Annotated in this window: 229 protein-coding genes, 4 tRNA genes and 2 pseudogenes (2 of these 235 running past the window's edge); 112 read left to right on the top strand and 123 right to left on the bottom strand. The window is 67.1% G+C overall.

The features are described 5' to 3' along the window. The 10 genes from G6N32_RS29105 to G6N32_RS11570 form a co-directional block, all read right to left on the bottom strand. On the bottom strand, positions 1-481 hold the 5' end (the start) of the coding sequence (locus tag G6N32_RS29105; RefSeq protein ID WP_147292019.1) for a hypothetical protein. Its footprint begins 1010 nt before the window's first position; 481 of the gene's 1491 nt are visible here — the first part of the coding sequence; the start codon lies at positions 479-481; its stop codon lies off the left edge, out of view. Between the two features lie 54 nt (positions 482-535). Further along, positions 536-2017: a hypothetical protein gene (locus G6N32_RS11610; protein WP_147292018.1), complete on the bottom strand. Its 1482-nt coding sequence runs from the start codon at positions 2015-2017 to the stop codon at positions 536-538. A gap of 281 nt (positions 2018-2298) precedes the next feature. Then, positions 2299-3039, bottom strand: a complete 741-nt coding sequence (locus tag G6N32_RS11605; RefSeq protein WP_115319724.1) for an inositol monophosphatase family protein — start codon at positions 3037-3039, stop codon at positions 2299-2301. Next, entirely contained in the window at positions 3039-4121 is a 1083-nt protein-coding gene (locus G6N32_RS11600; RefSeq protein WP_115319723.1) for an ABC transporter ATP-binding protein, read from the bottom strand. The genes G6N32_RS11605 and G6N32_RS11600 overlap by 1 nt, the downstream gene beginning before the upstream one ends. A 23-nt stretch (positions 4122-4144) precedes the next feature. After that, positions 4145-4960: a carbohydrate ABC transporter permease gene (locus G6N32_RS11595; RefSeq protein ID WP_115319722.1), complete on the bottom strand. Its 816-nt coding sequence runs from the start codon at positions 4958-4960 to the stop codon at positions 4145-4147. Then, positions 4957-5811 (bottom strand): carbohydrate ABC transporter permease, encoded by an 855-nt coding sequence (locus G6N32_RS11590; RefSeq protein ID WP_232077611.1) that lies wholly within the window; start codon positions 5809-5811, stop codon positions 4957-4959. The genes G6N32_RS11595 and G6N32_RS11590 overlap by 4 nt, the downstream gene beginning before the upstream one ends. 55 nt (positions 5812-5866) lie before the next feature. Next, complete coding sequence (locus G6N32_RS11585; protein ID WP_115319721.1) at positions 5867-7183, bottom strand: ABC transporter substrate-binding protein; 1317 nt, start codon at positions 7181-7183, stop codon at positions 5867-5869. Between the two features lie 31 nt (positions 7184-7214). After that, positions 7215-7988, bottom strand: coding sequence for an SDR family NAD(P)-dependent oxidoreductase (locus G6N32_RS11580; protein WP_115319720.1), 774 nt, complete (start codon positions 7986-7988; stop codon positions 7215-7217). Next, positions 7985-9469 (bottom strand): FGGY-family carbohydrate kinase, encoded by a 1485-nt coding sequence (locus tag G6N32_RS11575; protein WP_115319719.1) that lies wholly within the window; start codon positions 9467-9469, stop codon positions 7985-7987. Before G6N32_RS11575 ends, G6N32_RS11580 begins: the two co-directional genes overlap by 4 nt. After that, positions 9466-10275: a DeoR/GlpR family DNA-binding transcription regulator gene (locus G6N32_RS11570; protein ID WP_232077609.1), complete on the bottom strand. Its 810-nt coding sequence runs from the start codon at positions 10273-10275 to the stop codon at positions 9466-9468. Before G6N32_RS11570 ends, G6N32_RS11575 begins: the two co-directional genes overlap by 4 nt. Before the next feature lie 170 nt (positions 10276-10445). Here G6N32_RS11570 and G6N32_RS11565 point away from each other — a divergent pair, with 170 nt between their 5' ends. Next, on the top strand, positions 10446-11252 hold the full coding sequence (locus G6N32_RS11565) for a BtpA/SgcQ family protein (protein WP_115319717.1): 807 nt from the start codon (positions 10446-10448) through the stop codon (positions 11250-11252). Here G6N32_RS11565 and G6N32_RS11560 read toward each other — a convergent pair. From G6N32_RS11560 to G6N32_RS11540, 5 genes are read right to left on the bottom strand one after another with little or no spacing between them, the layout of a single operon-like run. Next, positions 11249-12388, bottom strand: a complete 1140-nt coding sequence (locus G6N32_RS11560; protein ID WP_115319716.1) for an acyl-CoA dehydrogenase family protein — start codon at positions 12386-12388, stop codon at positions 11249-11251. The genes G6N32_RS11565 and G6N32_RS11560 overlap by 4 nt on opposite strands. 33 nt (positions 12389-12421) lie before the next feature. Beyond that, the gene (locus tag G6N32_RS11555; RefSeq protein WP_115319715.1) at positions 12422-12958 is read right to left on the bottom strand and encodes a TetR/AcrR family transcriptional regulator; all 537 of its coding nucleotides are present in this window, start codon (positions 12956-12958) and stop codon (positions 12422-12424) included. A gap of 10 nt (positions 12959-12968) precedes the next feature. Then, positions 12969-13460 (bottom strand): transcription antitermination factor NusB, encoded by a 492-nt coding sequence (gene nusB / locus G6N32_RS11550; RefSeq protein ID WP_115319714.1) that lies wholly within the window; start codon positions 13458-13460, stop codon positions 12969-12971. Position 13461: 1 nt separating this feature from the next. Continuing rightward, on the bottom strand, positions 13462-14025 hold the full coding sequence (efp, locus tag G6N32_RS11545; protein WP_083122914.1) for an elongation factor P: 564 nt from the start codon (positions 14023-14025) through the stop codon (positions 13462-13464). A 14-nt stretch (positions 14026-14039) separates the two neighbouring features. After that, positions 14040-15134 carry a M24 family metallopeptidase gene (locus G6N32_RS11540; protein WP_115319713.1) on the bottom strand — a complete coding sequence of 365 codons (1095 nt, stop codon included), beginning with the start codon at positions 15132-15134 and terminating at the stop codon, positions 14040-14042. A gap of 33 nt (positions 15135-15167) precedes the next feature. Here G6N32_RS11540 and G6N32_RS11535 point away from each other — a divergent pair, with 33 nt between their 5' ends. Next, positions 15168-15794: a B-4DMT family transporter gene (locus G6N32_RS11535; RefSeq protein WP_115319712.1), complete on the top strand. Its 627-nt coding sequence runs from the start codon at positions 15168-15170 to the stop codon at positions 15792-15794. Here G6N32_RS11535 and G6N32_RS11530 read toward each other — a convergent pair whose 3' ends face one another. Genes G6N32_RS11530 through aroC form a run of 5 tightly spaced genes read right to left on the bottom strand, consistent with a single transcriptional unit; the run spans position 15795 to position 20094 of the window. Next, entirely contained in the window at positions 15795-16673 is an 879-nt protein-coding gene (locus G6N32_RS11530) for an MBL fold metallo-hydrolase (RefSeq protein WP_115319711.1), read from the bottom strand. Then, positions 16670-17119, bottom strand: coding sequence for a type II 3-dehydroquinate dehydratase (aroQ, locus tag G6N32_RS11525; protein WP_115319710.1), 450 nt, complete (start codon positions 17117-17119; stop codon positions 16670-16672). The genes G6N32_RS11530 and aroQ overlap by 4 nt, the downstream gene beginning before the upstream one ends. After that, positions 17116-18201, bottom strand: a complete 1086-nt coding sequence (gene aroB, locus G6N32_RS11520; RefSeq protein WP_115319709.1) for a 3-dehydroquinate synthase — start codon at positions 18199-18201, stop codon at positions 17116-17118. Before aroB ends, aroQ begins: the two co-directional genes overlap by 4 nt. Beyond that, entirely contained in the window at positions 18198-18863 is a 666-nt protein-coding gene (locus tag G6N32_RS11515) for a shikimate kinase (protein WP_115319708.1), read from the bottom strand. The genes aroB and G6N32_RS11515 overlap by 4 nt, the downstream gene beginning before the upstream one ends. 4 nt (positions 18864-18867) lie before the next feature. Then, positions 18868-20094, bottom strand: coding sequence for a chorismate synthase (gene aroC, locus G6N32_RS11510; RefSeq protein WP_272871150.1), 1227 nt, complete (start codon positions 20092-20094; stop codon positions 18868-18870). A gap of 94 nt (positions 20095-20188) precedes the next feature. Here aroC and G6N32_RS11505 point away from each other — a divergent pair, with 94 nt between their 5' ends. The 7 genes from G6N32_RS11505 to G6N32_RS11475 are packed head-to-tail and all read left to right on the top strand — an operon-like array spanning position 20189 to position 25723. Then, the gene (locus G6N32_RS11505; RefSeq protein WP_115319707.1) at positions 20189-20545 is read left to right on the top strand and encodes a hypothetical protein; all 357 of its coding nucleotides are present in this window, start codon (positions 20189-20191) and stop codon (positions 20543-20545) included. Positions 20546-20561: 16 nt separating this feature from the next. Continuing rightward, on the top strand, positions 20562-21563 hold the full coding sequence (locus G6N32_RS11500; protein WP_115319706.1) for an AAA family ATPase: 1002 nt from the start codon (positions 20562-20564) through the stop codon (positions 21561-21563). 4 nt (positions 21564-21567) lie between these two features. Next, entirely contained in the window at positions 21568-22431 is an 864-nt protein-coding gene (locus G6N32_RS11495; RefSeq protein WP_115319705.1) for a DUF58 domain-containing protein, read from the top strand. Continuing rightward, complete coding sequence (locus G6N32_RS11490) at positions 22421-22894, top strand: hypothetical protein (RefSeq protein ID WP_115319704.1); 474 nt, start codon at positions 22421-22423, stop codon at positions 22892-22894. The genes G6N32_RS11495 and G6N32_RS11490 overlap by 11 nt, the downstream gene beginning before the upstream one ends. Beyond that, positions 22885-23883 carry a hypothetical protein gene (locus tag G6N32_RS11485; protein WP_115319703.1) on the top strand — a complete coding sequence of 333 codons (999 nt, stop codon included), beginning with the start codon at positions 22885-22887 and terminating at the stop codon, positions 23881-23883. The genes G6N32_RS11490 and G6N32_RS11485 overlap by 10 nt, the downstream gene beginning before the upstream one ends. Then, a complete protein-coding gene (locus G6N32_RS11480; protein WP_115319702.1) occupies positions 23880-24929 on the top strand; it encodes a vWA domain-containing protein in 1050 nt (349 codons plus the stop codon). The genes G6N32_RS11485 and G6N32_RS11480 overlap by 4 nt, the downstream gene beginning before the upstream one ends. Further along, on the top strand, positions 24926-25723 hold the full coding sequence (locus G6N32_RS11475) for a hypothetical protein (protein WP_115319701.1): 798 nt from the start codon (positions 24926-24928) through the stop codon (positions 25721-25723). Before G6N32_RS11480 ends, G6N32_RS11475 begins: the two co-directional genes overlap by 4 nt. 9 nt (positions 25724-25732) lie before the next feature. On the opposite strand, the gene G6N32_RS11470 is transcribed toward G6N32_RS11475, so the two are convergent. The 7 genes from G6N32_RS11470 to G6N32_RS11440 all read right to left on the bottom strand — a co-directional run bounded on the left by G6N32_RS11470 (position 25733) and on the right by G6N32_RS11440 (position 32726). After that, positions 25733-26422: a class I SAM-dependent methyltransferase gene (locus G6N32_RS11470; RefSeq protein ID WP_115319700.1), complete on the bottom strand. Its 690-nt coding sequence runs from the start codon at positions 26420-26422 to the stop codon at positions 25733-25735. 109 nt (positions 26423-26531) lie between these two features. Next, positions 26532-26960 carry a prepilin peptidase gene (locus G6N32_RS11465; protein WP_115319699.1) on the bottom strand — a complete coding sequence of 143 codons (429 nt, stop codon included), beginning with the start codon at positions 26958-26960 and terminating at the stop codon, positions 26532-26534. A 9-nt stretch (positions 26961-26969) separates the two neighbouring features. Then, complete coding sequence (locus G6N32_RS11460) at positions 26970-27821, bottom strand: shikimate dehydrogenase (RefSeq protein ID WP_163789232.1); 852 nt, start codon at positions 27819-27821, stop codon at positions 26970-26972. Further along, a complete protein-coding gene (locus G6N32_RS11455; RefSeq protein WP_115319697.1) occupies positions 27796-29025 on the bottom strand; it encodes an endolytic transglycosylase MltG in 1230 nt (409 codons plus the stop codon). Before G6N32_RS11455 ends, G6N32_RS11460 begins: the two co-directional genes overlap by 26 nt. After that, complete coding sequence (gene ruvX / locus G6N32_RS11450; RefSeq protein WP_115319696.1) at positions 29018-29551, bottom strand: Holliday junction resolvase RuvX; 534 nt, start codon at positions 29549-29551, stop codon at positions 29018-29020. The genes G6N32_RS11455 and ruvX overlap by 8 nt, the downstream gene beginning before the upstream one ends. 5 nt (positions 29552-29556) lie before the next feature. Beyond that, a complete protein-coding gene (gene alaS, locus G6N32_RS11445) occupies positions 29557-32253 on the bottom strand; it encodes an alanine--tRNA ligase (RefSeq protein ID WP_115319695.1) in 2697 nt (898 codons plus the stop codon). Between the two features lie 71 nt (positions 32254-32324). Continuing rightward, the gene (locus G6N32_RS11440; protein WP_115319694.1) at positions 32325-32726 is read right to left on the bottom strand and encodes a secondary thiamine-phosphate synthase enzyme YjbQ; all 402 of its coding nucleotides are present in this window, start codon (positions 32724-32726) and stop codon (positions 32325-32327) included. A gap of 116 nt (positions 32727-32842) precedes the next feature. On the opposite strand from G6N32_RS11440, the gene G6N32_RS11435 reads away from it, so the two are divergent. Beyond that, complete coding sequence (locus G6N32_RS11435) at positions 32843-33463, top strand: antibiotic biosynthesis monooxygenase (RefSeq protein WP_115321097.1); 621 nt, start codon at positions 32843-32845, stop codon at positions 33461-33463. Between the two features lie 68 nt (positions 33464-33531). Then, positions 33532-34185, top strand: coding sequence for a hypothetical protein (locus G6N32_RS11430; RefSeq protein ID WP_115319693.1), 654 nt, complete (start codon positions 33532-33534; stop codon positions 34183-34185). Between the two features lie 7 nt (positions 34186-34192). On the opposite strand, the gene G6N32_RS11425 is transcribed toward G6N32_RS11430, so the two are convergent. Beyond that, the gene (locus tag G6N32_RS11425; protein WP_115319692.1) at positions 34193-35521 is read right to left on the bottom strand and encodes a replication-associated recombination protein A; all 1329 of its coding nucleotides are present in this window, start codon (positions 35519-35521) and stop codon (positions 34193-34195) included. A 35-nt stretch (positions 35522-35556) separates the two neighbouring features. Between G6N32_RS11425 and G6N32_RS11420 the strand changes: the two genes are divergently transcribed. Next, complete coding sequence (locus G6N32_RS11420) at positions 35557-36441, top strand: DMT family transporter (RefSeq protein WP_115321096.1); 885 nt, start codon at positions 35557-35559, stop codon at positions 36439-36441. Here G6N32_RS11420 and G6N32_RS11415 read toward each other — a convergent pair. Beyond that, complete coding sequence (locus tag G6N32_RS11415; protein WP_232077607.1) at positions 36418-36999, bottom strand: TetR/AcrR family transcriptional regulator; 582 nt, start codon at positions 36997-36999, stop codon at positions 36418-36420. The two genes, G6N32_RS11420 and G6N32_RS11415, sit on opposite strands and share 24 nt — an antisense overlap. A gap of 97 nt (positions 37000-37096) precedes the next feature. Here G6N32_RS11415 and G6N32_RS11410 point away from each other — a divergent pair, with 97 nt between their 5' ends. Further along, positions 37097-37885, top strand: a complete 789-nt coding sequence (locus tag G6N32_RS11410; protein ID WP_115319691.1) for an SDR family NAD(P)-dependent oxidoreductase — start codon at positions 37097-37099, stop codon at positions 37883-37885. Between the two features lie 79 nt (positions 37886-37964). Next, positions 37965-39326 (top strand): HNH endonuclease signature motif containing protein, encoded by a 1362-nt coding sequence (locus G6N32_RS11405; protein WP_232077606.1) that lies wholly within the window; start codon positions 37965-37967, stop codon positions 39324-39326. Here the strand turns inward: G6N32_RS11405 and G6N32_RS11400 are convergent. Continuing rightward, positions 39323-40048, bottom strand: coding sequence for an IclR family transcriptional regulator (locus tag G6N32_RS11400; RefSeq protein ID WP_115321093.1), 726 nt, complete (start codon positions 40046-40048; stop codon positions 39323-39325). The two genes, G6N32_RS11405 and G6N32_RS11400, sit on opposite strands and share 4 nt — an antisense overlap. Positions 40049-40153: 105 nt before the next feature. Between G6N32_RS11400 and G6N32_RS11395 the strand changes: the two genes are divergently transcribed. Genes G6N32_RS11395 through G6N32_RS11385 form a run of 3 tightly spaced genes read left to right on the top strand, consistent with a single transcriptional unit; the run spans position 40154 to position 42269 of the window. Continuing rightward, positions 40154-41008, top strand: coding sequence for an LLM class F420-dependent oxidoreductase (locus tag G6N32_RS11395; protein WP_115319690.1), 855 nt, complete (start codon positions 40154-40156; stop codon positions 41006-41008). Positions 41009-41019: 11 nt separating this feature from the next. Beyond that, the gene (locus tag G6N32_RS11390) at positions 41020-41496 is read left to right on the top strand and encodes a nuclear transport factor 2 family protein (protein ID WP_115319689.1); all 477 of its coding nucleotides are present in this window, start codon (positions 41020-41022) and stop codon (positions 41494-41496) included. Beyond that, on the top strand, positions 41493-42269 hold the full coding sequence (locus tag G6N32_RS11385; RefSeq protein WP_115319688.1) for an SDR family NAD(P)-dependent oxidoreductase: 777 nt from the start codon (positions 41493-41495) through the stop codon (positions 42267-42269). The genes G6N32_RS11390 and G6N32_RS11385 overlap by 4 nt, the downstream gene beginning before the upstream one ends. Here G6N32_RS11385 and G6N32_RS11380 read toward each other — a convergent pair whose 3' ends face one another. Beyond that, entirely contained in the window at positions 42270-43481 is a 1212-nt protein-coding gene (locus G6N32_RS11380; protein WP_115319687.1) for an acyl-CoA dehydrogenase family protein, read from the bottom strand. Positions 43482-43635: 154 nt separating this feature from the next. Then, positions 43636-44475 carry a DUF3097 domain-containing protein gene (locus G6N32_RS11375; RefSeq protein ID WP_115319686.1) on the bottom strand — a complete coding sequence of 280 codons (840 nt, stop codon included), beginning with the start codon at positions 44473-44475 and terminating at the stop codon, positions 43636-43638. Between the two features lie 88 nt (positions 44476-44563). Here G6N32_RS11375 and G6N32_RS11370 point away from each other — a divergent pair, with 88 nt between their 5' ends. The 5 genes from G6N32_RS11370 (at position 44564) to G6N32_RS11350 (ending at position 48601) form a co-directional block, all read left to right on the top strand. Continuing rightward, positions 44564-45796, top strand: a complete 1233-nt coding sequence (locus tag G6N32_RS11370; protein WP_115319685.1) for a serine hydrolase domain-containing protein — start codon at positions 44564-44566, stop codon at positions 45794-45796. Between the two features lie 129 nt (positions 45797-45925). Further along, a complete protein-coding gene (locus G6N32_RS11365; RefSeq protein ID WP_147292017.1) occupies positions 45926-46510 on the top strand; it encodes a hypothetical protein in 585 nt (194 codons plus the stop codon). Between the two features lie 94 nt (positions 46511-46604). Continuing rightward, positions 46605-47000 carry a flavodoxin domain-containing protein gene (locus tag G6N32_RS11360; RefSeq protein WP_197935824.1) on the top strand — a complete coding sequence of 132 codons (396 nt, stop codon included), beginning with the start codon at positions 46605-46607 and terminating at the stop codon, positions 46998-47000. A 103-nt stretch (positions 47001-47103) separates the two neighbouring features. After that, positions 47104-47571 (top strand): MerR family transcriptional regulator, encoded by a 468-nt coding sequence (locus G6N32_RS11355; protein ID WP_115319683.1) that lies wholly within the window; start codon positions 47104-47106, stop codon positions 47569-47571. Beyond that, on the top strand, positions 47564-48601 hold the full coding sequence (locus G6N32_RS11350) for an SDR family oxidoreductase (RefSeq protein WP_115319682.1): 1038 nt from the start codon (positions 47564-47566) through the stop codon (positions 48599-48601). Before G6N32_RS11355 ends, G6N32_RS11350 begins: the two co-directional genes overlap by 8 nt. Here the strand turns inward: G6N32_RS11350 and G6N32_RS11345 are convergent. From G6N32_RS11345 to G6N32_RS11330, 4 genes are all read right to left on the bottom strand, one after another. Beyond that, complete coding sequence (locus tag G6N32_RS11345) at positions 48573-49649, bottom strand: zinc-binding metallopeptidase family protein (RefSeq protein ID WP_115319681.1); 1077 nt, start codon at positions 49647-49649, stop codon at positions 48573-48575. The two genes, G6N32_RS11350 and G6N32_RS11345, sit on opposite strands and share 29 nt — an antisense overlap. Then, a complete protein-coding gene (locus tag G6N32_RS11340) occupies positions 49642-50565 on the bottom strand; it encodes a transglutaminase family protein (RefSeq protein WP_115319680.1) in 924 nt (307 codons plus the stop codon). Before G6N32_RS11340 ends, G6N32_RS11345 begins: the two co-directional genes overlap by 8 nt. Continuing rightward, complete coding sequence (locus G6N32_RS11335; protein WP_115319679.1) at positions 50562-53213, bottom strand: circularly permuted type 2 ATP-grasp protein; 2652 nt, start codon at positions 53211-53213, stop codon at positions 50562-50564. The genes G6N32_RS11340 and G6N32_RS11335 overlap by 4 nt, the downstream gene beginning before the upstream one ends. Before the next feature lie 73 nt (positions 53214-53286). After that, the gene (locus tag G6N32_RS11330; RefSeq protein ID WP_115319678.1) at positions 53287-56658 is read right to left on the bottom strand and encodes a transglutaminase family protein; all 3372 of its coding nucleotides are present in this window, start codon (positions 56656-56658) and stop codon (positions 53287-53289) included. An 82-nt stretch (positions 56659-56740) separates the two neighbouring features. Between G6N32_RS11330 and G6N32_RS29100 the strand changes: the two genes are divergently transcribed. Then, a complete protein-coding gene (locus G6N32_RS29100) occupies positions 56741-56869 on the top strand; it encodes a hypothetical protein (protein WP_272871149.1) in 129 nt (42 codons plus the stop codon). A gap of 388 nt (positions 56870-57257) precedes the next feature. Here the strand turns inward: G6N32_RS29100 and G6N32_RS11325 are convergent, their stop codons facing one another. After that, positions 57258-58184: a DUF389 domain-containing protein gene (locus G6N32_RS11325; RefSeq protein WP_115319677.1), complete on the bottom strand. Its 927-nt coding sequence runs from the start codon at positions 58182-58184 to the stop codon at positions 57258-57260. A gap of 41 nt (positions 58185-58225) precedes the next feature. Between G6N32_RS11325 and G6N32_RS11320 the strand changes: the two genes are divergently transcribed. Then, positions 58226-58528, top strand: coding sequence for a hypothetical protein (locus G6N32_RS11320; RefSeq protein WP_115319676.1), 303 nt, complete (start codon positions 58226-58228; stop codon positions 58526-58528). A 25-nt stretch (positions 58529-58553) separates the two neighbouring features. On the opposite strand, the gene G6N32_RS11315 is transcribed toward G6N32_RS11320, so the two are convergent. From G6N32_RS11315 to G6N32_RS11300, 4 genes are all read right to left on the bottom strand, one after another. Beyond that, positions 58554-61454, bottom strand: a complete 2901-nt coding sequence (locus G6N32_RS11315; RefSeq protein ID WP_115319675.1) for an MMPL/RND family transporter — start codon at positions 61452-61454, stop codon at positions 58554-58556. Then, positions 61451-61879: an MmpS family transport accessory protein gene (locus G6N32_RS11310; protein WP_163789543.1), complete on the bottom strand. Its 429-nt coding sequence runs from the start codon at positions 61877-61879 to the stop codon at positions 61451-61453. Before G6N32_RS11310 ends, G6N32_RS11315 begins: the two co-directional genes overlap by 4 nt. A gap of 273 nt (positions 61880-62152) precedes the next feature. Further along, positions 62153-63493: a condensation domain-containing protein gene (locus G6N32_RS11305; RefSeq protein WP_115319673.1), complete on the bottom strand. Its 1341-nt coding sequence runs from the start codon at positions 63491-63493 to the stop codon at positions 62153-62155. A 17-nt stretch (positions 63494-63510) separates the two neighbouring features. Beyond that, complete coding sequence (locus G6N32_RS11300; protein WP_115321092.1) at positions 63511-64002, bottom strand: winged helix-turn-helix transcriptional regulator; 492 nt, start codon at positions 64000-64002, stop codon at positions 63511-63513. A gap of 94 nt (positions 64003-64096) precedes the next feature. On the opposite strand from G6N32_RS11300, the gene G6N32_RS11295 reads away from it, so the two are divergent. Together G6N32_RS11295 and G6N32_RS11290 are read left to right on the top strand one after the other, a co-directional pair. Beyond that, positions 64097-65281, top strand: a complete 1185-nt coding sequence (locus tag G6N32_RS11295; protein WP_115319672.1) for a thiolase family protein — start codon at positions 64097-64099, stop codon at positions 65279-65281. Position 65282: 1 nt separating this feature from the next. After that, a complete protein-coding gene (locus tag G6N32_RS11290) occupies positions 65283-65771 on the top strand; it encodes a DUF302 domain-containing protein (protein WP_232077605.1) in 489 nt (162 codons plus the stop codon). A 15-nt stretch (positions 65772-65786) separates the two neighbouring features. On the opposite strand, the gene G6N32_RS11285 is transcribed toward G6N32_RS11290, so the two are convergent. From G6N32_RS11285 to aspS, 3 genes are read right to left on the bottom strand one after another with little or no spacing between them, the layout of a single operon-like run. Further along, positions 65787-66209, bottom strand: a complete 423-nt coding sequence (locus G6N32_RS11285) for a pyridoxamine 5'-phosphate oxidase family protein (protein WP_115319670.1) — start codon at positions 66207-66209, stop codon at positions 65787-65789. Positions 66210-66219: 10 nt separating this feature from the next. Continuing rightward, positions 66220-66651, bottom strand: coding sequence for a nitroreductase family deazaflavin-dependent oxidoreductase (locus tag G6N32_RS11280; protein ID WP_115319669.1), 432 nt, complete (start codon positions 66649-66651; stop codon positions 66220-66222). Continuing rightward, the gene (gene aspS / locus G6N32_RS11275; protein ID WP_115319668.1) at positions 66648-68426 is read right to left on the bottom strand and encodes an aspartate--tRNA ligase; all 1779 of its coding nucleotides are present in this window, start codon (positions 68424-68426) and stop codon (positions 66648-66650) included. Before aspS ends, G6N32_RS11280 begins: the two co-directional genes overlap by 4 nt. Positions 68427-68550: 124 nt before the next feature. On the opposite strand from aspS, the gene G6N32_RS11270 reads away from it, so the two are divergent. After that, positions 68551-69039 carry an SRPBCC family protein gene (locus G6N32_RS11270; protein ID WP_115321091.1) on the top strand — a complete coding sequence of 163 codons (489 nt, stop codon included), beginning with the start codon at positions 68551-68553 and terminating at the stop codon, positions 69037-69039. Here G6N32_RS11270 and G6N32_RS11265 read toward each other — a convergent pair. Further along, positions 69036-70514 (bottom strand): carboxylesterase/lipase family protein, encoded by a 1479-nt coding sequence (locus tag G6N32_RS11265; protein WP_115321089.1) that lies wholly within the window; start codon positions 70512-70514, stop codon positions 69036-69038. The two genes, G6N32_RS11270 and G6N32_RS11265, sit on opposite strands and share 4 nt — an antisense overlap. Positions 70515-70586: 72 nt before the next feature. Between G6N32_RS11265 and ypfJ the strand changes: the two genes are divergently transcribed. Further along, positions 70587-71465 (top strand): KPN_02809 family neutral zinc metallopeptidase, encoded by an 879-nt coding sequence (ypfJ, locus tag G6N32_RS11260; protein ID WP_115321090.1) that lies wholly within the window; start codon positions 70587-70589, stop codon positions 71463-71465. Here the strand turns inward: ypfJ and G6N32_RS11255 are convergent. Both G6N32_RS11255 and G6N32_RS11250 read right to left on the bottom strand, forming a co-directional pair. Further along, complete coding sequence (locus G6N32_RS11255; RefSeq protein WP_115319667.1) at positions 71443-72120, bottom strand: DUF427 domain-containing protein; 678 nt, start codon at positions 72118-72120, stop codon at positions 71443-71445. The two genes, ypfJ and G6N32_RS11255, sit on opposite strands and share 23 nt — an antisense overlap. 7 nt (positions 72121-72127) lie before the next feature. After that, on the bottom strand, positions 72128-73018 hold the full coding sequence (locus G6N32_RS11250; RefSeq protein WP_115319666.1) for an acyl-CoA thioesterase: 891 nt from the start codon (positions 73016-73018) through the stop codon (positions 72128-72130). Positions 73019-73093: 75 nt separating this feature from the next. Between G6N32_RS11250 and G6N32_RS11245 the strand changes: the two genes are divergently transcribed. The 4 genes from G6N32_RS11245 to G6N32_RS11230 all read left to right on the top strand — a co-directional run bounded on the left by G6N32_RS11245 (position 73094) and on the right by G6N32_RS11230 (position 77437). Continuing rightward, the gene (locus tag G6N32_RS11245) at positions 73094-73714 is read left to right on the top strand and encodes a TetR/AcrR family transcriptional regulator (protein ID WP_115319665.1); all 621 of its coding nucleotides are present in this window, start codon (positions 73094-73096) and stop codon (positions 73712-73714) included. A 107-nt stretch (positions 73715-73821) separates the two neighbouring features. Next, positions 73822-75051: an amidohydrolase family protein gene (locus tag G6N32_RS11240; RefSeq protein WP_115319664.1), complete on the top strand. Its 1230-nt coding sequence runs from the start codon at positions 73822-73824 to the stop codon at positions 75049-75051. Beyond that, a complete protein-coding gene (locus G6N32_RS11235) occupies positions 75048-76181 on the top strand; it encodes an acyl-CoA dehydrogenase family protein (RefSeq protein WP_115319663.1) in 1134 nt (377 codons plus the stop codon). Before G6N32_RS11240 ends, G6N32_RS11235 begins: the two co-directional genes overlap by 4 nt. Then, complete coding sequence (locus tag G6N32_RS11230; RefSeq protein ID WP_115319662.1) at positions 76178-77437, top strand: acyl-CoA dehydrogenase family protein; 1260 nt, start codon at positions 76178-76180, stop codon at positions 77435-77437. The genes G6N32_RS11235 and G6N32_RS11230 overlap by 4 nt, the downstream gene beginning before the upstream one ends. A 10-nt stretch (positions 77438-77447) precedes the next feature. Here the strand turns inward: G6N32_RS11230 and G6N32_RS11225 are convergent, their stop codons facing one another. From G6N32_RS11225 to G6N32_RS11210, 4 genes are read right to left on the bottom strand one after another with little or no spacing between them, the layout of a single operon-like run. Continuing rightward, complete coding sequence (locus G6N32_RS11225) at positions 77448-78737, bottom strand: carboxylesterase family protein (RefSeq protein WP_115319661.1); 1290 nt, start codon at positions 78735-78737, stop codon at positions 77448-77450. A gap of 18 nt (positions 78738-78755) precedes the next feature. After that, entirely contained in the window at positions 78756-79772 is a 1017-nt protein-coding gene (locus G6N32_RS11220; RefSeq protein WP_115319660.1) for an Rv2578c family radical SAM protein, read from the bottom strand. 42 nt (positions 79773-79814) lie between these two features. After that, positions 79815-80468, bottom strand: coding sequence for a hypothetical protein (locus tag G6N32_RS11215; protein ID WP_115319659.1), 654 nt, complete (start codon positions 80466-80468; stop codon positions 79815-79817). A 20-nt stretch (positions 80469-80488) separates the two neighbouring features. Beyond that, positions 80489-81376 carry an oxidoreductase gene (locus tag G6N32_RS11210; RefSeq protein WP_232077604.1) on the bottom strand — a complete coding sequence of 296 codons (888 nt, stop codon included), beginning with the start codon at positions 81374-81376 and terminating at the stop codon, positions 80489-80491. Between the two features lie 27 nt (positions 81377-81403). Here G6N32_RS11210 and G6N32_RS11205 point away from each other — a divergent pair, with 27 nt between their 5' ends. After that, complete coding sequence (locus G6N32_RS11205; RefSeq protein WP_163789230.1) at positions 81404-81856, top strand: GNAT family N-acetyltransferase; 453 nt, start codon at positions 81404-81406, stop codon at positions 81854-81856. Between the two features lies 1 nt (position 81857). On the opposite strand, the gene G6N32_RS11200 is transcribed toward G6N32_RS11205, so the two are convergent. Then, positions 81858-82298 carry an Rv2576c family protein gene (locus tag G6N32_RS11200; RefSeq protein WP_410432715.1) on the bottom strand — a complete coding sequence of 147 codons (441 nt, stop codon included), beginning with the start codon at positions 82296-82298 and terminating at the stop codon, positions 81858-81860. A gap of 213 nt (positions 82299-82511) precedes the next feature. On the opposite strand from G6N32_RS11200, the gene urtA reads away from it, so the two are divergent. From urtA to G6N32_RS11165, 7 genes are all read left to right on the top strand, one after another. Continuing rightward, positions 82512-83774, top strand: a complete 1263-nt coding sequence (urtA, locus tag G6N32_RS11195) for an urea ABC transporter substrate-binding protein (RefSeq protein ID WP_115319658.1) — start codon at positions 82512-82514, stop codon at positions 83772-83774. 26 nt (positions 83775-83800) lie between these two features. Next, positions 83801-84685, top strand: coding sequence for an urea ABC transporter permease subunit UrtB (gene urtB / locus G6N32_RS11190; protein WP_115319657.1), 885 nt, complete (start codon positions 83801-83803; stop codon positions 84683-84685). Beyond that, entirely contained in the window at positions 84682-85788 is a 1107-nt protein-coding gene (gene urtC, locus G6N32_RS11185; protein ID WP_115319656.1) for an urea ABC transporter permease subunit UrtC, read from the top strand. Before urtB ends, urtC begins: the two co-directional genes overlap by 4 nt. Beyond that, entirely contained in the window at positions 85785-86585 is an 801-nt protein-coding gene (urtD, locus tag G6N32_RS11180) for an urea ABC transporter ATP-binding protein UrtD (protein ID WP_115319655.1), read from the top strand. The genes urtC and urtD overlap by 4 nt, the downstream gene beginning before the upstream one ends. Beyond that, positions 86585-87277 (top strand): urea ABC transporter ATP-binding subunit UrtE, encoded by a 693-nt coding sequence (urtE, locus tag G6N32_RS11175; RefSeq protein ID WP_115319654.1) that lies wholly within the window; start codon positions 86585-86587, stop codon positions 87275-87277. Before urtD ends, urtE begins: the two co-directional genes overlap by 1 nt. A gap of 64 nt (positions 87278-87341) precedes the next feature. Then, entirely contained in the window at positions 87342-88421 is a 1080-nt protein-coding gene (locus tag G6N32_RS11170; RefSeq protein ID WP_115319653.1) for a catalase family peroxidase, read from the top strand. Next, a complete protein-coding gene (locus G6N32_RS11165; RefSeq protein ID WP_115319652.1) occupies positions 88418-88972 on the top strand; it encodes a cytochrome b in 555 nt (184 codons plus the stop codon). The genes G6N32_RS11170 and G6N32_RS11165 overlap by 4 nt, the downstream gene beginning before the upstream one ends. 42 nt (positions 88973-89014) lie before the next feature. Here G6N32_RS11165 and G6N32_RS11160 read toward each other — a convergent pair whose 3' ends face one another. Further along, positions 89015-89458 (bottom strand): hypothetical protein, encoded by a 444-nt coding sequence (locus G6N32_RS11160; RefSeq protein ID WP_115319651.1) that lies wholly within the window; start codon positions 89456-89458, stop codon positions 89015-89017. A gap of 240 nt (positions 89459-89698) precedes the next feature. Here G6N32_RS11160 and G6N32_RS11155 point away from each other — a divergent pair, with 240 nt between their 5' ends. Then, complete coding sequence (locus G6N32_RS11155) at positions 89699-90001, top strand: DUF732 domain-containing protein (RefSeq protein ID WP_163789227.1); 303 nt, start codon at positions 89699-89701, stop codon at positions 89999-90001. A gap of 33 nt (positions 90002-90034) precedes the next feature. Here G6N32_RS11155 and hisS read toward each other — a convergent pair whose 3' ends face one another. Beyond that, positions 90035-91294, bottom strand: a complete 1260-nt coding sequence (gene hisS / locus G6N32_RS11150) for a histidine--tRNA ligase (RefSeq protein WP_115319649.1) — start codon at positions 91292-91294, stop codon at positions 90035-90037. Continuing rightward, positions 91291-91959 carry an MBL fold metallo-hydrolase gene (locus G6N32_RS11145; protein ID WP_115319648.1) on the bottom strand — a complete coding sequence of 223 codons (669 nt, stop codon included), beginning with the start codon at positions 91957-91959 and terminating at the stop codon, positions 91291-91293. The genes hisS and G6N32_RS11145 overlap by 4 nt, the downstream gene beginning before the upstream one ends. 107 nt (positions 91960-92066) lie before the next feature. Here G6N32_RS11145 and G6N32_RS11140 point away from each other — a divergent pair, with 107 nt between their 5' ends. Further along, positions 92067-92957, top strand: a complete 891-nt coding sequence (locus G6N32_RS11140; protein WP_115319647.1) for a peptidylprolyl isomerase — start codon at positions 92067-92069, stop codon at positions 92955-92957. 71 nt (positions 92958-93028) lie between these two features. Further along, positions 93029-94024 (top strand): peptidylprolyl isomerase, encoded by a 996-nt coding sequence (locus G6N32_RS11135; protein WP_115321085.1) that lies wholly within the window; start codon positions 93029-93031, stop codon positions 94022-94024. 9 nt (positions 94025-94033) lie between these two features. On the opposite strand, the gene G6N32_RS11130 is transcribed toward G6N32_RS11135, so the two are convergent. After that, positions 94034-94273 (bottom strand): hypothetical protein, encoded by a 240-nt coding sequence (locus tag G6N32_RS11130; protein WP_115319646.1) that lies wholly within the window; start codon positions 94271-94273, stop codon positions 94034-94036. A gap of 128 nt (positions 94274-94401) precedes the next feature. On the opposite strand from G6N32_RS11130, the gene G6N32_RS11125 reads away from it, so the two are divergent. Then, positions 94402-94686: a hypothetical protein gene (locus tag G6N32_RS11125; protein WP_163789225.1), complete on the top strand. Its 285-nt coding sequence runs from the start codon at positions 94402-94404 to the stop codon at positions 94684-94686. A gap of 16 nt (positions 94687-94702) precedes the next feature. Here the strand turns inward: G6N32_RS11125 and G6N32_RS11120 are convergent, their stop codons facing one another. From G6N32_RS11120 to yajC, 6 genes are all read right to left on the bottom strand, one after another. Further along, on the bottom strand, positions 94703-97054 hold the full coding sequence (locus tag G6N32_RS11120) for a RelA/SpoT family protein (RefSeq protein ID WP_115319645.1): 2352 nt from the start codon (positions 97052-97054) through the stop codon (positions 94703-94705). Positions 97055-97172: 118 nt separating this feature from the next. Next, positions 97173-97700, bottom strand: a complete 528-nt coding sequence (locus G6N32_RS11115; RefSeq protein ID WP_115319644.1) for an adenine phosphoribosyltransferase — start codon at positions 97698-97700, stop codon at positions 97173-97175. Then, complete coding sequence (locus tag G6N32_RS11110; protein ID WP_115319643.1) at positions 97697-99358, bottom strand: ABC transporter substrate-binding protein; 1662 nt, start codon at positions 99356-99358, stop codon at positions 97697-97699. The genes G6N32_RS11115 and G6N32_RS11110 overlap by 4 nt, the downstream gene beginning before the upstream one ends. Positions 99359-99364: 6 nt before the next feature. Then, complete coding sequence (gene secF / locus G6N32_RS11105) at positions 99365-100633, bottom strand: protein translocase subunit SecF (RefSeq protein ID WP_115319642.1); 1269 nt, start codon at positions 100631-100633, stop codon at positions 99365-99367. 5 nt (positions 100634-100638) lie between these two features. Then, positions 100639-102492, bottom strand: coding sequence for a protein translocase subunit SecD (gene secD, locus G6N32_RS11100; RefSeq protein ID WP_115319641.1), 1854 nt, complete (start codon positions 102490-102492; stop codon positions 100639-100641). A 121-nt stretch (positions 102493-102613) separates the two neighbouring features. Next, the gene (yajC, locus tag G6N32_RS11095) at positions 102614-102949 is read right to left on the bottom strand and encodes a preprotein translocase subunit YajC (RefSeq protein ID WP_115319640.1); all 336 of its coding nucleotides are present in this window, start codon (positions 102947-102949) and stop codon (positions 102614-102616) included. A gap of 131 nt (positions 102950-103080) precedes the next feature. Here yajC and G6N32_RS11090 point away from each other — a divergent pair, with 131 nt between their 5' ends. From G6N32_RS11090 to G6N32_RS11080, 3 genes are all read left to right on the top strand, one after another. Beyond that, the gene (locus G6N32_RS11090) at positions 103081-103776 is read left to right on the top strand and encodes a nitroreductase family protein (protein ID WP_115319639.1); all 696 of its coding nucleotides are present in this window, start codon (positions 103081-103083) and stop codon (positions 103774-103776) included. A gap of 140 nt (positions 103777-103916) precedes the next feature. Continuing rightward, positions 103917-105260 (top strand): 4-aminobutyrate--2-oxoglutarate transaminase, encoded by a 1344-nt coding sequence (gene gabT, locus G6N32_RS11085; RefSeq protein WP_115319638.1) that lies wholly within the window; start codon positions 103917-103919, stop codon positions 105258-105260. Then, positions 105257-106684, top strand: coding sequence for a gamma-aminobutyraldehyde dehydrogenase (locus G6N32_RS11080; RefSeq protein WP_115319637.1), 1428 nt, complete (start codon positions 105257-105259; stop codon positions 106682-106684). The genes gabT and G6N32_RS11080 overlap by 4 nt, the downstream gene beginning before the upstream one ends. Here the strand turns inward: G6N32_RS11080 and G6N32_RS11075 are convergent. Then, positions 106656-106967, bottom strand: coding sequence for a hypothetical protein (locus tag G6N32_RS11075; protein WP_115321083.1), 312 nt, complete (start codon positions 106965-106967; stop codon positions 106656-106658). The genes G6N32_RS11080 and G6N32_RS11075 overlap by 29 nt on opposite strands. A 136-nt stretch (positions 106968-107103) precedes the next feature. After that, positions 107104-107781 carry a hypothetical protein gene (locus tag G6N32_RS11070; RefSeq protein WP_115319636.1) on the bottom strand — a complete coding sequence of 226 codons (678 nt, stop codon included), beginning with the start codon at positions 107779-107781 and terminating at the stop codon, positions 107104-107106. Positions 107782-108007: 226 nt separating this feature from the next. Here G6N32_RS11070 and car point away from each other — a divergent pair, with 226 nt between their 5' ends. Continuing rightward, positions 108008-111502: a carboxylic acid reductase gene (gene car, locus G6N32_RS11065; protein WP_115319635.1), complete on the top strand. Its 3495-nt coding sequence runs from the start codon at positions 108008-108010 to the stop codon at positions 111500-111502. A 179-nt stretch (positions 111503-111681) separates the two neighbouring features. Then, a complete protein-coding gene (locus G6N32_RS11060; protein ID WP_147292015.1) occupies positions 111682-112761 on the top strand; it encodes a GGDEF domain-containing protein in 1080 nt (359 codons plus the stop codon). 32 nt (positions 112762-112793) lie between these two features. Here G6N32_RS11060 and G6N32_RS11055 read toward each other — a convergent pair whose 3' ends face one another. The 4 genes from G6N32_RS11055 to ruvC are packed head-to-tail and all read right to left on the bottom strand — an operon-like array spanning position 112794 to position 115412. Further along, positions 112794-113177: a DUF1304 domain-containing protein gene (locus tag G6N32_RS11055; RefSeq protein WP_115321082.1), complete on the bottom strand. Its 384-nt coding sequence runs from the start codon at positions 113175-113177 to the stop codon at positions 112794-112796. A gap of 11 nt (positions 113178-113188) precedes the next feature. Continuing rightward, positions 113189-114253 carry a Holliday junction branch migration DNA helicase RuvB gene (gene ruvB / locus G6N32_RS11050; protein ID WP_115319633.1) on the bottom strand — a complete coding sequence of 355 codons (1065 nt, stop codon included), beginning with the start codon at positions 114251-114253 and terminating at the stop codon, positions 113189-113191. Continuing rightward, a complete protein-coding gene (gene ruvA, locus G6N32_RS11045; protein WP_115319632.1) occupies positions 114250-114843 on the bottom strand; it encodes a Holliday junction branch migration protein RuvA in 594 nt (197 codons plus the stop codon). The genes ruvB and ruvA overlap by 4 nt, the downstream gene beginning before the upstream one ends. Next, positions 114840-115412, bottom strand: a complete 573-nt coding sequence (gene ruvC / locus G6N32_RS11040) for a crossover junction endodeoxyribonuclease RuvC (protein ID WP_115319631.1) — start codon at positions 115410-115412, stop codon at positions 114840-114842. The genes ruvA and ruvC overlap by 4 nt, the downstream gene beginning before the upstream one ends. 103 nt (positions 115413-115515) lie before the next feature. Between ruvC and G6N32_RS11035 the strand changes: the two genes are divergently transcribed. The 3 genes from G6N32_RS11035 to G6N32_RS11025 all read left to right on the top strand — a co-directional run bounded on the left by G6N32_RS11035 (position 115516) and on the right by G6N32_RS11025 (position 116913). Further along, a complete protein-coding gene (locus G6N32_RS11035) occupies positions 115516-115965 on the top strand; it encodes a cupin domain-containing protein (protein WP_115319630.1) in 450 nt (149 codons plus the stop codon). Then, positions 115962-116567 carry a TetR/AcrR family transcriptional regulator gene (locus G6N32_RS11030; RefSeq protein WP_115319629.1) on the top strand — a complete coding sequence of 202 codons (606 nt, stop codon included), beginning with the start codon at positions 115962-115964 and terminating at the stop codon, positions 116565-116567. The genes G6N32_RS11035 and G6N32_RS11030 overlap by 4 nt, the downstream gene beginning before the upstream one ends. A gap of 88 nt (positions 116568-116655) precedes the next feature. Beyond that, complete coding sequence (locus G6N32_RS11025) at positions 116656-116913, top strand: hypothetical protein (RefSeq protein ID WP_115319628.1); 258 nt, start codon at positions 116656-116658, stop codon at positions 116911-116913. A 23-nt stretch (positions 116914-116936) separates the two neighbouring features. On the opposite strand, the gene G6N32_RS11020 is transcribed toward G6N32_RS11025, so the two are convergent. Further along, complete coding sequence (locus tag G6N32_RS11020; RefSeq protein WP_115321081.1) at positions 116937-117248, bottom strand: hypothetical protein; 312 nt, start codon at positions 117246-117248, stop codon at positions 116937-116939. A 42-nt stretch (positions 117249-117290) separates the two neighbouring features. Between G6N32_RS11020 and G6N32_RS11015 the strand changes: the two genes are divergently transcribed. Continuing rightward, positions 117291-119279 (top strand): molybdopterin-containing oxidoreductase family protein, encoded by a 1989-nt coding sequence (locus G6N32_RS11015; RefSeq protein ID WP_115319627.1) that lies wholly within the window; start codon positions 117291-117293, stop codon positions 119277-119279. 1 nt (position 119280) lies between these two features. On the opposite strand, the gene G6N32_RS11010 is transcribed toward G6N32_RS11015, so the two are convergent. Together G6N32_RS11010 and G6N32_RS11005 are read right to left on the bottom strand one after the other, a co-directional pair. Then, the gene (locus tag G6N32_RS11010) at positions 119281-120036 is read right to left on the bottom strand and encodes a YebC/PmpR family DNA-binding transcriptional regulator (RefSeq protein ID WP_115319626.1); all 756 of its coding nucleotides are present in this window, start codon (positions 120034-120036) and stop codon (positions 119281-119283) included. A 97-nt stretch (positions 120037-120133) separates the two neighbouring features. Continuing rightward, entirely contained in the window at positions 120134-120907 is a 774-nt protein-coding gene (locus G6N32_RS11005) for an IclR family transcriptional regulator (protein ID WP_115319625.1), read from the bottom strand. 164 nt (positions 120908-121071) lie between these two features. Between G6N32_RS11005 and G6N32_RS11000 the strand changes: the two genes are divergently transcribed. The 10 genes from G6N32_RS11000 (at position 121072) to G6N32_RS10955 (ending at position 132984) form a co-directional block, all read left to right on the top strand. Next, positions 121072-122031 carry a hypothetical protein gene (locus tag G6N32_RS11000; protein WP_147292014.1) on the top strand — a complete coding sequence of 320 codons (960 nt, stop codon included), beginning with the start codon at positions 121072-121074 and terminating at the stop codon, positions 122029-122031. A 9-nt stretch (positions 122032-122040) separates the two neighbouring features. Next, a complete protein-coding gene (locus tag G6N32_RS10995) occupies positions 122041-122994 on the top strand; it encodes an acetaldehyde dehydrogenase (acetylating) (protein WP_115319623.1) in 954 nt (317 codons plus the stop codon). Beyond that, entirely contained in the window at positions 122991-123995 is a 1005-nt protein-coding gene (gene dmpG, locus G6N32_RS10990; protein ID WP_115319622.1) for a 4-hydroxy-2-oxovalerate aldolase, read from the top strand. The genes G6N32_RS10995 and dmpG overlap by 4 nt, the downstream gene beginning before the upstream one ends. Before the next feature lie 108 nt (positions 123996-124103). After that, complete coding sequence (locus G6N32_RS10985) at positions 124104-125651, top strand: APC family permease (protein WP_115319621.1); 1548 nt, start codon at positions 124104-124106, stop codon at positions 125649-125651. A gap of 81 nt (positions 125652-125732) precedes the next feature. After that, positions 125733-126380 carry a TetR/AcrR family transcriptional regulator gene (locus G6N32_RS10980; protein ID WP_163789223.1) on the top strand — a complete coding sequence of 216 codons (648 nt, stop codon included), beginning with the start codon at positions 125733-125735 and terminating at the stop codon, positions 126378-126380. Continuing rightward, complete coding sequence (locus G6N32_RS10975) at positions 126377-127813, top strand: aminobutyraldehyde dehydrogenase (RefSeq protein WP_115319619.1); 1437 nt, start codon at positions 126377-126379, stop codon at positions 127811-127813. The genes G6N32_RS10980 and G6N32_RS10975 overlap by 4 nt, the downstream gene beginning before the upstream one ends. 1 nt (position 127814) lies before the next feature. Continuing rightward, a complete protein-coding gene (locus tag G6N32_RS10970) occupies positions 127815-128141 on the top strand; it encodes a RedY/HapK family protein (protein ID WP_115319618.1) in 327 nt (108 codons plus the stop codon). Between the two features lies 1 nt (position 128142). Next, entirely contained in the window at positions 128143-129864 is a 1722-nt protein-coding gene (locus G6N32_RS10965) for a phytoene desaturase family protein (protein ID WP_115319617.1), read from the top strand. A 9-nt stretch (positions 129865-129873) separates the two neighbouring features. Then, on the top strand, positions 129874-131625 hold the full coding sequence (locus G6N32_RS10960; RefSeq protein ID WP_115319616.1) for a dihydroxy-acid dehydratase: 1752 nt from the start codon (positions 129874-129876) through the stop codon (positions 131623-131625). A gap of 120 nt (positions 131626-131745) precedes the next feature. After that, the gene (locus G6N32_RS10955) at positions 131746-132984 is read left to right on the top strand and encodes a cytochrome P450 family protein (protein ID WP_115319615.1); all 1239 of its coding nucleotides are present in this window, start codon (positions 131746-131748) and stop codon (positions 132982-132984) included. 6 nt (positions 132985-132990) lie between these two features. On the opposite strand, the gene G6N32_RS10950 is transcribed toward G6N32_RS10955, so the two are convergent. Beyond that, on the bottom strand, positions 132991-133593 hold the full coding sequence (locus G6N32_RS10950) for a TetR/AcrR family transcriptional regulator (protein WP_172507280.1): 603 nt from the start codon (positions 133591-133593) through the stop codon (positions 132991-132993). A gap of 87 nt (positions 133594-133680) precedes the next feature. Here G6N32_RS10950 and G6N32_RS10945 point away from each other — a divergent pair, with 87 nt between their 5' ends. Together G6N32_RS10945 and G6N32_RS10940 are read left to right on the top strand one after the other, a co-directional pair. Next, positions 133681-135423 (top strand): CocE/NonD family hydrolase, encoded by a 1743-nt coding sequence (locus tag G6N32_RS10945; protein ID WP_115319614.1) that lies wholly within the window; start codon positions 133681-133683, stop codon positions 135421-135423. Positions 135424-135444: 21 nt separating this feature from the next. After that, positions 135445-135834 (top strand): carboxymuconolactone decarboxylase family protein, encoded by a 390-nt coding sequence (locus tag G6N32_RS10940; RefSeq protein WP_115321079.1) that lies wholly within the window; start codon positions 135445-135447, stop codon positions 135832-135834. On the opposite strand, the gene G6N32_RS10935 is transcribed toward G6N32_RS10940, so the two are convergent. The 16 genes from G6N32_RS10935 to G6N32_RS10865 all read right to left on the bottom strand — a co-directional run bounded on the left by G6N32_RS10935 (position 135835) and on the right by G6N32_RS10865 (position 149760). Then, positions 135835-135978, bottom strand: a complete 144-nt coding sequence (locus G6N32_RS10935) for a hypothetical protein (protein ID WP_163789221.1) — start codon at positions 135976-135978, stop codon at positions 135835-135837. Between the two features lie 115 nt (positions 135979-136093). Beyond that, on the bottom strand, positions 136094-137380 hold the full coding sequence (locus G6N32_RS10930) for a hypothetical protein (protein ID WP_163789219.1): 1287 nt from the start codon (positions 137378-137380) through the stop codon (positions 136094-136096). Continuing rightward, positions 137377-137715: a hypothetical protein gene (locus G6N32_RS10925; protein WP_115321077.1), complete on the bottom strand. Its 339-nt coding sequence runs from the start codon at positions 137713-137715 to the stop codon at positions 137377-137379. The genes G6N32_RS10930 and G6N32_RS10925 overlap by 4 nt, the downstream gene beginning before the upstream one ends. A gap of 14 nt (positions 137716-137729) precedes the next feature. Next, positions 137730-137882 (bottom strand): hypothetical protein, encoded by a 153-nt coding sequence (locus G6N32_RS28460; protein WP_170310592.1) that lies wholly within the window; start codon positions 137880-137882, stop codon positions 137730-137732. Next, positions 137879-139723, bottom strand: coding sequence for a hypothetical protein (locus tag G6N32_RS10920; RefSeq protein WP_115319613.1), 1845 nt, complete (start codon positions 139721-139723; stop codon positions 137879-137881). Before G6N32_RS10920 ends, G6N32_RS28460 begins: the two co-directional genes overlap by 4 nt. Positions 139724-139823: 100 nt before the next feature. Continuing rightward, complete coding sequence (gene pdxT / locus G6N32_RS10915; protein WP_115319612.1) at positions 139824-140417, bottom strand: pyridoxal 5'-phosphate synthase glutaminase subunit PdxT; 594 nt, start codon at positions 140415-140417, stop codon at positions 139824-139826. Next, positions 140414-141256, bottom strand: a complete 843-nt coding sequence (gene tesB, locus G6N32_RS10910; RefSeq protein ID WP_115319611.1) for an acyl-CoA thioesterase II — start codon at positions 141254-141256, stop codon at positions 140414-140416. The genes pdxT and tesB overlap by 4 nt, the downstream gene beginning before the upstream one ends. Before the next feature lie 5 nt (positions 141257-141261). Next, positions 141262-142188: a pyridoxal 5'-phosphate synthase lyase subunit PdxS gene (pdxS, locus tag G6N32_RS10905; protein WP_115319610.1), complete on the bottom strand. Its 927-nt coding sequence runs from the start codon at positions 142186-142188 to the stop codon at positions 141262-141264. Between the two features lie 65 nt (positions 142189-142253). Beyond that, on the bottom strand, positions 142254-143291 hold the full coding sequence (locus G6N32_RS10900) for an NUDIX hydrolase (protein WP_115319609.1): 1038 nt from the start codon (positions 143289-143291) through the stop codon (positions 142254-142256). Continuing rightward, positions 143291-144415: a glycosyltransferase family 4 protein gene (locus tag G6N32_RS10895; RefSeq protein WP_115319608.1), complete on the bottom strand. Its 1125-nt coding sequence runs from the start codon at positions 144413-144415 to the stop codon at positions 143291-143293. Before G6N32_RS10895 ends, G6N32_RS10900 begins: the two co-directional genes overlap by 1 nt. Next, complete coding sequence (locus tag G6N32_RS10890) at positions 144415-145269, bottom strand: phosphatidylinositol mannoside acyltransferase (RefSeq protein ID WP_336505381.1); 855 nt, start codon at positions 145267-145269, stop codon at positions 144415-144417. Before G6N32_RS10890 ends, G6N32_RS10895 begins: the two co-directional genes overlap by 1 nt. 92 nt (positions 145270-145361) lie before the next feature. Beyond that, positions 145362-146042 (bottom strand): phosphatidylinositol phosphate synthase, encoded by a 681-nt coding sequence (gene pgsA / locus G6N32_RS10885; RefSeq protein ID WP_115321076.1) that lies wholly within the window; start codon positions 146040-146042, stop codon positions 145362-145364. Further along, on the bottom strand, positions 146039-146602 hold the full coding sequence (locus G6N32_RS10880) for an ATP adenylyltransferase (RefSeq protein ID WP_232077602.1): 564 nt from the start codon (positions 146600-146602) through the stop codon (positions 146039-146041). The genes pgsA and G6N32_RS10880 overlap by 4 nt, the downstream gene beginning before the upstream one ends. After that, positions 146595-148646, bottom strand: a complete 2052-nt coding sequence (gene thrS, locus G6N32_RS10875; RefSeq protein WP_115319606.1) for a threonine--tRNA ligase — start codon at positions 148644-148646, stop codon at positions 146595-146597. Before thrS ends, G6N32_RS10880 begins: the two co-directional genes overlap by 8 nt. A gap of 86 nt (positions 148647-148732) precedes the next feature. Further along, positions 148733-149146, bottom strand: coding sequence for a TIGR02611 family protein (locus tag G6N32_RS10870; RefSeq protein ID WP_115319605.1), 414 nt, complete (start codon positions 149144-149146; stop codon positions 148733-148735). Then, positions 149143-149760: a PaaI family thioesterase gene (locus tag G6N32_RS10865; RefSeq protein WP_115319604.1), complete on the bottom strand. Its 618-nt coding sequence runs from the start codon at positions 149758-149760 to the stop codon at positions 149143-149145. Before G6N32_RS10865 ends, G6N32_RS10870 begins: the two co-directional genes overlap by 4 nt. Before the next feature lie 83 nt (positions 149761-149843). On the opposite strand from G6N32_RS10865, the gene G6N32_RS10860 reads away from it, so the two are divergent. Next, complete coding sequence (locus G6N32_RS10860) at positions 149844-150341, top strand: DUF1990 domain-containing protein (protein ID WP_115319603.1); 498 nt, start codon at positions 149844-149846, stop codon at positions 150339-150341. Here the strand turns inward: G6N32_RS10860 and G6N32_RS10855 are convergent. Then, positions 150313-151389: a hypothetical protein gene (locus G6N32_RS10855; RefSeq protein ID WP_115319602.1), complete on the bottom strand. Its 1077-nt coding sequence runs from the start codon at positions 151387-151389 to the stop codon at positions 150313-150315. The two genes, G6N32_RS10860 and G6N32_RS10855, sit on opposite strands and share 29 nt — an antisense overlap. 18 nt (positions 151390-151407) lie before the next feature. Here G6N32_RS10855 and G6N32_RS10850 point away from each other — a divergent pair, with 18 nt between their 5' ends. Continuing rightward, a complete protein-coding gene (locus tag G6N32_RS10850; RefSeq protein ID WP_410432627.1) occupies positions 151408-151656 on the top strand; it encodes an ANTAR domain-containing protein in 249 nt (82 codons plus the stop codon). Between the two features lie 7 nt (positions 151657-151663). Here G6N32_RS10850 and G6N32_RS10845 read toward each other — a convergent pair whose 3' ends face one another. After that, complete coding sequence (locus G6N32_RS10845; protein WP_115319601.1) at positions 151664-152659, bottom strand: sigma-70 family RNA polymerase sigma factor; 996 nt, start codon at positions 152657-152659, stop codon at positions 151664-151666. 163 nt (positions 152660-152822) lie between these two features. On the opposite strand from G6N32_RS10845, the gene G6N32_RS10840 reads away from it, so the two are divergent. Genes G6N32_RS10840 through G6N32_RS10820 form a run of 5 tightly spaced genes read left to right on the top strand, consistent with a single transcriptional unit; the run spans position 152823 to position 156643 of the window. Beyond that, a complete protein-coding gene (locus tag G6N32_RS10840) occupies positions 152823-153569 on the top strand; it encodes an SDR family NAD(P)-dependent oxidoreductase (protein WP_115319600.1) in 747 nt (248 codons plus the stop codon). A 53-nt stretch (positions 153570-153622) separates the two neighbouring features. Then, complete coding sequence (locus tag G6N32_RS10835; protein WP_232077601.1) at positions 153623-154339, top strand: glycosyltransferase family 2 protein; 717 nt, start codon at positions 153623-153625, stop codon at positions 154337-154339. Continuing rightward, the gene (locus tag G6N32_RS10830; RefSeq protein ID WP_115319599.1) at positions 154336-155265 is read left to right on the top strand and encodes an acyl-CoA dehydrogenase family protein; all 930 of its coding nucleotides are present in this window, start codon (positions 154336-154338) and stop codon (positions 155263-155265) included. The genes G6N32_RS10835 and G6N32_RS10830 overlap by 4 nt, the downstream gene beginning before the upstream one ends. Next, a complete protein-coding gene (locus tag G6N32_RS10825; protein ID WP_115319598.1) occupies positions 155262-156023 on the top strand; it encodes a PIG-L deacetylase family protein in 762 nt (253 codons plus the stop codon). Before G6N32_RS10830 ends, G6N32_RS10825 begins: the two co-directional genes overlap by 4 nt. Beyond that, positions 156020-156643, top strand: coding sequence for an SAM-dependent methyltransferase (locus tag G6N32_RS10820; protein ID WP_115319597.1), 624 nt, complete (start codon positions 156020-156022; stop codon positions 156641-156643). Before G6N32_RS10825 ends, G6N32_RS10820 begins: the two co-directional genes overlap by 4 nt. Before the next feature lie 11 nt (positions 156644-156654). Here G6N32_RS10820 and G6N32_RS10815 read toward each other — a convergent pair whose 3' ends face one another. The 4 genes from G6N32_RS10815 to G6N32_RS10800 form a co-directional block, all read right to left on the bottom strand. Beyond that, on the bottom strand, positions 156655-158142 hold the full coding sequence (locus G6N32_RS10815) for an Hsp70 family protein (protein WP_147292013.1): 1488 nt from the start codon (positions 158140-158142) through the stop codon (positions 156655-156657). 91 nt (positions 158143-158233) lie between these two features. Beyond that, positions 158234-158863, bottom strand: a complete 630-nt coding sequence (locus tag G6N32_RS10810; RefSeq protein WP_115321073.1) for a TetR/AcrR family transcriptional regulator — start codon at positions 158861-158863, stop codon at positions 158234-158236. A gap of 2 nt (positions 158864-158865) precedes the next feature. Further along, positions 158866-159933 (bottom strand): NAD(P)H-dependent amine dehydrogenase family protein, encoded by a 1068-nt coding sequence (locus G6N32_RS10805; RefSeq protein WP_115319593.1) that lies wholly within the window; start codon positions 159931-159933, stop codon positions 158866-158868. Beyond that, positions 159930-160796 carry an SDR family NAD(P)-dependent oxidoreductase gene (locus G6N32_RS10800; protein ID WP_115319592.1) on the bottom strand — a complete coding sequence of 289 codons (867 nt, stop codon included), beginning with the start codon at positions 160794-160796 and terminating at the stop codon, positions 159930-159932. The genes G6N32_RS10805 and G6N32_RS10800 overlap by 4 nt, the downstream gene beginning before the upstream one ends. A gap of 93 nt (positions 160797-160889) precedes the next feature. On the opposite strand from G6N32_RS10800, the gene G6N32_RS10795 reads away from it, so the two are divergent. Both G6N32_RS10795 and G6N32_RS10790 read left to right on the top strand, forming a co-directional pair. Next, positions 160890-162095, top strand: coding sequence for a thiolase family protein (locus G6N32_RS10795; RefSeq protein WP_115321072.1), 1206 nt, complete (start codon positions 160890-160892; stop codon positions 162093-162095). Positions 162096-162097: 2 nt separating this feature from the next. Then, positions 162098-162508, top strand: coding sequence for a Zn-ribbon domain-containing OB-fold protein (locus G6N32_RS10790; protein ID WP_115319591.1), 411 nt, complete (start codon positions 162098-162100; stop codon positions 162506-162508). A gap of 3 nt (positions 162509-162511) precedes the next feature. Here G6N32_RS10790 and G6N32_RS10785 read toward each other — a convergent pair whose 3' ends face one another. The 3 genes from G6N32_RS10785 to G6N32_RS10775 all read right to left on the bottom strand — a co-directional run bounded on the left by G6N32_RS10785 (position 162512) and on the right by G6N32_RS10775 (position 164852). Further along, positions 162512-162982 (bottom strand): ATP-binding protein, encoded by a 471-nt coding sequence (locus G6N32_RS10785; RefSeq protein ID WP_115319590.1) that lies wholly within the window; start codon positions 162980-162982, stop codon positions 162512-162514. A gap of 30 nt (positions 162983-163012) precedes the next feature. After that, a complete protein-coding gene (locus tag G6N32_RS10780; RefSeq protein ID WP_115319589.1) occupies positions 163013-163402 on the bottom strand; it encodes an STAS domain-containing protein in 390 nt (129 codons plus the stop codon). Positions 163403-163559: 157 nt separating this feature from the next. Then, a complete protein-coding gene (locus tag G6N32_RS10775) occupies positions 163560-164852 on the bottom strand; it encodes a PP2C family protein-serine/threonine phosphatase (protein WP_115319588.1) in 1293 nt (430 codons plus the stop codon). Between the two features lie 119 nt (positions 164853-164971). Here G6N32_RS10775 and G6N32_RS10770 point away from each other — a divergent pair, with 119 nt between their 5' ends. The 5 genes from G6N32_RS10770 to G6N32_RS10750 all read left to right on the top strand — a co-directional run bounded on the left by G6N32_RS10770 (position 164972) and on the right by G6N32_RS10750 (position 169420). Continuing rightward, positions 164972-166327, top strand: coding sequence for a cytochrome P450 (locus tag G6N32_RS10770; RefSeq protein WP_115319587.1), 1356 nt, complete (start codon positions 164972-164974; stop codon positions 166325-166327). A 191-nt stretch (positions 166328-166518) separates the two neighbouring features. Next, positions 166519-166890, top strand: coding sequence for a DUF6319 family protein (locus G6N32_RS10765; protein ID WP_410432629.1), 372 nt, complete (start codon positions 166519-166521; stop codon positions 166888-166890). Between the two features lie 93 nt (positions 166891-166983). Further along, a complete protein-coding gene (locus tag G6N32_RS10760; protein ID WP_410432626.1) occupies positions 166984-167268 on the top strand; it encodes a hypothetical protein in 285 nt (94 codons plus the stop codon). 264 nt (positions 167269-167532) lie between these two features. Then, positions 167533-168786: a cytochrome P450 gene (locus G6N32_RS10755; protein WP_115319586.1), complete on the top strand. Its 1254-nt coding sequence runs from the start codon at positions 167533-167535 to the stop codon at positions 168784-168786. Beyond that, entirely contained in the window at positions 168779-169420 is a 642-nt protein-coding gene (locus G6N32_RS10750) for a TetR/AcrR family transcriptional regulator (protein WP_115319585.1), read from the top strand. The genes G6N32_RS10755 and G6N32_RS10750 overlap by 8 nt, the downstream gene beginning before the upstream one ends. An 11-nt stretch (positions 169421-169431) precedes the next feature. On the opposite strand, the gene G6N32_RS10745 is transcribed toward G6N32_RS10750, so the two are convergent. Beyond that, on the bottom strand, positions 169432-171978 hold the full coding sequence (locus tag G6N32_RS10745; RefSeq protein WP_115319584.1) for an excinuclease ABC subunit UvrA: 2547 nt from the start codon (positions 171976-171978) through the stop codon (positions 169432-169434). Positions 171979-172148: 170 nt separating this feature from the next. On the opposite strand from G6N32_RS10745, the gene G6N32_RS10740 reads away from it, so the two are divergent. Beyond that, positions 172149-172961 (top strand): RsiV family protein, encoded by an 813-nt coding sequence (locus tag G6N32_RS10740; RefSeq protein ID WP_115321070.1) that lies wholly within the window; start codon positions 172149-172151, stop codon positions 172959-172961. Positions 172962-173032: 71 nt separating this feature from the next. Next, the gene (locus G6N32_RS10735; protein WP_115319583.1) at positions 173033-173431 is read left to right on the top strand and encodes a nitroreductase family deazaflavin-dependent oxidoreductase; all 399 of its coding nucleotides are present in this window, start codon (positions 173033-173035) and stop codon (positions 173429-173431) included. A 91-nt stretch (positions 173432-173522) separates the two neighbouring features. On the opposite strand, the gene G6N32_RS10730 is transcribed toward G6N32_RS10735, so the two are convergent. Beyond that, positions 173523-173594, bottom strand: a tRNA-Val gene (locus G6N32_RS10730). 175 nt (positions 173595-173769) lie between these two features. Between G6N32_RS10730 and G6N32_RS10725 the strand changes: the two genes are divergently transcribed. The 7 genes from G6N32_RS10725 to G6N32_RS10695 all read left to right on the top strand — a co-directional run bounded on the left by G6N32_RS10725 (position 173770) and on the right by G6N32_RS10695 (position 178130). Then, positions 173770-173842: transfer RNA gene (locus tag G6N32_RS10725), tRNA-Gly, on the top strand. A gap of 30 nt (positions 173843-173872) precedes the next feature. Then, a tRNA-Cys gene (locus G6N32_RS10720) sits at positions 173873-173946 on the top strand. Positions 173947-173959: 13 nt separating this feature from the next. After that, positions 173960-174034, top strand: a tRNA-Val gene (locus G6N32_RS10715). Positions 174035-174536: 502 nt separating this feature from the next. After that, positions 174537-175073: a C40 family peptidase gene (locus tag G6N32_RS10710; RefSeq protein WP_147292012.1), complete on the top strand. Its 537-nt coding sequence runs from the start codon at positions 174537-174539 to the stop codon at positions 175071-175073. Positions 175074-175117: 44 nt separating this feature from the next. Further along, the gene (locus G6N32_RS10705; RefSeq protein ID WP_115319581.1) at positions 175118-176098 is read left to right on the top strand and encodes a trypsin-like serine peptidase; all 981 of its coding nucleotides are present in this window, start codon (positions 175118-175120) and stop codon (positions 176096-176098) included. Between the two features lie 42 nt (positions 176099-176140). Continuing rightward, positions 176141-177163 (top strand): alpha/beta hydrolase family protein, encoded by a 1023-nt coding sequence (locus tag G6N32_RS10700; RefSeq protein WP_147292011.1) that lies wholly within the window; start codon positions 176141-176143, stop codon positions 177161-177163. A 55-nt stretch (positions 177164-177218) separates the two neighbouring features. After that, positions 177219-178130 (top strand): hypothetical protein, encoded by a 912-nt coding sequence (locus G6N32_RS10695; protein ID WP_147292010.1) that lies wholly within the window; start codon positions 177219-177221, stop codon positions 178128-178130. Between the two features lie 67 nt (positions 178131-178197). On the opposite strand, the gene G6N32_RS10690 is transcribed toward G6N32_RS10695, so the two are convergent. Continuing rightward, positions 178198-178707, bottom strand: a complete 510-nt coding sequence (locus G6N32_RS10690) for an Rv2253 family sensor-like surface protein (protein ID WP_115319578.1) — start codon at positions 178705-178707, stop codon at positions 178198-178200. 84 nt (positions 178708-178791) lie between these two features. On the opposite strand from G6N32_RS10690, the pseudogene G6N32_RS10685 reads away from it, so the two are divergent. Further along, positions 178792-178965 (top strand): annotated as a pseudogene (locus G6N32_RS10685) (cytochrome P450); the annotation flags it as partial. 590 nt (positions 178966-179555) lie between these two features. Here G6N32_RS10685 and G6N32_RS10680 read toward each other — a convergent pair. From G6N32_RS10680 to G6N32_RS10665, 4 genes are read right to left on the bottom strand one after another with little or no spacing between them, the layout of a single operon-like run. Continuing rightward, positions 179556-179849 carry an EF-Tu/IF-2/RF-3 family GTPase gene (locus tag G6N32_RS10680; RefSeq protein WP_115319576.1) on the bottom strand — a complete coding sequence of 98 codons (294 nt, stop codon included), beginning with the start codon at positions 179847-179849 and terminating at the stop codon, positions 179556-179558. A gap of 4 nt (positions 179850-179853) precedes the next feature. Then, complete coding sequence (locus tag G6N32_RS10675) at positions 179854-180345, bottom strand: hypothetical protein (RefSeq protein ID WP_115319575.1); 492 nt, start codon at positions 180343-180345, stop codon at positions 179854-179856. 2 nt (positions 180346-180347) lie between these two features. After that, positions 180348-182186 (bottom strand): AMP-dependent synthetase/ligase, encoded by a 1839-nt coding sequence (locus tag G6N32_RS10670; protein ID WP_115319574.1) that lies wholly within the window; start codon positions 182184-182186, stop codon positions 180348-180350. 54 nt (positions 182187-182240) lie between these two features. Beyond that, positions 182241-182699: an SRPBCC family protein gene (locus G6N32_RS10665; RefSeq protein WP_115319573.1), complete on the bottom strand. Its 459-nt coding sequence runs from the start codon at positions 182697-182699 to the stop codon at positions 182241-182243. 81 nt (positions 182700-182780) lie between these two features. On the opposite strand from G6N32_RS10665, the gene G6N32_RS10660 reads away from it, so the two are divergent. Continuing rightward, complete coding sequence (locus G6N32_RS10660) at positions 182781-183515, top strand: Clp protease N-terminal domain-containing protein (protein WP_115319572.1); 735 nt, start codon at positions 182781-182783, stop codon at positions 183513-183515. A 55-nt stretch (positions 183516-183570) separates the two neighbouring features. Here the strand turns inward: G6N32_RS10660 and G6N32_RS10655 are convergent, their stop codons facing one another. Next, on the bottom strand, positions 183571-185181 hold the full coding sequence (locus G6N32_RS10655) for a GAF domain-containing sensor histidine kinase (protein WP_115321069.1): 1611 nt from the start codon (positions 185179-185181) through the stop codon (positions 183571-183573). A 465-nt stretch (positions 185182-185646) separates the two neighbouring features. Between G6N32_RS10655 and G6N32_RS10650 the strand changes: the two genes are divergently transcribed. After that, entirely contained in the window at positions 185647-186291 is a 645-nt protein-coding gene (locus G6N32_RS10650; RefSeq protein ID WP_115319571.1) for an SRPBCC family protein, read from the top strand. Between the two features lie 28 nt (positions 186292-186319). Here G6N32_RS10650 and G6N32_RS10645 read toward each other — a convergent pair whose 3' ends face one another. The 3 genes from G6N32_RS10645 to G6N32_RS10635 form a co-directional block, all read right to left on the bottom strand. Then, positions 186320-186601, bottom strand: a complete 282-nt coding sequence (locus G6N32_RS10645; protein ID WP_115319570.1) for a hypothetical protein — start codon at positions 186599-186601, stop codon at positions 186320-186322. A gap of 110 nt (positions 186602-186711) precedes the next feature. Continuing rightward, entirely contained in the window at positions 186712-187107 is a 396-nt protein-coding gene (locus G6N32_RS10640) for a PNPOx family protein (protein ID WP_115319569.1), read from the bottom strand. Between the two features lie 21 nt (positions 187108-187128). Then, positions 187129-188499: a WS/DGAT/MGAT family O-acyltransferase gene (locus G6N32_RS10635; RefSeq protein WP_115319568.1), complete on the bottom strand. Its 1371-nt coding sequence runs from the start codon at positions 188497-188499 to the stop codon at positions 187129-187131. Positions 188500-188608: 109 nt separating this feature from the next. Between G6N32_RS10635 and G6N32_RS10630 the strand changes: the two genes are divergently transcribed. The 7 genes from G6N32_RS10630 to G6N32_RS10600 all read left to right on the top strand — a co-directional run bounded on the left by G6N32_RS10630 (position 188609) and on the right by G6N32_RS10600 (position 195258). Continuing rightward, on the top strand, positions 188609-189715 hold the full coding sequence (locus G6N32_RS10630) for a 3-oxoacyl-ACP synthase III family protein (RefSeq protein ID WP_115319567.1): 1107 nt from the start codon (positions 188609-188611) through the stop codon (positions 189713-189715). Next, complete coding sequence (locus G6N32_RS10625) at positions 189699-190574, top strand: 3-oxoacyl-[acyl-carrier-protein] synthase III C-terminal domain-containing protein (RefSeq protein ID WP_115319566.1); 876 nt, start codon at positions 189699-189701, stop codon at positions 190572-190574. Before G6N32_RS10630 ends, G6N32_RS10625 begins: the two co-directional genes overlap by 17 nt. A 240-nt stretch (positions 190575-190814) precedes the next feature. Continuing rightward, the gene (locus tag G6N32_RS10620; RefSeq protein WP_163789217.1) at positions 190815-191909 is read left to right on the top strand and encodes a 4Fe-4S dicluster domain-containing protein; all 1095 of its coding nucleotides are present in this window, start codon (positions 190815-190817) and stop codon (positions 191907-191909) included. Next, positions 191896-192756 (top strand): FAD/NAD(P)-binding protein, encoded by an 861-nt coding sequence (locus G6N32_RS10615; RefSeq protein WP_232077599.1) that lies wholly within the window; start codon positions 191896-191898, stop codon positions 192754-192756. Before G6N32_RS10620 ends, G6N32_RS10615 begins: the two co-directional genes overlap by 14 nt. Then, positions 192756-193517 carry an NADH-quinone oxidoreductase subunit B family protein gene (locus G6N32_RS10610; RefSeq protein WP_115319564.1) on the top strand — a complete coding sequence of 254 codons (762 nt, stop codon included), beginning with the start codon at positions 192756-192758 and terminating at the stop codon, positions 193515-193517. Before G6N32_RS10615 ends, G6N32_RS10610 begins: the two co-directional genes overlap by 1 nt. After that, complete coding sequence (locus G6N32_RS10605) at positions 193514-194806, top strand: Ni/Fe hydrogenase subunit alpha (protein ID WP_115319563.1); 1293 nt, start codon at positions 193514-193516, stop codon at positions 194804-194806. Before G6N32_RS10610 ends, G6N32_RS10605 begins: the two co-directional genes overlap by 4 nt. Then, positions 194803-195258 (top strand): hydrogenase maturation protease, encoded by a 456-nt coding sequence (locus tag G6N32_RS10600; RefSeq protein WP_115319562.1) that lies wholly within the window; start codon positions 194803-194805, stop codon positions 195256-195258. The genes G6N32_RS10605 and G6N32_RS10600 overlap by 4 nt, the downstream gene beginning before the upstream one ends. Here the strand turns inward: G6N32_RS10600 and G6N32_RS10595 are convergent. Beyond that, complete coding sequence (locus tag G6N32_RS10595) at positions 195249-196364, bottom strand: Rv2629 family ribosome hibernation factor (protein WP_115319561.1); 1116 nt, start codon at positions 196362-196364, stop codon at positions 195249-195251. The genes G6N32_RS10600 and G6N32_RS10595 overlap by 10 nt on opposite strands. A gap of 114 nt (positions 196365-196478) precedes the next feature. After that, the gene (locus tag G6N32_RS10590; protein WP_115321067.1) at positions 196479-197474 is read right to left on the bottom strand and encodes an Acg family FMN-binding oxidoreductase; all 996 of its coding nucleotides are present in this window, start codon (positions 197472-197474) and stop codon (positions 196479-196481) included. A gap of 294 nt (positions 197475-197768) precedes the next feature. On the opposite strand from G6N32_RS10590, the gene G6N32_RS10585 reads away from it, so the two are divergent. Both G6N32_RS10585 and dosR read left to right on the top strand, forming a co-directional pair. After that, positions 197769-198632 (top strand): universal stress protein, encoded by an 864-nt coding sequence (locus G6N32_RS10585; RefSeq protein WP_115319560.1) that lies wholly within the window; start codon positions 197769-197771, stop codon positions 198630-198632. Between the two features lie 38 nt (positions 198633-198670). Further along, positions 198671-199318, top strand: a complete 648-nt coding sequence (gene dosR / locus G6N32_RS10580; protein ID WP_115319559.1) for a hypoxia response regulator transcription factor DosR/DevR — start codon at positions 198671-198673, stop codon at positions 199316-199318. A 12-nt stretch (positions 199319-199330) separates the two neighbouring features. On the opposite strand, the gene G6N32_RS10575 is transcribed toward dosR, so the two are convergent. The 5 genes from G6N32_RS10575 to G6N32_RS10555 all read right to left on the bottom strand — a co-directional run bounded on the left by G6N32_RS10575 (position 199331) and on the right by G6N32_RS10555 (position 204675). Beyond that, positions 199331-200131: a universal stress protein gene (locus G6N32_RS10575; protein WP_115319558.1), complete on the bottom strand. Its 801-nt coding sequence runs from the start codon at positions 200129-200131 to the stop codon at positions 199331-199333. A 114-nt stretch (positions 200132-200245) separates the two neighbouring features. Next, positions 200246-200596: a hypothetical protein gene (locus tag G6N32_RS10570; protein WP_115321066.1), complete on the bottom strand. Its 351-nt coding sequence runs from the start codon at positions 200594-200596 to the stop codon at positions 200246-200248. Between the two features lie 53 nt (positions 200597-200649). Then, positions 200650-201597, bottom strand: a complete 948-nt coding sequence (locus G6N32_RS10565) for a 1-phosphofructokinase family hexose kinase (RefSeq protein ID WP_115319557.1) — start codon at positions 201595-201597, stop codon at positions 200650-200652. Between the two features lie 8 nt (positions 201598-201605). Beyond that, complete coding sequence (locus tag G6N32_RS10560; protein WP_115319556.1) at positions 201606-203648, bottom strand: erythromycin esterase family protein; 2043 nt, start codon at positions 203646-203648, stop codon at positions 201606-201608. A gap of 37 nt (positions 203649-203685) precedes the next feature. Next, entirely contained in the window at positions 203686-204675 is a 990-nt protein-coding gene (locus G6N32_RS10555) for an Acg family FMN-binding oxidoreductase (RefSeq protein WP_410432625.1), read from the bottom strand. Positions 204676-204856: 181 nt separating this feature from the next. Here G6N32_RS10555 and G6N32_RS10550 point away from each other — a divergent pair, with 181 nt between their 5' ends. The 3 genes and pseudogenes from G6N32_RS10550 to mgtA all read left to right on the top strand — a co-directional run bounded on the left by G6N32_RS10550 (position 204857) and on the right by mgtA (position 209207). Further along, entirely contained in the window at positions 204857-206314 is a 1458-nt protein-coding gene (locus G6N32_RS10550) for a bifunctional aminoglycoside phosphotransferase/ATP-binding protein (RefSeq protein WP_115319554.1), read from the top strand. A gap of 93 nt (positions 206315-206407) precedes the next feature. After that, a pseudogene (locus G6N32_RS10545) lies at positions 206408-206593 on the top strand (hypothetical protein); the annotation flags it as partial. A 13-nt stretch (positions 206594-206606) separates the two neighbouring features. Further along, positions 206607-209207: a magnesium-translocating P-type ATPase gene (gene mgtA, locus G6N32_RS10540; RefSeq protein ID WP_232077597.1), complete on the top strand. Its 2601-nt coding sequence runs from the start codon at positions 206607-206609 to the stop codon at positions 209205-209207. A 22-nt stretch (positions 209208-209229) separates the two neighbouring features. Here the strand turns inward: mgtA and G6N32_RS10535 are convergent, their stop codons facing one another. Further along, positions 209230-209499: an SHOCT domain-containing protein gene (locus tag G6N32_RS10535; protein ID WP_115319552.1), complete on the bottom strand. Its 270-nt coding sequence runs from the start codon at positions 209497-209499 to the stop codon at positions 209230-209232. 137 nt (positions 209500-209636) lie between these two features. Between G6N32_RS10535 and G6N32_RS10530 the strand changes: the two genes are divergently transcribed. Further along, the gene (locus G6N32_RS10530) at positions 209637-210392 is read left to right on the top strand and encodes a response regulator (RefSeq protein ID WP_115321065.1); all 756 of its coding nucleotides are present in this window, start codon (positions 209637-209639) and stop codon (positions 210390-210392) included. A 6-nt stretch (positions 210393-210398) separates the two neighbouring features. On the opposite strand, the gene G6N32_RS10525 is transcribed toward G6N32_RS10530, so the two are convergent. Both G6N32_RS10525 and G6N32_RS10520 read right to left on the bottom strand, forming a co-directional pair. Further along, the gene (locus G6N32_RS10525; protein ID WP_115319551.1) at positions 210399-210638 is read right to left on the bottom strand and encodes a ferredoxin; all 240 of its coding nucleotides are present in this window, start codon (positions 210636-210638) and stop codon (positions 210399-210401) included. Next, a complete protein-coding gene (locus G6N32_RS10520; RefSeq protein ID WP_232077596.1) occupies positions 210635-211621 on the bottom strand; it encodes an FAD:protein FMN transferase in 987 nt (328 codons plus the stop codon). Before G6N32_RS10520 ends, G6N32_RS10525 begins: the two co-directional genes overlap by 4 nt. Positions 211622-211871: 250 nt before the next feature. Here G6N32_RS10520 and G6N32_RS10515 point away from each other — a divergent pair, with 250 nt between their 5' ends. Then, positions 211872-212888, top strand: a complete 1017-nt coding sequence (locus G6N32_RS10515; RefSeq protein WP_115319549.1) for an FkbM family methyltransferase — start codon at positions 211872-211874, stop codon at positions 212886-212888. On the opposite strand, the gene G6N32_RS10510 is transcribed toward G6N32_RS10515, so the two are convergent. Together G6N32_RS10510 and G6N32_RS10505 are read right to left on the bottom strand one after the other, a co-directional pair. After that, positions 212885-214093, bottom strand: coding sequence for a sensor histidine kinase (locus tag G6N32_RS10510; protein ID WP_170310590.1), 1209 nt, complete (start codon positions 214091-214093; stop codon positions 212885-212887). The genes G6N32_RS10515 and G6N32_RS10510 overlap by 4 nt on opposite strands. After that, positions 214090-214761 carry a response regulator transcription factor gene (locus tag G6N32_RS10505; RefSeq protein ID WP_115319548.1) on the bottom strand — a complete coding sequence of 224 codons (672 nt, stop codon included), beginning with the start codon at positions 214759-214761 and terminating at the stop codon, positions 214090-214092. Before G6N32_RS10505 ends, G6N32_RS10510 begins: the two co-directional genes overlap by 4 nt. 190 nt (positions 214762-214951) lie before the next feature. On the opposite strand from G6N32_RS10505, the gene G6N32_RS10500 reads away from it, so the two are divergent. The 4 genes from G6N32_RS10500 to G6N32_RS10485 all read left to right on the top strand — a co-directional run bounded on the left by G6N32_RS10500 (position 214952) and on the right by G6N32_RS10485 (position 219541). Continuing rightward, positions 214952-217324 carry a heavy metal translocating P-type ATPase gene (locus tag G6N32_RS10500; protein ID WP_232077595.1) on the top strand — a complete coding sequence of 791 codons (2373 nt, stop codon included), beginning with the start codon at positions 214952-214954 and terminating at the stop codon, positions 217322-217324. A gap of 70 nt (positions 217325-217394) precedes the next feature. Beyond that, positions 217395-217907 carry an SRPBCC family protein gene (locus G6N32_RS10495; RefSeq protein ID WP_115319547.1) on the top strand — a complete coding sequence of 171 codons (513 nt, stop codon included), beginning with the start codon at positions 217395-217397 and terminating at the stop codon, positions 217905-217907. Continuing rightward, positions 217904-218191 carry a hypothetical protein gene (locus G6N32_RS10490; RefSeq protein ID WP_232077594.1) on the top strand — a complete coding sequence of 96 codons (288 nt, stop codon included), beginning with the start codon at positions 217904-217906 and terminating at the stop codon, positions 218189-218191. The genes G6N32_RS10495 and G6N32_RS10490 overlap by 4 nt, the downstream gene beginning before the upstream one ends. 93 nt (positions 218192-218284) lie before the next feature. Next, positions 218285-219541, top strand: a complete 1257-nt coding sequence (locus tag G6N32_RS10485; RefSeq protein ID WP_115319546.1) for an MgtC/SapB family protein — start codon at positions 218285-218287, stop codon at positions 219539-219541. Between the two features lie 103 nt (positions 219542-219644). Here the strand turns inward: G6N32_RS10485 and G6N32_RS10480 are convergent, their stop codons facing one another. Genes G6N32_RS10480 through G6N32_RS10470 form a run of 3 tightly spaced genes read right to left on the bottom strand, consistent with a single transcriptional unit; the run spans position 219645 to position 222676 of the window. Continuing rightward, positions 219645-220934: an ArsB/NhaD family transporter gene (locus G6N32_RS10480; RefSeq protein ID WP_115319545.1), complete on the bottom strand. Its 1290-nt coding sequence runs from the start codon at positions 220932-220934 to the stop codon at positions 219645-219647. Positions 220935-220957: 23 nt separating this feature from the next. After that, positions 220958-221404, bottom strand: coding sequence for a CBS domain-containing protein (locus tag G6N32_RS10475; RefSeq protein ID WP_115319544.1), 447 nt, complete (start codon positions 221402-221404; stop codon positions 220958-220960). A 39-nt stretch (positions 221405-221443) separates the two neighbouring features. Continuing rightward, positions 221444-222676, bottom strand: coding sequence for a cation:proton antiporter (locus tag G6N32_RS10470; RefSeq protein WP_115319543.1), 1233 nt, complete (start codon positions 222674-222676; stop codon positions 221444-221446). 254 nt (positions 222677-222930) lie between these two features. Here G6N32_RS10470 and G6N32_RS10465 point away from each other — a divergent pair, with 254 nt between their 5' ends. From G6N32_RS10465 to G6N32_RS10455, 3 genes are all read left to right on the top strand, one after another. After that, positions 222931-223095, top strand: coding sequence for a hypothetical protein (locus tag G6N32_RS10465; protein ID WP_163789215.1), 165 nt, complete (start codon positions 222931-222933; stop codon positions 223093-223095). A 2-nt stretch (positions 223096-223097) separates the two neighbouring features. After that, complete coding sequence (locus G6N32_RS10460; protein ID WP_410432628.1) at positions 223098-223649, top strand: GNAT family N-acetyltransferase; 552 nt, start codon at positions 223098-223100, stop codon at positions 223647-223649. Between the two features lie 112 nt (positions 223650-223761). Next, positions 223762-225720: the start of a SpoIIE family protein phosphatase gene (locus tag G6N32_RS10455; protein WP_115319542.1), read on the top strand. The gene runs 2166 nt beyond the window's last position; the window shows 1959 of its 4125 coding nt (coding positions 1-1959); the start codon lies at positions 223762-223764; its stop codon lies beyond the right edge, outside the window.

The raw sequence follows: 225720 nt of genomic DNA, 5'->3' as shown, positions 1-225720 counted from the left end.
CGCCGTTGCCGATGAAATAACGGACCATATCGGCAACTTCGGCGAGCGGGCCGGGTACGGCGGCGGCGAGCGCCACAGTCTTGTGAGCCGAGGTGTCGACACGCACCGGGGCCGCTGTGGGGGTGGCGAAGACCCGGGCGGCGACCAGTGCCGTCGGGGTCGCCACGTCGGAAGCGCTGACGGTCGACACGGTCGCATGCGCGATGACGGCGGGCAGCTGCGAGGATTCCGCAACCCGCGACGGTACGACGACCGACGCCCCCGTGCTGGGAGTAAGGGGGACAGGCGCAACCGGAACAGACGGGTAGGCCATCGGGGCTGTGGCAGTGGAAGCGGTGGGCAGCTCGGCAGCAGGCGCGGCCGACTGCGTGACGGCCGGTATCACCACCGAGCCGGCGACCACCACGCCGGTGATCACGGGCGGGGCGAACGTCCCCATGCACCGGCCGACGGCCCCGCGGACGCCACGAGTTTGCGCCATTAGTATCTCCCCCTGAGTTCAGCTGTGCGGCAGTCGTATTCGATGAACGCGACGCTAGACTTTGATCGTTCTGGGAATCGCACGATTCTCGATGAAGAGTTCTGGAGTGCCGCCCGCAATGGGAACTTCCACCCGGACGTTGCTCAGGTAGATCGTCTGTACCGGCGTCTGCACAACCAGCGTTCCGGTCACGACGTCAACCGGAACCTTGGCCTCGACCCACCCCGTGGTGTGCGGCGGCAGCGGGACCTGCACCGTCTGAGTGGTGGTGAAGGTGTCGGTCCACGTGCTGGTGTATTCGGTGCTGACTTCAGCCTTGATCACGCCCAGTAGGTCGAACCCACCCTTGACGCCGCCCTTGAGGCTGGACGAGTACGCCTTCGAGACCGTAATGGCCACTGGCGAACTCGTGTCCTTGTCGGTGTTGTTGTGCACGACCGAACCGACCACCTGTGCCTGGCCGCTGCCACCGGTTATGACTTTCGAGTCCACCCATCGGCAGCTCACCCCAGATGCACTGCAGAGACCGACGAGCTTCTGTTGACGATCCACCGGCAGGTTGGTCGCGTCGAGCGCAGAGTTGCCGGCAGCGAGCACGAACACCGTCCGGCGGGCGTCCCCTTCGTCACCTTCCACCTTGCACCGGCTGGTATCGCAAATCGCCAGGCCGCCATTGCCGGTCACCGGCCGAGCCTGCCAATAGGTGTATTCCGCACGGACATCAATGATGGCGCCGTCGCTGTCCTTGAACGACAGGATCACATCGGTGTCCCGGAACGCCGTGGTCGTGAACAGTCCGAGGATCGAGGTGCGCTTCTGGGCGAGTTCGAGCGTGATCTTCTCGCCCGGAGCGACGATGGTGCCGACCGGAGGCGTCCTGACGATGGACCGGCCGGCGCCTTCGGGCGTGATGATCTTCACGTCGGTCAAGGTGAGCGACGTCGGCGCCATGTTGTAGATCGTGTAGAGCTGGAATCCCTTGGACGGGGTATCGGACGACCTGGTGTCGATAGTGGCGGCAGCAGTGCGCAGCGCGGCCAGACCCGCGGTCATGGAGCCGGCGGGGTTGGTGAACAAGTTCGTCACCGACTGCGAGAGCGCCGATTGCATGTGCTCCAGATCCCGGCGCACGCCCCCCAGCATCGCTTCGAGATCCGCTGGTGATGGAATCGCGGGTGCGCCACCACCTTTCAATGACGCCAACGGATTGGTCGCCGATCGGACGGTGGCGGCCTTGACCGATGCCGAGGTCTGCAAGGCCGGCCGGGTGGCTGCGCCGGCCCGCACTGAACCAGACTTCGACGTGTCCGACTTCGAGGCATCCGACTTCGATGTGGCCGGCTTCGACTTGGCGGCCGCGCGCTGCGGTCCCGCTGACTTGGACTCGGTACCGTGCGAGCCAGTGTCATTGGATGACGGTGCCGCGGCGGCGATTCCGTGCCCGGTGGCCAGCGCGGCCCCGAGTCCGGTCGCGACGGCCAAGCCACCGATCCGTGCGTAGCGCACTGCCGACTGGCGCGAAGAAGTTGCTCCCACGACCCAAACCCCCCGATAACGATGTGCGATGAGACGACGCCTCCGCGGTGCACAATGACAGCACCAGATGGCGAACCCGCGGAGTTACTGTAAACAGCAGTGGATGGTTTGGCAACCGAAGATGAACTGATCTAAGTAAGTGCACCACCACGCACCTAGCCAAAGACTTAGGCAGAGAGCCTGATTTCAGCCATCACCCTCGCCCCCACGATTTAACGCTCATCAATGCAGCAAATTACGCTGCGAGACGTCGCGAATTGTGCTAACGCAGTGGTCGGACCTCACGGCAGCTCGACGGCCACTGCCGACGCCCCCGGGACCGGCCGGCTGACCCGGAGCCCGGCTTCTTCGGCGATGACGGCCGCGGCGGCCCAATCATGCTCGGCGAGGTCGGTTTCGACGAACCCGTCGATGGCTCCCTCGGCGACGGCGCAGATCGCCAACGCCGCCGAACCGAAGATCCGGGCGTCGGTGTACTCGCGCATGTGCTGCGCGGTCAACGTGAACTGCTCGCGGCGGACATCGGCGGAGTACGAATAACCCATGCCCAGCAGTCGCGCCCCTCGGTCACCGTCAGGGCCGGTGAGCCGGCGTACCCCGGCCGCGTCGGCGAGCCAGGCGCCGCCGCCGCGCTGCGCGAAGTAGGTCTTGCCCAGCGCCGGGGCCACCACCGCCCCGGCGAGCCAGCGGTCTTCGGCGTCCACTGCGCCGACACACGTTGCGTAGTAAGGGATTCCCCTGGTGAAGTTGGTGGTCCCGTCGAGTGGATCGATCGACCATCTCACCGCAGCGCGCCGCCGCACGGCGGGGGGCAGTTCCTCCCCGGTGATCTCGTCGGCGGGCCGCCGCGCGTCGATCACCCCCCGCACCGCATGCTCGGCGGCGACGTCGACGTTGGTGACCAGATTGCCCCGCTCCCCCTTGGTCGTGATCTGGAGATCGCCTCGGGCGCCTGCCGCGAGCACGTCCGCCCCGCTGCGGGCGGCAGCCAGGGCAACGTCGAGCAACTCCGCGGTGTCCATCACGACTCGATGCGAGCGCCGGTGGTCTTGTCGAAGACGTGCAGTCCGCCGTCGCGGACCGACATCGCCACCCGGGCGCCTTCGGCGAGATCACCGAGCTGCGCGATGTCGAGAACGCTCACCAGCGTGCAGCCGGACGCCTCGACGGCGACGATCGCGCGCGGGCCGAGATGCTCGATCAGGGCCACCCGGCCGGTGGAGCCGAGTGGTCGGTCGCTGTCGCCGTCGGCCCGGCTCAGCACGAGATGCTCCGGACGGAAACCGACGGTCACCGGCTCGGAGTGCCGGGCGACGTCTCCGACCGGCAGCGCCAGGCCGTCGGTCGAGCGGAACAGCCCGCCGTCGATCACGCCGGGCACCAGATTCATCTTCGGACTGCCCACGAAGCCGGCGACGAAAGTGCTGGCCGGCTTGGTGTACACCTCCAGCGGGGCGCCCTGCTGGGCGATGCGGCCTTCGTTCATCACGACCATACGGTCGGACAGCGTCATCGCCTCTTCCTGATCGTGGGTCACATACAGCGATGTGATGCCCAGCCTGCGCTGGATGCGCAGCAGCTCGGTGCGGGTTTCGACGCGGAGCTTGGCATCCAGGTTGCTCAACGGCTCGTCGAACAGGAACACCGCAGGTTCCCGGATGATCGCCCGGCCGATCGCGACGCGCTGCTGCTGACCGCCGCTGAGGTCCTTCGGCTTGCGCGACAGTGCGCCGGTGAGGCCGAGTGTCTCGGCGACGACCGCGGCACGATCGCGGGCTTCCTTCTTCGCGATCTTTTTGGCACGCAGCGGAAACGCGATGTTCTGCTCGACGGTCAGGTGCGGATACAGCGCGTAGTTCTGGAACACCATGGCGATGTCGCGGTCCTTGGGTTCCAGCGCGGTGACGTCCCTGTCGCCGATCCTGATGGTCCCTGCGGTGACGGGTTCCAGGCCGGCCAGCATCCGAAGCGACGTCGACTTACCGCATCCCGACGGACCCACCAATACGGTGAACGAGCCGTCGGCCATCTCGAGATCGAGGTCGTGGACGATGCGAGCGTCACCGTAGGCCTTGTTCACACCACTGAAAGTGACTGTAGCCATGCTGTTTTCGTTCTCCTGCCGTGCTAGGTCTTGACCGCGCCGCCGCTGATGCCCTGGACCAGGCGGCGCTGAACAAAGAAGCTCGCGATGACAACCGGGACGACGGCGATCAGGATCGCCGCGCACATCGACCCGATCTGCACTCCGCGGAAGGTGTTGAACCCGGCGATCGCCACCGGCAGGATCTTCGCGTTGCCCGGCGCCAGGATCAGGCCGTAGAACATGTCGTTCCACGACAGCGTGAAGCCGAAGATCGCCGACGCCCCGATGCCCGGCAACACTTGAGGCAACACCACCAGCAGGAACGCCCGGAACCGGCCGAAACCGTCGACTCGGGCCTGCTCTTCGATGGACTTCGGCACCGCCTCGAAGAAGCCGATGAGAAACCACGTCACCACCGGCGCGACGAAGCTCAGGTGCGCGAAGATCACCGGGACCAGGCTGTCCTGCAAGCGCAGCGCATAGGCCATGGTGAGGAACGGGAAGACCAGCACTGCCGGCGGAATCATCTGCGCGGCAAGCAGTCCGAATCGGGTGACGGTGCCACCTGCCCGGTACGTGGTGATCGCGTAGGCGCCCATGCAGCCGACCACGAGGCTGATGGCCACGCTGATGGATGCGACGAAGAAGCTGCGTGCCGCCGCGTCGAGGATGCCCGAGGACAGCACCGACCGCCAGCTGTCCAGATTGGGGCTGAACAAGACGAGGGCCGGATCATTGAGCTGAACAGGAGATTTGAAGCTGGCCAGGACGATCCATGCGATCGGCATGACCACCACGACGACGCCGACCCACAGCACCACGATGCGGGCCAGGGTGTATCCCTTCACGCTGCTCATGCGTCGCGGTTCCTCTCCAGCAGCCGGAAGGTGATCACAACCGCGGTCAGTACCACGGCGAGCACCACGAACGCCATCGAGGCCGCGCTGCCGAGCCGGAAGAACTGCACGCCGGTCTGATACGTGTAGTACTGCAGCGTCTGGGTTTCGGTGCCGGGCCCGCCCTTGGTGGTGGCGTAGACGTATTCGAAGACCTTCATCGCGTCCAGCGCCCGCAGCAGCACCGCGACGGCCAGCACGGGCCGCAGCAGCGGCAGGATGACCCGCCAGAACACGTACCAGGGCGGGGCGCCGTCCACCCGGGCCGCCTCCAGCGGCTGTTTGGGAATCGATTCCAGGCCGGCCAGCAAGAGCAGCACCATGAACGGTGTCCACTGCCAGACGTCGATGAGGGCCAACGTGTACAGCGCGTGCCCCGAACCCAGGAAATCGATGTCCACACCGAACTTCTTCAGCACGAACGGGATAGCGCCGAGCTGGTCGTTGAGCAGGAAGCGGAACGTCAGACCGACGGCGACCGGCGTGATGAACATGGGCGCCAGCAGCATCGCGCGGGTGACGTCCCGGGCCCACTTCTGGCGCTGCAGCGCCATCGCCAGCACCAGGCCGATGACCAGTTCGAGTACCACCGCCACCAGGACGTAGGTGGCGGTGGTCCCGAATGCCTGCCAGAAGTCCGGGTTGGTGAGGGTGTTGAGGTAGTTCGTCAGCCCGACGAACCGGGGCGCGCGCCGATCGGTGAGCTTGTAGTCGGTGGCGCTGAGGTAGAGCGCGTAGAACAGTGGGAATCCGACGACCGCGACGAACAGCGCCAGCAGCGGACTCAACATCCCGTATTTGAATCTGGTCATGCCGGGTCCTCCCTACTCGTCACGGTCGCCGGATCCCACAGTGTCAGAATCGGGGTCAGCCCCGGGTCTTCTCGGCTGCGGCCTGAGCGTCGCGCAGCGCGTCGTCGATGCTCTTGGTGCCTGCCACGGCCTCGTTCAATTCCGTTCCGACGGCCTGGATCATCTCCTCGGCGTTGGTCTGGTTGCTCAGCGGCTTGGCCTTGGACAGGATGTCTTTGACCACCGAGTAATAGTCGGCACCGAATCCGTCGGCGAGCACCTTGGGATCCTGCGTGCTGCTGCTGCGAATGACCGCGCCGCCCTTGACGACCCGCTCGAGGTCGACCGGCTTGGACGTCAACCAGGAGGCGAATGCCCATGCGGCGTCGGCGTTCCCGGAGTTCTGCGGGATCGCCCAGCTCCACGAGCCCAGCACATCGACGCCACCGGGCATGGCCGTCAGCTTGAACGGGCCGACGCCGGACTTGGCCGCCGTCCCGTCCGGGGCGTTCAGTGACGGCAGGTTCCAGTTGTAACTCACCAGTGACGCCGACTGTCCGCTGGACACCGACCGGCCGGCCTCGTCGAAGCCCCAGTTGAGGCTGTTCTTCGGGGCGGCGGTGTTGTACAGGTCGACGTAGGCGGACAGCGCCTTCTTGGCCTCAGGGGTGTCGAGGGTGTACTTGCCCGAGTCGTCGTAGATCGAACCGCCCGCGGCGAACAGGAAGTTGGCCCATTCCTCGAAGACCTTGTAGCCGCGCTGCGGCTGCATGGCGATGCCGGCCCGGTCACCGGAGACCAGCTTCTTGGAGTTGGCCACCAGGTCGTCGAGGGTCTTGGGTTCGCTCAGGCCCGCCTTCTGGTAGTCGGGCACGCTGTAGATGTAGCCGAGCGCGTAGTTGTAGAACGGCACCGCGTACCGCTTACCGTCGACGGTATCGATGTCGGTGAGCGGCTTGAAGAAGTCTGCGTAGTCGTAGTCCGCTGTTGAGTCGATGCGAGAATCCAACGGCTGCAACCAGTTCGCGGCGACGAAGTCCTTCATCCAGACGTTGTCGACGACGACGAGGTCGTAGGTCGCCTTGGGCGCCTGGAAGGATGCGACCAGCTTGTCCCGGATCTGGTCGTAGGTCTGCGGCTCGATGCTCACCTTGATGTTCGGGTACTTCTTGTTGAACTCGGGGATCATCGACTTGACGATGTCAGTGTCGGGCACGTTCTCCATCAGGATGTTGACGGTGCCCGAGATATCGGTCGGGACCTGGCCCGACCCGGTCGCGGACGGGGCTTCCGGCCCGCCACTGCCCGCGCACCCTGAGAGTAGGAGCGCTGACGCGCCGATGGCGCCCAGACATGTTGCGGCGCGCCGCAACCCTGGAGTTGTGAACTTCATTGCTTCCCCTTTTCAGTGGTGAACATCAGGGCTAATCCATGTAGGCGCCGCCGTTGACGGCCAGCGCCTCGCCGGTGATGAACCGGGCGTCATCGGAGAGCAGGAAGGCGACGGTGTAGGCGACGTCCTCCGGCTGCTGTAAACGGCCGAGCGGTGTGTCATCGATCCACATCTGCTTGACCTTCTCGGGCGTGGTTCCGCGAAGCTGTGCCTCCCAGTCCAATTCGCGCGACTGCATCGGGGTGGCCACGAATCCGGGGCACACACAGTTGACGGTGATGCCGTGCTCGGCGAGTTCGTATGCCATCGCCTGGGTCAGGCCGACGACGCCGTGCTTGGAGGCGACGTAGTCGGACAGATACGGCACCCGGCCCTGCTTGCCCGCCATCGACGCCGTGTTGACGATCGTCCCGCGGCGCCCGGTGCGGACCATCGCGCGGGCGGCCGCCTGACCGCAGATGAAGACCCCCTTGAGGTTGATGTCCATCGTCAGGTCGTAGTTGTCCAATGACACGTCGAGGAACGGCACCATGAACGAGATACCGGCATTGCTCATCCACGCGTCCAGCCCGAGCCGGTCTGCGATGTCGTCGGCGACCATCGCGGCCTGCGCCGGGTCGGTGACATCGAGCTGGGTGGCTTCGTGGCCCAGGCCGGCCGGGTCGTCCAGCCCGGCTGCCACCGCGGTGGCGGCGTCGAGATCGATGTCGGTGACCACCACCCGCCAATCACGTTGGGCGGCAACGGTGGCGATCGCCTTGCCGATCCCCGATCCGGCTCCGGTGACGACCACGGTCTTGCTCATTGACGAGTCCTTTCAGCTAGCGTGTGCGAGATGGCGGTGGTGGCGGTGGCCAGGTCGCGCCATTCCTGGTATGCGGCGTCGTAGACCGCGACATTGGCGGGGTCGGGCACCACGGGTTCGCCGAGCCTGACGAACGGCCGGCACTGGTCCCATCCCGCCAGCGCCCCGACACCGACTGCGGCGATCAGCGCGGCCCCCAGCGAGGCGCCGGGATGGTCGACGATGGGATGCACCGGCACGCCGAGTACCTCGGCGTGGATCTGCTTCCACAGCGTGGACTTGCTGCCGCCGTTGGTGATCGACGCACGGCCGAGTTCGATGCCCAGTTCGCCGAACACCTCGACGTGGTGGCGGAAGCCGAAAGCGATGGCCTCCAGGGTCGAGCGGTACATGTCGGCCCGGGTGGTGCCCAGGTGCAGACCCGCGTAGACCCCGCGCAGATCCGGGTCATGCAGTGGGCTCTTCTCGCCGAGGAAGTACGGAAGGCAGAGGACTTCGGCAGGGCGACGGTGCTGCGCCTCCTCGTCCAGGTTCAGCAGATCCTCGCCGCCGATGAGGCTTTGGAACCAGCGGATCAGGCTGCCGCTGGTGGCCATGCAGCCATTGGGCAGCCACCGTCCGGGCACCGGATGGGCATCGAGGTAGAGGCGTCGGTCGACGACGGGATCATCACTGGCCACGAGGATGTCGCCGGCGCCCCCCAGCTTCACCAACCAGTCGCCGTGTTCTTCGACGCCCGCGGCGAAGGCCGACAGCACGTGGTCGGCACCGCCGACCACCAGAGGTGTGCCCGCGCGCAGTCCGCTGCGTTGGGCCATCTCGGCGCTGAGCCCGCCGGCAACGTCTCCGGGCGACCGGACGGGCGGCAGGAGCTCGGGATCGATACCGGCGGCTGACATCACCGCGCCGACCGGCTCTCCCCCGATGGTGAACAGGCCGGATTCCAGGGCCCAGTTCCTCTCGACATGGGCAGGCGCGCCCAGGGCGACCAACAGCCAGTCGTAGGAGCCGACGAAATGGGCTGTCCGCGCGGTGATGTCAGGTTCGTTGCGCTGCAGCCAGAGCACGGTGGGCGCGACCGACTGCTGGGTCAGTGCGGCACCCGTCAACGCGACGAGGTCGATATCGGCCAGGGCCGTTGCCAGGGTGCGGATCTCATCGGCGGCGCGGGCGTCGTTCTGCAGGATTGCCCGGCGCAGTGGTCGGCCCTCGGCATCGATGGCGATGACGGCAGGCACCATGCCCGTGGTGGCAATGGCTGTGACGTCGGCCGGTGCGATACCCGCCGTGGCGACGACCTCGGTGAGCGAGCCGACCACATTGGCCAGCCACTGGTCCGGGTCTGCCTCGGCCCAGCCGGGCCGGTCACTGAAAAGTGTTGATTCACGGCTGGTTTGGGCGACGATGCCACCGTCGGTGTCCAGCAGCACCGTCTTGGTGCCGGTGGTGCCGATGTCCACGCCGATGGTGAAGCCGCTCACAGGGCTTCGTCCAGAACGCCGTCGCCGGGCTTGTCGTCGCGATCCACGCAGAGCACCTCCACGCCGAGGTTGCGGGCAGCGACCAGGGTGGGGTGATCGGGCGGACTGTCGGTGACGATGTGGCCCGCCGCGCTCAGCGGGGCAACGGTCAACAGCTGCACCCGGCCGAGTTTGGACTCATCGGCGACGACGATGATCCGGTCCGCGGCGCCGGCGGCCGCACGCTTGGCGCTGCCCTCGAGCCGGTGATAGTCGGTCAGGCCGCGGACGGGATCGACACCGGCGACACCCATGATGTAGGTGTCGCAGTTGTACATCTGATAGACCGCTTCGGTTTCGAAGCCGATCAGGCTGAGCTCGCCGGGGCGAAGATGCCCCCCGGTGACGATGATCGTGGTGTCCGGTTCGTCCGCGAGCTCGATTGCGGCCAGCAGGCTCGGCGTCACGATGGTGAGCCCGAGCCCGCGGCCGCGGATGGCCCGGGCCACCGCCAGTACTGTGCTGCCGCTGTCGAGGATGACGGTCTCGCCCGGCTCGAGGAGTTCGACCGCCGCCTCGGCGATGTGCATCTTCTCGGTGGCCGATCTCGACGCCCGGCTCTCGAAGGATGGCTCTTCCGCCTTCTGATAAGCCTTGATCGCGCCGCCGGTGATGCGCCGGACCAGACCGGATGCCTCCAACGCGTCGACGTCTCGGCGGATCGTCATCTCGGAGACGCCGTATTCCTGTGCCAACGAGGCGTATTCGATCTCGCCCTCGTCAAGGACCCGCTGCTCTATCTGCGCACGCCGCGTCTTGGCTGACACCAGTTCGCCCGCTCCTTGTTGTGAGTGATTCACGAAGTGTGGGATTCAATGTAAAGTCTTCACGACTTGGCTGCAACAATTACCGGAGTTTCCGGAACAATCTGTAATTTTCTTGCAGAACGCGTCAGCCGTGCGTTAGAAACAGACAGTCTCAACCGAAAGGGGTTCACATGGCCGACTGGGTGCGCGAGGTCTTCTCCGTAGCGAAGCCTGTGATCGCGATGCTTCACCTCTCCGCGCTGCCCGGGGACCCCGGATTCGACACCCGCGCCGGGCTCACGGCCGTGGTGGACCGCGCCAAGGAGGAGCTCGACGCGCTCCAGCAGGGCGGCGTCGACGGGGTGATGATCTCGAACGAGTTCAGCCTGCCCTACCTCACGAAGACCGAACCGATCACCGCGATCACGATGGCCCGCATCATCGGTCAGTTGCTCGGCGACATCTCGATTCCCTACGGGGTCAACGTGTTGTGGGACGGTCGCGCCTCGATCGACCTCGCCGTGGCCACCGGCGCACAGTACGTCCGCGAGATCTTCACCGGCGTGTACGCCAGCGATTTCGGGTTGTGGGACACCAACGTCGGTGAAGTTGCCCGTCACCGCGCCCGCATCGGCGGTGCCGGGGTGAAACTGTTCTTCAACATCGTTCCCGAGTCCGCCACCTACCTCGCGCAGCGCGATCTCGCGTCGATCACCCGGACCACGGTGTTCGCCACGCTTCCCGACGCCATCTGTGTATCGGGGCTGACGGCCGGCGCCCCAACGGATCTCGAGGCACTGTCGGTGGTCAAGAAGAACGCGGGGACCGTCCCGGTGTTCGTCAACACCGGCGTCAGGGCCGAGAACGTCGCCGACCAGCTCGCCGTCGCCGACGGCGCCATCGTCGGCACGTACTTCAAGAAGGACGGCATCTTCGAGAACCCGGCTCAGCGCGAACGGGTGGCCGAGCTCATGGCCAATGCCAGGAGCGCCGGCTAGACCATCGCGATCGGCGAGACCGGCGCGCCGATCTCCAGCGCGCCGGCCAGCTCGCGGCTCACGTCGTAGTCGAACACCACGTGGCCGGAGATGACGTCGATGTCCCGTTTCGCGCGCTGGAGCGGGTTGTGCAGGAAATGCGCACTGGCACCGGAGGATTCGAGCAGATCGGCGACGACGGCACGAGACTCGTGGACGATGTGCGCGGCGGCTACCCGGGTCCGGGCGCGGACCGTGCGCGGGATCCGGGTGCCGTCGGTGACCAAGCCCTCGATCAGATCGACCGTGTCGTCCAGCAGGCCGTGCAGCGCGCGTAACCGCACCCGGGCATCGCCGAGGCGGATCTGAGCGGCCGGCTGTTGTTTCTGGGTCACCCCGGAGTAGGCCAGCACGCGCTCACCGAGCCGGGCTGCGAACCCGTCGGCGACCGCCTCCGCGGCACCGAGTGCCGGCATCGCCGCCAGCAGTGACAACGCAGGGACCATCGGCCACCGGTAGGCGCTCGCATCGTGCAGCGCCGCACCCGGCGCGGTGCCGCCATAGACGTCGACGACGCCGACCAGGCGGTGCTCAGGCACGAACACGTCGTTCACCAGCACATCGTGCGAGCCGGTCCCCCGCATCCCGTCGGTGTGCCAAACATCCTCTACGGCAACGTCGTCGAACGGCAACAGGACCAGCGCGGGATACCTGCCGTCGTCGGGTCCACACAGGGCGCCGACCATCACCCAGTCGGCGGCCATGATCCCGGTGGCCCAGGACCACCGCCCGGACAGCCGCACCCCGCCGTCGACGGGCACCGCGCGACCGGTCGGCGCCAGCGGCGCCGGGCACAACACCGGCCCGTCGGCGAACACCTCGTCCTGCGCCTGCTCGCCGAACAGCGCCAGCATCCAGTTGTGCAGGGTGTAGAACCCCAACGTCCAGGCACTCGATACACAGCCATGGGCCATTCGGCGCACCGGTTCCAGGATGTCCGGGAACGGCGCCTGGTCCCCGCCGTAGCGGGCGGGCAGCAGCAGTCGCGCCAGCCCGCTGGTCCGGTAGTCGGCAATGGTGGCGTCGGGCAGACGGCGCAGCTCTTCGGCCTCTACGGCGCGCCGCGCCAGGCGCGCCACGAAGTCGTCGCTGATCATCGGCCGAACGCTACCATACCTTTTGGTATGGCCTTAGTGGCGAAGCATGATGTCCAGGAAACGCTGTTGCTGCGCAGTGGCTTTCGCGCCGGGAGCGGTGACGGACAGGTGCAGAAATCCCACGCCCGCCGCGAATGTCGCGTCAGCGCGCACGTGGGCCTCCTCGGTGCTGAAGCCGTCATCGAGGTAGGCCTGCCGCACCGCACGGCGCACCCGCCGGTCGGAGGCGGACACCGCGGCCGCGACATCGGCGTCGGTGCGTGCCCACTCCCGCATCGCCCGCTCCAGCATCCAATGCCGTTGCCCCAGAAGAGTTCTCATCATCCGGCTGAGCCGCTCGCGCGGTGGAAGCTCGGCCAGTCCGATGAACTCGGCGCGGTCGGTGTCATTCACCTCGGCCCAGGTGTCGGCCAGCGCGCGCCGATACGCGCCGAGGTCGGTGAAATGCCAGTAGAAGCTGCCCTTGGTGGCACCCACCCGCTCGCAGAGCCGGCCGACGGTCAGTGCCTTGACGCCCTGCTCGGCGAGCAACGAGAACCCCGCTTCGACCCAGTCCGCGGAGCTCAACATGGCGGGGAGGTTACGCCTCGGGGCCGGGGCCCCGGACTGCGTCTGTGACTGCTTGCGAGGCCGCGCGGATCTGCGGGGTCACCAGCATGACCTGGCCGAGCACCCCGTTGACGAAGCCCGGTGAGTCGTCGGTGGACAGCTCCTTGGCCAGCTCGACCGCCTCGTCGACGGCCACCGGCTCCGGCACGTCCTCGGCGTGCAGCAGCTCCCACACCGCCACCCGCAGGATCGCGCGGTCCACGGCGGGCAGCCGCTCCAGAGTCCAGCCCTGCAGGTGCGAGGTGATCATCTCGTCGATGTGGGCCGTGTGCGCCGTGACGCCCTGCGCGACGGTCACCGTGTACGGGTTCAGCGCCGATACGTCCGCGTTCGCCTCGGCGAGCGCAGTGCGCCCCTCGGCCACCTCGGCCGGGGTCAGACCCCGGGCCTCGGCCTCGAACAGCAGGTCGACGGCGCGCTTGCGCGCCTGATGCCGACCCTTGTCGGCCTTGCGGTCGGCCATATCAGGAGTTCACACGCCCCAGGTAACTGCCGTCGCGGGAATCGACCTTGAGTTTGTCGCCGGTGTTGATGAACAGCGGAACCTGGATCTCGGCGCCGGTCTCCAGCGTCGCCGGCTTGGTGCCGGCGCTGGAACGGTCGCCCTGCAGGCCGGGCTCGGTGCTGGCGACCTCGAGCTCGACGGTCACCGGCAGCTCCAGATACAGCGGCGAGCCCTCGTTGAACGCGATCTGCACCGGCATGCCCTCCAGCAGGAAATCTGCCAGCCGGCCCACCAGCGCCTCCGGCAGCGGGTGCTGCTCGAAGTCCTCGGAGTCCATGAACACGAAATCCGAGCCGTCGCGGTAGAGGTAGGTGGCGTCGCGCCGGTCGACGGTCGCGGTCTCCACCTTCACCCCGGCGTTGTAGGTCTTGTCGACGACCTTGCCCGACAGCACGTTCTTGAGCTTGGTACGCACAAACGCCGGGCCCTTGCCCGGTTTGACGTGCTGGAACTCGGTGATCTGCCAGAGCTGGCCGTCGATGTTCAGCACAAGGCCATTCTTGAAATCGGCAGTGGATGCCACGGTAGGTCGTTCTCCTAAGTCAGGACGGTCAGTTCCTTGGGGAACCGGGTCAGTAGTTCGGGGCTTCGTTCGCCGACGACCAGGGTGTCCTCGATGCGGACACCGCCACGGTCGGGCAGGTAGACCCCGGGTTCCACGGTCACCACGGAGCCAGCAAGCAGTGTACCGGCGGCGGCGGAGTTGATTCCCGGCGCTTCGTGGATCTGCAGTCCGACCCCGTGCCCGAGGCCGTGCCCGAAGAACTCGCCGTAGCCGGCGTCGACGATCACCTGCCGGGCCGCGCCATCCACGTCACGAAGCTCCGCCCCCACCTCGAGAGCGTTGCGGCCGGCCCGCTGGGACGCCGCCACCAGCTCGTAGATCTCCAGCTGCCACTCGGCTGCGGCGCCGAGCACGAACGTGCGGGTCATGTCGGAGTGATAACCCCCGACCAGCGCGCCGAAGTCGATCTTGACGAAGTCGCCGCTGCCCAGCACCGCGTCGGTGGGCCGGTGGTGTGGGATCGCCGAGTTGGCGCCGGTGGCCACGATGGTTTCAAACGACGGTCCGTCGGCGCCGTGTTCGAGCATCAGCGCCTCGAGCTGGCGGCCGACTTCCCGCTCAGTGCGGCCCGGCCGCAGCCCGTCGCTGCTCACCAGCACCGCCAGGGCTGCGTCGGCGGCTTCGCAGGCCAGCCGCAGCAGTGCGATCTCACCGGCATCCTTGATCTCGCGCAGCGCCTCGACGGTCCCCGAGGCCCGCACCAGCTCGGCCGCCGGCTGCTCGTCGACTTCGCGGGCCAGGGTGTCGAACCCGTCGACGGTGACGACGTGGCTCTCGAACCCGATCCGGCGGGCTCCGTCGGCCACCGCCCGGCCCACGAGGTGACGTCCGCAGGCCCGCTCGATGACGGTTTCCAGGTCCGGCGCCTGCTGTGCGGCCTGCGTCCGGTACCGCGAATCGGTGGCCAACACGTCGGGCGTGTCGCCCGCGAACACCAGAAGCGCGGCGTTCGACCCGCTGAAACCGGAGAGATAACGCACGTTGACCAGGTCACTGATCAGCATTGCGTCCAGTCCGTCGGCGGCCAGCGTGGCTGCCAGCCGGTTCCGACGTTGGGAATGTGTCACGGTCGCTGACGGTACTCGCTACCCTGACTAACCATGACTACGTGGTTGTTGCGCGGACTGGCGTTCGCTGCCGGCATGGTGATCGTCCGGATCGTGCAGGGCACGCTGATCAACATCTACGAGACCAAGGCGGGACTGATCAGCGTCGTGCTGGTCGTGGTGTTCGGTATCGCGGCATTCCTGTGGGGTCTGATCGACGGCCGCGGCGACGCCAACGACAACCCTGACCCGGACCGCCGCCGCGATCTGGCGATGACCTGGCTGCTGGCCGGACTGGTCGCCGGCATCGTGAGCGGTCTGATCACCTGGGTCGTCTCGCTGTTCTACAAGAACGTGTACGCCGAGGGCCTGATCAGCGAGCTGACCACCTATGCGGCGTTCACCGCACTGATGGTGTTCGTGCCTGCCATCGCCGCCGTGGCAATCGGGCGTTTCCTGGTCGACCGCAAGCGCCCCGACGAACCCCGCCGCCGTTACGGCGAGGCGCACGACGTGTTCGACGCCGTCGAGACGGAGGACCGCACCGGTCCGATCGCCGGACTCACCCACGAGTCCGCGGCGACCGAGGCGCACACCTCGCCAGTGGCCACCGCCGAGCGCGACGAGCCGACCGAGCAGATCGACATGACGAGCAAGTCCGACAAGTCCGACAAGTCGTAGTCAGATCGCGTCCAGTGGCGCCCAGCCGCTGACGTCGAAACCGTCGTCGCTCGCGACGAGCACCGGTCCCCCATGTCCGGGGTAATGCGCGGGAAAGACCGTCGCACCTGCCTGCGCGGCCTCGGCGAACACCCGGCGTCGGGTGCGGCGGGCCGCGGTCGGGTCGACGTCGAAAGCGCACGCGTCGTCGGGCCTGCGGATCTGGATCGGGCAGTGCGTGAGGTCGCCGACGAACACGGCGGGGCTGCCCGCGTCGAGCCACAGCACCGAGGATCCGGGCGTGTGCCCGGCGGCCGGACGCAGGTGCAGCGACTCGCTGAGCTTCACCTCGTCCGACCACAGCTGGATCTGGTCGCTGACCGGAATCACGCTGTCGGCCAACACCGTTCGCATGCCGTCGTTCTCGCCGTCTCCCCCGGGACCGAAGAAACGGTAGTCGGCTTCGGGCATCACGTAACGGGCGTTGGGGAACGTCGGCACCCAGTGCCCGTCGACCAATTGGGTGTTCCAGCCGACATGATCGGTGTGCAGGTGGGTGTTGACCACGATGTCGACATCGGCCGGGTCGAAGCCGGCCGCGGTGAAGGCGGCGAGGAAGTCGGTGCAGAGATGGTCGAGAGGCGGCATGTGCGGCCGGTCGCGGTCGTTGCCCACCCCGGTGTCGACGACGACGATCAGACCATCGACTTCCACCACCCAGGACTGCATCGCGATCCGCCACTGCTGCGCGCCGCGATCCCAGAAGTGCGGCTCCAGCAGGTCGGCGTTGTCGTCCCAAGCCTGCGCCGGGGTGTCGGCGAACAGCGATGTCCGCATCTGGACCTGCGTTTCGACGACGCGTGTGACGCCGGCCCCGCCCAGCGCCAATCGGTTGTTCACGCCTGGTCGGGTGTGGCGTCCAGGGTGGCCAGGTAGCGAAGCGCCAGCAGGTAGCCCTGAACTCCCAGGCCGACGATCACCCCGGTCGCCACCCCGCTCAGATACGAGTGGTGCCGAAACTCTTCTCGCGCATGCACATTGGAGATGTGCACCTCGATCAGCGGAGCCTTCAGTTCGGCACACGCATCGCGCAGCGCGATCGAGGTGTGGGTCAGCGCGCCGGCATTGAGGATCACCGGGTCACCGGCGTCGGCGGCCGCATGCAACCAGTCCAGCAGCTGGCCTTCGCTGTTGCTCTGGCGCACCACCGCGCTGAGTCCCAATTCGGTTGCCTGCGTTTCGACCAGGGTGACGAGGTCGTCATAGGTTGTGCTGCCGTAGATCTCGGGTTCGCGCCGGCCGAGCCGGTCGAGGTTCGGGCCGTTGAGCACCAGCACTGTGGTCACTTCGCCACCTCCGCGTAGGCCGCCGCCAGCAGCGCCGGGTCCGGGCCTTCCAGCCGCCCCGGCTTGGCCAGCCCGTCGAGCACCACGAACCTCAGCACACCGGAGCGGGTCTTCTTGTCGCCGGCCATGCTCTCGACGAGGTCGGGCAGGGCGTCGGCGTCGTAGCTCACCGGCAGCCCGAGCGCTGTCAGGACCGTGCGGTGGCGCGCAGCGGTCTCGTCGTCGAGCCGGCCTGCCAGCCGGCCCAGCTCCGCGGCGTACACCAGGCCCACCGAAACAGCGGCGCCGTGGCGCCACTTGTAGCGCTCGCGGCGTTCGATGGCATGTCCCAACGTGTGCCCGTAGTTGAGGATTTCGCGCAACGCCGACTCTTTCTCGTCGGCGGCCACCACCTCGGCCTTGACCGCGATAGCCCGCCGGATCAGCTCCGGCAGAACAGAGCCGGCCGGGTCGACAGCAGCCTGCGGATCGGCCTCGATGAGGTCGAGGATCTTCGGGTCAGCAATGAAGCCGGCCTTGACGATCTCGGCCATCCCGGCGACGAGTTCGTTGCGCGGCAACGTCTCCAGCATCGCCAGGTCGACCAGCACGCCGGCCGGCTGGTGGAAAGCGCCGACCAGGTTCTTGCCGGCCTCGGTGTTGATTCCGGTCTTCCCGCCGACCGCGGCGTCGACCATCGCCAGCAGCGTGGTCGGCACGTGCACGATGTCCACACCGCGCAGCCAGGTGGCCGCGGCGAAGCCCGCCACATCCGTGGCCGCGCCGCCACCGAGGCTCACCAGCGCATCTTTACGGCCGATTCCGATGCGGCCCAGCACTTCCCAGATGAAACCGACAACCGGCAGGTCTTTGCCGGCCTCGGCGTCGGGAATCTCGATGCGATGGGCGTCGACCCCCAGCTCCGACAGGTGCGCCCGGATCGCCTCGGCGGTCTGGGTCAGCACCGGCTGGTGCAGGATGGCGACCTTGTGCCGGCCGCCGAGCAGCTCACCGAGCTCGCCGAGCAGGCCGGTGCCCACGATCACCGGGTAGGGCGGATCGACGGCGACCTCGATGGTCACCGGCGACGAGGACTCAGTCATTTGCGAACTCCGGCGCGGCGAGCGGCCAGCGCCGCCGGGGTGGCGGGCGTGACCGGGGTGGACTCCACCGGGTCATCCGGTGGCGTTGGGGTGGAACCTTTTTCGGACGTCGACGACGAACGCCGCCAGGGCGGCCTGCGCCGGCGCGGCGGCTGCGGATTTTCCAGTCGCGAAATGATATGGCGCACAACGGCACCGGGATTTCGGCGATTGGTGTTGATCCGGATCGTGGCGACCCGACGGTAGATCGGCACCCGCTCGTTCATCAGCGTGCGGTACTTCTCGGCGTGGTCGGGCCCGGCCAGCAGCGGGCGTACCGTGCTGCCGCTGGTCCGTCGCACACCTTCGGCCGCGCTGATCTCCAGGAACACCACGGTGTGCCCGGCCAGCGCGTCACGTACTCCGGGGGTGGTGACCGCGCCGCCGCCCAGCGACAGCACGCCGTCGTGGGTGGCCAGGGCGTCGCGAATGACCTCTTCTTCGATGCGGCGGAATTCCTGCTCGCCGTCGTTGGCAAAGATGTCGGCCACGGTGCGGCCGGTCTTCTCCTCGATGGCGACGTCGGTGTCCAGCATCGCCACCCCCATCGCCTTCGCCAAGCGCCGCCCGATGGTCGACTTCCCGGAGCCGGGCAATCCGATCAGCACGGCCTTCGGCGTCATCGTGCTATCCCGACGCCCGCACAGGCGAATCTTGCGTCTCGGCGGGCATCCGCTCAGCTACAGACTGCAGGTAGCCCTCGACGTTGCGGCGGGTCTCCCGCAGCGAGTCGCCGCCGAACTTCTCCAGTACCGCGCGCGCCAGCACGAGGGCGACCATGGTCTCGACGACCACGGCGGCGGCGGGCACCGCGCACACGTCGGAACGCTGGTGGATCGCCACGGCCTCGTCACCGGTGGCCATGTCGACAGTGGCCAGTGCCCGGGGCACGGTGGAGATCGGTTTCATCGCCGCCCGCACCCGCAGCGGAAGACCGTTGGTCATCCCGCCTTCCAGGCCGCCGGCCCGGTTCGTGGAACGCACCACGCCGTCCGGGCCGGGATACATCTCGTCGTGGGCCTGGCTGCCGCGGCGGCGCGCGGTCTCGAAACCGTCGCCGATCTCGACACCTTTGATGGCCTGGATCCCCATCACCGCGCCCGCGAGCTGGCTGTCCAGCCGGTTCTCACCGCTGGTGAACGAGCCGAGCCCGATCGGCAGGCCGTGGACGACGACCTCGACGACGCCACCGAGGGTGTCGCCGTCGCGTTTGGCGGCTTCGATCTGGGCGATCATGTCGGCTTCGGCGTCGGAGTCGAACGCACGGACCGGGCTCTCGTCGATGCGGTCCAGATCGCCGGCCGCCGGCGGCGGTCCGTCGTAAGGCGCCGACGCGCCGATCGAGATGACGTGGGAGAGCACTTCGACGCCGAGGGCTTGCCGCAGGAAGGACCGGGCCAGGGTGCCGGCCGCGACGCGGGCGGCGGTCTCGCGGGCGCTGGCCCGCTCAAGAACCGGACGGGCGTCGTCGAAGCCGTATTTGAGCATGCCGGCGAAATCGGCGTGACCGGGTCGGGGACGGGTCAGCGGCGCGTTGCGCGCAACGTCCAATTCCTCCTGGGCCACCGGGTCGGACGCCATCACGGTTTCCCACTTCGGCCACTCGGTGTTACCGATCTCGATGGCGATCGGGCCGCCCAGCGTCTCGCCGTGGCGCACCCCGGCCAGCACGGTGACCTGGTCCTGCTCGAACTTCATCCGGGCACCGCGGCCGTAGCCCAGGCGCCGGCGGGCCAACTGCCCGGCAATGTCGGCCGAGGTCACGCCGACACCGGCAACCATGCCTTCGACCACGGCTACCAGCGCGCGGCCGTGAGATTCACCGGCGGTCGTCCATCGCAACACGCGTCCCATCTTCCCACGTCGGTCACGGCAGACCCAATCTGCTTTCCCACCGCCGGGTGTTCGCGGCGCAACCAGCGGGTAACCCGCCATTCGGGAGGACATCATGCGCAACGCGGTCATCGTCGCCGCCGCAGGCTGCGTGATGTTCCTGGTGGCGTTGATCAGCGGCAGCGTCTGGGCGGCGGCCGGGGTGATCGTATTGGCGCTGGCCGGGTTGGGACTGGTCGCCGCCGACCTGCGCCGAGAGCAGAACAGCGAGGAGTCCCCTGATGTCGTGCCCACCCTCGTGCCGGAGAACTTCGCTCCCGACATCACCGACGACGACGCCGGCGACGTAACGAAGCCCGACCCGGAAGGGGATGAATACGGTGACTATGACTTCCCGTATGACTGCCCGTTCGACTTCCCGTTCGGCGGGCTGCTGCCGGCCCCGGCGGATGACGACACCCGAATCGCCTAGTCGGTGAAAGGACTTGATGACCACCGCTCGACTGCAGACTGATCCGTGCTCCCTCGACCAGGCCCGTCGCACGGTGGATGCGGTGTCTGCCGCCTTTTCCGCCACCGTCGTCGGGCAGGACAACCTGCGGGAATCGCTGCTCATCGGGCTGGCCGCGGGCGGCCACGTACTGATCGAGAGCGTGCCCGGGCTGGCCAAGACCACGGCCGCGCGGGTGGTCGCCGAATCCATCCACGGCGGTTTCCACCGCATCCAGTGCACCCCGGATCTGCTGCCCAGCGACATCATCGGAACCCAGGTGTACGAGGCCGCGACCAATCGGTTCGTCACCCAGCTGGGGCCGGTGCACACCAACATCGTGCTGCTCGACGAGATCAACAGGTCCAGCGCCAAGACCCAGAGCGCGATGCTGGAGGCGATGGAGGAACGCCAGACCACCATCGCGGGCACGGTCTACCCCATCGACGAGCCGTTCCTGGTGGTCGCCACCCAGAACCCCGTCGACCAGGAGGGCACCTATCCGCTGTCGGAGGCCCAGACCGACCGGTTCATGCTCAAGGACGTCGTGGCCTATCCGTCGGTGGCCGAAGAGGTCGAGATGATCCACCGGATGGACGCCGGCCTGTTCGACAAGGACCGTCGCCGCGGCGCGGTGGTCGGCCTCGACGACATCCGCGCTCTGCAGCGGGTGGTGCGCGGCGTGCAGATGGACCCGGCGCTGATGCGCTACGCCAGTGAACTGGTCGCTGTCAGCCGCAATCCGCAGGTGTATCTGGAGCCCAAGCTGGCCCGGCTGGTCGAGTACGGCGCCAGTCCGCGTGCCACGATCGCGTTCTGCCGGGCCGCCCGCGCGCTGGCGGTGCTCTCCGGCCGCGGCCACGTCATCCCCGACGACATCGCCACACTCGCGCACCGCATCCTGCGGCACCGGCTGATTCTCGGTTTCGAGGCGGCAGCCACCGGCGTCACCTCCGACACGGTGATCGACGCGATCCTGCACGCGGTGCGAGTGCCCTGAAGGCATGGGCCAACATCTCAACCGGGCCAAGCGGTTCTTCGGCACTGACACCCGCGGGCTCCTGGAAGGCGGCCGCTACGCGCTGCTGCACACCCGCAGCATGGAGTTCGACGACCTGCGCCCGTACGTGCCGGGCGATGACGTCCGCGACATCGACTGGAAGGCCACCGCGCGATCGGGCACGGTGCTGATCAAGCGCTTCGTGTCCGAGAAGCATCACAAGATCCTGCTGGTCGCCGACGCCGGCCGGAACATGACCGCACTCGCGGCCGGCGGTGAGACCAAACTCGATGTGGCCGAGGCGATCCTGGGCGCCATCGGGTTGATCACGCTGGGCCGCTCGGACGAGATCGGGATGGTGTACGGAGACACCAGGGGGTGTGTGAGCATCCGGCCCGGCCGCGGCGAAACGCATATCGAGAGCATGCTCGACCACGTCTACCGGCACACCACGACCAGCCCGGGACCGAGCCGCATAGAAGACCAATTGCGCTATGTGGCAACGCATTACCGCCGACCGATGTTGGTGATCGTGGTGTCCGACGAACCTGACGTGACCGCCGGCCTCGACGAGGTCACCGCCCGGCTGGCGGCCCGCCACGACATGCTGTGGGTTTTTGTGTCCGACATGCCCGCAGTCAGCGGTGACGGCGACGGCTATGACGTCACCACGGGCGCGGTGGTGCCGAGCCGGTCCCGGTTGGGCCGGCGGGTCGAGGTCGCCTACCGGCGCGCCGAGAAGCGCCGCCGGGCGCGGCTCGAGGCGTTTCTGACCACCCACGCGATCCCGTTCACCGCGATCGGACGCAGCGACGAGATCCGGTCGCGGCTCACCGCCATGGCGGAGGTGTTCGCCCGTGCCGGGTGACCTGTTGCGCTTCGTCGGCGGCCCCACACCGTACTCGTCCTGGTGGCTGTGGCTGGCGATCATCCTTCTCGCGGTCATAATAGTTTGGTACGCAGCGGTTTTCGTGGTCACTCTGCCCAACGACCGGCTTCGCAAACTGCCCGCGTTCGGCGATCTGCATGCCCGGTTGACGCGACGGCGCTTCGCCGGCGGCATCCGCAGGATCATCGAGCTGCGGCGCCGCGGTGAGCTGTCCGATGCGCAGGCCTACGACCAGATGAGCCACACCGTGCGCAGCTTCCTGCATCAGGCGACCGGGGTGCGGGCGCAGTATCTGCATGTCGACGAGATCGCGGCCGGGGCACTGGCACCGGCCGCCCCGCTGATCGCGGCGCTGCGCGACGCCCGATTCGACACCGGTACCGACGCCGACCCCGACCGGTTGGGCGCGCAGGCCGAGGAGTTGATCCGCTCGTGGATCTGAGATGGTGGCCGATCGCCCTGGCCGGGATGGCATGCCTGGCCGTCTGCGTGGTGCTGGCACTGACCCTGCCGACGGCGACGGCCGACCGGACGCTGCGGCCGCTGGCCCACGTCGACCGGTTGACCGCACTGCCCGAGTACGCCCGGATCCGGCGGCGCGAAATCGTCCTGGCGGCAACGACGATCGCGCTGCTGGTGGTCCTGTTCCTGACCGCCGCGCTGACCGCCGCGCGGCCGTCGGGGTCGGGGCGGGAGTTCGACGCGCTGCACCCCGAGGACGTGATGCTGTGTGTCGCAGCGCCGGTCACCGACGGCACCACCGCGCAATTCCTCGATCACTTCGCGGGAAAGGCTACGACCTTCGATGCCCAGCGAATCGGCCTGACCTCCCCGACGGTGCGGCTGCTTCCGCTGACCCGTGACTACCAGTACGCCGCCCAACGCCTCGGCGACTACGCCGCGCCGACTCCGCAGCAGGCCGCGCAGTTCGCCAAGTCGGTGACCTACACCGACTATGCGCCCAGCCTGCGGGACACCCTCGCGCTGTGCATGACCGGTTTCGGCACCGAACCCACCACTCGCCGCCGGTCACTGATCTATCTGGGGCCCAGCACATTCGGGCCCGGTGACGGACGCACCCTGTTCAGCGAACAGCAGGTGGCCGACATGGCGGACAAGGCCGGCATCCAGGTCAACGCCATCGCCCGGGTGGACGTCAGCGATGCCGCCCAGCGCGGTGACGCCGAACTCACCACTCTCACCGGACGCACCGGCGGCCGGTTCTTCCGCTATCACGCCGCCGGGCCCGGCGGGTCGGATCCCACCCTGCCCGATGATCTGCAGGCGATCGCCGCCAACCCCGCACCGGTGGTGCTGCCCGGCGGCGCGCGGATCAGCGGACAACTGCCCGACGAGCCCGGCCCGCTGCTCATCACCGGGCTGGCCGCCGCCGCCCTGCTGGGTGTGGCCCTCGTGGTGGCGCGCCGATGACCGTGCATCCCGTGCTGCCGATCGCCGTACTGCTGGTGCTCGCCGCCGTCATCGTCGGCGCCAGGGCCGTCACCCTGTCGGGGGTCCTGGCACACCCCGGTGAGCATCGACGCGCGGTTCTGCTGCGCTGGGGAGCAACAACAGTGGCCATGCTGCTGCTCGTCGTCGCAGCGGCGCGCCCGGGTATCGAGACGGCCGCCCCGGCCCAACCCGATCGCGATGCGGCCGCCGTCAGTCAGGGCGCGAACACCAACGTGTTCTTCCTCGTCGACCGCTCCGTGGACTCCCGCGTCGCCGACTACGGCGGGGCGACGCGGATGTCCGGCATCCGCACCGACATGGCCGCGATCGTCGACACCTATCCGAAGGCGCGGTTCGCGGTGATCGGGTTCGCCTCGGACCCCGCGATCGAATGGCCGCTGTCCGAGGACGTCTGGAGTCTGAAGGCGATGATCGCGGGCCTCTCCCCGTATGTCAGCGTGCCCCCGGACGCAGCCGCTGCGGTGAATGCCGGGGCGGCGGCCAATCTGCTTCGCTACCAACTCATCCAGGCGGCACAGCACTACCCCGGTGCGCGGAACCTGGTGTTCTACCTCGGTGAAGGTGCAGGCGGGTCGACGGCATCGCAGGGCAGTTTCGACCCCGGCGGCCGAGTGTCCGGCGGCGCGGTGTTCGGCTATGGCACCGCGGCAGGCGGGCCGATTCCAGGCGCCTACGTCGACGGCGCGGTGACCTATCTGTCCGACGCCCGCTCCGGCGGCCCGGCGATCTCCGGTCTCGACGAGCAGCGGTTACGCCGCGTCGCAGACGAACTCGATGTGCAGTACGTCCATCGAGACCCCGCTGCGCCGGTGACGCGCGCCCTGCCCACGCTGCGGCCGGACGGCGGCACCGAGGCCGCGTCGTTGTCGTCCACCCCGGTCCCCGATCGCGTGGAGCTCTACTGGTTGTTCGCGTTGCTGGCCGCTGTCCTGCTGCTGCCCGAGATCTATCTGACGGTGCGGGAGTTCTGGCGAAACCGCGCATCGCGGCGGGAGCCGCGATGACCGCGGGTCGGTTGCGGCTGCGTAGGCGGCTGCTGCTGTGGTCGGCACCGGTGGTGCTGCTCGCGGTGATGGCGGTGATCAAGATGATCTCCGTCATGCTGATCGGTGATTCGGCGGCAACGCATTTCAGCCGCGGCGACGGGGCTGCGCTGCAGAACGACGCATCGAAGCTGGAGGTCCTCAATGTGATCGAGCCTGCGAAGGCGCCGTTCGCCCGGGGGTCCGCCGCGGTGCTGGAGGGCCGCCTCGCCGACGCCGACACCGACTTCTCCCGCGCTCTGGCCGGCGGCCAGTCCTGCGCGGCGCGCGTCAACCTGGAGCTGGTGCGCGAGACGCAGGGCGACGTTGCGGCCGCGGCGGGCCGGACCGACGCAGCCGGCGAGCGGTATCGCAGCGCGCTGCGCGTCGTCGCCGAGGCGCCCGCCGGCTGCTTCGCCGGAAATGACGACCCGCAGCCCGACCGGCGGACGGTCCGCGCGGAGGCCGACGCCCGGCTCGCGGCGAAAATCGCTGCACTGCAATCTGTTCCGCCGCCGCCACCACCGGAACCGGATGCCGTACCACCGCCTCCGCCACCTCCGCCGCCACCCGCCGGTGCGGCACCGGCAGAATCCGATACACCGCCGCCGGCACTCGGGCCGTCGGGCCAGGGATTGTCCGACATCGCAGCCGACCGGCTGCCCAGTCCCGGAGCCCCGCCGTCGGCGCCACACCAACTTGGTGGCGGCGACCCGCTGGACCGGCTGCGTCAACTGCTCACCGACGCCGCGTCGTCAGGCAGCGACGCGGGCTGACGCGGCTGCTCAGGCGATACCGGACTCGGACTTCCTCGCGCGCAGCAGATATCCCGGGAACTGCAGCCGTCCGAGTTCATCTCGCTCGAAGGGCAGCACCAGATCTGGAAGTCCAGGCAGCGCTTCCACTGTCGCCAGAATGGGTGCGGGACGAATGAAGTCGACGTCAAAGTACCGTCCGACGGCAGCGTGAAGCTCGTAGGCGTCGACTTCGTTGGGCTTGGACTCCATCTCAGCCGGGTACGCGCCCTTGGCGAAGACCAGGATGTAGTAGTCGGCGCCCGCGGCAGCGGCGCGATGCACCGATCTCAGGTATGCCTCACGCTTGTCCACCGGTAGTGCATGGAACAACGTGCAGTCGACCACGCTGGAGAACCGTCCGTCATGACCTGAGAAGGCGGTGATATCGCCCTGTTCGAATGTTGCACGGGACAGGCCCCGTTGGGCCGCCGACCGCCGCGCCCATGCCACCGCCGTCTCGGAAAGCTCGACACCCAGCACCGTGCGGCCGGCCGCAGCCAACGCCAGGGACACCTCACCGTGTCCGCAGCCGGCGTCGAGGACATCGCTGGCGAACGCGCCGGACCGGATGAGGTCGGCGATCACGGGTTGTGGCTCACCGATGTTCCACGGCGGCGGCCCGTCGAAGAATCCCCCGTCCCGGTAGGCGCCGTCCCAGTCCATCGAATCGATCGTCATGCATTCCACGGTAATGCCGGATTTCCGCAGCTAGAGCAGGGTTTTTGTGTGGACCTTCTCACGTTGTCACGCGGGGCAGCACCTGCTCGGAGCCAATCGGGAGTCGGCATCAGAACACCACCAGCGCCGCGGCGGCCAGGCTCGCCAGACACATCGACGGACCGTGCGGCACACTCGCGGCTCGGTCTCGCACCGCCACCGCGATCGCCAACACCGCCGTCAGCACCGGCGCACCCAGCGCCGCCAACAGCCATACGTCGGATCCGAAAGCGCCCGTCAATCCCCCGACACCCAGCGCCAACTTCACATCACCGGCGCCCAGTCCACCCGGAACTGCAAGGTGCACAACAAGATAGAGCGCGGCCAACGCCAATGCGCCTGCCAGCGCGGGCAATCCGCGACCACACACCAGAGCACCAGCCACCACCACGGCCGCTCCGGGCAGTGTCAGGGAGTTGGGCAGCCGCCGGTGGCGCACGTCGAACACCGTCAACGCCGTCGCCCACAGCAGCACGATCCCGACCACCACAACGCGCATGGGCGGACGTTAGCCCAGTGCGGCCGCCATCTGCTCTCGCGGCGCAGGGCGGCCTGTGAATTGTTCGACCTGACTGAACGCCTGGTTCAGCAGCATCTGCACACCGCTGATGACCTCGCCGCCGCTGTCCTGCACGGCTGCGGCCAGCGGGGTGGGCCATGGATCGTAGATCGCGTCCAGCAACACCGGCACGCCGGCGAACACCCCGGCATAGGCGGCCGCCGCATCGGCGGGGATAGTGCTCACCAGAACATCAGCGGTGGCCACAACCGCCGGGAGGCCGGCCTCGGTCAGGTCGCAGAACTCCGCGGTGACCTCGACTGCCCGGCCCAGATCCAGCAGCCGGGCCGCCTTGTCACGATTGCGGGCGACGACGGTGACCTCGGTGACGCCGAGGTCGGCCAGCGCAACCACCGCCGCCGGCGCAGTGCCGCCCGAGCCCAGCACGATGGCCCGCCGCAGATGCCGGACATGGCCCAGCGCACCGGCGACCCCGTCGATGTCCGTGTTGTCGGCTCGCCAGCCGCGTCCGGTGTGCACCAGGGTGTTGGCCGAGCCGACCAGGTCCGCGCGTTCGGTTCGCTCGTCTGCGACCGCAAGCGCGGCGAACTTGCCCGGCATCGTCACCGACAGCCCGACCCATTCCGGACCGAATCCCCGCACCAGAGGCGGCAATTCGGCGGCCGTGCATTCGATGCGCTCGTAGGTCCAGTCGGTCAGGCCCAGCGCGCGGTAGGCGGCCAGGTGCAGCAGGGGCGACTTGGAATGCGCAACCGGCGAGCCGAGGACTGCGGCTTTCATCGGGCTCCAGCCCGATTTGTCCTCTTCACTTCGTTCATCGCGCGGAGTCGAGCACACCATTGCGTTTGGCCAGCTCGATGTTCGCCAGGTGCTGCTGGTAATCGCGGGTGAACAGGGTGGTGCCCTCGGTGTCCACCGTCACGAAGTACAGCCAGTCCCCGGGCTCCGGGCGCTCGGCCGCCGCCAGTGCGTCCTGGCCGGGCGAGCAGATCGGAGTGGCCGGCAGGCCTTCCATGGCGTAGGTGTTCCACGGAGTGAGCTGCGCGCGGTCGCCGTCGGTGGTAGCGACTTCCTGGCGATCCAGCGGATAGTTCACCGTCGAGTCGAACTCCAGCTTCTGCGGCACACCCAGCCGGTTGTAGATCACCCGGGCGACCTTGGCGAAATCATGGGGTTTGGCCTCTCGCTGCACCAGCGAGCCGACGATCAGGATCTGATACGGCGACAGGCGCATCGCCGCCGCGGTGTCCAGCAGCCCCACGGCGACGTAGTGGTCGGCGCTCTGCCCGACCAGCTTGGCCAGGATCTCCTGCGGGGATGCCGACGGGTCGACGTTCCAGGTGCCCGGGGCGATCAGCCCCTCCAGCCGGCGATGGTTCTTGCCCAGTGCGGTCACCGGCTGCGCGGCCCACTCCGGCACGTTCAGTTCCGCGGCAGGCACCTGCTCGGCCGCGCGGCGCAGGTCCTGGGCGGCAACGCACTTCTGCTGACCGTTCGCCGGAATGCAGGTGGACTTCGAGATCAGGGTGAAGATGCCGTCGGTGACCTTGCCCGAGCCGACCTCGGCGATGTCGTCGAGCTGCCGGCCCTCGGGGATCACCAGCTTGCCCACCCGATTCTTCGGGTCGGCCAGCCGATCCACCGCCGCCGACGCCGACATCTCGGTCCGCACCGTGTAGAAGCCGGGCTGAATCGCGGCGATCGAGGCGTTGTTCTTGGCCGCGTCGACGAATCCCTTGATGTTGGAGATGACGTTCTTGTCGCGCAGCGTCTGACCGATCTGGGTGGTCGAGTCACCGTCGTGCACCTGGATGACGACGTCGTCCTTGCCCTCGCCGGCGTAGCCGCTGTCACCGCTGAACAGCTTGGCGCCCAAGTAGACCGCCGCCACCACGACCACCACCAGCAGGGCGGCCGCTGCAGCGCCGATCATCCTGCGCCGGTTGCGGTTTCGCTTGGCACGCACGCGATCCAGGCGGCTCAGCTTGCGCCGGGGCCGACCGACCGCCACCGGACCGGACCGGTCGTCATAGCCGTCAGACATCGTCGCTCCCGGCGCTCGTCGTTTCCCGGGTCGCTTCGCCGTGCCCCTCCGGCGCGTTCCGGCGCTGGTCGAGCCAGCCCTGCAGGATCCCCACCGCGGCAGCCTGGTCGATGACACCGCGTTGAGCCTTGGCGCGCACGCCGGCTTCCCGCAGCGACCGCTGGGCCACCACCGTCGTCAATCGTTCGTCGGCGAGCCGGACCGGCACCGGCGCAATCCGCTCGGTCAGCGCGTCGGCCACCTCGACCGCGTCCTGCGCCGACGTCCCGGCCCGGTCTGCCAGCGTCCGCGGCAGACCGACCACCACCTCGACGACATCGTGTTCGGCGACCAGCGCGCTCAGCCGGCGCAGATGCTTGCCGGTCCGCTCGCGGCGCACCGTTTCGACCGGAGTGGCCAGGATGCCGTCGGGGTCGCTGACCGCCACCCCGATGCGCACCGTGCCCACGTCGATGCCGAGCCGTCGCCCTCGCCCGGGATCGTCTGCGCCGGGCCGGTCAGGCACGCGGTTCTGTGCGGAGAGCACTGAGGCTAGCTCCGCGCGATCTCTGCGCGAACCGCCCCCAGTGCCGCATCGATTCCGGCCGGGTACTTGCCGGATCCCTGCGCCAGATCAGCCTTGCCGCCGCCCCGTCCGCCGACAGCCGAAGAAATCTGCTTGATGAGTTCGTCCGCGCGCAGCCCGGCGTCCTGTGCGGCCGCATTGGTGGCCACCACGAAAGGAACCGCACCGTCGTCACCCTCGCTGATGAGCACCACGACCCCGGGCTCCGAGCCCATCTTGCCGCGGATGTCACCGACCAGGGAGCGCAGATCACCGGCGTTCATGCCGGCCGACATCCGCTGCGCCACGAGACGGACCTTACCCACCTGCTCGGCCCCCGCGGCGGCGTTCGCCGCGGCGGCGCGTGCGGTCGCCAGCCGAACCCGGTCGAGTTCCTTCTCGGCGGCCTTGAGCTTCTCGACGAGGGTGGCCACCCGGGCCGGCACCTCATCGGAGGGAACCTTGAGCGACGACGCCAGACCGGCCATCAGTGCGCGTTCCTTGGCGAGGTGGCGGAACGAGTCCAGTCCGACGTAGGCCTCGACGCGGCGAACCCCGGAGCCGACCGACGACTCGCCCAGAATGGTGACCGGACCGATCTGCGCCGAGTTGTGCACGTGCGTGCCGCCGCAGAGCTCCAGGGAGAACGGCCCGCCGATCTCGACCACCCGGACCTCGTCGGGGTAGGACTCGCCGAACATCGCCATGGCGCCCATCGCCTTGGCTTTCTCCAGCTTCTCGTTGAACGTATGCACCTCGAAGTCGGCCTGCACGGCCTCGTTGGTGACTTCCTCGACCTGAGCGCGTTGCTCGTCGCTCAACGCGCCCTGATAGTTGAAGTCGAACCTCAGGTAACCCGGGCGATTCAGCGAACCGGCCTGAACGGCATTGGGGCCCAACACCTGTCGCAATGCGGCGTGCACCATGTGCGTGCCGGAGTGGCCCTGGGTGGCACCGCGGCGCCACTCCGGGTCGACGGCCGCGGTCACGGTGTCGCCCTCGACGAACTCGCCGGACTCGACGTTGACCCGGTGCACCCACAGGGTTTTGGCGACCTTCTGCACATCGGTGACCGCGGCTTTCGCCGACCCGCTGCCACCGGTGCCGGAAATCGAACCGGCATCGGCGATCTGCCCGCCGGACTCGGCGTAGAGCGGGGTGCGGTCCAGCACGATCTCGACGCGCTCGGGAGCTTGCTCGCGACCGCCGTGGGCGACCACCGGCACTCGCTTGCCATCCACGAAAATGCCGAGAATCCTTGCCTCAGAAGTCAATTCGTCGAATCCGGTGAACTCCGTCGGCCCGGCGTCGACCAGCTCGCGAAACGCCGAGAGGTCGGCGTGGGCGTGCTTGCGGGCCGCGGCGTCGGCCTTGGCGCGGCGCCGCTGCTCGGCCATCAGCTCACGGAACCCGAGCTCGTCGACGCTCAGGTCCGCCTCGGCCGCCATTTCCAGGGTGAGCTCGATCGGGAAGCCGTAGGTGTCGTGCAGGGTGAACGCCTCCGAGCCGCCCAGCACGGTCTTGCCTGCCGACTTCGTCGCGGCGGCGGCCTCCTCGAACAGCCTCGACCCCGACGCCAACGTCCGGTTGAACGCGGTTTCCTCGGCCACCGCGATGCGCTGGATCCGGTCGAAATCGCTGACCAATTCCGGATAGGACGGGCCCATCGCGTCGCGCACGGTGACCATCAGGTCCGCCATGATCGGCTGCTCCACCCCGAGCAGCTTGGCCGAGCGGATGATGCGCCGCAGGAGGCGCCGCAGCACGTAGCCGCGGCCCTCGTTTCCTGGGGTGACCCCGTCACCGATGATGATCGCCGCCGTGCGGCTGTGGTCGGCGATCACCCGGTAGCGGACGTCGTCGGAGTGCGAGCCCTGGCCATACCCGCGCGGGGCCCAGCCGCTGACAATGTCGATCACCGGTCTCAGCAGGTCGGTTTCGTAGACATTGTCGACGTTCTGCAGCAGGCAGGCGATGCGCTCGACACCCATGCCGGTGTCGATGTTCTTGCGCGGCAGCGGCCCGAGGATCTCGAAGTCGTCCTTGGACGTACCTTCGCCGCGCTCGTTCTGCATGAACACGAGATTCCAGATCTCGATGTAGCGGTTCTCGTCGGCTTCCGGGCCACCTTCGACGCCGTACTCGGGACCGCGGTCGTAGTAGATCTCCGAGCAGGGACCGCACGGCCCGGGGATGCCCATCGACCAGTAGTTGTCGGCCATGCCACGGCGTTGAATACGTTCCGGCGGCAGCCCGGCGACCTCCTGCCACAGCTGCTCGGCTTCGTCGTCGTCGTAGAAGACCGTCGCCCACAGCCGCTCCGGGTCGAACCCGTAACCGCCCTGCTCGACGGGTTTGGTCAGCAAGGTCCACGCCAGCTCGATCGCGCGGCGCTTGAAGTAGTCGCCGAACGAGAAGTTGCCCGCCATCTGGAAGAAGGTGTTGTGGCGGGTGGTGATGCCCACCTCGTCGATGTCGGGAGTGCGGATGCACTTCTGAATGCTGGTGGCCGTCTCGTAGGGCGGGGTGCGCTGCCCGAGGAAGAACGGCACGAACTGCACCATGCCCGCGTTGACGAACAACAGGTTCGGGTCGTCGAGGATCACCGAGGCACTCGGTACCTCGGTGTGGCCCGCTTGCACGAAGTGATCCAGGAATCGCTTCCTGATCTCGTGTGTCTGCACTGAATTTCCTTGCGTTCGGGGTGCGGCTCGACGGACGCTTCGACCGCACCACATTACCGGGCGCCTTCTGCTCAGCCGCCGACGAAGCTCAGTCGGACCGATCGTCGCGGATTGTCCCGGTTCAGGTCGACCAGCACGATGCTCTGCCAGGTGCCCAGCAGCGGCGTGCCGTCGGCCACCGGAACGGTCACCGACGGCGCGACGATGGCCGGCAGCACATGATCGGCGCCGTGCCCCGGCGAACCGTGCGAGTGGCGGTAGCGCTCATCCCGCGGCAGCAGCCGATCCAGGGTGTCGAGCAGATCGTGATCGGAGCCGGCCCCGGTTTCGATGACGGCGACGCCGGCGGTGGCGTGCGGCACGAACACGTTGCACAGTCCGTCCCCGCGGCCGCGGCAGAACGACCGCACCTCGTCGGTCAGGTCGACGATCCGGCGCCGCGAGCTGTCGATGTCGAGCACGTCGGTGTCCACGGATTCCAGCCTAGGCGACCTGGCCGAAACCGTTGCCGGCTCATACCCGGCGGAGGAAGGTGAACAGTGCCGGTGGCGCCACCGGGGCGCTGCCCCGACTCGAAGGGGGTGGAGAAGTGCACGCACGCTCTACCACGTTTGCCGCGCGCCCGGAATCCATCGACGGCGGAATCGCGGTCTTCCGCGACGAGGTGATGCCGGCTCTGCAGGACATGGCCGGATGTATCGGCATGTCACTTCTGACCGACCGCGAATCGGGCCGGTGCATCGTCACCACCGCCTGGGCCGACGATGCGGCCATGCACTCCAGCGCCGACGAGGTCCGACTGTTTCGCGACCGGGCGGCCCGGGTGCTCGGGGCCTCTCCGACGGTGGACGAATGGGAGATCGCCGCCGTGCATCGCGACCACCGTTCCAGCGCGGGTGCCTGTGTGCGGGCCACCTGGCTGCAGGCCAGACCCGACCAGTTCGATCAGGCTGTCGCGTTCTACAAGACGACGGTGCTGCCGGAGATCGAGCAGCTCGACGGGTTCTGCAGTACGAGCATGATGTGCGACCGATCCACCGGCCGCGCCGTGGTGTCGACCACGTACGACAGCCAGGACGCGATGGAACGCAGCCGCGACGCGGCGCGGTCGCTGCGGACCGCATTGCTGCGCGATCTGGGCGCCGACCAACTCGACGTCGGCGAGTTCGAGTTGGCGATCGCCCGGCTGCGGGTCCCGGAACTGGCCTAGAGCCAGAGGACAACCCCGGGACTTAAGGCCCTGCCCCGGGCCTGCCGGACGGGGCAACGTTGCCGGCTATGAGCAAGCAGAGGCCGGTACTCGCCACGTGGATGGCGGCCGCCGGGATTGCCGCGGTCTACCGCTGGGTGCTCCGACCCACGATGTACGCCTGGGGCGCCACCGATGCGGAGGTCGCCGCCGAGCTTCCCGGCGACGACTTGGTGGAACCCGGCAGCGCCCGCACCACCCGGGCGATCACCATCGACGCGGCCGTCGAGGACGTCTGGCCGTGGCTGGTGCAGATCGGTGAGAACCGAGGCGGTTTCTACAGTTACGACGTTCTCGAGCGTTTGGTCGGGGCCCGGATTCACAACGCCGACGTCGTGCACCCGGAATGGCAGCAGCTCGAGGTCGGTGACACGGTGTGGCTGGCGCAACGCTACGGCCGGCGAGCCCGACAGCTGGTCGCGGCGATCGAGCCCAACTCGCATCTCGTGCTGATGTCGGCGGCCGACTACGACCGGGTGCAGCGGGGCGAGAAAGCGTTCGGGTCCTGGGCGTTCTGTTTGCGGCCGAACGACGGACGGACCCGGCTGCTGGTTCGCGGAAGCGGCGCCCCGGTCGGTCAATCGGCCTTCGACATCGTGCACTTCCTGATGGAACGCGGGATGCTGCGCGGCATCCGCCGGCGGGCGCAGCGGCCGGCTCGACCGGCGCCGCTGCCGCACTGACACCGCTTCAGCGCCTACGCCGGATGATCGCGCGCAGTTTGTCCAACCGACTGCCGATCTCACGCTCGGCACCGTGGTTCGTCGGCTTGTAGTAGTCGACTCCCACCACCTCATCCGGTGGATACTGTTGCGGCACAACACCATCGGGGTCGTCATGCGGATACCGGTACCCGACCGCGTTGCCGAGCTTGGCCGCGCCGGCGTAGTGCCCGTCGCGCAGATGAGCAGGCACCAAACCGGCTTTGCCGCTGCGGATGTCGTTCATCGCGGCACCGAGCGCGGTGGTCACCGCATTGGATTTCGGCGCGGTCGCCAGGTGCACGGTCGCGTGCGCGAGCGTCAGCTGCGCCTCGGGCATACCGATCAGCGCGACAGTCTGCGCGGCGGCGACCGCAGTCAGCAACGCTGTCGGGTCGGCCATCCCGATGTCCTCGCTGGCCAGGATCATCAGCCGGCGCGCCAGGAACCGGGGGTCCTCCCCCGCCACCAGCATCCGCGCCAGATAGTGCAGCGCGGCGTCGACGTCCGAGCCGCGGATCGACTTGATGAACGCGCTGATCACGTCGTAGTGCTGGTCACCGTCGCGGTCATAGCGCACAGCCGCCTTGTCCAGAGACTGCTCGATCACCTCGACGGTGACGTGCTCGCCGGATTCGGCGGCGACTTCCAGGGCGGTCAGCGCCCGTCGAGCGTCCCCCGCCGACAGCTGCACCACCAGGTCGACGGCGTCATCGTCGACGGTGACCGCGCCGTTCAACCCGCGTGGGTCGTCGATGGCGCGCAACACCACGGTGCGGATGCTGTCGGCGGTCAGCGGCTGCAACTGCAGGATCAGGGAGCGCGACAGCAGCGGAGCGACCACCGAGAACGACGGGTTCTCGGTGGTGGCGGCCACCAGCAGCACGATCCGGTTCTCCACCGCCGCCAGCAGGGCGTCCTGCTGGGTCTTGGAAAAGCGGTGCACCTCGTCGATGAACAGCACGGTCTGCTCACCGTAGGCCGCGGCGCGGCGTGCGTTGTCGATGACGGCGCGGACTTCCTTGACTCCGGCGCTCAGCGCGGACAGCGCCTCGAACCGCCGCCCGGTGGCCTGCGACACCAGCGACGCGAGCGTGGTCTTGCCGGTGCCGGGCGGTCCGTACAGGATCACCGACGCGGCGCCGGAGCCTTCGACCAGGCGGCGCAGCGGTGACCCCTGGCGCAGCAGGTTCTCCTGCCCGACGACCTCGTCCAGGCTGGCCGGACGCATCCGGACGGCCAGCGGGGCCGACGTCGGCGCCGCCGAGCTGATCCGGGCGTCGGCGTCGCCGGGCACGTCGAACAGGCTGTCGGACACGCCCCCAGACTTACCACGTTCGTAATGTGGTCGTCGTGACTGCGCGCGGCTGGGCCCTGTTCGCCGCGATGAGCGTCATCTGGGGCATCCCGTATCTGTTGATCAAGGTCGCCGTCGACGAGGTGTCGGTACCGGTGTTGGTGTTCACCCGGTCGGCGGTCGGTGCGGTGCTGCTGTTACCGCTGGCGGTGTCGCGGCAGACCCGCGCGCTGCTTCGCCGGCACTGGAAAGCGGTGGCGGCGTTCGCGTTCTTCGAGATGATCGCCGCGTGGCTGCTGTTGTCGGATGCCGAGCGGCACCTAACGAGCTCGCTCACCGGGCTGCTGATAGCGGCCGCACCCATCATCGCGGCGGTTCTGGACCGGCTGACCGGCGGTGAGCGGCTCGGGCCCGCCCGGTTGTTCGGGCTCGGCGTGGGGCTGGCGGGCGTGGCGGTGCTGGCCGGGCCGGGACTGTCCGCCGGCGGCGTCTGGCCGGTGATCGAGGTGCTGCTGACGGCGACGTGCTACGCGATCGCGCCACTGATCGCCGCGCGGTACCTGGCCGACGTACCGGGCCCGGCGTTGACGTCGGCCTGCCTGGGCCTGGCCGCGCTGGTGTATCTGGCCCCGGCGGCGCTGACCTGGCCGCGGCACGCGTTGACTCCGCACGCGTACGCGGCGATCGCGACGCTGGCCGGTATCTGCACGGCGCTGGCGTTCGTGGTGTTCTTCGCACTGATCAGGGAGGTGGGCGCCACCCGCGCGCTGCTGTTCACCTACGTCAATCCGGCGGTCGCGCTGATCGCCGGGGTGCTGCTGCTGCGCGAACCGCTGACCTGGTTCCACATCGCCGGGCTGGTGCTCATCCTGACCGGCTCCGTGTTCGCGAGCCGGACCATCCCCGCCGGGGTCGGCTCAGAAAACGTCGCCGACGAGTAGTCGGCAGGCCACGTCGACGTCTTCGAGGGCGTCCTCGGGGCGCAGCGCACCGCCGACCGTCCAGGTGAGGATCCCGAACGCGGCCTGCTGCACCAGCCGGGAGCGGCGCAGCTGTTCGGCCGTGGGGTTGTCGACACCGGCGATGTCGAGGATGAGCTCGCGCAGCGTGGGATCGTCGGGAGCGTCCTCCTGCGCGCGGACGATCTGCGTCGAGGTGATCATTGCGTGCGCAAGATGCTTGTGCCGCAACAGATTCCGACAGGCCGCCACCATCAGCGCGGCGATGTCTCCGGCCGGATCACCACTGGGCGGCGGCGGCCGGAACTTGGACACCTGGGCGAAGAGCACCGCGGCGAACACATGGTGTTTGGAGGGGTAATAGCGGTACAGGGTGCGCAGCGCCACACCGGCGTCGGCGGCGATCTCCTGAGCTCCGATGCGGTCGATCTCTTTGGTCGCGCCCAATCGGGCGGCCGCGGCGAGGATGGCGCCGCGCCGATTCTCCTGGTCATCGGTCGCCGGACGGGCCGGCGCCCTGGGCTCTCCGATCCGCGGCACGCCACTCAGTATCGGGCATCGGCTACGCGCCCGCGCACTGGTACCGATCAGCGAGACCCTCGTCACCAGTTTGGGCATGGCACGTCACGATCGGTAGGTGTCCTATGCGAAATATGGTCCATGGGCGGTGATCGCCGGCGGTTCTGAAGGCGTGGGCGCCGAATTCGCCCGCCTGTTGGCCGAGTCGGGCGTGAATCTCGTTCTGGTAGCGCGTAAACCGGAACCACTCGAGGTGACCGCTGCCAAATGTCGCGAGGTTGGTGTCGAAGTACGCACTGTGGCAACCGATCTCGTCTACCCGTCCGCGATCGCAGAGGTGACCGCGTCCACCGACGGGCTCGACGTGGGCTTGTTCATCTACAACGCGGGCGCGAACACCTGTAGTGCCGAGTTTCTCGACGCCGATCTCGCGGATTTTCACCGGGTCATCGATCTGAACATCACCACGATGATGGCGCTGACGCAGCACTACGGCCGGCAGATGAGGGAGCGTCGCCGCGGCGGCATCCTGCTGGTCGGCTCGATGTCGGGATATCTGGGCTCGGTGCGTCACACCGTGTACGGCGGGGTGAAGGCTTACGGCCGCATCTTCGCCGAGGGGTTGTGGCTGGAACTGCGTGACCACGGCGTCGACGTGCTGGAGCTGGTGCTCGGCGTCACCCGCACGCCGGCGATGGAGCGGGTCGGCCTGAACTTCGACGTGCCCGGCATGCGGGTGGCAGACCCGGCCGACGTCGCACGCGAAGGGTTGGAGCAGTTGCCGAACGGCCCGGTCTTCGTCGCGGGTGGGAATGCCGAAGATGTTGCGCGACGCAATGATCCGGACCGCACGAAGGTGGTCGCAGGAGCGCACCGGATGATGCAGAAGCTGATGGGGCTGACGTAGTTATCCCCAGATCCGCGTTGATGCCCAGTGTGACTTTCGGGACCGCTTTTTGTCGGTGACTCGCACTAATGTTCGAAGTGTGAGTGGGATCGATGTCATGCGGGAGGCGCGCGATCGATACCTGGAGTGCGTGTCCGCCGTCGATCTCGATGAGCTTTCCCCCGCTGACCGTTTCGTGGTGCTCGAGGAGTGGGAGTCCGCACTACGTCATCAGATCGCGCTCTCTCACGCACTGATTTCTCGGCTGGAACAGGTTGAAGGCTGCCCGCCGGTGCCGATCACCTTGGCCGATGTGCTGCGGATCAGTCCGCGAGAAGCCAAGCGCCGGATTCGGGATGCCCAACAATTGGCACCCCGCCGAGCGTTGACCGGCGAGCCGCTGCCGCCACTGCTGCCGGAAACCTCGAAGGCATGGCACGAGGGGCAGCTCGACGGCGAACACCTCCGGGTGATCCAGAAGTTTTTCCGCGACCTGCCCGATCACCTGGCTCCGGTCGAGGTCGAGAAGGCCGAGAAGTCACTGGCCGACAAGGCGGCGGTGTTGCGGCCCGATCAGCTCGAAAAAGTGGCCCATCGGTTGGCCCTGCATCTCAACCCTGACGGGACATTCTCCGACGAAGACCGGGCCCGCAAGCGCGGATTCGTCTGGTGCGGCGGCCAGCAGGTCGACGGCATGAGTGTGGGCCGATTGGTCGCCGACCCCGAACTGCGGTCGCTGGTCGACGCCTGGATGGCAAAGTTCGCCGCACCGGGAATGTGCAATCCGGCCGACGAGAGCCCGACCACCACCCCAACCGACGAAGTCGCCGAGCGGGATGCGCGCAGCTATGGCCAACGTCAGCACGATGCGCTCAAGACCCTGCTACGAGTGTCGTTGGGCGATCCGAAGTTCGGCCAGCACAACGGGTTACCGGTCACGGTGATCGTGTCGGCGACCCTGCAGGACATTCAGGCCAAGACCGGGCATGGGGTCACCGCGGCCGGCACGTTGCTGCCGATCTCGGAGGTCATCCGGCTCGGCGCCCACGCGTATCACTATCTGGCCCTGTTCGACCAAGTTGACGGCCGCGGGTTGTGGCTGGGCCGCACCAAACGCGTCGCCTCGGCCGATCAGCGAATCATGCTGCACAGCAAGGAACGTGGCTGCACGCGCCCCGGATGTGACGCACCGGGCTATCTCGCCGAGGTGCACCACGTCGACGAATGGGCCACTGGCGGCCTGACCAACATCGACAAGCTCACTTTCGCTTGCCGGCCCGACCACCGGCTACTCGACCAAGGCTGGAGAACTCGAAAGCTCGCCAATGGCGACACCGAGTGGATTCCCCCACCCGAACTGCCCATGCTGCATCGCGGCACCAACGACTATCACCACCCCGAGCAACTACTCGGCAACGACGGCGACCCGCCGCCCGAATACACCGGCGATCCGGCCGCCTAGTTGTTCGCGCCCGCCAGCGCGCGGGCGATCCGCGCCGCCGATGCGGCGACCAGTGGCTGACATCGCTGCGCGAGCACCCGGTCGGAGGTGACCAGTCCGATCGCGGCACGCGAACCGACCGTGGCGGCCACCGACACCATCGGGCCTGCGTAGTCACCGTGACGGACGACGACGCGGCGGCGGACCTTGTGCAGTTCGCCCCACCAGGTCGCGTCGGGCTCCCAGCCCTGGACATAACTCAGCTCGGCGACCACGTCCTCCGGCGACAACCCGGCCAGCGCGGCGACGCCCAGCGCCACCCGGTGGGCCGGGATCCGCACGCCGACCGACGTCGGCACCTGGCGCGCCGACGGCCCGCCCAGCTTGTCCAGGTGGACGACCTCACCCCGGTCGAGCAGACCAAGATGCACCACCGCACCAGTGCGCACCTGAAGCTCGTGCAGCACCGGCGCCGCCACCGACCGCAGCCGGACATCGGCACTGTCGCCGGTGCCCCACGCCGAGGTGCGCGCGCCGAGCCGGTACCCGCGACCCGAGTGCGTCAGCCATTGCAGCCGCACCAGCTGGTCGAGGATGCGGTGCGTGGTCGAGCGCGGCAGATGCGCCCGTGCGGCGATCTGGTCCAGCGTGAGGCCTGCCGACGTGTCGTCGAACGCGTCGATGATGGCCGTGAACCGGTCGAGCATCGAGGCCGGCGCGGTGTCGGTGAGAGCCGCGGTCATCAGCACTCCTGTCCGGTTGGGGAGAATTCGTTCTACCGCACCGTAGCGGTCTCGATCACCGGGACGCAAGCATTTGGCCTCCCGCGCGCCGGTTAGAACAGCACGGTGCGGATCGGACTGTCGACGCCGATGGTGATGCAGCTGCCCGGGGTGTCCTCCGCGTGGGAGATCACCGGCGGAGTCGACGACCTGGCCCGGATCGCCCACACCGCCGACGAGCTTGGCTTCGACCACCTCACCTGCGCCGAACACGTCGCAGTCCCCGTCGGCGACGGAGCGCAGCGCGGCCTGACCTACTGGGATCCGCTCTCGACATTCGGCTTCCTGGCCGCCCACACCACCCGGATCTCGCTGACGACATCGGTGGTGGTGCTGGGCTATCACCATCCGCTGGACATCGCCAAGCGGTTCGGGACGTTGGACCGGCTCAGCGGAGGCCGGCTGGTGCTCGGGGTGGGTGTCGGGTCGCTGGCCGAGGAATTCGCACTCCTGGGCGCAGCCTTCGACGAGCGCGGTGAACGCGCCGACGATGCGATCCGCGCACTGCGCGCGTCGCTGTCGACCACCCGACCGTCCTACCGCGGCAGCCACTACGAGTTCGACGGGTTCGCCGTCGAGCCCTGCGCCGTGCAGGAGCGGGTGCCGATTCTGGTGGGCGGGCGCACCCTGCGATCGTTGCGCCGCGCGGTCCGGTTGGCCGAGGGGTGGATTCCGTTCGGCCTCAACAGCACCGAGATCGAGTCGATGCTCGCCAAGGAGAGTGTGCCACCGGACTTCGAGGTGGTGCTCTCGACCGGCCACGCCGTCGACCCGACCGCCGACCGCGACCGAACGGCCAAGCGGCTCATCGCATTACGTGACGCAGGCGCCACTGCAATCACCTGCTCGGTGAGCGCCGACTCCCCCGAGCACTATTGCGACCAGCTCGCCGCGCTCCGGAACCTGGCCGACGAACTGTAGAGAGGAAGCCCGTGAGCGATACCCTGGAGAGCCTCGTCCGACGCGTGAAAACCCTGGAGGACGAACGCGATATCGCCCGTCTCATTGCCTCCTACGGCCCACTGGTCGACTCCGGTGACCCGGACGCGGTCGCCGCGCTGTGGGCCGTCGACGGCGGCTACGACACCGGCGACTGGCAGATGTCCAGCCGCGACGACGTCGCCGCCATGGTGCGCTCGGAGGAGCATCGGGGCTTGATCGCCCGCGGTTGCTGCCACTTCTTCGGCCCGCCCGCGGTCACCGTCGACGGCGACGAGGCCGTCGCGATCTGCCAGTCGATGCTGCTGGTGCGCCGGGAGTCCCGCGGCTTCGCCGTCGCCCGGGCCGGCGTGCACCTCATCCGCCTGCAGCGCGCCGACCACGGGTGGGAGATCGTCAGTCGCACCGCCCGCCAACTCGACGGCAGCGGTCAGGCCATGACCCTGATCGCGGAAGGACTCGCCCGATGAGCGGCGCACTGGAGGGCAGGGTCGCACTGGTCACCGGCGCCGGCGCGGGAATCGGTGCGGGCATCGCCAGGAGATTCGCCGACGAGGGCGCCCGCGTCGTGGTGGCCGAATTCGACTCCGCAGCAGGAACTTCGGTGGCCGACGAAATCAGTGGACTGTTCGTCGCGACGGACGTGTCGCAGCGCGACCAGGTGGAGAACGCCGTCGCCGCCGCGGTGTCCGAGTATGGGTCGATCGATATCCTGGTGAACAACGCCTGGGGCGGCGGTGGTATCGGCAGGGTGGAGAACAAGACCGACGACGAGCTGGCGCACGGTCTCGCCGTCGGCTACTACGGCCCGTTCTGGGCGATGCGAAAAGCGTTCGGCCACATGAAAGACCGCGGCTGGGGGCGGGTGATCAACATGTGCAGCCTCAACGGCGTCAACGCCCACGTCGGGTCCCTGGAATACAACGCCGCCAAAGAGGCACTGCGCACGCTCACCCGCACCGCCGCGCGGGAATGGGCGCCGACCGGGGTGACCGTCAACGCCATCTGCCCGGCGGCCAAGAGCCAGGCGTTCCTCGCGGTGGCCGCGCAGCATCCCGAGATCGCGGCGATCGCCGACGCCGCCAACCCGATGGGCCGGATGGGCGACCCCTACGACGACATCGCACCGGTCGCAGTGTTCTTGGCCAGCGAGGGCTCACGCTATCTCACCGGCAACACGCTGTTCGCCGACGGCGGCAGCCACATCAACGGTGTGGCCTGGGCGCCGGACCTGGGCGACTAGTTACCGCAGCGGTAGACCGGTCAGCGCCCGCGCGATCACCAGTCGCTGAATCTCGCTGGTGCCCTCGAAGATCGTGAAGATCTTGGCGTCGCGGTGCATCCGCTCCACCGGGTAGTCGCGGGTGTAGCCGTTGCCGCCGAGGATCTGGATCGCCTCGTCGGTGACGTACACCGCGGTCTCGCTGGCGAACAGCTTGGCCATCGACCCCTCGGCCGACGCGAACGGCTTGTTGTTGCGCATCATCCAGCCGGCCCGCCAGATCAACAGCCGGGAGGCGTCGATGCGGCTCTTCATGTCCGCCAGCTTGAAGCCGGTGCCCTGGAAGTCGCCGATCGGGCGGCCGAATTGCTCGCGCTGGCAGGAGTATTCGAGCGCGTACTCGTAGGCGGCCCGGGCCACGCCCAGCGCCATCGCGCCGACCGCGGGCCGGGTGCGCTCGAATGTCGCCATCGCGGCCTGGCCCGAGGTGCGCTTGCCTTCCCGGGCGCGGGCGATCCGCTGCTCGAACTTCTCCATCCCGCCCAGAATCAGGTTGCCGGGCACCCGGACGTTCTCGAGAACCACTTCGGCGGTGTGCGAGGCGCGGATGCCGTGCTTCTTGAACTTCTGCCCCTGCGAGAAGCCGGGGGTGTTCGGCGGAATGATGAACGTCGCCTGACCCCGGGTTCCGAGCTCGGGATACACCGAGGCCACCACGATGTGGACATTGGCGATACCGCCGTTGGTGGCCCAGGTCTTGGTGCCGTCCAGCACCCACTCGTCGGTGGCCTGCTCGTAGCGGGCGCGGGTGCGTACGGCGCCGACGTCGGAACCGGCACCGGGCTCCGAGGAGCAGAACGCCGCCAGGTGCGGATCGCCCGGGGTGCCGAACATCTCGGGCAGCCAGTGGCCCAACTGCTCGGGGGTGCCGTTGGCGGCCAGCGATGCGGCGGCCAGCCCGGTGCCCAGGATCGACAGCGCGATGCCGGCGTCGCCCCAGAACAATTCCTCGAACACGGTGATCATCCCGAGGCCGGACGGTTCGACGGACATCTCGGCGAAAAGCTCAGGGGTGTAGAGGCCGACCTTGGCGGCCTCCTGGATCAGCGGCCAGGGGGTTTCTTCGCGCTCGTCCCACTCGGCGGCCGCGGGTCGCACCACGTCGGCGGCGAACTGGTGCACCCAGTCGCGGACGGTGACGACTTCTTCTGGCAGTTCAAGGGAGAAAGTCATGGCTCTAGCAGGCTCCGGATCAAGTCGTACCGCGTCGGCCGCACCAAGTGACGACGACCAGACTGCAGTCGGCGGTGAATCTCGTACAGTGAACGACTGTACACCGAGTGGGAACCGATCGGACCTGCGACATTCGTCACATGTTCGGGTGAAATCAGGCGGGCTGGGTCACGAAGTCGATGAGTTCCTCCACCCGGCCGATCAGCTCGGGCTCCAGATCGGTCCAATCCCGCACCGACGACCGGATCCGCTGCCACGCCCGGGCGATGTCGGCCTGGTCGTTGTGCGGCCACCGCAGCGCGGCGCAGATCCCGTGCTTCCATTCGACGTCGCGTGGGATCGTCGGCCATGCCCTCAACCCGACGCGTTCGGGCTTGACGGCCTGCCAGATGTCCACATAGGGATGGCCCACCACCAGCGTGTGCTCACCGCCGGGACCACGCCGGACGGCGTCGGCGATGCGGGCCTCCTTGGAACCGGTCACCAGGTGATCGACCAGGACGCCGAGCCGGCGACCCGGACCTGGCCGGAAGTCGGCCACGATGCCGGCGAGATCGTCGACCCCGCCGAGATACTCGACGACGACGCCCTCGACCCGCAGGTCCTCGCCCCACACCTGCTCGACGAGTTCGGCGTCGTGTCGGCCCTCGACATAGATGCGGCTGGCCAGGGCGACCTTGGCGCGGGTGTCGGCCACCTTCACCGAGCCGGATTTCGTGCGTTGCGCGGCCGCCGGTGCCTGCCGACGCAGTCCGGTCAGGATCACCGGCTTGCCCTCGTACAGGAAGCCCGGCCCGAGCGGAAACACCCGCCGCTTGCCGTTGCGATCCTCGAGTTCGACCCGCGGTCCTTCGACGCCCACCACCGCGCCGACGAACCCTGACTGCGGGTCCTCGACGACCATTCCCAGCTCGACGGCCTGCTCGGTCGAGCGGGTTCGGTTCGAGGTGTGCGGGTTGTTGGACAGTACGTCAGCGCCATAGCGATCAGCCACCCGGCGATCGTAGGGGCCGCCGCGGCGAATGCGGCCCTGCCGCGCGGCGCGTCGGCATATCCTCTCGGCAACAAAAAGGGAGTCGCCGATGGTGCTCAAAGTTGCAGTATCCCCGGACATGATGGGCGGCGACGTCGACGAGGGCTACGGCAAGGTGGCCGACGCCTTCCGAGCGAATCTGGCGTCCGGCAAGGAGATCGGCGCCGCGGTCGCGGTGTATCGCGACGGCGTCAAGGTCGTCGACCTGTGGGGTGGTTACCGCGACGGAACGGCCAGGGCACCGTGGCAGGCCGACACGATGGTCAACATGTTCTCCACGACCAAGGGTGTCACCGCGATGGCCGTCGCGGTGGCGGTCTCGAAGGGGCTGTTGTCCTATGACGCCAGGGTCGCGGACTACTGGCCGGAATTCGCCCAGTCCGGCAAGGGTGAGGTGACCGTGCGCCAGCTGCTGGCCCATCAGGCCGGCTTGTGTGCGCTCACCCCGGCGCCGAGTCTTGCCGACGTCGCCGATCCGGACCGGTTGGCGCCGATCCTGGCCCGCCAGGCCCCGGCGTGGCGGCCGGGCACCCGGCACGGCTACCACGCGATCACGTTGGGCTGGTACCAATCCGAATTGATTCGCCGGACCGACCCGGCGGGCCGCACGGTGGGCCGGTTCCTGGCCGACGAGATCGCAACGCCGCTGGGGCTGGATCTGCATATCGGCCTGCCCGCCGAGGTCGACCGCAGCCGGGTCGCGCACCTGCATCAGTGGAAGCGGGCCGAATCGCTGCTGCACCTCAACGTGATGCCGGCCGGTTTTGCGCTGGCGGCGCTGAACCCGGTAGGACTGGCGGCCCGAGCCACCGGCGTGCCCAGTGACGTCAAACCGTGGGACGGCGACTACAACCGTGACGAGGTGCGTGCGGTGGAGATGCCGTCGAGCAACGGGATCGGCACGGCCCGCGCGGTGGCCCGGCTCTACGGCGCGGCTGCGGCCGGTGGTGCCGACCTAGGCCTGACCGGCGCAGTGCTGGACGACCTCACTGGGCACGCCCCGAGGCCCAGCGGTGGCATCCGCGACCGGGTGATGAACGTCAAAATCCTGTACTCGCTGGGTTTCTGCAAACCGGTGCCGATGGTGCAGTTCGGATCCTCCGACAAGGCTTTCGGCACACCGGGTTTCGGCGGATCGTTCGGTTTCGCCGACCCCGACACCGGTGTCGGCTTCAGCTACGTGATGAACCGCCTCGGGTTCCACCTGGCCAGCGATCCACGTGAACTGGCACTGCGCCAGGCGGTCTTTCGCGACGTGCTCGGAGCGCGGCCCCAGTCCTGAGAGGCCGCCAGATCGACGTTGGTCGATGACTCGCCCCGCAACGGCCCATGGGGACTGGAGGCAATCGTCCCCGCGTCGGGGGCAGTTCGGCTCTTACTCCCGCCGTCGGATGCCACCCACTATGGAGTGGTGACAACCGGCACGGACAACACGCTCATCGATCAGGCGATGCCGCGCTACGACGTGACAATCGCCGAAAAGATTGTGGTACAGGCGGACTCGGACACAACATATCGCGCCACTCGAAGTCTGGACCTGTTACGGGTACACACCCCGCTCCTCGACGCCGCCATGTGGGTGCGACAGTTGCCGATGAAGCTGACCGGGCGTGCGGCGCCACCCTCGTCACCGGTCGTGGTCGGCGACGGGCTCGGCATCCCGGGTTGGCTGGTGTTGGGCGAGCGCGCGGGACATGAAATCGTGTTGGGCGCAGTGGGACGGTTCTGGCGCCCTGTCATCGACTGGCGGACCGTCGACGCCGACGAGTTCGCTCATTTCACCGAACCCGGGTGGGGCAAGATTGCTGCCGGCTTCTCGATGCTGCCCCACGGATCAAGCGAAACTTTGCTCACGTATGAATGTCGCACGGCTACAACGGATCCGGATTCTCGCCGAAGCTTCGCCAGGTACTGGTGGCTGGTGCGCCCGTTCGTGGGGCACATCCTGCGAGCCACGCTGCACCAGATCAAGGATGACGCGGAGGGCGTGAGGTGAAGCACGTACTCGTTGCCTATGGCTCAACCCGGGGTGGCACCGCCAAACTGGCGGCCATGATCGGTGAGGCCCTCACCGGGGCAGGGCGGTGGTGATGCCGGCCCGGGATGTCATGGACCTGGCCGACGTCGATGCGGTGATCGTGGCAGGAGCGCTCTACGCGAACAGATGGCACCGTGACGCGAGGCGCTTCGTCCGCCGACACAGCTCACCGCTGCGCGACCTGCCCGTGTGGCTCGTGAGCAGCGGGCCGCTGGACGACTCGGCGGCGAGAGGCGTCATCGCGCCCACCCGCCAGGTGGCGAAACTCATCGAGCGGGTTGGAGCCCGCGGCCATCAAACGTTCGGTGGATCGTTGGCAAAAGATGCACGGGGCTTTCCCGCGAGCGCGATGGCGAGGACCAGGGCCGGAGACTGGCGCGATGTCGATCACGTACGTCGATGGGTCGCCACCATCGCACAACAGCTGGTGTCCGCGGACGCCGGCTGAGTAAAGCTGCAGAACAACCGCGCACGACGCCCGGCTGATCGCCCGCTTGCGTGATCAGCCGCACACTTGACTTGAAGCGCTTCAAGTTCGACATAGTGGCTCTATGCCAACCACACCGTTAACCAGGGACCTGACCATCCAGGAGGTCTCCCGTCAGAGCGGTCTGACCGAGTCGGCGCTGCGCTACTACGAGCGGATCGGGCTGATCGACCCGGTGCCGCGCGATGACAGCAGCGGTCATCGCCGCTATCCGCCTGCACTGGTGGACGCCATCGAATCGCTGAGCTGCCTGCGCAGCACCGGCATGAGCGTGCGGGACATGCGCACCTATGTCGACAACATCCGCCGCGGCGCAGCGGCCGCAGCCGATCAGCGGCAGCTCTTCGGCGACCACGCCAGACGCCTGGCCGACGACATCGCCCGGCTGCAGGTGCGCCAGAAGTATGCCGCCGCCAAAGCCCAGCTGTGGGCGGCGCGCGAACGGGGTGACACCGCCGCTGAAGAAGCGCTTGTGCCCGACATCATCGCGCTGGGAGCGCAACTGATATCCGAGGAGAAGGCTCATGTCTGAACCCGTTCGGGTACTGGTGACCGGTGGCTCCGGATTCATCGCCGGCCATCTGATCGTGCGACTGCTCGCCGACGGCTACCTGGTTCGGGCAACCGTCCGAAACGGTAACCGCGACAAGCAACTCCGCAAGACCCTGGCCGCCGCCGGCGCTGACCCGGACCGATTGGAGATCGTCGTGGCGGACCTAAGTTCCGACGACGGCTGGGCGGCGGCGGTGCGCGGCTGCCGGTTCGTCCAGCACGTGGCCTCACCGTTCCCGCCCCGCCAGCCGGCCAACGAGGACGAGATCATCGTCCCGGCGCGCGAGGGCACCCTGCGGGTGTTGCGTGCCGCCGCTGCCGAAGGAGTGCGGCGCGTGGTGATCACCTCGTCGTTCGCGGCGATCGGCTACAGCCCCAAACCGTCGGGGACGCCGTACGACGAGACCGACTGGACCAATCCCGATGACGCCGTCAGCCCGTACGTGAAGTCCAAGACGCTCGCCGAGCGCGCGGCATGGGATTTCGCGCAGCGCCCGGGCAGCCCTGAACTCGCAGTGGTCAACCCGGTCGGGGTGTTCGGGCCGCCGCTCGGCGAGAACCTGTCGACCTCGGTGCAGATCATCGACGCGCTGCTGCGCGGACAGCCACCGCTGCTACCCCGCGCATCGTTCGCGGTGGTCGACGTCCGTGATGTGGCCGACCTGTTGATCCGCGCGATGACCGCTCCCGAGGCCGCGGGCCAGCGTTACCTGGCCGCGGCGGGCCAACCGGTGACGCTGCCCGAGATCGCGGCGGTGCTGCGCGACCGCCTGGGCGCCGGCGCCGCCCGGGTGCCCAGCCGGGACGTCCCGGACTGGGCCGTGCGGTTCGGCGCACGATTCGTCCCACCGCTACGCGAATTGGCCGGCCTGCTGGGCACACCCAAGTCGGTGAACAACGCCAAGGCCGTCACACAGCTGGGCTGGCACCCCCGCTCGGCCGCCGACACCGTTACCGCGACCGCGGAAGGGCTGCTGGCGCTCAGTTCTGCTGCTGTTGCTGACCGTTGATGGCCGCGTCCAGCTTGGTCGGCGACGACGTCACATCGTCGATGACGGTGTGGATGAACCGCATCTTCTCCAGCACGGGCACCGGGAGTACGAACGGATACAAATCGTCTTTGCCCATCGACCGGTTCACCATGTTCAGCGACCACGCCAACGGCAGCCACATCTCGAGGATGTTGTCGAATCCGCTGGGGCCCAGGACTCGTCGCTCATAGGTGGCATTGGCCGGGGCGATCCCGAACGCCGCGGCGGTATCCAGGGTGTCGCGGATGTGCAGGTAGTGCGCGAACGTCTCGGCCCAGTCCTCGGCCGGGTGCATGGTGGCATAGGAGGAGACGTAGTTCTCCTCCCACCCGGGCGGCGCGCCTTCGCTGTAGTGCCGGTCCAGTGCGGCCTGGTAGTCGGCGTCCGGGTCACCGAACAGTTCGTTGAAGCGCTCCAGGTACGTCGGTGAGGTGCCGACCAGTCGATAGAAGTAGTAGTGGCCGACCTCATGCCGGAAATGTCCGAGCAGCGTGCGGTACGGCTCGTCCATCGAGGTGCGCAGCTGCTCGCGGTGCACGTCGTCGCCTTCGGCGAGATCCAGTGTGATCAGGCCGTTGTCGTGGCCGGTGAACACTTTCTCGTTGGCGCTGGACAGCAGGTCGAAGGCCAACCCGTACTCGGGGTCCTCGTCGCGGCCGACGATCGGCAGCTTGAGTTCGTGAAGTTCGGCGATGAGGCGGCGCTTGGCCCGCTCGGCCAGCGCGAAGGCGGCCAGCGCGGGGGTGTCGTTGTCGTTGGGCCGGGTCCGGGTGAGCCGGCAGGACGCGCACAACCGCCGGACCGGCTCCACATGAACCAGCCAATTGCATTCGGCGAGATGGAGATTCGCGCACAACTGGAATTCGGCGGCGTCGACGGCCCCGCCGTGCTCGCTGTCCTCACCGGAGGCGATCACCAGAAACGCCATGTCGTCCAACGAGAATCCGACCGAGCTCCCGCAGGACAGGCAGACCGAGTTCTCGAACGCCAGATGCTGCCCGCAGTTGGGGCAGATGAAGTCACGCATGAAGCAGATCCCCCTGGAACGGTGGGCATGGTGCCACGTCCACTGACACGTCGATCACGCTGTGCTCGGAATCGGTGTAGATGATGCCGCGCAGCGGCGGGATGTCGGCATAGTCGCGCCCCCACCCGACGGTGATGTAGCGCTCATCGACCAGCTGATCGTTGGTGGGATCGAGCCCGAGCCAATCGTTTTGCGGTGTCCACACCGCGGCCCAGGCATGGGTGGCGTCCACGCCGTACATCCGTTCCTTTCCGGGCGGCGGGTCGGTGGCCAGGTAGCCCGACACATAACTCGCCGCCAATCCGTTGGCGCGCAGGCAGGCGATGGCCAGCCGGGCGAAGTCCTGGCATACCCCTTCTCGCGCCAGCAAAACCTGACTCACCTGGGTGGACACCGTGGTCGATCCCGACTTGTAGGTGAAGTCAGAGAATATTCGTGAGTTCAGATCTCGCAGCACCTCGACGAGCGGACGGCCGGGCTCGAAACTCGGCGCGGCGTAATCCCGTACTTCGTCGGTGATCTCCGGGGGGCGCAGGTCCAGACTGAACTCCGATGCCAACGCACCATTGTGGCCGACCGGCCGGACGGCCTCCCACGGCGCCTGCGCCCAGCCGGCCTGATAACGGTCGACCGCGGGCGGGTCGACCTCGACGACGGAGCGACTGGTCACCGTCAGCGCCCGGTGATGTTCGGTGACGTGGAAGTAGGAGCTGATGTTGCCGTAGACGTCGAGACTGGTGGATCGGTCGGCGGGTATCGGATCGATGTCGAGTTCGTAGGCCAGACACCGCTGTCCGGTGGTGTCGCGGGGGGTGAGATGGCCGCGGCCGTAGGAACTGGTCACCACATCCGAATAGCCGTACGCGGTGCGATGCGTGATCCGGTACGTGCGCGCTGCGCCCTCGGCCGCGGTCACGGCATGACCCGCATTTGATCAGGCCCCCACAGCGGCTGCATCCCACCGGGCAGCGACAACTGGGTTCGGGTGATGACGTCGGACAGATCGCGCAGCGCGGTGTGCATTCCACTCAGCAGCCCGTCGAGCTCGCTTCGCCGGCCGTCGTCGTCGATGTGCTCGAGTTCGGCGGGATCCAGCCGGCGCAGTCGCGTGCTGATCTCGTCGACCAGTCGCTCGGGACGTGACGAGCCGGACGAGCCGGGCAGCAACCGCAGATTAGACCGCAGCCGCTCCAGTTGGTAGACAAGGGATCTGGGGTTCTCGGGGTCGAACAACACCAGGTCCGCGACGGCGGCCACGCTGACCCTGCCCAGGTTGCGTCTGCGGTAGATCACCGACGACTCACACACCACCAGTGCCGATTCGGTGATGGTCTGTTCGGCGTCCGGGCTGCGCACAGTGGTCAGCGTGGCCCGCAGCAACGCCGACAGCGCGAGCCCGCGTTCGATGCGCTTGCCGATGTCCATCAACGTCCATCCGGCGTCGCGCACCATCGACTCGGCGGCCACTCCGGACAGCGCCAGCATGCCGGCCAGCGTCTGCTGTTGGGCGAGCGCGAGTTGGGTGTCGTCGATCCGCGCCCCGCGCGGCGAACCGGCCTGTTCAGCCAGCGCCCGCTCGACGGCGCCGAGCACCATCCAGGTGTCGTTGGACATCTGGTCACGCACCGAGCGGGCCGCGAGTCCGAGACGTTCCACGGAGTGAGCCAACGACCCGGGGCGCTGCCGGTCGACGGTCAACGACCACAGCGTGCGTTGCGCGGCCGACACTGCCTCGGCGTAGGTGCCCGCGGCTTCGGTCTCGGTACCGGTGATCACGCCCAGGGCGTGCAACAGGACGGGCACACATTCGCTGCCGTCCATGTCCTGGCGGTAGCGATACTCGTGATATCGCTCGCGGGTGACGATCAGCAGCCGGGCCAGGTTTTCGGCACGCTCGCCGTAGCGGCCCATCCAGAACAGGTCCGACAGGACGCGCGGCGAGCTGATCGAGCGGGTACCGCTGGGCAGCTCCACCGGCGGCACGGTCAACGTATCGGCCTTGGCTCGCGTCGGCGGCCGGATCCAGACATCCTTGGCGGCAATGGTTTTCAGCACATAGGCGGAGTTGCCGGGGGCCAGCACGTAACCGAGGCCGCCGATCATGGGTGCATAGCCGCCGCGCTGGGACACCGTGAACAAGCGCATGCCGACACTGGCCGCCGACAACCCGCCCGGGTAACGATCGGTGGGCGCGGACGAGAACTGCGGCAACTCCTGGCCCACCCACTGCCAGGGGTGGGCCTCGATGCGGGCCGTGAGCTCACGGCGCTGCTCCGCCGAAAGCGCCGGCCCCACGATCGTCTCGCCGCCGACCGTCGACTTGATCAGCAGGGTGTTCAGCCGCGCGATCAGATGGGAGCGCTCCCGGTCGAATCCGCCCCAGTACAACTGCGGGGTGTCCAGCAACGGCTTCTCCCCCAGTAACCGGTCCGCCAGCTGCGGCAGGAAGCGCTGCAGCCCAGGGCTTTCCAGAATGCCGGCACCGAGGGTGTTCACCACCGTCACCGCGCCCCGCCGCTGCACCTCGACCAGGCCGACCACGCCGAGCCGGGAATCGGGTCGCAGATCCAGCGGGTCGGCGTAGTCGGCGTCGACCCGGCGCAGCACCACGTCCACCCGCTTGAGGGTGCCCAGCGAACGCATCAACAGCTTGCCGTCGCGGACCACGAGATCCGCGCTCTCGACCAATGGAAAGCCGAGCACCGACGCCAGGTAGGCCTGGTCGAAGGCGGTCTCGGAGTGGATGCCGGGGCTGAGCACCACCACCACCGGATCTTCGGCGGCCTCGGGCGCGGCCTCGATGAGCGCCAGCCGCAGCGCCTGGGCGAACGGCGAGGCCGGGCGCGGACCGATGCGTTCGTAGACGTCGGGCACGGCGTGGGCGACCACCCGGCGATCGGCCAGTGCGTACCCGGCCCCCGACGGCGCCTGCGCCCAGTCGGCGTTGACCACGAAGCGACCGTCGGCGGCCCGGCTGACGTCGCAGCCGAGCATGAACAGTTGATGGCGCCCGGGGTTCTCGATCCCCCGGGCGGCGCGGATGTACCCGGGATGCCCGAACAGCAACTGCGGGGGCAGGATTCCGGTGGTGATCGCCCGCCGCTCGCCGTAGAGATCGGTCAGGACGGCGTCGAGCAGCCGGGACCGTTGCAGCACACCGGCTTCCAGCGTCTCCCAATCGGCGGCGGACACCACCAGAGGTATCGCGTCGAGATGCCAGGTGCCCGGCGTCGCGATGCCCTCGCCCGGGACGGTTCCCGAGTCGTCGACCTCGATGTAGGTGATGCCGTCGTTGTCGACCAACCCGCGCACCACACCGCGTAGCCGCTCCAGCCCGGCCCGGCCGCGCTCGCCGATGAGATCACCGAGCTCCTGCCACGACGGGCGGATGGTCCCGGTGGCGTCGACGAACTCGTCGTACCCGGTGTCGCCGAAGGCACCCGCCCCACCGTCGTGCACGTCGAACAGGGCGTCCTGGGCGCGTGCGGCGCGGTACCCGGCGAGCAGACGGTCCGGGTCATGACTCGAGCGGCTCAATCCAGAACCGGCAGCGGACAGCGACAACGGCCCACCTCCTGATTCCAGACTCCTGCACGTTCATGGCCCGCCCCGAGCATATTCGGGTCGGTGGTCCCCATCAGTTCTGCAGCACTGTGCGGGCCCGTCGCAGGTCGAGGATCCCCGGCGCGCCGACGTCCGTGGTTTGCCGGGCGAGTTTCTCCCTGATATCGGCGACGTCGACCTTGCCGGGGGTGAACCCGGTGGCTTCGAAGCGCCGCCCGCGGCGCGATTCGGCCTCCACCGCGTTGACCGGCGGGGTGTCGTACGCCCGGCCGCCGGGGTGCGAGACGTGATAGGTGCAGCCACCGCGGGACGTCCCGGTGGCCGTGTCGACGAGTTCGAACCGCAGCGGCCCGTCGACGGTGATGGTCGGGTGCAGCGCGCTCGGCGGCTGCCAGGCCCGGTAGCGGACGCCGCCGACCAGGACGTCGGGGTTGTCGGTCGCCAGCATCGGGATCGGGTAACCGTTGCAGGTGAGGATGTGGCGCTGCCGGTCGGCGCCGATGGTGCGGACCTGGATGCGCTCCACCGAGGAGTCGACGTAGCGCGCGGTGCCGGTACCGGTGGATTCCTCGCCGAGGGTGTTCCACGGTTCGATGGCGCCGCGCAGCTCGATCTCGACGTGGTCGAACACCGCGGTGCCCACCCGCGGGAAGCGGAACTCGGTGAACGGGTCCAGCCAGCTGGTGTCGAAGTTGACGTCGTGTGCGCGCAGGTCGGCGCAGACATCGGCGATGTCGTGAATGATGAAGTGCGGCAACAGGTATCGTCCATGCAGGTTGAGGCCATGCCGGATCAGCGGTGCCCGCAGCGGCTGGTCCCAGAACCGGGCGACCAGCGCGCGCACCAGCAGCGACTGCACCATCGCCATCTGGAAGTGCGGGGGCATCTCGAACCCGCGCAGCTCCAGCAGGCCCAGCCGGCCGCGGGGACTGTCCGGGCTGTAGAGCTTGTCGATGCAGAACTCTGCGCGGTGGGTGTTGCCGGTGATGTCGGTGAGCAGGTGGCGCAACGCCCGGTCGGCGATCCACGGAGCGGCGCTTGCGGAGCGACCATGATCGGGAGCGGCGCTTGCCGAGCCACCGTCCTCGGGTCGGGAGGCGTCCTCCGCGGTCAGCCGGGCGATCTCGGCGAAGGCGATCTCGAGTTCGTAGAGCGCTTCGGAGCGGCCCTCGTCGACCCGGGGCGCCTGCGACGTGGTGCCGATGAACCGGCCGGCGAACAAGTACGACAGCGCCGGGTGGCGCTGCCAGTAGGTCAACAGCGACACCAGCAGATCGGGTCGGCGCAGCAACGGCGAGTCGGCCGGGGTGATGCCGCCCAGCGTGATGTGGTTACCGCCGCCGGTTCCGCCGTGCGTCCCGTCGACGTCGAACGACTCGGTCGACAGCCGGGCCAGGCGGGCCTCCTCGTACAGGGTGCGCAGCTGCTCACGCTGCTCGGCGAAGCTGGCGGCGGGCGTGACGTTGACCTCGATGACACCGGGATCCGGCGTGATGGACATGGATTGCAGGCGCGCGTCCGGCGGTGGCCCGTAACCCTCGACGACCACTGCGCAGGCGACCTTGGCGGCGGCCGCCTCCACCCGGGCGATCAGGTCGACGAAGTGTTCCAGCTCCTCGGTGGGTGGGATGAAGATGTAGAGCAGACCGTCGCGAACCTCGGCGACCATCGCGGTGGTGGGCGCAGTGGCCGAATCCTCCACGGCGGCGTCGTCGGTTCCGGGAGCGCCCGGAAGCGCGCGCACGCCGCTGGCAATCGGGTCGGCGGGCGCCGATGGGCGCGGCGGCTGCCAGCTGATCGAGTCCAGCGGGAGGCGAAGCCCGGCCGGCGAGTCGCCCTCGAGCAACACCACCCGGCCGCGCCGCAGCCGCCAGTCCGCACTGGCCCAGCCCGCGTCGTCCTCGCGCCGGTGCAGCGGCAGCACGTAGGCGGCCGGCTCGGTGACCGGCTCTTCCAGGCGGGCCAGCAGCGCCGCCCGCGCGGCCGCGGTGTCGGTCTCCAGGTCGTCGCCAGGGCCGACGGGGTCGCCGGCGGGCAGGCGCGCGGCCTGGGCCAACCGGCTCAGCGGGTCCTCGAAGGCCGCCCGCACCTGGGTGGCAGGCAGGCCGAGGCCGTCGGCGATCGCCGACAGGATCTGTTGCGCCGCTTGCACGTTGACGTGGTCGTGGGGGCCCCACGGGTCGGCCAGCAGCGCGCCGTCGGCCCACAGCGGCGCCCCGTCGCGGCGCCAGTGGATGCCGATCTGCCAGCGCGGCAACGGTTCTCCCGGATACCACTTGCCCTGGCTGCGCTGCACCAGACCACCGGGCGCCCATACCGCCTTGAGCCGCGCGGCCAGCACCGAGGCTCGCTCCCGCTTGTGCGGGCCGTCGGCGGCGGTGATCCACTCCTCGTCGAGCTGGTTGTCCACCGAGACGAAGGTGGGCTCGCCGCCCACGGTCAGCCGTACATCGGCATCGGCCAGTCGCTCGTCGATGCGGGCGCCTAGTTGGTTGATGGCGGCCCAGGCGGTGTCGGTGTAGGGCAGCGTGACACGCGGATCCTCGTGCACGCGGGTCACGATGTTCGCGAAATCGAGGGTCGCCTCGGCGATCCCGGTGGTACCGGTGATCGGGGCTGCCGACGACGGGTGCGGCGTGGCGGCCAGCGGGATGTGCCCCTCTCCGGCGAACAGACCGGAGGTGGGGTCCAGCCCGATCCAGCCGGCGCCCGGAACGTAGACCTCGGTCCAGGCGTGCAGGTCGGTGAAATCGGCCGCCGGCCCGGACGGACCGTCGAGCGCCTCGACATCGGAGGTCAGCTGCACCAGATAGCCCGATACGAACCGGGCCGCCAACCCCAGTCCCCGAAGGATCGACACCAGCAGCCACGCGGAGTCGCGGCAGGACCCGATCCCGGTGCGCAGGGTGTGATCCGGGGTCTGCACCCCGGCCTCCATCCGGACGCTGTAGCCGACGTCGCCGTTGACCGCGCGGTTCAGCGCCACGAGGAAGTCGATGGTCCGGGTCCCGGGTGCGACGACGAAGTCCCGCACCCACGACCCCACCAGGTCCCCCGGCCCCGATCCCTCGTCGCCTTCGTCGACCGGCCGCAGGTAGGGCTCCAGGTCGTCCTTGAGCGCCTTGGGGTAGACGAACGGGAAGGTCTCCGCGTAGTCCTCGATGAAGAAGTCGAACGGGTTGATGACCTTGAGGTCGGCGATCAGCCCGACCTTGATGGTGAGTTCCCGTGTCCGGGTGGGAAACACGAGCCGGGCCAAGAAGTTCCCGAAGGCGTCCTGCTGCCAGTTGATGAAGTGGTCGGCGGGCTCGACTTCCAGCGAATAGGCCTCAATGGGCGTGCGCGAGTGCGGCGCGGGACGCAGCCGGACGACATGCGGGTGCACCTCCACCAATCGGTCGAAGGTGTAGGTGGTGCGGTGCTCGAGCGCCACTTTGATGCCCATAGGCCGCTAATCCCATCACAAGACCCTCGAAAACGCATGGCGCGGTGCGGCGGCCCGCGCTTCTCAGCTACGCCGTCCGCCGTTGGGAAGCACGGTTGACGGCGCCCGGCTGGGCCGGATGGGGAACGCGGGCTGCTCGCTGGGAGTGGTGGATGTCTCCGTCGGGCTGGTCGTCGCCTCGGTCGCCGTCTGCGCCGGAGCCGCTGTCTGAGTCGGGGTCGGCGTGTAGGTCGGAGTCGGTGTGTACGTGGGGCTCGGAACAGGCGTCGGTGTGATCGCCGGAACGGGTTCCGGCACCGGCGGCGGAGCCGGTGGCGGCGCCGGCGCGGCCGCAGCAGAACTCGGGGTCTCGACGGCCGGTCCGGGAGCCCTCGCAGGCTCGATCCAGGGGGCGTTGGTACGACTCGGCTCGGGTGTGCCGGGGCCGACATCGGGAGGGGTCGGGACGTGGAGCAGCGTTGCGACTGCGAGACCTGCGACCACGGCGGCAAACACAGTCATCGCGATTCCGCGACGCGATACATGGTCCTTGAGACTTGCGATGTTGATCATCCACCCCACAGGCGCTAGACACTAGTCGGTCAACTGTCCCGCCGCGGTCAGCCCATACCGTGGCGGCGCGTCTCGTGACGGCGGCGCGTCGCCAGCACCAACACCCCGGCCAGGGTGATGCCCACCAGGTTGATCGCCAGTTGCGCCGCGGATTCGACCGCCACGTCCCACTCCCCGACCGACGCGGCGACGACCGCGAAACCCGCGGCCGGCACGGTGGTCACCGAGATGAACACCCCGACCAGGGCGGCGGATTTCGCCGACACCAACGACAGCATGCCTGCCGCACCGGCCAGCAGCGCGACGACGAACGACAGCGGGCCGACCTGAAAGATGAAGTCGACGTCGGTGAGCTGGCGGGTGCTGCCCAGCTTGATCCAGCCCAGCGCCTCGCCGCCGAGCACGAACGCGGCGGTGGCGGCCATGGCAACCGGGAACCCGACCAGCAGCGCCAGTGACGCCCGGCGGGCCAGGTCCAGCCTGCGGCGCACCAACGCCACCGCCAGGGCGGCCAGCGGGCCGAACTCCGGGCCGACGACCATGGCGCCGACCACCGTGACCGGAGAGTCGGTCACCACGCCCACCGCGGCGATCATGCACGCCAGGCACAGAAACAACAGGAAGGTGATGTTGAGCGTGGACTCCTCGCGGGTCCGGGCCGAGAGCTCCTCCCAGACGATCGCGTCGCCCGGGTCGCCGTCGGCCTGCTTCTCGGCGCGGTAGGCCGCAGTGGACACCACGGTGTCCACCAGATCGAGGGTGATGGCGCCGTTGTGGTGAAGATCCAGTGCCTTCAGGTCGTCGATGACGTCGTTGGCGCATTCCCGTGCGATGTCGGCGGAGATCTCGTCACCGGGCGGGTCCAGCGCAGCCCCCTGATGGACCACCAGGTGCGTCACCCCGACCTGCCGCTGCAGGACAGCCAACACGTCGTCACGAAGGTCGACCGGCGCGATCACCCGCAGATGCAGCACAACCGCGAGACTACTTCCCCAGTGGTGCAAGAATCTTCGTTGTGGATCGGCCCAAGCCGCAGTGGATACCCGCCCGTCTGTGGCCCTGGCTCAGCAACCGCTGGGTTCAGGCCGTGCTCGTGATCGCGCTGTTCGCCATCCTGGGCGTGGTCTTCATGGTGACCTCGGACCGCAAGGACAGCGACTACTGGGCCGGCTACGCCGACGGGCAGCGGTGGGTCGACGCCGGCGGCTACCAGGCCCATGAGGAGTCGATCGCGGCGTACTGCGCGGGCCAGGCCGCCCAGCACGCCGCAAGCTACCAGCGCGGCTGCGTGGACGGCGCCCACAACGCCATGCACTGACCCCGACCGCGCCGAAAGCGGTTGGCTACTGCTGGGATTGGGCCGGGATCGGCTCGGTGTTCGCCGCCCTGGCAGCCGGGGTCGGCCACGGGCTAGGCACCGGACGCGGACGCACCCGCTGCGGCCACCAGAACCATCTGCCCAACAGGGCGGCGATCGACGGCGTCATGAACGACCGGATCACCAGCGTGTCGACCAACAGGCCCATGCCGATGGTGGTGCCGACCTGTGCGATGACCGTCAGTTCGCTGAAGGCCATGGCCGCCATCGTCACCGCGAACACCAGGCCGGCGGAGGTGACCACCGAACCGCTGCCGCCCATCGCGCGGATGATGCCGGTCTTCAGCCCGGCCGGGATCTCCTCCTTGAGGCGCGCCACCAGCAGCAGGTTGTAGTCGGAACCGACCGCCAGCAGGATGACGATCGCCATCACCATCACCATCCAGTGCAACGGACGACCGATCAGGTCCTGCCAGATCAGCACCGACAAGCCGAATGAGGTGCCGAGCGACAACGCGACCGTGCCCACGATCACCGCGGAGGCCACCACGGCCCGGGTGATGATCAGCATGATGATGAAGATCAGACACAGGGCTGCCAACCCGGCGATCATCAAGTCGTAGTCGGCGCTGTCCTGCATGTCCTTGAAGCTGGCCGCGGTGCCGGCGAGATAGATCTTCGATCCCTCCAGCGGGGTGCCCTTGATCGCCTCGAACGCCGCATTCTTGATCGGGTCGATATGGCTGAGACCCTCCGGCGACATCGGATCTCCCTCGTGGGAGATGATGAACCGCACCGCTTTTCCGTCCGGCGACAAGAACATCTTCATGCCGCGCTTGAAGTCCGGATTGTCGAACGCCTCCGGCGGGAGGTAGAACGAGTCGTCGTTCTTGGCCTCGTCGAAGGCCTTGCCCATCGCGCTCTGGTTCTCCTGCATGGCCGCGATCTGGTCCTGCTGACCGGACTGGGTGCTCTGCAGGGTCAGCTGCATGGTCCGCATCGAGCGCATCGTGTCGATCATCGGCGGCATCAGCGTGCGCATCTGGGCCGTCAACAGGTCGAGCTTGTGCAGGTCAGGTACCAGGACCTGGAAGTCGTCGGTCATCGTGTCGATGCCGTCGAGGGTGTCGAACACCGACCGGATCGACCAGCACACCGGGATGTCGAAACAGTGCGGTTCCCAGTAGAAGTAGTTGCGGATCGGCCGGAAGAAGTCGTCGAAGTCGGCGATGTGGTTGCGCAGCGTCTGGATGTCGGCAAGCGTCAGGTCCATCTTGCCGACCATGCTGTGGGTGACCGCGTTGAGCTGTCCGAGCAGGTCGTACATCTGCGTCATCGTGGCGATGGAGACGTTCATGTCGTCGCCCATCTTCAGCATGTCCTTCATCCGGTCCTGCATGTAGGACTGATTCAGCGTCTGCGTGGTGCCCTGCATACCGAGCAGGAACGGGATGGAGCTGTGCTCGATCGGGGTGCCAAGCGGCCGGGTGATGGTCTGCACCCGCCCGATGCCCGGGGTGTGGAAGATGGCCTTGGCAACCCGGTCGATCACCAGGAAGTCGGCGGAATTGCGCAGGTCGTGATCGCTCTGCAGCATCAACAACTCGGGGCTCAGACGAGACTCCGGGAAGTGTCGCTCGGCGGCCGCGAACCCCTCGCTGGCCGGGATGTCGGCAGGCAGGTAGTGCCGGTCGTTGTAGTCGGTTCGGTAGCCGGGCAGCGCAAGCAGCCCGATCAGGCAGACGAAGGTCGTCGCCACCAGGATGGGACCCGGCCAGCGGACCACGGCCGTACCGATGCGTCGCCAGAAGCGTTCCCGGGACGCAGCTTTGGGCTCCAGCAGGCCGAAGCGGCTGGCCGCGGTGACGACGGCGGGACCGAGTGTCATCGCGGCGGAAACGACCACCACCATGCCGACGAAGAGCGGAACACCCATCGACTGGAACATCGGGCTTCGGGTGAAATGCAGACAAAACAGCGCGCCGGCAATTGTCATCCCGGACCCGACGATCACGTGCCCGGTGCCGTGATACATCTCGTAATAGGCCGATTCCTTGTCGGCGCCCTTGCTCCGGGCCTCCTGATAGCGGCCGAACAGGAAGATCACGTAGTCGGTGCCTGCCGCGATCGCGACCATCACCAGCAGGTTCACCGCGAACGTCGACAGCCCGATCAAGTGGTGATACCCCAGGAACGCCACGACGCCTCGGGCCGCCCCCAGTTCGAGGAACACCATCACCAGCGCGATCAGGACCGTGACGATCGAGCGGTAGACCACCAGCAGCATCACGGTGATCACGCCGAACGTCAGGCCGGTGATGATCTTGAGGCTGCGGTCACCGGCGATGTGGGTGTCGTTGATCAGCGCCGACGACCCGGCCACATAGGCCTTGATCCCCGCCGGCGCGGGCACGCTCTCGACGATCTTCTTGACGGCCTCAACCGACTCGTTGGCGATACCCTCACCCATGTTGCCGACCAGGTAGGCCTGCACGTAGGCGGATTTTCCGTCGGCGCTCTGCGAGCCGGCAGCGGTCAGCGGGTCACTCCAGAAGTCCTGGATGTGCTCGACGTGCGCCTTGTCGGCTTCGAGTTTCTTGACGATCTCGTTGTAGTACTGGTGTGCGGAGTCGCCGAGCGGCTGATCGCCTTCCAGCACGATCATCACCGAGGTGTTCGACTTGAACTCCTGGAACGTCGTGCCGATCGTGCTCATCGCGACCGACGACGGCGCATCCATCGCGGTCATCGGCACCGACTGCATCTGACCGACGACCTCGATCTGCGGCACCACGATGTTGGTGATGACAGTCAGCGCCAGCCAGCCCAGAATGATCGGAACCGACAACCAGCGGACCCACTGTGCGATGTGCGGCCGCTTACCGGGCGCCGCCTCGGGCTTTTCGTCCTTGTTGAGCAGGATCATGCGGACTTGACCAGGCAGAAGGTCTGCGCGTTCACCCCGGTGTTGGTTTTCTCGTCCTTGAGCTCGCCATTGACGGTGATCCGGCAACCGATGGTGTCACTGTCGCCCTGGGCGACGATGTTGGCCGAGGCTGCCGGCGCGGTGGTCGTCAGGGTCAGCGACCACGGGAGCGTGACGTCGCGCACGATCTGCGGCTGGGCGTCGAGGTCGAGGTAGTTGATGGTCGCAACGGCTCCCGGCGGGCCGTAGATCTCGTAGACCACGGTCTTCGGGTTGAACGGCTTGGTGTCGTTGGCCAAGCCGCTACCGGGCCTGGTCGTCTCGGTCTTGCCGAACACGCCGTGCAGGCGGAAAACACCGAAGGCGGCGACGGCGATCACCAGGAGGATGACGATCGGCAGCCATATCTTGCGCAGGAGCTGCAGCGGTCCGCGGCGCTTGGAGCGATGACCTGCGGGTTGAGCCTGCGGCTGCTCCGGGCCGGCCGGGGCTTCGTCTGACGGCGCGCCCGAGGCGGCGTAGGTCTGGCTTTCCAGCGTCACGACCGGACCCCCTTCTGGCCTCGCGGATCGGCCTGTCGAATCACTGCGGCCCCATTTAGCACCGCTACATAGTAGGACTAACGGATCTCGTCAGCATAACCCGTGTGATCAGCCTCATGGGCCGCCAGACTTTCTGACAGGTGTCACACGATCCGGTTACTCGATCGTGGCGTCGAGCCCGAATTCTCCGAGGACCGTGGCCACCGAGGTCTTCAGCAGGTCTTTGCTGTTCGGGCCGCCGGGGCGCCACGCCGAGACCGAGAGCGAAACCTCGCCGTTGACCTGACCCGACGCCAGGAACAGGGTGCCGCCGAGCCGGTCGAGAATGTCCGCGGTGATCCGCGACTCCAGCTGACGCACGACGATGTGGTCGGCGTCGGTGCCGTCTGGCCGGTTCACCGCCGGGTCCAGCTTGCCGAGGTTTGAGCAGCCGATCGGCGCGCCAGCCCCGAGCGCCATCCCCTCCAGCCGACGGGCCAGCCCGGGCGGGATCAGCGGCGCCAGTGCCACCGGACCTAGCAACTCGAAGCGGCTCTCCGACAGCGCGGCCAGGTTCTTCTTCAGTTCGGCACGCACATCTCGCAGCGTCTGCGTGACGTTGGCAGGATCGATGCTCACCGTCATCCCGGTCAGCGCGTTGGCCCGCGTGTCACCCTCGGTGCGTTCGCTGACCGGAAACTGCAGCCGGACCCGACCGGTGTCGTCGACCCGGCCCTGCTCCTGGCCCAGCTTGGCCGCGATTCCGGCGAACAACGAATTGCTTGTTCCACCAAGGCTTTCCATGCGCTGTTGCCAGTGAGCCTCGTCGATGTAGGCGACCAGCGCAGGGACGGTGACAAGTCGGCTTTCGTCGATCTTGGCCGGCGCCGGCGCTGAGCGTCCGGCCGACGAGCTCAGTTCATTGCGGTTGTTGCGGGCCAGTTTCACCGCGGCACCGATCGCCTTGGCGAAGTCGGGCACCGCACGCACCAGGCCCGCGGCGTCTTCGCGCAGGGCCTGCCCGCGGGTACGGGAGTGGGGTTTCGGATAGCCGAGGTCCCAGGTCTCCCCACTGGCGGCCTGCTTGATGGCCAGGGTGATCGCCAGCCCGTCGCAGATCGAATGCGAGGCGATCAGCGTGATGACCGCCCCGCCCTCGGTGAAGGGCTGGACGGCCAGCCGCCACGACGGGCCGCCTTCGGGATCGATCGGGACGCGAATCTGCTCGTCGAGCCAGTCCAGCGCCTCGGCGCGGGGGCGGGCGACCGCCGCGACGTCGATGTCAGCCGGGCCGGTCCACGCCACCCAGTGGTCGCGGCCGAACGGCAGCGGCGAGCGTTCGATCCGCCGCCCCAACAGGCCGCGGCCGAGGTTGTGGTGGAAGCGACGCAGCCCGTCGAAGTCGACCGGGTGCTCATAGATCCAGGCGTACTGGGCCAGCGGTCCGCGACCGAGCGCCCGCAACCCGAGGAAGGATCCTTGATCGATGTACGCCAGCGTGGAGTCCACACCGGCCATCGTAAGCGGGGGCGGTCTCACCGCGGCGCAGGCGCCGCACCTTTTCTCCTGAGCTCCACACCCAGCTCGTCAGGCGGGACGAGATGCCCCTGTGCGCAACGGATTTCGACGGTCGCCTCGGCGCCGCAGTCGAGGTGGGTCAGCCGCAGCCGGGTGTCCTGGGCGAGATGGCGCCGCCCCCACTCGAACATCGCCCACACCACCGGCATCAGTTCGGTGCCCGACTCGGTGAGCACGTACTCGTCGCGCACCCGCTGCCCCGGCTCGCGGTAGGGCCGCCTGGTCAGCAGTCCGGCGTCGACGAGTTCGGTGAGCCGTGCCGATGTGGCGGCCTTGGTGATGCCCACCCGCCGGGCGAAGTCGTCGAATCGGGTGGTGCCGTAATACGCCTCCCGGAGGATCAGCATCGCCGACTTGGTTCCGATGACCGCCATGGTCTTCTCGATCGGGCATTTGCCGACCGCCGACCAGCTGTCGCGATCGGCCAGGGTTCCCTGCAGCAGTGTCACGTAAGTCACTCCATTTCTGAGTTGTTTTCACTATACCTAGCTGTTATAGCTGGGTATAGAGCGCAGTACTCAGCGACCAGTTCAGGAGGACAACATGGCCGATTACTCAGGGCGCGACGCCGTCATCGTGGCGGCGGTCCGTACGCCGATCGGCAAGGGCAAGCCCGGCGGTGCGTTGCACGGCGTGCTTCCCGCCGATCTGCTGGCGCACAGCCTCTCCGAGCTGGTCGCACGCACCGGTGTCGACCCGGCCGAGATCGACGACGTGATCGCGGGCGCGGTGACCCAGGCCGGTGACCAGGCGGTCAACATCGCCCGAAACGCGCTGCTGGGCGCGGGCTTTCCGGAGTCGGTGCCCGGCACGACCGTCGACCGGCAGTGCGGCTCGAGCCAGCAGGCGATCTCGTTCGCCGCGCAGGGCGTCATCGCCGGCGCCTACGACGTGGTGATCGCCGGCGGCGTGGAGTCGATGAGCCGGGTACCGATGGGGTCGTCGGTGCTGCCGGGTAGCGATCCGTTCGGCACCCGGTTCGCCGAGCGCTATTCCGACGGCCTGGTGCCGCAGGGCATCAGCGCGGAGCTGATCGCCGCACGCTGGGGGCTCTCACGCACCGAGCTCGACGAGTTCTCCGCAGGCAGCCACGAGAAGGCGGCGCAGGCCACCAAGGACGGCTTGTTCGACAACGAACTGGCGCCGATCGCGGGCCTGCAGACCGACGAGATCATCCGTCCCGGAACGACGGTCGAGACGCTGGCCGGGTTGAAGCCGGCGTTCTACAACGAGGCCTATGCCGCGCGGTTTCCGCAGATCAACTGGGAGATCACACCCGGCAACTCCTCACCGCTGTCTGACGGCAGTGCCGCGGTGCTGATCACCACCTCGGAGGTAGCGCGTAAGCACGGCTGGAAGCCGCTGGCGCGCATCCACACCACCACTGTGGTGGGCTCGGATCCGCTGTACATGCTGACCGGCGTCATCCCCGCGACGGAGAAGGTGCTGACCAAGGCCGGACTGACCCTGGCCGATATCGACCTGTTCGAGGTGAACGAGGCGTTCGCCCCGGTGGTGTTGAGCTGGGCCCGCGACACCGGAGCCGACCTGACGAAGACCAACGTCAACGGCGGTGCGATCGCTATCGGCCACCCGCTGGGCGCCAGCGGCGCGCGGATCATGACCACTCTGGTCAATGCCCTGGAGCAGCGGGGTGGGCGCTACGGCCTGCAGACGATGTGCGAGGGCGGCGGGATGGCCAACGCCACGATCATCGAGCGGCTCTGACGTGGCGGCCGAGACCCGCTTCGATGGGGTCCGGGTGCGCTACGACAGCACCAAGAGCTACGACGACCTGGTCACCGCGCTGCTCGCCGACATCGGCGAGCAGCCGGTGCCGATCGGTGAGATCGGGGCGGCCGGCGGCGACTGGCAGTCGTATCAGGCTCGAGTCGAAAAGTACGTCGGGCCAAGCGGATTCATGTTGTTCGCGTTGCTCGACCACGGTGCCTGGATCGCCAAAGCCGGCATTGCGCGCAGGGTGTTGCGGGTCATCCTCGGCAACCCGCTGATCGCGATCACCATGCTTCGGCATGACGTGACCGCGGGCCTGTTCGCCCCGGTCGAGTTGCTGATCCTCGACGAGGGCGCCGGCAGCAGCCTGACCTATGTGAAGCCGTCGTCGCTGATGCTCGTGGAGCCGAACCCGGAGCTGCTCAGCGCCGCCGAGGCGCTCGACGCCAAACTGGCGGCACTGGCCGTCAAGGTGACCGAGTGAGGTCGCGCCGCGGCGTCACATCGCGTAGCGGCGGACAGTCTCCGGTTCGATGACGACTCGCAGCCATTGCTCGTCGCGCATCTGCGCCAGATCCTGAGCCCGGATCGGGTCGTCGAGGTCCCAGTATCGGGCAGCCAAGCGCTCGACGAGTGCCCAGGCTCCGTCGGCGACCAGAGTTGTCGGGCCGGCCACCGACACCCAGCGTTCACGCTCGCCGACCGGTGCAGCCACCACCAGAGATGCGCGCGAATCGCGACGCAGCTGACGCACCTTCGGGGTATCCGCCCCCGTGAAGAGTTGGAGTTGCCCGGTTGGGGTCACCTCGAACCACACTGGCCTAGGCTGTGGCGGCACTGGGCCGGCAGCGGTCGAGAAGAAGCCGTAGAGCGGTCGGGCGAGAAAGGACAGGTCCTGCGGGCCAAGCGTTTCGATGGTCATCGCGGCGCGGCTACGCCCGGGCGAGCTCGAACAGTGGGATGACCCGGCTGGTCTTGGACTGATACTCCCCGAACCCGGGCGCCTCGGCCACGACCTTCGGGTAAGCCTCGTCGCGCTCCTCGCGCGAGAACTCACGCGCGACCACGTCGTAAGCGTCGGTGCCGATCTCGATATGCGCCCGCGGGTTGGCCCGCAGGTTGTGCACCCAGTCCGGATTGGTGTCGGCGCCGGCCTTCGAGCCGATGATGATCAGCTTGCCGTCGACGTGGAAGTAGGCCAGCGGAGCCAGGCGAGGCTCGCCGGACTTCGCGCCGGTGGTGTGCAACAGCAGCAGCGGGCGGCCTTCGAACGGTCCGCCGACGACTCCGGCGTTGGCCCGGAATTCCTCGACGATGTTCTTGTTGAATTCGTTCAGCGACGCGAAGTCAGGCGTGTCTGTCATGGTTTATCCAGCTTCTCCGGCTTGAAATCTATTCCGGATTCCTTGCGCTGCGCAGCGGTGATCGGCGCAGGCGCATCGGTCAGTGGGTCGACTCCGCCGCCGGACTTCGGGAACGCGATCACCTCGCGGATCGAGTCGACCCCGGCCAGCAGCGCGACGATCCGGTCCCAGCCGAACGCGATGCCGCCGTGCGGCGGCGCGCCAAAGGTGAAGGCGTCCAACAGGAATCCGAACTTCTCCCGGGCCTCGTCGTGATCGATACCCATCATCGCGAACACCCGCTCCTGCACATCGCGGCGGTGGATACGAATCGACCCGCCGCCGATCTCGTTGCCATTGCAGACGATGTCGTAGGCGTTGGCCAGCGCCGACCCCGGATCGGTGTCGAATGTCGCCTCCGACTCCGGCATCGGCGAGGTGAACGCATGGTGCACCGCGGTCCAGTTGCCCGAGCCCACCGCGACGTCGCCGGCCGCGGTCGCATCGTCGGCCGGTTCGAACAGCGGCCACTTCACGATCCAGGTGAAGGCCCAGGCGTTCGGGTCGATGAGGTCCAGCCGCTTGGCGATCTCGATGCGCGTCGCCCCGAGCAGGGCACGCGCACCCTTGGGCGTCCCGGCCGCGAAGAACACGCAATCGCCCGGTGCGGCGCCGACGTGAGCGGCCAGCCCTTCGCGTTCGGTGTCGGACAGGTTCTTGGCGACCGGGCCGCTCAGCTCACCGTCCTCGCCGATCAGGACATACGCCAAGCCCTTGTGCCCGCGCTGCTTGGCGAATTCCTGCCAGCCGTCCAGGGTGCGGCGCGGCTGCGACGCACCGCCGGCCATGACCACGGCACCGACGTAGGGCGCCTGGAACACCCGGAACGGCGTGTCCTTGAAGTACTCGGTGCACTCGACGAGTTCGACGGCGAACCGCAGATCGGGCTTGTCGGTACCGAATCGGCCCATCGCCTCGTCGTAACACATCCGCGGGATCGGCGTCGGGAGGTCGTAGCCGATCGTGGACCACACGGCCCGCAGCACTTCTTCGGAGACCGCGATGACGTCGTCGGCGTCGACGAAGCTCATCTCCATGTCGAGCTGGGTGAATTCCGGCTGGCGATCGGCGCGGAAATCCTCGTCGCGGTAGCACCGTGCGATCTGGTAGTAGCGCTCCATACCCGCGACCATCAGCAGCTGCTTGAACAGCTGCGGGCTCTGCGGCAGCGCGTAGAACGAACCGGGCTGCAGCCGGGCCGGCACCAGGAAGTCGCGCGCCCCCTCCGGCGTCGACCGGGTCAGCGTCGGCGTCTCGATCTCGACGAAGTCGTGGGCGGCCAGCACCGAACGCGCCGCCGCATTGACCTTGGAGCGCAACCGGATTGCGTCACCGGGACCGCCCTGCCTGCGCATGTCGAGGTAACGGTATTTGAGTCGGGCTTCCTCGCCGGGCTGCTCGTCGAGCTGGAACGGCAACGGGGCGCTCTCCCCCAGCACCGTCAGCGCTGTCGCGTTGACTTCGATGTCACCGGTGGGGATCTCGGCGTTGGCGTTGCCCTCGGGGCGGATACCGACCACGCCCTCGACGGCGACGCAGAACTCGGCGCGCAGCCGGTGCGCCTGCGCGAGCACCTCAGCGTCGTGGAACACCACCTGCGAGACACCGGACGAATCGCGCAGATCGATGAAGATGACGCCGCCGTGATCGCGCCGGGTGGACACCCAGCCGGCCAGCGTGACCGTCTGTCCGGCGTCGGAGGCCCGCAACGAACCGGCGGCGTGACTGCGCAGCACTGAAACTCCTGAAATCGAGGAACGGATGTAAACGAAGACGAGGGTTCAGTCTATGAGGTGGGCCCGACCGGACATACGTCCCCTCGATGTATGGTCTCCCACGGAGGTAGCCCCGATGACCACGATGTATCCCTGTGAACGCGTCGATCTGACGTTCATTCGCGACGCGAAGTTCCGCTTCTCCAACAGCGTGGACCTCGCCATCACACCCGAGCAACTGTTCGAGGTTCTCTCCGACGCCGATTCCTGGCCGCAGTGGGCCAAAGTCATCACGGGGGTCACCTGGACCAGCCCCAAGCCGTACGGCATCGGCACCACCCGCACGGTGAACATGCTCGGCGGATTGGTGGGTGACGAGGAGTTCCTGGCCTGGGAGCCGTACACCTACCTGGCGTTTCGGTTCAACACCTGCTCGAACAAGGCGGTGGCCGCCTTCGCCGAGGAGTACCGCGTCGAGGAGACGCCCGGCGGCTGCCGACTGACGTGGACGGTGGCGCAGAAGGCGAACGGACCGGCCCGGTTCGGATTGATCGCCGGCGGGCCGCTGATGAATCTGTCGTTCCGCTGGTTCCTGGCCAATCTGCGCCGCTACACCGACAAGCGGTTCCGCTAGTACAACCCGGCCCAAGCCTGTCTGCGTAGCGCGTCGGGGTCGTCGACCGAGACGTCCCTGCTGGAGCGGATGACGCGGGTGGCCCGTCGCGTGGAGTCGTACCGGGGCCAGTCTTCCAATTCGCCGTGGGTGGCGAAGTTCAGCCACGTGCGCTGCATCCGGCGACCCACCGCGGGCTGCACGTGACGGCCGAGCGGGTGGATCTTGCGGCCCAGATATGACCCGTAGCTGTGCTGGATGTGCACGATCTCGCTGCCGTGGGTGGCGCCGAGTCCCAGCATCCGCAAGGTCCACGTGGTGTGGTCGAACCGGTATACGTGCGTGGTGGCGTGCGGACTGTACGCGTCGGCGAAGGCCCACGTCGGCGCACCGAACATGACGTCGGATCCCACCGCGATCTGCGCCCGCCGCCGCGGATAGTCCGGATAACCGGCCAGCACCCGGTTCCGGGCGTCCGGCGCGACCCGGTCGAAGTAGGCGTCGATTCCGTCGGCGGTGGTCGGCAGCATCGGCGGTTTGGACCACGCGAACATCGACGCCTCGTGGCTGTTGGTCCCGACGATCAGCGGCACCGGATTGACCTCGCCGGCCCGCGCCGCGTCGATCGGATGCCTGGGCAACAGGTCCACGCCATAGGTGAGGCCGTAGGCCAGCGTCGGGCTGGCCTCGGCGCTGCGGCGCTGCATCTCCCCCGCGGCCCGGCGCAGCACCCGCTGCGGCAACACCGGAAACGCGGCGGGGTCGGCGCCGACGAGGTCGACGAATTCGTGGGCACGCTTGGCCCGGGTCGCCCGGTCGGCGATGAGCGGCAGCGCCGGGCTCTGGGCGATCGCACGGGCGAACAATCCCTCGCCGGCCGGGCTGGCGAGCAGGGCCAGCACCGATGTCGCGCCGGCCGACTCGCCGAAGATCGTGACGCGCTGCGGGTCTCCGCCGAAGGCGGCGATGTTGTCCTGCACCCAGCGCAGCGCCGCGATCTGGTCGCGCAGGCACAGGTTGTCGGCAAATCCGGCCCCGAGGTCGCCGAGTTCGAAACCGCCGAATACGCCGAGCCGGTAGGTCACGTTGACCACCACCACGTCACCGTTGGCGGCCAGCCGGGACCCGTTGTAGAGCTGCAGTTGCCCCGCGCCGTAGACGAAGGCGCCGCCGGGGATCCAGACCATGACGGGCAATGGCTTGTCGGTGTCAGGCGCCCACACCGTCAGGGTCAGGCAGGCTTCGTCCCGGATCTTCGGGTCGTCGCGTCCACCGCCGACGAACGAGCGGCCCTGTGGCGGCACGGGTCCGTGCTCGACGGCGTCGCGTACCCCGGCCCACGGTTGCATGGGGGCGGGAGCGCGAAAACGTCGCTCTCCGATGGGTTGTTCGGCGTAGGGGATGCCGCGCCAGACCCGCACACCGCTTTCGGTGGTTCCGCGCAAAGCACCCAGGGTGGTGTAAGCCACGGTCGACGGATCCGCGACGACGGTCACGACGAAATCGTAGTGTGGCAAGGTGAACGCGGTGGGTAACCGCACCTCAAGTTCCGATCTCGGGGAGTGCTGATGACCTTTAACGAGGGAATGCAGATCGACACCAGCACCACCTCGACCGGTGGTGGCGGCGGTCGGGGCATCGCGATCGGCGGAGGTCTCGGCGGCCTGGTGGTGGTGCTGCTCGCGGTGTTCCTCGGTATCGATCCGAGCCAGGTGACCACTCCGCAGCAGACCCTGCCGCCCGGTGCCGAGCAGTCGGGCTACGACCTGAGTAAGTGCAAGACGGGCGCCGACGCCAACTCCTACGTCGAATGCCGCGTGGTGGCTACCGGCAACTCGGTCGACGGCGTGTGGAGCGACCTGCTCAAGGGCTACACCCGGCCCAGGATGATGTTGTTCAAGAATCAGGTGCAGACTGGATGCGGCCCGGCGACCAGTGATGTCGGGCCGTTCTACTGCCCGGTGGACAAGACCGCGTACTTCGACACCGATTTCTTCGATGTCCTCAAGACCCAATTCGGTTCCAGCGGTGGGCCGTTGGCGCAAGAGTACGTGGTGGCCCACGAGTACGGCCACCACGTGCAAAACCTGCTCGGCGTACTCGGTCGCGCCCAGCAGGGCGCGCAGGGCGCCACCGGCGGCAGTGTGCGCACCGAGCTGCAGGCCGACTGCTACGCCGGGGTATGGGCGCACTACGCGGCCATCACCAAGCAGCCCGGCACTGACGTGACCTATCTGGAACCGTTGACCGATAAGGACATTGCCGACGCGCTGTCGGCGGCGGCATCGGTCGGCGACGACCGGATCCAGAAGCAGGCCACCGGGCGGGTCAACCCCGAACAGTGGACTCACGGTTCGTCAGCCGAACGACAGAAGTGGTTCACCACCGGCTACCAGACCGGTGACCCCAAGCAGTGCGATACGTTCAAGGCCGCCGATCTGGGCTAGGAAGTTCGGCGCTGACTTCGGCGCGCTGCGGGTCGAAGCTGAAATAACCTGCGATCGGCTGGGTTTCGGGCAACGGCTCGTCGTAGCTCCACGCGACGTCGTCGACGTCACCGGCGGCCCAGTAGGTCGCATACCCCTTGTAGTTGCAGTAACTCGAGGTGTCCGTCCGCCGCAGCAGACCGGTGCGCACATGTTCCGGTGCGACGTAAAGCCTTGGCGCCAGCGCGGTTTCGAACACGATCACGGTCTCGTCGGTGTCCACCAGTACCTCGCCGGCGACCAGCACCCGTAGCCGGCGCCGCGCGGGGCGGCAATCCACCCGGTGGTACGGGTTGGGCGGATAGTGCACCAGGGTTCGGCCCTCTTCCACCCAGGTGTCGACGGCATCCCACCGAACCCGCACATAGCCGGGCGCCTCGGGTTCGGGTTCGGTTGGCAGATCGGTTGTTTCGCCGTCCGGAAAGGCGTAGCTCAGCGGCGCTCCGGGGCGGTGGACCAGCAGCGCGTTCTCGGTGTCGATTACGGTCAGCCCGTCGCGCACCGCCTGTACCCGACGCGGGTGCGGCTCGACGTAGACGATCGGATCTGCCACCGGCGCAGAGAACCAGCCGATCCGGTCCGGACCGAGCGGGCCGCTTCCGGCGACCAGACTCATCGCAGCGCTAGATCCGGGCTTCGGCGGCGATCGCGTTGTCGGAGGTCCGAAGCGGCCGGATCAACGCGTCCTGGGTGAAGGACGCGATCAGCTCACCGTCCTCGGTGTGCACCGCGCCGCGGATGTAGGACATGCCGGCCCCCACCTGGGTGCTTTCGTGGGTGTAGAGCAGCCAGCCGGTCCAGCTCACCGGCTCGTGGAAGCTGACCGTGACCGTCATCGGCGCGGTCGACACCGTGAAGTGCGACTGCGCGGTGCCGATGCCAACGTGTGCGCGCATGGTTGTCGAGATGCCGAGATGCCCGGTGAAGTAGGCGATCAGGGCCTTGGCCAGATCGTCGCGAGCCGGAATGGGGTCGTAGTGCAGCCACGCGTAGACCTCCGGCGGCCCGACCTCGTCGGGGCTGTTGATGTCGATGACGTCGACGAGCTTGACTTGCCTTCCGTCCATGGGCATTTCGCACACGTTGGACTCATCGGGCCCCGCCACCTGCGGACGCGGCAGCTGGTGGCGGATCACGTCCGGGGTGGGCACGTCGGCCAGCACCGTGAACGTCATGCAGCGCTTGTCGTTCTGCGACGCGGTGATGATCGCCGAGGCCGTCGAGCGGCCCTCGGAAACGACGTCGATGTCGAGGATGACCGGCGGTCCCACCAGGACCGCGCGGGCGAAGACACTGTGGACCGAGCGAATCGACTTGCCGCCGAACCGTTTTGCGGCCGCGACGATCACCTGGGCGAGCACCTGGGTACCCTCGACGACCTGTCGATCGTCGGCGTCGGCGATGCCGGTCGGGGCGATGTAGCGATCCTGGCTGTCGGCTTGTACGTCGAAGAGTTCGAGCAGCCGCGTCACCGTCCACGGGTTCTCAGCGGCTTCCCCGGAATTCGCAGTCATGTGTTCCTCACCTTGTCGCATTCCAAGACGGTAACGTCATTCTCGTCACTGTAACCCGACCGATAAGCTGACCCGATGGCCAAGGCCAACGAACGATCGCCCGAGGCGGTACGCGCCGATCCGGACTCCCGGGAGAGCCGCTTCATGCGCTCAGCGCTGTCGATCCTGGCCGAGACGGGCCGCACCGACTTCACCGTCCTCGAGGTCGTGGAGCGCTCAAAGACGTCGTTGCGTTCCTTCTACCAGCACTTTTCCACCAAGGATGAGTTGCTACTGGCATTGATCGACACGATCATGGCCGAGTCGACCAGGCACTGGCGCACCGAGACCGATGCATTGCCGGCCGCCGAGGCAATGCGCGTGCTGATCGACCGGATCTGCACGCCGGCCGAATCCACCAAGCAGGACAGCATCAACCGCGGTCTGACCTACTACAACGACCACCTCGCCGAGTCGCTGCCGCGGGAGTATGCCCGGGTGCTCTCGCCGCTACACGAGTTGATCGGTGAAATTCTCAACCGAGGGATCGACGAGGGCAGCTTCCGGCCCGGCCTGGAAGTCGAGACCACCGCGGCGTTGATCATGCAGGCGGTGCTCGGAGCGATGCGGCTGCGCAGCCTGGGGGCCGAACTCAACGGCGTGCCGATCGACGGCGAGCACATATACGAATTCTGTGTCCGCGGCCTGCTGCCCTGACACGTCTTCGCTGCTAGACCGCCCTTTTGCGACCAACCTGTCGGCCCGCGTACCGTCGTGGTAACGTCATTACCGTTATCGACCAATCAGACTCTCTGGAGGCGGACATGCCCTCGCGCGAGCTTCCCTATCCCGTGTTCGACGCCGACAATCACTTTTACGAGCCGAAGGAAGCGCTGACGCAATTCCTGCCGGACAACCGCAAGGGCGTCATCGACTACATCGACGTCCACGGCCGCACCAAGATCGTGGTGCGCAATACGATCAGCGACTACATCCCCAACCCGACCTTCGAGGTCGTCGCCCGCCCGGGCGCGCAGGAGGAGTACTTCAAGCACGGCAGCGGCGGAAAGAGTTTCCGCGAGATCATGGGCAAGCCGATGAAGGCCATCCCCGCGTTCCGCAATCCCGAGGCACGCCTCGAGGTGCTCGACGGGCTGGGCCTGGACTACACGATCATGTTCCCGACCCTGGCCAGCCTGGTCGAGGAACGCCTCAAGGACGACCCGGACCTGATCCTCGACATCATCCACGCGCTGAACCAGTGGATGTATGAGACGTGGCAGTTCAACTACGAGGGCCGGATCTTCTCCACCCCGGTCATCGACCTGGCCGTCGTCGACCGCGCGCTCGAAGAACTCGAATGGTGTCTGGAGCGTGGCGCCAAAACCGTGCTGGTGCGGCCCGCCCCGGTGCCCGGCTACCGCGGAACCCGCTCGCTCGGGCTGCCGGAGTTCGATCCGTTCTGGGACGCCTGCGTCAAGGCCGGCATCCCGGTCTGCATGCACGCCTCGGACAGTGGCTACGCCGCCTACCTCAACGACTGGGAGCCCGCCGACGAGTTCCTGCCGTTCAAGCCGACGGCATTCCGGATGGTGTCGATGGGCAAGCGGCCCATCGAGGACACCATGGCGGCGCTGGTGTGCCACGGTGCGCTGACCCGCAACCCGGACCTGCGCATCCTGTCGATCGAGAACGGTGCGTCGTGGGTGCCCTACCTGTTCTACCAATTCAAAGACGTGTATTCGAAGATGCCGCAAGAGTTTCCCGAAGACCCGATCGAGGCGTTCAAGCGGGCCGTCTACGTGGCCCCGTTCTGGGAGGACGACTTCAAGAAGATGTCGGAGCTGTGCGGTGTCGACCGCATCATCTTCGGCTCGGACTGGCCGCATCCCGAAGGCCTCGCCGATCCGATCAACCTGGTCGACGACCTGCAAGCGCAGGGCCTGACCGAGGAAGAGCAGCGAAAGGTGATGGGCGGCAACCTGGTCGACCTGTTCAACGTGCCCAACGTCTCGGTCCACAAGCCCGACGTCCCCGCGCTTGTCATCGCATGACAGGAATCGCCAATCCCGAACAGATGCTGTTCGCATCGACGACGCAGGCCTTCCTGGAGAAGGAGGCGTCGCTGACCCGGGTGCGTGAACTGCACGCCGCGGATACCTCGTTCGACGGCGCCTGGTGGCAGCGCGCAGCCGAGCTGGGCTGGGCCAGCCTGCTGGTCCCCGAAGATCTTGGCGGCGGCAGTGTTTCGGGCGACGGTGTGGCCGATCTGGCGTTGGTGGCCGAGCAGATCGGGCACAGCGTGGCACCCGGTCCGCTGCATCCGGTCAGCGTCGTACTCGCAGGTCTGGTCGAGGCCCCGGAAGGACACGGCGACACCATCGACGCGCTGGTGTCCGGTGAACTGGTGGCGTCGTGGGCGGTCTACGAACCAGGCCTGCCGCTGAGCCCGCTGCAGCCCGGTGTCACCGCGACGCGTACCGGATCCGGTTACCGCATCGACGGGGTGAAGGACCGTGTCGAGGCGGGCACCGACGCGGCCGTCTTCCTGGTGGTCGCCGACCTCGACGGCAGTCCTCGCCAGTTCCTCGTTCCCGCCGACCGCGCAGTAGTCACCGAGCAACGTTCGGTCGACATGGTGAAGCGTTACGCCCGAGTGCAATTCGACGGGGGCGAGGTCGACGAGTCCGCGGTGGTCGGCGATGCCGCGCAGACCCCGGCGATCATCGAGCGGCAGCGGCAGGTCGCGCTGGTGCTGCAGTGCGCAGAGATCGTCGGGATCCTGGAGACCGTGCTGGCGATGACGACGCAGTGGATGTTCGATCGCCACAGTTTCGGCAGACCGCTGGCCTCCTATCAGGCACTCAAGCATCGGCTCGCGGACATGAAGATGTGGTTCGAGGCGTGCCGGGCGACGACGGCGGGCGCGGTGGCCGCGGTGTCGCAGCGATCGGATGACGCCGCCCTCCTGGTCAGCGTGGCCAAAGCCTATGTGGCCGAACGCGCCCCGGTGATGCTGCAGGATTGCGTGCAGCTGCATGGCGGCATCGGCGTCACGTGGGAACACGACCTGCATTTGTTCCTGCGCCGTGCTGCGTTGTACCGCGCGCTGTATGGTTCGCCGGAGGAGCACCACCGTGCGGTGTATGCGTTGAGCGCGGGCCAAAAGGAGGTGTCGGCATGACCGAAACCACGATCTCCACTGCCACCGAATCCGTCGCCGATTTCGCCGCCAGGGCACGCGCCTGGCTGGCCGAGAACATGCCGACCATCGATCCCGATCATCCGCCATTCTCGGTGCGCGCCGAGCAAGCCTCCTGGGATCACGCCAAGGAACTCCAGAAGCGGTTGTACGAGGGCGGGTTCGCCGGTATCTGCTTCCCCCGTGAATACGGCGGGCTGGGTCTGGATCACGCGTATCAGAAGGCGTTCGACGCCGAGTGTCGCGGCTACGAGATGCCGCTGATCCTCAATGTGCCGACCTTCACGATCTGCGCTGCGACCATCTTGGACATGGGGACCGAAAACCAGAAACGCGAACGCATTTCGGCGGCCATCCGCGGTGACGAGATCCTCTGCCAGCTGCTGAGCGAACCGAGCGGAGGCTCCGATCTGGCCGGCGTGATCACGCGTGCCGATCGCCGTGGTGACACCTGGGTCGTCAACGGCGCCAAGACCTGGAGCACCAGCGCCTTCGCCGCCGACTACGGCCTGATGCTGGCCCGGACCGACTGGACTGTGCCCAAGCACGAGGGTCTGACCATGTTCCTGGTCCCGTTGAACTCCCCCGGCATCACGATGCGCCGGATCAAAGAGGTCAACGGCAACGAAGAGTTCTGTGAAGAGTTCTTCGACGGCCTGGAGCTGGGCGATGACGCCGTGGTCGGCGAGGTCAACAACGGCTGGGAAGTGGCGTCCCGCCAGCTGTTTCACGAACGTCGCGCCGTCGGCGGCGGATCGGAGTTCGCCAGCGGTATCGGCGCGGAGAACGCCAGCGAAATGCCGCCCGACCACATCGGACTGATCGAGCGCACCGGACAGGCCGACGATCCGGCCGCTCAGGAGCGCGCCGGGCGTGCGCTGGTCCGGCGCACCGTCAAGGAACAGCTGATCGACCATGTCGGGCGAGCGATCGGCAACGGCTCGCTACCGCCGAACGCCGGCACCTTGATTCGGCTGTTCCACGCCGAGACCACCGAACTCGAGGTCGACACCGCGCTGGCGCTCGCCGGCACCGCCGGTGTCGTCGACGAGGGCGGGGAGTCCTCCGACCTGGCCGATATCGGGGTGCGGTATCTGTCGCGGCAGACCGGCTCGCTCGGCGGCGGTAGCAGCGAGATGGCTCGCAACGTGATCGCCGAGCGCATCCTCGGGTTCCCCCGCGAACTGGCCGCCGACAAGGGTGTGCCGTTCAATCAGGTCAAGCGCGGCCGGACCTAGGCACCGAAGCTCACAGTCGGAGATTCGACGTCCCGAGGCCTGCGACGCCGGCGTGGGCAAAGGCGGACCATAAGCCGCGAACCCTCCGCGCCAGATTCGTGTCGATGTCGTGGGGAGCCGAGCCGAGCATCGGCGCATCGGTCCACGCCGGCGAAGCGAACAACAGCGGCAGCTCGATACAGTGACACGCGCCCAGTGGCGCGCCTGGCGGCGACCAGTCGACGCTGTACGTTGCGGAGTTGCCGCCGTTCGATTTCCAAGTGTCGGCTAGTCCGAGCGTGGGCGCACCGAAGATCCGCCGCGTCATAACGGCGCCGACGGGCCGGGTCAGGCCGAGCCGTTGGAGCTTTCGGGTACGCGGGTTCGTCGCCAGGAACGGGCGCGCGTCATCGTGCGTGTAGCCCACGAGTATCTCTATGCGCGGCGCTATTTCGGCGAGTCGGCGTGGCGCGTCCGCCGCGGCGGGCAGTGGCTCCAGGCCCGCGATCGGCGCGAACGGTAGTCCACCACACAACCCGAAGCTCTGTGCGGCTGCCACAGCAGCGGTTTGAGCGTCGAGCAGATTCTCGACGCCGGCGTCCTCGGCGGCGACACCGCCGAGCGCATCGGCCACGGCAACACGCATCGCCGCGGTCATCGACTCTCTCCCGTCACGCAGACCGAGGGGTGCGCTCTGGATGATGGCCCGAGCGAACAAGCCGGTCGTCTCCGAGCTGAGGATCAGGTTGAAAACCGAGTCGCCACCGGCTGACTGGCCGAAAATCGTTACCCGCGATGGATCCCCGCCGAAATCTGCGATGTGTTGCTGGACCCATTGCAGCGCGGCGATCTGGTCCCGCAGGCCCAGGTTCGCATCCGCGTCGGCACGGGGGTTGAGATAGCCGAAGATGCCGAGGCGGTAACTGACTCTGACGACGACAACGCGTCCCTCGGCGACCAGGAGATCGGGGTCGTACTTGGGCGCCTCGCCACTACCCGACATGTACGCCCCACCGTGAAACCACACCATCACCGGAAGGTGGTGGGCGTCGCTGGGCGCCGTGATGCTGAGTACCTGGCACGCCTCGCTCTGTGCCAGACCGTCGATGACGGGGCCGGTGACGAAATCCAGTCGGGAGGGCAGCTGGGGACATGCCGGACCGCGGCGAGTCGCATCGTGGGCGTCGCGGTGCGGCGGCGCCAGGACGGGTGCGGCGAACCGTTCGGCGGTTGCGTAGACGATCCCGTGCGCGGACACGCGCAGGCCGTCGTCCTCGACGAGCAATGGCCCACATCCGGCGGCAAGTACTCGGTGCGCCACGGAGTAACCGTACCTGCGTCAGAACAGCGTCGGCTGCGGCTCCGGCAGGGCCGACGGCTCCGGTGGAGTGGGCGGAGTGAACAACCGGCGATCACCGCCGAGCTTGTACTTGGCGACCAGCGGTGCGGCCCTCTGCCGCAACATCTCCCGGTAGTCGGCCGGAAGGTAGGCCCCGCGCCGGTACAACTCGCGATACGGCGCCACGAGTTCGGGATGCGACCGCGCGAGCCAGCTCATGAACACTCCCCTGGTCGAGCTGCGCAGGTGCAGACCGAACACCGTCGCGCCGGTGGCCCCGGCCTCGGCGATCGCACCCAGCAGGCCGTCGAGATGCTCGGCGGAGTCGGTCAGATACGGCAGCACGGGTGCGACCATCACGTGGCAGTCCAGCCCGGCGTCACGGACGGCGGCGATCAGGCCGAGTCGCGCCTGCGGGGACGGTGTTCCCGGCTCGACGCCGCGGTGCAGATCGGGGTCACCGACGGCCAGTGAGATCGCCACTGATACCGGAACTTGTTGCGCCGCATCCGCTATCAGGTCGAGATCGCGGCGCAGCAGAGTTCCCTTGGTCAGGATCGACATCGGCGTGCCCGAGTCCGCCAGCGCCCCGATGATGCCCGGCATGAGCGCGTAGCGACCCTCGGCCCGTTGATACGGATCGGTGTTGGTGCCCAATGCCACGGTCTCCCGGCGCCAGGACCGCCGGCCCAGCTCCCGCCGAAGCACCTCGACGAGGTTGGTCTTCACCACGATCTCGCTATCGAAATCGTCGCCGGGATCCAGTTCGAGGTACTCGTGGGTGGGCCGGGCGAAGCAGTATCGGCAGGCGTGCGCACAACCTCGGTAGCCGTTCACCGTGTACGTGAACGGCAACATCGAGGCGGCCGGAATCTTGTTCAGCGCAGACTTGCACAGCACCTCGTGGAACGTGATGCCCTCGAATTGCGGTGTCCGGACGCTGCGGACGAACCCGATGCGCTGCAAGCCGGGCAGCGCACCGTCGTCGACCGCTATCCCCTGGCCGCTCCACCGCATCGCTCTATTCGAACGCACGTTCGATGATCTGTCAATGGCGCGTCAGTCGTCGAGCTCCCCGGCGATTCCCCGTTCGAGGGCCGCGGTGGTCCGGTCCGGCAGCACGAGCAGACCGTCGAGCTCGCCGCGGGCCAGGTCGTAGGCGCGTTCACGCTCCTGCGGGGTGGCGCCGCGATCGGCCGCCACCCGCAGCAGGCTCTGTGCACGGGTCAGCCGCTGCTGATCCTGGCGGGAGAAGTCAGCGCGCCGGCGCCGTTTTGCCTCGTTCTCGGCAGCCTCGAACGCGGTCACGTACGCCTCCACGGCGTCGAGATACTGCCGCGCGGCCTCGACATCGTCGAGCAGGTCCTCAGCCTTGCCGGGGCGCACCAGTTCGGCGCGCAACTTGGCCCGGTGGAAGGCCACCGTCAGCGGATCCCGCATGTCGGTCATCGCCGGGAAGTCGAGAAGCTTGGCGGCATCGAGTTCGTACTCCAGCCAGCGAGCGTCGGTCCGGTTGTGTTCGTCGATCACCCGGGTGATCGTGCGCCACTGCACCGCTTGGCTTTTCGTGCTGTCCTGCACCGTGACAGGTGGCTCGGCCACCGGCTCGTTCTGCCGCCTGATCGCGGAGATGCCCTTGACCGCGGCGTAGATCGCACCGGCCAGCGGCACGATCACGAGCAGCAGCTCGACCAACCGGAAAATCAGGCCCACCTGGCCAGGATGCCACTTGGTCAGCCGGGCCCGTCGCTGGCGGCAGCCAGCAGCGGAACCAGCACGTCACCGACGGGCGTGTCCAACCCGTGCCCGGCGGCCTTGCGCACGATGACGTTGTTGCGGATGTCCCATTCCAGCCGGCGACGGGCTTCGGCGTCGGTGAGCATCGACGTCGTCAGATCCTCGGGTGCGGCGGCGAACATGTCGGTCACCTCGTCGATGACGGAATCGGGCAACCGGGCGCCTTCCGCACGAGCCACGGTCACGCACTCGGCCAGGTAGCGCCGCGCAAGAGCCGCGATGTCGGCGCGGCGGAACATCCCGGATCGCCGTCGGGCCAACACCATGAAGCCTGCGAGTGCGTTGAACAACAGCTTGCGCCACGCCGCGGTGGTGAAGTCGGGGTCGAGCTCGACGATCATCTCCGTCGAACGCAGCACCGCCGCAAGGGTTTCCGCATCGGCGCTGTCGGGCAGCACCAGACGCGCTTCGGTGCGCAGCCGCACCCAACCGTCCGGCTGCCGCTCCGCCGAAAACCACACGACGGCGGGCACGATATGCGCCGACGGGCAGAACGGGCCGACCCGCTCGACCTGTTCGACGCCGTTCTGCAGCACGCAGACAACCGTGTGGTCGTCGCACAGGCGCTCCAGCCAGCCGGCCGCCTGCTCGTTCTGGGAGTCCTTGACCGCCAGGAACACCAGGTCGACCGGACCGTCGATACCAGCGGGGTCGGTCAGCACCGGGCCGGGCACCACGATCGGCTGCTGGTCATCGGGCCGGACCTCGATCTGATCGCGCGGGGTGTGCCCGCATACCGTGACCGCATGCCCGGCGGCATGCAACACAGCGGCGACGGTCGAACCGATCGCGCCCGGACCGACAAGTGCTATCGAGGTGCCCACCGCTCCCAACATACTTACGGTGGTGCAGTGGCCGAACCGTCGCTGCGCCGGGCGATACCGTCCGATGTCGCGTCCATCGCTGAGCTCGCCGAACGGGCGTACGAGAAATACGTCGCGCGAATCGGCCGGCGGCCGGCGCCGATGGACACCGACTACGCCGCACTGATCGGCGCCGCCAACGTGTGGGTGCTGACCGACGACAACGGTCTGGTCGGCAGCCTGGTCACCTGCGTGATGGACGACCACCTGCTGCTCGACGCCATTGCCGTCGCACCGCACGCTCAGGGCCGCGGATACGGGGCGTTGCTGCTACGGCGCGCCGAGGACGACGCCCGCGAGGCCGACCGCACAGAGGTCAGGCTGTTGACCAACGCCGCGATGACCGAGAACATCGCGATGTATCCGCGGTTCGGCTATGTGGAGACGCACCGAGCGGGTCAGGACGGCTTTCGCCGGGTGTTCTTCAGCAAGCGCCTGTGATTTAGGACGTCCACTTGGCGAGGTAGCACTGCGGGCTGTAGGGCGCGTCCTGGGCGACGGCGACCTGGCCGTCGATGGACACCTCGCAGTGCGCGTTCGGGGCACCCTGTCCGCCGTGCGTGGTGCTCGCAACCTGCAGGAATGCCCACTGCGGGTCATCCAGGGTGGTCTGGAACACCCACGGTGCGTCCGGCGACACCGAGATGGTCTCGCGCTTCATGAACGGGTTCGAGTCCGCGTTGAAGGCGTCCTTGCTCGGCGGCTGCGCCGTCAGATAGGTGATCGTGAAGTCGTAGGTACCACCGGTCGCGAGCGTGTAGGTCACCTGATGCCCGGGCGCCGGCGCCGGTGTCGGCTCAGCACTCGACGTCGCGTGCGTGGCTGCAACACCGGCGGCCGCCAACACCAGCGCCGCCCCGACTCTTGCTGTCACATTTCGCATATCGGCCATATCGACCACGCTACCGACATCGTTACCCGTGTCGGCCTGCGCCGGCATCCAGCGAATGACTAGCAGGTTAACAAGTTCGTCACACACAGATATGTCACAGAAACTTATTGGTCCTAACGTCCGGGTCGACACCAACCGTGGGTTCGGGGGCCATCAGGTCTGTTGCGGCCCAATGCTTGTCTTTCCCAACATGAAAGGGCCTCTATGCATCTCCGGCGCTCCGCATTGAATCGATCATTCTTGGCGGCGACAGGCGTGGCGGTGACCGCGGGCCTGATCCTGTCCGGCTGCGGCAGCAAGGCCACCGAGACCGACACAGCAAAGTCGGATTCATGCGTTGACACGTCCGGGCCCACTATCAAGGTGGGGTCGCTGAACTCGTTGTCGGGCACGATGGCCATCTCCGAGGTCACGGTGCGTGACTCGATCAAACTCGCGGTCGACGAGATCAACGCCAAGGGCGGTGTACTGGGCAAGCAGGTCCAGATCGTCGGCGAGGACGGGGCTTCCGACCCCGCCGTGTTCGCGCAGAAGGCCGAGAAGCTGATCAAGAACGACTGCGTGGCCGCGGTGTTCGGCGGCTGGACGTCGTCGAGCCGCAAGGCCATGTTGCCGGTCTTCGAGAGCAACAACGCACTGCTGTACTACCCCGTGCAATACGAGGGGCTGGAGTCGAGCAAGAACATCTTCTACACCGGCGCCACCACCAACCAGCAGATCGTCCCGGCTCTGGACTTCCTCAAGGAGAAGGGCATCACGTCGCTGTACCTGGTGGGTAGCGACTATGTGTTCCCGCAGACCGCGAACCGCATCATCAAGGCCTACGCCGCGGCCAACGGCATCGAGATCAAGGGCGAGGACTACACCCCGCTCGGCTCGACGGACTTCTCCACGATCGTGAACAAGGTTCGTTCGTCGAATGCCGGCGCGGTGTTCAACACCCTCAACGGCGACTCCAATGTGGCGTTCTTCAAGGAGTACACCAACGCGGGACTCACGCCGCAGAAGATGCCGGTGGTCTCGGTGTCGATCGCCGAGGAAGAAGTCCAGGGCATCGGCGCGCAGAACATCGCCGGCCAGCTGACAGCGTGGAACTACTACCAGACACTGGACAATCCGGTGAACAAGGCGTTCGTCAAGGCCTTCAAGGACAAGTACGGGCAGAACCGGGTGACCTCGGATCCGATGGAAGCCGCCTACGTCTCGGTGTACTTGTGGAAGAACACCGTCGAAAAGGGGAAGTCGTTCGACGTCAAGGCCATTCAGGACAACTGCGCCGGCGTGACGTTCGACGCCCCGGAGGGCCTGGTCACCATCGACGGCGAGAACCATCACATCACCAAAACCGCGCGGATCGGCGAGATCCATCCCGACGGACTGATCTACACGATCTGGGAGTCCCCCGGCCCCATCACCCCGGATCCGTACCTGAAGTCCTACCCCTGGGCCAAGGGCCTGTCGGGCTAGTCCGGGCGACGGGAAACCAATAGCGCATGGAAGTCCTTGTCGGACAGCTGGCAACAGGATTGAGCCTCGGCTCGATCCTGTTGCTGGCCGCATTGGGGCTGTCCCTGACCTTCGGCCAGATGGGCGTCATCAACATGGCGCACGGCGAATTCATCATGGTCGGCTGTTACACAGCATTTGTGGTGCAGAAGGTCATCTCGAATGCCGGTGCATCGCTGCTGGTTTCGCTGATCGTGGGATTCGTGGTCGGCGGCCTGCTCGGGGTCCTGCTGGAAGTCACCCTGATCCAGCGAATGTACGATCGCCCGCTGGACACCTTGCTGGTGACGTTCGGTGTCGGGTTGATCCTGCAGCAAGCCGCACGCAGCATCTTCGGCGCGCCCGCGGTGAACGTCACCGCACCGGCGTGGCTGTCCGGCGGCGTCGAGATCCTCGGCGCGGTGGTGCCCAAAACCCGCATCTTCATCCTGGTGCTGGCCGTGGTCTGCGTCGCTGTGCTGGCCGCCGTGCTCAAGCTCAGCCCGATGGGCCGGCGGATCCGGGCTGTCGTACAGAACCGCGATCTGGCTGAGACGAGCGGTATTTCGAGCCGCCGAACCGATATCACGACGTTCTTCATCGGTTCCGGACTGGCCAGTGTGGCCGGCGTCGCCCTCACCCTGATCGGGTCGACGAGCTCCACCATCGGCCAGAGCTATCTGATCGACGCGTTCCTGGTGGTCGTCGTCGGCGGCCTCGGCCAGATCAAGGGCACGGTGATCGCCGCGTTCGCGCTCGGGTTGATGAACTCCTTCATCGAGTACAGCACGACCGCGTCGCTGGCCAAGGTCATCGTGTTCGTGGTCATCGTGATCTTCCTGCAGGCACGCCCGCAAGGCTTGTTCACGGTGCGGACAAGGAGTTTGGTATGAGGCCCTTTGTCGGCAGGTGGCAGACGTGGGTGGGCTTCGCGGTCGCGGCCGTCATACTGTTCGGCGTCGCGCCCGCGATGCTGACCAGCTTCCGGCTCGGCCTGCTGGGCCAGTATCTGTGTTATGCGATCGTGGCCGCCGGTATCGGATTGGCCTGGGGCCGAGGCGGAATGCTCACCCTGGGCCAGGGTGTGTTCTTCGGCCTCGGGGCGTACATGATGGGCATGCACCTCAAGATCGCCGACGCCGAGATCCGCAAACAACCGGTGCCGGACTTCATGCAGATCGCGGGAATCCCGGCGCTGCCATCATATTGGGAGCCCTTCTCCTCGGCGGCCTTCACCATGGCAGCGATCGTGGTGGTCCCGACCGGCATCGCCGCGCTGCTCGGACTGGGTGTGTTCAAGCGCCGCGTCAAGGGCGCCTACTTCGCGATCCTGTCCCAGGCGCTGGCCGCCGCACTGGCGATCCTGCTCGTCGGGCAGGCGACTCTGGGTGGCAGCAACGGGCTCAACGGATTTCGAACGTTCTTCGGATTCCGGCTCTCCGACCCGGTGAACCGGCAGATGTTGTACTTCATCGCCGCCGGCACGCTGCTGGTGGTGGTGGCCGTGGTGCGTCAGCTGATGCAGAGCCGCTACGGCGAACTCCTGGTCGCGGTGCGTGACGGCGAGGAACGCGTGCGCTTCCTGGGCTACGACCCGGCCACCATCAAGGTGGTCGCCTATACCGCGGCCGCGTTGTTCGCCAGCATCGCCGGTGCCCTGTTCGCGCCGATCATCGGTTTCATCACGCCGGCTCAGGTCGGCGTCGTGCCGTCCATCGCTTTCCTGATCGGTGTCGCGATCGGCGGGCGCACCACGCTGCTCGGACCGATTCTCGGCGCGATCGGTGTGGCGTGGGCGCAAACCGCGTTCTCCGAACGGTTCCCGTCCGGATGGACCTACGCACAGGGATTGTTGTTCATCGTCGTCGTCGGCTTCTTCCCCGCCGGACTGGCCGGAGTCGGGGCGCTGCTACGAAGGCGTCGCCGCGCCAAGGCCGACCCGCCCGCCGGCGATGTGCAGCACGCGGAAGCCGAGACCGTGGGAGCGGCACCATGACCGAACTCGCCGAACCGGTGGCCGGCGGCAATGTCGGCATGGGCACCGAATACCTCGAAGTCCGCGGTCTGACCGTCGATTTCGACGGGTTCAAAGCGGTCAACGACGTCAACCTCACCCTGTTCCAGGGCGACCTGCGATTCCTGATCGGCCCCAACGGGGCTGGCAAGACGACCGTCATCGACGCAATCACCGGCCTGGTACCGGCGACCGGGTCGATCAACAAGTCGGGTGTGGACCTGCTGGGCAAGAAGGTCCACCAGATCGCCCGGCTCGGCGTCGGGCGAACCTTCCAGACCGCCAGCGTGTTCGAGCAGCTGACCGTGCTGCAGAACCTCGACATCGCCGCGGGCGCGGGCCGGTCGTGGTGGACGCTGCTGCGCAGGCGGCACGGGGTGCTGCCTGCCATCGAGGAGGCGCTGGAGACCATCGGACTGTCGGATCTGGCCGACCGGCCGGCGGGCGTGCTCGCCCACGGCCAGAAGCAATGGTTGGAGATCGGCATGCTGCTGGTGCAGAACGCCGACGTGCTGCTGCTCGACGAACCCGTCGCCGGGATGAGCGGTGAGGAACGCGAGGAGACCGGAAACCTGTTGCGCCGCATCGGTTCCTCGCGCACCGTTGTGGTCGTCGAGCACGACATGGACTTCATGCGAGCGTTCGCGACGTCCGTGACCGTACTGGCGCGCGGCCAGGTGATCGCTGAAGGGTCGGTCGCCGAGGTGCAGGCCAATCCGAAGGTGCAGGAGGTCTACCTGGGTACCGCTGCGGCCGGAGACTTGGAGGCAGGCGAATAGTGTTGCAGCTCATCGATGTCCGTACCGGATACGGGCGCTCTCAGGTCATCCACTCGGTCAGCATCGAGGTGCCTTCCGACGGCGTGGCCGCGGTGATGGGCCACAACGGGGCAGGCAAGACGACCTTGCTTCGCGCGGCGGTCGGGTTGCTGAAATGCACCGCGGGCCAAGTGCTGCTGCACGGCGAGGACGTCACCAAACTGCGCCCCAACGCCCGAGTGGCCCGTGGGCTTGCCTACGTACCGCAAGGCCAGCAGTCCTTCGGTCAGCTGACCACCGCGGAGAACCTTCAGGTCGTCGCCGACGGCCGCAAACAAGGCAAGCAGCTGATCGACGAACAGCTCGACCTGTTCCCGGCGCTCAAGGAACTGCTGACCCGCCGTGCCGGTCTGCTCTCCGGCGGCCAGCGCCAGCAGTTGGCCATCGCTCGGGCATTGATCACCAGCCCGAAGATCCTGATCCTCGACGAACCCACCGAGGGCATCCAGCCGTCCGTGGTCGCCGAGATCGAAGCGGCGATCACCGCGCTCACCCGCCGCGGTGACCTCGGCGTGCTGCTGGTCGAACAGCACATCGGTTTCGCGCTGGAATCGGCCCAGCGGTACTACATCCTGGAAGCCGGGCGGGTGACGTCCAGCGGAACCGGCGGCTCGGCGTCGGAGGCCGACGTCCGCGCGGCGATGGCGATCTAGACTTCAGGTCGTGAGCTGTGTCACGGCGGTGAACCGATCCCTGCTACAGCGCGTCTGTGGTTAAGTGACCAACCGACCGCGCTGGGGCGTGAACACTGCCGTCAACCGCCGATCGGTTCTCGTGGGGCTCGGGGCCGTCGGAGCGTTCCTGGCCGTCGACCTCGGCGCCGTCGCCTTCGCCAACAAATGGATCGGGTCCGGCACCACCCGACAGACCTTCCTCGACGGGTTCCTCAGGGTCTACGGACGCCAGCTCGGCTTCCGAAAGAACCACGCCAAAGGCGTCGTCGTCACCGGGTATTTCGACAGCAACGGCAGTGGCCAACAGCTCAGCCGAGCCGCCGTGTTCCGACAGGGTCAGGTACCCGTCGTCGGCCGCTTTTCACTCGCCGGCGGTGACCCGCACGTCGCCGACACCCCAGGCGCGGCCCGGGGCCTTGGGCTGGCGTTCGGGTTCCCCGATAGCTGGCAATGGCGCACCGCAATGCTGAATCTGCCGGTGTTCCCGGACAATTCGGCGCGCGGGTTCTATGACAGGTTGTTGGCGTCCAAGCTCGTGCCCGGCACCAAAGCGCCCGACCCCGCCGCGATGAAAGCCTTTCTGACGGCCCACCCCGAAACCGCGGCCGCCATGGCGATCATCAAGAAGCATCCGCCGTCAGCAGGCTTCGGCGACAGCACCTTTCGCGGCCTCAACACCTTCTTTTTCGTCAACGACGCTGGCGTCCGGTCCGCCGTGCGGTGGTCGCTCGTACCGCAGCAGGGCGCACCGGCACCGCAATCCGGCGACGCCAACGGATTGTTCGACGCCGTGCTGCGCCAGCTGCGCGACGGGCCGCTGCGATGGCGTCTGCTGGTCACCGTCGCCGACCCGGGCGACCCGCTGACCGACCCCACCCTGCCGTGGCCCGAGGACCGGCGCAGCGTCGAGGTGGGCACACTGACCCTCACCTCCGCGGCGACCGAAGCGCCGGGCAATGCCCGCGACATCAACTTCGATCCGCTGGTGTTGCCCGACGGCATCGAACCGTCCGACGACCCCCTGCTGTCCGCCCGCAGCGACGTCTATGCGGCGTCCTACCGCCAGCGCACCGGCGAGCCGACGTCTCCGTCGGCGGTTCAGGTCAACGAGGTCGGCGCATGACACCGATCGAGCGCTACCCGGTCCGCACTCGAATCCTGCACTGGCTGACCGCCGCCCTGGTGTTCGGCGCGCTGTTCGTCGGATTCGTGATGGTCAATTCGCTGGGCGGCTACGGAACTCTGGTGGGTGTGCACGTGACGCTCGGGGCGCTGATCCTGATCGTCGTGGTGTTCCGGGCGGCCAACCGTTTCACGCACCGCACCCCGCCGCTGCCGTCCACCGTGGGGTCTGTCGAGCAGCTGCTGGTGGTCGGCTCCGAAATCGGGCTCTACGTGCTGCTTCTGGCTCAGCCGCTGGTGGGATGGGCGATGGTGTCGGCAAGTGGTCGGCCGGTGGTGCTGTTCGGTTTCGTTCCGCTGCCGCGGATCGCTCCGTTCGACGCAGAGCTGTTCTTCGTGCTGCGCCAGACCCACTCCGTACTCGCCTACCTGCTGGTGGCTGCGATCGCCGCGCACGTCTCGGCGGTGCTGTTGCACACGCTCACGTTGCGCGACCGGATGCTGAGCCGGATGACGTTCGGCGGCCGGCGGGACGCAGCGGAACCGGACTGAGCCGCCGCAACCACAGCGGGTGTCGACCTTCGAGTTCGCCGCTCAGCCGGCGTCGAGTAGATCCGTGTCGTCGGACGACAACGCCACCGCGGCGCCCAGCCGGCCGAACAAGTCGATCGCCGACTGGACGGCCCGGTCGACGAAGGGCCCGAACTCACCGTCAGTGGCACGATATCGCCGCTCGGCGACCACACCGATCAATCGTGGGTCCGAGGACGGAAACACCGTTGCGGTGACCTGGGTATCGGCGCCGTTCCATTGCTGCACCAACGTGGCGACTCCGGCCCGGTGATCGGCCGGGTAATAACGCTCCGCGGTTATGGTGATCTGAACCGCGGACCCGCTCGGCTGCAAATGCACATGCAGGCGACCGTGGTAGGCGTTCACGAGAAAGAAAACCTCGTCATCGTGATGGCCGCAAAAATGCCGCAATTGGCGACTGTTCACATAGCCCTCGATGACCTCGGCGCCGATCACGGTGTTCATGCCTGTTCAACGGACCGCGCAAACGACACGGTTCCCAAATCGGCCAAGGTTGTGCCAAGAATCCGGTGAGAATTGGTTAAATGGGGCGGTACCGCCGACAAGTTAAATTCATTTGTGTTCGCGCCGAGATACCGGCGTGATGGCTGGTGCCTAAAATATTTGGACTTTTCCTGCATGTCTGCTGGCAGCGTAGTAACTTCTGCCGCAGCAGTAACTCCAATGCACACAAGGGACAAGACAATGATCAAAGGTTTGTTGACGGCGGCTGCTGCCGCCGGGGCCATCGCGCTGGCCGGCGCGCCGTCTGCCTGGGCGATCACCAACGCCGAGGCCGACTACATCAAGGATCTGACCAGCGCCGGTATCGCCGGCGACCAGGCGGCGTTGATCGCTGATGGGCACACCATCTGCTCGGCGCTCGCCCAGGGTGCGGATCCGAACGAGCTGTCGCAGACCTACTTCAAGAACTCAGGTCAGATCAGCCATGCGCAGGCGGATGCGGCGATCAACTTCGCCAAGACCGATCTGTGCCCCGCGGGCTGACCACAAACGAACTGAGACCGCGGCTGGCCTGTTCTAGGCCAGCCGCGTAATCACTTCTGCGACAACCGAATCGACCGGGATATCGACCTGCGTGCCGGTGGCGAGATCTTTCACGCCCACGGTGCCCGCCTCGATGTCCCGGTCGCCTGCCACCACGGCGATCTGCGCGCCTGAGCGATCAGCCGCACGCATCGCCCCCTTGAGTCCGCGGTCGCCGTACGCGAGGTCGACACGAACACCCTCGGCGCGCAGAGCCGCCGCCAGCCGCGCCACCACCACCTTGGCCTGCTCCCCCAGCGGCACCCCGAAAACGTCGCAGCGGCTTGGGTTTCCGACCGTCTTACCTTCGGCCCGCAGCGCCAGAACAGTCCGGTCGACCCCGAGCCCGAAACCGATTCCCGACAGGTCCTGGCCACCGAGCTGACGCATCAACCCGTCGTACCGGCCGCCGCCACCGATCCCGGACTGCGCGCCGAGCCCGTCGTGCACGAACTCGAATGTGGTCTTGGTGTAGTAGTCCAGGCCACGGACCATCCGCGGATTGACCACGTACCGCACGCCGAGCGCGTCGAGATGCGCCAGCACGGTGTCGAAGTGCTGCTTGGCCACATCGGAGAGATGGTCGAGCATCACCGGTGCGTCGGCGGTCGCCTCGCGGATCGCCGGCCGCTTGTCGTCGAGCACCCGCAGCGGGTTGATCTCCGCTCGCCGCCGGGTGTCCTCGTCCAGGTCGAGCTTGAACAGGAACTCCTGCAGCAGCTCCCGGTACTGCGGCCGGCAGGTGTCGTCACCCAGCGAGGTGATCTCCAGGCGGAAGCCGTCCAGACCCAGCGAGCGGAAACCGGCGTCGGCGACGGCGATCACTTCAGCGTCCAGAGCCGGATCGTCGACGCCGATGGCCTCGACACCCACCTGCTGCAGCTGCCGGTACCGACCGGCCTGCGGACGTTCATAGCGGAAGAACGGGCCCGCATAACAGAGCTTGACCGGCAGGGCTCCGCGGTCCAGACCGTGCTCGATGACCGCGCGCATCACCCCCGCCGTGCCCTCGGGGCGCAGCGTCACCGACCGCTCGCCGCGGTCGGCGAAGGTGTACATCTCCTTGGACACCACGTCGGTGGATTCGCCCACTCCGCGGGCGAACAGCGCCGTGTCCTCGAAGATCGGCAGCTCGACGTCGCCGTAGCCGGCCAGCCGGGCGGCCCGCAAGAGACCGTCCCGGACCGCGACGAACTCGGCGGACTCGGGCGGCAGGTAGTCAGGGACACCCTTGGGCGCCTGGAATTCGCTCACGTCAAACCTTCGAGAAATGGGTTGGTACGGCGTTCGAGACCGATGGTGGTGGATTCACCGTGCCCCGGTAATACCAGGGTGTCGTCGTCGAGCACCAGCAATTTGTCGACGATCGAGCTCAGCAGATCCCTCCCGCTGCCGCCGGGCAGGTCCGTACGGCCGACGCTCTGTTTGAACAGGGTGTCACCGGTGAAGGCGATCGGGTCCTGAGAACCGGCACGGCCCACCCGGAAGACCACCGAGCCCTTGGTGTGACCGGGCGTGTGGTCGACGGTCACGGTGATGCCGCCGAGTTCGATCTTGTCCCCGTCGCGGTCCAGTTCGACGACCTGTCGGGGCTCACGGAACAGCGCTCCCAGCGCGATCTGGCCAAGGCGCGGCCCGAACCCGCGGATCGGGTCGGAGAGCATGAAGCGGTCCTGCGGATGGATGTAGACCGGGCAGCCGAACGTGTCACCCACCTTCTGCGCCGACCAGATGTGGTCGATGTGCCCATGGGTTAGCAGGACCGCGGCCGGGGTGAGCCGGTTCTCGTCGAGTACCCGGCGCAGGGTGCCGAAAGCGCGCTGTCCCGGGTCGACGACGATCGCGTCGGCCCCGGCGCGTGGGGCCAGCACGTAGCAATTGCATGCCAACATGCCCGCCGGGAACCCGGTGAGTAACACGTTGTCCAGTTTCCCATCCCCTGTTGGCGAGGGTCGTGCCCCCTGGCTTCAGCATCAACTGGCACACTCGGTGCCGACTCACCCGATCTCAACGGAGGATCATCACGGTGCCCACCAACGAACAGCGACGTGCGACGGCCAAGCGCAAGCTCGAGCGGCAGCTGGAGCGCCGCGCTCAACAGGAGAAGCGCCAGCGGTTGTTTGTCGTGATCGGCGGTGTGGTCGCAATCGCCGTGGCCGCGGCCCTGATCGTCACCTTCGTGCTGACCAACAAGGACAGCAAGGACACCAAGACCGCCTCGGGTGCCACCAGCACCGCCCCCGTCGAGGCCGGCGGTCCGTCGACGAGTCCCCCGGCCACCGGCGGTCTACCGCCGTTCAAGGCCGCCGCGAACCTGGGCGCCAACTGCCAGTACCCGGCCTCACCCGAGCCGGCTGCCAAGAAGGTCGACGCACCCCACAGCGGCAAGGTGCCCACCGACCCGCCGACCGTGACCGCCAGCATGAGCACCAACCAGGGCAACCTGGGCCTGGTGCTCGACAACGCGAAGACTCCGTGCACGGTCAACAGCTTCGCCAGCCTGGCGCAGAAGGGGTACTTCAACGACACCCCCTGCCACCGGCTGACCACCTCGCCGTCGCTGTCGGTGCTGCAGTGCGGCGACCCGACCGGCAGCGGCACCGGTGGCCCCGGCTACCAGTTCGCCAACGAATATCCCACCGACCAGTACCCCGCCAATGACCCTGCCCTGCAGCAGCCGGTGACCTATCCGCGCGGCACGCTGGCCATGGCCAATGCCGGCCCGGGCACCAACGGGAGCCAGTTCTTCCTGGTCTACAAGGATTCACAGTTGCCGCCCAACTACACCGCGTTCGGTACCGTCGACGCGACCGGCCTGGCGACGCTGGACAAGATCGCGGCGGCCGGGGTGGCCGGCGGCGGCCAGGACGGCAAGCCGGCAACCGACGTGCGAATCAAGTCGATCCTGCTGGACTAGCCGGCGATGAGCGACGCTCGCGGAGCGAATCGACCGCGGATATGCGGGACCCGAGCCTGCGAGAGGACCCCATGAGCCAACCTCCGCCGTACTACCCGCCATATCCGCCGCCGCATGGTTCGCCGTACGGGCCCGGTCCGTATCCCTATCCGGCGCCCCAGCCGACCAACGGGATGGCGATCGCATCGCTGATCTGCGCGTTCGTGTTCGCGCCGCTGGGCATCATCTTCGGGCACGTCTCGCTGTCGCAGATCAAGAAGTCCGGTGAAGACGGGCGGGGTCTGGCGATCGCCGGGTTGGTGATCAGCTACGTGGTGACCGTCTTGAGCATCGTCGTGATCGTCGCCGGCGTGGCGTTCTTCTCATGGATGGGCCGAGAGCTGGAAAAGACCGGCGGGGCTGGCATCCCGCGCACCCTCCCCGGCGGCAGCGGACAACTCCCGCCGTTCAATCCCCCGGCCACGCTCGGCGCGAACTGTCAGTACCCGGCCACCGCGACCCCGGCGGACAAGCCGGTCAAGCCGCCGGTCCCAGGCAAGGTGGCCACCACCCCGGCCACGGTGGACGCCACGGTGGTCACCAACGCCGGCCCGATCGTCGTCCACCTCGACAACGCCAAAGCGCCATGCACGGTGAACAGCTTTGAAAGCCTGGTGCGGCAGAACTACTTCGACAACACGCCGTGTCACCGGCTTACCGACATGCCGTCACTGTCGGTGCTGCAATGCGGCGACCCGACCGGCCAGGGCACGGGCGGACCCGGGTACCGGTTCGCCAACGAGTACCCGACGAACCAGTTCCGACCGTTCGATCAGGCGCTGCGGCAGGCGGTGAAGTATCCGCGCGGCACCCTGGCCATGGCCAACGCCGGGCCGGACACCAACGGCAGTCAGTTCTTCATCGTCTACCGCGACTCGATGCTGCCGCCCACGTACACGGCGTTCGGCCAGGTCGACAAGACCGGCTTCGGGGTCATCGAGGACATCGCCGCCACCGGCATCGCCGGCGGATCTGACGATGGCAAACCGGCCAGGCCGGTGACGATCAAGTCGATCCGGCTGAACTGAGGCCGGACCTCAGCCGGGCAGGCCCTGCTCTTCGGTCGGCAACGGCGCCGGCCCCTTGATCGCGGGGGTCGCGGCGGGAAGCTGACCCTTGGGCTGATCCGGTGACTGGGTGACCGTGACCCCGGTCGACATCTCCGAGCTGATGAACGAATCGGGGGTCTGCTGATTTCCCGCTACCGCGGCGAAGACGCCGAGGGAGACCAGCGCACCGGCTCCGATAGTGGTGGACAACACGTGAAAACGCTTCATAGTCAATCTCTTTCCAAGTAGGTCTTGGCACCTGAGAACACGTATGACTACAAGAACGTTGCGGCAGCTGAATATTCCGCTGCCCACGATGAAATAATCTGCGGCCCAGACACGTTGGACGCCGTGTTATGACCAATGGTTTGCACAGAGCTGTTCGTGTTGTCCTGGGCGCGCTGGCCGCGGCCGCCTTCCTACTCGCGCCCACCGCGCTGCTCGGCACCCCGTCGAGTCAGGCCACGCCCGTCGCGCAGGGCTGCTACGACGGCGTGATCCCGTGGAATCCCTACCTGAAGAGTTGCAGCCTGCCCTCGACTCAGCCGCACGTGCGCGGTGCCGCGCCGGATGCCACCGCGATCATCGCCTGCCACGACCATCCCGGCTGCCTGTCCTGGTACGTCAACGGCGGGCCGTAAGCGGCCGCTAGACCGATCAGGCCGCGCTCGTCACCCGGTACACGTCGTAGACACCCTCGATATTGCGGACCGCGTTGAGCACGTGACCGAGATGCTTGGGATCACCCATCTCGAACGTGAAGCGGCTCACCGCAACTCGATCGTTCGATGTGGTGACCGACGCCGACAGGATGTTGACGCGTTCGTCGGCCAGCACCCTCGTGACATCGGAGAGCAGCCGGTGCCGATCAAGGGCCTCGACCTGAATCGCGACCAGGAACACCGACGTCGGTGACGGCGCCCAAGTCACCTCGATGATGCGTTCCGACTGTTGTTGCAGGGATGCGGCATTGGTGCAGTCGGTGCGGTGCACGCTGACACCGCCACCCCGGGTGACGAAGCCCATGATGTTGTCGCCGGGAACCGGAGTGCAGCACTTGGCCAGCTTGGTCAGCACACCGGTCGCACCAGGCACGGCAACCCCGGTGTCGTCGCTGCTGCGCTGACGCACCGGCATGGTCGCGGGCGTGGAGCGCTCGGCCAGTTCGTCCTCGGCACTCTCGGCGCCGCCGAGTTGCGCCACCAGCCGCTGGACAACGTGCCGTGGTGAGACGTGCCCCTCCCCGACCGCCGTGTACAGGGCGGAGACGTCGGCATACCGCAACTCCTGGGCCAGGGCCGCCATCGCCTCACCGTTGACCAATTTCTGCAATGGCAGCCCGCCGCGGCGCACCTCGCGTGCGATCGAGTCCTTGCCGGCCTCCAGCGCCTCGTCGCGACGCTCCTTGGCGAACCATTGCCGGATCTTGGCCTTTGCCCGCGGTGACACCACGAAGCCCTGCCAGTCGCGCGAGGGGCCGGCGTTGGGCGCCTTGGAGGTGAAAACCTCCACCCGCTCCCCGTTTTCGAGCTTGCGTTCCAGCGCCACCAGGCGGCCGTCGACCCGAGCCCCGATGCAGCGGTGGCCGACTTCGGTGTGCACCGCGTAGGCGAAGTCCACCGGCGTCGATCCCGCCGGCAGGGTGACCACGTCGCCCTTCGGGGTGAACACGAAGATCTCCTGTACGGCGAGGTCGTACCGCAGGGACTCCAGGAACTCCCCGGGGTCCGCGGCTTCTCGCTGCCAGTCCAGAAGCTGGCGCATCCAGGCTGTCTCGTCGATCTCGGCGGCGCTGTGCGGATGCGGAACACCGTTGCGGCCCTTGGATTCCTTGTAGCGCCAGTGCGCCGCGATGCCGAACTCCGCGGTGTCGTGCATGTCGCGGGTGCGGATCTGCACCTCCAGCGGCTTGCCCTCCGGTCCGACGACCGTGGTGTGCAGCGACTGGTACACCCCGAATCGGGGCTGGGCGATGTAGTCCTTGAACCGGCCGGGCATCGGCTGCCACAGCGAATGCACAACGCCGACAGCGGCGTAACAGTCGCGGATCTCTTCACAGAGGATCCGCACACCGACCAGGTCGTGGATATCGTCGAAGTCGCGGCCCTTGACGATCATCTTCTGGTAGATCGACCAGTAGTGCTTGGGCCTGCCCTCCACGCTGGCGTTGATCTTCATCCCCGACAGCGCGCTGTTGATCTCGACGCGGACCTTGGCGAGGTAGGTGTCCCGCGACGGCGCGCGGTCGGCGACCAGCCGGACGATCTCCTCATAGCGCTTGGGGTGCAGGATCGCAAACGACAGATCCTCGAGCTCCCACTTGACGGTGGCCATCCCCAGCCGATGGGCAAGGGGGGCAATCACTTCCAGCGTCTCGCGAGCTTTGCGGGCCTGCTTCTCCGGCGGCAGGAACCGCATGGTGCGCATGTTGTGCAGCCGGTCGGCGACCTTGATGACCAACACCCGCGGATCGCGCGCCATCGCGATGATCATCTTGCGGATGGTCTCGCCCTCGGCGGCGGTGCCCAGCGCGACCTTGTCCAGCTTGGTCACCCCGTCCACCAGGTGGGCGACCTCTTCGCCGAAGTCGGCGGTCAGCGCCTCCATGGCGTAACCGGTGTCCTCCACGGTGTCGTGCAAAAGCGCGGCCACCAACGTGATGGTGTCCATGCCGAGCTCGGCGAGGATGTTCGCGACGGCAAGCGGGTGGGTGATGTAGGGGTCGCCGGAGCGCCGGAGCTGATCGGCGTGCTTGGCCTCGGCGACCTCGTAGGCGCGCTGCAGGATAGCCAGATCGGCCTTGGGGTAGAACTCGCGGTGGACGGCCACCAGTGGTTCGAGGACCGGGTTGACGGTGCTGCGCTGCGACGTCATCCGTCGTGCGAGCCGGGCGCGGACCCGCCGCGATGCGCTGCTGGTGGTTTTGGGGGTTTCGGTCCGCGGCTCGGCGGGCGCGGCGTCGGAGACCGGAGCCGGCGCGGCGGTCAGCGACGCGTTGTCGTCTGCCATGCCGCACCTCCTCGCCACCAGGACCGACTTCGAGGATATCTCCCCGACCGCAGCCAAGCGCCGAGCGTGCCCAGTGCGGGGAGGACGCCGCGCCCAGCTGCTCGGGACATCAACCGCCTCAGATGGTTTGCAGGCTGGTCACCTGCAGCGGTGCGACCTTCTCGCGCCCGCCGAGCCCTGGCAGTTCCAGCACCACCGCGGCAGCCGACACCTCCGCACCGCCGGCCGCGAGCAGTGAACGCGCCGCGGCCAGGGTTCCGCCGGTGGCGAGCACGTCGTCGATGATGACGACGCGGCGACCGGCAAGCTCGATCCCCTCGGCCGGGATCTCCAATGTGGCCGTGCCGTATTCGAGCGTGTAGGTCTGGCTGTGCACCGGCGGGGGCAACTTCCCGCCTTTGCGGACCGCCAGCACACCGATACCGAGCCGATGGGCGACCGCGCCGCCGAGCAGGAATCCGCGAGCGTCGATGCCGGCAACCAGATCCGCGCCCTCGGCGATCTCGGCCATCGCGGCGGTGATGACGGCCAGCCCGTGCCGGTCGGCCAGCACCGGGGTGAGGTCCTTGAATTGGATTCCTGGTTCCGGGAAGTCGGGCACCTCGCGGGTCAGCGCATTGAGGACGTCGGTGACCGAAGCCGTCATTTCTCGAACACCCACCTGTCCATGTTCCAGCCCGCGCCCCACTTGGTGGGATTGCCTTCGACGGCGTACATCTTCTTCGACACCAGCACCGTGCGCTGCTGACGGTACAGCGGCAGGGTCGGCATGTCGCCCCACAGAATGGGCGAGCTGTCGGTGAGCAACCTGGCCTGTTCCTTCGAATCGGAGGTGACGGCCAGCGCCGAGATGATGCCGTCGATCTGCGGATTGGAGTACCGCGGCAGGTTGTCGCCGTTGCCGGCGAACAGCGTGTAGGCGTCCAGCGCCGACGATCCGGTCGAGCCGCTGCCGGTCGCGCCGCCGGTGCTGGCCAGCAGGACGTCGAGCTGGCCGTCGCGCAGCGCCTGCGGGCCCGCCGACTCCGACGTCGCATCGACGACGGTGATGCCGGCGGCCGCGCACGACTTGGTGATCGCGCCGACGGTGGCTGCCAGCCGCGGGTTGGGCGCTTGGTAGCCGATCCGGACGGTCAGCGGCTGACCGCCGAGCGCATCGCGGGCGGCGTCGGGGTTGGCCGCACCGAACTGGGGACCGATCGCCGCCCCCTCGATACCGCTGAAGGCGTCGTCGTTGGCGGGGTTGAGGCGCGCATTCGACATCGGGGTCTCGGCGTTCAACGCGATCAGGTCACGCGGCGTGCACAGCGCCACCGCGCGGCGGGCCGGTGTGGCGGCCAGCGGTCCGTCCGGGGCGAAGATCAGCTGCTCGATGCCACCGGACGGCAGCTCGCGACGGTCGTAGCCGTCGGGGGTGGTCAGTGTGCCCGACGACCCGGTCGCCACGTCGACCACCTGGAACGTGCCGCTGTTGATGCGGTCTTGTACGTCGACGCCGCGCGGCCACACCGTGATCCGCTTGGTGATCGGCTTGGCACCCCACCAGCGGTCGTTGGCGGTGAGCACCACCGCGCCCTCCGGCAGCACCGCGTCGATCTTGTACGGCCCCGACGACGGGAAGCGTTTGAGGTCGTCGGCACTGAGGCCGGGCTTGAGGTCCCACACCGAATTCCACGCCTGGGCGACTCTGTCAATGGCGGCGGGGTCACCGCCCTGGATGGTCCGGGTGACGTCGACACCGAGGACGTCGCCGAGCACATGCGACGGCATCATCGAGGTGGCGGTGAACAGCTGCAGGTAGTCGGTGACAGCGCGGCCGGGAAAGTAGGTGACCCGGGCCTTCTTCTGGCCCGGCTGACAGTCGACGGTGTCGATGTCCAGATAGCCGGCGCGGCTGGCGGCGTCGAACGCCGGGAACCGCCCGGACTGCGCTGCCCACGCCAGGACCATGTCGTCGCAGGTGACCGGCTTGCCGTCGGAATACACAGCGTTGTCCGCGATCTGATAATCCAGCACCAGCGGATCGCGGCCCACCACCGACACCGAGCCGAAGTCGTGATCGGCCAGCACCTGGCCGTCGGGCCCGTGGAAGTTGAATCCGGTGAGCACCCGCGCGAAGGCCTGCGGACCCGCCGAGGCCGCCCCGCGCACCGTGTTGGTGTTGTAGGTGAGCAGCAAGCCGTCGACGGCGTAGTTGATCTGATCCGCGGGGCTACCCGAACACGACGTCAGCGCGCTCGGCGCGAGCACCCCCAGGACCGCGGCCACTGCGACAGCGGCGGCGCGCCGACGCCCGACTGCCATGGCGCGCTATCGTCCGCGGGGGCTACGTTTGCCCGTCGGCCGGCCCGGTCGGGCCGGACGGGCGCCCGGCGTGGGCTTGTTGCCGACCGCGGGCGTCCCCCCGATGGCCGCTTCGGCCGGGACCGCGTCGGCGGCCTCGGCCAGATCCGCGGCACCGCCGGTCACGACGTCGCTGGCCGTCGACGGCTTGCGGCGGTTGAGCACGCGGCGATTGTGGGTGCGTACCCGGTCGGTGCGTTCGCGCAGCGACACCAGCAGCGGGGTGGCGAAGAAGATCGACGAGTAGGTCCCGACGATCACACCGACCAGCTGGACCAGCGCCAGATCCATCAGCGTGCCGACGCCGAGCAACCACACCGCGACGACGATCAGCGCCAGGATCGGCAGCACCGAGATGAGGCTGGTGTTGATCGACCGCATGAAGGTCTGGTTGACCGCCAGGTTCGCTCTCTCGGCGAATGTTCGCTGCGCGGTGAGGTCGAAGCCTTCGGTGTTCTCCTCGACCTTGTCGAACACGATGACTGTGTCGTACAGCGAGAAACCCAGAATCGTGAGCAGGCCGATCACCGTCGCCGGCGTGACCTCGAAGCCCACGATCGAATACACGCCCGCGGTGACGACGAGGTCGAACACCAACGTCAGCAAGGCTGAGATCGCCATGTAGCGCTCGTAGCGGAAGGTGATGTAGATCGCCGCGAGCACCAGGAACACCGCGAGGGCAATCAGCGCCTTCTTGGTGATCTGGTCACCCCAGGTCTCCGAGACAGCCGAGTCGCTGATCGTCGACTTGTCGGGCTGACCATTGCCGGCCTTCGGCTTGAACGCCTCGAACAGCGCGTCGCGCAGCTGGTCGGTCTGCTGGTTGGTCAGCGCCTCCGAGCGGATCTGCACCGAGGCCGAGCTGCCGTTGCCGACCAGCACGACCGACTCCGGCGCCCGGCCCAGCGTCTTGGAGAAGACGTCTTCCACCTGCTGGACGGTCGCGGTGCCGTTCTGGCCGGCGACCGGCATGCCGACTTTGGTGCCGCCCTGGAAGTCGATGCCGAAGGTGAAGCCCTTCAGCACGATGCTCGCGACACAGGCAAGCACGATCAGCCCGCTGATCGCGTACCAGAGCTTGCGTTTGCCGATGACCTCGAAGGCACCGGTGCCGGTGTAGAGGCGGACGAAGAAGCCGTGCTTGGGCGCGCCGGCGCCGGCCGCTTCCAGATCGGGTGCTTCGACGGCGGTGGATTCGGTGACGTCCGCAGCGTCCTCGGTGGTTTTCTCAGCCATGGGAGTTACCTCCGTCCCGTCGCAGTGGCGGCGGCTCGCCGTTCTCGGGCGATCTGCTGCACCGCGCCGAGACCGTTGAACGCCGGTTTGGCCATCGTCGGCGACTTCGACGCCAGATACACCATCGGCCAGGTCACCAGGAACACCACGACGACGTCGAGGATCGTCGTCAGGCCGAGGGTGAACGCGAAGCCCTTCACCTGGCCGACGGCCAGGAAGTACAGCACCGCGGCGGCCAGGAAGGTGACCGCGTTGCCGGACAGGATCGTCTTACGGGCGCGAGCCCAACCGCGCGGCACCGCCGAGCGGAACGAACGCCCCTCCCGGATCTCGTCCTTGATGCGTTCGAAGAACACCACGAACGAGTCGGCGGTCGTGCCGATACCGATGATCAGACCCGCGATACCGGCCAGGTCGAGGGTGTAGTTGATGTATCTGCCGAGCAGCACCAGGATGCCGAACACCATGGCGCCGGAGGCGACCAGCGACAGTGCCGTCAACAGTCCCAGCACCCGGTAGTAGAGCAGCGAGTACAGCAGCACCAGACCCAAGCCGATCGCACCCGCGATCAGGCCCGCCCGCAGCGACGCCAATCCCAGTGTCGCCGAGACGGTTTCGGCCTCCGATGACTCGAAGGACAACGGCAGCGATCCGTACTTGAGGACGTTGGCCAATTGTTTGGCGGTGTCGGCGGTGAACGGCGGGTTGCCGCCGCTGATCTGGGTGCGTCCACCGGGGATCGCTTCGCGGATCTGCGGGGCGCTGACCACTTGGGAGTCGAGCGTGAACGCGGTCTGAGTGCCGATGTTGGCGGCGGTGAAGTCGGCCCACGTGGTGGCGGCCTGATCCTTGAACTCGACGTTGACGACGTAAGCGCCGCTCTGCTGATCGAAGCCCGACGATGCGTCCTTGATCTGGTCGCCGCTGATGATCGACTTGTCCAGCACGTAGATGTACTTGTGGTCCTGCGAGCACGCGACCAGCGGCAGGTTCGGGTCGTCGTTACCGGCGAGGATGTCCGGCTGGTCGCACTTGCCCGCCATGTACTGCACCGCGATCAGCAGCAGGTTCTGGTTGGTGCTCTGCCGCAGCTGCTTCTCGAAGTTGATGCGCGCCGCGAGGTCCTTGCGTGGATCCGGCGGGGCCGGCGCCGCGGGCGGGGCGGGCTGCCCTGGGGCGGGCGGAGCCGGGACCGCGGTCGGCGGCTGGCCCGGCGCGGGAGCGGGAGCCGGAGGTGCTGGGGTCGGTGACGGCGCCGGCTCTTCCGGGTAGGGGCGCGGCTGCGGCGCCGGCGCGGGTGCCGCCGGCGGCGGGGCGGCCGGCTCACCGGCTGCGGGGGCCGGCGCTGCGGGGGCCGGCGCTCCCGGCGGCGCTGCGCCGGGTGCCGGCGCGCCGGGCGCCGGCGCGGGCACCGGACCTCCGGGTCCGCCCGCACCGGGCACGCCCGCCGCTTGCATCTGCTGCTTGATGGCCTCGACCGGAATCGGCTGACCGATCACCGGACGGATGAACAGCCGGGCGGTCTGGCCCAGGTTGCGGGCCTCGTTCCCGTCATTACCGGGGACGGTGATGACGAGGTTGTCGCCGTCGATCACGACTTCGGAGCCCGACACGCCCAGGCCGTTGACGCGGGCGCCGATGATCTGCTGAGCCTGGTTCAACGCGTCGCGGGTGGGACGGGAGCCGTCCGGGGTGCGCGCGGTCAGGGTGACGCGGGTTCCGCCCTGCAGGTCGATGCCCAGCTTGGGGCTGGAGCGTTTGTCTCCGGTGAGGAAGACCAGCAGGTACACCCCGATGAGCAAGACCAGGAACAGCGCCAGCCATCGATAGGGATGCACCGGCGCCGAAGACGATGCCACGTTGTTGTCTCTCCTAGGTTTGTGCCGCGACCCGCTGGGTCCCGCTACAGGTCTCAGTGCCGCGTCCCGCGGATGCGGGCCTCTTCAACTCCCGCTAGAGGGTACGTGCCGAGCCTGGCGATCAGTCTTTGGTCAGGCGGTCCGCGTCGGACTCGGTGAGCTCGGTGGCCTCACTCGTCTCGTCGTCGGCGTCGTCGGCCTCATCGTCGATACGGTCGCGGATGGCCAGCTTCATCCAGGTGGTCACGACGCCGGGGGCGATCTCGAGGTCGACGGTGTCGTCGGTGATCCCGGTGATCGTGGCCTGGAGGCCGGAGGTGGTGTGCACCCGGTCGCCGACCGTCAAGGACTCGTGCAGGTCGATAGTGGCCTGCATGGCCTTGCGCTGGCGCCGGGAGGCGAAATACATGAATGCGCCCATGATGATGATCAGGGGCAGGAAGACGAGCAGGTCCATGGCGGAACAATTCTTTCGTATCGGGTGCCGGGTTCAGCGCGCGCGACCGTCAGGTCGCGGGGTTCATAGCTGACCAGTCTGCCATTGCACCGGTCCGCCGTGGACCGGCACCGCCGGTGGAAGATGGGCGAATGGACCTGATTGATGCCTTGCGCAGCACCGGGTCGGTGCGCGAGTTCACCGACGAGCCGGTCGACGACGCGGTGCTGGCACGCATCCTCGACACCGCGCGCTTCGCCCCCAGCGGCGCCAATGCGCAGGCCTGGCGACTGGTCGTGGTCAAGGATCCGCAGATCAGGGCCCGTCTGCGCGATCTGTATCGACAGCCGTGGGTCGAGTATCTGGCCCTCACCGCCGCCGGGCTGCGGCCGTGGTCACCGGTCAACGACCCCGCCGCCGAGACGTCCGCCCTGGCCGCCAGGACCGGGCAGGCCGAGCAGGCCGCGGCCAGCGGATTGGCTGCCCACCTCGATGAGGTTCCGGTGCTGCTCGCGCTGTTCGCCGACCTGTCGCAGCTGGCCGCCGTCGACCGGGACCTCGACCGCTACTCACTGGCCGGTGGCGCCTCGGTCTACCCCTTCGCCTGGAGCATCCTGCTCGCCGCCCGGGCAGAAGGGATCGGCGGCGTGCTGACCACGATGCTGATCAGGGAAGAAGACGAGGTCAAGCAGCTGCTCGGCGCCGAGGGACCCTTGGTGCTGGCCGCGGTGATCGCGCTGGGTCACCCGGTCCGCCAGGTCACCCGGCTGACCCGCCAGCCGGTGGCATCGTTCGCCACGATCGACCGCGTCGACGGCGCGCCCTTTCGCACCGTCAAGTCCGACTGATTACGTTGATTAAGCCCCTGTGAGCGACGTAATCCATTGTTCAATGGGCCCTGAGACTTAGTTTTCAGTTGCATCGCGCTGCTACGCGACTAGGCTCGATGTGCCCGCGTCGCGCCAGCCACTCGTCTAGGAGACCGAAAGTGACCACCCTCGAGCAGAGCCGCAAACTCGTCACCGAGATCCCCGGCCCCGGGTCCGTCGAACTGAGCAAGCGCCGGGTCGCCGCCGTCTCGCACGGCGTCGGCGTCACCATGCCGATCTTCGCGGCCCGCGCCGGCGGCGGGATCATCGAGGACGTCGACGGTAACCGCTTCATCGACCTCGGCTCGGGCATCGCGGTGACGACGATCGGCAACTCTTCGCCCCGGGTCGTCGACGCGGTCCGCGCACAGGTCGCCGACTTCACCCACACCTGCTTCATGGTCACCCCCTACGAGGAGTACGTGGCCGTCGCGGAGCACCTCAACCGGCTCACCCCGGGCTCGTACGAGAAGCGCTCCGCGCTGTTCAATTCGGGCGCCGAGGCCGTGGAGAACGCCATCAAGATCGCCCGTGCCTACACCCGCAAGACCGCGGTGGCAGCCTTCGATCACGCCTATCACGGCCGCACCAACCTGACGATGGCGCTGACCGCGAAGTCGATGCCCTACAAGAGCGGATTCGGCCCGTTCGCCCCGGAGATCTATCGCGCGCCGATGTCCTACCCCTACCGGGACGGCCTGATCGACAAGGAGTGGGCCACCGACGGCGAACTGGCCGCCGAGCGGGCGCTGACCGTCATCGACAAGCAGATCGGCGCCGCGAATCTCGCGGCCATCATCATCGAGCCCATCCAGGGTGAGGGCGGCTTCATCGTCCCGGCCCCCGGCTTCCTGCCCGCGCTGCGGGCGTGGTGCTCGGAGAACAACGTGGTGTTCATCGCCGACGAGGTGCAGTCCGGATTCGCCCGCACCGGTGCGATGTTCGCGTGCGAAGACGAGGGCATCGAGCCCGACCTGATCGTCACCGCGAAAGGTATCGCCGACGGGCTGCCCCTGGCCGCGGTGACCGGACGCGCCGAGATCATGGACGCCCCGCACGTTTCCGGCCTGGGCGGTACCTACGGCGGCAATCCCGTTGCGTGCGCGGCGGCGCTGGCCACCATCGAGACCATCGAACTCGACGGCCTGCTCGACCGGGCCAAGCACATCGAGAAGGTCATGAAGGACAAGCTCGGCCGCATGCAGGCCGATGACGACCGTATCGGTGACGTCCGCGGCCGCGGCGCGATGATCGCCGTCGAGCTGGTGAAGTCGGGCACCGGCGACCCGGATCCGGACCTCACCAAAGCGCTTGCCGCCAAGGCGCATTCACAAGGCGTGCTGGTGCTGACCTGCGGCACCTTCGGCAACATCCTGCGGTTCCTGCCACCGCTGACCATCAGCGACGAGCTGCTGACCGAGGGACTGGACGTGCTGGCTGAAATCCTCGCCGGCCTTCGATGACCCAGAACTTCATCGACGGCGAGCTCGTCGACTCGGTGAGCGGGGCGACGATGCCGATCGTCGATCCGTCCACCGGCGAAAAGTACGGCACTGCACCGATTTCCAACGCTCACGACATCGACACCGCGTACGCCGCCGCCAGCCGGGCGTTCACCGACTGGAAGCGCACCACGCCCTCGCAACGCCAGAAGGCGCTGCTCGATTTCGCCGACGACGTCGAGAAGCACGCGGGTGCCCTGGTGGCCGCCGAGGGGCGCAACACCGGCAAGCCCAATCACGTCACGATGGCCGAAGAGATCCCTCCGATGGTCGACCAGATTCGGTTCTTCGCCGGTGCGGCAAGAATTTTGGAGGGTAAGTCGGCGGGCGAATACCTGGCCGAGCACACCTCGTGGATCCGTCGTGAGCCGGTCGGGGTGATCGGGCAGGTCGCGCCGTGGAACTACCCGATGATGATGGCCATCTGGAAGTTCTGCCCCGCCATCGCCGCCGGCAATACCGTGGTCCTCAAACCCAGCGACACCACCCCCGTCACGACAGTGATGCTTGCCGAGATCGCCGCCAGGCACTTCGGTCCCGGCGTGCTCAATGTCGTGTGCGGCGACCGGGTGACCGGCGCCGGCGTCGTCGCGCATCCGACCCCGCAGATGGTGTCGATCACCGGGTCGGTGGCCGCGGGCCGCGCGGTCGCGGTCAGCGCCGGCGGCCACCTCAAACGCACGCACCTCGAGCTCGGCGGCAAAGCACCGGTGATCGTGTTCGACGATGCCGACATCGCCGCCGCCGCAGCGGGAATCGCGACAGCCGGCTATTTCAACGCCGGCCAGGACTGCACCGCCGCCACTCGGGTGCTGGCCCGCGCGGGCGTCGCCGAGGATCTCACCGCGGCACTGGCTGAACAGGCCAAGGCCGCGGCCACGACGTTCGGACGCGCCCCCGACGACGAGGATGCCTGGGTGCCGCCGGTCAACAACACCAATCAGCTCGACCGGGTGCTGGGGTTCCTGTCCGATGTTCCGGCTCACGCGACGGTCGCAGCGGGCGGAAAACGGCAGGGCGACAAAGGTTTCTACATCGAGCCAACCGTCATCGGCGGCTTGCGCCAAGACGACCGGCACGTCCAGGAGGAAATCTTCGGTCCGGTGATCACCGTGCAGTCGTTCACCGACGAAGACGAGGCTCTGCGATGGGCCAACGGCGTGGAGTACGGTCTGGCCTCATCGGTGTGGACCTCAGACGTGTCGAGGGCACTTCGGGTGTCCAATGCGCTGGATTTCGGCTGCGTCTGGATCAACACACATATTCCCCTGGTCGCCGAGATGCCACACGGCGGTTTCAAGTCGTCAGGGCACGGCAAAGATCTGTCGATGTACTCACTCGAGGACTACACCCGCATCAAGCACGTGATGGCCTACACCGGCTGAGCCGCGCTTCGGGTCTCGCCACCAGGTCGGCGACCCGGCGGCGGATCTCGTCGTCGGTCAGGCCGGACATGACGAGCAGGCCCAGTTCGTCGTCCGCCGGTCGCCGGCACCGATCGGCGATGAGAACGTCGACATAGCAATTCAATTCGTCGATTGCCCGACCGCCGGGCAATTCGTCGGCCCACCGCCAGAACAGCACCCGATCGTCGTCCGGCACGCCCAGCGCGTTGCAGATCTCGGCTATCCGGGCGAAGTCGGCGTCGGGAAGGAACGGTGCGGCCATGCCTACCACTGTGTCCGGAAAGCCGCTGGATACCAGCATCGTTGTGGCGGACATCGCACAGTGATGTCGGTTACGGGACACCGGTTATGCGCCACCCGCCGACCTGATGGGCGGCGAGTGGCGCTCAACCGAATTCCTAGTGCGCGACCGGCGTGCGGCGCGAGCCGCCGAACATGTCGCGCAAGCCGCGACGACGGCGCGGCTCCTCCTCGACGACGTCGCCGGCCCGGCGATGATGCCCCTCGACCACCGGCTCAGTCGTCGTGGCCGCGGCGACCGGCTCGGCATCAGCGGATTCGGCCACCACCGGTCGGGTCGCGTACCGCACGTCGCGCACGCTGTGCACCGACACCCGGCCCAGTGCCATCGCGCCGAAGAAGACGATCAGCGCGCCGAGGCCGCTCCAGAACGCGAGCTCCAGCGCGACCTGCCCGGCCGTGCTGCTGGCCACCGGTGCGCCGAAGTCGCCGAGACCCCAGGGGCTGGCGAAGAGCCGGCCCACCACGAACCAGGCGCCGGCGATGACGGCCAGCCAACCGCCGAGCAGCGCGGTGGCCCGGTTGCGCGACATAAACAACAGCAGTCCGCCCAGGACCGCGACTGCGCCGGGCAAAACCTCGAGCCAGCCGCGGGCGGCGGTCCAGGTCCACGGCGTGTCCGGGTCGTAGGCGAAGTCGAAGTACGGCCCGACGAACGGAATCAACGCTCCCCAGAGCCCCAGTAGTACGAGCAGAAATCCACTGGCCGCGCCGCGGCTGCGCGCGATCTCCATCCGGCCCGCACGCGGATCCAGGCGGGTGTCTACGTCTTTCATGACGCCTCCTTGCCTCAAGGGTGTGTCCCGAGATGAGGGTCGGGTACCCGTGTGCCGCGCGCCTCTAACGGCCTGGTGAGGCCGGACAGAGAGCAAGTTCACAGGACCGGCTCCTAGCATCGACCGCGACCGAGGAATAACGTTAGTTTTGCTAACGTAGTTTAATTTGGGCGCAACGAAGCGCCCGCCAATCTTTCTTTCACTAGTTCGTTGATGGAGTTTCGTCATGCCGACTGATACTCGCGAAGCCCGGTTTGAGCAGCGCGTTGCCGATCTGTACGCCACCGACCCGCAGTTCGCCGCGGCCGCACCCGACCCGCAGGTGACCGCCGCCGCCAGCCAACCCGGCCTGCCCCTGTCCGCCGTCATCACCACGGTGTTCAACGGCTACGCCGACCGCCCCGCAGTGGGCCAGCGGGCGGTGCGGTTTGTCGAGGATCCGCATACCCGACGCACTACCGCCGAACTGACGGAGGCGTTCGACACCATCACCTATCGCCAGCTGTGGGATCGGGTGCAGGCCGTCGTCGGCGCCTGGTCCGCTGACCCCGTCACCGTGGGCGACCGCGTGGCCATCCTTGGGTTCACCAGCGTTGACTACACGACCATCGACCTCGCGCTGACGCAGCTGGGCGCGGTATCCGTACCGCTGCAGACCAGCGCGGGCGCGGCCGCGCTGACGCCGATCATCGCCGAGACCGAACCCGTCGTGGTCGCATCGAGCATCGACAACCTGGATGACGCGGTCGAGCTCGTTCTCGCGGGACCGGCACCGAAACGGCTCGTGGTCTTCGATTTTCGGCCAGAGGTCGACGATCAGCGAGACGCGTTGGCTGCCGCACGGGAACGGCTGACCGGGACCGATGTTGCCGTCGCCACCATCGCCGACGAGATCGCCCGTGGCGCCGATGGATCCGCGGTCCCCGCCGGTGATGCCGGCGAAGACCCGCTGGCACTGCTGATCTACACCTCCGGAAGTACCGGAGCCCCTAAGGGTGCGATGTACCCGGCGTCCAAGGTCGCCGACATGTGGCTGGCCGCCGCGGCGCATTGGGACGACAAGCAGGGCGCGTACCCGTCGATCGTGCTGAGCTTCATGCCGATGAGCCACGTGATGGGCCGCGGCGCGCTGTACGGAGCGTTGAGCACCGGCGGCACAGTCTATTTCGCCGCCCGGCCCGACCTGTCGACGTTCCTCGACGACCTGGCTTTGACCCGCCCGACACAGCTGAACCTGGTTCCCCGGGTGTGGGACATGATCCATCAGGAAGTGCAAAGCGACATCGACCGCCGCGCGGGCGAGGCCACCGAGGCCGAGGTACTGGCGGACAACCGCGCGAGCCTGCTGGGTGACCGGTTCGTCTCCGCGCTCACCGGCTCGGCACCGATCGCGCCGGAACTCAAGGAGTGGGTCGAGAAGTTCCTCGACATGCACCTGGTGGAAGGCTACGGCTCCACCGAGGCCGGCGCGGTGTTCGTCGACGGTATGGTCCGGCGCCCGCCGGTGACCGACTACAAGCTCGTCGACGTGCCCGAACTGGGATACTTCGGGACCGATCTGCCGCATCCGCGCGGTGAGCTGTTGGTGAAGTCGACGCAGCTGTTCCCGGGCTATTACAAGCGCCCGGAGGTCACGGCCGCGATGTTCGACGAGGACGGCTTCTACCGCACCGGCGACATCGTCGCCGAGACCGCGCCCGACCATCTGCAATATGTGGACCGGCGCAACAACGTGCTCAAGCTGTCTCAGGGCGAGTTCGTCACGGTCTCCAAGTTGGAAGCCGCATTCGGGCGCAGCCCGCTGGTGCACCAGATCTACCTGTACGGCAACAGCGCCCGGCCCTACCTGCTGGCGGTGGTCGTGCCGACCGCCGAAGCCGCGGCCGGTCATGACGCGGCCGAACTCAAGGCGCTGATCGCGGACTCGCTGCAGGACGCGGCGCGCAGCGCACATCTGCAGTCCTACGAGATCCCGCGCGACTTCCTGGTCGAGACAACGCCTTTCACCGTAGAGAACGGTCTGCTGACGGGCATCCGCAAGCTGGCCTGGCCGCGGCTGAAGGAGCGCTACGGTTCTGCCCTCGAACAGCTCTATGTCGACCTGGCCGAAGGGCAGGCCGACGAGTTGCGGGCGCTGCGCCAGAGCGGTGCCGATGCCCCCGCGCTGGTGACCATCACCCGCGCCGCGGGCGCGCTGCTGGGGGCCGCCGCTGCGGACCTGCAGCCCGATGCCCACTTCACCGACCTCGGCGGAGACTCGCTGTCGGCGTTGACATTCGCCAACCTGCTCAACGAGATCTTCGGCATCGAGGTGCCGGTGGGCGTGATCGTCAGCCCGGCCAACGACCTGCAGGCCATCGCACGCTACATCGACAGTGAGCGCAACTCGGGCAGCAAGCGCCCGACGTTCGCCTCGGTCCACGGTGCCGGCGCCACCGAAGCGCATGCCCGTGATCTGACGCTGGACCGGTTCATCGACGCCGCCACCCTGGCCGCAGCACCGCAGCTGCCCGGCCCGGCGAAGGAGATCCGCACCGTACTGCTCACCGGCGCAACCGGATTCCTGGGTCGCTACCTGGCGCTGGAGTGGCTCGAGCGGATGGACCTGGTCGACGGCACGGTGATCTGCCTGGTCCGCGCCAAGGATGACGATTCCGCGCGCGCCCGCCTCGATGCCACGTTCGACAGCGGCGACCCCAAGCTTCTGGCGCATTACCGGACGCTGGCCGCCGAGCACCTCGAGGTCATCGCCGGCGACAAGGGCGAGGAGAACCTCGGCCTCGACGGCGCAACGTGGCAGCGACTGGCCGACACCGTCGACCTGATCGTCGACCCGGCCGCACTGGTCAACCACGTGCTGCCCTACCGGGAGTTGTTCGGGCCCAACGCTGTCGGTACCGCTGAGCTCATCCGGATCGCACTGACCACCAAGCTGAAGCCGTTCGTCTATGTGTCGACGATCGGTGTCGGTGCCGGGATCGCGCCGGGACGGTTCGTCGAGGACGGCGACATCCGCGAGATCAGCGCGACCCGGGCGGTCGACGACTCGTACGCCAACGGGTACGGCAACAGCAAGTGGGCCGGCGAGGTGCTGCTGCGCGAGGCCAACGACCTGTGCGGCCTTCCGGTCTCGGTGTTCCGCTGCGACATGATCCTCGCCGACACCACCTATGGCGGTCAGCTCAACCTGCCCGACATGTTCACCAGGATGATGCTGAGCCTGGTGGCAACCGGCATCGCCCCGGCGTCGTTCTACGAACTCGACGCCGACGGCAACCGGCAGCGCGCGCACTACGACGGCCTGCCGGTGGAGTTCATCGCCGAGGCGATCTCGACGCTGGGCGCTCATGTGACTCAGGGGTTCGAGACCTATCACGTCATGAATCCCTACGATGACGGCCTCGGGCTCGACGAGTTCGTCGACTGGCTGATCGACGCCGGCTACCCGATCCAGCGGATCGCGGAGTACGGCAGCTGGTTGCAGCGGTTCGAAACCGCGATGCGGGCACTGCCCGACCGGCAGCGTCAGTACTCGCTGCTGCCGCTGCTGCACAACTACCAGCACCCGGAGCGGCCGATCCGCGGATCGATCGCGCCGACCGAGCGGTTCCGCGCCGCGGTGCAGGAGGCGAAGATCGGTCCCGATAAGGACATTCCGCACGTCTCGGCGGAGGTCATCGTCAAGTACATCAGCGATTTGCAGCTGCTGGGCCTGCTGTAGGCCGAGCCGTATCGGCACCGGGGTCGCGATCGACGACGATCGGCGGCCCCGGTGTCGTTTCGGTCGCAAAGACCCTAACCCGGCGAACGCCCACGTCCGCGAGTACTATCCGCTCAGGCTTCCAGCCCTCGGGGGGCAGGCTGCGGCCAGGTCGGGAGCATATGTACAAAGACGTGGGTATGGCCGCGTGGGTCCGGAAATGGTGGCACCAACCGGGCCAGTACGACTGGTTGTCCGACTACCTCGCGGTGCGCCACCTGCAGCGCTTCAGCCGAATACTCATCGCATCGGTCGTCATCGTGCTTGGGACGATCCCCCTGGTGATGTTGTTCAGCCCGTCCGGTCCGCAGGGTGAAGCCCACCGGACTGCTGCGATCGTCATGTCGGCGCTGTCGTTCGGTGGCGCTTCGTCCTGGTTGGCCGGCTGGCCCAGCCGACGGCAATCCGCGCTGTTCGCCGTCGGCGCCAACGCCGGCGTGACGCTTGCGGTCGTGATCGCCGGAACGCCGGCGACGGGCTTGTTGGCGTGCGCCACCTTCGCCCCGATCGCGGGGTACGTGGGCTTGTATCACTCCGGCCGGCTGCTGGCGGCGACGCTGGCCAACGCCATCATCACCACCCTCCTGGCCGGGGCGCGGATCGCCGCGGCAGGCGATACCGCGATGGCTGTCGGGCATGTGCTGGGCGTGCTGATCGCCGTGCTCGCCGTCCCGTTCGGAAGCCAGTTGCTCCTACATCTGCTGAGCCTCGACGCAAGGATGTCCAGCACCGATCCGCTCACCGGACTGCGCAACCGCCGCGGCTACGACGAGTCGGCGCTGGCACTGATCGCCGCGGCGGACCGGCCGCAGTCACAGTGGCTGGCCGTGATCCTGATCGATCTCGACGGCTTCAAACAGATCAACGATGCCCACGGCCACGGCTACGGCGACACGGTCCTGGTCGCGGTGGCAGACAACCTGCGCCGGGCCAGCGCCATGAAGTCGGTGGTGGCCCGTCTGGGCGGCGAGGAGTTCCTGATCGCCGAACTGATCGAGCCCGACGATGCCGCGGGCACCGCCGAACGATTCCGCACCGCCGTCGCGGCCGCCGGCGAGGTGACCGCCAGCGTCGGTGTCGCATCGGTGGCGCTGACCGAGATTGGCAGCGCCGCGACGACGGCGCTCACCGAACTGGTGAACGCGGCCGATGCCGCTATGTATGACGCCAAGCGTGCGGGCGGAAACCAAACCCGTCACCGGGCCAAGAGCAGCACGTAGTCCCATTGGCCGTCCCATTGGCCGCGGTTGCCTCAGACGAGGGCGATCACCAACAGCACGACCGCGATCAGCGGGAACGCCCCCTGGCTCACCGCGGCCCGCGCCTTGTCCGGCGCGGACGCCAGCAGCACTGCCGCGGCGGCGAGCATCGAACCGACACCCGCGAACACCAGAGCAGCACCGATCCCCATGTGCCCCAACATGATTGCGACGACACCCACGATGGTGACGATCGCCAGGAACAGATTGTAGAAGCCCTGGTTGAGCGCCATCAGTTTGGTGGTCTCGGCTTCCTCGGCGGTGGTACCGAAGGTCTTGCGGGTACGCGGCGACGTCCACGTCAGCGACTCCATCGTGAAGATGTAGACGTGCAGCAGCGCGGCGAGGCCGGCGAAAATCACGGCGGCGATGACCATCGGCGCTCCCATCACTCGAACAGGCCGGACTGACCGAGCCCGCTGGCCCGCGGCGGTGCAACCATACCGAGGTGGGTCCAGGCCAGCGGCGTCGCCACCCGCCCACGGGGAGTCCGCGCGATCATCCCGGCCCGGACCAGGAACGGCTCGCATACCTCTTCGACCGTGGTGGCTTCCTCCCCCACCGCGACGGCCAGAGTGGACACCCCTACCGGTCCGCCGCCGAAGCTCCGGGTGAGCGCCGAGAGCACAGCTCGGTCCAGCCGATCCAGTCCGAGCTCATCGACGTCATAGACGGCCAGCGCGGCCTTGGCGATGTCGCGGGTGATCACCCCGTCGGCGCGCACCTCGGCGTAGTCGCGCACCCGCCGGAGCAGGCGGTTGGCGATCCGGGGTGTCCCCCGCGAGCGACGAGCGATCTCGGAACCGGCCTCGGAACCCAGTTCGATGCCGAGGATTCCGGCCGAGCGGGCCAATACCCGTTCCAGTTCCGCCGGTTCGTAGAAATCCATGTGAGCGGTGAAGCCGAAGCGATCTCGCAACGGTCCGGTCAGCGCACCGGAGCGGGTGGTCGCGCCGACCAGGGTGAACGGCGCAACCTCCAACGGAATCGACGTCGCCCCAGGGCCTTTCCCGACGACGACGTCGACCCGGAAGTCCTCCATCGCCAGGTACAGCATCTCCTCGGCGGGGCGGGCGATGCGATGAATCTCGTCGATGAACAGCACGTCGCCCTCGACCAGGTTGGACAGCATCGCGGCGAGGTCACCGGCGCGTTCCAGGGCCGGCCCGGACGTCACCCGCAACGCGGAGCCCAGTTCGGCGGCGATGATCATCGCCAGCGACGTCTTGCCCAGCCCTGGCGGCCCGGACAGCAGGATGTGGTCCGGGGTGCCGCCGCGGTTCTTGGCACCTTCGAGGACCAGCTGCAGCTGCTCGCGCACCCGCGGCTGACCGATGAACTCGCCCAGCGACCGGGGCCGCAGGCTGGCGTCGACATCTCCTTCGCCGACGGTCAGCGCCGGCGACACGTCGCGGTCGGCTGCCTCGTCGTCCTCGTCGTCGAACCTGCTCACTTGGTCTTCCCTAGTAGCGACAGCGCGGCCCGCAATGCCGTTGAGGTGTTGGCCTCGCTGTCGGCCGCGAGCACCTTGTCGGTGGCCTCCTCGGCCTGCTTGAGCGCAAAGCCAAGCCCGACAAGGGCTTCCACCACGGGAGTGCGCACCGCGTGACCGGTCGCCGTGGTAACGCCCGCACCACCGGCGACCGCGCCGATCTTGTCCCGCAATTCCAGCACCATACGTTCGGCACCACGTTTGCCGATACCGGGCACCCGGGTCAGGGCCGTCACGTCGCCGTCGGCCAGGGCCTGACGCAACGCGGTTGCGTCATAGACGGCCAGTGTCGCCAGCGCGATCTTGGGGCCGACACCGGAGACCCCGAGGAGGGTCGAGAACAGGTCGCGGGCATCGGAGTCGGCGAACCCGTACAGGGTTTGGGAGTCCTCACGGACGATCATCGCGGTGATCAGCCGGGCCTCGCTGCCGCGCCGCAGCGTCGCGAGCGTCGACGGCGTGGCCATCACCTTGTAGCCGACGCCGGCGGCCTCGATCACGACGTGATCGAGGGCGATGTCGAGGACTTCGCCGCGTACCGAGGCGATCACTTGGCGGCCTTGAGGGTGCGCGCCGACTTCAGCCGGGCCTGGTAGGCCCGCTTCTGCTCGGCCGCCATGGCCTCGGCCTGCGCCATGCGGGCGATCATCGGGGCGCGCCAGCAGTGGCAGATCGCCAGGGCCAGTGCGTCGGCGGCGTCCGCCGGGGTCGGTTTCTGCTGCAACTGCAGGATGCGGGTGACCATGGTGGTCACCTGCGCCTTATCGGCACGCCCGTTCCCGGTGACGGCTGCCTTGACCTCACTGGGGGTGTGGAAATGCACGTCGATGCCGCGGCGGGCGGCGGCCAGTGCGATCACACCGCCCGCCTGCGCGGTGCCCATCGCGGTGTTGGCGTTCTGGTTGGCGAACACTCGCTCGATCGCGATCACATCGGGCAGGTGGGTGTCCATCCAGTGGTCGACGGTATCGCTGATGGTCAGCAGCCGACGCTGCAAGGGCTCGTCGGACGGCGTGCGCACCACGTCGACGTCCAGCGCGATGACCTGGCGACCACCCCGACTCTCGATCATCGAGAGCCCGCAGCGCGTCAACCCAGGGTCGACTCCCATCACCCGCACGGATCGCCTTCCGACTACGAACAGCTGTTCGATCACAGTAGCGGGCCGGGCGGACAGCACCGGTCAGGACACGCGGTCCTTCGCGCGTGGTTATGGTCGGTCCATGGGCGGTTCCGACGCATTCCATCCCGACTTGTCCGGCACCGAACCGGTGCGCAATCGGGTGCGCCACATCCGGGCCGGCGACCTCGACGGCGGCACCGGTCAGACCGACGGCATGCAGCGCTTCGCCGCGATCAGCGGCGCGTCGGTCGGGTCGGACAAGCTGTGGATGGGTGAGACCCACGTCGGGCCCGGCGTGGCGTCGGCCAACCATCACCACGGGGAGTCGGAGACCGCGATCTTCGTGCGCAGCGGCCACCCGCAGTTCGTCTTCCACGACGGTGTGGGCGAAGTGCGGATCAGTACCGAGCCGGGCGACTACATCTTCGTGCCGCCGCATCTGCCGCACCGCGAGGAGAACCCCGACCCGGATGAGCCGGCCGTCGTCGTGATCTCGCGCAGCACGCAGGAGGCCATCGTGGTCAATCTGGAGCGGCTGTATCCACTGTGAGCCTCGACGATGTCACCGAAAACCCCGGACGGCCGAGGGCCGGACGGCCGCGCAGTGAGCAGTCCCGCTCGGCAGTCGTCCGCGCGACGTCGGAGTTGCTGCACGAGTTCGGTCTGCGGGCAATGACCACCGAACAGATAGCGGCCCGCAGCGGCGCCAGTAAGGCCACCATCTACAAGTGGTGGCCCAACAAGTACGGCGTGGCGATCGACGCGTTCCTCTCTGAGCTGCAGGCCGACTCCCCCGACCCCGACACCGGCTCGGCCCGAACGGATTTCACGGTCTGGCTGCGCGGACTGTGCCGGTTCTACTCCGGCCCCAGCGGGCGGGTGTTCGCGCAACTGTTCGGGGAAGCGCAATTCGACCCCGAGATCGCGACAGCGCTGCGTGACGGTCTGGTCCGCTCGCGCCGTGCCGCGCTCGAATCCATCTGGGAGCGCGGGGTGGCCCGCGGCGAACTACGCGGCGACATCGCTGCCGGGGTCGCGATCGACCTGATCATCGGACCCGCCCTGTACCGGTTGATGGCCGGCCACGGGGAACTGGATGACGACGCCGCCGACGCGATCGTCGACGCGGCGTTGCGCGGCCTGTCCCGGTGAGCCAGTTCACCGGCGCGGATGGGATTAATCGCCGCTACGCGAGCGCTACACATTTCGAAACTGTACGTTCAGTTTCGAAGGAGTTCTCATGACACTCACCATCCGTCTCGCCGCCGGCCTGGTGGCCACCGGCATCGCCGCGGTCCTCGCCGCTCCGGTCGCCGTCGCGGCCGACGATCCGCATATGGTCTGCACCGTCGTCAGCGATGGCAACAGCCAGTGCGAGACACCGGGCAACGCCCAGCTCACCGCCTCGCCCCAGGATGTGCCTTACCCGACGCTGTATCCGTTCCTGCTCGGCGGCGGACTGATCTTCCACGACGGACCCGGCCACGGAATGCGCTGATCAGACCTCGGCGCTGAACTCGGTCAAGACACGCTGTAGGGCATGCCATCGCGGAGCGTCTGGATGATCTCCTCCATCCGCGCGCGGGAGCGCGCCCAACCCTTCACTTGCTCGCGGCCGATTTCCTCGCCGTCTCGCGTCGTGATGATCGTCCACGGCACGCCGCACCATTTGGCCAGCAGCCAGAACGGCCACGCCAGCATGAACGGCAGCACGATCAAAAAGATCAGCGCGTCGAGGGTGGCGAAGCCGGTCTCCCAGGGGATCGTCTTCCACCACCAGCGACGCACCGACCAGCTGGACCCGTCAGGGTCGGTCACCGTCAGCTGAGACATCGTCACCTCCGATTCGTTGCCCGCAGCGTACGGTTTTGTTTCATGGCGACGGGCGGTTCCCGCACAGTACGAAGCTTTTGCCGGGTGTGCCCGTCGGTGTGCGGGATTCTCGTCGAGATCGACGACGAGCGGGTGGTAGCCGTCCACGGCGACCGGGACAATCCCTTCTCCGGCGGCTACACCTGCCCGAAGGGCCGCGCGCTGCCGCTGATCCACCACCACCCGGACCGGCTCGAGCGGCCGATGATGCACGACGGCGGGCAACTGACCGAAACAAGCTGGGAGGCTTGCCTCGACGACCTCGGCGCCCGGTTGCGCGACATCATCGCCGAGCACGGCCCGGCCGCGGTCGCCGTCAACTTCGGTACGGGTATCGGGATGGATGCCGCCGGTTACCGGGTCGCCGAGGCGCTGCACCGTGCGATCGGCACACCGGCCAAGTTCAGCCCGCTGACGATCGACGGCACCGCCAAGGTTCTGGTGGCGGAGTTGATGGGCGGCTCGGCCGCGCTGACCGGGCGGCCGGATTACGAGAACGCCGAACTCGTCATCCTGATCGGCAGCAATCCGGTTGTCTCCCATGGTCACACCGTATGCATGCCCAACCCGCGCGGGCTGTTTCGCGACGTCGCCGCGCGGGCTCAACTCTGGGTCGTGGACCCCCGCCGCACCGAGACCGCCCGCTTGGCCACCCGCCATCTCGCCCCGCGACCGGGCACCGACTACGCGGTATTGGCCTTCCTGGTGCGCGAAATCCTCCGCGACGGAGCCGATCCGAGCGTCGCTGTCCAAGACCTCGACGTGCTCGTCTCCGCCGTCGAGCCGTTCACCCGCGAGCACGCGGCCACCCTCGCCGACGTCGCGCCGGACGCCCTCGACGATCTACTCGCCGCCATCCGCACGGCCGGGCACATCGCGATCGACACCGGAACCGGCGTCACCATGTCAGCGAGCGGCAATGTCACACAATGGCTTTCGTGGGCGCTGCTGATCCTGACCGGATCGATGAACACTCCCGGCGGCGAATGGTTCCACCCCGGCTACGGCTATCAGCTGGAGATGTTCGAGCTCCCGATCGCACCACCGGAAGGCAAGTCACGACCCGGTCCGCCCAGCCGTCCGGACACCCGCGCGTTCATGCGTGAATGGCCCTGTGCCGCATTGCCCGACGAGATCGAGGCCGGCAACATCCGCGCACTGCTCAATCTCGGCGGCAGCCTGCTCACCGGATTCCCCGCCACCGACGCGTTGCGTGCGGCGTTGCCGAAGCTCGACGTTCTGGCCACCACCGAGATCTTGCCGACCGAGACGACCGCGCTGTCCACTCACGTGCTGCCGACCAAGGGGCAGCTCGAGCGGCCCGACGTCACGTTGTGGGACTTCATGAGTACGCGAATCTCCGCCCAGCACACCCCAGCGGTGATGGCCCCGGTCGGTGACCGCCGCTCGATGTGGTGGGTGCTCGCCGAACTCGGCGCAAGACTCGGTCACGACGTCGCGGATACCGCGATGACCGACGAGCGGATGGTGGCCAAGTTCAACGCCGGCGGCCGCACCAGTTACGACGACCTCGTCGCCACCGGCTGGGCACAGGCCGACCGGGAGTTGCCTGCCGCGTGGATCCAACGCCACGTCGAACGGCTCGGCGGCTGGCGGCTGGCGCCTCGGGTCCTGGTCGACCAGCTGAACGGCCTGAACCACACCGCCGGTCCGGTATTGATTCCGCGTCGCCAATTACGAAGAGTCAACGCACAATTGCAATATCTCGGTGAGCAACCCGAGGTGCTCGTGAACCCCGACGACGCCGCGGCCGCCGGCATCGCCGACGAGCAAAAGCTCGTGGTGCGCACCGAGCACGGCGAGATCACCGGCATCGCGAAACTGGACTCGGCGGTGCGTAGCGGGGTGGTGTCGGTGCCGCACGCGCACGTCGGCGCCAACGTCAACCTGCTGACGAGTAAGGACGATCTGGACCCGGCGACCGGGATGACCCGTTACTCAGGGGTGCCGGTCAGCCTGCATCCGGCCTGATTCAGTCGTCCTCGAGCTGGGCCAGAACCTCGTCGGGGATGTCGGCGTTGGTGTAGACGTCCTGCACGTCGTCGCTGTCCTCCAGCGCGTCGACGAGCTTCATGATCTTGCGGGCGCCGTCGGCGTCCAGCGGGACGGTCACCGACGCCTGGAATCCGGCGTCGGCGGAGTCGTAGTCGATGCCGGCGTCCTGCAGGGCGGTGCGCACTGCGACCAGATCGGTCGGCTCGGAGATCACCTCGAAGCTGTCGCCGAGATCGTTGACCTCTTCGGCGCCGGCATCCAGGACCGCAAGCAGCACGTCGTCCTCGGACAGCCCGTTCTTCTCCAGCGTGACCACGCCCTTGCGGGAGAACAGGTAGGACACCGAGCCGGGGTCGGCCATGTTGCCGCCGTTGCGGGTCATCGCGACCCGGACCTCGCCGGCGGCCCGGTTGCGGTTGTCGGTCAGGCATTCGATGAGAACGGCGACGCCATTGGGCCCGTAGCCCTCGTAGGTGATGTTCTGCCAGTCGGCGCCGCCGGCTTCCTCGCCGCCGCCACGCTTGCGGGCGCGCTCGATGTTGTCGTTGGGAACCGAGGACTTCTTCGCCTTCTGGATGGCGTCGTACAGGGTGGGGTTACCAGCCGGGTCGCCGCCGCCGACGCGCGCCGCGACCTCGATGTTCTTGATGAGCTTGGCGAACATCTTGCCGCGCTTGGCGTCGATGACGGCCTTCTTGTGCTTGGTGGTAGCCCACTTGGAATGGCCGCTCATCGGGTTCTTCTCCGTACTGTCCGTTCTGCCGTAACCCGACGAGTCTACTGGTCGGCGCGGATCACCCGTTCGTTCGTGGCGACATCACCGCGCCATGTCACGGGATCTTGGCCGCGATCTCGCCGGCGGCGGCCACCACCTGCCTGCCGGCGTGCTCGAGACCCTCCGGGGTCAGTCGGTGGGTGAGGAAGCTGACGCTGAGCGCATACTGCGACGGTTTGCCTGATGCCGTCGGGATCGCAGCCGCCACACAGGTGAGCTCGTCTTCGGCCTCCTCGCGATCGATTGCGAAGCCCCGCGCGCGAATGTCCTTGATCTCGGCAGCCATCTGCTTCATCGAGGTGATGGTGTGGGCGGTGAATGCCGTCAGACCCGCCGTGGACACCATGTCGCGCCACTCACTGTCCGGCATCGACGCAAGCAACGCCTTGCCCAGTGCCGAGGCATGCCAGGGGTCGACCTGCCCGACTTCGGTGACCTTCTTCAGAGCGCGCCGCCCTTCGACCGCCTCGATGACGACCACGGAGCGGTCCTTGCGCACAGCGAAGTTCACGGTCTCGTTGAACTCGGCCAGCAACCGCTCCATCGTCGGCAGGATCGCCTCGGAGGGCACTTGGCCCGAGTAGGCGCGGCGGCCCAGACGGAAGATCTGCCACCCCAACCGGTATTGCGTCGATTCGAACCGCTCGATGTACCCCAGTGCGGTGAGGGTGTTGAGGTAGCGAAGCACAGTCGCCTCATTAAGCCCTGTGCCCTTTGCGATTTCGGTGAGATTCGCCGATTCCGCGTCGGCCACCGCTTCGAGAATCCGGACCGTGCGTTCGACGCCGATCAGATTCGAGCCTTTGTCGGACGCCCCCTGAGATTTCACTCAGTGAATGTTACCAGTGCCCAGTGAAGTCGGGCTTCGACACCACGAATTTCGCGCCACCGGTTGACAGCGAACCAACCCCGGGATAATTTTTCATTTGTCGAAACCCAATATTCACTGAGTGAAATTTCGTCGCCTCCGGGCGGCTACCCGAAGGAGACATGATGTCCACCGCAGCAGCAGGCAACGGTTCGAAGGTCGACGGGGCCGCCATCCTGGCGGCGCAGGGACTCCTGCCGGCCGACGACTACGCCCTGACGCCGTCGCCCAAGAGGTTCGATGACGGCGGCAGCTACCGCCTCGAGGTGTCCGGTGTCGAGCGCCTCAGCACCCTGGAGGCGTTGCTCGACGAGTCGGAGAAGCACAACGTCTTCATCAACCGAATCGTCGCCTTCGGCGGTGGTTCCACTCTGCTCAGTACGGGTGAATTGCGCGATGTGGCAACGCTGTCCGCTGAGAACGGCATCGAATTGATCGCCGTTCCCGGTCCGCGCACCGGCTGGGATCTCGGACGTCAGGCCTTGAGCACCGAAGGCCAGGCCGGCGGCAGGCGGGTGCGCGGGCTGGACAATGTGCGTTACCTGCTCGACGACTACCTTCGGATGTTCGCCGCCGGAATCCGCGGCGTGCTGGTGTGGGACGAGGGCGTGCTCGACATCCTCAACAAGGCCCGGGACGCCGGCCACATTCCGGCCGACGTGAAATTCAAGATCTCCGTCTACGCCGGCCACGCGAACCCGGCGTCGATCCGCATCCTGCAGGATCTGGGCGCCGACAGTGTGAACCCGGTGGGCGATCTGACCCGCCCGATGCTCGCCGCGATCCGGGGCAACGTCGACATCCCGCTGGATGTATGGGCCGAGACTTTCGAGTCCTTCGGTGGGATGAACCGTCTGTGGGAAGCCGGCGCGATCGCGCAGGTGGCCGCGCCGGTTTACTTCAAGATCGAGCCCGGTGAGTCCGAGGCGGTGATGTACAACGGCTGGATCGAGCCCGAGTACCACGAGCGACTGGTCCGCCACAAGGTCAGGCACGCGGCGATCATCAACGAACTCGTCGCCACCACCACGCCCGACGTGACGGTGTCGCCACAGCCCGCACCCTCCCCCGTTCTGGCGAACTGAGCCGCCGACATGACGCGACGCAAGGCGGCGATCATCGGGTCCGGCAATATCGGCACCGACCTGATGATCAAATTGCAGCGGCGGTCCGGACTTCTCGATGTCGCAGCGATGGCCGGAATCGACTCGGGCAGTGATGGATTGGCGCGGGCGGCCGCATGTGGTGTCGCGGTGACCGCCGACGGTGTCGACGGATTGCTCGCCTTGGACGTGTTCGACGAGCTCGCGGTTGTCTTCGATGCCACGAGTGCGGCGGCCCACCTGGCCAACGACGCGAAACTGGAGTCGTCGGGTGTGCCGGTCGTCGACCTCACCCCCGCTGCCGTCGGTCCGTTCGTCGTGCCGGCGGTGAACCTCTCCGAGTTCGCCGGGCGGCGCAACGTGAACATGGTGACGTGCGGGGGGCAGGCCACCATTCCGATCGTCGCGGCGCTGTCCCGGGTCACCGAAGTCCACTACGCCGAGATCGTCGCGTCCATCGCGTCACGCTCAGCGGGCCCCGGCACGCGGGCCAACATCGACGAGTTCACCGTTACCACCGCGCGGGCCATCGAGACGGCCGGCGGCGCGGGGAGGGGCAAGGCGATCATCGTGCTCAATCCCGCCGAGCCGCCGATGATCATGCGCGACACCGTCGCCGCGCTGGTCAGCCCTGCCGATGCCGCGGTGATCGCCGACGCGGTGGCCGACATGGTCCATGCCGTGCGGCAGTACGTGCCCGGATACCGGTTGAAGCAGCAGGTCCGGGTGGCGCCGGTGCCGGCCGGGGACACCCGCAGACGATTGGTCGACGCCGCCGCCCGCGACGGCGACCTCCTGCACGTCACGGTTTTCCTGGAAGTCGAGGGCGCCGCGGACTACCTGCCTGCCTACGCAGGCAACCTCGACATCATGACCTCGGCCGCCGTCCGGGTCGGCGAACGGCTCGCGCTGCAGGCGTCGACTCTGCAGGAGTCGGGCCGATGACATCGCAGGTCTACATCCAGGACGTCACCCTGCGCGACGGCATGCACGCGTTGAGCCACGAACTCGGCCTGGCCGATGTCCGGCGGATCGCCCGCGCCCTTGATCGGGCCGGCGTCGGCGCCATCGAGGTCGCGCACGGCGACGGACTCGCCGGCGGCAGTCTGACCTACGGTGCGGGGTCGCACGCCGACGCCCAATGGATTTCCGCCGCAGCCGATGTCGTCACTTCCGCCCGATTGACCACCCTGCTGCTGCCGGGCATCGGAACGCTGGACGATCTGCGCGCTGCGGTCGACCTCGGAGTGACGTCGGTACGGATCGCCACGCATTGCACCGAGGCCGATATCGGCCTCCAGCACATCGCGACGGCCCGCGCTCTCGGCATCGACGTGGCCGGGTTCCTGATGATGTCGCACATGATCGGTGCGGACGACCTTGCGGCCCAGGCGAAAATCATGCAGGACGCCGGAGCGGCATGCGTCTACGTGACCGATTCGGGCGGCCGGCTGACCATGTCGGGTGTCGCGGAGCGGGTACGCGCCTACCGCGATGTGCTGAGCGAGTCCACCGAGATCGGTGTCCATGCCCATCACAATCTGGCTCTGGGCGTGGCGAATTCGCTGATCGCGGTCGAAGAGGGCGCCCGGCGGGTCGACGCGTCGCTCACCGGTTTGGGCGCCGGCGCGGGCAACTGTCCGCTGGAGGTGTTTGTCGCCGTCGCCGAATTGAACGGCTGGGACCACGGCTGTGACGTGTTCGCGTTGATGGACTCCGCCGACGACATCGTGCGGCCGCTGCACCGGCGACCGCTGCGAATCGACCGCGAAACCCTCACACTCGGTTACGCAGGCGTGTACTCGAGTTTCCTGTTGCACGCTGAGCGCATCGGTGCCGAACTCGGCGTGGAGCCACGCGCCCTCCTGGTGGAAGCCGGCCGCCGGGCGATGGTCGGCGGCCAAGAAGACCTGCTCATCGATCTTGCTCTGGACATGAGGAGGTAAGCAGGACAGCCGCGCACAACGGCTGCGAACACCGTTCCCGCAGAGCAGCTGAACGGAAGGTCACCACACCCGTACCATCAACCCACTTTGCACAAGGGATGAACGATCATGACCAACGTAACCCAATCACTGGAACCACCCGAAGGCCGCATCCCCAACCAGCGTCAGCCGGAAACGACCGCCCCGCCCGGCGGGCGGCGCAATCACGGCCTGAAGAAGGACACCCTCGGTGTCCCCAGCATCTTCTTCTACATCATCGCGGCTGCATCACCACTGACGGTCGTTATCGCTCTGTATCCCATCATCATTGGGTCCGGCAATGGGATCGGCATGCCCGGCGCATTCGTGATCGCCGCGGTGGTGCTGATGATTTTCGCCGTCGGGTATGTGGCGATGAGCAAGCACGTGACGAACGCCGGTGCGTTCTACGCCTATGTGACCCTCGGGCTGGGGCGCATACCCGGGTTGGGTTCGGCGTTCTTGGCGATCTTCGCTTACAACGCTATCCAGGCCGGGCTCTACGGCGGATTCGGTTACTACGCAGGCGAATTGTTCAACGCCAAGTTCGGCACGCATCTGCCGTGGTGGCTGTTCGCCGGGGTCGCCCTGGTGCTGTGCCTGGGCCTCGGCGTACAAGGAGTGCATTCCGGCGCCAGGGTTCTCGGCGTTTTCATGAGCCTGGAAATCACCATGATCACCGTGCTCAGCGTGTGCAGCCTGTTCGGCGGTACAGTGCCGGTGTCCCAGTTCTCCTTCGAACCGTTCAGTCCATCAGTGGTACTCGCCGGTTCGCTCGGCGTGGCACTGATGTTCGCGCATGCGTCGTTCATCGGGTTCGAGGGGTCGGCGATCTACGGCGAAGAGGCGCGGGAGCCGGCCCGCACGATTCCCCGCGCCACCTACCTGTCGATCGCGTTCATGGGCACGCTCTATGCGGTGTCCGGGTGGCTCATCATGAACGCACTCGGCCTCGACAACGTCGTGGGCATTGCCCAGAAATCCGGCGGCGACTTCATCTTCGTGGCCAGTGACACCATCATCGGACACAACATCTCGCTGATATTCCAGATCCTGATCATCACCGCGTTGTTCGCCGCGATCGTCACCTTCCACAACAATGTCGCGCGCTATACGTTCTCGCTGGGGCGTCAGGGGCTGATCTGGAAGCCGCTGGGCTGGACCCTGCCGAATCGGCAAACCCCCTGGGTCGCCTCGGTGGTGCAGACCCTGACCATCGGCATCGTGGTGGCGCTATTCGCTGCTTTCGACCAGGACCCGTTCGCCGGGTTGTTCACGTGGGCCACCGGTATCGGCACGATCGGCGTCATCCTGTCCCAACTCGTGGCGGCCATCGCGATCTTCGTGTTCTTTCGAAAGTCTGATGTCGACAAGCGCAAGTGGAACACCCTCGTCGCACCGATCCTGGCGATCATCGGGCTCGGCGGGTTCTTCGCGCTCACCCTGGACAGTCTCGACATCCTGCTCGGCGCGCAAGGCGGGATGGCGGTGCTGATGCTCTCACTGGTTTTCGTCGCCCTGGGCGGAGGCATGCTCTACGGCCTCTACCTGCGCCTTGCGGCTCCCGAGCGCTACGACCGGCTGGGCCATGCCCTCAACGAGCGCGAGCTTGCCGACCCCGCGCCCGAAGCGCTGTAGCCGACCACCATGCCGACTCGAACATCCCACGCTACATTTGTACCCGCAGATAAGTACAAATGTTCTTATAAGCGAGGCAGCATGGCTCAGGCTCCCCGGCGCACGCGCCGTCACGACCCCAACCGCCGACAGCGCATCATCGATGCCGCGCTGGAGGTGCTGGCAGCCGACGGTGTCGCGGGCATCACTCACCGTGCCATCGGCACCGCCGCCGACGTGCCACTCGGATCGATCACCTACCACTTCGCCAATCTCGCCGACATCGTTGACGCCGCCTTCGAGACTCATGTGGCAAGGCTGGCCGATCGGTTCGCGACACGGCTGGCGGCGTGCGACTCCCCCGACGACGTCATCGAATGCATCGTCGCGGCTGTCACCGACGACCTGGCAGGTCATCCCCACGAACTGGCGATCACCTACGAGCTCTACGGCGACGCGGTTCGCAGGTCCCAGACCAAGCAGGTCACCCAGCACTGGATGACTCTGGCAGAAGATGCACTGGCACAACACTTTCCGCGACCGACCGCCCGATTGCTCGACGTCGTGGTTGAGGGCCTGATGGTCCACATGTCCATTGCCCAACAACAGATCTCGAAAGGTGAAGTCCGCGCGCTGCTGACCATTGCCGCTCATGCGGGGCAAGCCGCCTACGAGTCCGGCACCGACCTCGGCGTCGAGGTGGACGCCGACCACCAATTCGTCAAACCCACACTTCAGGAGAAGACATGACGTTCCACCGCCAGATGTTCATCGACGGAACCTGGACCGACGCCTCGGACGGCGCCGTCGACACGGTACCCGCCCCGGCTACCGGTGAGACCTTCGCCGAAACCGCCCACGGCACAGTCGCCGACGTCGACCGTGCCGTCGCCGCCGCCGAAGCCGCTTTCCCCGGCTGGGCGCGAACCCCGGTGGGTGAGCGGGCCCGGGCGTTCCTGACGCTGGCCGACCGGGTCGAGGCCGATCTGTCCACGCTGGCCGAGATCGAGTCCCGCAATGTCGGCAAGCCGATCGGTCTCGCGCTGGAGGAAATGGGGATGATCGCCGATCACCTGCGATTCTTCGCGGGCGCCGCTCGATCCGTGGAGGGCCGGGCCGCCACCGAGTATGTCCGGGGTAAGACCAGCATCATCCGCCGCGATCCACTGGGCGTGGTCGGTTCGGTCGCGCCCTGGAACTATCCGCTGCTGATGGCGATCTGGAAGATCTCGCCAGCGCTGATGACCGGGAACACCCTGGTGCTCAAGCCTTCCGAGCACACCCCGTTCTCGGTCCTGCGGCTGGCCGAGTTGGCCCAAGACCTTTTCCCCGCCGGCGTGTTCAATATCGTGACCGGGCACGGCAGTGACGTCGGCGCCAGTCTCGTCGCCCATCCGCGGGTGCGGATGTCCTCGCTGACCGGATCGGTCGCGACCGGGCGCGCCCTGATGCACGCATCGGCCGACTCCAACCTCAAGCGTCTGCACCTCGAACTCGGTGGCAAGGCGCCCGTGCTCGTGTTCGCCGACGCCGATGTCGCGCTGGCAGTGGACAAGATCATGGAAGGCGCATTCTGCAACTCCGGGCAGGACTGCATGGCCGCTTCCCGCGTCTACGTCCACGAGTCCCTGCATGACGAACTCGTCGCCGGCCTCGAGAAGGCCGTCACGACACTGGATCTCGGCGACCTGGCCGACGAGAACACCGCCATGGGACCGGTCATCACCGCCGCGCACCGCGACCGCGTCGAGGGTTTCGTCGAGCGGGCCAAAGCCACCGGGCACACCGAACTCATCCAGGGCGCGAACCCCGGTGTCGGGTTCTACACCGCTCCGACCGTGGTGGTCGGGGCACGACAAGGGGACGAAATCATCACCAAGGAGGTATTCGGCCCCGTGACGTCGGTGACGACCTTCGGCGATGACGACGACGTCGTCGCGTGGGCCAATGACACCGAATATGGCTTGGCGGCATCGGTATTCACCAATGATCTCGGTCGGGCCATGGATGTCACCGGCGACCTCCAGTTCGGCACGGTCTGGGTCAACGACCACCTGCCGGTCACCCCGGAGATGCCACACGGTGGCTTCAAGCAGTCGGGCAACGGCAAGGACATGTCGATCTACGCGCTCGAGGAATACACCGAGATCAAGCATGTGATGATCAGCCGGGCGGGTGCCTGAGATGGGGACGGTCACCGCCATCAACATGTTCTCCCTCCGGCCGGGCGTTACCGCCGCGCAATTCGAGGATTTCTCCGCCGAACTCGACCAACCCACGTGCTTGTCCTGTGACGTCGTCGAGAGCTTCGAGGTGTACCTCGTCGAAGGCGACGGACAGCAGGTCGACGTCATCGAGATCATGACCGTGCGGTCATGGCCGGAATGGGAATCGTTGCGCGACAACGCACCCGAGTTCGTGCCCGTGCTTCGCAGATTTGCAGAACTGGTCGATCTGGACACCGTTTCGACGCTGTTCACCCGCCACGTAAACCCGACCAAGGAGAACTGACATGCCGACGTCACCCGACTATGACGCCATCGTGATCGGCGCCGGCCACAACGGTCTCGTCACCGCCAACTATCTCGCCAGAGCGGGCAAGCGCGTATTGGTGCTCGAAGCCCGCGAGGTGGTGGGCGGAGCGTGCGTCACCGAGGAACTCATACCCGGTTCCAAGTGGTCATCCTGCGCATTCATCGCAGGCTTGTTACGACCGGAGATCATCGCCGAACTCGAGCTCGCCCGCTTCGGCCTCGAGCTCTACCAGGGAGACGCGCTGTCGTTCAGTCTCTTTCGTGACGGTACGTCGATCACCATGTGGAAGGAGACCGACCGCACGCTGCGCGAGATCGAGAAGCTGAACAAGGGCGACGCGCAGGCGTTTCTCGACTTCGGCGTCCGCTTGCAGAAGTTCGCCGGCCTGGTCACACCCTGGCTGCTGAAGTCGCCGCCCGAACGCTCGGAGGTTCTGGCCGCCTTCGAGGCCGCCGGCGAACAGAAGCTGTTCGACGAGTTCACCTTGATTTCGGTGCGCGATCTCTTAGACCGCTACTTCGAAGACGAGCGGCTCAAGAGCATGCTCACCTTCTTCGGCATGGTCTCCATTTACGGTGGTCCGTCGTCACCAGGCACCGCATACACCTACGGGCACCATTCCTGGGGCGAATTCGACGGCAATTTCGGCCAATTCGGGATGGCCCGGGGCGGCATGGGGGCGATCAGCGAAGCGCTGGCTGCCGGGGCGCGCCACTACGGTGCGACGATCCGGACGTCTGCTCCGGTCGAGAGGGTGCTCGTCGAGCGGGGTGTGGCCACCGGCGTTCGGTTGCGGGACGGCTCGGTGATCACCGGCTCCCAGATCTTCTCCAACGCCGACCCCAAGCGCTCACTGCTGCGATTGCTCGAGCCCGGTGTTTTGTCGCAGAAGCTGGTGCACGAGGTGGAAAACATCGACACCCGCGGTTCGATGGCCCGTATTCACCTGTTGATCGACGAACTGCCGCAGTACCTTCCGTTCCCGGACGCCAGTGAAGGCCCACAGCACCACGGACATCAGTTGCTCGGTGCCAGCCGGGAGGCGTTCGAGGAGGCGTTCGAGGCGCAGCGCCGCGGCACCTTCCCGAGCACGTTCGTCATCGAGGCCGTCATCCAGTCGGTTACCGACGACTCGCTGGCGCCCAAGGGCCGACACACGATGACCCTCGGCATTCAGCAGCTCCCCTCGGAACTCACCGGCACCACCTGGGCGGTGGAAAAGGAGCGGTGGGCAGACCTGGTGCTGGAGGATCTGTTCAGCTACGCGCCAAATCTGCGTGGCCACATCCTGGATCGGGTCATCATCACCCCCGACGACCTGGACAACGAGTACCTGATCACCGACGGCAACATCTTCCACGGAAGCATGATGCTCGACCAGCTCTTCGGGGCTCGGCCGCTGCCGGAGTTGGCCGACTACCGCACACCGATACGCAACTACTACCTCTGCGGTGTCGGCACCCATCCGGGCGGCGGGGTGATGGGCGCCAGCGGACACAACGCCGCCAAGGTGGCTCTCGACGACGCCGACGGTGTGACGACTCCGTCTCGGCTTCGGACCAACGGGCACAAGACGCCCTGGCAGCAACGGCTGGTCGGCGGATTGATGTCCACCAAGTCCGGCCGCTGGCTCAGCTACCAGGCAGCCCGGCAACCGGCGATGCGCAAGATCACCGCCTATGCCGCGCGGGTCCGCTGAGGCTGACCGATGACCAGCTCACCGCACCGGCTCAAGAGCTCCAAATGGTTTGCCGGCCAGAATGTCCCGGGTTTCGTGCACCGGTCGGCGATGCGGGCATCGGGATTCTCCCGGATGGCGGTCGACGGCCGGCCGATCGTCGGCATCTGCAACTCCTGGTCTGAAGTCGTCAACTGCAACATGCACTTTCGCGGCATGGCCGACGCGGTCCGGCGTGGTGTGCTCGCGGCGGGCGGCTTTCCGCTCGAGTTCCCCACCATCTCACTCGGTGAGCAGTTGATGAAGCCGACGACGATGCTGTTCCGCAACCTGATGGCGATGGACGTCGAGGAGTCGATCCGCGCCTACCCTTTCGACGCGGTCGTCTTGCTGGGTGGTTGCGACAAAACGGTGCCCGCCCAACTGATGGGAGCCACCAGCGCCGACGTGCCGGCGATCGTGCTCACCGGCGGCCCGGCATCTCCCGCGGTGTTCAACGGCAAACAACTCGGAGTCGGCACCGATCTGTGGCACTACATCGACGAGGTGCGGGCCGGCCGGATGCCGATGGCGGAGTACGACCGGCTGGAATCTGCGGCGGGGCCATCGCAGGGCCACTGTCCGGAAATGGGTACCGCCTCGACGATGGCGACCTTGGTCGAAGGGCTCGGGATGACCCTGCCGGGGGCCGCGGCCGTGCCCGCGATGGACTCGCGGCGACTCCAGGTCGCCGAGATGGTCGGCGTTCGGGCGGTCGGTCTGGCCGCCGAGGGTCTGCGGCCGTCACAGGTGCTGACCGCAGAAGCGTTCGACAACGCGATCACGCTGATGCTGGCCGTCGGCGGATCCACGAACGCGGTCGTGCACCTGCTGGCCATCGCCGGACGGGCCGGCGTCGAGCTGCCGTTGGATCGATTTCACGAGTTGTCCTCTCGCACACCATTGGTGGTCAATGTGCGTCCGGCCGGCCAGCATCTCGTCGAGCAGGTCTTCCACGCCGGCGGGATTCCCGCCGTGATGAAGGCGATCGAGCCGTTGCTGCACACCGAGGCGTTGACGGTCACCGGCAAGACGGTCGCCGACACTCTGCCCGACCGGGCCGGAACCGATCCGACGGTGATCGCGAACCTGAACACACCGTTCCAGCCGCCCCAAGGACTTTCGGTCGTGCGGGGCAATCTCGCACCTAATGGGGCGGTGATCAAGTGCAGTGCCGCCACCGCGGACCTGCTGGTGCACCGCGGACCGGCGGTCGTCTTCGACAGCATGGCCGACATGATGCGTCGCTTCGACGATCCCGATCTCGAGGTGACTGCCGAGTCGGTTCTGGTGCTGCGCAGCGCCGGACCCCGCGGAGCGCCCGGGATGCCGGAATGGGGACAGCTGCCCATCCCCAGCAAGCTGCTCGCGCAAGGAGTCACCGACATGGTCCGGATCTCCGATGCCCGAATGAGCGGAACCGCTTACGGCACGTGCGTTTTGCATGTCAGCCCAGAATCAGCAGTGGGCGGGCCGCTGGCGCTGGTCCGCGACGGGGACGTGATCGCGCTCGACGCCCTCGCCGGCCGGCTCGATGTCCTGGTCACTGACGACGAACTGGCGAAGCGGCGCGCGGAACTCCCCGTTGCCCCTGCACCGCACCATCGCGGCTATACCGCGCTCTACGTCGAACGGGTGCTGCAGGCCGATCAGGGGTGTGACTTCGACTTCCTCGTGGGGCGGTCGTCAGCGCCGGAGAACGAGCCGGACGCGGTCTTCGACGGCTGGGTGGGCGGCTGGTGAAGGGCTCGCGCCGCGGAGGAGTCATGGATCTCGCGGTCGACTAAGCCTGTCATCAGGCAACGGCATTTCTTGATTGCGTAATCGGGCACGACACGAGCGGGTGTGGGCGATATTGGGCGCATGACTGTGCAGGCGGACCGGATACCGTTCACCGATCTGGACGACCCCCTGATGTTCACCGATCCCTTCCCGCGGTACGCCGAGTTACGTCGCAGTGCCCCGGTGTCGCGCGTGCGGGCGCCGCTGGCCACCGGGATGAGGGCCAAGGGATACATGCTGACCCGGTACGACGACGTCCTGGCCATGCATGCCGACCCCAGACTGTCCAGCGATGTGATGCGCAACGATCGGATCGGGCGGCTACGCTGGCTGATCCCCAAGCCGATCCGGTTGTTGACCGAGACGATGGCGACCAAGGACGATCCCGAGCATCAGCGGTTGCGCAGACTGGTGCACAAAGCATTCACCCCGAAACTCGTGGCCGGCCTGACCGACGACATCACCGGCATCGCCCGCGAGCTCATCGAGCAGTTGGCCCAAGCGGGCCAGGTCGATCTGGTCAGCGATTTCGCGGTGCCCTTCCCGCTGACGGTTATCGCACGGCTGCTCGGGGTCAAAGACCATGAGCTCGAGGAGTTTCACCACCTGTGCCTGACACTCACCGAAAGTTCGTCCAAGGGAACGCGGGGTCTGATCGGGATGATCAACGCCGCGGCACAGCTGACAGCTTTCTTCGAACGCCTCGCGGACGCACGTCGGGACGACCCCGACGACGGACTCATCTCCCAACTGGTTCGCACGACAGACGGCGGTGACAAGCTCAGCGACCGCGAAGCGATCGCGATGATGTTCCTGCTGTTGCTCGCCGGGCACGACACCACGTCCAATCTGATCGGCAACAGCATCGTGGCGTTGCTCGACCATCCCGATCAGCTCGCGAGGTTGCGGGCACAGCCCGACTTGATCGACCACGGTGTCGAGGAACTGTTGCGATTCACCGCGCCTGTCGCCGTGGGCGCACCACGGGTGGCACTGGAAGACCTGGAGTTTTCTGGAACGCGAATTCCCAAGGGCAGCAGAGTCTTCGGCATGCTCATCTCCGCCAACCGAGACGAGTCCGTTTTCCCCGACGCCGACCAACTGGACCTTTCTCGCTCGCCGAACAAGCATCTTGCCTTCGCATCCGGCAACCATTACTGCCTCGGCCATCACTTGGCGCGCTTGGAGGGCCGCATCGCGATCACCCAATTGCTGCAGCGGTTCGACCACCTCGAGCTCACGGTCCCCCGGAACAGCCTGCGCCTGCGCCCGATTGTTCAGCTGAGGGGTCTGGCATCATTGCCGATGCGGCTGCGCTGACCCGCGCTACGCCCCCAAGTCGCCGTCGACGTAGCGCTGCAGGTTCGGCGCGACGGCGGTGACGATCTCGTCATCGCTCATCGACGCCAGCGGTTCGATCCGCCACACGTAGCGCATCATCGCCAAGCCCATGATCTGCGACGAGATCAACCCGCTGCGCTTCAACCGGTCCCCCTCGTCGGCACCCAGCTGAGACACGCCCATCAGCTGACCCTCGACCACCCTGCGCAGCTTCTCGCGGGTACTCGGCTCGTGCGCAGCGGTCTGCAGTACCGCCCGTAACACCGGGCCGATCTCGTCGTCGGCCCACGCGCCCAGCATCAGCCGCAGCAGCGCGGTGCCAAGCCGTGGCACCGGTGTGGTCCAGGTGTGCGCCACGCTTTCCAGCCAGCGTTGCGGTGGATTGGTGGCCGCATCCAGCAGGCCTTCCTTGGACCCGAAGTAGTGATACACCAGCGCCGGGTCCACGTCGGCGGCCCTGGCCACGGCCCGGATCGTGGTGCCTGCCGAACCGTGTTGAGCGAACTCGTCGCGCGCGGCGCCGACGATCCGGCCGGCGAGCACGCCCTTCTCGTCGCGGGGTCCCGGTGTCGTGGCGTTCCTCGCCATCCGCATCACCTCAGGTTTCATATTGCGTTGAGACTAGTTTCATCGTAGCGTGAAACTAGTCTCAACAGGACGTGAAAAAGGATCGGGATGACAACCACCAGCGTTTCGGGCATCGAACCGGGTCAGCGCACACTCAACGGGCCCCAGACCACCGGCCGGGACTACCGCAACCTGAGCACTCCGGACCACCACATCACCACCGACATCAACATCGCGGTCCCGATGCGCGACGGTGTCACGCTGCTCGCCGACGTCCACCGCCCCGACGCTGACGGACGCTTCCCCGCGCTGATCGCCGCGTCGCCCTATCCGCGCCAGATCCAGGACCTCGGCGCCCCAGCCGGCTTCATCGAGGCCGGCGCCACCGACTTCTGGGTGCCGCGCGGCTACACCCACGTCATCGCCAACCTGCGCGGCACCGGCGGATCCGGCGGGACCTTCGGATTCTTCGACGCCCAGGAGCGCCGCGACCTGTACGACCTCGTGGAATGGGTAGCGGCGCAACCCTGGTGCGACGGGAACGTCGGCATGATCGGTATCAGCTATTTCGCGATGACCCAGCTGGAGGCCGCCGTCGAACGGCCGCCGCATCTCAAGGCGATCTTCCCGGTGGCCGTCACCGCAGACCTCTACGAGGCCGCGATGCACCACGGCATGTTCAGTGCGTCTTTCGTGACGCCGTTCCTGTCGATGCTCGGACTCACCGCGGCCCGCAGCGATACGTTCTGGCGGAGCCGTCCGCTGGGTGCGGCCCGTTGGGCGCTCAACACCCCGCGGCTGCACCACAAGTTCGCGACGATGAACGGCGAGGCTGCCGTGACGATGATGCGCGGGCTGCTCAAACTGCCGCACGACCCACACCCGTGGGACGAGCTGTGGCTCGACGCGGCGGTCAAGCACCCTACGCGCGACGCCTGGTGGGACGAGCGCAACCTGCTGCCATTGCTCGAAAAGGTCGATATCCCAGCTTATTTGGGTTGCGACTGGCAGAACGTACCGTTACACCTGCCCTCGACGTTCACCAGCTACGCCGGGCTGACCAACAGCCCGTGTGTGCGCGTCGGGATGCTCGGCGAGTACGGGCTGACCTGGCCGTGGGAAAGCCTGCACATCGAAGCGCTTGCCTGGTATGACCATTGGCTCAAGGGCCGCGACACCGGCATCCTCGACGGCCCGCCGGTGCGCTACGTCCTGCCCGGCACCGACGGGTGGCGCACGGCGGAATCCTGGCCGCCGGCATGCACATTCCGGGAACTCGCCCTGCGCGCCGACGGCACCCTCGACGATGACGAAGCCAGCCCTGGCGCGCGGGATTTCATGGCGCTCGGCAGTGGACTGGGCCGGGCCAAACCCAGCTCGATCGATCCCCCGTCGATGCTGACGTGGACCAGCCAGCCGCTGGTCGCGGCAATCGACGTCGTCGGCGACATCGAGTTGCGGTTGATCGCGGCCGCCACCGCCGCCGACACCGCGTGGATCGTCACGCTGTCCGACGTCTCCCCCGACGGCACCGCGGAGCCGGTGACGGCAGGCTGGCTGCGAGCCGGTCTGCGCGAGGTGGACGAGGCCGCCAGCCGGCCAGGCGCACCGGTGCTGCCGTGCCGTCACCCGCAGGCCATACCGATCGGCGACGACGTCGAGTACCGAATCCCCCTGGTACCCAACGCCCGCCGCTTCGGCGCGGGCCACTGCATCCAGATCACGATCACCAGTGACGACCAGGACCCGGACACCCCGGCGATCATGAACTTCCGGCATGCCGGCGTCGGCACCAGCAGTGTCAACACCGTGCGATCGTCGTCGCGGCTGGTGCTGCCCGTCCTCGCCTGATCCGGTGCGATCATGGACGCCATGGACCAGGCAACATACGACAAGGGACGACAGATCCGCGCCGCGGTGCTCGGCGAGGAGTACGTCGCCAACGCCGAGCGGCAGGCCGACGACTTCAGCAAACCGCTGCAGGATCTGCTGACCGAATACTGCTGGGGTGCGGTATGGGGCCGCGAGGAGCTGCCGCTCAAGACCCGCAGCATGCTGAACCTGGCGATGATCTCGGTGCTGAACCGCCCGCACGAGCTGAAAACCCATGTGCGCGGGGCTCTCACCAACGGCGTCACCCGCGAGGAGATTCGCGAGATCCTGTTGCAGGTGGCGATCTACGCCGGCGCGCCCGCAGCTGTCGACGGTTTCCGGGTCGCCCGGGAGGCTTTCGCCGAACTCGACGGACGGTCGGGCGGCTAGCTACAGCGCGCGCCACCAGCTGATCGGCCGCTCCGCTGCCGGGTTGCTCTGCCAGGCCGGACGCCACAGACCCGCCGTGGACTTCGCGCCGTGCTGTTCGAGTGCCTGATGAATCCGCCGAATCATCCAATTGCGTGACATCATCACGACCTCCTACCGCCGCGCCGCGCGCCGAGACATCGAGTATGGGCATAACTCCCGGCAGTGCGGGACTGCCCAGGTTGACGTCGGCTAAACGTCGCGCGACAAATTGGCGGGGTCAGCCACCGAAAAGCAGATACAACCCGGTGAAGGTGTAGGCCACCATCGTCAGCATCATCGTCAGTTGTCCGGTGATCTGGTGACCCGATGGCAGCAGCCGGATCGCCGCGTCATGCGCGGCGACCACCCCCGCGATATGCCCGGCCACCACGAAGCACACCTTGAGGCTGGCCAGCACGCCCGGGTGAGCGGACAGGACATAGCCGACCTCGACGTCGTGGAGCCCGAACAGCGCGATGACCGTCTGCTGCCCTTTCTCCACGAGGTACGAAAGATAGTGCGCGAACACATATCCGACGACGATCGGGATCAGCGAGTGCGCCATCAGCCCGGGCAGCTCGCGCCGGCGTGCGCGGTCGATCCCTCCGGTGGCCTGCGACGCGCCCCAGAAACTCAACCCCACGACGGACACGAACACCAGCAGCCCGATGCTGCGCGTCACCGCCGGGCTGACCCCGAGACCGTCGGCGAAGTTTCGCCAGTCCGGGCTCGCCGAAAAGCTGTCGAACGCGGTCGAACCCAGCAGAACCGCCAGTACAGCAAGCGTTCCCGGCCGAACCGGCAGTGTCCGCAGATGGTTGAACGGGTTGACCCAGGCCAACTCGCCGCTGTCGCGGTTACGGCTGAAGACCGCCAGCCGGGATGCCACCACGCTGTAGACGTCGAACGGGTCGGCGCGGGACAGCCAGCGCGGACCGCACAACAGTGCGCCGCCGAGCGCGATCACGGCGTAGCAGGCCAGCCAGATCTTGATCGCGGTCAGCGACCCCGGGTTCGGGCTGGCCAGCTCCAGCCAGACGAACGCGAGCAGGCCCAGCGCGCCCGGCCAGTACCCGAGCGCCTCCGGATAGCCGCGCAGCGCGCGCGACGGGATCAACCGGACAACGGTCCGGATCGGCGAGATCACCCGCCACACCGGTCCGATCAGCACCGACAACGCCGGAACGCCCACCCACAGCAACACATAGAACGCGCCAGGCAGCGCGTTGCGGCCGTCCTGCGGTCCGGCGACGCCGGCGATGACAACCCAGATCGCCAGCGCCAATGCGAGCCCGGCGACCACAGCCCGGCTGATCTGTGAATCGACCGCCCGCGTCAGCCAGTCCGGCAGCGGACGACCCGGCCGGTCAGGATCGAATCGCGGTGTCCGCCAAGCGAACGCCACCACCGCAAAGGTGAGCGTCAAAGCCCACGCCGCGCCGATCAGCGCGTACGAATACGGGATCGGAAGATCGGTGGAGCCACCGAGGCCGTGTGCGAGCACCGCCACGGACGGCTGGGTCACGGCTGGACTTGGATGGTCGCCACCGTTCGGTCGAGGTGGTGCAGTTCGACCGCGACGCTGCCCGGAACGCTGACGGTGAACGAGAATTCCTGGTCCGCTGCGGGTTTGACTTCGAACTCATGATCCGGGGTGGAGTGCACGTGCAGTTCGTCGTCGGCGTCGCTGGTGACCCGCAGGGTGATCGGCTGGTTCACCTTGGCGGACAGTGTCGCGTTGGTGGGTGTGACCGCACCTTTGGCGATGGTGATCTCGACGACCGGGCCGGCGGCTTGCGGCACCGGCGGCGTGGCCGAACTGCACCCCACCGCGGTCGCCAGCACGGCGCTGACCGTCATCAGCTTGGCCACCTTCACTTTTCGTCCCCTTCAGAGTCGACCCCAGCCTCACCGCGCCGGCGGTCGCGGATGGCGATGAACAACACCACGCCCACCAGGACCACAGCCGGGGTCAGTGCCGGCAGTGCCAGCACGAGTGCGTGGTGGGCGCCGTACGTGACGCTCACACCTGCGGCCCCACCGTCGGTCGCGGCTCCTCGAGGTGGGCCGGCTCCTCTTCGGTGCGGTTGATCCGGCCGCCGCCCCATGTCAGCGCGGCGATCAGAATCAGCGTGCAGATCAGCACCACCACACCACCGGCGGCGAACAGCCACGTCGGGTGGTCGAGGTTGCGCTCGCGCTGCAGGATCGTGATTTCCGGGACGAACGGGCGGGTGCTGTTGAGTTCCGCGGGCACGGCAGGCGCGTTGATGCCGGGGTCTTCCGGCAGATAGATCGGGACTCCGGCCATCAGCGTGCCGTCCTGCACGCGCAGCAGGGTTTTCCACTGACCCCAGATCGGAACCGGCTGGGTCGACCGGTAGTGGCCCGGGCCGACCCGGTCGAGCCGATCCACGACCAGCCCGCGGTCGTTGGCCAAGCCGCCCTGCCAGGACAGGATCGTCACCCACTCCGGGTCGTCGCCAACCAGGCCCGGCGGGTTGATCCGCACGTCGGCGTTGGCCATCCGCTGACCCTGCGGATTCGGCGCATCGGTCAATGTGATTGTGGCCGTGTCATTTTGCGGAACCTCGGTGCGCAGCCCGTTGAACACTGCGCCACCGATGGCCAGCACCGTCACCACCACGACGGTGACACCGATAGCGGGCCGGGGCAGTCGCTGCCCGTTGAGAACCATCGACAGCAGCGCCCCGCACAGGCCCATCATGATCGCGACGGGGACCGCCATCGCCAGCGCTTCGGGCCACATGCTCGTCGGCCACGGGTAGTGGTACACCGCCCCGACCCACAGCGACTCCAGCCACAGGCCGACGGTTCCCACACCCAGGCCGGCCACGGCGCCGAACAGGATGGGCCGCGCGACCAGTGGTGTGAGGGCGAGCAGTTCGACGACTACCGCACAGCCGATGTACAGCGGGAACCAGCTGTGCGGAGCACCAAGGATCGGGCCGACGACCAGTGCGACTCCCCCGCGCAGACCGATCGCCAAGAGTGCGGCGATGATGGCCGCCCCACGGCCGAGGGTCAGCCGTGCGGCCACAAGTGCCATCGCGGCTGCCGCGCCGATCATCATCGGCTGCAACACCAACCGGAACTGTTCGACGCCGAAGTCGTATTCGATCTGGAAGACCGAGAGACCGACCACCAAACCGCCGAACGACAGGTACTGCAGGAACTTCACGAACCGGCTGTCCGGGGGTGCGTCGGCGCCCATCGCGCGGCGCCCTTCGTATTCGAGGTAGAGCACGGCGACCAGAGACAGGCCTGCGCCGCCGATCAGCATCAGATGCGTGGGTCCCCAGAGCGTGACGTCCTGCCCGAAGATCCGGTGCCACACATCGTCGAGCGGGAAGCCGATCAACGCGTACAGCCCGCAGCCGGCCATCAGCAGACCGCCGACCGGGGCATACCAGTGCCGGGTGATCCGTACCGCGGCCGAGCCCGGCTTGTCGTACGGCAGGACGACCGCCAGCACTCCGGCGATGAACAGCAGGAACAATCCGAAGAGGATGAAGTAGTGCGCCGGGTTGGCCAGCGGTCCGGGATCACGACCCTTTCCGATGTGCAGGCTGACGTCCCAGATGAATCCGAACAGCGCACAGATCAGCGTCGCCGAGAACAACATGATGCTCAGCGCCACCCAAGGCGGCCGCTTGAACCTGTTGCCGCCGCGTTCGGCGATGTTCTTCAACCAGGTGATGCGCTGGGTGCGGTGCTGGTAGCCGATCCACAGCAGTACCGCTGTCACGATCGCCGCCACCACGGACAAGCCCACTACCTGGTCCAATGCGGCGCCACCCCCCTCGGAGGTCGCGGCCACAATCGTCGTACGTTCCCCACCGATCATCGTTGATCCACTCCGCAGTCGAAGTCATGCCGCTCTCGGCCTGAAACTGCCCGCCGGAATACCCGGTACCGGCGGTCTCTACACGGAGTTTTTCATGCCCTCAGGCGCGGTGGGCGACCACGTCCACAAACAGCTTGTGCACTCGCCTGTCACCAGTCATTTCGGGGTGAAAAGCGGTGGCGAGAACCCGGCCCTGCCGGACCGCCACGATGTGTCCGCCGGCGCGCGCCAGGACCTGGACGTCGGGACCGACCCGCTCCACCCAGGGCGCCCGGATGAACACCGCGTGGGCGGGACCGTCGAGGCCATCGAAGTCGATGTCGCCCTCGAAAGAATCGACCTGGCGACCGAAAGCGTTGCGCCGCACCGTCATATCGATACCGCCGAGAGGAACCGCCTCGCGCCCCTCGGTGCCGGCGTCGAGGATCTCGGAGGCCAGCAGGATCATGCCCGCGCACGAACCGTAGGCCGGCATACCCTCGGCCAGGCGCGTACGCAGCGGCTCCAGCAGCTCGAATTCACGCAGCAGGTGGCTCATCGTTGTCGACTCACCACCCGGAATGACCAAGGCGTCGACGGCGTCGAGCTCACTGGCGCGGCGCACGGTCGAGGCTTCGGCACCGGCCTCGCGCAGGGCCGCCAGATGTTCGCGGGTGTCCCCTTGCAGGGCCAGCACCCCGACGTGGACCGTCACGGCCCGACGTACCCGCGTTTGTAGCGGGTCAGCCCCTCCTGCATGACCGCCGCGACCATCTCGCCGTACTGGTTGAAGATCTTGCCCTGGGTCAGCGATCGGCCACCGCACGACGACGGCGAGGACTGGTCATACAGGAGCCACTCGTCGGCGCGGAACGGCCGCATGAACCACATCGCGTGGTCCAGCGACGCGACCATCAGGTGCTTGCGTTCCTCGACGTGGTTGACCTGCGCCGAGCCGAGCAGCGTGAGATCGCTCATGTAGGCCAGCGCGCAGATGTGCAACACCGAATCGTCGGGCAGCGGGTCCTTGTGTTTGAACCACACCTGCTGCTGAGATGCCTTGCCGGGCAGTCGGGTCACCTGGTCGCGCGGGACCATGCGGACGTCCCACTCCTCGAACTGCGCAAATCCCGCCTCGTCGAACACACCACCCTTGGAGATGAAGCCGGGCAGGTCGTCGGGCGGCGGCGCGGCGGGCATCTCGTCCTGGTGCTCGATGCCGCTCTGGTCGGTCTGGAACGACGCCGACATCGAGAAGATGGTCTCGCCGTGCTGGACCGCATTGACGCGCCGGGTGACGAACGAGCCGCCGTCGCGCAGCGCCTCGACGAGGTACACCGCCGGCGCGGTGGCGTCGCCGGGCCGCAGGAAGTATCCGTGCAGCGAGTGCACCTGGAACTTCGGGTCGACGGTCCGCACCGCCGACACCAGCGACTGACCGGCCACGTGCCCGCCGAACGTGCGCTGCAGGAAACCGGATTCGGGGCTGAACACCCGGCCGCGATAGATGTTGACCTCGAGCTGTTCCAGATCGAGGATCTCTTCGATTGCCACGGGGGTTACCAGCCGCGCTGAGCGAGTCGGTGCGGCTCCGCGATCTCCTCCACGTTGATTCCGACCATGGGCTCACCCAGCCCCCGCGACACCCGCGCCAGAACATCGGGGTCGTCGTAGAACGTGGTGGCCTTGACAATGGCGGCGGCCCGCACGGCGGGGTCGCCCGACTTGAAGATTCCCGAGCCGACGAACACACCCTCGGCGCCGAGCTGCATCATCATCGCGGCGTCGGCCGGGGTGGCGATTCCGCCCGCGGTGAACAACGTCACCGGCAGCTTGCCCGCCCGGGCCACCTCGACGACGAGGTCGTACGGCGCCTGCATGTCCTTGGCGGCGACGTAGAGTTCGTCCTCCGACAGCGACGACAGCCGACGGATCTCGGCGCCGATCGAGCGCATGTGGGTGGTGGCGTTGGAGACGTCGCCGGTGCCTGCCTCGCCCTTGGAGCGGATCATCGCCGCGCCTTCGGTGATGCGGCGCAGTGCCTCACCCAGGTTGGTCGCACCGCACACGAACGGCACGGTGAACTTCCACTTGTCGATGTGGTGGGTGTAGTCGGCCGGCGTCAGCACCTCGGACTCGTCGACGTAGTCCACTCCGAGGCTCTGCAGAATCTGCGCCTCGACGAAGTGCCCGATACGCGCCTTGGCCATCACCGGGATGGTGACCGCGGCGATGATGCCCTCGATCAGGTCGGGGTCGCTCATCCGGGCCACGCCGCCCTGGGCGCGGATGTCGGCCGGGACGCGTTCGAGCGCCATCACGGCCACTGCTCCGGCACCTTCGGCGATACGCGCCTGTTCGGGGGTGACGACATCCATGATGACGCCGCCCTTGAGCATCTCGGCCATGCCGCGCTTGACCCGAGCGGTACCCGTCTGCGCGCTGGCCGAGCCGTTGGATCCAGCCGCGGTAGCTCCGGTTTCCACTGTCAATCCCTTCGTTTGATACGGATCCAGTCTAAAGGGCGATTCCAAACTGAATTTTTCGCACCTCAACGGATCGGGTGCAACTCCCGGTGCGGCCCGCCCCGGCCGTCGGCCAGCGAGTTCGCCTCCTCGAGCAGTTCCCCGAGCTGCAGCGGATACACCCGCTGCCCGCTCGCGGCCAGCTCGACGATCGTGCTGGAGTCACACCATCTGTGGCCGTGAATGTACCGCAGTTCCAGCGGCGTCCGCCCGGCCGCGGTCGGTTCGAACCGGGCGGTGCGGTGCACGAAGTAGAACTCCTGGCTGGCGACGACGGCGCCGTTGAAATCGATGATCGACTCCCGGCGCCACACCGGCCCGACCATCTCGTCCGGGTCGACCCGCAGGCCGGTCTCTTCCTGGATCTCCCGGACGGCGGCATCGACCAGCCGTTCCCCGGGCAGCGCCTGCCCCCCGACGGTGAACCACCACCGCGGCGCCTCCCCGCCGGTGAAGGCCGGGTCGGATCCGCAGAACAGCAGCACCGCACCCTGGTCGTCGAGCAGCACAACCCGTGCCGACGTGCGGCGATCAACATGATCGGTACCAGGCGGGGTGGATTCGGGAACACGTTCGGCGATCTCGAAGTAGGTCGGCAGGGACGCGGTTCCGGCCAGCCGCAACCATCGGACCGGACGCCGTTCACGCAGGGCCAGGGTGTCGCGCACGGCGTCGTTGTGGAACCGGCGGGCCAGCAGCACCCGCGCCTCGGCGTCGGCGAGCTCGGCCACCAGCGACACCGGCATCGACGTCGGATCGACCATGGCCAGCGCGGCCGACAGCTCGTTCTCGGCGGCTTCGCGACCGCTTCGGGGCGCCCGCTCGGCGGCATCGGCCAGTGCCGCGAGCCGCTTGCCCTCGGGTCGCCCGCGATAGGTGTCGGCGGCCACCGCGCGGGCCACCACCGCTCGCCGGGCCAGTGCTCCGTCGAGCGCCTGCCAGGACAGGTCGTAGCGGATGTGCAGACGGTCCAGCCGACTGGCGGTCTGCAGAGCCAGCATCGCGCTGACCACCAGCACGACGATCAGGACCGCGGTCAGCGCCCAGTACAGCGGGGCAGGCATTACGAGGCCACCTGGACTTTGATGCCGGCCCCCGCGACGGTCTCGTAGACCCGCATGATCTGGTCGGCCACCACCGGCCAGTCGTAGCGGCGCACCGCGACGTCGGCGGCTTTCACGTACCGCCTGCGCAGACCTTCGTCGTCGAGCAGCTCGATCAGCGCGTCGGCCATCGCAGCGGAGTCGTCGACGGGAACCAGCCGGCCCGCCTTGCCGTCGAGCAGCACCCGCCGGAATGCGTCGAGGTCGCTGGCCACCACCGGGGTACCGGCGGCCATCGCCTCGACCAGCACGATGCCGAAGCTCTCACCGCCGGTGTGCGGCGCGCAGTAGACGTCGGCGCTGCGCAGTGCGGCCGCCTTCTCGGCATCGTCGACCTGACCGAGGAACCTCAGGTGGCCGGCCAGTTCGCCGCACTCCTCCCGCAGCTTGTCCTCGTCGCCTCGCCCGACGATGAGAATCTCGACGTCGGCGAACCGCTCGACCAACCGGGGCAGCGCGCCGACCAGCACCGCCATCCCCTTGCGCGGTTCGTCGAACCGGCCGAGGAACAGCACGGTCTTCCCGGGGCGCGGGTAGCCGTCGAGCCGGGGTGCCGAGGCCAGGGCGGACACGTCGACGCCGTTGGGTATCTCGACGGCGTCGGAACCCAGCGCCTCCATCTGCCAGCGCCGCGCCAGATCGGACACCGCGATCCGGCCGACGATCTTCTCGTGATACGGCCGCAGGATTCCCTGAAACACACTCAGCGTCAACGACTTTGTGGTCGAGGTGTGGAAGGTCGCGACGATCGGTCCCTCAGCCGCCTGCAGCGCCAGCATCGACAAGCTGGGTGCGTTCGGCTCGTGCAGGTGCAGCACATCGAAGTCACCACCGATGAGCCACTTCTTCACCTTGCGATGGGTGGCCGGGCCGAACCGCAGCCGGGCCACCGACCCGTTGTAGGGAATCGGGACCGCCTTGCCGCCGGAGACGACGTACTCGGGCAGCTGCACATGCGGCGACGACGGGGCGAGCACGCTGACCTCGTGGCCGCGCCCGCGCATCACCTCGGCCAGCTGCAGAATGTGCGACTGCACCCCACCGGGCACGTCGAACGAGTACGGGCAGACCATCCCGATCCTCATCAGGACTCCCTCAACCTGGCCTGTCGCTCGTCGGACAGGTCGGCCAGCCACTGCGGCTGCATCATGTGCCAATCCTCGGGATGCTCAGCGATGTTCGCGCCGAAGCGGTCGGCCAGAGCTTGGGTGATGACGCCGACATCACCGCTGGAGCAGTCCAACTCCGGGAAGAAGTCGACGGCCCAGCCGTCGTCTGTGAACCAGGAGTGCACCGGCAGCAGGGCCGCGCCGGTCTCCAGAGCGAGTTTGGCCGAGCCGGCGGGCATCCGGGTGGCCTCGCCCAACAGGTCGACCGGCACCCCTGAGCGGCTCAGGTCCCGTTCGGCCATCAGACAGACCACGCGGTTATCCCGCAATCGCTCGACGAGCACCTCGTAGGCGGGTCGTTCGCCGCCGGTCAGGGGAAGCACCTCGAAACCCAGACTCTCGCGGTAATCGAGGAAGCGCTTGTACAGCGACTCCGGCTTGAGCCGCTCGGCGACGGTGGTGAAGGTGCCGTTGGCCTGGACCAGCCAGACCCCCGCCATATCCCAGTTGCCGCTGTGCGGCAGCGCGAGAACCGCTCCGCGACCGGCAGCCAGTGCCGCCTCCAGGTAGTGCTTGCCCGTCACCGCCTTGTCGATCTGGGCGCCCAGCGCTTTGTGGTCCATCGTCGGCAACCGGAACGCCTCCCGCCAGTACCGGGCGTAGGAGGCCAGCGAAGCGCGAACGAGTGAATCCGGAACCTCGGCGGGGGTGGCGCCGATGACCCGGGCCAGATTCTTGCGCAGCTGCTCAGGACCGCCGCCCTGGGCGGCATACCAGGCACCGGCGTCGAAAGCATTGCGCGCCACGAATTCCGGCATCGCACGCACCATCCGCCATCCCGCGGCGTAACCGAGGTCGCTGAGCACATCGGTGCGCGGCAGCCGGTTGCGGCCGGCCGTCCAGAGTTGCCCCGGGGTGCTGATCACGGCTCGGTGCCTTCGGCGTCGTCACCGACCGGCTGCGGGGTGACCGGCGCGATCTTGTCCATGGCGCCCGAGCTGGAACGCACCGAGTGCACCCGCTGGCCGACCGTCACCAGGCTGGTCACCGCCAGCAGCCACATCGCGATCGGCAACACCACCGGCATCGGGAAGAACGGCAGGTCGGAGAATCCGGCACCGACCAGCACGATGATCAGCCGCTCGGGTCGCTCGATCAGGCCGCCGCCGCCCTCCAGACCGCTGGCCTCCGCGCGGGCTTTGACGTACGAGATCACCTGCGAGGTCACCAGGCAGATCATCGTGGCCACCGCCAGCGACGAGCTGTGCATGCTGAATGCCACCCACCAGAGCAGCCCGCAGAAGATCGCGCCGTCGCTGATCCGATCGCAGGTGGCATCGAGGACAGCACCGAACCGGGTGCCGCCGCCGCGCTGTCGCGCCATCGCGCCATCGAGCATGTCGGCCAGAACGAAGACGAACACGGCCACCGAGCCCCACCAGAGCTGACCGATCGGGAACATGATGAGCGCGGCCAGCACCGATCCCGCGGTGCCGATGATCGTCACCATGTCGGGGGTCAGCCCGATTTTGAGCGCAGCTTTCGCGACCGGGGTACTGAGCTTGGCGTACGCCGCCCGGGTCATCAGATAGAAGTCGCTCACGGCTGCGCCACCCATTCGTCGGCCAACAGCTTGCGGGTGTCGCGCAGCAGCTGCGGTATCACCTTTGTCTCACCGACAACGGTGATGAAGTTGGCGTCGCCGGCCCAGCGGGGCACCACGTGCATGTGCAAGTGCTCGGCCAGCGACCCTCCGGCGGACTTGCCGAGGTTGAGCCCCACGTTGAAGCCATCCGGGCTCGACACCGACTTGATGACGCGAATCGCCTTCTGGGTGAACGCCATCAGCTCAGCGCTCTCGCCGGTGGACAGATCCTCCAGTTCCGACACCCGCCGGTACGGAACGACCATCAGATGGCCCGGGTTGTACGGGTAGAGATTGAGCACGACGTAGACCTGCTCGCCGCGGGCCACCACCAAGCCGTCCTCGTCGGGCAGGGTAGGTATCAAGCTGAACGGCTCCGATGATCCAGCCGATCCGCTGTCGGCCTTGTTCGCGGGCACGTCGAGGATGTAATTCATCCGGTGCGGTGTCCACAGCCGCTGCAGGCGGTCGGGCTCACCCGCGCCTCGATCGATGAACGCCTCCGCGTTGTCAGCCACCGTCGACCTTCACCAGTTCGGCTGTGGGGGAAGCATTCTCGCGATCGGCGATCCACTTCACAATCGTCTCCACCGCCTGCCCGCGCGGCACCCCGTTGATCTGGGTGCGGTCCCCGAACCGGAAGCTCACCGCACCGGCCTCGACGTCGCGGTCCCCCGCGAGCAGCATGAACGGCACCTTCTGGTTGGTGTGGTTGACGATCTTCTTGGCCATCCGATCGTCACTGCTATCGACGCCGACCCGCACCCCGCGCGATTTGAGTTCGGCGGCAAGGTCTTCCAGATACGGCAGGTGCGCGTCGGCCACCGGTATGCCGACCGCCTGCACCGGCGCCAGCCAGGCCGGGAAGGCGCCGGCGTAATGCTCGGTGAGCACCCCGAAGAACCGCTCGATCGAACCGAACAGCGCGCGGTGGATCAGCACCGGCCGCTGCCGGGAGCCGTCGGCGGCGGTGTACTCCAACTCGAAGCGGTCCGGCATGTTGAAGTCCAGCTGGATGGTCGACATCTGCCAGCTGCGACCCAGCGCATCCTTGACCTGGACGGAGATCTTCGGCCCGTAGAACGCGGCGCCACCGGGATCGGGCACGAGCTGCAGACCGGATTCCTCGGCGACCTGACGCAGGGTCTCGGTGGCCTCGTCCCACATCTCGTCGGAGCCGACGGACTTTTCCGGGTTCCGGGTGGACAGCTCCAGATAAAAGTCGTCGAGGCCGTAGTCGGCGAGCAGGTCGAGCACGAACCGCAGCAGCGAGGCCAGTTCGTCGCGCATCTGCTCGCGGGTGGTGTAGATGTGTGCGTCGTCCTGGGTCATGCCGCGCACCCGGGTCAGCCCGTGCACCACGCCGGACTTCTCGTAGCGGTACACCGAGCCGAATTCGAAGAGCCGCAGCGGAAGTTCCCGATACGACCGCCCCCGCGACCGGTAGATCAGATGGTGCATCGGGCAGTTCATCGGCTTGAGGTAGTAATCCTGCCCCGGCTTGCGCAGCTTGCCGTCCTCGTCGAACTCGGCGTCGATGTGCATCGGCGGGAACATGCCGTCGGCGTACCACTCCAGGTGGCCGGACGTGATGTAGAGCTGCTCTTTGGTGATATGCGGAGTGTTGACGAACTCGTAGCCGGCCTGCTCGTGCTTGCGGCGCGAATAGTCCTCGAGCTCACGTCGGATGACGCCGCCCTTGGGGTGGAAAACCGGTAGGCCGGAACCCAATTCGTCCGGGAAGCTGAACAGGTCCAGCTCGACGCCGAGCTTGCGATGGTCGCGGCGCTGCGCCTCCTCGATCAGTTCGAGGTGGCGGTCCAGTGCCTCCTGGGATTCCCACGCGGTGCCGTAGATGCGCTGCAGGCTGGCATTGTTCTGGTCGCCGCGCCAGTACGCCGCCGAGCTGCGGGTGAGCTTGAAGGCTGGGATGTACTTGGTGGTCGGAATGTGCGGGCCGCGGCACAGGTCGCCCCAAACCCGTTCGCGGGTACGAGGATTGAGGTTGTCGTAGGCGGTGAGCTCGTCACCGCCGACCTCCATGATGTCGGCGTCACCCGACTTGTCGTCAACCAGCTCGAGCTTGTAAGGCTCGTTGGCCAGTTCGGAGCGGGCTTGGTCCTTGGACTCGTAGACCCGGCGCGAGAACAGCTGACCGTCCTTGACGATCTTCTGCATCCGCTTCTCGAGCTTCGCCAAGTCCTCGGGAGTGAACGCCTCGGGCACGTCGAAGTCGTAGTAGAAGCCGTCGGTGATCGGCGGTCCGATGCCGAGCTTGGCCTGCGGGAAGAGTTCCTGCACAGCCTGGGCCAGAACGTGGGCGGCCGAGTGCCGGATCACGCTGCGGCCGTCCTCGGTGTTCGCCGCCACCGGGATGACGTCGACGTCGACGTCCGGCGTCCAGCTCAGGTCACGCAGCTTGTCCTCGGCGTCGCGCACCACGACGATCGCGCCCGGTTCACCACGGCTCGGCAGTCCTGCGTCGCGCACCGCAGCGCCCGCGGTAGTCCCGGCAGGCACCCGGATCGGTGCTGCTGGGGCGGGGTGTGCGGGGGCGGTCATTGCTGGCCTCTTTCGGCGTAGTGGGGCTCCATCGCGATTCTCGCCGGGGGCGGCAGGAATCGCCGACCATGCTATCGGGGTGCTGGTCAGGCGCCGAGGCCGATGGGGCTGTCCAACACCGGATGGTCAAAGCCGAGCAGTCCCGCAGACCAGCCGACCGCGCCGAACAGCCACAGCGTGGCGACCACCACCGCGGCGGTGAACACCGCACCCAGCGCCTGCACCCACCTGCCCTGCCTGCGGAACCATGCCATGACGCTGTCGTAGCGGTCGCGGGTGAACGACAGGGTGCGGTGAGCCCAATAGAACTCGCTGGCCAGGATCGCGAGGCCGACGAACACGATCGCCCAGCCGGGTCCCGGGTAGGGAATGGCGACGATCCCGAGGGCAAGAACCGCGAGCCCGACGACGCCGACCACCGCGCGATAGACGAAGTCGGCTACCGGGCGGTGCCTCAGCCGCTCCCGCCGGTGCTTCCACTGGTGCAGGAACCGCTTCACGGTTGGCCCGGTTTCAGCAACACGAACAGCCCTTCACCGTCGGCCAGCAGGTCGTCGCCGTCGGACAGCCGGATGTCGACGTAGATCTTGCGGCCCTCGGTGCGCACGACACCGGCCTCGACCTGGAGTTCGGTTTCGATGGGCACGATCTTGCGGTAGTTGACGTGCAGGTAGGCGGTGCGTTGATACGGCCCGCCGGTCAGCACGAACGATGTCTTGCCGAGCACCGAGTCGAAGAGGTGGGCGATCAGGCCGCCGTGCACGGCCCCGTTGCGGCCCAGGTGGTAGCGACGGAACCGGGCCCAGCCGCGCAGCCGCCCGTCCTCGCCCACTTCCGTCTCGTTGGGAATGGACAGGATGTTGCCCCGCATCGGCAGGTCGGTACGCCGGCCCGATGGTGTGGTCCATTCGTCGGCGTCGTACGGCGCCAACAGCGCCGACGCCCGCTCGAGGAGGTCGGCGGCCTCGGTGATCACGTCGTCGGGCGCGTCGACGGCGCGGGCATGGTCTTGAAGATCCCGCACCGCATCGATGAACCGGCCGTAATCGGGGCCGCCCCGGCCCGTCGGCACCGGCGGGTTGAATCCGCCACCGGGATGCAGCGCCGCCGTCATGTCCTCTACCACCTGGTTACCGTATGCGCCCCGGATGCGGGTTGCTCACTCCGAGAGTACGTAACGGATGGCAGGCTGTAACGGTGAAGCTCAGCGACCTGGCCGGCCGCCCGTTGACCTACGCCGAGGTGGGCGCGACGGCGGCGGGTCTGCCTGCTGGTTACCACCATGTGCGGTTGTCGTCGTGCATCGGCAGCGGGCGGGAACGCTTCGAGCGTGCGGCGGAGTCGGTGATGCGCTACGGGATGCTGCGCGGCGCCGGTCTGCGGGTCGCCGCCACCACCGAGGTGGCCGAGGTCGGCACCGACGTGCTCGGCCGGCTCGGACCGTTCGCCGCACCCTGTCGGGTGGTGTACGTGGTCGACGAGAGCAACCGCCGTGGCTTCGCCTACGGCAGCCTGCCCGGCCACGCTGTCTCCGGCGAGGAGATGTTCGGCGTGCGCTTCGACCCCAGCGACGAGTCGGTACATGCCGAGGTGGTGGCCTTCTCCACGCCGGCCACCTGGTGGAGTCAGGTCGGGGCGCCGGTCGCGTCGCTGGTTCAGCGGGTGATCACTCGGCGCTATCTGTCGGTGGTGTAGGCGCCGTCCGCTGCGCCGCGACGTCGACTTGGTAGGACAGGATCGCCAGGCCGAAGAGGCCGATCGACAGGGTGATCAGGGCGGCGAATCCTTCGGTCGCGAAATGCACCAGCGCACTGAGGAAGGTGAACACCAGGGCGGCGGTGCGGAGCAGCCGCAGCGGCCACAGCTTTGCCGTCCGCGGTAGCGCGATCATCGCCGGCAGCGCCATCGCCAGGGTCAGCGCGGCGGCGATCATCAGGATGATCGTGGCCGGGGTCTTGCCGGCCAGGTGAATCGAGACGTGGCTGTCTCGATAGAAGTAGCCGCCCAACGCGATGCCCAGCGCGTGGAAGAGCAAGCCGAGCACCGCGCCGGCCACCAAGAGCCAGCCCACCCAGGACACCCACTTCGGGCTTCGAAATACGTTGGGAATCAACCGTTGTGCCCATCGCCGCACCCGATAGCCACGATCTGTGGCGCGTGCTGCCGAGAGCAAGAGCGCGCGCACGTGCTCGACGTCGTCGCTCGAGGCTCCCCTGGCTCGGGCGTATTCGACCAGTCGCAGACCGATCTCGCGGCGGTGGTCGGGTAGTCCGCGCGCCACGCCGTCGGCGGCGATCGCGGCCGACGACGCCAGGCATTCCCGCGCGCTGAGCGGTCGAATCGCCCGCACCACACGGGCACCGGCGAGGATCAGGCAGACCAGGATGTACATGATCTCGGCGGCCGGTCCGTAGAAGTAGTCGTTGTCCTTGGTGACGAATTTGCCTACCTCGTCGAGGAACAAGCCGAACCCGATCCCGCCCAACACCACGGCCAGGGACCGCGGGCCCGAGCCCAGAACCATCCAGCCGATCAGCAGGGCAAGCATCATCAGTGCGCCGCCCCACAGCGCGTGCGCGATGTGCAGGTCGCCGCCGCCGACCTGCGGGTAGCCGGTGAGTTGCAGATACAACCGGGTCAGCAGGATCGTCGCGATCGCGATGATGACAAAGGCTTCGGCCGACGTCAGACCAGTGGCGTTACGGGTGATCGGTCCGCGCCGCAGGCGGGTCTGCTCGGTCATCGAATCTCCTCTGCGCCGATGTTGCACCACCCATCGTGGCGGGTATGGCATCTGTCGTGGGACGCGGCCCGGCGCGAACACGAGTTTCAGGAGGCGTTGGCCAGCCGCGACATCATCGGGCAGGCCAAGGGCATGATCATGGAGCGCTACAGCAAGGACGCCAACCAGGCGTTCGAGATGCTGCGACAGCTGTCGCACGACACGAACGTGCCGTTGGCCGAAGTCGCGGCCAAGATCGTCGATGCGGCACAAGCACATCCGCGCTGACGGGATCTCATACCTCGAGTGTTCGCGGCAGTCCGAATCGCGGCATGACGTCGTTGTCGAACCGGGTCAGGCCGCAGATCCGTTGACCGGACAGATCGAGGACCAACAGACCGGCGGCGTGACGCACGGGGTCGGCGCCCGTCGTCAGATAGGCCCCGAATGCCGGCTGACCATTGGCGCGGGTAGCCACGAGGGTGTATCTCCGGCGCCGGAAGACCTGGGCATAGAAGCCTGCGACGGCGTCGAGACCGTGGTACTCCAGCGGGATCGGCGGCATGGAGACCCGGACGTCGGCGGTCAACAAACGCACCAAAGCCGCCACGTCACCGGCCTGATATGCGCGCACGAAATCCGCAACCAGCGCTTGCTCCGACGACGAATTCGGTTCTGGCGATTCACGATCCCGGTTCCGCGCGCCGACCGTCTCACGCGCCCTCTTCAGCGCGCTGTTCACCGAAGCGGCTGTGGCGCAAAACATCTCGGACACTTCGGCGGTGCGGTAGCCGAGCACATCTCGCAACAGAAGCACGGCGCGCTGGCGCGCGGGAAGCAACTGCAGCGCGGTGACGAACGCCAGTGAGATGGCTTCCCGCTGTTCGTATGCCGCCTCTGGCCCGAGGACAGACGTGTCCGCGAAATCCAGCAGATGGTCCGGTATGGGCTCCAGCCAGACGACGTCGCCGTAGTGCGTCGGCTCGGGCAGGTCATTCTCGGCGATGCTCACCTCCGTAGCCGGTCGCTTCCTTCTGGCGGAACGCAGCGCGCCCAGACACTGATTGGTGGCGATGCGGTACAGCCACGTCCGAATCGATGCCCGCTCCTCGAAGCCGTCCAGTGCCCGCCAAGCCGCCAGCAACGTGTTCTGAACCATGTCCTCGGCGTCCTGCAACGAGCCCAGCATCCGATAGCAGTGCACCTCGAGCTCGCGACGATGCGGTTCGGTCAGCGCGCGGAACGCTTCGCTGTCGCCGGCCCGCGCCTGTTCGATCAGATTGCCTGTCATGCCATATCACCGCTCGCCTCGCACCTGTCGGCCGCCCTGCGCGGCACCCATCTGTACTGACGTTCGGGAGACGTGAAAGTGATCGCGACATCACCGCTCACTTCGGACGAGACCGCGCATCTACCTCTTCGACAGGTTTCACGAAGACGCGAGAAGGGCCGACATGACTGAACTACCCGCAAGGAAGGTGCTCGTGGTCGGGGCCGGGCGTGGATTGGGGCGGGGCATTGCCTGCGCCTTCGCCGAATCGGGCGCCGACGTCGTTGCGCTTGCCCGCGACGGCGCAGCGCTGGCCGCCCTGGCGGACACCCATCCCGCCATCCGCACGCACGTCGCCGACGCGTCGGACGCCGCCACGGCGCGGCACGTGCTCGATGAGTACCAGCCGTACACGGTGATCGTGGTCGCCGGCGCGACCCCCGAGATGCGTGAACTGACGCAGCACTCCTGGGAGACGTTCTCCGTCAACTGGGACGCCGATGTGAAGATCGCCTTCACCTGGGCGCAGGCAGCGCTTCTGCAGCCGATGCCGCGCGGCAGCAGGGTCGTCATCGTCAGCAGTGGCGCCGCGCTGAACGGATCCCCGCTCAGCGGCGGCTACGCCGGATCCAAGGCCACTCAGCGGTTCATCGCCCAATACGCCCAGCGGGAGTCGGAGCGATCCGGTCTGGGCATCATCTTCACCACCGTCATGCCGAGGATGACGCCGGCCGGCGATGTGGGACGAGCTGGTATCCGGGCCTACGCATGCGAGGCCGGACTGACCGAGGACGCGTTCATCGAGCAGCTCGGACCGGTGATCACGCCGGAAATCGCGGGACAGGCCATGATCGACCTGGTGTCCCTCGGCCGCGGCGACTACGCGGCGGGGTATGTGCTGACCGGGGCAGGTCTGGCCCCGCCGACCTGACCCGCGCACGCCGGCGAAGTGTGAAAACACCGCAGACCGGCTACTGAATTGACGTGGCTGCTGCTGATTTCGACCGCGCGGTGATCGTCGTCCCCGCCCACAACGAGGCGCCGGCCTTGCCGGACTGCCTGACGGCGATTGCGGCTGCGGCCGAGCGGGCCGATATTCCGGTCACGGTGGTGGTGGTCCTGGACAGCTGCGACGACGGCAGCAACGCGCTGGCGGAACGTTTCGGCAGCGATGTGCATTTTCTCGAGATCGACGCACACAACGTGGGCAAGGCGCGAGCCGCCGGCTTCTCGTTTGCCCGCGAGCAGGGTCTCAGTGGTCCGAACATGTGGTACGCGACCACCGACGCGGACAGCCGGGTGGACCCCAACTGGTTGGTACGTCAACTCAGCGCACATGCCGACATGATTCTCGGCGTTGTGCGCATCACCAACTGGCGTCAGATCCCGGTCAAGGCGGTCCGGCGTTACCTTCGCGCGTACCACTCCAAGATCCAGCCGGGTCGGGTCACGCACGACCACGTTCACGGCGCGAACATGGGTTTCGCGGCCGACGCCTATTGGCACGTCGGTGGCTTCGATGCCCTGACCAGCGACGAGGACGTCGACTTGGTTCATCGGTTCGAAGTCGTCGGGTTCCGAATTCGCCGTGACACCCGACTCTCAGTGGCCACGTCTGCACGCCAGATCGGGCGCGCCCCAGCCGGATTCGCCGCCCACCTGCGTGGGATGCTGGGCGATCCGCAACGCGACTCGGCATGACCACCACGACTGTGCAGCGCTGGCTGGACGCCGGCGATCTGGACCTCCCCTTACCGGGCTCGGGTGGCACCCTGATCCGCTGGCAGAGACTTTCCGCGTTGTGCGAGCGCGATGTGGCGGCAGGCCGGCTGGCGGAGGCGCACACCGACGCGATCGCGATCCTCGCCGAGCTGCACGGGCCGCGGGCGCAGCCGGGCCGGTTGTGGGGCGTGTGGGCAGCCGAAGCGCCCGGCGCCACCGTCACCGCGCATCACGACGGCGATGACGTGACGTTGAGCGGTGTCAAAGCGTGGTGCTCCGGCGCCGGGATGTGCGCCGACGCGCTGGTGACGGCCCAGACGGCGACGGGGGCCCGCGGCCTCTACGCGGTCGACCTGCACAGCCCGGGCGTTCAGCCGCTGCCGAGCACGTGGCGTAACGCTGGGATGGCCGAGTCGGACACCCGCTCCGTGCAATTCAGCGCTGCGCCGGCCACCCCGGTTGGCGGCCCCGACGAGTACCTGACCCGGCCGGGCTTCTGGCACGGCGCGGCCGGCGTCGCGGCGTGCTGGCTGGGTGCGGCCCGCGCGGTGGCAACGCCGCTTTACCGCGCCGTAGCCGAGCGCAAGAGCGAGAACCCCTATGCTGCAGCACATCTCGGTGCCGTCGACACCGCCCTTGCCGCGGCGGGCGCCCTGATGGCCAGCACCGCTGACCAGGTCGATGCGGCCCCGCACAGCGCCGGACAGGTGGCGGCTCGGCGGCTACGGGCAGCCGTCGAAACCGCGGTCGACGAGGTGATCGCCCGAACCGCGCGGGCGCTGGGCCCCGCACCGTTGGCCATGGATGAGCTGCACGCCCAGCATGTCGCCGATCTGGCCATGTACGTCCGGCAGAGTCATGCCGAGAAGGATCTCGCCGCGCTGGGCCTGCTGGTGGCCCGATGAGCGCACCGACCGGTAACGCGGCCCGGTTTGCGGCGGTGCCCATCTCCGGTGGTGGAACACCTGCCGACGAATGGCTTCGGCGACAGCACCCGTTTCCGTCGTTGCCGCTGGATCAGTGCCCGGGCCTGGTCGTGGTGGCACCGCATCCTGACGACGAGACGCTCGGCTTCGGCGCGACGGCCTGCGCGGTCGCGGCCCGCGGCGTCGACGTGCACACGGTCATCGCCACCGACGGCGGTGCAGCGTGGCCTGGCCTGTCGGCGTTCGAGCAAGCCCGGCTCGAGGAGTCCAGGCGCGGCGAATCACAGACCGCGGCAGCGGTTCTCGGCCTTCCGGTGCCGGTTTTTCTCGGGCTCCCGGACGGCAGGCTCACCGAGAACGAATCCCGGCTCGCCGAGATTCTCACCGAGATTCTGGCCGGCCGCCCCGAGGGCACGTGGTGCGCGGCGACGTGGCGCGGCGATGGTCATCCCGATCACGAGGTGGTCGGTCGGGCCGCTGCCGTGGCCACGTCGCGTACCGGAGCCGTGCTCCTGGAGTATCCGATCTGGATGTGGCACTGGGCTCGTCCCGGTGATGACGCGGTGCCCTGGCAGAGCGCAGTACAGATGGTCGCGGATCCGGTTGCGGTGCACCGTAAACGCGAGGCGGTTGCCTCGTTCCGAAGCCAGCTGGAGAGCGACGCCGGGCGCGAGCCGATCTTGCCGCCGTACGTCCTGGAGCGACTGGATCGCGTGGGAGAGGTGGTGTTCCAATGACTTCCGGTCTGCCCCACGGCTACTTCGATGCCCTCTACGCCGAGTCAGCCGATCCGTGGGAGCTCGCCTCGCGGTGGTACGAACGGCGCAAGTACGCGATCACGCTGGCGCTACTCCCCCATGAGCGGTACCGGCACGCCTTCGAGCCGGGGTGCTCGATCGGAGTACTCACCGAACAGTTGAGCGCCCGCTGCGATCACGTGACGGCCGTCGACGTCGCCGATGCCGCGTTGGCGCACGCCGACGCCCGGCTGCGCGCCAGTGGCCGTCGCGACACGGTCACACTGGTGAACCGGTCTTTCGACACCGACTGGCCGGCAACCGATTTCGACCTGGTGGTGATCTCCGAGGTCGGCTACTACTTCGATGCCCCGACGCTGCGGGAAACGTTGAGCCGTGAAATTCCCCGGCTGCAGCCGAACGCCACCATCCTCAGCGCACACTGGCGACATCGGGTGTCCGACTATCCGCTGTCCGGTGACGCCGTCACCGCGATCATCGCCGCCACACCCGGATTACACCGGATCGGTGGATACCGGGACGACGACGTCGTCATCGAGGTGTTCGATACCGGTTCGGCGCAATCGGTCGCAGCGCGTACGAGCGTTCCCGGGGCCTGACGCCAGCGGCGTCAGGGCGCAACGTTGAGGTTCGGTGCCGGCGGCAGGCCGGGAATCCTTGGCGGCGGCGGCAATCCGGGAATCAATGGCCGGCGCGTCGAGGTGGTCGTGGTGTCCCAGTCGGTGGTGGTCGTCGGAACCGTTGTCGTCGTAGTCGGCGTCGTTGTCGTGGTGGTCGGCGTCGTCGTGGTGGTCGTAGTGGTAGTGGTGGTGGTGGTAGTGGTGGTGGTCGGCGGGGTCGTGGTGGTGGTCGTGGTCTCCACGGTCACCACGGTCGTCGGGGTCTGCGGCGCGGGCGCCTGTTCGGTGACGGTCTGGACGGGCGGGTTGGTCATCGTGACGGTCTCGGCGGGTGGCGGCGCTTGCGGTGCGCTCACGATCGACGAAACCGCGGTCGCCGGAAGCGGTTTTACCGATGGCGTGCTCGGCGCGCTTGTCCCGGTGAGGGTGTAGGCGAACCCGCCGACGGCGACCGCCGCGACGGCGGCCGCCCCGCCGAGCAGCAGCGGCACACTGCGGGTCAGGCTGGACCCGCGCTGCTGCGGCGGTTCCCCACCAAGGATCGACAGGTCGTCGTCCTCGGCATCGCTGTAACCGCGATAGTCGGCGTCGCTGTAGCCGTAGGACTGGTCGTAGCCGCCGGTATCGTCCGGGGCTTCGTCGTTGGACCAGGCCAGCGGTGCGGCCATCGTTGCCGACTGCGGACCGAGGTCGGCAATCAGCGGCGCCGGCGCCATGCCGGTCGGCGCGTCGGCGGCCAGCTGCCGTGCCGCGGCCAGGCCCGCTCCCAGCGCCGCATCCAGATGCGGGTGCGCCGACACCGTCACCGGCATCTGCAGGTGCTCGGAAAGTTGGTGGGTGGCGACAGGTGTCACCGATTCGCCGATGACGGCGGCTGCACTGACGTCGGCGCGGCCGATCCGGGCGCGTTCCAGAGTGGCGTCCAGTGCGCGCAGAAATTCGCTGTCGTCACCGGAGAGTTCCTCGAACCGGGTCGTCTCCCCGATCTGACGGTAGTCGGCAGCCGCGTCGGCCAGGGTGACAGAAGTGCCGCCGCCACCGAAGTCGCACACCAGGATCACCCCCTGGCGGGGTAACCCGGGGTCGCTCTGCAGTGAGCGCAACGCTGCGGTCGCGTCGGATACCAGCACCGGGGGTGCAGCAGCCGACGCCAACGCCGGCAGATTCCAGAGCGCATCACGCAGCGCATCACGCCGACCCGGTCCCCAGTGCGCGGGAACCGCGACACCCGACACCTCGGCCAGGCCCGAGCCCTCGGTGTCGGCCAGTCCGGACAGTGCCGCGGCCAGCAGCTGCTCGGCGCGATAGGCGAAGCCGTCGGCTCCCGTCACGGGGATCGGATCACCGACGCGGTCGACGAAATCGGTCCACAGCTGATCGCCGAGCGTGACCGCCGCAGGACAGATCACCGGCGCCGCCCCGGCCCGCGCGGCGACCAGACTGGCTGTGCCCACGGAGATACCCAGCGGTTCGGTCATCCGGCCATGATCACCAAGGCTCGGTGTCAAAGTCACTCAGGCGCGCCGATTCGGCACATCCCTATGACCTAACTGTGACTTTGCTTGCTGCTCATTGCCTTTGCCCATGGCAATCGAGGTAGGAACAGATCACGTCGACCAGCGCGGTCAGCTCCCGATTGCTGTGTTGAGGGCCGACCATGACCAACTGGGTGATCACCAGCCCGCGCATGGTCGCCCAGATCAGGTCACCGATGGCCGCCGCGTGTGGATTGTCCAGTCCTTGCGCGATGTCACGGCTCACATCGGAGATGGCCTTTTGCAATGCCAAGAGGTGCCGGGTCCCCCGTTTGTCGCGCATGGCCCGGGTGCCGATCAGTATTTCCAGCGAGGCACGTGATGTCGGGCTGGAGAACGCCGCCCACGCGGCGTGAACCACCAGCTCGACCCGCTTGCGGCGACTCTGCGATGGCGACGGCGGCGGCAGGCTGCGCAGCAGTTCCAGCAGTTCGGCGAAGCCGCGGTCGACGACGGCCATCAGCAGGCCGTCGCGATCACCGAAGTGGTATTGCACCACGCCCCACGTGACGCCGGCCCGTTCGGCGATGTGCTTGGCGCTGGCGGCGGCGAATCCCTCTTCGATCACACAGCGCACGGTCTCGTCGAGGACCGCCTCACGGGTGCGTTCGGCACGTTCCTGACTCCCGCCGGGCGGGCGCCGCGGCGCGATCTTGGGAGTCACCGTCACCACATCACGCGGTCGGCATGCGCGGCAGGTAAGTCCTTGACCGACAACAGGCCCGCAGGTGCGGCGCACACCGCGTCGATGGCGTTGACGGCGCGAGCGGCGGTCGAGATGACACCGCCGTCGTTGTGGTCGACGCCGTCCAGACCTAGGTGGGTGTTGATTTCCACACCGGGGTTGCCCCGCACCACCACGCGGTGCACACCGAGCCGGCCGTCCGGCGGATAGGGCCAGTCGGGGGCGGTGACCGGGGTGAGCCGGTTGACGTGTTCCATGGTGATCACCGGCTGCCCGTCTCGGTAACCCTGCACTGCGAACCGAACGGCGGCGACATGACCGGGTGCGACGCTCATCATCGTGCAGTCGATCGGTTCCGGCGTCACCCAGCTCTCGTGCCACTCCCGCACTTCGTCGAGCGTGACCCCCAGGACATCAGCCAACGACCGAACCTGTCCGCCCCACAGCGAGGACAGCACGCCGGGGGCGAACATGATCGGCGTGTGGTCCGGTGTGGTGCCGAAACCGAAACTGAGGCCGGTGAATTCGGCGTCGTCATAGCTGCCGTAGTCGCAGATCTCCGAGACCGTGATGCCGGTGGCCCGCCCGGCCAGCGTCAGCGCGGTGTAGACCAGACTGTCTCCGGAGTAGCCAGGGTCGACTCCGTTGATGTACAGCGAGGTGCCGCCCTCGGCGCAGGCCGCGGCCAGCGGTTCGCGGATCCATGCGTCGGCGTGCTGCGGTGCGACCAGCCACACCATCGACGTACCGACCACGTTGGTGCCGGCCCGCAGGAATCGGCAGATCTCCTCGATGGCCTGCTGTGGGCGCATCTCGGCCTGGGAGGTGTAGACGACGCAGTCGGCGCCGAGGGCCACCAACGCGTCGATGTCATTGGTGGCCACCACCCCGGTGGGTTCGGACCGGCCGCAGATGTCGGCGGCGTCGCGGCCGACCTTGTCGGGGCCGTGGGCGTGCAGCCCGATCAGCTCGAGGTCGGGCCGCTCGATGATGAGTGGCAGCGCATGCTTGCCGACGTTGCCGGTGGCGAACTGGATGACGCGCTTCACAGCAGGTCCGTGATCGTCTTGAGGCCGGCTTCGTAGAGCACGCCGGGCATCATGCCGCCGTCGATCTCGATGGTGGTTCCGTTGATGAAATCGGCTGTGCCACCGCATAGGAACACCACGGCGCGACCCACCTCCTGCGGCTCTCCGGCGCGATGCATGGGCACGGCGTGGAAGTACCTCTCTCCGGTCGGGTCGTCCTTGGGCAACACGAACGACTTGAAATTGTCGGTCATCGTCGGCCCCAGCGCCAAACAGTTCACCCGCACTTTCGGTCCCCATTCCTCGGCCAGCGACCGGGTTAGATGGTTGAGGCCGGATTTGGCCGCCCCGTATGACACCAGCGTCGGCGAGCCGGCGGGATGTCCTGCGCCGCTGGAGATGTTGACGATCGAGCCGACACCGTCCTGTTCGCGCATCTGTCGGAACACCCGGATGGCGAACCACATCGGGCTGATCAGGTTCATCTGAATGGCGAAGGCGTGGAACAACACTGTGCGTTCGTACTCGTCGTCCGACGCCGGCGCACCCTGGATCTGGGAAACCAGGCTCGGGATGCTCTCGACGTTGGGTGCCGGCACCGTACCGCCTGCGTTGTTGACCAGGATGTCGATGCGGCCGTGGTCGGCCACCACCTCGTCGACGAAGTCGTCGATGGCCCGGTAGTCACCCTGGTCGCACACCCGCTGCGAGGAACGGGCCAGCCACTCCGGATTGTCTTCAACCCCAGGCATGGCATCGAGGGGTCGGCGCGAGCAGCCGACGACAGTGGCTCCGGCGCGCAGTAATTCGTGCGCGATACCCAGTCCCACTCCGCGGCTGGTGCCGGTGACGACGGCGACCTTGCCGTCCAGGGGTGACGCCACTGTGAGCTACCTCTCGCCGGATCCGATTCTCATTAAGCGCTCAATATGATTACATGCTCAATGTTATTGGGCAATGACTTGGAGGACAGCGGCATGGGTCTGCGCGGAGAGGCCGCGATCGTCGGCTACACCGAACTCCCCTCCACGAAGCGACCGACCGGTCCGCTCGAGTTCACCCTGGAGCAGTGGGCACGGCTGGCGAAGGCCGCACTCGACGATGCCGGCTTGTCGGCCGCCGATGTGGATGGCATCTGTACCACGCATCTGCAGGAGTCCCAGATCTTCGTGCCGTCCACGGTCATCGAATATCTGGGCATCAAAGCCAATTTCGCCGAGATGGTCGACCTCGGCGGCGCCAGCGCGGTGGCGATGGTGTGGCGCGCGGCGGCAGCCATCGAGCTCGGCCTGTGCAACGCGGTGCTGTGCGTGATCCCCGCGACGCCGATGACGCCGGTCAGTGCGCACAAGCCGCTCGACATCAGTGAGTTGATGTATTTCGGGGCGTCCAGTAACCGGTACGGCTCGCCACAAGCCGAATTCGAGATCCCCTACGGCAATCTCGGCCAGAACGGACCCTACGGCCAGGTCGCCAACCTCTACGGCGCCACCTACGGCTACGACGAACGGGCGATGGCCAAGATCAGCGTCGACCAGCGGGTCAACGCGAATCACACGCCTGGGGCGATCTTTCGCGACTCCCCGATCACCGTCGATGACGTGCTCAACAGTCCGGTCATCGCCGCACCGCTGCACATGCTGGAGATCGTCATGCCGGTGATGGGCGGGGCCGCGGTGCTGGTGACCGGAGCCGATCTGGCCCGTCGCAGCGCCAACCGTCCGGTGTGGATCAAAGGATTCGGCGAACGGGTGCCGTACAAGACGCCGACCTACGCCCAGGAGTTGCTGCAGACTCCGATGATCAAAGCGGCCGCATCGGCATTCTCGATGGCCGGGCTGACGCCCGCCGACATGGACATGGTGTCGATCTATGACTGCTACACGATCACCGTGCTGCTCAGTTTGGAGGACGCCGGGTTCTGCCAGAAGGGCAAGGGCCTGCAGTTCGTCGCCGAGCACGACCTGACGTTCCGCGGCGATTTCCCGATGAACACCGCCGGCGGCCAGCTGGGTTACGGGCAGGCCGGGACTGCCGGCGGAATGCACCACGTCTGCGACGCCGCCCGCCAGATCATGGGCCGCTCAGGTACCACCCAGGTCAAAGACTGCAACCGTGCCTTTGTCTCCGGCAATGGCGGCATCTTGAGCGAACAGACCACTCTCGTCTTGGAAGGCGACTGATCATGGGCGACTTCGACAAGCCGATGCCGATCCCGACGCCGACCACCCAACCGTTCTGGGATGCCCTGGCCGAACACCGGATCCGGATCCAGTACTCGCCGTCGGCGCAGCGCTACGTGTTCTATCCCCGGGTGCTGGCGCCGGGCACGTTGGCCGACGATCTGGAATGGCGGGAGATTTCCGGGGCGGCCTCGCTCTATACCTACACGGTGGCGTACCGACCGGTCGCACCACATTTTGCCGACGAGGTGCCTCAGCTACTCGCGGTCGTGCAATGGGATGAGGGCCCGCGGTTCTCGACCGAGATCGTCAATGCCGAACCGGCGGAGCTGGAAATAGGGATGCGACTGAAGCCGGTGTTCTACGACTATGCCGACGCGGGCGTCACGATGCTGCGCTACGAGCCGGCCTGAGGGCTATCCGACTCGGGCGTCGTCGTCGGATTCCTGGACGGCGTGAACCTGCTCGAAGCGCAGGCACACGGTGGTGCCCAACGCCGAAGAATCAATGGTGACGTCATCGGCGAGCGCACGCATCAGCGGGATGCCCCGACCGCGCGTGCGGCTCTGCGTGGCGGGAGTGGACTCCCGCCATTGACCTTGATCGGCAATCGTGACCGTCAGGGTGTCGCCGTCGCGCACCGCCTCCAGGTCGATGGTGCCGACCCCGCCCTTGAGCAGGTAGGCAAACTCGGCCGTATTGGCCAGCGCTTCGTTGACCGCTAGCACGACGTCGCTGAACCGAACTCGATCGATATCTCCGCAGGCCCGCAGCCAGGTCGCGAACTCGTCGCGAACCATGGCTGCGTTGTGCGCATCAGCGACGACATCGTTGCGCGCGAAGCGGTCACCGTCGGCTGTGTGACTGGGGTAACTCGGTGTCGTCATGGCAAAGCTCTTATACCCAACTTCCGAGAATTACTCACCAAGTGCGGCGCGCGCCTCATCCAATGTTGCGTAGAGGCCGATGATGTCGGCGAGGCCGACCAATTTGAGCGGCCGGCTTGTGGCGGGCCCGCTGGCCACGACACCGAAGCCGATCTCCGCCGACGCCTTGTCGCGGGCGGCGACGAGAACGCCCATACCTGCCGAAGCCAGGAAGTCGACATCGGACAGGTCGACGATGATGGCGGCCGGGTTCTTGGTCAGCGAGGCGGTGATGCTGGCCTCGAGTTGAGGAGAGGTCAGCATGTCGACCACGCCGGCAGCAGATATGACGACCGTCCGCCCGAACCACTCCTCGTTGATCACGCAGCCTGTGTTGGCCGCAGTGGTCGTGCCGGTGGTGGCAGTGGCTTGTTCGTCCAAAAGTTCACCTCACTACGCGCGCCGGACGGCACGCTCGCAATCACAAACGCCTGCGAGGCTTCCGTCTGAACCTGGCAAGAACTTACTAGCTCTTTGCGTCGATCTGCTTACGACGCGTTGTCTTCGCCCAAAATCCTACCGGGCCGACCGTGCCAGGCTAACGCACCGCGCCATCGGATGCGTCAATGACGGTCAACGCCAGGAACGCCACGTCGTCGTCGGGCCGCAGTACAGCGACCAATTCCGCCAACTCGGCCACCAGCTGGGTCGCCGGCAGTGCGACCCGCTCAGCCAGAAAAAGCCGCAACGCCGATTCACCGAAGGTGGTGTGCCCGTCGGGCCGGGCCTCCACGATCCCGTCGGTATAGAGGAGCAGGGTTTGGCCCGGCCCCAGCAACGTCTCGCACGCGTCGAACGTCGCGTCTGCGACGGCACCGATCAACATTCCACCGGATGAGCGAACCGGACGGATCGATCCACTGTCGCGATCCAGCAGCAGGGCGGGCAGGTGTCCCCCGGTCGCCAGGGTGATCCGGAAGCCGTCGGCTTCGGGCCGTAGCTTGCCGGACAAGACTGTGCAAAATCGACGTTCTCCCGCATCGGCGATCAGCGCCGCATTGAGCTCGTCGAGGCCGTCGGTCGGGTCGTCGTAGTGCAGAGCCGCCGCACGCAGGGTGTGGCGGACCAGTGCGGTGACCGCCGCCGCGGGCGCGCCATGCCCCTCGACATCACCGAGAAAGAAGGCCCACTCGTCACGAGCCACGCCGAACACGTCGTAGAAGTCGCCGCCCACCCGGCCGGAGGCGGCCGGGTGATAGTGCGCGGCCATCGACAGACCGGGGATCGAAGGCAGCGCAGACGGCAGCAGTGCGCGTTGCAGCACCGAGGCGTACTCCTGGGCGGTGTCGCGCAGTTCGCGTTCGGCACGCACGGTCGTCAGCGCCGAGAGTCGCAGCTCGAGAGCCTTCATCACGATCGCGGCGAGGTCTTCCAGGGTGGCCAGCTGGTCGTCGGTGACGTCACCCGGCTCGGAGTCGAGAACACTGACCGTTCCCAGCTGATGCCCGTCGTCGGTCGTCACGGGCGCGGCAGCATAGAATCGGATCCCGAATTCGCCTGCGACGCTGGGGTTTCGGGATACGTACGGATCGGCGAGGGTATCGCGAACCACATAGGTCCGGTGGTCGCCGATCGCCAGGCTGGACAGCCCGGCATCGCGCGGGATCTCGGTAAGGCCCTCCACGCCGTACGCCGCTTTGAACCAGATCCTGTCCTCGTCGACGAAGGTGATTGACGCCATGGGCTTGTCCAACGAGCGGGCAGCCACGCGGGCGATGCGGTCGAACGCCGCGTCGGGTGCGGTGTCAAGAATCGCGTAACGACGCAGGGCCCGCAGTCGTTCGGCTTCCGCGTCTGCGCTGCTGCGTGAACTGAAATCAGTGGTCACCATGGGCTTTCGGCCGTCCGGCTAGTTGACGTACCAACCCTACGCGTGTCGGCCACGTCGCGCCGACCGCGGGTTTTCGCTATATCGGGGACTCGAGACAACTGTCTTCCTATACTGGACTCATGTCTAATAAGACGGCGTCGACGCTGCCGCCAGGTCCTGCGCTTCCACCCGTGGTCCAAGCCATGCTGATGTTGCGCTACTGGCCGCGATTCGTCTCGGCGTGCCGGCGCCGCTACGGCCACACGTTCACCCTGCGGATCGCCGGGATGGGCACTCTGGTGTACCTCGACGATCCGGCCGATATCAAGCAGGTGTTCGCCGGCGATCCCGCGATTTACCATGCGGGCGAGGCGAACTCGATGCTGTCTGGCCTGCTGGGGCCGGCCTCGGTACTCGTCGTCGACGACGAGGTACACCGCGACCGTCGGCGGCTGATGCTGGAACCGTTCCACCGCGACGCGGTGGCGCGCCAGACCAAGGTGATGGCCGAGATCGCGGCGGCCAACATCGCCGACTGGCCGGTGGGCACTGCGTTCCCGGTGGCCCCGAAGATGTCTCAGATAACGCTCGAAGTGATCATGCGGCTGGTGATCGGCGCCAGTGATCCGGCCCGGCTGGCCGCTCTGCGCGAGGTCCTCCCGCGATTGTTGAACCTGTCGGCGTTCGAGTTGCTGGCCATCGGGACGCCCAGCCTGCAGCAGCGGCTGCCGTGGCGTGGGGTGCGCCGCCGCATCGAGGAAGCCGACCGGCTGCTGTACGCCGAGATCGCGGACTGCCGTGCCGACCCCGACCTGGCCGTCCGAACCGACGCGCTGGCCATGCTGGTGCGCGCTGCCGATCAGGCAGGCCGGTCGATGACCGACGCGGAGTTGCGCGACCAGCTGATGACCTTGCTCGTCGCGGGGCACGACACCACTGCGACCGGGCTGGCCTGGGCCTTGGAGCGGTTGAGCCGCCATCCCGCGGCGCTGGCCAAAGCGGTGCGGGCCGCCGAGACGGGTGACGACGAGTACCTGGACGCGGTGGCCAAGGAGACGCTGCGTAGCCGACCGGTGGTCTTCGATGTCGGCCGGATCCTGACGCAGCCCGTAGAGATCGCCGGGCATCTGTTGCCCGCCGGTGTGATGGTTGCACCCGGAGTGGGACTGGTGCATTCCGACGACCGGATCTATCCGGACGCCGACCGCTTCGACCCCGATCGGATGATCGGGGCGACGCTGAGCCCGACGACATGGCTGCCGTTCGGTGGCGGGGCCCGCAGGTGCCTGGGTGCGACGTTCGCGATGGCCGAAATGCGGGTGGTCCTGCGTGAGGTGCTGCAGCGGGTGGAGCTGGCGACGACGTCGGAACGCGGTGAACGGCAGCGGGTCAAGCACGTCATTCTCACGCCCGAGCAGGGTGCCCGGATCACGGTGACCGGACGGCGAACACCCCACACTCGCGTCGGTCACGAAAACACGGCAGCAACAACGTAATTCGCCGATCAGTCGACCATCCTGCCCGGCGACATGCCCCGCGGATCGCTTTGCCATTCATCGAACGTATGTTCTACTGGTGGCACTTGCAAGCCGCTGCGAATGTTGTTCAGGAGGAACTCGACGTGACCACGACTCTAGACACCCAGGCAACCGAAGCACCGTCTGCCCACGCTGACATGCCCGAGGTGTTGCTTCGCCCGATCGACACGACGCCGGCCGAGACCTCGGTGGCGCCCGCGCCATCCGAGTCCACCGAGCCCGCAAAAGCGCCGGCCAAAAAAGCCGGGAAGAAGACCAAGACGCTCGAACTCACCCTCACGGTCACCGGTACGGCCGACGGCGAGTGGCGAGCCGAGCTCAAGCGCGGCACCACGTACGTGGCCCGCAATCTCGCCGTCGCGGCCGCCGCTGTGTCCCGGGCGGCCAAGGAACTGCATCAGGATCTGGCGACGCCGATCGACGAGGTCATCGAGGAGGCGCGCTCTGAGCAGGCCGCCAGGGTCGCCGCACTCGAGGCGGAACTGGAAGCCGCTCGCCAGGCGCTTGCCGATCTCGACTGACACCGCGACGGGCAGGTGAAGCCGGCGTCCGGGTTTCAAATCGGGCAAATCTGTGAATTATCTGCGTGCTGTTCCCAACGAGAGAGGTTCCCAGTGAAGCGAATCGTGTACCCCGTCCTTGCGGCATCGGCGGCGGCAGCCGTCCTGAGCGGCTGCTCGGCCTCGGAGGTGGTGAACACCGGCGGCGACACCAAGTGCAAGGACTTCCTCACTCAAGACGAGAAGAAGCAGAACGACGAAGTCAGCAAGATGCTCAAGGACAAGAGCGGGCAGGACCCGGCGAACCTGGAGATCACTGCCACCAAGACGTCGGTCACGGTGTACTGCCAGACGCTTGGCAAGGAAGACACCAAGATTTCTGAGGCGCCGCACGGCTAATCGAGTTTGCCGGCCTACGGGTCGACGCCACGGATGGGGTTCGCCAGATTGGCGGACCCCATTCTTGTGCTGCGCCCAGGTGGAGCCGGTACGCGCCGCGATGCCTGCGACACGGACATTTCAGCAAGACGCGTATGACGCTAGAACTCCGGTATGCACCTTCAACTGGCACTATGTGCGCCCACATTGACGTCCGGGAGCGGTGGTCATACGCTTTCGGTATATCTGTCCGAGCGTCCGGTGCGATGGGAAGTTGGAGCCTCGATGTCCGTGAACAGCACTGCCCCCAATGTGTTCGACGCTGGCCTGCCCACGTTCAGTTACGAGCTGGACGCCACGCCCGACGACATCTTCGATGATCTTCGGGCTGCACAATCCCGTGCGCCGATTGCCATCGGGCCCCTCGGCCCGGAAATCCTGTCTTACGAGCTGACCCGTGAAATACTGCGCGACAACCGATTCCGTCTACCTCCCGGCATTACACTCGCAGCGCAGGGCATCACGTCAGGTCCGTTGTTCGACAAGCTGGCGACCAGCCTCCTGGGGCTGAACGGCGCACCGCACGTGAGGTTGCGCAAACTGGTGTCCAAGGCGTTCACACCTCGCGCCACGTCACGTCTTACCGACACGATTCACGATGTGGTCAACGGTCTGATCGATCGGGTGATGGACGCCGGCCGCTGTGATGTCGTGACCGACATCGCACGGCCCTACCCCACTCCGATCATGTGCGCGCTGATAGGTGCGCCGTCAGAGGACTGGCAGCTGTTCTCGGATTGGACCGAGCAGATCTTCAAGGCCTTCAACTTCCAGCCAGATGCCAACTTCGACGAGTCTGAGATCATGCGCGCGTGGGGCGAACTCGACGCCTACGTCGACGACATGGTCGCTGCCCGCCGAACCAATCTGACCGACGACCTGCTCTCCGAGCTCATCCGCGCCGAAAGCGACGGCGATCGTCTGAATCTCGACGAGCTCCGCGGACTGGTGGCCGGCTTTCTGATGGCGGGGACCGACACGACGCGAAACCAATTGGCTGCGTCGGTGCAGGTGCTCTGCGAGCATCCCGATCAGTGGGCGAGACTGGGTGAACAACCTGAGCTTGCGATGCAGGCGGTCGAGGAGAGCATGCGCCACTCGCCTGCGGCCTGCATCGTGCCCCGGGCCGCCGTCGAGGATGCCGAATTCGGCGGCTATCTGTTCCCGGCGGGGACCTTCGTGTTCGCCAATACCTTTGTGGCCAATCGTGATCCGGCGATCTACGACGACGCCGACCGGTTCGACATCTCACGCAAGGATGTCCCGGCGATTCTGACCTTCGGCGGCGGGGCGCACTACTGCCTCGGGGCCAATCTGGCGCGCCGGGAGTTGGCCGAAGCACTCGTCGTCCTCACCCGCCGTCTGCCCGCACCCCACCGCGCCGGTCCGGCCCCGTGGAAATCCGTCCTCGGAATGACTGGCCCGACAACACTTCCCATCGAGTTCGACGTCGACATGTTGGCGACAACGAATGCGTAGCCGAGGTTGGGCAGGCGTGACGCCCGCCTCGGACGAGGAGGCGATCGCCCGGATACTGGACGCCGTGGACCAGGTGGTCGCCGAGAACGGTTCAGTGATACGCATTGCCGACGTGGCCCGCACGCTCGGGGTCACGCGTCAGACGGTGTACCGCTACTTCCCCAACGGCGATGCGCTACTCATGGCCAGTGCAATGCGTGCGGTCGACGGGTTCATCGACCAGGTGATCCAGCACGCCAGCGGGCTCAAAGACCCGGTGACTGCGATCGTCGAAAGCTTGTCGTTCGGCATCGAGAAGCTCGCCGGCGATCCACAGCTGGAGAACCTGCTAACGCAGCGCCATGACGGTGAAGCCGTCACGTCACTGACGTCGCAGACCGCAACCACATTCTGTCTGTCGGTGTTCCGCCGCCTCGATGTGGATTGGGCCCTGCACGGCTACGACAGCACCGCATTGGCCGAACTCGCCGAAATGACGCTTCGCACCGTGCAATCCATCCTGATCGATCCTGGCCAACGGCCGCTGCAAGGAATCGAACTGCGGCGCTTCATTACTCGATGGCTCGGTCCGGCGATTATCTATCCGCGGATGGCGGCACTGGTATCTACCGAAACAAGCCAGCCACCCCGGTAGGGCGGACCTCTTCATCTCGTAGCCGATGGCGCCAGTCGCTTCGCCAGAAACGGTGCCGTGCGGCTGTCTGGCGCACGCGCCACGTCCTCGGGCGGGCCCGCCGCGACGACCCGACCGCCGGAGCTGCCGGCTCCCGGTCCTAAGTCGATCACCCAGTCCGCCCCTGCGACCATCCGCATATCGTGTTCGGCCACCACAACGGTATTGCCGGCGTCGACCAGGCGGTGCAGTTGGCGGTCAAGCAGATCCACATCGGCGGGGTGCAGGCCGGTGGTCGGCTCATCGAGCACGTACAGAGTGTGCCCTCGCCGGGGTCGCTGCAGTTCGGAGGCGAGTTTGATCCGCTGCGCCTCGCCACCGGACAGCTCGGTCGCAGGCTGTCCGAGTCGGAGATACCCCAGGCCGACCTCTCGCAGGGTGGTCAGGCTCCGCGCGGCGCTCGCCACGTCGGCCAAGAACTCCGATGCCTCGTCGACGGTCATCGCGAGCACGTCGGCGATGGTCCGGTCGCGATAGCGCACGTCGAGTGTCTCATCGGAGTAGCGCGCGCCCTTGCATGCCGGGCAGGTGGCGTACGTGCCTGGCAGGAACAACAATTCAACGGATACGAATCCCTCCCCCTGGCAGGTGGAGCAGCGACCTTCAGCCACGTTGAACGAGAACCTGCCTGCCGTCCACCCGCGGCGACGGGCCTTCGGAGTCGCGGCGAACTCGCGGCGGACGGCATCGAACAAGCCGGTGTAGGTCGCCAGCGTCGAGCGCGGCGTGCGTCCGATCGGGCGCTGGTCGACCGATACCAGCCTGCTGATCTCTTCGACACCCACTGCTGTCACGCCGATGCTCGCATCATGATCGAGATCGACTATGCCACTATCAGTTTCGTCGTCGATGGGTTCTGCGGGCTCGGCGGCGTGTGCCGCGCCGAGGTGGCTGCGCACGACATCGCCGAGAACTTTGACGACGAGCGTCGACTTGCCCGATCCGGACACTCCGGTGACGGCGGAGTACACGCCGAGCGGCACATCGACGTCGAGGTCTTTCAGATTGTGGAACCGGATCCCGCGCAGCCGCAGCCACTCGGACGGCGTGCGCAGCGGTCGAGACTGCCGCGCGGCCCCTTCGAAGAGGTACCTACGGGTGACCGACTTCTCGACCTGGGCCAGGCCCGGCACCGGCCCGCTGTACAGCACGTCGCCGCCGCACTCCCCGGCCCCGGGCCCCACGTCGACGATCCAAGCGGCGCGGCTGACGACGTCCATGTCGTGTTCGACGACGAAGAGAGAATTGCCCGCGCGGCGAAGCCGATCGAGGACGTCGAGGAGCGGTTCGACGTCGGCGGGATGCAGGCCGGCCGAGGGTTCGTCAAGCACATAGAGCACGCCGAACAAGCCGGCACGCAACTGAGTGGCCAGCCGCAGTCGCTGCAGTTCGCCCGGCGACACCGTCGGGGTGCGGCGAGCAAGGGTGAGATAACCGAGGCCGAGATCAATGAGTACCTGCAGGCGTGCGACGAGGTCGGCGGCAATCATCGTCGCCACTTCGGTCAGTTCACCGGAGTTCGTCGACTCGTACGCGGCTGCGGCATCGGTCCGAGAAGCTGTCGGACGCAATGTTTCCGCGAGATCGGTCAACGGCATCGCCATGTAGTCGGCAATGGTGCGTCCGGCGAACGTCACCTGCAACGCCTCCGGTCGCAGCCCGGAACCGCCGCACAACGGGCACTCGATGCTGTCGACGAACTGCAATACGCGGCGGCGCATCATCGCGCTCTGCGAGTTGGCCAGCGTATGGCGGACGTGCCGTTCGGCGCTGGAAAAGGTGCCGTTGTAGTAGTAGTCGGCCTGCACGGGATGTTGGCTCGGATCGATCTCCACCGTGGGCTGTTCGTCGGTGAACAGAATCCAATGGCGTTGGCGCTTTGGAAGTTTCTTCCACGGCTTGTCGATGTCGTATCCCAGCGTGACGAGGATGTCGCGCAGGTTCTGCCCCTGCCAGGCGCCTGGCCATGCGGCGACCGCGCCTTCCCGGATGGTCAGTGACGGGTCGGGTACCAGCGTCTCTTCGGTGACCCGGTGGATTCGTCCCAACCCGTGGCAGTCCGGGCATGCTCCGACGGCTGTGTTCGGTGAGAACGCATCGGAGTCCAATCGTTCAGTCGCCCCGGGCGGGTAGGTTCCGGCTCGGGAGAACAACATTCGGAGCAGGTTCGACAAGGTGGTGACGGTGCCGACCGTCGACCGCGATGTCGCCGAGCCCCGGCGCTGCTGCAGTGCGACCGCAGGGGGTAGCCCGGTGATGTCATCGACTTTGGGTGCACCGGTGGGCAATAGCAGCCGGCGCGCGTAGGGCGCGACCGATTCGAAGTAGCGGCGCTGAGCTTCGGCATAGATGGTGCCGAAGGCCAGGGACGACTTGCCGGACCCGGAGATGCCCGTGAACGCGACCAGAGCGTCGCGCGGTGCTGCGACGTCGACACCCCGCAGGTTGTGGACCCGAGTCCCGTAGACCCGCACGCACGGGTCGATGCCGTCCGCGCTGGGAAAGGACGATTCAGTCATGGTGCCCTCACGAGTACCCCTGTTTGTGGTGGCGCAACGTGCCTTCGCGTCACCCGCGCAAACGCCTCAACTAGGCTATACAGCGCCGATGCCGTCGGGGGCGCTTTGCTGGCGTGGTGACGATGATCGTTGGTCGCGGCGTGCGCCGCGTGTGCCTGGAGGTTTTTCCCATGCGTTCTTTCAGCGCGGCAGTGGTTCTCTCAGTTGCCGCTGTGTCCTTTTCTTCCGGACTGGCGGCCGCCGCCCCGAAGGATTACTGCGCCGACCTCAAAGGCGGCAATACCGGCAGTACCTGCGAGATCCAGCTCTCCGACCCCTCGTACAGCGTCGACATCAGCATCCCGCTGGACTACCCGGACCAGAAGTCAGTCGCCGACTACATCTCCCAGACGCGCGACGCGTTCCTCAATACGGCCAAGTCCGGCGCGCCCAGCGGCACGCCCGCCACGTTGAGCATCAAGCCGACGGAGTACAACTCAGCGGTTCCCCCGCGCGGCACGCAGGCCGTGGTGTTCACCGTGACCCAGAACGTCGGCGGCGGGGCCTCCCAGACGACGTACAAGGCGTTCAACTGGGACCAGAGCTATCGCAAGGCGATCCTGTACACGGCCGCACCCGACGACAAGCAGAACACCCCGTTGTGGCGGGTGGACGATCCGCTGAAGACCGTCGCGCCCATCGTCGCGTCCGAACTGCAGCAGCAGCTCGCGCCACCGCCGCCGCCACCGGCAGCGCCGACCACGCAACCCGGGCAGCCGGTGACGACCACACCGACCAGCACGTCGTCCACCACCCCGCCACCCCCGCCGCCGCCGTTGGCGTTCGTGCCAGGAGCGCTCTACAACTCGGCCAACTATCAGAATTTCGCAGTGGTCAACGACGGCGTGATCTTCTTCTTCGATCAGGGATCGGTGTTGCCCGCCTCAGCCGGCGCCCTGCATGTTCTGGTGCCCCGGTCTGCGATCGACCCGATGATCGCCTAACTCACTGCGCTGGTGCCCCTTGGGCGCGAAGCTGTGTCGAGAGCCAGCCATCGTGTGAGGGAAGGACTTTCATGCGAGTACCGCGCGCTGTCGCTCACTTCAATCGCCACGTCACCAATCGAGTGGCTCAGTCGATCACCCCATGGCTCCCGGGGCTGGGAACCCTCGAGCATGTCGGACGCAAGTCCGGTACGCGATACCGAACGCCGCTGTTGGTTTTCCCGACCCGAGACGGCGTCGTCGTTCTCATCGGCTACGGGCTTGAATCGGACTGGTTGAAGAATGTCATGGCCGGCGGCCCGACAGCGCTGCGCAAGCGGAACAAAGCTGTGCCGTTGGCTGACCCGCGGATCTGCCGCAAGGCTGAGGCGGCGAACCTCGTCACACCGGGTTTCCGGCCGTTCTATCGGCTGTTCCCCTACAACGAGGCGGCATTGGTGTTGACGAGGAGTGCAAGCACGTCGCCCTGAAGGGCGCCGTGGCAGGCGATCGGTGTCCACCGGTGAAACCGGCTCTCAAGGCCGACGTCCAACCGCCGTGGACTGATGAAATGTTGTGAAGTGGTCCCGGCTGGTATCGAACCAGCGACCTTCCGCGTGTGAGGCGGACGCTCTCCCACTGAGCTACGAGACCCGGTGCGCGCACACCATGAAAATGGTGCCCGATTCGCCGAGGAGGAACATTATCACGGCACACCCGTCCGGCCGGAATGCGCTCGTCGAGGCGCTGCGGCGAGGGGATTTGTGCCGGTTCGCCTACGTCGACTAGTGTCTTCCTTCGCAGCGGGCGACGATCTCGTCCGAAGCGCGCGGATGTAGCGCAGTTGGTAGCGCATCACCTTGCCAAGGTGAGGGTCGCGGGTTCGAATCCCGTCATCCGCTCGAAGGTGCAAGTGCGGCATCAGACCCAACGGTGGAGTGGCCGAGTGGTGAGGCAACGGCCTGCAAAGCCGTGCACACGGGTTCGATTCCCGTCTCCACCTCCAAGAGTTTCGACCCGCGCGATTAGCTCAGCGGGAGAGCGCTTCCCTGACACGGAAGAGGTCACTGGTTCAATCCCAGTATCGCGCACCAGAGTTTATGCAGGTCAATGCCGGTAAAGCGAAAGCTTTCGACGTCAACCTACTGATCCGCGGGAGTGCTTCAGTCGACCGCGCATCCACACGCTTCAGCTGGTCATCGCAGCCGAAGTCATGTGGCCGGACGCCGGTCGCCGGTCGCCACCCTTTCGTCGCAACCACGCACCTAGACAGTGACGACCGTGGTGTCCTCGCCGCGGGAACACAGCCGACATGGGTGCGGGGAACCGCGCCGAGCACCCGGCAGATGCGGACGCACCCTGGCGAGCGCGCACCTCGACTACGTAGATGGTTCTCCGGCCTCCTCAGCAAAGTCGAGTAGCGCGCTACTCGATAGGTCGGGTACGGCTCGCCGTAGGTTCGCGTCAGGCCAGATCAGCGATCGTATGCGAGACCGAACTCGCTCGGACCATTGCTCGCCGACCTGGCCCCGAACTGCCAATCGACGGGGGTAAACCATGGCCAGTTTGCTTGTGAGCGAGGACTATTCCGGAAGGGTGGCGATGCCACCACCAGGCTTCGATGTCGATTCCATCGCCTCGCGCGTGGGACTCGATCCAGCTGAGACACACGATGACAACGTGCTCGAGATCGCCGCGTCAGCACCATCCGGTCATTCACCGATAGGTCTTCGGATGGTCGAGATCGCGACAGGGCAAATAGGCGTGTGCGAAACCGCCAATAACGGCGGCATTCCCCTCACCCGATATGTCCATCCGTTCGCACCGGGGTCTCCCGGCGTTCCGTGGTGCGCCTTCTTCGTCTCCTGGTGCTATCTCCAGACGACGGGCAGCCGGCCGCCGTGGAACAACCCCGGCTGGGTGCAGTCGATCTACGCGTGGGCGGCCAACAACCGACGCCTCGTCGGGACACCACTGCGTGGCGACATGTTCGGACTCGGCGGCAATCACATCGGACTCGTCGCTCGCTCTCTGCGCGATCGGATCATCACCGTGGAGGGCAACACCTCCACCGGCTGCGTGCGGTCTAATGAGCGCCCCTTGACGGGGTTGTGGTTCGGCCGACCTAAGTGACAACCCCCATAACCATCGCAGCATTGCCCCCGAAGGAGGCTCTCATGGTCAGTGCGCCGCAACTCGATCAGCGCCGAGCAAGGATCATCGTCCCCACGTCCGTCGACTTCGTGAAGCAAGTAACGCGCGACCGCCAGGGCAACTACCGAACGGCGACAACATGCAAGAAGCGTGAGCACCTCAAAGCCAAGGGTGTGCCGATGCCCGCGCAGGCCACAGACCGACAGGTCAACACCGCGATCGAGCGCATCATCGACGGTGATGATCTGAAGCCCATCTCCTGGCTGACCAAGGCCCGAACCGCAGCCGCGGCGGTGGGCCTGATCTCGATGGAAGTGGATGGAAAGGAGGCCAGCGCCACGGGCTTCATGATTTCACCGTGCCTGATGATGACCAATCATCACGTGCTGCACACAGCCGAGGAAGCAAGCGACCCGTCGGTGAACTTCACGTTCGGCCACGAAAAGAGCTCCGACAACAGACCTTTGGTCGGTGAAGAGACGATTTCGCTGGACGCTGCGGCGTTCTTTGTGTCGAGCGAGGAACTCGACTACACGATCGTCGGAGTGGGTCGCACCACCGACCGACAGCTACCCGGGGATAAGTATGGGCGACTCCCCCTGATCAAAGCGTCGAGCAAAGCTCTGCCGGGAAGCGCGCTGAACATCATTCAGCATCCCGGCGGTAACTACAAGCAGATCGCGTTCCGCAACAATCTGATGACCGACGCGGAAACTCCGAACCTATTGGTGTATCTCGCCGATACGACTCCCGGCTCGTCCGGCTCACCGGTGCTCGACGACGACTTCGACCTCGTCGCGCTGCACCACGGCAGCCGAGACTTCACTGATGATCATGGCAACAAGATCGATCTCAACGGCGACCCGGTAACGGCGGAAACTCCCGAGGCACTGCGCTATTGGGTAGCAAATGAGGGGATACGTATCTCTGCGATCGTCGCCGATCTCGCACGCCGGCAGATGTCGCCCCAACAACGCGCCTTGATCTCCGCCGCCATTCTCTGAACTCCCGCCCCCACCGCCCGACTAACGAGAGCAGGTTCCACCATGAGTACAAAACTCGTCATGATCCATGGCCGCAACCAGGCCAGTGATCAGCAGACAGCTGACGACCCCGCCAAATTGGCGGCCTACGTCGACAACAAAAAGCGCCAATTCCTGGCCGGTCTTGCGAAGGGATTGGTCCTCGCAAACCGCCCTCCCATAGTGGAGACCGAGGTGATCTTCCCCTTCTACGGCAATGTATTCCGTGACTCCATCGCCGATTACGAGCGCAGCGGCGGCATTCCGCCCCACCTGGAGGCAGCAGATCCTGCTACCGAACTCGAGGTGAATACCGGTGGCGACCAGGACCAGATTCGCGCGCTGTCTACTCTGCAGGCGAACCTGTTGCAGGACATGGCGGGTCATCTGGACTACGACGCCGTGCGCGAGCTCCGTTACCAAGGCGGCAGCGCGGACGAGCTGGCCGTGTCCGACGTACTTGGGGTCCCCTTCGTGACTGGGGCCTTGCAGTTCCTGAGCCGCAAGACGGGAGTCCCAGCCGCGATCATCCGCAACCACCTGGCAGACGTCGCCTACTACATCGGCATGGAATCAATGCGCAACAAGGTCCTTGATGTCGTCCGACGAGAAATCCTCTCGCACACCTCGGCCGACGACGACCTGGTAGTGATCGCACACAGTCTCGGTAGCGTCGTCGCCTACGACCTGCTCGCAGACCAGGACAACGCCTTGGGCGATCGTCGAGTGAAACTATTCGTCACTGTCGGCAGTCCGCTGGGGTTGAAGCTGGTAAAAGCCCGTCTTCACGGTAGACAACCAGCAGTGCCCGCCGGTGCACCACTCAAGGTCATCGAAAGCAATGCCCGCTGGCTCAACGGCTACGACGTGCTGGACATCGTTGCCTTGATTCATCCACTCGCCCCGGAGTTCAAGGGCACAGACCGACTTTCCGACGAGCGGACCTACAACCCAACGGGCCCCCACGCGATCATCGACTACCTAGCCGATCCAGACATCGCCGCGCCGATCAGCGACCATATGGCCATTCTCGAACAGGTCGGCTGAAGCCGAGCACCAAAGAGAATCTTCCGGCGCAGCGGCATGAAGGAAGAAGGCCAACGTGATACAAGGCATCAGCGGGGTTGCCACACGAGACCCGCATGAATTTTTGGCAGAACAGGCGCAGGCGGTGGCGGCCCGTTGGTCCAAACAATGTGACGACCTGCGTGCCAGTGCAACTGCCTGGGGCAAAGGTGTTCTCACAGTAGGAACTGTGATCATCGGCGGCTTCGGTTTATCGAGCGTGACCGGAATCTTTCCCATCGATGGCCACTTGGCCTGGCTCTACGCCTCACTCGCGCTGGCATCGATTCTTATGATGGCGGTCGCCGCTATTTGGCTGTCGCGCCGGCTATCCCGGGCTAGCCGGACGATCGTGATGTCGGCAGACCTAGAGGTGATGCGGGCACGGCGGGACAAGAACGACGAGTCCGCTCTTCCGCACGTGAAGCACCTCGACGACAACTCCTTCACCGAAGCTGAACTTGAGACGATAGCCGCGGTGTACGACGTTTTCGCCGAGCTCAACAGACCGAATTCCCTTCCTTTGGAACAGAAGTACACGCTGAAGGACTACCTGCAGATCGCGCTGGATATCGAGCGCAAAGCGGAAAGCGCGGACCCCGACATACAAGCTGTCGGCCAGCGGCGTCTTCCTCGCGCCGCTCAAATTCGTGCCGAGGTCTACGCGACTCAGGCAAAAGCCATGGCCCACGTCATCCGGATGCGTGTGAATGAGGCGACCAGCGGCGGCGGGACGATCGCCGCCATGCTCTTGTTCGTTGCGTCGCTGGTGACGGTGGTCATGTTCGCCAGCTTCGCCAGCGACACTCGCAGCACTCACAACAACTCAATCGAGCACGTGAGGCAGTGCGCCGAAGCGGCCAAGGCCTACCGCGAAGCGCAGGATCCGAGACTTCTGAATCTGCCCGAAAGCTGCTTGAAACCTACAAGACTTTTAGCTTTGCCGTAGAGGCCGTCGAGGCGGATCGGGCTAGAACCCCGTCCACATCGAGTACGAGCAGCGGATGTCTCGCCGACTACGCGCGCTCAGCCGTCATGTTCATCTCGACAGTGCCCTGGCACGCGCCGCTCGAGATGTCGGTGTGCATCGTGCCCGACAGCGATCCGTCGGCCTGAGGCGTGTACCGCACCTCGGCGTGCGCCGGGTTCCACTGGATCGTCTCGTCGGGCATCAGGCACTGCCACTGAAAGTCGCTGGCCTGCGCCCACGATGACCCATCCCAGGTGAACTGAACGGGCTGAGGGACCGTCGGGTTACTCGGCGGCGGACCACTGATGATCGTCGCGGTGCACTTTCCGTTCGCGCAGTTCGATTGGAAGCCATAGGTTTCGGTGTGCTGTTGTTCGGGCTGCCCGGCGGCCATGCTCGTTCCGGCCTTGGGGCCGACGATGAACGTGATCGCGTACTCACCGTTCCACGACGCCGAGTCGGCTGCAGCAATCGGGACGAGCCAGAACGCCATCGCGGCCGGCGCGACGCACAACCCGGCGAAGGCGCTCAAGCTGCGAAGATCGGTGTGAGCCATCGCTGAATACTAAAGCCGAGGCAAACAAGACCAGTAGTCTTAAAAAATCGTCCGCGCGCCGGCGGTCAGCCGTACGCTCCCTCCATGACCGCCGCCGCCCGGCTGCCATTTCGTCAGAGCCACCCGCTGCGCTCCCCCGACGATCTCCTCGCGCTGCAGGGCGCCGGACCGATCCACAAAGTTCTGACCGCCGTCGGTGACGAGGCATGGCTGGTCACCGGCTACTCACTCGTGCGCAGCCTCATGGACAACCCGCGGGCTTGTTGAACTACCGGTGACGTGGGGATAAAGCCCCGCGATCGATCCTGCGGGAACGCTTCCTCATCCCTGTGACACTGCTGTCCAGCGCACACTTATCGGTGCCGATCGGCTACGTTCCGCGCTATGCGGGGGTCGAATAAGGTCATCAGAAAATTGAAGCGGCGGACCAGCGTCGCCGGGGTGATCGTTGCGGGCGCGACGGTCGTCGTCGCGGCGATTGCGATCGCCGCGGTCTTCTTTTACAAGCCGGCTCCGCCCCCCGACTTTCACAGCGTCTCGTCCACCTCGCAGACGACCCCCGCCCCACCCGGGCCGGCCCTCATGCCGGTCACGGCCACTACCTCACCGAAGCACTGACGCCCGACCACACTCTTACTGAATCGTCAATATTTCTGTCGATCTCGGACGCCGACCACCGCCGGTGTCGTACATTTCTGACGAGGTTGAGAACACAGCCGACCGGTCGGGGCCCGGTAGCGCAATCACACCGCAGTCCGACCGTCACAAGCGGGTCTCCAGGGGTGGGCTACACGAAGTGGCCACCCCCTTGGGCCACCGGCCCCCCGCCCCTGGGGACCACTTGGCCCCTACAAGCGAACGTCGACGCCGTCCGAGGCCGCGCCGGCCGCCCCGATGGTGAGCACATCGCCCGGTGAGAGATCACTGCGGCCGAGCCCGGAGAACAGCAGCCCGACGTTATCGCCGGTCACCGCCTCGTTCACCGTCTTGCGAAAGCTCTCGATCGCGTCGACTCGAACCGTGCGAGCGTCGTTGATCCGTATCTCGTCACCAGCCGAGACCTGACCCAGCTCCACGCGGCCTGTGGCGACCAGTCCACGGCCCTTGATGGCGAACACGTCCTGCACCGTCAGCCGAAACATGGACCTACCTCAGCCCCGGCGGCAGATCCTCGGACCACAGACAATCACCGTTCATCGTGATGGTGAACAGCTTCGGTAACACCTCCAAGTGCAGAGGTTGGCCCGCCTCACCGGGCGAATGCACCACGGGCGCAAGTTCTCCCGGACCGATCACGGTCACCTGATCGGCGCTGCACACCGCGGAAGGGGCCAGCGGCGCCGCGGTCCACTGCCCCGAGCGCAGGTTGGGGTTACGGAATCCCTGACCGTGCAGGGTGATTCCGGCGCCGTAGCTCAGCCAGCGACTGGCCGGGTCGAATGGGCCGAGCACCGGGACCCACGTGCCCGACGCCTGGCAGACGAGAAAATCACCGACCTCCGGCAGCCGGGTCATCACGTCGGCCAGCTCAGCCGGACACAGCGCGCCGGCCTGCGGTGCCGGAGTGTCAGCCCGCGCGGGCGCCACGCCGACCGTCAACGCGGCCGTGGCGGCCAGCATCACGCCGCAGCGCCACACGGTCAGCCGTATAGCTCGTCGATGTTGTCGTGGAAGTTCTCCACGACCGCCTTGCGCTTGAGCTTCAGGCTGGGCGTCAAATCGCCTGCCTCGACCGTTAGTTCGCGATCAATAATGGCGAAGCGTTTGACCTGTTCCCACCGGTTCAGGTGCTTGTTGAGGGTTTCCACGTACCCCTCGACCATTTCCCTGGTCTTCTCGTCACGGGCGACTTCCTCGAAGGACTTGCCTTCCATGCCGTTGCGATCCGCCCACTCCCTGATGGCCTCCGCATCGAGACTCACCAGTGCGACGCAGTACGGCTTGCCCTCGCCGTAGATGATGATCTCGCTGGCGAATGGGCAGATACCCTTGAACGCCGCCGAAATCGCCGAGGGCGCAACATATTTGCCCTGCGACGTCTTGAACATGTCCTTCTTGCGGTCGGTGATCCGCAGATAACCCTCGGCGTCGAGCTCACCGATGTCGCCGGTATGGAACCAGCCGTCGGGGTCGATGGCCTCTGCGGTCGCCTCGGGCAGGTCGTGGTAGCCGCTCATCACACCCGGCCCCTTGAGCAGCACCTCACCGTCGGAGGCGATCTTCACATCGGTGTAGGGCAACGTCCAGCCCACCGTCCCAAACCGGTAGGCATGCAGACGATTCAGCGAGGACGCCGCGGACGTCTCGGTCAGCCCGTAGCCCTCCAGCACAATGGCCCCGACGGCGTCGAACCACTGCGCGATGTCGCGGTCCAGTGCCGCAGATCCGGAGATGAAGAACCGTAGGCGCCCACCGAAACGCTGCCGGATCGTGTTGAACACCAGCTTGTCGGCGAGTTTGTGTTGCAACGCCAGCAGCGGTCCGACCCGGTGCCCGGCCTGCCGGGCACGCGAAACCTGCAGACCCACATCGCTGGCCCAGTCGAAGAGCCGTTTCTTGACGCCACCCTCTTCGGCCATCGTCTCGGTGATCCGGCCGTGCACCTTCTCGAAGATCCGCGGTACCGCGCCCATGAACGTCGGCTTGATGATCGCCAGGTTCTCGACGATTTTGTCCACCCGGCCGTCAATGACGGTGGGGAAACCCATCACCAGCGGCATGGCCAGCATCACCTTGCCGAACGAGTGCGCCAGCGGAAGCCACAGATAGTTGAGGTCCTTGTCGGACAACACCTGCAGTGAATCGAGCGCAGCGGCGGTGTAGGTCCATGCCTCGTGGTGCAGGCGCACGCCTTTCGGCTTCCCGGTGGTTCCGGAGGTGTAGATCAGGGTGGCCAGCTGCTCGGGCGGGATCGCGTCGATCCGCTCGGTCACCGCGGTCGGATTGTCGGCCAGTAGTTGTTTGCCCAGCTGCTCGAGCTCGTCGAGGGTGATCACCCAGTCGTCGTCGCTCGTGCCGTCGATGATCACCACCTTCTCGACGGCGGGCAGATCCGCGCGGTTGGCGGTCAGCTTGTCGACCTGAGACTGGTTCTCCGCTACCACAACGCGGCTGCCGGAGTTGGCGACGATGAACGCGGTGTCCTCGGCGTTCGTACTCGGATAGACCGTCGTCGTGGCCGCGCCCGCGGACAGAATGCCGAAGTCGACGACCACCCACTCATAGCGGGTGCCGGCCGCCAGTGCCACCCGGTCCTCGGGATTGATGCCGAGGGCGATCAGCCCCGCGGCGATCAGCTCGACGCGTTCACCGACCTGCGCCCAGGTGACACTGGTCCACCCGTCGTTATCGGGATAACGGAACGCCTCAGCGTTGGGGGTGGCCGCGACGCGATCCAGAAACATCCGCGGCACCGACGGCGCCCGGTTGTCGATTTTGCTCACGTCGGGCCGCTCGTCGGACTTGCGCGGGCCTGCCATGGCGCGAGTTTATGTCGCGGCGCGCCGCCCGTGGCGAAATCGGGCAGCCCGGGGCTAGTTCTGGTCGAATTCGGCAGGCTCGCGATCCGCCGCGAGGTGCGCAAGCCGCCAGGTGGATTCGCGGTTGCGGGGCCAGAACCCGGCGAGCTGTAACCGGTCCGGCACGAATCTCATCGGCCCCTCGACTGCCACCTCTGCCATCTCAAGTCGGCAGCCGCCCTCGATATCGCTGAGCCGCAGTGTGATTCGCGCTGCCCCGGCAGGACCGAGCCGGGCCAGCAGTACCAGTTCCTCCTGTGGCGTGCAGCGCAGCACCACAGTCTCGTCGTCGATGACCGCAGGCCACACGCCGATCGAGTGCAGGATCCGGGTGCCCGGCGCCGGCCAGTCGGCGTCAACCGCCCGCATCCGGCTGTTACCGACCACCCATTGCGAGTAGGTCCACCCGTCGGCCAGTACTTCCCAGACTCGTTCCCGTGGCGCGTCGATGTCACGCGTAACGCTCGTTGGCATGCTGGGCGAGTACCCGCTCCACCGGAGGCAAACCGTCAACTCACGGTTGACGAAGGAGAATCGTCAACCTACGGTTGACGCATGGAAGAACCGCCTCGCATCGCCTACCCGATCCGGCTCGACGACCTCATCGACGGCATCAAGAAGGTCCACACCGACGCCCTTGATCAGCTTGCCGACGCGGTGCTGACCGCGGAGGCCCTCGGTGACCTGGCCGACCACCTGATCGGGCATTTCGTCGATCAGGCCCGCCGGTCGGGCGCCTCATGGACCGACATCGGCAAAAGCATGGGGGTCACCAAACAGGCGGCACAGAAGCGCTTCGTGCCCAAGATGACCAATCTCGACGCCGCCGATCTGGACCCCGCCCAGGGCTTCGCCCGGTTCACCCCGCGGGCCCGCGGTGCCGTCGTCGCCGCCCAGAACGCGGCGCACGGGTCCGGCAATGCCGAGATCACCCAGGACCACCTGCTGCTGGGCTTGCTCACCGATCCGGCCGCGCTGGCCACTCCCCTGTTGCGCGCCCAGCAGATCACCCCGGAAGCCGTGCGCGCGGCCGTCACGCTACCGCCGCAGGTGGCCGAGGTACCGGCATTGATCCCGTTCGACGCCGGTGCCCGCAAGGCCTTGGAACTGACCTTCCGCGAAGCACTTCGCCTGGGCCACAACTACATCGGCACCGAACACATGCTCCTCGCGCTGGCCGATGCCGAGGAGGACGGCGGCACACTGCACCGGCTCGGCTTCGACAGGGGCCGCGCCGAAGCCGACATCGCCGAGATGCTCGCCGCGATCGCGCCAACCAAAGAGTCCTGAGCGCCGCCTTCGATACACTGAAATCGATTGTCCTGCACAATAACTGGACGATCGATCATTCCGCGGTGAGCGGAGCTTTCCACACCAGCTTTGTGCCACCGGCATCCCCCTCGGACACGGTGAAAACCCCGCCTGCCGACTCCGCACGGCGGGCGAGGTTACGCAGGCCGCTGCTGCGCCGGTTGTCCGCGGGGATCCCGCAGCCGTTGTCGGTGACCACGATGGTCAGGTCGTCACCGACGGCGACGCTCACCGAGATCTCCTCCGCGCCGGAGTGCCGGACCGCGTTGCTCAGGGCTTCGGTGACCACCGCTTCGGCGTGGGCGGCGAGATCGGGGCTGACGATGCTCAGTGGGCCACTGAGGTTCAGCGTGGCGGCGACGTCGCGATTGTTCGTCAGCTGCTCGAAGACGTTGTGGATGTGGGCGGCCAGGCCTCCTGTCGAATCGACAGGATGCTGGAGATTGAAGATGGTCGAGCGGATCTCGGTGATGACCGCCTGCAGTTCGTCGACCGAGCGCGAGAGGCGTTGCGTCAACTCTGGGTCCCTGACCCGAGCGATGACGCCCTGGAGATCCAGCCCGACGGCGAATACCCGCTGAATCACCTGGTCGTGGAGGTCGTGCGCGATGCGCTCCCGGTCGGTCAGCAGGGCGAGCTCGGCTGTATACCGCCGCGCGCGAGCAATCGTCAGGGCGATAGCTGCGTGGCCGGCGAAATCCCGCACCAGGTCTAGATCTTTGGCGCCGAACCGTGGAGCGTTGACGTTGCGGGCGACCACGAGCACCCCGAGGCTGTGGCCGTCGGCCCACAACGGCACGACGATCGCCGGGCGCTCACCGATGTCGGTGAACGACTGGATCGGCTTGCGGAACGTCTCGGTGATCACCGGCTCGCCGGAGCGGAAGACCGAGCCGCTGGTCGATCCGTCGACCGCCACCCGCTGGCCGAGAACATCGTCTGCGTATCGACCGACCGCCGCTGAGACCACGAGCGTGTCCACCTCGTCGTCAGGCTGGTCCGCATCGTCGGGAAAGAGCACGATGGCCTGCTCGGCCTCGGTGAGTTCGCACGCCCGCGCAGCGATGAGCTGCAACGGCCGAAGGAAAGGCTGCCCATCGGACAGCACGGCAGCTGTGATCTCCCGACTTGCGCTCGTCCACAACGCCGCAATGCGGGTCGCGTCGAACAGCTGGGCGTTGTCGATGGCGACCGCAGCCACCGACGCCAGCGCACGCCCGGTGACCTCGTCCGACTCGCTGAACGTGCGCCCGGGGCGGTCGTCTGCGACGTACAGACTGCCGAACGCCTTGTCATCGCGAATTCGGATCGGAATCCCCAGGAAAGCGCGCATCGGGGGGTGCCCGTCCGGGAACCCCGCCGAGGCCGAGTGTTGGGTCAGATCATCGAGCCGTAACAGATCCGTTCGTTCCCGCAGCGCCCCGAGGAGTCCCTTGCCCACCGGGAGGTGGCCGATCCGATCAACGGTGCGCTCGTCCATCCCGTCGTGGACGAACGAGGTCAACAAGCCGTCGGGACCCCACACGCCGATGGCCCCGTAGCGGGCCCCGGTCAGGGTCAGCGCGGCACTGATGATTCGGTGCAGGGTCGGCTCCAGCTCGAGGTCAGAGCTGATCTCGATCGCCAGCTGCAGCAGCAGCCCCATCTGGTCGCGGTCGGCGGCCAGCTCGTCGAGCTGGTCGTGGATGCGGCGAACGTCCCCGGAGCGCTCCCGACCGAACTGCGCCCCGGGTCTACCTTCGCTGATCAAACCCGTTCCCTGCGCTTCCCGACTGCATCCCCCGCATTGTGACAGTCCGATCTTGCTCGTGAAAGGGTGACCGCCCACCACTTTCAGCAAAATGCCTGCACCGGCGTCGACGGCGGCCCAGGGCGTGATCGTTGCTGAAAGGGTCTGAGCAACGCCGAGCCGTCGGGGCCGATGCGATCGATCGCGATCGTCGATCGGCGATCCTGTTGCGCGACAGGCGATCTGATCATTCTCGAGCCTGGGCCGGCCCGGCACGAGAGCCTGAAGTCCCAGGTGGCCAGGCCGTTCGTCGATGCCCACACGACATATCGGGGTCCACCGGCCCTACCCCGCTGGGACTCCACGCCCCAGAGTTGAACCATGACAGCGATGGCTCGACTGGGCGCGACTGCCGCAATACTCCTCGCGGCCAGACAGTTCTTCCGAAACTGGGGCACCACGAAAGCCGAGTGCGCGATGCCGCTACCCGGCGACAGGCTGATCGGTCAACCCGCCGTGGTGACCACCGAAGGAATCACGATCAGCAGGCCGCCGGAGGCCGTGTGGCCGTGGCTTGTCCAGATCGGTCAGGATCGGGCAGGTCTGTACGCATACGAAAAACTGCACGCGTTGACCGGGCTGGACTACCACGACGCCGATCGGATCCACCCCGAATGGCAACACCTCGCCCAGGGAGACACCGTTCGTCTCGCGCCCCGAGGATGGCTCGGCTTCGACGACGGCATCGTGATGACGGTCGTCGAGATCGAGGAGGGTCGGTCGATCGTCTTGAGGACGGGAGGCGGCGACAGCTTCTGGGACGCCGTGTGGTCGCTGAACCTCGCGCGGCATGGCGACGACGGCACCCGGCTGCTCATCCGCACCCGGGTCCCGTTGCGACAGCCGGGAGCCGTGGTGGGCGCCGAACTCATCGCGCCGGCAAAAGCCTTCGTGACGCGGGCCATCCTGCGCGGGGTCAAACATCGCGCGGAGAGCCAGCCCGCCCCGCGCCAGGACGCACCGTGACACCCTGACGATCGGCCCGCAGCGTCCGTCAGTCGTCGGTGTCAGACTTGGTCAGTGCGCGATCTGCCGTGTTGAGCAGACTGCGGTGAAACTTGTACTGGGCAGAAACGAGGTCATCAGCCAAATCCAGTGCAGCTTGCACGATCTTGTCACGCAGGGGCGCAACGGATTCCGGAATCGCATCGTCCACTGCGTCACGGAACTTGCGCAGCGCCTGCCCAGCCGCGTGCTGACCCGCTTTGGCCGACTCGCGCAATTCGTCGGTGAGATCAGGTGCCTCAACGGTGGTCTGCTTGCCGGTTTCGGTCATGGTACGAACTCCTTGCCTAATGGGACTGCAAGACAACACTATTGCGATTGCCAGGAGCCCGTACCGGCCGAAAGTCACCTGCCACGGTGCGATAGTCCACAATCGTTCGCTCACTCCACCGTGACCTGGAGGAAGTCGGCGATGCCGAAGCGATGGAACGTCCGCCGGTGTCGGGCCGACAGCTTCGGTGCGGCCGATGCCGCGTCGATGACTTTCGGCGACCCGACGTCATAGGTCCGGCCGCCGGAGGTGATCGTCGCCCGGCCCGCTGCGAGCACGTTGCGCAGCCAGTCGACGCCGGTGCCGTAGGGCAGCGGAATGATGAATCCGCCCGCCACCGGATCGGCCACCACCGGGGTGACATAGCTCTTCCCCGTGATCCGGCCGGTATGTCGAATGGCACTGGCATACCAGTGTTTACGACCCGCCAGATGCACCATAGCCGGGTTCAGAACGTGCTTGTTGAAGATGCGCACGCCGTCTCGTAGTGAGTGTTGCGGTGTCATTGCGGCCTCCCTGCCCGGGTGCTAGCCGAGAGCTGTGGCCGCGCTGGACAACTGTGCAACCGCCTGCTCGATACCCCTCGCGAGCTCGTCGACGTCCGGAGCAGCATCGTAGTCGGCGATGATGCCGAACACGAGGCTGTCCGCATAGCTGAGAATTGCGATGCCGGTGCGCAATTGGAGCGCGATGGGCGGAATCGGGAGCACACTGAGGACTTCTCGACCCAAGATCTTCTGTCGCTGTCGGGGTCCAGGGACATTCGTGGCGACCGTCACGACTCCGCGTTGCGGCAATCGGGTCAGCGCACGGACCGCCCACGCGGTCACCGGGAAGGGCAGCGAACTGATCGTCGAGACGAAGGCACTGCCGGCCTGGCGCTGACCGCTGCCCTTGGCGCTCGTCAACCGGGCATGGACCTCCCGCAATTGCTCGAGCACATCGTCCTTGTCGACGGGAAGGCACGGAAGCATGAGCGACACCCTGTTGTCGATCACCTCCCGCGCGTCATTGGAGCGCACCGACACCGGCACCAGCGTCCGCAACGAATTCCGGCGTGGCAGTTCACCGCGGCGCACCAGCGCTGACCGGAAACTGTCGGTGATCGCGGTCAGCGCAACATCGTTGACGGTCACACCGAACTTGCGGCAGATCGCCGTCACGTCATCGAGGCTCACCCGCGCGGCGCTGTATCCGCGCATTGAGCGAAGGGGTCCGGCCAGCGAGGACGGGCTGGCCGGGCGTACCAGACCGCCGGTGATCTCGACGACACCCTGAACGGCCAACGTCGCCGCGTTGGTCACCGCGACTGCGGTCTGCCAGACGCTCGATGCCCAATCCAGCGGATTCAGACTGACTCCTGCAATGCGGAACCCGTGGTCTGTCGACTCTTTGGCGGCGCGGATCTCGGTCGCGAACGTCGCGCCTTCCCCGTCGTCACTGAGTCCGGCGAGCAGATGCATGGTCGCGATGCCGTCTGCGATGCAGTGATGAATTTTCATCAGCACCGCCCACCGGCCTTCGGTCAAGCCCTCGATGATCCAGCACTCCCAGAGCGGCCGGTCGCGATCCAGGCGGCGCTCCATCACGTCGGCGACGAACCGGTACAGAGTCTGGTCGTCCCCCGGATGCGGCAGCGCCGCGCGGTGAATGTGATGGGAGAGATCGAAATTGGGATCATCGACCCATTCTGGCGGCTCGAGGTCGAGGACGTGGGTGTGCACGATCTGCCGGAACCGAGGAACCCTGAGAATCCGTTCGGCGACACTGTCTGCCAGTGAAGCAAAGTCCGGCATCGGTCCTTTGATGACCGAGATACCGCCGACCGCCAAGCTCACATGCCGATCTGAATCCTCGGCCTCGAGGAATCCGGCATCCAAGGTGGTCAGTTGTTCCACCACAATCACAATCCGCCCACCACAGCGGACCGGCAAGGGCCCAAGGTCCCGGCCGTCGGTGCCCAATGATCCCTATCAGCTCTCTACAGCACCGGCTCACTATGAATCAATGACGCGCAAGCGGTGGCTGATGATGGAACCGTCGGAAGGCGGTGACGCAGCGCCGTTTCACACCCGGCTGGCAGCCGCAGGCAGACACCTGCCCACCACCCACCTCACGACCGACGAGTTGATGTCGACCACGCGCCATCAGACGCACATCGATCTTGAACGGCTGACCGGGATCCGTGAGCGCCGAGTGTCAGTGGGCGACGAGGACTCCTACACGCTTGCCGCCGCGGCAGCCCTGGATTGCCTGGCCAAGGCGCAGCGGCCGGCCGATTCGATCGACGCCGTCATCAGCTGCAGCATCACCAAGTTTCGCGACGGTCTCACCCAGTGGCTGGAGCCGACCATGAGCAGTGCTGTGGCGGCGCGGATCGGTGCCCCGGCGGCGATGACCTTCGACGTCTCCAATGCCTGCGCGGGAATGCTCACCGGAGTCACCATCGCGAACAACTGGATCAGGCAAGGCATCATCGAGCGGGCATTGGTGGTCAGCGGTGAGTACATCTCGCAGCTCGGCCAGAATGCGGCGCGTCATATCCGCTCCATCATGAGCAAGGAGTTGGCGTGCCTGACGCTCGGCGACGCCGGCGCGGCGCTTCTGCTGGAGCGCGCGCCGGCTGGTTCGGCCGGCATCAGCCTGGCCGGCTTCACCACCGTCGCCGATTACAGTCGACTATGTCTGGCGTATCCGAAGGGACCTGATCCTGGTGGTCGTATGTTCACCGATGCGCGGGGCATCCATCGGGCCGCGATGTCTGACACCCCTCTGTTGTTGCACGAGGTGCTCGACACGAGCGGCATCTCGATACACGACATCGATCACGTCATCACCCATCAGACATCGGCCCGCGCGATCCGTAAGGGGATGGCCAAGATCGCCGACGACTTCGGTGACACTCCTCGCCACGATGCGGTGATCACCGTCGACCGATACGGCAACACCGCATCGACCACCCACACCGTGGCCCTGGTGGAGGAACTCGAAGCGAATCACATTCGCCCCGGCGAGACCATTGCGCTGATCGCCCTGGCATCCGGACTGGAAATCGGCGTGGTCATGCTGACATTGGACGAAGAGATGGTGAATCACTATGGGCACCGTGGTTGAACAGGTCGCGGTGGGCAGGAGCCGGTGGCGTCACCGGCACAGCGCCCTGCACCTCGCGGTGAACACCGCGCAGGATTGCCTGCGGATGGCGGGACGAAAACCGCACGACGTCGACCTTCTGATCAACGCGGGAATCTACCGCGACCGAAATCTGGGCGAACCGGCACTCGCGGCGCTGATCCAGGAGGACGTCGGCGCCAATCCCGAGGATCCGCACACCGGCACGCACGGCACATTTTCCTTCGACGTCGCCAATGGTGCGTGCGGTGTCCTCACCGCCCTGCAGATCGTCGACGGTTTCCTCACCTCGAAGACCATCGACTGCGCCATGGTGGTGGCCAGCGACGCCGATCCCGGCCACGGCATGAGCGAACATTTCCCGTTCTCCCCCGCCGGCGCGGCACTACTGTGCACCCGAACCGACGACTCTGCCGGAATCGAACAGGTGCATTGGGCGAACATCCCCGACGGTGGCGACACCTCCAGCGCCACAGTGGGTCTCATCGACCACAGGAATGTTCTGCGCTTTCGGCACTCCACTTCGCGCGACGAACGCTTCGCCGCTGCTGCTGCGGACGCCGCCGCGCGCTGCCTGCACACGGCCGACTGCACAATCGCCGATGTCGACGCGATCGTCGCCGCACCGGCGTGGCCGGGATACCGCGGGGCGCTGGCCACCATGCTGGGAGTGCCTGCTGCGCAAATCACCGTCGCCGACGACGCGAACATGCACACCGCGTCGCTGGCCGCGGCCCTCGATCGCGCAACCGAAGGCCTCGAGGGCGGCAGTCTTGCCATCCTGATCGCCGCAGGCGCCGGAATCACCGCCGGCGCAGCCCTTTACCGCATCCCCTGGTGAGGGTGGCCCCGGATCACCCCTCGGTCTCCGGGACCGCCCGTGTTTCCACACCCAGGATGGCAGTGCCCTCTCGCGAGCCGCACGGGAATTCGGAGACATTGTGCGTGTTGTCGTCCGCCGATCACTTCTCCGTCACCGTGGTGTCACTCACCGCCGCTGATCGCCGGTAAGGACCTTTGACGCTCATCTGAGGACCCAAGACCATGCGCCCGGCCACCGTCCGGCGCGCACCATTACCCCATGACTAACGCGGTGATCGACGCCGCCGGGTTGACCGAACTCGTAGCCGCGTTGATCGACCGCGGCTACCGGGTGGTGGGCCCGACGGTGTCGGAGAACGCGATCGTGTTGGCCGAACTGGCATCGGCCGACGAGCTACCCGTTGGCTGGGGCGTCGACGTCGCACCCGGTCGTTATCGGCTGCACCGCCGGGACGACGATGCGGCTTTCGGCCATTCGGCCGGTCCGCAGTCATGGAAGCAGTTCCTGCATCCGCAGCGGCAGCAGGTGTGGTCGTCCGACGGCACCCCACCCGAGGATCCGCCACGGTATGCCTTCCTCGGCGTTCGGGCCTGCGATCTCGCGGCCATCGCGCTGCTCAACGGAGTCTTGGGCAAGGGCAGCCACCCGGACGAGGGATTCGTGGGACGGCTCGGACGGATCTTCGTGGTGGCCGTCAACTGCACCGAGCCCGGCGGCCTCTGCTTCTGCGCTTCCATGGGAACCGGGCCGGAGGTGGGGCCGGGCTACGACCTCGCGCTCACCGAACGTGTCGACGACGCAGGCCGCCGCTACCTCGTCGACGTCGGCAGTGACGACGGCGCGGAGGTCCTCGCGGCGCTTTCCCACCGAGACGCCACCCCCGGCGAGATCGATTCGGCCAGAGGCGAAGTCGCAGATGCGGCACACCGCATGGGCCGGCAGATGCCCGGTACAGATCTGCGTGAGCTCCTGATCGCATCTCGCGAGTCCCCACACTGGGACGAGGTCGCCAGCCGGTGTCTGACCTGTGGCAACTGCACGATGGCGTGTCCAACCTGTTTCTGCACCAGCGTCGCGGACACCACCGACCTCACCGGCGAGCATGCCGAACGCTGGATGAGCTGGGCGTCGTGCTTCGAGTTCGACTTCACGTTCGTCCACGAGGGCAGCGTGCGCACAACCGGGGCATCGCGATATCGGCACTGGATCTCGCACAAACTCGGTACCTGGCACGACCAGTTCGGCAGTAGCGGCTGTGTTGGTTGCGGACGTTGCATCGCCTGGTGTCCGACCGGAATCGACATCACCGAAGAGATGCACACCCTGGCCCAGGAGCGCGATGGCGACAACTGACACGGCGGCCTTCCCGGCATCGCCGTCCGCGATGAGCCCGGTTCCCTACCGCGTGCGCCGCCGGGTATCGGAGAACCGCGATTCCTCGACGGTGGAGCTGGAACCGGTCGGCCGCCCGGTGCCCGCGCCGCTGCCCGGTCAATTCATGATGATGTACGCGTTCGGCATCGGCGAGATCGCCATCTCTGTCAGCGGTCTCACCACCGGAACCGACGCCACCATCACCCACACGATCCGGTCGGTGGGCGCGGTGAGCCGCGCCCTGCACGATGTTCAGCCGGGCACGGTGATCGGGATTCGCGGACCGTTCGGCACGGATTGGGGACTGCGGGCCGCGACCGGGCGCGACGTGGTCATCGTCGCAGGCGGCGTCGGTCTGGCGCCCCTGCGCCCCGTCGTGCTCGGCATCCTCGCCGACCGCGACGCCTACGGCACGGTCACCCTGATCGCGGGCGCCCGCTCCCGCGACGACTTCTTGTTCGCCGACGAGCTGCGCAGCTGGGCGGACAACGCCGCCATCGATGTGCATCTGACCGTCGACGTGCCGGTGCAGGGGTGGTCCGGCGAGATCGGGTTCGTCACCCAACCGCTGCGCGGATTGCCGCTGCGAGCCCAGAACACGACCGCATTCCTCTGCGGCCCGGAAGTCATGATGCACAACTGCGCCACCGAGCTGATCCGGAAGGGACTGCCCGCCAGCGCTATCCGCGTCTCGCTCGAGCGCAACATGCAGTGCGGGATCGGCTGGTGCGGCCACTGTCAATTGGGCCCGCTGTTGTTGTGCCGGGACGGACCGGTCGTCGGATATGACGTCGCCGAGCCTCTACTCGCAGTCGAGGAGTTGTAATGAGCGGGCCCCCTTCGCTGGCGGTGTGGAAGTTCGCTTCCTGCGACGGCTGCCAGTTGACGTTGCTGGACTGCGAGGACGAGCTCCTCACCCTCGCCGGGCAGGTGCGCATCGCAACTTTCCTGGAAGCTTCCAGCGAGATCGTTCCAGGGCCCTACGACGTGTCACTCATCGAAGGGTCGATCACCACCGCCGCAGACGAACGACGTATCAGGGAGATTCGCGAGCAGTCGCGGATCCTGGTCACGATCGGCGCGTGCGCCACCGGGGGCGGTATCCAGGCATTGCGCAACTTCGCCGACATCGACGAGTTCGCGTCGGTCGTCTATGCGAAGCCCGAGTACGTCGACACCCTCGCGACTTCCACTCCGGCATCAGCGCACGTGCCGGTCGACTACCAATTGCAGGGCTGTCCGATCGACCGCAATCAGCTCCTCGACACGCTCGCAGCGCTGCTGGTGGGACGTAAACCGCGGTTGCCTGCCAAGACGGTGTGCACCGAATGCAAACTGCGGGGCGTCACCTGTGTCGCAGTGGCCGAGGGAATTCCGTGCCTCGGTCCGGTGACTCATGCCGGTTGCGGCGCATTGTGCCCTGCCCATCATCGCGGCTGCTACGGCTGTTTCGGGCCCGCCGCGACACCCAACACCGCGGCGCTGATCCCGCTGTTGAACCGAGACGGGATGTCGGAAGCAGGCGTGGAGCGTGTCTTTTCGACATTCAATGTCACCCGATTCACCGCCGAACGGAATGACGAATGACATCGCAGACACGCACTCTCTCAGTGGGCGCCTTGACCCGTGTCGAAGGCGAAGGCGCACTGCATGTCACGTTGGTCGACGGTGCCGTGGACACCGTCGAGCTCAACATCTACGAGGCGCCGCGCTTCTTCGAAGCCTTCCTGCGCGGCCGCGCATACACCGAGCCGCCGGACCTCACCGCTCGGGTGTGCGGTATCTGCCCGGTCGCGTATCAGGTGAGCGCGTGCAACGCAATCGAAAACGCCTGCGGAGTAACGATCGACCCCGAACTCGCTGCGCTGCGGCGGCTGATGTACTGCGGCGAATGGATACACAGCCATGCCCTGCACATCTTTCTGCTGCACGCCCCCGATTTCTTGGGCTATCCGGACGCCATCAGCATGGCGAAAGATCATCCCGACCTCGTCAATCGCGGTCTGGCGATCAAGAAGACCGGCAACCGGCTGATGGAACTGGTCGGCGGGCGAGCCATCCATCCCATCAACGTCCGGCTGGGCGGCTTCTATTCGGTGCCCCGCGCACGCGACTTCGAACCCCTGACGGAGATGTTGCGCCGCTCGCTCGACGACGCCCTGGAGACCCTGCAGGCGTTCGCCGGCCTCGAGTTTCCCGAGGTCGAGTTCGACCACGAATTTCTTTCGCTGTCCGACGGTGACCGGTATCCCATCGAGAACGGCGTCATCGCACGCAGTGACGGAACGGCATTCGACGTCGCCGACTTCAGTGCCCACGTCGTCGAGGCGCAGGTCGAGCATTCCACCGCCCTGCAGGCCACGTTGGACGGCAAGCGGTACCTGACCGGTCCGCTGGCGCGCTATTCGCTCAACTCGGGGACGCTTTCCGGTGTCGCCCGAGAAGCCGCAGCCGCCGCAGGGCTGGGTCCGGTGTGCCGAAACCCATTTCGCAGCATCGTGGTTCGCGCCGTCGAGGTGGTCTACGCGATCGAGGAGTCACTACGGATCATCAGCGAGTATGAGCGTCCGCCGAGGCCATTCGTCGACGTTCCGGCCCGCGCGGGTATCGGGCATGGGGTCAGTGAGGCACCGCGGGGGCTGCTCTACCACCGATACGAGATCGGCGGCGACGGACTCGTCCGCGCAGCGACCCTGGTGCCGCCCACCTCGCAGAACCAGGGTGCCATCGAGCACGAAATGGCCGCGTTGGTGGCCGCGAACCTAGCGCTCGACGACGCATCCTTGACGTCGTTGTGCGAGAAATCAATTCGCAACCATGATCCGTGCATCTCATGTTCGGCGCACTTCCTGACACTCGACATCGACCGGAGATGACCGGCAGCGCTCTCGTCATCGGGATCGGCAACGACTTTCGGACCGACGACGGGGTCGGCCTCGCGGTGGCAGCCGAAGTCGCCAGGCGAGGTATGCCGGACGTCGAGGTGATCTCGGCGCTGTCGGATCCCGGGCAGATCCTCGACTCCTGGACCGACGTGCCGCTGGTCGTTGTGGTGGACGCAGCCAGCGGCCCCGATGTCGTCGCCGGACGGATCCGGTACTGGATTCCCGGCGACGACCACCAACCCACCGCGGTGAGCTCGCATTCCCTTGGGCTGCCGGAGATCTACGCTCTGGGGCAGGCGCTCGGCCGAGTGCCTCGGCGGCTGGTGGTGCTGACCGTCGAGATCGAGGACAGCAGTCATGGTGTCGGGCTCTCACCGGCCGTCGCCGACGCTGTGCCGACCGCCGTCGAGGCCGTTCTCGCCGAGGTCGGTCGTCAACCCTGAGTCGCGTGGCGCAGCAAGGCGCCGACGCCGTCAGCCAGTCGCATACTCTCTGGAGCGCAGACGAGGTCGGCGCCGATGGCCATCGCCGCATAGGGCAGCGCCTCGTCGGCGCGCAGGGTCTGTGTCGGCGCGATGCCGAAGTCGGACAGTGTGTCGGGATCGGATCCCAGCAGGGTCAGATCATCGCCGGCGAGCACTGTTTCGTCATGCATCTGTCCGATGATCAAGGTGGCGACCGAACGCTCACGCAATGCCGCGGTCACCGCCGCGAGCCCGGCCACCGCACGACCCGATCCACGCCCGTCTTCGGCTGCGTACTGATCCACGATCCTGTCGCTGTGGATGCTGCGCCTGTTGTTCAATTCATGCGCGACGGCCACGCGAACGGCGGAGTCCACCCCGGTCGGGCGAGATCCGACTCCGGGTTGGACGACCCGTTCGGCAACCCGATGTGGCAGCTCGGACACCAGTTCGGCCCGAACGCGCTCCTGGCCGATGAGAACGATGAAGTCCAGCGGATGACCGTCCATCTCCCCGGTGAGCCGGTCGGCGACCGCGCGAAGGTTCTTACGCACCGCCTCCTCGACCCGATGTTGCGAATCTCCCCACGCGTTCAAGCCCGCCGACGCCGCCTTGTGGACCGGAAACCCCTCACCCACGACAGTCTCCGAAAAGCTCGACTTTCCTTGGTAGCGAGTGAGATCGGCGCCGGCCTGATCGACGGCCACGACCAGATACGGTCCTGAGACCGATCCGTTCTCGACGAGCGGAACGACGTAGGGAAGCTCCGAGGCCCGAATCACCGGCGTCACGGGCGGCACGATCAGATGCTCATCGACCGCCACCCCGTCCAGACTGACGATCAATGCCCGCCCACTCCGATGCTCAGTGGCCGGCCGCTGATTCATCGCTCGCGTGACCGACGCGATGAGCGGGTGCGGCGCACCCTGTTGCTCCAACTCACGCGCGACGTCCCGCTGGAGCACCGCGAGACGTTCTGCCGCGTCCTGGGTGTCATGGGAGTCGTCGTAGTACACCGAGGCAACGGGACCGTGGATGGCAAGAAGTGTATGTGCCAGCGGTGAATACGTGGCTGCGCTCGTCATCGGTGATCTCCTTCCGATCTGCGACCCACGATGCGCGCGCAGGCCCGGCACCAACAAGTGCCAAAAGTCCCCGTGCCGGGGGCCCTTACGGGGCGTGACGGCGGCGGCGGAGCTCTAACCGACGAAGGCTGAGCCGTCCAGCCTGCGCAGGGCATCGGCCAACGGCCGCCGCGGCGTCGCCGGCAACGGGTCGGCGTTCAGTGGTGACCACCCCGCTCGCAGCAATATCTGGGGGAACTGCTCGCCGCCGAATACGTCCGCGCGTAACTCCTCCCGGGTTTCTGACACCTCGAGTACCTCCGACACCGCGCATGAGGCCAGGCCCTGAACCGTCGCGGTGAGCATCACGACGCTGGCAGCTTCACCAGCGCGCAATTGACACGCGATGTCGTCGATCACGGTGCCCAGCGCAAGCAGGACCCCGTTGTCGTCGGCCGCCGAAACCTCATCGGGTTGGTCGAGTGCGGTACCGGAGAAGATTCGGCCCGGCACCGCGGCGGCACCGTCCAGTGGCGGAACATTATGCGCGGGAACGCCTTCCGCCGCAGCGTAGCGCCCACTCCAGGCCATCAACTCGGCCACGTAACCGGTGTCGTCGATATGCCGGCGTGCTGCCTGTTCCACCAATTCGACGAACCGATCGGTCGTCTCGACCCGCCTCATGGTGACGCCGAAGCGCGCCGCACGCGCACCCATCAACGCGATGTCTCCCATCGCCACCGGCCAGGAACTGTACGTGCGCCGATCGGTTCGCCGCCGGGGAATGGCTGCTGCCATGGCGATGTCGGACTCCCCCGGCGATCCGCGGTGCACCTGCACGGACGCCAGATGAGTGGCGTCGTCAGGATTCGGGACCCGATGGACGGACGCGCGCCAGCCGAGTGCCGCCAGTGCGACGGTCGCGTGATGCAGGGCAGCGCCGCAACTGACGATCAGGTCACGGCCGTCGGGGTCGGTATGTGGGAGACGCAATTCGCGGCGCGAATACAGATTGATACTGTGCGGTCCGACTCGCCACTCCCATGGCTGGGTGTTGTGGATCGACGGGGCGCGGCCGGCCAGGTCCAGGGCCGCCCGCACGGTGGCGTCGTCAGGGAAGTTCATCGTCATCACCGCCCACCGGCTTTTGTGCATGATGCTGGCTGAACCGACGATGCCGGTCGCCGGCGCGACGGATAAGAGCCGCAAGTCCCCAAAGTTGATGACGGGTGGTCTGCCGGTCCAACGCCTGCCGGGACTCCCCGATTCGCCGGTCTCTGTGCGGGTTCGCCCTACCTGAGCGCCAGCTCGACGGCGTGGCGACGAGGACTAGTGGCCTTCGGACAGGGACTTTCGCCCCCTGCATGCAGGCGATTTTTGACGATAGCGTCGAAGTGGTCCCGGCAAGTTGACAGGAACCGGCCAATGCCCGAACGAGAGCGTGTCGCGCCGTCCGTGGTCGTGGGCGTGGACGGTTCGCGGTGGGCCACCGAGGCCGCGTGCTGGGCCGTCGACGAGGCGGTCCGCCGTGCCATCCCGTTGCGCCTGGTCTATGCCGTCGACCCCGCAGAAGACGACGACGATGCCCCACGCATCGCCCGCCAGTTCGCCGCAGCCCAAACGGCGGTGCGCTGCACGGCAGCCGCCGTCGAGTCGACCGATCGACCGGTCAAGATCGAGGCGGAGATCGTGCAGCAGCAGCCCGTGGCAGCGTTGCTCGATGCGTCCACAGGCGCCGCCATGCTGTGCGTCGGCGCCATCGGGTTGAACCACTTCCGCGACCGGCACATCGGATCCACCGCCACCGCACTGGCCACGGCAGCGCACTGCCCGGTAGCCGTGGTCAGAGGGCACGACCCGGTGGCATCAGCGCAGCGATGTGTGGCCGTCGAACTCGACGGATCGACCGGAGACACCGCCTTGCGCCACGGCTTCGAGGAGGCTCGTTCGCGCGGTGCACCGTTGCGGGTCCTCACGACCTGGCGGTCGCGCTACCCCGACATCCACGACGGCCATGCGGTCGCCGCCGGAAACCGTGACGCCAAGGCGGCCCTGGAACGCCGCCTGAAATGCTGGCGCGCACGCTATCCCGACGTGGCCGTCACCACGGTGGCTCTGCACGGTAACTCGTTGAGTTACCTTATGACGCATGGGGATTCGATCCAGCTGTTGGTCGTAGCCCACGAACGCGGCCAGGGCGTCGCGGAACTGCTCGGCGCAGCCGGAAATGCGGTACTGGCGCAAGCCGATTGCTCGGTATTGGTCTGTGAGCCGCAAAACCTGTTGTAGGCCGCGAAACCTTTGATCCCCAACTCCTGGAGGCCCCCATGGTGAAAGTCTTTCTGGTAGATGACCATGAGGTGGTCCGCCGCGGTCTCATCGACCTGCTCAGCGCAGATCCGGATCTGGAAATCGTCGGTGAGGCCGGCTCCGTCGCCCAGGCGATGGCCCGGATTCCCGCGGCGAAGCCCGACGTCGCGGTGCTCGATGTGCAGCTGCCCGACGGCAACGGTATCGAGCTGTGCCGTGACCTGTTGTCCGTACTCTCCGACCTTCGGTGTCTGATGCTGACCTCGTTCACCTCCGACGAGGCCATGCTGGACGCGGTCCTGGCCGGCGCCAGCGGATACGTCGTCAAAGACATCAAGGGCATGCAGCTGGCCCAGGCCGTCAAGGACGTCGGCGCGGGCCGCTCGCTACTGGATAACCGGGCCGCCGCGGCGTTGATGGCCAAGTTGCGCGGTGCGACACAGCGATCCGATCCGCTCTCCGGCCTGACCGAACAGGAACGGTCGCTGCTGACTCTGCTGGGCGAGGGCCTCACCAACAAACAGATCGCCGACCGGATGTTTCTCACCGAGAAGACGATCAAGAACTATGTCTCCCGGCTCCTGGCCAAACTGGGCATGGAGCGGCGCACGCAGGCGGCGGTGTTCGTCGCCAAGCTGGATCACCACGAGCACGGCGGCTACTAGCCGACCGGCACGTCAGCCGGGCCGGGCCGCCGGCTCGTCGGTCGCCTGCCTCACCAGGAGCACCGAGCAATCCGGATAGCCCAGGATCGGATGGCAATTGGGCACAGCGAGCGAGGTGAGGGTGCCGGCATCCGACGTGCCGACCACCGCGAGACCGACCTGCCGCTCGTGCGGGTCCTCATCGTGGTGGCCCACCCACCCGGTGCCTGCCGAAACGACCTCGACGTGGACATCGGGATACCGCCGAATCCAGCTGTCCACGCGCCGATCGATCTGCCGGACGGTCGCGTCGCGCAACCGTCCTTCCTGCATGGCCAGGTGTACGACATCGTCGTTGTCAGGATCATCGGAGAGCACCACCGACACCACGCCCCCGACGCGGGCCCTGCCATCGTCGCCGGTGCGGATGATCGCAACCGGGCATCGAGCGTGGTCAGCGAGATGACTTGCCGTTCCGCCGAAAAGGCGTCCGCCTGCCGCATGCGGTGGGCGGGCACCGATGCACACCATGGCGGCGTCGGCAGACTCCCGCTCCAGCACGTCGCCGGGTGATCCGACCACCGATGCAGTCTCCACACATACGCCACGGCGCGTTTGGGTCGCCACATCCTGGGCTTCGACAAGCACTGCGTCCCAATCACAATCACCACCGGAGGGCGTCGAAAGTGCGGGCGGCACCGCGTGAACCAGCCGCAACGGCACGTCGCGGCTGACAGCCTCGGGCACCGCCCAGGTGAGCGCGCTCAACGACCATGGGGTGCCATCGACCCCGACGACGACGGCACCTGGCAGTTCAGCGGCGTGAACGCCCATGGCATCCGACGCTACCGATCGTCCACTGCCGCCACGAGGGCCTTTGGTCGGTCGAAGAGCAGGCTCATCGGCCCATCTGCGGCACCGGCGCAGGACTTTGGCCTCTAATCACCCCTACGGCCGGAACGTGATCACCAGGACCGCGGCGTCGGCGACCAACAGCCCCAGCCCCACGAGCGGGACCACGATGCCGTGCCTGCGGCTGGCGGTGACGACCGACACGGCGATCGTCAGCAGCGCCACCACCGGTGGCCCGTAGGCCAGGATCCCGAACCAGAATTCGCCTGGCCCCATGTGCGGGCAGGCCGTCGTATCGGTACACCGGGCGATGCCCAGCACAGCTCCGAAAGCGACGAACATCACCGCGGCCGCGACCGGGATGGTGAGCAATGCCAGGAACCAGTTGAGCCACGCCGGGATACCCTGGCGGGCAGCCGGTGTCGTGTCCTGCGCGGTCTCGATCATGGTGACCTCCTTGCTCTGCGCTGTGCGCCGGGTGGTGTCGTCAGAGCCCGAGGTCACTGCGCTCCAGCGATCACGGTCTCCGGAGCCGGAACCTGCTCGAGATAGCGGTCGACGTCGGCTCTGTCGAATGTCGAGGTGCCGGGTGTCTCAAGCTTCGCCGTCGCAGCGGCGATACCGTAGCGAACCGCGCTCTCCATCCCCCATTCGCGAGACAGCCCGACCACGATGCCTGCGACCATCGCGTCCCCGGCGCCCACACCGCTGACGGTGGGAACAGCGACCGGGGCAAAACGCCCGCACCGCTTCCCCGTGACGAGTAAGGCGCCGTCGGCGCCCAGGGAGACCACGATCACCTCGGCGACGCCACGATCGATCAGATCCCGGGCGGCGGCTATCTGCTCGCCCTCGGTGACAAGCGGCCTGCCGACGCATTCCCGTAGTTCGCGCACACTGGGTTTCAGCAGGAACACGCCCGACGTGATGTGCTCGAGGCCGCCGCCCGAGGTGTCGAGGACCAGCCGGACCTGCCGCCTGCGGCAGATGTCGGCGATCCGCTGATAGAAGTCGGCGGGAACGCCGGGCGGCAGGCTGCCGCTCGCGACCACGAACGCGGCGCCGTTTGCACTGGCGTCGATCACCTCGAGACAGCGCAGCTGCTCGTCGGCGGTCAGCACGGGTCCGGGTAGCACGAACCGGTACTGCCTGCCGGTCGAGCGTTCGTTGACCGTGAAGCTCTCCCGGGTGTCGCCGCGCAGTGCGACGAACGTGTTGGGCACGATGGCGTCGTCGAGGAGCTCCACCAGGCGCGCTCCTATCGGACCACCGGCGGTGAGCACGGCGGAGACGGGAGCGCCCAACGCCCGCGCGAACCGGGCGACATTGAGTCCGCCACCGCCGGCATCGTAAATATCTGCGCAACAACGGACTTTGTCGGTTGGTCCCACGCGTTCGGCGTCCACGGTGATGTCGAGGGCCGGATTCATCGTCACCGTGACGATCATGGGGGCGCTCACAGGCCGGTCGGGTAGGTCTCGGGTGTCTGCGCCGCGACCCAGACACTGTTGAGCTCAAGCGGTTCCAGGGCTGTCGTGCGGTCGATGTGAATGATCGCGTCGAACTGTTCGCCTGGCCGCACGTGGTAGTAGTGACTCTGCCGTTCGGTGGCGGGTTGATAGATCACCCCGATCGCCCGGCCGAGGCGCACGGTGTCCAGTGGGCCGGCAGCTTCCCGACTGAGAAGCGCAGAGACCAGAAATTCTGGTCGGTCGACCTCGTGCAGCAGTTCCTCGACACTGCCGTTGAGAGCAGGCCGAACCACCTTCCGCTCGGCCACCGCGCCCCATTCACTGGCGGCGGTGACGGTCCCCGAGTAGGTGGTGAATCCGATCAGCAACGCCTGCTCGCCGTACCCCTCCCGAACGAGCTGACCCAACGTCAGCTGCCCGTCGGCCCCCACCTCCGTTGCCCGCGCGTCACCGACGTGAGAGTTGTGGGCCCACACCACGATTCGGGCAGGCTCACCGTTGTGTTGATGCAGATGCGCGCGCAACGCTCTCAACGTCTGGAACATGTGCTGGTCGCGCAGATTCCATGACGACACCCGGCTGCCGAACATCGAACGGTAGTAGACCTCCGCGTTGCGGACCGTCTGTGCATTCTGTTGGGCATAGAACAGTTCGTCTTCGGCGAGAAGTCCGTCCCGGCGCGCATACTGCAGCCCTGCGCGTTGCAGTTCGACCAACTGCTCGACAACCTCTGCCTCGCAGGACATCCCGGCGCCGAAGGCCGCGGCGTACCCGTACGCCTGACCGTCGTCCCCGCCGGCGTGATCAAAACAGGCGTACCGCTCTCGCGCCCGTTGCGCCGCGACCGGGTCGACGTTGTCCAGGTAGTCGATCACCTCCTGCATCGAGCGATGCAGGCTGTAGAGATCCAGACCGTAGAACCCGGCCTCACGTCGTCCATCGGCACGACACCCGGCGTTGTGGGCGTGCAGCCAGGCGGTGAAATCACGGACGGTGGTGTTGCGCCACATCCACGCGGGGAATCGCTCGAACCCCTTCAACGCGCCGTCGGCGGAGTCGTCGTCACTGCGGCCACGGACATACCGGTTGACCCGGTAGGCGTCGGGCCAGTCGGCTTCGGCTGCCACCGCGCAGAAGCCCTTCTCCTGAATCAGCCATTTGGTGATTTCCGCACGCGCCTCGTAGAACTCGCGAGTGCCGTGTGAGCTTTCCCCGATCAGCACCACCCGCGCATCACCGACCAACTCCTCCAGCGCCTCCCGCGGCGGCACCCCCGAGGGGGCATCGACGGCGCAGCGGCCGATCACTTCCGCGGGCGTTTCCGCGATGCGCAGCCGCGCGGTGCCGATGCCGGTCGTCGGGGTGGCCAGCAGATTCCGTACCTCCGTGTCACTGACCTGCTCGAAGTTCCAGAACGACTCTCCGACCGCCAAGAACGGGGTGGGCATCGACGCGCACACGAGATCGTCCACCAAAGAGGCGAATTCGCGGCAGGTCGACTGCGGCGCTGCGGGGACGGCGACCACGATCTCGGCGGGCTCCATCTCGCGCAAAGCCTGCACGGCGGCGAGCATGCTCGCCCCGGTGGCCAGGCCGTCGTCGACGAGGATCACCGTCTTACCCGCCACGTCCAGCGGCGGACGTCCGCCACGGTAGGCGCTTTCCCGCCGAGCCAGTTCCCGGGCTTCCCGCTCGGTGGCGTCGCGCAACTCCTGCGGTGTCACCCGCAGGGCGCGGATGACGTCATCGTTGACCACCACCCGCCCACCCGACGCCAGCGCACCCATCGCGAACTCGGCGTGCCCCGGTGCGCCGAGCTTGCGCACGATGAACGCATCCAGCGGAGCGCCGAGTGCCGCCGCGACTTCCCAGGCAACCGGCACGCCGCCACGGGCCAACCCCAGCACCACAACACCACCGCGACCGCGGTAGCCGTCCAACAGGTGGGCCAGAACCCGGCCGGCTTCTCGCCGGTCACGGAAGACACGTCGCGGATGCTGCGGCGGTGTCGTAGGCGCGGTGGTCATGATGTGCTCCGTTCGTCGTGCGGCCGGTGCCGAGGGTTCATCCGCGAAATTCGAGTACGCCCGACAGCGGCCGGCGTGGCGTAGCAGGGGGTGTCTGCCCGATCGCCGGCGCCAGGCCGACGCGGATCAGCAATTGCGGGTCGTCCTGGTTGCCGGTCAGCGCCCGCACCACGTCGCGGCTGGCCGCCAACTCGGTCATGTGGGTCAGCGTGCAGGTGGCCAACCCGGCCAGGGTGGCTTCCAGCAGCACATCGGAGAGAACTTCTCCGCACTCCAGGGCATCGCGGCGCGAGTCGCCGAACGTCGAGAGCACCACGATCGTGGACCGATCCTGGTCGACCTCCGGCCGCCGGTCGGCGTGCTCGGTCCCCGGAAACACCCGGGCGACATCGACCCGGTCACGCTCGGCGACCGACACCAGGCTGCTGTGCGGTACACCGTCGGATACTTCGTACGGCGCTGTCCACCAAGCCAATTCCGCGTGATAGGAGGCGTCGTAGCGGCGCAGCGACTCGGTCAGCCGCGAGGCCTGGGCCAACTGCGGGCGCACCGAGTCGGGCAGCACCCGAATCGCCACGCGGTCGGTGTCGACGGTACTTCGCAGCACCGACTCGAACGACGTCCAGTCCGGTGGGGGCGCCAGCGGCAACCGGTCGGTGCGGCGCACCAGGATCGCGTCCGCGCGGCTGCGCACAGCATCGGTGACGAATTCCATCGCGCTGAAGTCGATCGTCGCCAGGTGCTCGGGTTCGTTCGGATTGGGAAACCGCGAGATGATCGCCTCCCACCCGGCGGCGGCGACGGCCACCCGCACATGGTCGAGCACGGCGCCACAACTGATCACGGCTTCCCGGCCGGACCGGTCCGTGGCGTGAGGCACCCGCCCGGCGTCCAGAAAGAGTTTCAGCGAAGGCCCTTCGGCGACCCACCGCCATGGTTGGCTGTTGTGCACCGACGGCGCCCGGCACGCCAATTCCACCGCATTCGCGATCACCTGGGGATCGAGCGTCGACATGACCATCGGCAACCACCGCCCTCTGTCTGCGCCAACCCTATGTCCGTGCGGCGCGCCTGCCAGGGGTCGGAAGTCATCTCGGTGGGGACCTACCTTGAAGGCCTTTGTACTCTGCGGGCAGGGACCTTGCACCCATCCGCAGTGGCCTGAGTACCGCTGTGATCGCCGGCGCCGGCAGGCGAGGATCGACGGTATGGGATGGCACCCGCGGATCGCTGAAACCCACACTGGAATGGTGTTCTTGATCGACGACCGGGCCTACAAGATCAAGAAACCGGTCGTCAACGATTTCCTCGACTTCTCCACCCTCGAACGGCGTGAGCACGCCTGCGCCAGCGAGGTGGCGCTCAACCGCCGTCTGGCACCCGACAGCTACCTCGGCGTCGCGCACTTCACCGCACCGGGCGGAGACCCCGAACCGGTCATCGTCATGCGCCGCCATCCCGACGATCGGCGACTGGCGACCATGGTGCGCCACGGAGAGCCGGTCGAGGATCAGCTCGCGGCGGTCGCGTTGGTGCTCTCGCGATTCCACGCCGCGGCTCCCCGCGGGCGGGACGTGGACGCCCAGGGCCGGGTCGATGCTATCGCCGCACGATGGCAGGAAAACGTGGACGAGCTGCAGCGCTACGCCCAGAACGGTGACGTCGGTATCGACTCGGATGTGGTTGCCGAAATCGCACGGCTGTCACATCAATTCATCGCCGGGCGGGCGGTGCTGTTCGCCCGCCGTCTCAGCGACCACAAGATCGTCGACGGTCACGCCGATCTGCGCGCCGACGACATCTTCTGCTTGCCGGACGGTCCGGCACTGCTGGACTGCCTGGAGTTCGACGACCACCTGCGCTACGTCGATGTCATCGACGACGCGGCGTTCCTGGCGATGGATCTGGAATTCCTGGGCCGGGTGGATCTGGCCACTCTGTTTCTCCGGCGCTACCGGGAGCTGTCCGGCGACGATGCACCGGATTCGCTGTGCCACTTCTACATTGCCTACCGGGCGGTCGTTCGGGCCAAGGTCGACTGCATTCGCCACACCCAGCAGGACGGAAATGCCGCCGCCGACGCGCGGCGCCATCTGGAGATCGCCCTGGACCACCTGCGTGCCGCGGCGGTCCGGCTGATCCTGGTGGGCGGCGGCCCCGGCACCGGCAAGACCACCTTGTCCCGGTCGTTGGCGAACGAGATCGGCGCTGAAGTGATCTCGACGGACGACGTGCGTGCCGACATGGTCCGGCGCGGCGAGATCACCGGCGCACCAGGGGTACTCGACGACGGGCTGTACAGCCGCGAGAACGTCGACGCTGTCTACGACAGTGTGCTCCGCCAGGCTCACCTCAAGCTGTGCGAGGGCCGCAGCGTGGTGCTCGACGGCACCTGGCTCGACCACCGCCACCGCGAGCTGGCCCGGCAGATAGCCGCCGACAGCGGCGCGGTGGAGATCGAGTTCGCCTGCACCGCACCGCTCGACGCCACGGTCACCCGAGTCAGCGAGCGCACCCAGACCACGTCGCAGGTGACGCCCGAGATCGCCGTCGCCCTCGCCGATCGCGGCGACGGCGCCTGGACCGACGCACATCGCGTGGACACCACCGGTCCGCAGGCCCACTCCGTGGCCCGGGCCAAGGAGATCTGCGTACTGGCCGTGTGACCAGTCCGGCAGCACAATTGGAGGGTTTCCACGATGCCGGACCATACGCCGAAGACATCAGTGACCTCGGCATGAGCGACGCCGAGAATGCCGTCGTCACTGTGCGGTCAGGCACCGTCCACCACACCGGCATTCGCCGAATATCCTGTGCGCATGGGGATCACCTCGATCTCGGTCCATCCCGATGCGCTCGGGCACGCCCGCCGCACGATCGCCGCGGCCGAGCGTCGGCTGCTCCTGGAATCGGCGCGAGCTGGTGACGGCAACCGTTCCCGATGAACTCGGTGGCGCCGTGACTCTGACGGCCGCGGCGATCGCCGCGGCGCCACTGGCTGCCGTCCTCGACGACCTGGACACCTCGGCCCAGGGTCTGTCCAGTTCCGAGGCTGCCGCCCGCCTGAGCCGATATGGCCCCAATTCGCTTCGGACACATCGGGTCAGCGCCTGGGCGGTACTGCGGCGGCAGCTCAACAATGCGGTTCTGGCGCTTCTGGCGGCAACCGCGGTGCTGTCGTTCTTCCTCGGTGACTCCACCCAGGCCCTGATCATCGGCGTCATACTGTTCGTCAGCATCGGGCTGGGTTTCCTCAACGAATACCGCGCCGAACGGGCCACCGCCGCACTGCACTCCAGAGTTCGGCATCACGCCGTGGTCCGCCGCGACGGCCAGTACGTCAAGCGCGATGTCAACGAGCTGGTACCCGGGGACGTCATTGCGCTGACTCTGGGCGAGTTGGTACCCGCCGACGTGCGGCTGATCACCGTCAACGGACTCGAATGCAACGAGAGCATCCTCACCGGCGAATCCACCGCCGCCGAGAAGTCCACCTCACCGGCGCCGCGCGACGCGTCCATGGCGGACTTCACCGATCTGGCGTTCATGGGCACAGTCGTGTCGGCCGGGGACGCGACCGCGGTGGTCTACGCGACCGGACTGAATGCACAATTCGGCAAGATCGCGGCAGGACTGGGCGAACGGCAGCCGGAAACCGACTTCCAGACCGGCCTGCGCCGGTTCTCGTATCTGCTTCTGCACGTGGCGATCACACTGACCGTGATGATCCTCGCCATCAACCTGCTCCTGCGCCGCCCGCTGATCGACTCGGTGCTCTTTGCCCTGGCGATCGCGGTCGGTATCACTCCCCAGCTGCTGCCCGCCGTCGTCAGCACCAGTCTGGCCACCGGGTCTCGACGGCTGGCCCAACTCAAGGTTCTGGTCAAGCGGCTGGTGTGCATCGAGGACCTCGGCGACATCGACATCCTCATCACCGACAAAACCGGCACACTGACCGAGGGACGCATCACCCTGGTCGAAGCGGTCGACCCCACTGGCGCGGTCTCGGATGTCCTGCTGCGCAAGGGCTTGTTGGCCACCGACGTCGACCCCGAATGCGGTGGGACGAGTGCCAACGAAATGGATGCCGCCCTGTGGGACTGCGAGGCGGGACGGCAGGTGGTCACCAGGGGCGCGCACCGGATCGCCGAACTTCCGTTCGACCACACCCGCCGCGCCACCTCGGCTCTCATCGACGACGCCGGCGCCCCGGTGCTGATCGTCAAGGGCGCCCCCGAACAAGTCCTCGCGCATTGCGCGGCGGTGCCCGCCACCGCGCAGCCGGTGCTGGATCGGCTGTTCCGCCAGGGGCGGCGCGTCGTCGCGGTCGCCAGCAGGCCCGCTCCCGAACTGTCCACGATCACCCCCGCCGACGAGACCCGGCTGACGCTGGACGGCTTCCTCGTCTTCGCCGACCCACCCAAGGCGGCGGCACGCGAGTCGCTGGCTCGGCTGGCCGAGTTGGGCATCGAGGTGAAGGTGGCTACCGGAGACAACGCGACGGTGGCCGAAAAGGTCTGTGCTGAGCTCGGTTTGGCATCCAAGGGCACAGTGTCGGGTGCCGAGTTGGCCGCCCTCGATGACGCCGGGTTCGAGGCTGCCGCCCGCACCGCGAACGTGTTCGCCCGAATCTCACCCGAGCAGAAGGCCCGCCTCATCACGGTGCTCCGGCGAACCGGCCGCTCGGTGGGATTCCTCGGTGACGGCGTCAATGACGCGTTGGCACTGCACTCCGCCGATGTCGGGATCTCGGTCGACACCGCCACCGACGTCGCCAAGGACGCGGCGGACGTCGTACTGCTGGAGAAGGACCTGGGGGTCCTGGCCACCGGGGTGGCCGAGGGTCGCCGAATCTTCGCCAACACCATCAAGTACGTCCTGATGGGGACGTCGAGCAACTTCGGCAACATGTTCTCGGCGGCCGCGGCATCGGCCGTTCTGACGTTCCTGCCCATGCTGCCCAGCCAGATCCTGCTGAACAACCTGCTCTACGACTCGTCTCAACTCGCCATCCCCAGCGACCGGGTCGACGAAGAGCAGCTACACGCACCGTCGCACTGGAACATCGCGTTCATTCGGCGATTCATGCTGACATTCGGCCCCATCAGTTCGCTGTTCGATTTCATGACGTTCGGGCTCATGCTCGGTGTACTGCACGCGGGTCCCACCGAATTCCGGACCGGATGGTTCGTGGAGTCGCTGGCCACCCAGACACTGATCATCTTCGCGATCCGCACCCGGCGGGTGCCGTTCCTGCGCAGCCGGCCGGGCGGGCTGCTGGCCGCGGCGACGTTCACCGCCATCACCATCGGTGTCGTGCTGACCATCTCCCCGGTGGCCCGCGCCCTCGGCTTCACACCGCTGCCGTGGCAGTTCTACGGTGCGCTGGCTCTACTCACCGTCGCCTACCTGGTTCTCGTGGAGATCACCAAGCGGGTGTTCTACGCCGAGCCGGTCCGCCCAGCCGGTCCGCCTCTTCGTGTCCGCGGCCGCGAACACCGAATCGGCCGCCGGGCAGCACGATTCAGCCATGGTGGACGGCTCGGACAGCCAGCCTGACAAGGGCACCCCGACACCGGCCTCAGCGCCGCTCCGCACCACGCAGGACCGCCAGCCGCTGGCGGTACTCCGCATCGTCGATCTCCCCGCGCGCGAACCGCGCAGCCAGAAGCTGTTCCGGCGATGCGGTGTACGCCGGGTACGACGGACCTGGGCCCGCCTGAGACGGCCCCGCGGTGAACCGCACCAGCGCAACGATTCCGGCGATGACGAGCGCCCAGAACACCACCATGCCGACCGCCATGCCCGCGTATCCCCACCCGCTCATGTCATGGTCAAACCAGAACATCATCGGACACCACCCTCTCGTCGCGGCTCCTCCGGTTACTCATTCCACGCTGCGCCGGACCGATGCGGCTTTTGGTGTTGGTTCGGTAAAGATTGGCTCAAGACCACAACCCGGCGCGGTGGCACGGCACGATGAAGGTCATGGATCCCGGATCACAGGCAACTCCGCACGACGCTGACCTGGGTTATCGCGCCCTGGTGGTGGACGACGAGAAGCCGCTGGCCGAGGTCGTCGCCAGCTATCTGGAACGCGAGCATTTCGAGGTGACGGTGTGCCTGTCCGGGCTCGAAGCGCTGGACGTGGCACGGCAGGTCGACCCGGACGTGGTGGTGCTCGACCTCGGCCTGCCGGGCATCGACGGCCTCGAAGTGTGCCGGCAGTTGCGGACGTTCTCCGACGCCTACGTGGTGATGCTGACCGCCCGCGACAGCGAAGTCGACACCATCGTCGGGCTGTCGGTCGGAGCCGACGACTACGTGACCAAACCGTTCAGCCCCCGGGAGCTGGTCGCCAGGATCCGGGCGATGCTACGCAGGCCGCGCTCGGTGGCCCCACCTGTCGCGCCCGCCGGCGCACCGCACAGCGAATCACCGCCGAGGGTGTTCGGCCCGCTCTCCATCGACGTTGCCAGTCGTCAGGTCTTCGTCGGCACAGAGCCGATCTCGTTGACCCGCACCGAGTTCGACATATTGGCCGCGCTGTCTTCCCGGCCCGGTGTGGTCTGGACCCGTCGCAACCTGATCGACGAGGTCTGGGGCGAACCGTGGGTGGGTAATGACCACCTTGTCGACGTCCACGTGGGGCACCTGCGGCGCAAACTCGGCGACAATCCCGCCGAACCGAAGTTCGTCTTGACCGTGCGGGGCGTGGGCTACCGGATGGGAACCGGGCAGTGAGCGCCCTCAGGCGTCCTCGACCAGAGTCAGCGCCAACCGCGGACATCGGGCAACAGCGCGACGCGCGTACTTCACCACAGGCGTGGGCACCGACGCTTCCCGGGAGTTGTCCCGGCTGCGCGGATATCCCCAATCGTCACGACCCAGCAGCTGTGGCAGCAGCTCGCTGCACAGCCCGCGTCCGTCGCAGCGCGTCCAATCGATATGCAGCCGCAGCGTTGTCTGCTGCGTCGCGCTCTTTGTCATCTCCGCCCACCTGAGTGTTCCGCCGGCCATCCGCCGAGTGTGTGCACGATCCCGTCGCTGTCCACCAGCCGGGCGGGCAGGCCCTGTGCCCGGATCCAGTCGAGCGCGCGCCAGCCGCGGATCACCGCCGCGGTGCTGACTGTGTTGGCTTTAAGACAGCTGGCAGCGACGACGCTGACGGTGCGCCACACCGGTTCCGCCGGCCAGCCCGACCGCGGGTCGACGATGTGGTGCAGCGCCCGCCTGCCACGTCGCCACCGGCGGCGCAAGGTGCTCGACGTGGCCATGGCCACGCCCGGCGACAATGCGACCGTCGTCGCCGGTTCATCGTCGCCGTCGCAGACCAGCACCTGCCAGCCCTCGCCGGGAGCATCCCCGGCCGTCGCGATGTCGCCGCCGAGGTTCACCAGCACGCCCGCGCCGGTGATCCGGTGCGCTCGTGCCGCGCAGCGATCCGCAGCGACCGCCTTGGCCGTCGACCCCAGGTCGACAACCACCCCGAGCGGCACCGCGGCCGTCCGCCCGTCCAGTCTGATCATCGACCAGTCGGCTGCCCGGCTGACCGACACCGCCAGCGGCACAGCCGAATTCACGGCGGCGATCTCGCGATCGTAGCCGAGATCGATCAGGCGGGCGCCGATCGTCGGGTCGACGTCACCGTCGGTCTGTTGTGCCGCAGCCAACGCGGCGCCGAGCAGTTCGGCGAGTAGCTCACTGACCTCGGTGGGCCGGCCAGAGCGGGTGAGGCCGTTGATCTCCGAATCAGGGTTGAATCGTGAGGCCGCAGCGTCGATGGCGTCGAGTTCGGCATCCACCGCACGCCGGGCAGCGGCAAGAGCGTCGGGGTCCGTGACGATGATCTGCATATCCATCGTCCAACGCTGCCAATGGCTTTCCGCGGTCGGGCAAGCCGGGCGCGCAGCCGGCATCTCGGCCACCGCCCCTGACGCGGCACCGGGTACCGCAGAACCGGGTGAGTCCATGACTGCATGCTCACAGCAGGTTTTTTGAAGCTTCGAAGAATTGGGCCTGCGCCCGCAAGCGGCGATGGCCCCACGTCCGGTGGTACTGGCAATAACCTGAGCGAAGAGCGTGAGTTGCCTGGCAAATGCAGTCCGAATTTGCTTGGGAAACTGCCTCTTTGGCGCCATTTCGCAGCTTCGAGCGTGGCGTCGGCAGTGTCGGCCCGATGTTCTTTGTCGACTCAAAGAATGCGACATGAATTTGTAACGCATGGTTTCGACCCGGTCACCTCTGGAGCTGATGGTCGTCGCGACGGCATGCGGTCTGCGCAACGTGGCGCGGCGGCTCGGTACTCCCAAGCAAACCGTTCCACGCGCAGAAAGGGTGCTCCGGGCCGCGCTCCTGATACCAGTATTCGCGGCGTTGTCGCTGCTGCTGCGCGGCTACGGCCGGCTGGGGCACGCCGTGCAGCTGCCGGGACGCACCGGCTTCGACGCCACGCTGATGTGCCGGCTGCCCGATCTGATCGCCACCTACATCTGGGTGTTCCACGAGTGGGAGCCGGACCTCACCCGATTCATCGCGAGCCGGCTCGACGCCGGCGACGTCTTCGTCGACGTCGGTGCCAACATCGGCTACTACTCACTCCTCGCGGCCGGCTCGGTGGGCACCCAGGGTGGCGTGGTGGCGGTAGAGGCATCGCCGGCGATGTTCGACGATCTGCACCAGAACGTGGATGTCAGCGGCCATCGCGATCGCATCCGTCGGGTGAACATGGCGGCTGCGGCGAAATCCGGGACGTTGACGGTGTACGCCGGGCCGCGCAACAACGCCGGAATGTCGACCACGCTGCCGTCGCGCGGTCTGCATGCCGAGTCGACGATCGAGGCCAGGCCGCTCGAGGAGATCCTCACGTTCCGCGAGATCACGTCGGCGCGGCTGATCAAGATCGACGTCGAAGGCGCCGAACCCGACGTCCTGGCCGGGATGCGCAACATCATCGGGACATTGCGGGACGACGCCGAGATCGTGGTCGAACTCTCGCCCCGATGGTGGCCGGACCGTGAGCTGCGGCCGGCCGACGTCCTGCGCCCGTTCATCGAGGCCGGTTTCAACGTGTACGAGATGACCAACAGCTACGCGGCGTGGCGATACCTGTGGCCCAACGACGTGCGCGATGCGGTCCGGCTGCGCGATCCTCTCACCGCCCGCGTCTCACGACTGGATTTGGTGTTGTCCCGCCACGACGGCGAACGGCTGGCGATCGACGTGCGCGCGCCCCGCTAGCCGACCGGGGCGGCCGGAAGAGTGAGCGTGAAGGTTGCGCCATGACCGGAGGTCGACTCGACGGTCACCTCACCGCCGTGGGCGTGGGCGATCTCACGCACCAGCGCCAACCCGATCCCGTACGACTGCCGGTCGGTCCGCGTGGTGTGCTCGGTTCCGCGCGCGAACCGGGTGAACAGCGTGGCCATCGCGTCGGGGTCGATGCCGACACCGTCATCGGCGACCTCCGCGATGATCATCGAGCCCTGCCGGCTCAGACGGATGTCGACCACGCCGCCGGGGTGCTCGTGGCTCAGGGCGTTGTCCACCAACGCGGTGAGCGCCCGGCGCAGCGCGGCGCTGGATCCCACGATCTCGAACAGATCGGTACCGCTTGGCTTTTCATAGCGAAGGTCGACGCCCAGCGCATCCGCGTACGGCGCCAGGCTGTGGTGGACGTCGGATGCCACCGAGGCCAGGTCAACCCGATCGCGTCGCGACTCGCCCGCCGTCATCGTCGCCGACGCCAGGAGATCATCGACGATGTCGCTCAGCGCGCGGGTGTCGGCCACCAGCGCGTCGGCGTCGGCGCGAACCACTTCAGCGTCCGCGGTACCGGCCCGCTGAGCCAGCATCTGGGCGCGGGTGTGCAACACCGTCAGCGGCGCCCGCAGTTCGTGCGACGCGTCCGCGACGAATCTGCGCTGCAACGCCAACGCCTGGGCCAGCGGACGCACCGACCGTCGGGTGAACAGCACCACCACCGCGACCGATGCCAGGATGCCGGCCAGTTCGGCGAAGCCCACCGACATCAGCAGACGGTTACGGCCCGCGTGGTAGGGCGCCAGATCCATCATCGCCACCACCCGCCCCTCAGGCCGATCCACAACGAACGTCCGGTAATGACGCCCGTCGGTGCGCAGGTCGCCGAAGCCCGCCGGTCCGGCCAGCAGCGCCACCCCGGGCTGCCCGCCATCACTGGTCGACACCTCACCGTCGTTCTCGCGCAACGCGAGTTCCATGTCGGGGGGCGGGTCGCCGGCGTCGTCGGCCGACATGGCCAGCGTCCGCAGCTCGGCGTCGATCTGACGGTTCTGGGCACGCACGTAGACCATGAACACCACCCCGCCCACGACCAGCAGCACCAGGGCAAGGGCAACCGACGCCTGAATCGCCGCGATGCGGCCGGCCCGCCGCACCACGGCGAGATCACTGGCCGGGGTCATTCGTACCCGAAGCGGTAGCCGGCGCCGTGCACGGTGCGGATCACCTGCTTACCGAGCTTGCGCCGCAAATAGTGGACGTAGAGATCCACCGCTCCGCCGGACTCGACGCCCTCGAACACCAAGTCGAGAAGCTGAGCGCGGCTGTACACCCGTTTGGGTGCGGACATCAGCGTCGCCAGCAGCGAGGCTTCCCGCTCGGACAACTCGACGTCGCCGTCTGTGCCCGGCCCCGACACCCGGCGGGTCACCCGGTCCAGCCGCAGGCCGCCTGCGCCGACGACGGTGGCGGAGTTGTCGATTCGCCGCAGCAGCGCACGCACCCGGGCAAGCAGCTCGGGAACTTCGAAGGGCTTGACCAGATAATCCTGCGCACCCGCGTCGAGGCCTTCCACCCGATCCTCCACCGCTCCGCGCGCCGTCAAGATCAGCGCAGGCGTCGCGACGCCTTTCGATCTGAGCAGCCCAATCAGATCCGCGCCGTCCATCACCGGCAACCCACGGTCCACGATCAAAGCGTCGTAATCCCCCGTCAACCCGCGGTGCAACCCTTGCTGTCCGTCGTATGCGGTGTCGACCCGGTAGCCCTCATCGGTGAGCAGCGCCGCCAGCATCGCACTGAGCGCGTGATCGTCCTCGACGACCAGAACCGCGGGGGCGACGCTCGGCATGGGCACTCAACGAGCGTGCCACGCAACACGACTCGACGCCGCCGAACACACGTTCTTTCAGCGCTCAAAGAAGGTGACCTTGTCCTCTTAACGCGGGGTCCGGATGTCACGATGATGACGGGACGAGGCCAGGAGGAGGGCGTGTGATCGCCAACTGCCGGGCCCGCTCGCGGACGGTCGGAGCCTGGCCGTGAGCGGTCCCGAGAGCACACACCGGCCATGGTGGCTGCGGATCCGGCCGCTGGTCGAGCCGGTTCTGTTGGCCGTCACCGTGACGGCTCTGTTCCTGGGCTGCCTCGCCTGGCTCGTCGGCAGGCACGAGATCGCCGACGGTATCTGGGTCGCGGGAACGCTGTCCGGTGTGGTGCCCGCGGTGGTCTGGGTGGTCCTCTCGCTGTACCGGGGCCGAGCCGGGGTTGATCTGCTGGCGGTGCTCTCCCTGGTCGGCACGCTGTGGGTGGGCGAGTATGTGGCCGGCGCCCTGATCGCGGTGATGCTGTCCACGGGCCGTTTCCTGGATGCCGCCGCACAGCGCCGCGCGTCGAAGGATCTGCGGGCCCTACTCGAGCATGCGCCGCGATTTGCGCGGCGCAAAGCCGGCGACGCAGTCACGGTCATCCCCCTGGCGGACGTCGCGATCGGTGATGTGCTGGTCGTCGGTCCTGGCGAGGTGGTTCCCGTGGATGGCCGGATTGAGGGCGCCGAGGCAATTCTCGACGAATCGGTCCTGACCGGTGAGCCCCTGCAAGTCGAACGTGCGATCGGTGAACCGGTCCGCAGCGGCGTGGTGAACGCCGCCACAGCCTTTGACATTCGCGCGACGGCCACCGCCGCGAACAGCACCTACGCCGGCATCGTGCGACTGGCCGAGCAGGCAGGCTCTGAAAGCGCGCCCATCGTTCGGCTGGCCGACCGCTATGCGGCAGCGTTTCTTCCGGTGGCGTTGGTGGTGGCCGCCGCCGCGGGACTGGCCAGCGGATCATGGGTCCGTGCGGTGGCGGTGCTGGTGGTGGCGACCCCGTGCCCACTGCTGCTGGCCGCGCCGGTGGCGATCGTGTCGGGGCTGTCGCGCGCATCACGTCACGGTGTCGTCGTCCGCAGCGGCGGCGCACTCGAAAACCTAGGGCATGCAAAGACATTGGTGATGGACAAGACCGGCACGCTCACCGCCGGACGCCCCGTCGTTGTCGATGTTCTCCCGGCACCCGGTTACGACCGCAGGGAGGTTCTGCGCCTCGCCGCGTCCGTCGATCAGATGTCTCCCCACGTGCTGGCCGAGGCGATCGTCACCGAAGCACTCGCGCAGGACATACCGCTGTCGTTGCCTGTCAACATGATCGAGCAACCGGGGCGGGGAGTTGCGGCCACGGTCGATGGCGCGCAGGTCTCCGTGGGCAAACTCTCCACCGGTGTCCCGGAAGCGGGGTGGGCGCGCGCAGCGGTCAATCGCGCGAGCCTGGACACCGCCGCGATCGCGTGGGTCGGTGTCGACGATGCTGTGATCGGCGCGGTGCTGCTGCGAGATCCCCTGCGCCGCACGGCACCCCGAACCATGCGCCGGCTCCGCGCGGCGGGCTTCACCCGGCTGGTCATGCTCACCGGTGACCGGTCCGCGCCCGCACGGGAAGTGGGCACTGTGCTCGGTTTGGACGAGGTGTACGCAGATCAGAGCCCGGCGGACAAGGTCGCCGCGGTACGCGCCGAACGGGAGAAGGCGGTGACCGTCATGGTGGGCGACGGCGTCAACGACGCCCCAGCCCTTGCGGCGGCCACTGTCGGTGTCGCGATCGGTGCCCGCGGCGCCACCGCGTCATCGGAGGCCGCCGATATCGTGTTGACCACGGATCGGCTGGACCGCCTGGCCGACGCGATGGATATCGCTCGGTGGTCGCGGCACATCGCGGTGCAGAGCGCGGTCGTCGGAATGGCCCTGTCGCTGCTGGCGATGGGTGTCGCCGCATTCGGCTGGCTGCCGCCCGCGGCGGGAGCGCTCCTGCAGGAGGCCATCGACGTCGCCGTGATCCTCAATGCGCTGCGCGCACTTCGTGGTAACCCCGCGGTGGGGATTGCGCTGCCGCACGAGACCGAAGCCCTGTTGCTCCGGTTCGCCGCAGAACACGACATCCTGCGAGACGCGCTCTCCCAGCTGCGTGACGCCGCGTCCCAACTCGACAGCCACCGCGACGAATCGGCGATCGACGCGCTCGACCGTGCCTACCGGTTTCTCACCGACCAATTGCTACCGCACGAGGATGCCGAACAACACGACCTCTACCCGGCGTTGGCCGCACCCCTGGGCAGCGCCGAAGCCACCGCCACAATGAGCAGGACCCATGCCGAGATTCATCGACTGACCGACCGGATCGGCAACCACCTCGAGCTGGCGCGCAACGCCGGAGCCGTCCAGCTCGATCAGCTCGACGACCTTCGCGCCTGTCTCTACGGCCTGCACGCATTGCTGCGACTGCACTTCCTTCAAGAGGAAGAGAACTACTTCACCCTCACCGACGCCGAGGACATCGAGGCGAAGCGAACAGCGGGCCAGATACCACCAACTCGATGACGTTGGACCCTCACGCCGTCACGGCAGCGGCAATAGCGTTGATGGAACGTGATAAGCGGGAGGTCCGACGGTGTTGACGATCCGATCCGAAGTGACGGTTCCGGGATTGACCGCGGCCGAGGTCACCGGCTTCCTGTCCGACTGGACCGACGCGGCGTACCAGCAGTGGTGGCCCGGCGTGCACCTGCGTCTGCACCCCGTCGCCGCGGGCAGATCCGGCCACGTAGGCGATGAGGTATTCATGGACGAGTTCATCGGTAAGCGTCGCCTCCGGATGACGGCGGTGGTCGTCGAGGCCGAACCCGGCCGAAAGATCGTGTGGCAGATGAAGAAGGGTGTTCGGCTGCCGGCGTGGCTGACGATCGAGGTCACCGATGTCACCGGCGGTGTACATGTTCGCCACACGATTACCGCCGGATGGACGGGACCGGGACGCCTGGTCGATCCGCTTCTGCGGATGTACTTCTCGCCGGACTTCGCCACGGCGATGGACCAGCACGTGCACACCGAATTCCCGTTGATACCTCAGCGACTGCACCCGGCCGCACAGGTGAGACCGCTCGACGATAGGAGCCAACCATGAATCGCGAAGCGTGCAAGTTCTTTTCGGGATCGTTCGCCGCCCTGGGCTACGCCCACGCCGCATACGCGGTGGCGACATCCCGCGGGATCATCAACGAGCCCGTGTTCCTCGGACGACGCTGGGGCGTGGGCTTCATGTGGTCAGAAGCGGCGATATACACCGCGCTGGCCGTGGCACTGGGGTATGCGGGGTGGGGCACGACAGGCCACGAGCACCAGCGCAGTATCCAGGGCAGTCAACCCACACCCGCAACCGAAGCAGCCGGCCCGGCACCCGGGCCGTGACGCCACGTTCACCCGCCGCTCGGTCAGCATGTCGGGCGGGCAACACCACTGGCCATAGGATTGCGCGGTGACTGTGACGCGGGGGGCATCGCGGTGAACGTGCAGCAACTGGAGCCGTTCCTGGTGGCTCTGGCCATCGGGATGTTGCTCGGCTTCGAGCGTGAACGTAGCCACAGCCGCCGACTGCCCGCCGGTTCCCGATCGTTCGCGTTGCTGTCACTGGCCGGCGCGGTCGCGGCCAGCTTCAACACATGGGCCGTCATCGCCGGGATGGTCTGCGTTGCAGCACTTTTCACCCTGGCCTATATGCGCACCAGTCAGGACGATCCGGGGACCACCACCGAGATAGCCGCTGTTGTGGCGTACCTGCTCGGCGCGCTGGCCTGCACCCGGCCGGCATTGGCCGTCGCACTCGCGGTGATCGTGACGGTGCTGCTGGTGTCGAAAACCCGGATCCATCGGTTCGCCCGTGAAATCGTCAGCGAGATCGAGCTCGAGGACGCGATCAAGTTCTTCGTGGTCGCCTTCGTGATCCTGCCCATGCTGCCAGATCGGCAGATCGGGCCCTATGGGGTTCTCAACCCGTCGAAGGTGTGGCTGCTGGTGGTGCTGCTGACCGGCATCGGGTGGCTCGGCTACATCGGTGTTCGCGCCCTGGGTCCCCAGCGCGGCCTTCTCGTCACCGGTTTGGCCGGTGGGTTCGTGTCGGCAAGCGCCACGACGGCATCCATGGGCCGGGCCAGCCGCACCGACGCCGGCGTACGCGCACCGCTGGCCGGCGCACTGCTGGCCAGCGGCGCCACCTTTGTGCAACTTCTGCTGGTGATCGGACTGGTCGACATCGACGTGCTGCGCAGGCTGTGGCTTCCCGTCGCCGCGGGGGCCGTCGTCCTGGTCGGCGTAGCGCTGGTGGTGTACCGAAGCGCCGCGCAGGCCCGCAGGCCCGATACCGAGCCCGCCGAGGACGCGGCGTCCACACCGGCCAGCCGGCCGTTCGCGCTGCGACCCGCTCTCATCCTCGCCGCGGTACTGACTCTCGCTCTGCTCGTCGGTCGTTGGGGCGCCGACGTATTGGGGCCCCAAGGCGCGGTGCTGGCCGCGTTCGCAGCCGGGCTCGCCGACGCACACGCCGGCTCGGTCGCGGCGGCAAGCCTGGCCGCCAAAGGCGACATCAGTGTCGACACCGCATTGATTGCGATCGCCGCCGCGCTCGGGTCCAACCTGCTGGTGAAAATTGTGTTGGCCTTCACCGCAGGGGGTCGCCGCTTCGGGCTCGGTTTCGTCGCCGGCATGGCCGGCCCGACGGTGGTGTTCGGTGCGGCGCTGACCGCCGCCCTCGTGTTCGGCTGAGCTCTCGACAACTGGATGCGATCACGTCCCACAGCGTGGAAGATCGCCAACCGGTGCACCCCGAGGCGGATCGGCGCGGTCACCCACAGACCGTGAGTCCGTGTCAGCCGAAGACGAAATAGCGCAGCCACACGTACGGCGCCGCCACGCCGATGGTCGACGCGGTCACGATCGCCCCCTTGCGGGTGAACTCCCAGAAACTGATGGGGTACCCCTCCCTGGCCGCGATGCCGAGCATGACGACATTCGCGCTCGCGCCGACGGCGGTGAGGTTACCGCCGAAATCCGCGCCGATCGCCAGCGACCACCACAGAGCTTGGCCGTGAACCGGATTGGCTACGGTCGCAGCCAGGTCGGCGACTACCGGGCTCATCGTCGCGACATACGGGATGTTGTCGATCACCCCCGACAGCAGCGCCGACACCAACAGGATCGCCATCGCAGCCAACAGCGGATTGCCGCCGGTGGCTGCACCGGCGAACTCGGCTACCCGGGCGATCACCCCGGTCTTCACCAGTGCCCCGACGAGGATGAACAGGCCGGCAAAGAACAACAGCGTCTCCCATTCGACGCTGCCCAGGTAGTGCGTCCGCTCGACACCGGAGACGACGATCAGGACACCAGCGCCTAGCAGTGCCACCACCGCCGGCTCGACGTGGATCACCGAGTGTCCGATGAACGCGGCGAAGACCGCACCCAACACCACCCCGCACTTGACGAGTAGGCGCACATCTCGAATCGCCTCTCTCTCATTGAGCGACATCACCTCGGCCACCCGGTCGGACTCGACGGTGAACGACCCGCGAAACAACCACGGCAGCAAGGCCAGGAACGCTGCCAGCGCGATCACCACCAGCGGGGTCACGTGGACCAGGAAATCGTTGAACGACAAGCCCGCCCGGCTACCGATGATGATGTTCGGTGGATCGCCGATCAGAGTCGCGGTGCCGCCGATGTTGGACGCGAACACTTCGGCGAGCAGGAACGGTACGGGGTTGATGGCCAACCGGTCACACACCAGAAGCGTCACCGGCGCGATCAGCAGGACAGTGGTGACGTTGTCGAGCAATGCCGACGCCGCGGCGGTGATCAAGGCCAGCAGGATCATCACTCGCAGCGGAGATCCCTTGGCCCGCTTGGCTGCCCAGATCGCGGTGTATTCGAACACACCGGTCTGCCGTAGCACGCCGACGATCACCATCATGCCCAGCAGCAAGAAGATGACATCCCAGTCGATGCCTGTCTCGCGCGAGTAGAAAATGTCATCGGAGCCGACAATGCCGATCGCCACCACCACGGCGGCACCGCCCAGCGCCGCTTTGACCTTGTTGATCCGTTCGGTGGCAATGAGCAGGTAGGCGACAACGAAGATGCCAAGCGCGACAACAGCCATGGACTACCTTGCGCTCGCCGAGTTCACTGAGCCTGCAACGCTACTTCCAGCAATCGGGAAGCGGTGATGACGCCGACGAGCCGCTTGCCGGTCACCACCGCCACCAGCGGTGAATGGTCGCGGGCCATGATGGCGGCGACCTCCACAATCGTGTCGTCGGCGTCGACCGTCGGCATGTGCGGAGCCGACTTGGGCAGCACCTGCTGAACCGATTTGCCACCCAGTTTGTCGGCGATCCGGTCGGCGGCTTGTTCGCCCAGTACACCAGCCAGCGAGGGATCGTCCTGGATGTAGGCCGGAACCAGCAACCGCACGACTTGTGACGCCGGCAAGATCGTCAACGGTCGGCCCTGCGGGTCGGTGACGACCAAACCCGGCAGTCGCTGTTCGGCCATCAGCCGCACCGCATCCAACGCACCGGAATCCGATGCCACGGCCGGGAACTGTTCGGCGATCTGGTGTGCGCGCACAAACGAACCGTACGTTGTTCGTCGCCGGCCGTTGGTCAGTCACGCGGACTCCGGCGCTCTGCGATCGGCAGCCGCGGGTTCACCGGGCTCAGGCCGGCCGGCCGGCAGATTGTCGGGCGGCTCGACGCGGAGCAACTTGGCCACCGGTACGTCGGTGGAGGAATGCAGCACGATCGACAGCGCGATTGTCACCGCGACGAGGTCGAAGACCAGCTGGTTGTCGGGTATGCCCGACTGCAGAGCGAGCAGCCCGTACACCACCGACGCGAACCCTTTGGGGCCGAACCAGGCCGCCGTGAGCCGTTCGCGCCGCGGCATCTTCGTGCGCAGCAGCGAAACCAGCAGTGACACCGGGCGAATCACCACAATTGCCACCACCGCCAGCAGCCAGCCCTGCCAACCCAGGTGCGACAGCCTGTCCGGCGTGATCAGCGCTCCGAATACCAAAAGCGCCGCGAACTTCGTGAGCTCGGCCAACAGATCGCCAAAGGGTTCAAAACGTTCGGCAGTCACCGGGTCCAGCGTCGCCAGAGTCGACCCTGCCGCGAAAGCGGCCAAATAGGGATTGGCGTGGGTCAAGTGGCAGCCGGCGTAGACGACGACCGCGATGGCGACCGGTCCCAGCGGCTGCAATCGCGGTTCGGCAGTGAGGATCTTGCTGCGCCAGGCCAGCGCCACCAGCGCGGCGATACCGAAGCCGAGCACCAGGCCCAGTGCGAGCTCCTCGAGAACCTCGGTCCAGTGCGAGCTCTCGTGTTTGGCAGTGGCGAGGAAGATCAGCACGAACGGCAGCGCCAGCCCGTCGTTGAGACCCGACTCCACGTTGAGCAACCGCCGCAATCGCAGCGGGATGTCCGACCGGCCGACCAATGCGGCGGCGAACACCGGATCGGTCGGCGACAGAATCGCGCCAAGCAGAAACGCGGTGGGCCAGTCCAGCCCGGCCAGAAAGTGTGCCGGAACCGCGATTCCCACCATCGTCAACGGCATCCCCAGCCCGAGAGCTCGCCCGGACAGCCGCCAATTCTCGCGCAGCGCACGCATATTGGCGCGCTGACCGTCGGTGAACAGGACGGTGAACAAGGCGATGTCCGCCAGTGCGGCAACCATGCCATGCCCGGGGCCCAGCTCGACGATGTCAAATCCGCCCGGGCCGATCAACGCTCCCGCCACCAGGAACATCAACGCGGTGGACAGCACGGTCCTGGCCGCCACACCGGACAGCGAGACACTGATCAGCAGCACCACACCGAATGCCAGGACAAGCGCCACGCCTGAGTCTCCGCATCTTCGCTCGAGTCGACCGCCCATTCGGGCGCGACTGCCGACCAGACTTCCCGGCACACCTTCGCGTAAAGATGCCGTAAAGGCGGGTGGCAGGCAACCTTGGGTGTACCACCGGCACCAACCGGCAAACCGCGTTCCCCGACAGCACCACTGCCCGTGTGCCACCATTCCTGGGGGTGAGGAGGAGTTTCGTGGGTTCTCTACTGTCTGTGGCGCCGGCTTCACCGCCCCTCCCGGCGGTGAGCAGCACCGCCCCGGCGTCGTCGGTGGACGCCCCGACCGGACACCTTGGCGCCACGCTGCGGCTTCAGGCCACCGGCATCGTCGCCGGCGTGACCGTGGCCGGCCGGGTGGTCCTGATCAACCCGCACACCGACGAGCGCCTCACGCAGTGGAACCCGTGAACCTGAACTCTCCCAACGGTTTTGCCGCGCCCGAGATAACCGACGCCGTCGAGGCCGACGCGGTCGAGCTCGCCGATCTGGCGGCGGCCACCTTCCCGCTCGCGTGCCCGCCCACCTCGCCACCCGATGACGTCACAGCCTTCATCGCCACCCACCTGTCGCGCGGGCGGTTCGTCGACTACCTGGCGGACCCGTCGCGCACCGTACTCGTCGCCCGCGACGGCGGCCGAATGGTCGGCTACGCCATGCTGATCGACGGGGTCGGCACCGACCCCGACGTCGCACGGGCCGTCATTGCGCGGCCGGCAGTCGAATTGTCCAAGCTCTATGTGCTGGCCGACAGCCACGGGTCGGGAGTAGCTGCAGCGCTCATGGGCGCCGCGGTGAATCGCGCGGGCGACGCCGGAGCCCGATGCCTCTGGCTGGGTGTGAACCAGAGAAACACCCGCGCGCAACGGTTCTATGCCAAGCGCGGGTTCGTCGTCGCGGGCACCAAGACATTCCCGATGGGGACGCACACCGAACAGGACTACGTGATGGTGCGCCCGTTGTAATCTCGCGCCACGGAGTGGCTTGTTCGACTATCCCGCTGGTTTAACAACGGGGACGTAAGGTGAACCCGTTGGCTGATCACACCAGGGGCGGATCTAGCCGAAAGGACGTTTGGTGGACGTTGGATCAGCTTCCGGCCCCGACGATCGTGTCGGTCATGATCTGGCAGCAGTCGACTGGGCGTCGACGCCACTAGGACCGTCTGCACATTGGCCACAGAGCCTGCGGACCGCCGTCAGCATCGTGTTGTCCTCCCGCTTCTCCATGTGGATGGCATGGGGCCCGGAACTGACGTTCTTCTGCAACGACGCCTACCGGCGCGACACCCTCGGCCGCAAGTACCCGTGGGCGCTCGGCCGGCCGGCCAGTGAGGTCTGGGCCGAAATCTGGGATGACGTCTGGCCACGCATCGATCGGGTGCTGACGACCGGCGAAGCCACCTGGGATGAGGCGCTTCGGCTCTTCCTCGAGCGGTCGGGCTATCCGGAAGAGACCTACCACACGTTCTCCTACAGCCCCCTGCGCGACGACGCGGGACAAGTCGTCGGGATGTTGTGCGTGGTCAGCGAGGACACCGACCGGGTGATCGGTGAACGGCGGATGGCCACGCTGCGTCACCTCGGATCGGACCCATCGGTGGTGCGCACCGAGTCGGAGATGCTGGCCTTCGCGGCCCGTCAGCTCGAACGCAATCCCCTCGATCTGCCGTTCACTGTGACTTATCTGTTCGACGAGGACGGGACCGCCCGGCTCGCCGGAGTCACCGGAATCGCCGCCGGACATCCGGCGGCGCCGGCGGCATTGCCCAAGGACGATTCGTCGATCTGGCCGGTCGACCAGACCGCCCGCGGCGAATCGGTGTTGGTCGAGCTGAACCGGCCCCCGTTCACCGACCTGCCCGCCGGTGAATGGCCCAAGCCCCCAGCCCATGCACTGGTGACTCCCCTGTTGACGCAGGGCGGTGCGCCGTCCGGCTTTCTGGTCGCAGCCCTGAACCGCTACCGGCCCCTTGACGACGAGTACCGCGGGTTCATCGATCTGGTGGCCGGGCACATCGCGACCGGTGTCTCCAGCGCCCGCAGCTACAGCGAGCAACAGCGGCGGGCCGATGAGCTGGCCGAGTTGGACCGCGCCAAGACGACGTTCTTCTCCAATATCAGCCACGAGTTCCGCACCCCGATCACCCTCATCCTGGGCCCCGTGAGTGAGTTGCGCGCCAACGCGGGCCTCGATGAACGTGCCCATCAGGAACTCGACGTGATCCAGCGCAACGGGTTGCGGCTGGCCAAGCTGGTCAACACACTGCTGGATTTCTCCCGCATCGAGGCCAACCGGGTGCAGGCCCACTACGAACCGGTCGATCTGGCCCAGGTCACCGCCGAGCTGGCCAGTGTGTTCCGTTCGGCCATCGATCGCGCCGACCTCCAGCTGATCGTCGACTGCCCGCCGCTCGGCGAGGCGGTGTATCTGGATCGCGACATGTGGGAAAAGGTCATCCTCAACCTGCTGTCCAATGCCTTGAAGTACACCTTCGCCGGATCGATCACGGTCCGGGTCACCCAGGACGGCGACGAAGCCGTGGTGACCGTGGCCGACACCGGCATCGGAGTATCTGCCGCCGAGATGCCGCGGCTGTTCGAGCGGTTCCACCGGATCGACAGCGCCCGCGCCCGCTCCACCGAGGGCAGCGGCATCGGCCTGGCCCTGGTGAAAGAACTCGTCGGCTTGCATGGCGGCACCATCACCGCCGACAGCGTCGAAGACGTGGGGACCACGTTCACCATCCGACTACCGATCGGAGCGGGCCACCTCCCCGCCGAGGCGCTCAGCCCGGCCGGCACCAGCCGGTCGTCGAACATCGCCGAACCGTACGTGCAGGAGGCGTTGCGCTGGCTGCCCGACAGCGGCAGCGGCGACCTGGCCGCCGTGCCGAACCCACCGTCTGCCGTCGGTTCTCCGAGCCGTGTTCTGGTAGCCGACGACAACGCCGACATGCGCGAGTACCTGGTCCGGCTGTTGCGCGGCGCGGGGTATGAGGTCGACGAGGTCGCCGACGGCCAGCAGGCCTTGAGC

This window comes from Mycolicibacterium aichiense (assembly GCF_010726245.1).
Taxonomy (GTDB): domain Bacteria; phylum Actinomycetota; class Actinomycetes; order Mycobacteriales; family Mycobacteriaceae; genus Mycobacterium; species Mycobacterium aichiense.
The sequence above is the reverse complement of the archived record's forward strand: the minus strand, read 5'-3'. Positions and strand labels throughout refer to the sequence as shown.

Excerpts from the sequence above, each read along its gene's own strand:
- G6N32_RS11430 (WP_115319693.1), top strand. The coding sequence starts at position 33,532 with ATGAGCAAGCAGAGGCCGGTACTCGCCACGTGGATGGCGGCCGCCGGG.
- G6N32_RS10865 (WP_115319604.1), bottom strand. The coding sequence starts at position 149,760 with ATGACGGCGGCGCTGCATCCCGGTGGCGGATTCAACCCGCCGGTGCCG.
- G6N32_RS10970 (WP_115319618.1), top strand. The coding sequence starts at position 127,815 with ATGGGGACGGTCACCGCCATCAACATGTTCTCCCTCCGGCCGGGCGTT.
- G6N32_RS11235 (WP_115319663.1), top strand. The coding sequence starts at position 75,048 with ATGACAGGAATCGCCAATCCCGAACAGATGCTGTTCGCATCGACGACG.
- G6N32_RS10585 (WP_115319560.1), top strand. The coding sequence starts at position 197,769 with ATGCCCGAACGAGAGCGTGTCGCGCCGTCCGTGGTCGTGGGCGTGGAC.
- urtC (WP_115319656.1), top strand. The coding sequence starts at position 84,682 with ATGAGGCCCTTTGTCGGCAGGTGGCAGACGTGGGTGGGCTTCGCGGTC.
- G6N32_RS10680 (WP_115319576.1), bottom strand. The coding sequence starts at position 179,849 with ATGTTTCGGCTGACGGTGCAGGACGTGTTCGCCATCAAGGGCCGTGGA.
- G6N32_RS11330 (WP_115319678.1), bottom strand. The coding sequence starts at position 56,658 with ATGGGCATCAAAGTGGCGCTCGAGCACCGCACCACCTACACCTTCGAC.
- G6N32_RS11600 (WP_115319723.1), bottom strand. The coding sequence starts at position 4,121 with ATGGCTACAGTCACTTTCAGTGGTGTGAACAAGGCCTACGGTGACGCT.
- G6N32_RS11455 (WP_115319697.1), bottom strand. The coding sequence starts at position 29,025 with ATGTCTGACGGCTATGACGACCGGTCCGGTCCGGTGGCGGTCGGTCGG.
- G6N32_RS10815 (WP_147292013.1), bottom strand. The coding sequence starts at position 158,142 with ATGACCGAACCGCTGGGTATCTCCGTGGGCACAGCCAGTCTGGTCGCC.
- G6N32_RS10605 (WP_115319563.1), top strand. The coding sequence starts at position 193,514 with ATGACATCGCAGACACGCACTCTCTCAGTGGGCGCCTTGACCCGTGTC.
- G6N32_RS11025 (WP_115319628.1), top strand. The coding sequence starts at position 116,656 with ATGACACTCACCATCCGTCTCGCCGCCGGCCTGGTGGCCACCGGCATC.
- G6N32_RS11345 (WP_115319681.1), bottom strand. The coding sequence starts at position 49,649 with ATGCGTGACTTCATCTGCCCCAACTGCGGGCAGCATCTGGCGTTCGAG.
- G6N32_RS11115 (WP_115319644.1), bottom strand. The coding sequence starts at position 97,700 with ATGACGGCTTCGGTCACCGACGTCCTCAATGCGCTGACCCGCGAGGTG.
- G6N32_RS11385 (WP_115319688.1), top strand. The coding sequence starts at position 41,493 with ATGAGCGGCGCACTGGAGGGCAGGGTCGCACTGGTCACCGGCGCCGGC.
- G6N32_RS11245 (WP_115319665.1), top strand. The coding sequence starts at position 73,094 with ATGGCCAAGGCCAACGAACGATCGCCCGAGGCGGTACGCGCCGATCCG.
- G6N32_RS10795 (WP_115321072.1), top strand. The coding sequence starts at position 160,890 with ATGGGTCTGCGCGGAGAGGCCGCGATCGTCGGCTACACCGAACTCCCC.
- G6N32_RS10975 (WP_115319619.1), top strand. The coding sequence starts at position 126,377 with ATGACGTTCCACCGCCAGATGTTCATCGACGGAACCTGGACCGACGCC.
- G6N32_RS10735 (WP_115319583.1), top strand. The coding sequence starts at position 173,033 with ATGCGAGTACCGCGCGCTGTCGCTCACTTCAATCGCCACGTCACCAAT.
- G6N32_RS10620 (WP_163789217.1), top strand. The coding sequence starts at position 190,815 with ATGACTAACGCGGTGATCGACGCCGCCGGGTTGACCGAACTCGTAGCC.
- G6N32_RS11015 (WP_115319627.1), top strand. The coding sequence starts at position 117,291 with ATGGCGACGGGCGGTTCCCGCACAGTACGAAGCTTTTGCCGGGTGTGC.
- G6N32_RS10505 (WP_115319548.1), bottom strand. The coding sequence starts at position 214,761 with ATGCCGAGCGTCGCCCCCGCGGTTCTGGTCGTCGAGGACGATCACGCG.
- G6N32_RS11000 (WP_147292014.1), top strand. The coding sequence starts at position 121,072 with ATGTCCACCGCAGCAGCAGGCAACGGTTCGAAGGTCGACGGGGCCGCC.
- G6N32_RS10925 (WP_115321077.1), bottom strand. The coding sequence starts at position 137,715 with ATGACGGTCAGCGCCGTGCTGGCGACCGCGGTGGGGTGCAGTTCGGCC.
- G6N32_RS11360 (WP_197935824.1), top strand. The coding sequence starts at position 46,605 with ATGCCGGCCCGGGATGTCATGGACCTGGCCGACGTCGATGCGGTGATC.
- G6N32_RS11475 (WP_115319701.1), top strand. The coding sequence starts at position 24,926 with ATGACCGCGGGTCGGTTGCGGCTGCGTAGGCGGCTGCTGCTGTGGTCG.
- G6N32_RS10615 (WP_232077599.1), top strand. The coding sequence starts at position 191,896 with ATGGCGACAACTGACACGGCGGCCTTCCCGGCATCGCCGTCCGCGATG.
- G6N32_RS10985 (WP_115319621.1), top strand. The coding sequence starts at position 124,104 with ATGACCAACGTAACCCAATCACTGGAACCACCCGAAGGCCGCATCCCC.
- G6N32_RS10830 (WP_115319599.1), top strand. The coding sequence starts at position 154,336 with ATGACCACCACGACTGTGCAGCGCTGGCTGGACGCCGGCGATCTGGAC.
- G6N32_RS11060 (WP_147292015.1), top strand. The coding sequence starts at position 111,682 with ATGGCCGCGTGGGTCCGGAAATGGTGGCACCAACCGGGCCAGTACGAC.
- G6N32_RS11070 (WP_115319636.1), bottom strand. The coding sequence starts at position 107,781 with ATGAAAGACGTAGACACCCGCCTGGATCCGCGTGCGGGCCGGATGGAG.
- G6N32_RS11555 (WP_115319715.1), bottom strand. The coding sequence starts at position 12,958 with ATGTTGAGCTCCGCGGACTGGGTCGAAGCGGGGTTCTCGTTGCTCGCC.
- G6N32_RS11270 (WP_115321091.1), top strand. The coding sequence starts at position 68,551 with ATGTATCCCTGTGAACGCGTCGATCTGACGTTCATTCGCGACGCGAAG.
- G6N32_RS10530 (WP_115321065.1), top strand. The coding sequence starts at position 209,637 with ATGGATCCCGGATCACAGGCAACTCCGCACGACGCTGACCTGGGTTAT.
- G6N32_RS10660 (WP_115319572.1), top strand. The coding sequence starts at position 182,781 with ATGGAAGAACCGCCTCGCATCGCCTACCCGATCCGGCTCGACGACCTC.
- G6N32_RS10790 (WP_115319591.1), top strand. The coding sequence starts at position 162,098 with ATGGGCGACTTCGACAAGCCGATGCCGATCCCGACGCCGACCACCCAA.
- G6N32_RS10655 (WP_115321069.1), bottom strand. The coding sequence starts at position 185,181 with ATGGGGCTGCTGCTGCAGCTGGCGATCGAGATCAGCTCTGACCTCGAG.
- G6N32_RS11505 (WP_115319707.1), top strand. The coding sequence starts at position 20,189 with ATGCGCAACGCGGTCATCGTCGCCGCCGCAGGCTGCGTGATGTTCCTG.
- G6N32_RS11110 (WP_115319643.1), bottom strand. The coding sequence starts at position 99,358 with ATGGCAGTCGGGCGTCGGCGCGCCGCCGCTGTCGCAGTGGCCGCGGTC.
- G6N32_RS10600 (WP_115319562.1), top strand. The coding sequence starts at position 194,803 with ATGACCGGCAGCGCTCTCGTCATCGGGATCGGCAACGACTTTCGGACC.
- G6N32_RS11480 (WP_115319702.1), top strand. The coding sequence starts at position 23,880 with ATGACCGTGCATCCCGTGCTGCCGATCGCCGTACTGCTGGTGCTCGCC.
- G6N32_RS11500 (WP_115319706.1), top strand. The coding sequence starts at position 20,562 with ATGACCACCGCTCGACTGCAGACTGATCCGTGCTCCCTCGACCAGGCC.
- aroB (WP_115319709.1), bottom strand. The coding sequence starts at position 18,201 with ATGACTGAGTCCTCGTCGCCGGTGACCATCGAGGTCGCCGTCGATCCG.
- G6N32_RS11055 (WP_115321082.1), bottom strand. The coding sequence starts at position 113,177 with ATGGTCATCGCCGCCGTGATTTTCGCCGGCCTCGCCGCGCTGCTGCAC.
- urtA (WP_115319658.1), top strand. The coding sequence starts at position 82,512 with ATGCATCTCCGGCGCTCCGCATTGAATCGATCATTCTTGGCGGCGACA.
- G6N32_RS10960 (WP_115319616.1), top strand. The coding sequence starts at position 129,874 with ATGACCAGCTCACCGCACCGGCTCAAGAGCTCCAAATGGTTTGCCGGC.
- secF (WP_115319642.1), bottom strand. The coding sequence starts at position 100,633 with ATGGCTGAGAAAACCACCGAGGACGCTGCGGACGTCACCGAATCCACC.
- G6N32_RS11495 (WP_115319705.1), top strand. The coding sequence starts at position 21,568 with ATGGGCCAACATCTCAACCGGGCCAAGCGGTTCTTCGGCACTGACACC.
- G6N32_RS10670 (WP_115319574.1), bottom strand. The coding sequence starts at position 182,186 with ATGGCAGGCCCGCGCAAGTCCGACGAGCGGCCCGACGTGAGCAAAATC.
- G6N32_RS10645 (WP_115319570.1), bottom strand. The coding sequence starts at position 186,601 with ATGACCGAAACCGGCAAGCAGACCACCGTTGAGGCACCTGATCTCACC.
- dosR (WP_115319559.1), top strand. The coding sequence starts at position 198,671 with ATGGTGAAAGTCTTTCTGGTAGATGACCATGAGGTGGTCCGCCGCGGT.
- G6N32_RS11255 (WP_115319667.1), bottom strand. The coding sequence starts at position 72,120 with ATGAGTCTGGTCGCCGGAAGCGGCCCGCTCGGTCCGGACCGGATCGGC.
- G6N32_RS11010 (WP_115319626.1), bottom strand. The coding sequence starts at position 120,036 with ATGAGCGGCCATTCCAAGTGGGCTACCACCAAGCACAAGAAGGCCGTC.
- G6N32_RS11160 (WP_115319651.1), bottom strand. The coding sequence starts at position 89,458 with ATGAACACCGTGATCGGCGCCGAGGTCATCGAGGGCTATGTGAACAGT.
- G6N32_RS10770 (WP_115319587.1), top strand. The coding sequence starts at position 164,972 with ATGTCTAATAAGACGGCGTCGACGCTGCCGCCAGGTCCTGCGCTTCCA.
- G6N32_RS10785 (WP_115319590.1), bottom strand. The coding sequence starts at position 162,982 with ATGACGACACCGAGTTACCCCAGTCACACAGCCGACGGTGACCGCTTC.
- G6N32_RS10525 (WP_115319551.1), bottom strand. The coding sequence starts at position 210,638 with ATGACAAAGAGCGCGACGCAGCAGACAACGCTGCGGCTGCATATCGAT.
- urtD (WP_115319655.1), top strand. The coding sequence starts at position 85,785 with ATGACCGAACTCGCCGAACCGGTGGCCGGCGGCAATGTCGGCATGGGC.
- G6N32_RS10890 (WP_336505381.1), bottom strand. The coding sequence starts at position 145,269 with ATGGTGCGTGCGATGCCGGAATTCGTGGCGCGCAATGCTTTCGACGCC.
- G6N32_RS10755 (WP_115319586.1), top strand. The coding sequence starts at position 167,533 with ATGTCCGTGAACAGCACTGCCCCCAATGTGTTCGACGCTGGCCTGCCC.
- G6N32_RS10510 (WP_170310590.1), bottom strand. The coding sequence starts at position 214,093 with ATGACCCCGGCCAGTGATCTCGCCGTGGTGCGGCGGGCCGGCCGCATC.
- G6N32_RS10825 (WP_115319598.1), top strand. The coding sequence starts at position 155,262 with ATGAGCGCACCGACCGGTAACGCGGCCCGGTTTGCGGCGGTGCCCATC.
- G6N32_RS11135 (WP_115321085.1), top strand. The coding sequence starts at position 93,029 with ATGAGCCAACCTCCGCCGTACTACCCGCCATATCCGCCGCCGCATGGT.
- G6N32_RS11580 (WP_115319720.1), bottom strand. The coding sequence starts at position 7,988 with ATGAGCAAGACCGTGGTCGTCACCGGAGCCGGATCGGGGATCGGCAAG.
- dmpG (WP_115319622.1), top strand. The coding sequence starts at position 122,991 with ATGACATCGCAGGTCTACATCCAGGACGTCACCCTGCGCGACGGCATG.
- G6N32_RS10740 (WP_115321070.1), top strand. The coding sequence starts at position 172,149 with ATGCGTTCTTTCAGCGCGGCAGTGGTTCTCTCAGTTGCCGCTGTGTCC.
- G6N32_RS10515 (WP_115319549.1), top strand. The coding sequence starts at position 211,872 with ATGGTTTCGACCCGGTCACCTCTGGAGCTGATGGTCGTCGCGACGGCA.
- G6N32_RS10900 (WP_115319609.1), bottom strand. The coding sequence starts at position 143,291 with ATGCCTGCCCCGCTGTACTGGGCGCTGACCGCGGTCCTGATCGTCGTG.
- G6N32_RS10745 (WP_115319584.1), bottom strand. The coding sequence starts at position 171,978 with ATGACTGAATCGTCCTTTCCCAGCGCGGACGGCATCGACCCGTGCGTG.
- G6N32_RS11595 (WP_115319722.1), bottom strand. The coding sequence starts at position 4,960 with ATGAGCAGCGTGAAGGGATACACCCTGGCCCGCATCGTGGTGCTGTGG.
- G6N32_RS11590 (WP_232077611.1), bottom strand. The coding sequence starts at position 5,811 with ATGACCAGATTCAAATACGGGATGTTGAGTCCGCTGCTGGCGCTGTTC.
- G6N32_RS10955 (WP_115319615.1), top strand. The coding sequence starts at position 131,746 with ATGACTGTGCAGGCGGACCGGATACCGTTCACCGATCTGGACGACCCC.
- G6N32_RS11565 (WP_115319717.1), top strand. The coding sequence starts at position 10,446 with ATGGCCGACTGGGTGCGCGAGGTCTTCTCCGTAGCGAAGCCTGTGATC.
- G6N32_RS11080 (WP_115319637.1), top strand. The coding sequence starts at position 105,257 with ATGACCCAGAACTTCATCGACGGCGAGCTCGTCGACTCGGTGAGCGGG.
- G6N32_RS11355 (WP_115319683.1), top strand. The coding sequence starts at position 47,104 with ATGCCAACCACACCGTTAACCAGGGACCTGACCATCCAGGAGGTCTCC.
- G6N32_RS10480 (WP_115319545.1), bottom strand. The coding sequence starts at position 220,934 with ATGGCTGTTGTCGCGCTTGGCATCTTCGTTGTCGCCTACCTGCTCATT.
- G6N32_RS11250 (WP_115319666.1), bottom strand. The coding sequence starts at position 73,018 with ATGACTGCGAATTCCGGGGAAGCCGCTGAGAACCCGTGGACGGTGACG.
- G6N32_RS11585 (WP_115319721.1), bottom strand. The coding sequence starts at position 7,183 with ATGAAGTTCACAACTCCAGGGTTGCGGCGCGCCGCAACATGTCTGGGC.
- G6N32_RS10920 (WP_115319613.1), bottom strand. The coding sequence starts at position 139,723 with ATGATCGGTGGGGAACGTACGACGATTGTGGCCGCGACCTCCGAGGGG.
- G6N32_RS11295 (WP_115319672.1), top strand. The coding sequence starts at position 64,097 with ATGGCCGATTACTCAGGGCGCGACGCCGTCATCGTGGCGGCGGTCCGT.
- G6N32_RS10595 (WP_115319561.1), bottom strand. The coding sequence starts at position 196,364 with ATGACGAGCGCAGCCACGTATTCACCGCTGGCACATACACTTCTTGCC.
- G6N32_RS11470 (WP_115319700.1), bottom strand. The coding sequence starts at position 26,422 with ATGACGATCGATTCGATGGACTGGGACGGCGCCTACCGGGACGGGGGA.
- G6N32_RS10895 (WP_115319608.1), bottom strand. The coding sequence starts at position 144,415 with ATGAGGATCGGGATGGTCTGCCCGTACTCGTTCGACGTGCCCGGTGGG.
- G6N32_RS11130 (WP_115319646.1), bottom strand. The coding sequence starts at position 94,273 with ATGAAGCGTTTTCACGTGTTGTCCACCACTATCGGAGCCGGTGCGCTG.
- G6N32_RS11515 (WP_115319708.1), bottom strand. The coding sequence starts at position 18,863 with ATGACGCCGAAGGCCGTGCTGATCGGATTGCCCGGCTCCGGGAAGTCG.
- G6N32_RS11220 (WP_115319660.1), bottom strand. The coding sequence starts at position 79,772 with ATGCGGTGGAGCGGCCAGGGGATAGCGGTCGACGACGGTGCGCTGCCC.
- G6N32_RS10550 (WP_115319554.1), top strand. The coding sequence starts at position 204,857 with ATGGGATGGCACCCGCGGATCGCTGAAACCCACACTGGAATGGTGTTC.
- G6N32_RS10565 (WP_115319557.1), bottom strand. The coding sequence starts at position 201,597 with ATGATCGTCACGGTGACGATGAATCCGGCCCTCGACATCACCGTGGAC.
- G6N32_RS11315 (WP_115319675.1), bottom strand. The coding sequence starts at position 61,454 with ATGATCCTGCTCAACAAGGACGAAAAGCCCGAGGCGGCGCCCGGTAAG.
- G6N32_RS11560 (WP_115319716.1), bottom strand. The coding sequence starts at position 12,388 with ATGATCAGCGACGACTTCGTGGCGCGCCTGGCGCGGCGCGCCGTAGAG.
- G6N32_RS10520 (WP_232077596.1), bottom strand. The coding sequence starts at position 211,621 with ATGGACTCACCCGGTTCTGCGGTACCCGGTGCCGCGTCAGGGGCGGTG.
- G6N32_RS11125 (WP_163789225.1), top strand. The coding sequence starts at position 94,402 with ATGACCAATGGTTTGCACAGAGCTGTTCGTGTTGTCCTGGGCGCGCTG.
- G6N32_RS10950 (WP_172507280.1), bottom strand. The coding sequence starts at position 133,593 with ATGGCGAGGAACGCCACGACACCGGGACCCCGCGACGAGAAGGGCGTG.
- car (WP_115319635.1), top strand. The coding sequence starts at position 108,008 with ATGCCGACTGATACTCGCGAAGCCCGGTTTGAGCAGCGCGTTGCCGAT.
- G6N32_RS10700 (WP_147292011.1), top strand. The coding sequence starts at position 176,141 with ATGAGTACAAAACTCGTCATGATCCATGGCCGCAACCAGGCCAGTGAT.
- ypfJ (WP_115321090.1), top strand. The coding sequence starts at position 70,587 with ATGACCTTTAACGAGGGAATGCAGATCGACACCAGCACCACCTCGACC.
- G6N32_RS11230 (WP_115319662.1), top strand. The coding sequence starts at position 76,178 with ATGACCGAAACCACGATCTCCACTGCCACCGAATCCGTCGCCGATTTC.
- G6N32_RS11280 (WP_115319669.1), bottom strand. The coding sequence starts at position 66,651 with ATGACAGACACGCCTGACTTCGCGTCGCTGAACGAATTCAACAAGAAC.
- G6N32_RS10560 (WP_115319556.1), bottom strand. The coding sequence starts at position 203,648 with ATGACCACCGCGCCTACGACACCGCCGCAGCATCCGCGACGTGTCTTC.
- G6N32_RS10840 (WP_115319600.1), top strand. The coding sequence starts at position 152,823 with ATGACTGAACTACCCGCAAGGAAGGTGCTCGTGGTCGGGGCCGGGCGT.
- G6N32_RS10575 (WP_115319558.1), bottom strand. The coding sequence starts at position 200,131 with ATGGGCGTTCACGCCGCTGAACTGCCAGGTGCCGTCGTCGTCGGGGTC.
- G6N32_RS11165 (WP_115319652.1), top strand. The coding sequence starts at position 88,418 with ATGACACCGATCGAGCGCTACCCGGTCCGCACTCGAATCCTGCACTGG.
- G6N32_RS10690 (WP_115319578.1), bottom strand. The coding sequence starts at position 178,707 with ATGGCTCACACCGATCTTCGCAGCTTGAGCGCCTTCGCCGGGTTGTGC.
- G6N32_RS11370 (WP_115319685.1), top strand. The coding sequence starts at position 44,564 with ATGGTGCTCAAAGTTGCAGTATCCCCGGACATGATGGGCGGCGACGTC.
- G6N32_RS10965 (WP_115319617.1), top strand. The coding sequence starts at position 128,143 with ATGCCGACGTCACCCGACTATGACGCCATCGTGATCGGCGCCGGCCAC.
- yajC (WP_115319640.1), bottom strand. The coding sequence starts at position 102,949 with ATGGACCTGCTCGTCTTCCTGCCCCTGATCATCATCATGGGCGCATTC.
- G6N32_RS10855 (WP_115319602.1), bottom strand. The coding sequence starts at position 151,389 with ATGACCGAGCAGACCCGCCTGCGGCGCGGACCGATCACCCGTAACGCC.
- G6N32_RS10665 (WP_115319573.1), bottom strand. The coding sequence starts at position 182,699 with ATGCCAACGAGCGTTACGCGTGACATCGACGCGCCACGGGAACGAGTC.
- G6N32_RS10820 (WP_115319597.1), top strand. The coding sequence starts at position 156,020 with ATGACTTCCGGTCTGCCCCACGGCTACTTCGATGCCCTCTACGCCGAG.
- G6N32_RS10935 (WP_163789221.1), bottom strand. The coding sequence starts at position 135,978 with ATGATGTCACGCAATTGGATGATTCGGCGGATTCATCAGGCACTCGAA.
- aroC (WP_272871150.1), bottom strand. The coding sequence starts at position 20,094 with ATGGGACGCGTGTTGCGATGGACGACCGCCGGTGAATCTCACGGCCGC.
- G6N32_RS10850 (WP_410432627.1), top strand. The coding sequence starts at position 151,408 with ATGTTGCACCACCCATCGTGGCGGGTATGGCATCTGTCGTGGGACGCG.
- G6N32_RS11305 (WP_115319673.1), bottom strand. The coding sequence starts at position 63,493 with ATGGCCGGTGTGGACTCCACGCTGGCGTACATCGATCAAGGATCCTTC.
- G6N32_RS10570 (WP_115321066.1), bottom strand. The coding sequence starts at position 200,596 with ATGATCGAGACCGCGCAGGACACGACACCGGCTGCCCGCCAGGGTATC.
- G6N32_RS11020 (WP_115321081.1), bottom strand. The coding sequence starts at position 117,248 with ATGTCTCAGCTGACGGTGACCGACCCTGACGGGTCCAGCTGGTCGGTG.
- urtB (WP_115319657.1), top strand. The coding sequence starts at position 83,801 with ATGGAAGTCCTTGTCGGACAGCTGGCAACAGGATTGAGCCTCGGCTCG.
- G6N32_RS11465 (WP_115319699.1), bottom strand. The coding sequence starts at position 26,960 with ATGCGCGTTGTGGTGGTCGGGATCGTGCTGCTGTGGGCGACGGCGTTG.
- G6N32_RS10845 (WP_115319601.1), bottom strand. The coding sequence starts at position 152,659 with ATGACAGGCAATCTGATCGAACAGGCGCGGGCCGGCGACAGCGAAGCG.
- G6N32_RS11155 (WP_163789227.1), top strand. The coding sequence starts at position 89,699 with ATGATCAAAGGTTTGTTGACGGCGGCTGCTGCCGCCGGGGCCATCGCG.
- G6N32_RS11350 (WP_115319682.1), top strand. The coding sequence starts at position 47,564 with ATGTCTGAACCCGTTCGGGTACTGGTGACCGGTGGCTCCGGATTCATC.
- G6N32_RS11460 (WP_163789232.1), bottom strand. The coding sequence starts at position 27,821 with ATGGTGTGCTCGACTCCGCGCGATGAACGAAGTGAAGAGGACAAATCG.
- G6N32_RS10940 (WP_115321079.1), top strand. The coding sequence starts at position 135,445 with ATGGACCAGGCAACATACGACAAGGGACGACAGATCCGCGCCGCGGTG.
- thrS (WP_115319606.1), bottom strand. The coding sequence starts at position 148,646 with ATGACCGCCCCCGCACACCCCGCCCCAGCAGCACCGATCCGGGTGCCT.
- G6N32_RS11075 (WP_115321083.1), bottom strand. The coding sequence starts at position 106,967 with ATGGCCGCACCGTTCCTTCCCGACGCCGACTTCGCCCGGATAGCCGAG.
- G6N32_RS10490 (WP_232077594.1), top strand. The coding sequence starts at position 217,904 with ATGAATCGCGAAGCGTGCAAGTTCTTTTCGGGATCGTTCGCCGCCCTG.
- G6N32_RS11400 (WP_115321093.1), bottom strand. The coding sequence starts at position 40,048 with ATGACCGCGGCTCTCACCGACACCGCGCCGGCCTCGATGCTCGACCGG.
- nusB (WP_115319714.1), bottom strand. The coding sequence starts at position 13,460 with ATGGCCGACCGCAAGGCCGACAAGGGTCGGCATCAGGCGCGCAAGCGC.
- G6N32_RS11605 (WP_115319724.1), bottom strand. The coding sequence starts at position 3,039 with ATGGACACCGCGGAGTTGCTCGACGTTGCCCTGGCTGCCGCCCGCAGC.
- G6N32_RS10980 (WP_163789223.1), top strand. The coding sequence starts at position 125,733 with ATGGCTCAGGCTCCCCGGCGCACGCGCCGTCACGACCCCAACCGCCGA.
- G6N32_RS11120 (WP_115319645.1), bottom strand. The coding sequence starts at position 97,054 with ATGGCAGACGACAACGCGTCGCTGACCGCCGCGCCGGCTCCGGTCTCC.
- G6N32_RS10640 (WP_115319569.1), bottom strand. The coding sequence starts at position 187,107 with ATGACACCGCAACACTCACTACGAGACGGCGTGCGCATCTTCAACAAG.
- G6N32_RS10630 (WP_115319567.1), top strand. The coding sequence starts at position 188,609 with ATGACGCGCAAGCGGTGGCTGATGATGGAACCGTCGGAAGGCGGTGAC.
- G6N32_RS10590 (WP_115321067.1), bottom strand. The coding sequence starts at position 197,474 with ATGACGATGAACTTCCCTGACGACGCCACCGTGCGGGCGGCCCTGGAC.
- G6N32_RS10775 (WP_115319588.1), bottom strand. The coding sequence starts at position 164,852 with ATGGTGACCACTGATTTCAGTTCACGCAGCAGCGCAGACGCGGAAGCC.
- G6N32_RS11380 (WP_115319687.1), bottom strand. The coding sequence starts at position 43,481 with ATGACTTTCTCCCTTGAACTGCCAGAAGAAGTCGTCACCGTCCGCGAC.
- G6N32_RS11200 (WP_410432715.1), bottom strand. The coding sequence starts at position 82,298 with ATGCGAAATGTGACAGCAAGAGTCGGGGCGGCGCTGGTGTTGGCGGCC.
- G6N32_RS10625 (WP_115319566.1), top strand. The coding sequence starts at position 189,699 with ATGGGCACCGTGGTTGAACAGGTCGCGGTGGGCAGGAGCCGGTGGCGT.
- G6N32_RS10995 (WP_115319623.1), top strand. The coding sequence starts at position 122,041 with ATGACGCGACGCAAGGCGGCGATCATCGGGTCCGGCAATATCGGCACC.
- G6N32_RS11090 (WP_115319639.1), top strand. The coding sequence starts at position 103,081 with ATGGACCTGATTGATGCCTTGCGCAGCACCGGGTCGGTGCGCGAGTTC.
- G6N32_RS10750 (WP_115319585.1), top strand. The coding sequence starts at position 168,779 with ATGCGTAGCCGAGGTTGGGCAGGCGTGACGCCCGCCTCGGACGAGGAG.
- G6N32_RS11535 (WP_115319712.1), top strand. The coding sequence starts at position 15,168 with ATGACTACGTGGTTGTTGCGCGGACTGGCGTTCGCTGCCGGCATGGTG.
- G6N32_RS10535 (WP_115319552.1), bottom strand. The coding sequence starts at position 209,499 with ATGATGTTCTGGTTTGACCATGACATGAGCGGGTGGGGATACGCGGGC.
- G6N32_RS11035 (WP_115319630.1), top strand. The coding sequence starts at position 115,516 with ATGGGCGGTTCCGACGCATTCCATCCCGACTTGTCCGGCACCGAACCG.
- G6N32_RS11240 (WP_115319664.1), top strand. The coding sequence starts at position 73,822 with ATGCCCTCGCGCGAGCTTCCCTATCCCGTGTTCGACGCCGACAATCAC.
- G6N32_RS10650 (WP_115319571.1), top strand. The coding sequence starts at position 185,647 with ATGACAGCGATGGCTCGACTGGGCGCGACTGCCGCAATACTCCTCGCG.
- G6N32_RS10705 (WP_115319581.1), top strand. The coding sequence starts at position 175,118 with ATGGTCAGTGCGCCGCAACTCGATCAGCGCCGAGCAAGGATCATCGTC.
- G6N32_RS10945 (WP_115319614.1), top strand. The coding sequence starts at position 133,681 with ATGACAACCACCAGCGTTTCGGGCATCGAACCGGGTCAGCGCACACTC.
- G6N32_RS10610 (WP_115319564.1), top strand. The coding sequence starts at position 192,756 with ATGAGCGGGCCCCCTTCGCTGGCGGTGTGGAAGTTCGCTTCCTGCGAC.
- G6N32_RS11285 (WP_115319670.1), bottom strand. The coding sequence starts at position 66,209 with ATGACCATCGAAACGCTTGGCCCGCAGGACCTGTCCTTTCTCGCCCGA.